The organism is Myroides odoratimimus (assembly GCF_038039805.1).
In the GTDB taxonomy this organism is placed as follows: Bacteria; Bacteroidota; Bacteroidia; order Flavobacteriales; family Flavobacteriaceae; genus Flavobacterium; species Flavobacterium odoratimimum_B.
Window position 1 is genome coordinate 57,672 of record NZ_JBBPHK010000002.1, and the last position, 230,686, is coordinate 288,357.

201 protein-coding genes and 1 tRNA gene (2 of these 202 only partly in view) are annotated in these 230,686 nt (G+C 33.3%); 122 read left to right on the forward strand and 80 right to left on the reverse strand.

Going from position 1 to position 230,686, the window contains the following annotated elements; translation table 11 throughout:
- The 5 genes from AABL85_RS02130 to AABL85_RS02150 all read left to right on the forward strand — a co-directional run.
- A protein-coding gene (locus AABL85_RS02130) for an NAD(P)H-dependent oxidoreductase (protein WP_341308986.1) crosses the window boundary here: on the forward strand, positions 1 to 150 show its end. It extends 429 nt beyond the left edge of the window; 150 of the gene's 579 nt are visible here — the last part of the coding sequence; its start codon lies off the left edge, out of view; it ends in the stop codon at positions 148 to 150.
- Positions 151 to 358: 208 nt separating this feature from the next.
- Positions 359 to 664 carry a thioredoxin family protein gene (locus tag AABL85_RS02135; RefSeq protein ID WP_341308987.1) on the forward strand — a complete coding sequence of 102 codons (306 nt, stop codon included), beginning with the start codon at positions 359 to 361 and terminating at the stop codon, positions 662 to 664.
- An 18-nt stretch (positions 665 to 682) separates the two neighbouring features.
- On the forward strand, positions 683 to 1,183 hold the full coding sequence (locus tag AABL85_RS02140) for a DUF2938 domain-containing protein (RefSeq protein WP_341308988.1): 501 nt from the start codon (positions 683 to 685) through the stop codon (positions 1,181 to 1,183).
- Positions 1,184 to 1,198: 15 nt separating this feature from the next.
- Positions 1,199 to 2,155: a helix-turn-helix transcriptional regulator gene (locus AABL85_RS02145; protein ID WP_341308989.1), complete on the forward strand. Its 957-nt coding sequence runs from the start codon at positions 1,199 to 1,201 to the stop codon at positions 2,153 to 2,155.
- A 110-nt stretch (positions 2,156 to 2,265) separates the two neighbouring features.
- The gene (locus tag AABL85_RS02150; RefSeq protein ID WP_341308990.1) at positions 2,266 to 3,102 is read left to right on the forward strand and encodes a methylated-DNA--[protein]-cysteine S-methyltransferase; all 837 of its coding nucleotides are present in this window, start codon (positions 2,266 to 2,268) and stop codon (positions 3,100 to 3,102) included.
- A 615-nt stretch (positions 3,103 to 3,717) separates the two neighbouring features.
- On the opposite strand, the gene AABL85_RS02155 is transcribed toward AABL85_RS02150, so the two are convergent.
- Entirely contained in the window at positions 3,718 to 4,083 is a 366-nt protein-coding gene (locus AABL85_RS02155; RefSeq protein ID WP_341308991.1) for a DoxX family protein, read from the reverse strand.
- A gap of 162 nt (positions 4,084 to 4,245) precedes the next feature.
- On the opposite strand from AABL85_RS02155, the gene AABL85_RS02160 reads away from it, so the two are divergent.
- Together AABL85_RS02160 and AABL85_RS02165 are read left to right on the forward strand one after the other, a co-directional pair.
- Positions 4,246 to 4,611: a helix-turn-helix domain-containing protein gene (locus AABL85_RS02160; RefSeq protein WP_341308992.1), complete on the forward strand. Its 366-nt coding sequence runs from the start codon at positions 4,246 to 4,248 to the stop codon at positions 4,609 to 4,611.
- Positions 4,612 to 4,722: 111 nt separating this feature from the next.
- Positions 4,723 to 5,235, forward strand: a complete 513-nt coding sequence (locus AABL85_RS02165) for a hypothetical protein (RefSeq protein WP_341308993.1) — start codon at positions 4,723 to 4,725, stop codon at positions 5,233 to 5,235.
- A gap of 66 nt (positions 5,236 to 5,301) precedes the next feature.
- Here the strand turns inward: AABL85_RS02165 and AABL85_RS02170 are convergent, their stop codons facing one another.
- Complete coding sequence (locus AABL85_RS02170) at positions 5,302 to 5,799, reverse strand: GNAT family N-acetyltransferase (protein ID WP_341308994.1); 498 nt, start codon at positions 5,797 to 5,799, stop codon at positions 5,302 to 5,304.
- Between the two features lie 275 nt (positions 5,800 to 6,074).
- On the opposite strand from AABL85_RS02170, the gene AABL85_RS02175 reads away from it, so the two are divergent.
- From AABL85_RS02175 to AABL85_RS02235, 13 genes are all read left to right on the forward strand, one after another.
- Positions 6,075 to 6,488, forward strand: a complete 414-nt coding sequence (locus AABL85_RS02175) for an HYC_CC_PP family protein (RefSeq protein WP_341308995.1) — start codon at positions 6,075 to 6,077, stop codon at positions 6,486 to 6,488.
- Between the two features lie 77 nt (positions 6,489 to 6,565).
- Entirely contained in the window at positions 6,566 to 7,957 is a 1,392-nt protein-coding gene (locus AABL85_RS02180) for a TolC family protein (protein WP_341308996.1), read from the forward strand.
- Between the two features lie 6 nt (positions 7,958 to 7,963).
- Complete coding sequence (locus tag AABL85_RS02185; RefSeq protein ID WP_341308997.1) at positions 7,964 to 11,122, forward strand: efflux RND transporter permease subunit; 3,159 nt, start codon at positions 7,964 to 7,966, stop codon at positions 11,120 to 11,122.
- Positions 11,123 to 11,127: 5 nt separating this feature from the next.
- A complete protein-coding gene (locus AABL85_RS02190; RefSeq protein WP_341308998.1) occupies positions 11,128 to 12,219 on the forward strand; it encodes an efflux RND transporter periplasmic adaptor subunit in 1,092 nt (363 codons plus the stop codon).
- Positions 12,220 to 12,233: 14 nt separating this feature from the next.
- Positions 12,234 to 12,704, forward strand: coding sequence for a hypothetical protein (locus AABL85_RS02195; protein ID WP_341308999.1), 471 nt, complete (start codon positions 12,234 to 12,236; stop codon positions 12,702 to 12,704).
- Between the two features lie 138 nt (positions 12,705 to 12,842).
- Complete coding sequence (locus AABL85_RS02200) at positions 12,843 to 13,418, forward strand: AraC family transcriptional regulator (RefSeq protein ID WP_341309000.1); 576 nt, start codon at positions 12,843 to 12,845, stop codon at positions 13,416 to 13,418.
- Positions 13,419 to 14,358: 940 nt separating this feature from the next.
- Positions 14,359 to 14,991 carry a LexA family transcriptional regulator gene (locus AABL85_RS02205; RefSeq protein ID WP_341309001.1) on the forward strand — a complete coding sequence of 211 codons (633 nt, stop codon included), beginning with the start codon at positions 14,359 to 14,361 and terminating at the stop codon, positions 14,989 to 14,991.
- Positions 14,992 to 15,329: 338 nt separating this feature from the next.
- The gene (locus AABL85_RS02210) at positions 15,330 to 16,802 is read left to right on the forward strand and encodes an aminoacyl-histidine dipeptidase (protein WP_341309002.1); all 1,473 of its coding nucleotides are present in this window, start codon (positions 15,330 to 15,332) and stop codon (positions 16,800 to 16,802) included.
- A gap of 151 nt (positions 16,803 to 16,953) precedes the next feature.
- Positions 16,954 to 18,150: an aspartyl protease family protein gene (locus AABL85_RS02215; protein WP_341309003.1), complete on the forward strand. Its 1,197-nt coding sequence runs from the start codon at positions 16,954 to 16,956 to the stop codon at positions 18,148 to 18,150.
- A gap of 133 nt (positions 18,151 to 18,283) precedes the next feature.
- Positions 18,284 to 18,892, forward strand: a complete 609-nt coding sequence (locus tag AABL85_RS02220; protein WP_341309004.1) for a YceI family protein — start codon at positions 18,284 to 18,286, stop codon at positions 18,890 to 18,892.
- 95 nt (positions 18,893 to 18,987) lie between these two features.
- Positions 18,988 to 20,061, forward strand: coding sequence for a peptide chain release factor 1 (gene prfA, locus AABL85_RS02225; protein WP_341309005.1), 1,074 nt, complete (start codon positions 18,988 to 18,990; stop codon positions 20,059 to 20,061).
- A gap of 74 nt (positions 20,062 to 20,135) precedes the next feature.
- Positions 20,136 to 20,957 carry an orotidine-5'-phosphate decarboxylase gene (gene pyrF, locus AABL85_RS02230; protein WP_341309006.1) on the forward strand — a complete coding sequence of 274 codons (822 nt, stop codon included), beginning with the start codon at positions 20,136 to 20,138 and terminating at the stop codon, positions 20,955 to 20,957.
- On the forward strand, positions 20,954 to 21,754 hold the full coding sequence (locus tag AABL85_RS02235; protein ID WP_341309007.1) for a helical backbone metal receptor: 801 nt from the start codon (positions 20,954 to 20,956) through the stop codon (positions 21,752 to 21,754). The genes pyrF and AABL85_RS02235 overlap by 4 nt, the downstream gene beginning before the upstream one ends.
- A gap of 241 nt (positions 21,755 to 21,995) precedes the next feature.
- Here AABL85_RS02235 and AABL85_RS02240 read toward each other — a convergent pair whose 3' ends face one another.
- Positions 21,996 to 22,778 (reverse strand): DUF4197 domain-containing protein, encoded by a 783-nt coding sequence (locus tag AABL85_RS02240; RefSeq protein ID WP_341309008.1) that lies wholly within the window; start codon positions 22,776 to 22,778, stop codon positions 21,996 to 21,998.
- A 6-nt stretch (positions 22,779 to 22,784) separates the two neighbouring features.
- A complete protein-coding gene (locus tag AABL85_RS02245; RefSeq protein ID WP_341309009.1) occupies positions 22,785 to 23,321 on the reverse strand; it encodes a hypothetical protein in 537 nt (178 codons plus the stop codon).
- Between the two features lie 118 nt (positions 23,322 to 23,439).
- Here AABL85_RS02245 and AABL85_RS02250 point away from each other — a divergent pair, with 118 nt between their 5' ends.
- From AABL85_RS02250 to sucC, 3 genes are all read left to right on the forward strand, one after another.
- Complete coding sequence (locus AABL85_RS02250) at positions 23,440 to 25,776, forward strand: ATP-dependent helicase (RefSeq protein WP_341309010.1); 2,337 nt, start codon at positions 23,440 to 23,442, stop codon at positions 25,774 to 25,776.
- Positions 25,777 to 25,806: 30 nt separating this feature from the next.
- Positions 25,807 to 26,427 (forward strand): L-threonylcarbamoyladenylate synthase, encoded by a 621-nt coding sequence (locus tag AABL85_RS02255; protein ID WP_006263406.1) that lies wholly within the window; start codon positions 25,807 to 25,809, stop codon positions 26,425 to 26,427.
- 143 nt (positions 26,428 to 26,570) lie between these two features.
- Complete coding sequence (gene sucC / locus AABL85_RS02260) at positions 26,571 to 27,764, forward strand: ADP-forming succinate--CoA ligase subunit beta (protein WP_006259161.1); 1,194 nt, start codon at positions 26,571 to 26,573, stop codon at positions 27,762 to 27,764.
- Positions 27,765 to 27,822: 58 nt separating this feature from the next.
- On the opposite strand, the gene AABL85_RS02265 is transcribed toward sucC, so the two are convergent.
- The 3 genes from AABL85_RS02265 to AABL85_RS02275 all read right to left on the reverse strand — a co-directional run bounded on the left by AABL85_RS02265 (position 27,823) and on the right by AABL85_RS02275 (position 31,596).
- Positions 27,823 to 28,254 carry a DUF1456 family protein gene (locus tag AABL85_RS02265; protein ID WP_341309011.1) on the reverse strand — a complete coding sequence of 144 codons (432 nt, stop codon included), beginning with the start codon at positions 28,252 to 28,254 and terminating at the stop codon, positions 27,823 to 27,825.
- A 32-nt stretch (positions 28,255 to 28,286) separates the two neighbouring features.
- The gene (uvrB, locus tag AABL85_RS02270) at positions 28,287 to 30,272 is read right to left on the reverse strand and encodes an excinuclease ABC subunit UvrB (RefSeq protein WP_341309012.1); all 1,986 of its coding nucleotides are present in this window, start codon (positions 30,270 to 30,272) and stop codon (positions 28,287 to 28,289) included.
- Positions 30,273 to 30,366: 94 nt separating this feature from the next.
- Entirely contained in the window at positions 30,367 to 31,596 is a 1,230-nt protein-coding gene (locus tag AABL85_RS02275) for an OmpA family protein (protein WP_341309013.1), read from the reverse strand.
- A gap of 163 nt (positions 31,597 to 31,759) precedes the next feature.
- Between AABL85_RS02275 and AABL85_RS02280 the strand changes: the two genes are divergently transcribed.
- Positions 31,760 to 32,185, forward strand: coding sequence for an NUDIX hydrolase (locus tag AABL85_RS02280; protein WP_341309014.1), 426 nt, complete (start codon positions 31,760 to 31,762; stop codon positions 32,183 to 32,185).
- A 20-nt stretch (positions 32,186 to 32,205) separates the two neighbouring features.
- Here the strand turns inward: AABL85_RS02280 and AABL85_RS02285 are convergent, their stop codons facing one another.
- The 7 genes from AABL85_RS02285 to AABL85_RS02315 form a co-directional block, all read right to left on the reverse strand.
- Entirely contained in the window at positions 32,206 to 32,487 is a 282-nt protein-coding gene (locus AABL85_RS02285) for a DUF3817 domain-containing protein (protein ID WP_041890817.1), read from the reverse strand.
- Between the two features lie 108 nt (positions 32,488 to 32,595).
- A complete protein-coding gene (locus AABL85_RS02290; RefSeq protein WP_341309015.1) occupies positions 32,596 to 32,970 on the reverse strand; it encodes a hypothetical protein in 375 nt (124 codons plus the stop codon).
- A gap of 257 nt (positions 32,971 to 33,227) precedes the next feature.
- Entirely contained in the window at positions 33,228 to 35,021 is a 1,794-nt protein-coding gene (locus tag AABL85_RS02295) for an acyl-CoA dehydrogenase family protein (RefSeq protein WP_341309016.1), read from the reverse strand.
- 30 nt (positions 35,022 to 35,051) lie between these two features.
- Positions 35,052 to 36,233 (reverse strand): acetyl-CoA C-acyltransferase, encoded by a 1,182-nt coding sequence (locus tag AABL85_RS02300; protein WP_155092529.1) that lies wholly within the window; start codon positions 36,231 to 36,233, stop codon positions 35,052 to 35,054.
- A 28-nt stretch (positions 36,234 to 36,261) separates the two neighbouring features.
- Complete coding sequence (locus AABL85_RS02305; RefSeq protein WP_341309017.1) at positions 36,262 to 38,667, reverse strand: 3-hydroxyacyl-CoA dehydrogenase/enoyl-CoA hydratase family protein; 2,406 nt, start codon at positions 38,665 to 38,667, stop codon at positions 36,262 to 36,264.
- Between the two features lie 55 nt (positions 38,668 to 38,722).
- Positions 38,723 to 39,160 carry a MarR family winged helix-turn-helix transcriptional regulator gene (locus AABL85_RS02310; protein ID WP_341309018.1) on the reverse strand — a complete coding sequence of 146 codons (438 nt, stop codon included), beginning with the start codon at positions 39,158 to 39,160 and terminating at the stop codon, positions 38,723 to 38,725.
- An 89-nt stretch (positions 39,161 to 39,249) separates the two neighbouring features.
- Positions 39,250 to 41,025, reverse strand: coding sequence for an AMP-dependent synthetase/ligase (locus tag AABL85_RS02315; protein WP_341309019.1), 1,776 nt, complete (start codon positions 41,023 to 41,025; stop codon positions 39,250 to 39,252).
- Between the two features lie 671 nt (positions 41,026 to 41,696).
- On the opposite strand from AABL85_RS02315, the gene AABL85_RS02320 reads away from it, so the two are divergent.
- Positions 41,697 to 43,622 carry an LTA synthase family protein gene (locus AABL85_RS02320; protein ID WP_341309020.1) on the forward strand — a complete coding sequence of 642 codons (1,926 nt, stop codon included), beginning with the start codon at positions 41,697 to 41,699 and terminating at the stop codon, positions 43,620 to 43,622.
- Between the two features lie 470 nt (positions 43,623 to 44,092).
- The gene (locus AABL85_RS02325) at positions 44,093 to 46,021 is read left to right on the forward strand and encodes an LTA synthase family protein (protein WP_341309021.1); all 1,929 of its coding nucleotides are present in this window, start codon (positions 44,093 to 44,095) and stop codon (positions 46,019 to 46,021) included.
- Between the two features lie 55 nt (positions 46,022 to 46,076).
- Here AABL85_RS02325 and AABL85_RS02330 read toward each other — a convergent pair whose 3' ends face one another.
- On the reverse strand, positions 46,077 to 46,295 hold the full coding sequence (locus tag AABL85_RS02330) for a DUF2007 domain-containing protein (protein ID WP_341309022.1): 219 nt from the start codon (positions 46,293 to 46,295) through the stop codon (positions 46,077 to 46,079).
- Positions 46,296 to 46,500: 205 nt separating this feature from the next.
- On the opposite strand from AABL85_RS02330, the gene AABL85_RS02335 reads away from it, so the two are divergent.
- Complete coding sequence (locus AABL85_RS02335; RefSeq protein ID WP_006259146.1) at positions 46,501 to 46,692, forward strand: hypothetical protein; 192 nt, start codon at positions 46,501 to 46,503, stop codon at positions 46,690 to 46,692.
- Positions 46,693 to 46,813: 121 nt separating this feature from the next.
- Entirely contained in the window at positions 46,814 to 47,683 is an 870-nt protein-coding gene (locus AABL85_RS02340; protein WP_341309023.1) for a hypothetical protein, read from the forward strand.
- Between the two features lie 265 nt (positions 47,684 to 47,948).
- Here AABL85_RS02340 and clpB read toward each other — a convergent pair whose 3' ends face one another.
- Positions 47,949 to 50,537: an ATP-dependent chaperone ClpB gene (gene clpB / locus AABL85_RS02345; RefSeq protein ID WP_341309024.1), complete on the reverse strand. Its 2,589-nt coding sequence runs from the start codon at positions 50,535 to 50,537 to the stop codon at positions 47,949 to 47,951.
- A 163-nt stretch (positions 50,538 to 50,700) separates the two neighbouring features.
- Between clpB and ytxJ the strand changes: the two genes are divergently transcribed.
- Both ytxJ and AABL85_RS02355 read left to right on the forward strand, forming a co-directional pair.
- The gene (gene ytxJ / locus AABL85_RS02350; protein WP_341309025.1) at positions 50,701 to 51,039 is read left to right on the forward strand and encodes a bacillithiol system redox-active protein YtxJ; all 339 of its coding nucleotides are present in this window, start codon (positions 50,701 to 50,703) and stop codon (positions 51,037 to 51,039) included.
- 1 nt (position 51,040) lies between these two features.
- Complete coding sequence (locus AABL85_RS02355) at positions 51,041 to 51,988, forward strand: DUF7638 domain-containing protein (protein WP_341309026.1); 948 nt, start codon at positions 51,041 to 51,043, stop codon at positions 51,986 to 51,988.
- A gap of 53 nt (positions 51,989 to 52,041) precedes the next feature.
- Here the strand turns inward: AABL85_RS02355 and AABL85_RS02360 are convergent, their stop codons facing one another.
- The gene (locus AABL85_RS02360) at positions 52,042 to 52,482 is read right to left on the reverse strand and encodes a hypothetical protein (protein ID WP_341309027.1); all 441 of its coding nucleotides are present in this window, start codon (positions 52,480 to 52,482) and stop codon (positions 52,042 to 52,044) included.
- 321 nt (positions 52,483 to 52,803) lie between these two features.
- Here AABL85_RS02360 and AABL85_RS02365 point away from each other — a divergent pair, with 321 nt between their 5' ends.
- Complete coding sequence (locus tag AABL85_RS02365) at positions 52,804 to 52,986, forward strand: hypothetical protein (protein ID WP_341309028.1); 183 nt, start codon at positions 52,804 to 52,806, stop codon at positions 52,984 to 52,986.
- A 100-nt stretch (positions 52,987 to 53,086) separates the two neighbouring features.
- Positions 53,087 to 53,977 carry a hypothetical protein gene (locus AABL85_RS02370; protein ID WP_341309029.1) on the forward strand — a complete coding sequence of 297 codons (891 nt, stop codon included), beginning with the start codon at positions 53,087 to 53,089 and terminating at the stop codon, positions 53,975 to 53,977.
- Between the two features lie 154 nt (positions 53,978 to 54,131).
- Here AABL85_RS02370 and AABL85_RS02375 read toward each other — a convergent pair whose 3' ends face one another.
- Positions 54,132 to 54,857, reverse strand: coding sequence for an SDR family oxidoreductase (locus AABL85_RS02375; RefSeq protein ID WP_341309030.1), 726 nt, complete (start codon positions 54,855 to 54,857; stop codon positions 54,132 to 54,134).
- A gap of 271 nt (positions 54,858 to 55,128) precedes the next feature.
- Here AABL85_RS02375 and AABL85_RS02380 point away from each other — a divergent pair, with 271 nt between their 5' ends.
- Both AABL85_RS02380 and AABL85_RS02385 read left to right on the forward strand, forming a co-directional pair.
- Positions 55,129 to 56,055 (forward strand): hypothetical protein, encoded by a 927-nt coding sequence (locus AABL85_RS02380; protein WP_341309031.1) that lies wholly within the window; start codon positions 55,129 to 55,131, stop codon positions 56,053 to 56,055.
- Between the two features lie 183 nt (positions 56,056 to 56,238).
- Complete coding sequence (locus tag AABL85_RS02385; RefSeq protein ID WP_341309032.1) at positions 56,239 to 57,024, forward strand: hypothetical protein; 786 nt, start codon at positions 56,239 to 56,241, stop codon at positions 57,022 to 57,024.
- Between the two features lie 86 nt (positions 57,025 to 57,110).
- On the opposite strand, the gene AABL85_RS02390 is transcribed toward AABL85_RS02385, so the two are convergent.
- A complete protein-coding gene (locus AABL85_RS02390) occupies positions 57,111 to 57,776 on the reverse strand; it encodes an SMI1/KNR4 family protein (RefSeq protein WP_341309033.1) in 666 nt (221 codons plus the stop codon).
- Positions 57,777 to 57,948: 172 nt separating this feature from the next.
- Here AABL85_RS02390 and AABL85_RS02395 point away from each other — a divergent pair, with 172 nt between their 5' ends.
- Positions 57,949 to 58,296 carry a four helix bundle protein gene (locus AABL85_RS02395; protein ID WP_341309034.1) on the forward strand — a complete coding sequence of 116 codons (348 nt, stop codon included), beginning with the start codon at positions 57,949 to 57,951 and terminating at the stop codon, positions 58,294 to 58,296.
- 92 nt (positions 58,297 to 58,388) lie between these two features.
- Here the strand turns inward: AABL85_RS02395 and fahA are convergent, their stop codons facing one another.
- Positions 58,389 to 59,672 (reverse strand): fumarylacetoacetase, encoded by a 1,284-nt coding sequence (gene fahA / locus AABL85_RS02400; RefSeq protein ID WP_341309035.1) that lies wholly within the window; start codon positions 59,670 to 59,672, stop codon positions 58,389 to 58,391.
- 170 nt (positions 59,673 to 59,842) lie between these two features.
- On the opposite strand from fahA, the gene glyA reads away from it, so the two are divergent.
- A complete protein-coding gene (glyA, locus tag AABL85_RS02405; protein WP_341309036.1) occupies positions 59,843 to 61,117 on the forward strand; it encodes a serine hydroxymethyltransferase in 1,275 nt (424 codons plus the stop codon).
- 75 nt (positions 61,118 to 61,192) lie between these two features.
- Here the strand turns inward: glyA and AABL85_RS02410 are convergent, their stop codons facing one another.
- Positions 61,193 to 61,561, reverse strand: a complete 369-nt coding sequence (locus tag AABL85_RS02410; RefSeq protein ID WP_341309037.1) for a MerR family transcriptional regulator — start codon at positions 61,559 to 61,561, stop codon at positions 61,193 to 61,195.
- Positions 61,562 to 61,682: 121 nt separating this feature from the next.
- Here AABL85_RS02410 and AABL85_RS02415 point away from each other — a divergent pair, with 121 nt between their 5' ends.
- From AABL85_RS02415 to AABL85_RS02425, 3 genes are all read left to right on the forward strand, one after another.
- A complete protein-coding gene (locus AABL85_RS02415; protein WP_341309038.1) occupies positions 61,683 to 62,564 on the forward strand; it encodes an alpha/beta hydrolase in 882 nt (293 codons plus the stop codon).
- 252 nt (positions 62,565 to 62,816) lie between these two features.
- On the forward strand, positions 62,817 to 63,728 hold the full coding sequence (locus AABL85_RS02420) for a hypothetical protein (protein ID WP_341309039.1): 912 nt from the start codon (positions 62,817 to 62,819) through the stop codon (positions 63,726 to 63,728).
- A 75-nt stretch (positions 63,729 to 63,803) separates the two neighbouring features.
- Complete coding sequence (locus tag AABL85_RS02425; RefSeq protein WP_341309040.1) at positions 63,804 to 64,646, forward strand: hypothetical protein; 843 nt, start codon at positions 63,804 to 63,806, stop codon at positions 64,644 to 64,646.
- Positions 64,647 to 64,679: 33 nt separating this feature from the next.
- Here the strand turns inward: AABL85_RS02425 and AABL85_RS02430 are convergent, their stop codons facing one another.
- On the reverse strand, positions 64,680 to 65,264 hold the full coding sequence (locus AABL85_RS02430; protein ID WP_425355289.1) for a GNAT family N-acetyltransferase: 585 nt from the start codon (positions 65,262 to 65,264) through the stop codon (positions 64,680 to 64,682).
- A gap of 59 nt (positions 65,265 to 65,323) precedes the next feature.
- Here AABL85_RS02430 and AABL85_RS02435 point away from each other — a divergent pair, with 59 nt between their 5' ends.
- The 3 genes from AABL85_RS02435 to AABL85_RS02445 all read left to right on the forward strand — a co-directional run bounded on the left by AABL85_RS02435 (position 65,324) and on the right by AABL85_RS02445 (position 68,387).
- A complete protein-coding gene (locus tag AABL85_RS02435; protein WP_341309042.1) occupies positions 65,324 to 66,391 on the forward strand; it encodes an SMI1/KNR4 family protein in 1,068 nt (355 codons plus the stop codon).
- Positions 66,391 to 66,891 (forward strand): DUF2199 domain-containing protein, encoded by a 501-nt coding sequence (locus AABL85_RS02440; RefSeq protein ID WP_341309043.1) that lies wholly within the window; start codon positions 66,391 to 66,393, stop codon positions 66,889 to 66,891. The genes AABL85_RS02435 and AABL85_RS02440 overlap by 1 nt, the downstream gene beginning before the upstream one ends.
- Positions 66,892 to 67,130: 239 nt before the next feature.
- On the forward strand, positions 67,131 to 68,387 hold the full coding sequence (locus AABL85_RS02445) for a hypothetical protein (RefSeq protein ID WP_341309044.1): 1,257 nt from the start codon (positions 67,131 to 67,133) through the stop codon (positions 68,385 to 68,387).
- A gap of 36 nt (positions 68,388 to 68,423) precedes the next feature.
- Here the strand turns inward: AABL85_RS02445 and AABL85_RS02450 are convergent, their stop codons facing one another.
- Positions 68,424 to 69,230: an AraC family transcriptional regulator gene (locus AABL85_RS02450; RefSeq protein ID WP_341309045.1), complete on the reverse strand. Its 807-nt coding sequence runs from the start codon at positions 69,228 to 69,230 to the stop codon at positions 68,424 to 68,426.
- Positions 69,214 to 70,266: an MBL fold metallo-hydrolase gene (locus AABL85_RS02455; RefSeq protein ID WP_341309046.1), complete on the reverse strand. Its 1,053-nt coding sequence runs from the start codon at positions 70,264 to 70,266 to the stop codon at positions 69,214 to 69,216. The genes AABL85_RS02450 and AABL85_RS02455 overlap by 17 nt, the downstream gene beginning before the upstream one ends.
- 330 nt (positions 70,267 to 70,596) lie before the next feature.
- On the opposite strand from AABL85_RS02455, the gene AABL85_RS02460 reads away from it, so the two are divergent.
- The 15 genes from AABL85_RS02460 to AABL85_RS02530 all read left to right on the forward strand — a co-directional run bounded on the left by AABL85_RS02460 (position 70,597) and on the right by AABL85_RS02530 (position 88,154).
- The gene (locus tag AABL85_RS02460) at positions 70,597 to 71,655 is read left to right on the forward strand and encodes a CNNM domain-containing protein (protein WP_341309047.1); all 1,059 of its coding nucleotides are present in this window, start codon (positions 70,597 to 70,599) and stop codon (positions 71,653 to 71,655) included.
- A 249-nt stretch (positions 71,656 to 71,904) separates the two neighbouring features.
- Complete coding sequence (locus tag AABL85_RS02465; RefSeq protein WP_341309048.1) at positions 71,905 to 72,051, forward strand: hypothetical protein; 147 nt, start codon at positions 71,905 to 71,907, stop codon at positions 72,049 to 72,051.
- 129 nt (positions 72,052 to 72,180) lie between these two features.
- Positions 72,181 to 74,628 carry a bifunctional aspartate kinase/homoserine dehydrogenase I gene (thrA, locus tag AABL85_RS02470; RefSeq protein WP_341309049.1) on the forward strand — a complete coding sequence of 816 codons (2,448 nt, stop codon included), beginning with the start codon at positions 72,181 to 72,183 and terminating at the stop codon, positions 74,626 to 74,628.
- Between the two features lies 1 nt (position 74,629).
- The gene (locus tag AABL85_RS02475) at positions 74,630 to 75,550 is read left to right on the forward strand and encodes a homoserine kinase (RefSeq protein WP_341309050.1); all 921 of its coding nucleotides are present in this window, start codon (positions 74,630 to 74,632) and stop codon (positions 75,548 to 75,550) included.
- Entirely contained in the window at positions 75,550 to 76,842 is a 1,293-nt protein-coding gene (thrC, locus tag AABL85_RS02480; RefSeq protein ID WP_341309051.1) for a threonine synthase, read from the forward strand. Before AABL85_RS02475 ends, thrC begins: the two co-directional genes overlap by 1 nt.
- An 85-nt stretch (positions 76,843 to 76,927) precedes the next feature.
- Positions 76,928 to 77,656 (forward strand): MBL fold metallo-hydrolase, encoded by a 729-nt coding sequence (locus tag AABL85_RS02485; protein ID WP_341309052.1) that lies wholly within the window; start codon positions 76,928 to 76,930, stop codon positions 77,654 to 77,656.
- Between the two features lie 63 nt (positions 77,657 to 77,719).
- Positions 77,720 to 78,229: a hypothetical protein gene (locus tag AABL85_RS02490; RefSeq protein ID WP_341309053.1), complete on the forward strand. Its 510-nt coding sequence runs from the start codon at positions 77,720 to 77,722 to the stop codon at positions 78,227 to 78,229.
- Between the two features lie 313 nt (positions 78,230 to 78,542).
- Positions 78,543 to 80,879, forward strand: a complete 2,337-nt coding sequence (locus AABL85_RS02495) for a TonB-dependent receptor domain-containing protein (protein ID WP_341309054.1) — start codon at positions 78,543 to 78,545, stop codon at positions 80,877 to 80,879.
- A 1-nt stretch (position 80,880) separates the two neighbouring features.
- On the forward strand, positions 80,881 to 82,170 hold the full coding sequence (locus tag AABL85_RS02500; protein WP_341309055.1) for a hypothetical protein: 1,290 nt from the start codon (positions 80,881 to 80,883) through the stop codon (positions 82,168 to 82,170).
- A 10-nt stretch (positions 82,171 to 82,180) separates the two neighbouring features.
- On the forward strand, positions 82,181 to 83,374 hold the full coding sequence (locus AABL85_RS02505; RefSeq protein WP_341309056.1) for an alpha/beta hydrolase: 1,194 nt from the start codon (positions 82,181 to 82,183) through the stop codon (positions 83,372 to 83,374).
- 7 nt (positions 83,375 to 83,381) lie between these two features.
- Complete coding sequence (locus tag AABL85_RS02510) at positions 83,382 to 84,410, forward strand: YncE family protein (protein WP_341309057.1); 1,029 nt, start codon at positions 83,382 to 83,384, stop codon at positions 84,408 to 84,410.
- A gap of 175 nt (positions 84,411 to 84,585) precedes the next feature.
- Positions 84,586 to 85,197 carry a rhomboid family intramembrane serine protease gene (locus tag AABL85_RS02515; RefSeq protein WP_341309058.1) on the forward strand — a complete coding sequence of 204 codons (612 nt, stop codon included), beginning with the start codon at positions 84,586 to 84,588 and terminating at the stop codon, positions 85,195 to 85,197.
- A gap of 132 nt (positions 85,198 to 85,329) precedes the next feature.
- Complete coding sequence (locus AABL85_RS02520) at positions 85,330 to 85,632, forward strand: hypothetical protein (RefSeq protein ID WP_341309059.1); 303 nt, start codon at positions 85,330 to 85,332, stop codon at positions 85,630 to 85,632.
- Positions 85,633 to 85,986: 354 nt separating this feature from the next.
- Positions 85,987 to 87,528, forward strand: coding sequence for a SulP family inorganic anion transporter (locus AABL85_RS02525; protein ID WP_341309060.1), 1,542 nt, complete (start codon positions 85,987 to 85,989; stop codon positions 87,526 to 87,528).
- Between the two features lie 2 nt (positions 87,529 to 87,530).
- Complete coding sequence (locus tag AABL85_RS02530; RefSeq protein WP_160339507.1) at positions 87,531 to 88,154, forward strand: carbonic anhydrase; 624 nt, start codon at positions 87,531 to 87,533, stop codon at positions 88,152 to 88,154.
- Between the two features lie 195 nt (positions 88,155 to 88,349).
- Here AABL85_RS02530 and AABL85_RS02535 read toward each other — a convergent pair whose 3' ends face one another.
- Positions 88,350 to 88,535: a hypothetical protein gene (locus tag AABL85_RS02535; RefSeq protein ID WP_341309061.1), complete on the reverse strand. Its 186-nt coding sequence runs from the start codon at positions 88,533 to 88,535 to the stop codon at positions 88,350 to 88,352.
- Between the two features lie 685 nt (positions 88,536 to 89,220).
- Between AABL85_RS02535 and AABL85_RS02540 the strand changes: the two genes are divergently transcribed.
- The 7 genes from AABL85_RS02540 (at position 89,221) to AABL85_RS02570 (ending at position 95,378) form a co-directional block, all read left to right on the forward strand.
- The gene (locus tag AABL85_RS02540; protein ID WP_341309062.1) at positions 89,221 to 90,324 is read left to right on the forward strand and encodes a DUF6266 family protein; all 1,104 of its coding nucleotides are present in this window, start codon (positions 89,221 to 89,223) and stop codon (positions 90,322 to 90,324) included.
- A gap of 290 nt (positions 90,325 to 90,614) precedes the next feature.
- Entirely contained in the window at positions 90,615 to 91,241 is a 627-nt protein-coding gene (locus tag AABL85_RS02545) for a GNAT family protein (protein ID WP_341309063.1), read from the forward strand.
- Between the two features lie 9 nt (positions 91,242 to 91,250).
- A complete protein-coding gene (locus tag AABL85_RS02550; RefSeq protein WP_341309064.1) occupies positions 91,251 to 92,096 on the forward strand; it encodes a GNAT family N-acetyltransferase in 846 nt (281 codons plus the stop codon).
- Between the two features lie 471 nt (positions 92,097 to 92,567).
- Complete coding sequence (locus AABL85_RS02555; RefSeq protein ID WP_341309065.1) at positions 92,568 to 93,074, forward strand: hypothetical protein; 507 nt, start codon at positions 92,568 to 92,570, stop codon at positions 93,072 to 93,074.
- A 644-nt stretch (positions 93,075 to 93,718) separates the two neighbouring features.
- Entirely contained in the window at positions 93,719 to 94,174 is a 456-nt protein-coding gene (locus AABL85_RS02560) for a hypothetical protein (RefSeq protein WP_341309066.1), read from the forward strand.
- A 90-nt stretch (positions 94,175 to 94,264) separates the two neighbouring features.
- Positions 94,265 to 94,591 carry a hypothetical protein gene (locus tag AABL85_RS02565; RefSeq protein WP_341309067.1) on the forward strand — a complete coding sequence of 109 codons (327 nt, stop codon included), beginning with the start codon at positions 94,265 to 94,267 and terminating at the stop codon, positions 94,589 to 94,591.
- A 115-nt stretch (positions 94,592 to 94,706) separates the two neighbouring features.
- Positions 94,707 to 95,378 (forward strand): hypothetical protein, encoded by a 672-nt coding sequence (locus tag AABL85_RS02570; protein ID WP_341309068.1) that lies wholly within the window; start codon positions 94,707 to 94,709, stop codon positions 95,376 to 95,378.
- A gap of 54 nt (positions 95,379 to 95,432) precedes the next feature.
- Here AABL85_RS02570 and AABL85_RS02575 read toward each other — a convergent pair whose 3' ends face one another.
- Both AABL85_RS02575 and AABL85_RS02580 read right to left on the reverse strand, forming a co-directional pair.
- Positions 95,433 to 96,020 carry a hypothetical protein gene (locus AABL85_RS02575; protein ID WP_341309069.1) on the reverse strand — a complete coding sequence of 196 codons (588 nt, stop codon included), beginning with the start codon at positions 96,018 to 96,020 and terminating at the stop codon, positions 95,433 to 95,435.
- 673 nt (positions 96,021 to 96,693) lie between these two features.
- The gene (locus AABL85_RS02580) at positions 96,694 to 97,704 is read right to left on the reverse strand and encodes a hypothetical protein (RefSeq protein ID WP_341309070.1); all 1,011 of its coding nucleotides are present in this window, start codon (positions 97,702 to 97,704) and stop codon (positions 96,694 to 96,696) included.
- A gap of 256 nt (positions 97,705 to 97,960) precedes the next feature.
- Here AABL85_RS02580 and AABL85_RS02585 point away from each other — a divergent pair, with 256 nt between their 5' ends.
- From AABL85_RS02585 to AABL85_RS02615, 7 genes are all read left to right on the forward strand, one after another.
- Positions 97,961 to 99,706, forward strand: coding sequence for an MFS transporter (locus AABL85_RS02585; protein ID WP_341309071.1), 1,746 nt, complete (start codon positions 97,961 to 97,963; stop codon positions 99,704 to 99,706).
- Positions 99,707 to 100,016: 310 nt separating this feature from the next.
- Positions 100,017 to 101,144: a cysteine desulfurase family protein gene (locus tag AABL85_RS02590; protein WP_341309072.1), complete on the forward strand. Its 1,128-nt coding sequence runs from the start codon at positions 100,017 to 100,019 to the stop codon at positions 101,142 to 101,144.
- 165 nt (positions 101,145 to 101,309) lie between these two features.
- The gene (locus AABL85_RS02595) at positions 101,310 to 102,482 is read left to right on the forward strand and encodes an AIR synthase related protein (protein WP_341309073.1); all 1,173 of its coding nucleotides are present in this window, start codon (positions 101,310 to 101,312) and stop codon (positions 102,480 to 102,482) included.
- 17 nt (positions 102,483 to 102,499) lie between these two features.
- Positions 102,500 to 102,907, forward strand: a complete 408-nt coding sequence (ruvX, locus tag AABL85_RS02600) for a Holliday junction resolvase RuvX (RefSeq protein ID WP_341309074.1) — start codon at positions 102,500 to 102,502, stop codon at positions 102,905 to 102,907.
- A gap of 87 nt (positions 102,908 to 102,994) precedes the next feature.
- On the forward strand, positions 102,995 to 104,491 hold the full coding sequence (locus AABL85_RS02605; RefSeq protein WP_341309249.1) for a malate:quinone oxidoreductase: 1,497 nt from the start codon (positions 102,995 to 102,997) through the stop codon (positions 104,489 to 104,491).
- 184 nt (positions 104,492 to 104,675) lie between these two features.
- Positions 104,676 to 106,694, forward strand: a complete 2,019-nt coding sequence (locus AABL85_RS02610) for a hypothetical protein (RefSeq protein WP_341309075.1) — start codon at positions 104,676 to 104,678, stop codon at positions 106,692 to 106,694.
- Positions 106,695 to 106,898: 204 nt separating this feature from the next.
- On the forward strand, positions 106,899 to 108,869 hold the full coding sequence (locus AABL85_RS02615) for a sensor histidine kinase (protein WP_341309076.1): 1,971 nt from the start codon (positions 106,899 to 106,901) through the stop codon (positions 108,867 to 108,869).
- 72 nt (positions 108,870 to 108,941) lie between these two features.
- Here the strand turns inward: AABL85_RS02615 and creD are convergent, their stop codons facing one another.
- The 3 genes from creD to AABL85_RS02630 are packed head-to-tail and all read right to left on the reverse strand — an operon-like array spanning position 108,942 to position 111,216.
- Complete coding sequence (gene creD / locus AABL85_RS02620; RefSeq protein WP_341309077.1) at positions 108,942 to 110,228, reverse strand: cell envelope integrity protein CreD; 1,287 nt, start codon at positions 110,226 to 110,228, stop codon at positions 108,942 to 108,944.
- A gap of 50 nt (positions 110,229 to 110,278) precedes the next feature.
- On the reverse strand, positions 110,279 to 110,578 hold the full coding sequence (locus tag AABL85_RS02625) for a transcriptional regulator (RefSeq protein ID WP_341309078.1): 300 nt from the start codon (positions 110,576 to 110,578) through the stop codon (positions 110,279 to 110,281).
- A 14-nt stretch (positions 110,579 to 110,592) separates the two neighbouring features.
- The gene (locus tag AABL85_RS02630) at positions 110,593 to 111,216 is read right to left on the reverse strand and encodes a hypothetical protein (RefSeq protein WP_341309079.1); all 624 of its coding nucleotides are present in this window, start codon (positions 111,214 to 111,216) and stop codon (positions 110,593 to 110,595) included.
- Positions 111,217 to 111,678: 462 nt separating this feature from the next.
- Between AABL85_RS02630 and AABL85_RS02635 the strand changes: the two genes are divergently transcribed.
- Entirely contained in the window at positions 111,679 to 112,446 is a 768-nt protein-coding gene (locus AABL85_RS02635) for an N-acetyltransferase (protein ID WP_341309080.1), read from the forward strand.
- Positions 112,447 to 112,584: 138 nt separating this feature from the next.
- Positions 112,585 to 116,019, forward strand: coding sequence for a methylmalonyl-CoA mutase family protein (locus AABL85_RS02640; RefSeq protein ID WP_341309081.1), 3,435 nt, complete (start codon positions 112,585 to 112,587; stop codon positions 116,017 to 116,019).
- A gap of 289 nt (positions 116,020 to 116,308) precedes the next feature.
- Here AABL85_RS02640 and pheT read toward each other — a convergent pair whose 3' ends face one another.
- The 3 genes from pheT to AABL85_RS02655 all read right to left on the reverse strand — a co-directional run bounded on the left by pheT (position 116,309) and on the right by AABL85_RS02655 (position 121,433).
- The gene (gene pheT / locus AABL85_RS02645; protein WP_341309082.1) at positions 116,309 to 118,744 is read right to left on the reverse strand and encodes a phenylalanine--tRNA ligase subunit beta; all 2,436 of its coding nucleotides are present in this window, start codon (positions 118,742 to 118,744) and stop codon (positions 116,309 to 116,311) included.
- 101 nt (positions 118,745 to 118,845) lie between these two features.
- On the reverse strand, positions 118,846 to 119,259 hold the full coding sequence (locus AABL85_RS02650) for a thiol-disulfide oxidoreductase DCC family protein (RefSeq protein ID WP_341309083.1): 414 nt from the start codon (positions 119,257 to 119,259) through the stop codon (positions 118,846 to 118,848).
- Positions 119,259 to 121,433 carry an endonuclease MutS2 gene (locus AABL85_RS02655; protein ID WP_341309084.1) on the reverse strand — a complete coding sequence of 725 codons (2,175 nt, stop codon included), beginning with the start codon at positions 121,431 to 121,433 and terminating at the stop codon, positions 119,259 to 119,261. Before AABL85_RS02655 ends, AABL85_RS02650 begins: the two co-directional genes overlap by 1 nt.
- A 200-nt stretch (positions 121,434 to 121,633) precedes the next feature.
- Here AABL85_RS02655 and AABL85_RS02660 point away from each other — a divergent pair, with 200 nt between their 5' ends.
- The 3 genes from AABL85_RS02660 to AABL85_RS02670 all read left to right on the forward strand — a co-directional run bounded on the left by AABL85_RS02660 (position 121,634) and on the right by AABL85_RS02670 (position 124,049).
- The gene (locus AABL85_RS02660; protein ID WP_341309085.1) at positions 121,634 to 122,185 is read left to right on the forward strand and encodes a Crp/Fnr family transcriptional regulator; all 552 of its coding nucleotides are present in this window, start codon (positions 121,634 to 121,636) and stop codon (positions 122,183 to 122,185) included.
- 71 nt (positions 122,186 to 122,256) lie between these two features.
- A complete protein-coding gene (locus AABL85_RS02665; RefSeq protein WP_341309086.1) occupies positions 122,257 to 122,655 on the forward strand; it encodes a DUF3995 domain-containing protein in 399 nt (132 codons plus the stop codon).
- A 128-nt stretch (positions 122,656 to 122,783) separates the two neighbouring features.
- Positions 122,784 to 124,049, forward strand: a complete 1,266-nt coding sequence (locus AABL85_RS02670) for an acetyl-CoA hydrolase/transferase family protein (RefSeq protein WP_341309087.1) — start codon at positions 122,784 to 122,786, stop codon at positions 124,047 to 124,049.
- 159 nt (positions 124,050 to 124,208) lie between these two features.
- On the opposite strand, the gene AABL85_RS02675 is transcribed toward AABL85_RS02670, so the two are convergent.
- Positions 124,209 to 125,657, reverse strand: coding sequence for a TonB-dependent receptor (locus AABL85_RS02675; RefSeq protein ID WP_341309088.1), 1,449 nt, complete (start codon positions 125,655 to 125,657; stop codon positions 124,209 to 124,211).
- A gap of 62 nt (positions 125,658 to 125,719) precedes the next feature.
- Between AABL85_RS02675 and AABL85_RS02680 the strand changes: the two genes are divergently transcribed.
- From AABL85_RS02680 to AABL85_RS02690, 3 genes are read left to right on the forward strand one after another with little or no spacing between them, the layout of a single operon-like run.
- Positions 125,720 to 126,505: an MBL fold metallo-hydrolase gene (locus AABL85_RS02680; protein ID WP_341309089.1), complete on the forward strand. Its 786-nt coding sequence runs from the start codon at positions 125,720 to 125,722 to the stop codon at positions 126,503 to 126,505.
- 14 nt (positions 126,506 to 126,519) lie between these two features.
- Positions 126,520 to 127,014, forward strand: coding sequence for a hydrolase (locus AABL85_RS02685; RefSeq protein WP_341309090.1), 495 nt, complete (start codon positions 126,520 to 126,522; stop codon positions 127,012 to 127,014).
- 27 nt (positions 127,015 to 127,041) lie between these two features.
- Positions 127,042 to 127,584, forward strand: coding sequence for a hypothetical protein (locus AABL85_RS02690; protein ID WP_341309091.1), 543 nt, complete (start codon positions 127,042 to 127,044; stop codon positions 127,582 to 127,584).
- 60 nt (positions 127,585 to 127,644) lie between these two features.
- On the opposite strand, the gene AABL85_RS02695 is transcribed toward AABL85_RS02690, so the two are convergent.
- The 14 genes from AABL85_RS02695 to AABL85_RS02760 form a co-directional block, all read right to left on the reverse strand.
- Positions 127,645 to 128,301 (reverse strand): alpha/beta hydrolase, encoded by a 657-nt coding sequence (locus AABL85_RS02695; protein WP_341309092.1) that lies wholly within the window; start codon positions 128,299 to 128,301, stop codon positions 127,645 to 127,647.
- A gap of 2 nt (positions 128,302 to 128,303) precedes the next feature.
- Entirely contained in the window at positions 128,304 to 128,648 is a 345-nt protein-coding gene (locus AABL85_RS02700) for a hypothetical protein (protein ID WP_006265177.1), read from the reverse strand.
- Positions 128,649 to 128,665: 17 nt separating this feature from the next.
- Positions 128,666 to 129,916: a dihydroorotase gene (locus tag AABL85_RS02705; RefSeq protein ID WP_341309093.1), complete on the reverse strand. Its 1,251-nt coding sequence runs from the start codon at positions 129,914 to 129,916 to the stop codon at positions 128,666 to 128,668.
- Positions 129,917 to 130,030: 114 nt separating this feature from the next.
- On the reverse strand, positions 130,031 to 130,786 hold the full coding sequence (locus tag AABL85_RS02710; RefSeq protein WP_341309094.1) for a carboxypeptidase-like regulatory domain-containing protein: 756 nt from the start codon (positions 130,784 to 130,786) through the stop codon (positions 130,031 to 130,033).
- 70 nt (positions 130,787 to 130,856) lie between these two features.
- Positions 130,857 to 132,740, reverse strand: a complete 1,884-nt coding sequence (locus tag AABL85_RS02715) for a DEAD/DEAH box helicase (RefSeq protein ID WP_341309095.1) — start codon at positions 132,738 to 132,740, stop codon at positions 130,857 to 130,859.
- Positions 132,741 to 133,242: 502 nt separating this feature from the next.
- Complete coding sequence (locus AABL85_RS02720; protein WP_341309096.1) at positions 133,243 to 133,821, reverse strand: non-canonical purine NTP diphosphatase; 579 nt, start codon at positions 133,819 to 133,821, stop codon at positions 133,243 to 133,245.
- A gap of 14 nt (positions 133,822 to 133,835) precedes the next feature.
- A complete protein-coding gene (gene recG, locus AABL85_RS02725) occupies positions 133,836 to 135,938 on the reverse strand; it encodes an ATP-dependent DNA helicase RecG (RefSeq protein WP_341309097.1) in 2,103 nt (700 codons plus the stop codon).
- 159 nt (positions 135,939 to 136,097) lie between these two features.
- On the reverse strand, positions 136,098 to 136,505 hold the full coding sequence (locus AABL85_RS02730) for a DUF4377 domain-containing protein (RefSeq protein WP_341309098.1): 408 nt from the start codon (positions 136,503 to 136,505) through the stop codon (positions 136,098 to 136,100).
- Between the two features lie 40 nt (positions 136,506 to 136,545).
- Positions 136,546 to 136,815 carry a hypothetical protein gene (locus AABL85_RS02735; protein ID WP_341309099.1) on the reverse strand — a complete coding sequence of 90 codons (270 nt, stop codon included), beginning with the start codon at positions 136,813 to 136,815 and terminating at the stop codon, positions 136,546 to 136,548.
- A gap of 239 nt (positions 136,816 to 137,054) precedes the next feature.
- Positions 137,055 to 137,129 (reverse strand) — tRNA-Val (locus tag AABL85_RS02740).
- A gap of 62 nt (positions 137,130 to 137,191) precedes the next feature.
- Complete coding sequence (locus tag AABL85_RS02745; protein WP_341309100.1) at positions 137,192 to 137,566, reverse strand: DUF4258 domain-containing protein; 375 nt, start codon at positions 137,564 to 137,566, stop codon at positions 137,192 to 137,194.
- Between the two features lie 63 nt (positions 137,567 to 137,629).
- Positions 137,630 to 138,826 (reverse strand): alanine dehydrogenase, encoded by a 1,197-nt coding sequence (locus tag AABL85_RS02750; RefSeq protein ID WP_341309101.1) that lies wholly within the window; start codon positions 138,824 to 138,826, stop codon positions 137,630 to 137,632.
- 13 nt (positions 138,827 to 138,839) lie between these two features.
- On the reverse strand, positions 138,840 to 139,259 hold the full coding sequence (gene tsaE / locus AABL85_RS02755) for a tRNA (adenosine(37)-N6)-threonylcarbamoyltransferase complex ATPase subunit type 1 TsaE (RefSeq protein WP_341309102.1): 420 nt from the start codon (positions 139,257 to 139,259) through the stop codon (positions 138,840 to 138,842).
- Positions 139,260 to 139,261: 2 nt separating this feature from the next.
- A complete protein-coding gene (locus tag AABL85_RS02760) occupies positions 139,262 to 140,818 on the reverse strand; it encodes a PglZ domain-containing protein (RefSeq protein ID WP_341309103.1) in 1,557 nt (518 codons plus the stop codon).
- A 145-nt stretch (positions 140,819 to 140,963) separates the two neighbouring features.
- Between AABL85_RS02760 and AABL85_RS02765 the strand changes: the two genes are divergently transcribed.
- The 4 genes from AABL85_RS02765 (at position 140,964) to AABL85_RS02780 (ending at position 144,936) form a co-directional block, all read left to right on the forward strand.
- On the forward strand, positions 140,964 to 141,956 hold the full coding sequence (locus AABL85_RS02765) for a glycosyltransferase family 2 protein (protein ID WP_341309104.1): 993 nt from the start codon (positions 140,964 to 140,966) through the stop codon (positions 141,954 to 141,956).
- Between the two features lie 9 nt (positions 141,957 to 141,965).
- On the forward strand, positions 141,966 to 142,553 hold the full coding sequence (gene coaE / locus AABL85_RS02770; protein ID WP_341309105.1) for a dephospho-CoA kinase: 588 nt from the start codon (positions 141,966 to 141,968) through the stop codon (positions 142,551 to 142,553).
- A 144-nt stretch (positions 142,554 to 142,697) separates the two neighbouring features.
- A complete protein-coding gene (locus AABL85_RS02775; protein ID WP_341309106.1) occupies positions 142,698 to 144,206 on the forward strand; it encodes a HAMP domain-containing sensor histidine kinase in 1,509 nt (502 codons plus the stop codon).
- Between the two features lie 7 nt (positions 144,207 to 144,213).
- Positions 144,214 to 144,936, forward strand: a complete 723-nt coding sequence (locus AABL85_RS02780; RefSeq protein WP_006259047.1) for a response regulator transcription factor — start codon at positions 144,214 to 144,216, stop codon at positions 144,934 to 144,936.
- A 52-nt stretch (positions 144,937 to 144,988) separates the two neighbouring features.
- On the opposite strand, the gene AABL85_RS02785 is transcribed toward AABL85_RS02780, so the two are convergent.
- The 12 genes from AABL85_RS02785 to AABL85_RS02840 form a co-directional block, all read right to left on the reverse strand.
- Positions 144,989 to 145,930, reverse strand: a complete 942-nt coding sequence (locus AABL85_RS02785) for a LysR family transcriptional regulator (protein ID WP_341309107.1) — start codon at positions 145,928 to 145,930, stop codon at positions 144,989 to 144,991.
- Positions 145,931 to 145,981: 51 nt separating this feature from the next.
- Complete coding sequence (locus AABL85_RS02790; protein ID WP_341309108.1) at positions 145,982 to 146,584, reverse strand: hypothetical protein; 603 nt, start codon at positions 146,582 to 146,584, stop codon at positions 145,982 to 145,984.
- Positions 146,585 to 146,596: 12 nt separating this feature from the next.
- On the reverse strand, positions 146,597 to 147,091 hold the full coding sequence (locus AABL85_RS02795; RefSeq protein WP_341309109.1) for a sigma-70 family RNA polymerase sigma factor: 495 nt from the start codon (positions 147,089 to 147,091) through the stop codon (positions 146,597 to 146,599).
- 101 nt (positions 147,092 to 147,192) lie between these two features.
- Positions 147,193 to 148,305, reverse strand: a complete 1,113-nt coding sequence (locus AABL85_RS02800; RefSeq protein ID WP_341309110.1) for a TlpA disulfide reductase family protein — start codon at positions 148,303 to 148,305, stop codon at positions 147,193 to 147,195.
- Positions 148,306 to 148,441: 136 nt separating this feature from the next.
- Entirely contained in the window at positions 148,442 to 149,572 is a 1,131-nt protein-coding gene (locus AABL85_RS02805) for a TlpA disulfide reductase family protein (RefSeq protein WP_341309111.1), read from the reverse strand.
- Positions 149,573 to 149,671: 99 nt separating this feature from the next.
- Positions 149,672 to 150,058: a DUF423 domain-containing protein gene (locus AABL85_RS02810; RefSeq protein WP_341309112.1), complete on the reverse strand. Its 387-nt coding sequence runs from the start codon at positions 150,056 to 150,058 to the stop codon at positions 149,672 to 149,674.
- An 8-nt stretch (positions 150,059 to 150,066) separates the two neighbouring features.
- Positions 150,067 to 151,011, reverse strand: coding sequence for a transglutaminase-like domain-containing protein (locus AABL85_RS02815; RefSeq protein ID WP_341309113.1), 945 nt, complete (start codon positions 151,009 to 151,011; stop codon positions 150,067 to 150,069).
- Positions 151,012 to 151,034: 23 nt separating this feature from the next.
- Positions 151,035 to 151,880 carry a substrate-binding domain-containing protein gene (locus AABL85_RS02820; RefSeq protein ID WP_341309114.1) on the reverse strand — a complete coding sequence of 282 codons (846 nt, stop codon included), beginning with the start codon at positions 151,878 to 151,880 and terminating at the stop codon, positions 151,035 to 151,037.
- A 118-nt stretch (positions 151,881 to 151,998) separates the two neighbouring features.
- The gene (locus tag AABL85_RS02825; protein WP_341309115.1) at positions 151,999 to 153,504 is read right to left on the reverse strand and encodes a succinate CoA transferase; all 1,506 of its coding nucleotides are present in this window, start codon (positions 153,502 to 153,504) and stop codon (positions 151,999 to 152,001) included.
- A 689-nt stretch (positions 153,505 to 154,193) separates the two neighbouring features.
- Positions 154,194 to 155,066 (reverse strand): nucleoside phosphorylase, encoded by an 873-nt coding sequence (locus tag AABL85_RS02830; RefSeq protein WP_341309116.1) that lies wholly within the window; start codon positions 155,064 to 155,066, stop codon positions 154,194 to 154,196.
- A 16-nt stretch (positions 155,067 to 155,082) separates the two neighbouring features.
- Complete coding sequence (locus tag AABL85_RS02835; protein WP_341309117.1) at positions 155,083 to 155,430, reverse strand: translation initiation factor; 348 nt, start codon at positions 155,428 to 155,430, stop codon at positions 155,083 to 155,085.
- Between the two features lie 229 nt (positions 155,431 to 155,659).
- Positions 155,660 to 156,607: an isopenicillin N synthase family dioxygenase gene (locus tag AABL85_RS02840; RefSeq protein ID WP_341309118.1), complete on the reverse strand. Its 948-nt coding sequence runs from the start codon at positions 156,605 to 156,607 to the stop codon at positions 155,660 to 155,662.
- 245 nt (positions 156,608 to 156,852) lie between these two features.
- On the opposite strand from AABL85_RS02840, the gene AABL85_RS02845 reads away from it, so the two are divergent.
- From AABL85_RS02845 to AABL85_RS02855, 3 genes are all read left to right on the forward strand, one after another.
- Entirely contained in the window at positions 156,853 to 157,089 is a 237-nt protein-coding gene (locus tag AABL85_RS02845; protein ID WP_341309119.1) for a hypothetical protein, read from the forward strand.
- A 41-nt stretch (positions 157,090 to 157,130) separates the two neighbouring features.
- Entirely contained in the window at positions 157,131 to 157,619 is a 489-nt protein-coding gene (gene ybaK, locus AABL85_RS02850; RefSeq protein WP_341309120.1) for a Cys-tRNA(Pro) deacylase, read from the forward strand.
- 269 nt (positions 157,620 to 157,888) lie between these two features.
- A complete protein-coding gene (locus tag AABL85_RS02855; protein ID WP_341309121.1) occupies positions 157,889 to 158,674 on the forward strand; it encodes a hypothetical protein in 786 nt (261 codons plus the stop codon).
- A gap of 46 nt (positions 158,675 to 158,720) precedes the next feature.
- Here the strand turns inward: AABL85_RS02855 and AABL85_RS02860 are convergent, their stop codons facing one another.
- Complete coding sequence (locus AABL85_RS02860; RefSeq protein WP_341309122.1) at positions 158,721 to 159,701, reverse strand: PhoH family protein; 981 nt, start codon at positions 159,699 to 159,701, stop codon at positions 158,721 to 158,723.
- A gap of 96 nt (positions 159,702 to 159,797) precedes the next feature.
- Here AABL85_RS02860 and AABL85_RS02865 point away from each other — a divergent pair, with 96 nt between their 5' ends.
- The 5 genes from AABL85_RS02865 (at position 159,798) to dnaN (ending at position 164,551) form a co-directional block, all read left to right on the forward strand.
- A complete protein-coding gene (locus AABL85_RS02865; RefSeq protein ID WP_341309123.1) occupies positions 159,798 to 160,634 on the forward strand; it encodes an SAM-dependent chlorinase/fluorinase in 837 nt (278 codons plus the stop codon).
- A 10-nt stretch (positions 160,635 to 160,644) separates the two neighbouring features.
- Entirely contained in the window at positions 160,645 to 160,941 is a 297-nt protein-coding gene (locus AABL85_RS02870) for an antibiotic biosynthesis monooxygenase family protein (RefSeq protein ID WP_341309124.1), read from the forward strand.
- 8 nt (positions 160,942 to 160,949) lie between these two features.
- Positions 160,950 to 161,666 carry a gliding motility-associated ABC transporter permease subunit GldF gene (gene gldF, locus AABL85_RS02875; RefSeq protein ID WP_341309125.1) on the forward strand — a complete coding sequence of 239 codons (717 nt, stop codon included), beginning with the start codon at positions 160,950 to 160,952 and terminating at the stop codon, positions 161,664 to 161,666.
- The gene (gene gldG, locus AABL85_RS02880) at positions 161,666 to 163,351 is read left to right on the forward strand and encodes a gliding motility-associated ABC transporter substrate-binding protein GldG (protein WP_341309126.1); all 1,686 of its coding nucleotides are present in this window, start codon (positions 161,666 to 161,668) and stop codon (positions 163,349 to 163,351) included. Before gldF ends, gldG begins: the two co-directional genes overlap by 1 nt.
- 81 nt (positions 163,352 to 163,432) lie before the next feature.
- On the forward strand, positions 163,433 to 164,551 hold the full coding sequence (gene dnaN, locus AABL85_RS02885; RefSeq protein WP_006259025.1) for a DNA polymerase III subunit beta: 1,119 nt from the start codon (positions 163,433 to 163,435) through the stop codon (positions 164,549 to 164,551).
- 137 nt (positions 164,552 to 164,688) lie between these two features.
- On the opposite strand, the gene AABL85_RS02890 is transcribed toward dnaN, so the two are convergent.
- Positions 164,689 to 164,910, reverse strand: a complete 222-nt coding sequence (locus AABL85_RS02890) for a hypothetical protein (protein WP_341309127.1) — start codon at positions 164,908 to 164,910, stop codon at positions 164,689 to 164,691.
- 160 nt (positions 164,911 to 165,070) lie between these two features.
- Positions 165,071 to 165,574 (reverse strand): hypothetical protein, encoded by a 504-nt coding sequence (locus AABL85_RS02895; protein ID WP_341309128.1) that lies wholly within the window; start codon positions 165,572 to 165,574, stop codon positions 165,071 to 165,073.
- A gap of 350 nt (positions 165,575 to 165,924) precedes the next feature.
- Here AABL85_RS02895 and AABL85_RS02900 point away from each other — a divergent pair, with 350 nt between their 5' ends.
- The 4 genes from AABL85_RS02900 to AABL85_RS02915 all read left to right on the forward strand — a co-directional run bounded on the left by AABL85_RS02900 (position 165,925) and on the right by AABL85_RS02915 (position 171,384).
- Positions 165,925 to 166,665, forward strand: a complete 741-nt coding sequence (locus tag AABL85_RS02900) for a sensor histidine kinase (protein WP_341309129.1) — start codon at positions 165,925 to 165,927, stop codon at positions 166,663 to 166,665.
- The gene (locus AABL85_RS02905; RefSeq protein WP_341309130.1) at positions 166,631 to 167,341 is read left to right on the forward strand and encodes a LytR/AlgR family response regulator transcription factor; all 711 of its coding nucleotides are present in this window, start codon (positions 166,631 to 166,633) and stop codon (positions 167,339 to 167,341) included. Before AABL85_RS02900 ends, AABL85_RS02905 begins: the two co-directional genes overlap by 35 nt.
- Positions 167,342 to 167,451: 110 nt before the next feature.
- A complete protein-coding gene (locus tag AABL85_RS02910; RefSeq protein WP_341309131.1) occupies positions 167,452 to 169,719 on the forward strand; it encodes a cation:proton antiporter in 2,268 nt (755 codons plus the stop codon).
- Between the two features lie 174 nt (positions 169,720 to 169,893).
- Positions 169,894 to 171,384: a hypothetical protein gene (locus AABL85_RS02915; RefSeq protein ID WP_341309132.1), complete on the forward strand. Its 1,491-nt coding sequence runs from the start codon at positions 169,894 to 169,896 to the stop codon at positions 171,382 to 171,384.
- Between the two features lie 23 nt (positions 171,385 to 171,407).
- Here AABL85_RS02915 and AABL85_RS02920 read toward each other — a convergent pair whose 3' ends face one another.
- Genes AABL85_RS02920 through AABL85_RS02930 form a run of 3 tightly spaced genes read right to left on the reverse strand, consistent with a single transcriptional unit; the run spans position 171,408 to position 174,134 of the window.
- Positions 171,408 to 171,821, reverse strand: coding sequence for an EamA family transporter (locus tag AABL85_RS02920; protein WP_341309133.1), 414 nt, complete (start codon positions 171,819 to 171,821; stop codon positions 171,408 to 171,410).
- A 9-nt stretch (positions 171,822 to 171,830) separates the two neighbouring features.
- On the reverse strand, positions 171,831 to 173,159 hold the full coding sequence (locus AABL85_RS02925) for a hypothetical protein (protein WP_341309134.1): 1,329 nt from the start codon (positions 173,157 to 173,159) through the stop codon (positions 171,831 to 171,833).
- A gap of 27 nt (positions 173,160 to 173,186) precedes the next feature.
- Positions 173,187 to 174,134 (reverse strand): metallophosphoesterase, encoded by a 948-nt coding sequence (locus tag AABL85_RS02930; protein WP_341309135.1) that lies wholly within the window; start codon positions 174,132 to 174,134, stop codon positions 173,187 to 173,189.
- A gap of 503 nt (positions 174,135 to 174,637) precedes the next feature.
- Here AABL85_RS02930 and acnA point away from each other — a divergent pair.
- Entirely contained in the window at positions 174,638 to 177,364 is a 2,727-nt protein-coding gene (acnA, locus tag AABL85_RS02935; RefSeq protein ID WP_341309136.1) for an aconitate hydratase AcnA, read from the forward strand.
- A gap of 209 nt (positions 177,365 to 177,573) precedes the next feature.
- Here acnA and AABL85_RS02940 read toward each other — a convergent pair whose 3' ends face one another.
- The 3 genes from AABL85_RS02940 to AABL85_RS02950 form a co-directional block, all read right to left on the reverse strand.
- Positions 177,574 to 178,407 carry an OmpA/MotB family protein gene (locus AABL85_RS02940; RefSeq protein ID WP_341309137.1) on the reverse strand — a complete coding sequence of 278 codons (834 nt, stop codon included), beginning with the start codon at positions 178,405 to 178,407 and terminating at the stop codon, positions 177,574 to 177,576.
- Positions 178,408 to 178,486: 79 nt separating this feature from the next.
- Entirely contained in the window at positions 178,487 to 179,485 is a 999-nt protein-coding gene (locus AABL85_RS02945; RefSeq protein WP_341309138.1) for a glycosyltransferase family 2 protein, read from the reverse strand.
- A 147-nt stretch (positions 179,486 to 179,632) separates the two neighbouring features.
- Positions 179,633 to 180,097 (reverse strand): type I restriction enzyme HsdR N-terminal domain-containing protein, encoded by a 465-nt coding sequence (locus tag AABL85_RS02950; protein WP_006259010.1) that lies wholly within the window; start codon positions 180,095 to 180,097, stop codon positions 179,633 to 179,635.
- 54 nt (positions 180,098 to 180,151) lie between these two features.
- Between AABL85_RS02950 and holA the strand changes: the two genes are divergently transcribed.
- From holA to AABL85_RS02965, 3 genes are all read left to right on the forward strand, one after another.
- Positions 180,152 to 181,156: a DNA polymerase III subunit delta gene (gene holA, locus AABL85_RS02955; RefSeq protein ID WP_341309139.1), complete on the forward strand. Its 1,005-nt coding sequence runs from the start codon at positions 180,152 to 180,154 to the stop codon at positions 181,154 to 181,156.
- 12 nt (positions 181,157 to 181,168) lie between these two features.
- Positions 181,169 to 181,357, forward strand: coding sequence for a CAL67264 family membrane protein (locus tag AABL85_RS02960; RefSeq protein WP_006259008.1), 189 nt, complete (start codon positions 181,169 to 181,171; stop codon positions 181,355 to 181,357).
- Positions 181,358 to 182,275: 918 nt separating this feature from the next.
- On the forward strand, positions 182,276 to 183,070 hold the full coding sequence (locus tag AABL85_RS02965; RefSeq protein ID WP_341309140.1) for a YoaK family protein: 795 nt from the start codon (positions 182,276 to 182,278) through the stop codon (positions 183,068 to 183,070).
- A gap of 187 nt (positions 183,071 to 183,257) precedes the next feature.
- Here the strand turns inward: AABL85_RS02965 and AABL85_RS02970 are convergent, their stop codons facing one another.
- On the reverse strand, positions 183,258 to 183,440 hold the full coding sequence (locus AABL85_RS02970; RefSeq protein WP_006261104.1) for a hypothetical protein: 183 nt from the start codon (positions 183,438 to 183,440) through the stop codon (positions 183,258 to 183,260).
- Positions 183,441 to 183,836: 396 nt separating this feature from the next.
- Here AABL85_RS02970 and ettA point away from each other — a divergent pair, with 396 nt between their 5' ends.
- Both ettA and AABL85_RS02980 read left to right on the forward strand, forming a co-directional pair.
- Complete coding sequence (ettA, locus tag AABL85_RS02975) at positions 183,837 to 185,525, forward strand: energy-dependent translational throttle protein EttA (protein WP_041891189.1); 1,689 nt, start codon at positions 183,837 to 183,839, stop codon at positions 185,523 to 185,525.
- A gap of 178 nt (positions 185,526 to 185,703) precedes the next feature.
- Positions 185,704 to 186,435 carry an MBL fold metallo-hydrolase gene (locus AABL85_RS02980; RefSeq protein ID WP_341309141.1) on the forward strand — a complete coding sequence of 244 codons (732 nt, stop codon included), beginning with the start codon at positions 185,704 to 185,706 and terminating at the stop codon, positions 186,433 to 186,435.
- A 124-nt stretch (positions 186,436 to 186,559) separates the two neighbouring features.
- On the opposite strand, the gene gltS is transcribed toward AABL85_RS02980, so the two are convergent.
- Entirely contained in the window at positions 186,560 to 187,768 is a 1,209-nt protein-coding gene (gene gltS / locus AABL85_RS02985) for a sodium/glutamate symporter (protein WP_341309142.1), read from the reverse strand.
- A gap of 244 nt (positions 187,769 to 188,012) precedes the next feature.
- On the opposite strand from gltS, the gene guaA reads away from it, so the two are divergent.
- From guaA to AABL85_RS03005, 4 genes are all read left to right on the forward strand, one after another.
- Positions 188,013 to 189,539 (forward strand): glutamine-hydrolyzing GMP synthase, encoded by a 1,527-nt coding sequence (guaA, locus tag AABL85_RS02990; RefSeq protein WP_341309143.1) that lies wholly within the window; start codon positions 188,013 to 188,015, stop codon positions 189,537 to 189,539.
- 70 nt (positions 189,540 to 189,609) lie between these two features.
- Entirely contained in the window at positions 189,610 to 191,667 is a 2,058-nt protein-coding gene (locus AABL85_RS02995; RefSeq protein ID WP_341309144.1) for a LysM peptidoglycan-binding domain-containing protein, read from the forward strand.
- Positions 191,667 to 191,897 (forward strand): DUF3820 family protein, encoded by a 231-nt coding sequence (locus AABL85_RS03000; protein ID WP_341309145.1) that lies wholly within the window; start codon positions 191,667 to 191,669, stop codon positions 191,895 to 191,897. Before AABL85_RS02995 ends, AABL85_RS03000 begins: the two co-directional genes overlap by 1 nt.
- Before the next feature lie 318 nt (positions 191,898 to 192,215).
- The gene (locus tag AABL85_RS03005) at positions 192,216 to 193,505 is read left to right on the forward strand and encodes an NAD(P)/FAD-dependent oxidoreductase (protein WP_341309146.1); all 1,290 of its coding nucleotides are present in this window, start codon (positions 192,216 to 192,218) and stop codon (positions 193,503 to 193,505) included.
- Positions 193,506 to 193,509: 4 nt separating this feature from the next.
- On the opposite strand, the gene AABL85_RS03010 is transcribed toward AABL85_RS03005, so the two are convergent.
- Complete coding sequence (locus AABL85_RS03010) at positions 193,510 to 194,580, reverse strand: DUF3810 domain-containing protein (protein ID WP_341309147.1); 1,071 nt, start codon at positions 194,578 to 194,580, stop codon at positions 193,510 to 193,512.
- Between the two features lie 75 nt (positions 194,581 to 194,655).
- Here AABL85_RS03010 and AABL85_RS03015 point away from each other — a divergent pair, with 75 nt between their 5' ends.
- The 4 genes from AABL85_RS03015 to AABL85_RS03030 all read left to right on the forward strand — a co-directional run bounded on the left by AABL85_RS03015 (position 194,656) and on the right by AABL85_RS03030 (position 197,451).
- Positions 194,656 to 194,919 carry a (2Fe-2S) ferredoxin domain-containing protein gene (locus AABL85_RS03015; protein ID WP_341309148.1) on the forward strand — a complete coding sequence of 88 codons (264 nt, stop codon included), beginning with the start codon at positions 194,656 to 194,658 and terminating at the stop codon, positions 194,917 to 194,919.
- A 166-nt stretch (positions 194,920 to 195,085) separates the two neighbouring features.
- Entirely contained in the window at positions 195,086 to 195,643 is a 558-nt protein-coding gene (locus AABL85_RS03020; RefSeq protein WP_341309149.1) for a hypothetical protein, read from the forward strand.
- A gap of 107 nt (positions 195,644 to 195,750) precedes the next feature.
- A complete protein-coding gene (locus AABL85_RS03025) occupies positions 195,751 to 196,662 on the forward strand; it encodes a hypothetical protein (RefSeq protein WP_341309150.1) in 912 nt (303 codons plus the stop codon).
- Positions 196,663 to 197,067: 405 nt separating this feature from the next.
- Positions 197,068 to 197,451, forward strand: a complete 384-nt coding sequence (locus tag AABL85_RS03030; RefSeq protein WP_341309151.1) for a (deoxy)nucleoside triphosphate pyrophosphohydrolase — start codon at positions 197,068 to 197,070, stop codon at positions 197,449 to 197,451.
- A gap of 267 nt (positions 197,452 to 197,718) precedes the next feature.
- Here the strand turns inward: AABL85_RS03030 and AABL85_RS03035 are convergent, their stop codons facing one another.
- On the reverse strand, positions 197,719 to 198,171 hold the full coding sequence (locus AABL85_RS03035) for a PaaI family thioesterase (protein WP_341309152.1): 453 nt from the start codon (positions 198,169 to 198,171) through the stop codon (positions 197,719 to 197,721).
- 673 nt (positions 198,172 to 198,844) lie between these two features.
- Between AABL85_RS03035 and AABL85_RS03040 the strand changes: the two genes are divergently transcribed.
- The 10 genes from AABL85_RS03040 to AABL85_RS03085 all read left to right on the forward strand — a co-directional run bounded on the left by AABL85_RS03040 (position 198,845) and on the right by AABL85_RS03085 (position 218,258).
- The gene (locus AABL85_RS03040; protein WP_006258986.1) at positions 198,845 to 199,822 is read left to right on the forward strand and encodes a deoxyhypusine synthase family protein; all 978 of its coding nucleotides are present in this window, start codon (positions 198,845 to 198,847) and stop codon (positions 199,820 to 199,822) included.
- Between the two features lie 504 nt (positions 199,823 to 200,326).
- A complete protein-coding gene (locus tag AABL85_RS03045) occupies positions 200,327 to 204,064 on the forward strand; it encodes an AraC family transcriptional regulator (RefSeq protein ID WP_341309153.1) in 3,738 nt (1,245 codons plus the stop codon).
- Between the two features lie 181 nt (positions 204,065 to 204,245).
- Positions 204,246 to 207,314, forward strand: coding sequence for a TonB-dependent receptor (locus AABL85_RS03050; RefSeq protein ID WP_341309154.1), 3,069 nt, complete (start codon positions 204,246 to 204,248; stop codon positions 207,312 to 207,314).
- 12 nt (positions 207,315 to 207,326) lie between these two features.
- A complete protein-coding gene (locus tag AABL85_RS03055) occupies positions 207,327 to 208,916 on the forward strand; it encodes a RagB/SusD family nutrient uptake outer membrane protein (RefSeq protein ID WP_341309155.1) in 1,590 nt (529 codons plus the stop codon).
- A gap of 62 nt (positions 208,917 to 208,978) precedes the next feature.
- The gene (locus AABL85_RS03060) at positions 208,979 to 210,772 is read left to right on the forward strand and encodes an alkaline phosphatase (protein ID WP_341309156.1); all 1,794 of its coding nucleotides are present in this window, start codon (positions 208,979 to 208,981) and stop codon (positions 210,770 to 210,772) included.
- 3 nt (positions 210,773 to 210,775) lie between these two features.
- Positions 210,776 to 212,284, forward strand: a complete 1,509-nt coding sequence (locus tag AABL85_RS03065) for a calcineurin-like phosphoesterase family protein (protein ID WP_341309157.1) — start codon at positions 210,776 to 210,778, stop codon at positions 212,282 to 212,284.
- Between the two features lie 329 nt (positions 212,285 to 212,613).
- On the forward strand, positions 212,614 to 214,101 hold the full coding sequence (locus AABL85_RS03070; protein WP_341309158.1) for a S41 family peptidase: 1,488 nt from the start codon (positions 212,614 to 212,616) through the stop codon (positions 214,099 to 214,101).
- Between the two features lie 114 nt (positions 214,102 to 214,215).
- Complete coding sequence (locus tag AABL85_RS03075) at positions 214,216 to 214,926, forward strand: sterol desaturase family protein (protein ID WP_341309159.1); 711 nt, start codon at positions 214,216 to 214,218, stop codon at positions 214,924 to 214,926.
- 262 nt (positions 214,927 to 215,188) lie between these two features.
- Positions 215,189 to 216,322 (forward strand): hypothetical protein, encoded by a 1,134-nt coding sequence (locus AABL85_RS03080; protein ID WP_341309160.1) that lies wholly within the window; start codon positions 215,189 to 215,191, stop codon positions 216,320 to 216,322.
- A 157-nt stretch (positions 216,323 to 216,479) separates the two neighbouring features.
- Positions 216,480 to 218,258 (forward strand): aminopeptidase P family protein, encoded by a 1,779-nt coding sequence (locus tag AABL85_RS03085; RefSeq protein ID WP_341309161.1) that lies wholly within the window; start codon positions 216,480 to 216,482, stop codon positions 218,256 to 218,258.
- Positions 218,259 to 218,309: 51 nt separating this feature from the next.
- Here the strand turns inward: AABL85_RS03085 and AABL85_RS03090 are convergent, their stop codons facing one another.
- Both AABL85_RS03090 and AABL85_RS03095 read right to left on the reverse strand, forming a co-directional pair.
- Positions 218,310 to 219,173 (reverse strand): hypothetical protein, encoded by an 864-nt coding sequence (locus AABL85_RS03090; RefSeq protein ID WP_341309162.1) that lies wholly within the window; start codon positions 219,171 to 219,173, stop codon positions 218,310 to 218,312.
- A gap of 671 nt (positions 219,174 to 219,844) precedes the next feature.
- Positions 219,845 to 220,339: a GNAT family protein gene (locus AABL85_RS03095; protein WP_341309163.1), complete on the reverse strand. Its 495-nt coding sequence runs from the start codon at positions 220,337 to 220,339 to the stop codon at positions 219,845 to 219,847.
- A 180-nt stretch (positions 220,340 to 220,519) separates the two neighbouring features.
- On the opposite strand from AABL85_RS03095, the gene aroC reads away from it, so the two are divergent.
- Positions 220,520 to 221,587 carry a chorismate synthase gene (gene aroC / locus AABL85_RS03100; protein WP_341309164.1) on the forward strand — a complete coding sequence of 356 codons (1,068 nt, stop codon included), beginning with the start codon at positions 220,520 to 220,522 and terminating at the stop codon, positions 221,585 to 221,587.
- Between the two features lie 3 nt (positions 221,588 to 221,590).
- On the opposite strand, the gene AABL85_RS03105 is transcribed toward aroC, so the two are convergent.
- Genes AABL85_RS03105 through hutI form a run of 4 tightly spaced genes read right to left on the reverse strand, consistent with a single transcriptional unit; the run spans position 221,591 to position 225,944 of the window.
- A complete protein-coding gene (locus AABL85_RS03105) occupies positions 221,591 to 222,940 on the reverse strand; it encodes a HAMP domain-containing sensor histidine kinase (RefSeq protein ID WP_341309165.1) in 1,350 nt (449 codons plus the stop codon).
- Position 222,941: 1 nt separating this feature from the next.
- The gene (locus AABL85_RS03110) at positions 222,942 to 223,616 is read right to left on the reverse strand and encodes a response regulator transcription factor (protein ID WP_341309166.1); all 675 of its coding nucleotides are present in this window, start codon (positions 223,614 to 223,616) and stop codon (positions 222,942 to 222,944) included.
- A 2-nt stretch (positions 223,617 to 223,618) separates the two neighbouring features.
- A complete protein-coding gene (locus AABL85_RS03115) occupies positions 223,619 to 224,662 on the reverse strand; it encodes a formimidoylglutamase (RefSeq protein ID WP_341309167.1) in 1,044 nt (347 codons plus the stop codon).
- 43 nt (positions 224,663 to 224,705) lie between these two features.
- Positions 224,706 to 225,944, reverse strand: a complete 1,239-nt coding sequence (gene hutI / locus AABL85_RS03120) for an imidazolonepropionase (protein WP_341309168.1) — start codon at positions 225,942 to 225,944, stop codon at positions 224,706 to 224,708.
- Between the two features lie 79 nt (positions 225,945 to 226,023).
- Here hutI and corA point away from each other — a divergent pair, with 79 nt between their 5' ends.
- The gene (gene corA / locus AABL85_RS03125) at positions 226,024 to 227,109 is read left to right on the forward strand and encodes a magnesium/cobalt transporter CorA (protein ID WP_341309169.1); all 1,086 of its coding nucleotides are present in this window, start codon (positions 226,024 to 226,026) and stop codon (positions 227,107 to 227,109) included.
- A 1,325-nt stretch (positions 227,110 to 228,434) separates the two neighbouring features.
- On the forward strand, positions 228,435 to 229,469 hold the full coding sequence (locus AABL85_RS03130) for an LLM class flavin-dependent oxidoreductase (RefSeq protein ID WP_341309170.1): 1,035 nt from the start codon (positions 228,435 to 228,437) through the stop codon (positions 229,467 to 229,469).
- Positions 229,470 to 229,533: 64 nt separating this feature from the next.
- On the opposite strand, the gene AABL85_RS03135 is transcribed toward AABL85_RS03130, so the two are convergent.
- On the reverse strand, positions 229,534 to 230,686 hold the 3' portion of the coding sequence (locus AABL85_RS03135; protein ID WP_341309171.1) for a PLP-dependent aminotransferase family protein. 260 nt of this gene lie beyond the right edge of the window; the window shows 1,153 of its 1,413 coding nt (coding positions 261-1,413); its start codon lies beyond the right edge, outside the window — the gene reads right to left on this strand; it ends in the stop codon at positions 229,534 to 229,536.

Consider the following 230,686-nt stretch of genomic DNA (forward strand, 5'->3'; position numbering starts at 1 on the left):
AGTGTCAATCAGCTAAAGAAATCAACACTACAGTTCTGTGGTGTATCTCCTGTAAAGGTGACTTACATAGGAATTGTCAGAAACTCTACAGAAGAACAGAGAATGAAGTGGGTGGCTAAAGTAAAAAGGCTAGGAAAACAATTGAAGTAAGAGAAGTTCTGACCTTTATAGACAATATAGTATAAGAACCTTAAAAAGGAAGAAAATATATAAATCTGTACTTTGTCCTATTAAATCTCCTATTAGGGTAAGAATAAAGAATAAGAACGCTATTAGTTTTGTAATCTCAAAATAATAGCGTTTTTTTATTCTATATAAATATCAACGTTATTATTCAATTTTAAAAAAGACAACAAAAATGGAAGAGTTTATAGACTTCGACAACTTAAAACGTCCTGTTTTAGTTCAATTTTATGCTGATTGGTGTGCTCCATGTAGAACACTATCAGGTATAATAGATCATATAGAGGAAGATATAGAAGCTAAAGTAGATTTGATAAGAGCAAATATAGATCAATGTAAAGATTTAAAAGAAGAGTTCTTTGTTCGCTCTGTACCCACGATGATTTTATTAAACAAGCAGGGAGATATCTATTGGCGTCATACAGGTGTTGTTGCTCCACAAGAGATTATGAAACACGTGTGGCAAGTAGATAAAGCATAATTTTAAAGAATTGAAATAATGAATAACGTTGTATTATTAATTGAGTATGCTTTATTATTAGGCGTAGGAGCTACTATATATATGGATCTTTATGCAGTAGCTATTAAGAAACTGTTTAATGTTTCATCATTAGACTATGCGATGGTGGGGAGATGGATAGGATCTTTTAAGAAAGGAGTCTTTAGCCACCCTAATATTATGCAGGCTACGCCAGTGAAGAACGAGAGAGCATTAGGGTGGATAGCACATTACTTCATTGGTATAAGTTTTGCCTTTGTATTATTGTTGATTTGTGGTGTAGAGTGGCTTTTAGCACCTACATTTTTACCTGCACTAGTGATAGGAGTGGCTACGACAGTGTTTCCATTCTTTATGATGCAACCAGCCTTTGGGTTTGGAATAGCAGCTTCCAAAACACCTAAACCTAATATAGTAAGGCTGCGCAGTCTTCAAGCGCACACTGTTTACGGAATAGGGTTATATGTAGCAGGATGGGTATTATCTCTAATTATTAGATAAAAAGTAAGGATATAAATGAGTCAAAATAATAAAGATATCAAGGAAATAGAATCAATAGAAGACTTTAAGAATCATTTTTTGGTATCTGAAGGAGTCAATTGTGGTGAGTGTAATAAACTGCGCTATAAAGAAGGAGCAGGCTATATGGAGGTCTTGTCTTTGGCTGATTTGAGACAGCACAATGATTTGTTTTTAGGCAGTCGCACACGTAAGCGATTTTACAGTATGGTGCTAGTCACTCAAGGGGCAGTTACTGAAGTCATAGGGCATAAAGAATACAGATTAGGTGAGCAGACTATGTACTTTGTATCGGATAACCAATTACACCAAATAAAAGAATGGACTAATGATCTAGAGGGGTTTATGTGTCTATTTGATTCTGATTATTTTTTACTTTGTATCAAACATCAAATCAAGTTGAATAGCTTTCCTTTTTTTCAATTGGACAAGGCTCCTTATGTTGAGCTTACAGAACGTGAGGTAGAGATGATGAGTCATCTGTTTTGGAAGTTAAATCAAGAACAGTGTCAAAAAGAAACTTTTAATGATGATCTATTAGTGCGTATGTTTTTGAATATTATCTTAATAGAGGCAGAACGCATATATAATCAACAGACAACATCAACTCCTTTTGTATTATCTAGAAAGGAGCAGTTAGTAGCAAAGTATCAACTATTGGTGACCCAGAATGCTATTGAATTAAAGCAAGTAAATCAATATGCAGAGTTATTACATGTACATCCTCATTACCTTAATGATATAGTGAAAGAAATTACCAATCAGCCCGCTAGTTATTTTATTCATAAGTATTTGATAGAAGAAGCAAAATCAAGACTGATACAGACGAATGATACAGTTGCTCAGATAGCTATAGATTTGAATTTTACAGAAGAATCTTATTTTGGTCGTTTCTTTAAAAAGAAAACCGATTTAACTCCTCTTCAATATAGAAAGCAACACAAACAGCATTAAGCGAGACGTAATCCTTATAGATAAAAGTAGAGCGATATAATAGCAAGAAATGGATTGTGAGAAGAAAGCAGAATCTATTTCTTTGTATACTTGTATTAAAGAAGTTAGTCATGGAAGTAAGTAAACAATATGAAAAGGCAAGACAAGCGATAGCCTATATCGTAGCTAATCATTACGCGCAACCTAATTTATCAGAGATAGCAACAGCAGTTGGCCTAAGCGAATATCATTTTCAAAGATTATTTACAGAATGGGTAGGAAGTAGTCCTAAACAGTTTTTGAGATATATAACCTTAAACTATGCAAAGTATGTTATCAAAGAGCGATTAGAACAGACCTTGTTTGATGTTGCAGATGAGGTAGGGTTGAGCAGCAGCAGTCGTTTACATGATATGTTTGTCTCTATAGAAGGTATGACTCCTAATGAGTATGCTAATAAAGGTGCGTTTTTAGAGATTGCATACAGTTATTGGGATACCTTATTTGGACAGGTGGTAGTTGCTTCTACATCTAAAGGCATTTGTCATATTGCTTTTACTTCTGAGCATAGTGATGGATTAGAACGTATTCATGCAGATTTTTCTAATGCTGTATTGGTAGAAGAAAGGAAGGTTATACACCAGACGGTGATTGATATATTAAACAGAGAAGGAGATCTGACACAAGTCAAATTACACCTTAAAGGAACTCCTTTTCAGCTTAAGGTATGGGAAGCTTTACTGCAAATTCCAGAAGGACAATTAACAACTTATGGTGGTCTAGCAGACAGATTAAATAATGCTGGAGCGAGTAGAGCGGTAGGTACCGCTATTGGACGGAATCCTGTAGCAGTATTAATACCTTGTCACCGCGTGATACAGCAGACAGGTTTATTAGGAGGATATATGTGGGGAGCAGAGAAGAAACAGTTAATCGTAGGTTGGGAATTAAGTAAAACACATGAATAAATTGCATTAACAGTAAAAGATATATAGAATAGAAGAGTATCCATAGAGGATGCTCTTTTTGTTTTGTGATAATTCCATATTAAAACTGATAGAGCGATTTGGTTTTTGAAAAATAAACTCTAAAAACTAGATTGTTTTTTGATATTGTCCCTTATTTTTCTTTAAAAAAATCAAAATGAACCTCTTTTTGGTATCTTTTTTTAGCTATTAGTCTTCTTTTTTAGCTATTGAGCTCTGTTAAGTGAATTTTTATATACATTTTTTTTAATTGATAAATAATGTAATGTATTGATATATAGCTGTTTGTTTGTGTTTTGATGATAAGTGCAGTTGCTCTAGATTGCTTGTAATCCCAGTAAATAAGGGGCTTCATAGTGAATCCTTGGACAATTATAGGAGTATAGTAGGACAATACTTGGGTATAGCGTGCTTTTGTCCAAGGATAGTCCTTTTATTGATCTAGTGTTCTTTTCTAATGAGGTTTGAAGTTTAAAATTAATATATGGGATAGAGGTAGAGAAGAAGAATAAGTATTTAGCCCCTAGGAGATATGTTTATGAATGCATTGAGGCGAAACTGTATAAGTTCGCCTCAATGCATTAGAGTCCGTTTTGATTAACGTTGATTTAGAGTTCGTGAGCTCCAATATGAAAGGAATAATAATATTCCTGTCAATAGTATAAAACCCAAAGAACTAATAGGGTCACTTTTTGCTAAATGTGCTATAGCAGCAGATATAATATTAATGGTAAATCCTGCATAAGCAAAACCTCTTATCGTAGAAGATAAGAATGGGAGCAAGATCACTATAGCTCCTAAAACTTTAGCTATGGCTAGTTCTATTCTAAAGTAATCAGGAAAGCCGAGGTAAATAAAAGCTTCTTTCATCTCTTCTGTTGCTATGTAGTTATAAGCACTAAATAACATAAATAATGAGAATAGACTTGTAGATACCCAAAATGTAATTTTAGAATTCTTCATTTGTAAGTGTTTTGTAACCTGTTTAAGTATAGGTTTTTATGAGGGTACAAACATAATTTACTTTAAGGTAGTTTTCTCCATTAGTTTCCTATAGGGAAGTGGTTTCCTTTTGCACACTATTGTAGAATAAAGTAATTTTAGGGTGAATTAAAAATAGAGCAGATGAAGAAAAAACCAGTATTGAATAATACAGAACAATGTCAAGTGAGAATAGTGGCTATAAAAGATACGATGAGCTTATTATCTGGTAAATGGAAGGTATACATTATCGGTACATTATTACATGGTGGCAAGATGAGGTTTATGGATCTAATGCGAGAAGTAGAGGGAATAGGTACAAAAATGTTGTCAAAAGAATTACAGGATCTAGAAGCAAATCATTTAATAAAAAGGACAGTGTTAAATACAAAGCCTGTTTCTGTAGAATATGAACTTACAGAGTATGGAAAAACACTAGAAAGAGTGATCGAGGAAATTATGATTTGGGGACAGAAGTACCGCCAAACGGTCTTTAATGATCATAAATAAGCTGAATATTTATTTTATACTCCTTGTATTTTGTATCTAAAAAGAGCGTAAATTTAATAAGTGATAGTACAGATAGATAAATCAATGTATCAATACTTATAAAGATAGAATATGACATCACAAGAGGGTAAATCGATTATAAGACAGGCTGTTATTAAAGGTAAAGCAGAATACTGTCATCTCATCTTAGAACCAAAACCTAAGATTGTGTTTACTATAGATGGAAAAATAAATTCTCATCAGACTACTATTTTAGGCAAGGAGAATGGCTTTTTTTCATGGATGCAGTTTGTAGTAATTATTATGTTTATACTTAGTTTACTGACTTATTATTACGTGGGCTTTTATTATGCGCTGATTCCAAGTATTATTACGCTTTATTTGTTGTATGTTATTTATAGTGGTCGAGATATGACTACTGTTAATGTCATAGATAAGCAGGATGTTATAGAAGTTAATTTGGTCAAGAGGTCTTATCCCTCTGCTATAGGTTTTGATATCCGTTTTAAAGATAGTAAGGGCAACAGAAAAGTGAGAAGGTTTTTATTAGCTAATCAAGGAACTGGTAAAGAGGAGTTTTATGAGAAGGCAAAGGAATTGTTTAGAAACAATGGATATATGTAATATAAAATAGGGAGATGTCATTTTGCATCTCCCTATTCAGTTTATAAGCTAAGTATTATATGATCATTATTTCCACCAATGGTAGTAGTTGTGCCCTCCATCGTGTACGAACCCGCATCTAGGATACAGTGTATTCCCTATGTCATTTGTTTTTTCTGTTTCTAGCATTAGTCCACATGCATTGGTTTCTTCACACCATTGTTTAGAACGGTCGATAATAGCTACAGATAAACCGATACCTCTGTAGTCAGGGTGTACGAATAAGTCACTTAATAACCACTGTTTTTCTAATTTGATGTAATGATACAGTTCGTATAGCTGTACGAACCCTACTGCTTGCCCATCTACATACGCTAAGAATATATGTGACTGGTCATTAGACAGACGGTCAAGTAAGAATTGTTTTCCTTTTTCATAATTTGATTCTTGTCTATAGAATACTCGATACATATCGAATAGCATTGACGCATCTTCTAGGTGTTCTAAAGTTGCTTTTACTAAAGTTGCAGTTGTGTTTTTTAGAGTTACTTGTTGTCTTGTTACCCCAGTGTTCGTTGTAGTCATAAATACTTATTGGTTTAAAATTTCGAGGCAAATGTCTCCTAAATATGGAAGGATATTATAGACCAGTTTTAAAATAGTTTAGTAGTCCTGTTGAGGGTATATTAAGAAGGTTCTATGGGACTATATGTAAAATGTTTCTTAAAAAGAGAAATCTTAGTATTCATCATAGTTTAAGAATGTTTTGGAAAAGTATAAAATCCAATAATTATACAACAACTAACCAAAATAATATAACAACTCCATGAGATGAGAGTATTACTTTTGGCATAGAGATTATGAAAAAACTATTCGTCATATTATTTGCATTTTTGTACACAGGCTTGGCTTCAGGCTTCAGTACATATAAGCACATCTGTCAAGGATTAGTGCAGCAGACGAGTATGTCTAATTCTCAGACTGATGATTATAACTGTGGTTTCTGTGCAAGAACAGGAAAGACAGTAAAAGAACCTAAAAAATACTGCTGCGAAGAAAAAGTAGAGGTAGTAAAGGTGAAATCTGAAGTTCAGAACAATGTTTTTAAAATCTTCAAAATAAACTTCTTTACAGATGCTATTCTCCACCGTTACTTTGGTGCTGTATATGAGTATGCGACTACTGTACAGGATAACTTCACTACATATACGTACTATTTATACAAGGTCAAAGAAGTACCATTGTATATCAAGAACTGTGTCTATAGAATTTGATTAAATACAATAATGAATTAATGTGTCCAACTATAGGATACACGTCTCATATTGTATAATTAATCACAACATTTCACATGAAAATTAATAGGATAGCGCTGTTTGTCCTATTGGGATCAGTATCTATGTCTTATAGCCAAGAGCTTAAGTTAGATGCTGCATTAAAACAGGCTATAGAACGATACGACCTTATTAAGGTCAAAGAAGCAAGACTTCGTGCTTCTGAAGAAAATACAACCAATCAAAAAGGGAACTATTTCCCAGATTTAACTTTCGGTGCCCAGCAGAGTTATGGAACCATTAATGCGCAGAACGGGCCTCTATACGCGTATGGAGGACTTGGTTCGGCAGCTACCTCAATGCCTTTAGCAGATCAGAATTGGAATGCGGCATTTGGTTCACTGTACTTTGCTAATGTCAATTGGAATATCTTTTCTTTTGGTAAAACAAAGGAGGGGGTAACTATGGCTCAAAAGCAACAAGAAGTAAATCTTAAAGACTTAGAACAAGAGATTTTCCAACAACAAATAAAGGTAGGAGCAACATACTTTAATCTTTTGGCATCTCAGCGTATTAAGTATGTGCAACAAAAGAATTTAGAACGCGCAAGAGTATTCCATGAAGTTACAGCTGCTAAAGCTAAGAGTGGATTATTGCCTCAGGTAGATGAGCGTTTAGCAATGGCTGAAGTAGCTCATGCAGAAGCGCTACATATCAAAGCGTATGACAAGGAAGTAGAGTTTAATAAACAGTTAGCAGTACTGTTAGATGAGCAAATGAAGTCGTACGTATTAGATGATGTATTTGTATTAGACAAACCGATAATTGTAGAAGAGACCTCTAAAACAAAAGAAGAACATCCAATATTGTTATGGCAAGAGAGCAAAGTAGCTCAAAGTGAATCAATGGAGCGCTTAGTGACAAAAGGGAGTTTGCCTACATTGAATGCCTTCGGAGTGTTGCAAGGTAGAGGTTCTGGTTTTGACTATAACTATGTACAGGATAATAGTGCTTATTCTTCTGCTTATGGCAAAGGGGTAGGTATCGATAGAGGAAACTACTTAGTAGGACTTCAATTGACTTGGAATATATCTAACTATTTTAGAACAACTTATAAGCGAAAACAACAAGAGCACATCACAAAGAGCTATTCTTATGAATTAGCGCAGATGAACAAGGAATTAGAAAATCAAATTGCGCTTACAAAAGACAAGTATGCTAATGCAGAGGCTGTGTGGACACAAAGTAAAATACAGTTAGCAGCAGCAGAGGTGGCCTTTAAACAACAAAAGGCATTGTATGACAATGGGTTGAGCAACTTAGTAGATTTTACACAAGCGCTTTATACGTTACAACGCGCGGAGATAGACTATGAGATCGCTCAAAACAATGTGTGGCAATCTCTATTGCTACAGGCTTCTGCTTTTGGTGATATTCAATATTTGTTAAACGCTATTCCCCTAAAATAAGATAGTATGAATTTAATTCGATTTGCCTTGCGCAAGCCAATATCTATTATGGTATTGGTAATAGGACTATTGTTCTTTGGAGTAAAATCATCTAAAGAGATTCCAGTAGATATTCTTCCAGAGATGAACTTACCAGTGGTTTATATTGCCCATTCGTTTAATGGGTATACTCCACAACAAATGGAAGGTTACTTCACGAAGATGTATGTAAATATGATGCTTTTTGCCAATGGTATTAAAAGTATCGACACTAAAAATACACAAGGGTTAACCCTGATGAAAATAGAGTTTTACGAAGGGACAGATATGGGAGAGGCTATTGCGTCTATCTCTGCACTGTCTAACCGTTCGGTAATCTTCTTGCCACCAGGAGCACCACCACCATTTATTATTCGTTTTGATGCTTCTTCTCAACCTGTTGGGCAGTTAGTATTTCGTTCAGAAACGAAGACAAATAATGAACTACAGGATATTGCGAACTTTGCTGCTCGTCCATTCTTGATTAAGATTCCTGGATTGACTACAGCTCCACCATTTGGAGGGTCACCACGTACGATAGAGATCAATATAGATCCTAATAAATTGCGTACGCATCATATGAGCCCAGAGCAAGTGGTAGAAGCAATTAGTAGACAGAACGTAACGATGCCTTCTGGTAACGTGTATGTAGGTGATAAGAACTATCTGACACCGACTAATAATACGTTAAAAACGGTAGAAGAGTTTGGAGATATTCCTTTGTTTAAGGGACAGGTAGATAATGTGTACTTACGCGATGTGGCTACTGTAAAAGATGGTGCTGATATTACAACAGGATACGCTTTAGTAGACGGTAAACGATCTGTATACATCAATATTGCTAAATCGGGTAAAGCTTCTACGTATGACGTGGTGGAGAAATTAAAGGAATCATTACCAATGATTCAGAATAACTTACCAGATGATGTAAAAATCTCTTACGAGTTTGACCAATCTGTGAATGTGATTAATGCGGTTAAGAGTTTAATCGTAGAAGGAGTTTTAGGAGCGCTATTGACAGGGTTAATGGTTATGCTGTTCTTAAAAGACCCACGCGGTGCATTAATCGTAATTATGACTATTCCGATTGCTATTATTTCAGCTGTATTATTCTTAAAGATGTTCGGACAGACGATTAATATCATGACTTTATCAGGATTAGCTTTAGCGATAGGTATTCTGGTGGATGAGAGTACGGTGACGATAGAGAATATACACCAGCACTTTGCCCTCGGTAAGAATAAGGTACAGGCAATATGGGATGCGTGTAAGGAGATAGCTTTCCCTAAGTTATTAATCTTGTTTAGCATTTTGGCTGTATTTGCACCAGCCTTTATGATGACAGGTATTCCTGGAGCACTATTTATGCCTCTAGCGATGGCCATTGGTTTTGCGATGACGGTTTCATTCTTACTTTCTCAGACATTCGTGCCTATTATGGCGAACTGGCTGATGAAGTACAATCCAGAAAAACACGCTATACCAGAAGAAGCAAAAGGCTTTGACAAGTTTAAGAATAGAGTAGTGGCAGGGATTGAGAAAGTGATGCCTATGAAGAAGATAATCGTTATAGGTTCTATTCTAGCGGCCATCTTAGCTGTAGCAGTGATGTACCAAAACATAGGAAAGGACGTATTGCCTACAGTCAATTCAAGTCAGGTACAAATGCGTATTACAGCTCCTGAAGGGACACGTATAGAGCATACAGAAATGAAGGTGAAGAAGGTATTAAGCGAATTAGAAGATTTATTTGGCAAAGAGAAGATAGCGATATCATCAGCCTTTGTGGGACAACACCCTTCATCGTTTGCAGTAAGTCCTATTTATCTATACAATGCGGGGCCTCATGAAGCATCAATGCAAATAGCATTTAATGATTTCAGTGGAAATACAGATGAGCTAAAAGATCAAATACGCGAGCGTATAAAAGAGAAATTGCCAGAGTTGAAGTTGACTTTTGAACCGATTGAATTAACAGAGAAAATCTTAAGTCAAGGAACTAATACTCCTATTGAGATACGCGTATCAGGAATGATGCGTAAGATGAATATGATGACAGCAAATAAGTTGTTGACTAAGCTGAATGAGTTAGAGTATATGCGCGATGTAAAAATGCCTATCTCTATGAACTATCCATCGTATGAGATTAATATCGATCGTGTGAGAGCAGCTCAGTTAGGATTAGATGCTATGGATATAGCGAAGTCTTTAGTAGCGACAACAGCTTCTTCTCGTTATACGAATCGAAATATGTGGGTAGGTGGTATGATGGGAATCGCTTATGATGTTCAGGTACAGATGCCACAGAATCAGTTAAACAGCAAAGAGGAATTAGAGAATATACCGCTGAGTAAAAATGCAGATAGACCTGTGCTTAGTGATGTAGCTACTATTACAGAAGGGAAAGCACTGGCAGAGAGTTATAATGAAGGAACTATGGGATATGTAACAGTAATTGCCAATGTACATAAAACAGATTTGAATAGAGCGAAAGAAGATGTACAAGCTGCTATCGCAGAATTAGGAGAATTGCCAAAAGGAGTAAACGTAGAGTTAAAAGGAATGGCTCCTGTATTAGATGATACAATGCAAAGTTTAGCCAATGGTTTATTGATTGCGATTGTTGTTATATTCTTAATGTTAACAGCCAACTTCCAATCGTTTAAAGTATCATTTGTCATCTTGACTACTGTACCATTCGTAATGTTAGGTTCACTGTTATTGTTGAAAGCAACCGGTTCTACCATCAACTTACAGTCTTATATGGGAATCATTATGTCTGTAGGTGTGTCTATTGCCAATGCAGTGTTATTGATTAATAATGCAGAGACTTTGCGCAAGACTGGCTGGACATCAACGGCTGCGGCCTTAGAAGCGGCAAGGTTGCGTATTAGACCGATTGCGATGACAACTATAGCGATGATAGCAGGTATGTTGCCAATGGCTATCGGACATGGAGAAGGAAGTGAGCAAGTAGCTCCATTAGGAAGAGCAGTTATAGGAGGGTTGATGGCTTCTACAGTATCTGTACTGATTATTCTACCTATGGTTTTTGCTTGGGTTATGAATAAAGTAACAAGAGACTCTCCATCGTTAGATCCAGAAGATGAAGAAAGCATTCACTATTTACCTATTGAAAACAAATAAGACAGATGAAAAGAATATATATAGCATTAGTTAGCCTTGTAGTATTAACGGCTTGTGCAGATAAGAAGACTACTGAAGTAGTTGAAAATAAAGAAGAAAAAGGGGGAATGAATATGGGAATGAATAAGATGGAGACTATTGGCATAGAACCAACCAATCCTATCGTTCCACTTCAATTGCCTGGTGAATTAAGAGCAGACCAACGTACTGAATTATTTGCTAAAGTAAATAGTTATGTAACTGATTTGCGTGTGGATATAGGTGACCACGTAAAGAAAGGCCAAGTATTAATGGTATTAGATGCGCCTGAGATTCAGGCGCAAGTATCCAGTGCGCAAGCTAAGTGGAAAGCACAGGAGGCCATATACATTTCTACCAAGGCTACGTATGATCGCACAATAAAAGCAAATGAGACAGAGGGAGCTATCGCACCTGATTATTTAGAGCAAGTGACGGCTAAGATGTTAGCAGATAAAGCACAACTAGCTTCTTCAAAGTCTTCGTATGAAGAAATGAAGAATATAGATCAATACCTAGTGATTAGAGCGCCATTTGATGGTGTGATTACAGATAGACAAGTAGACAAGGGAGCTTATGTAGGCCCTATGAGTAAAATGCCTTTACTAATCGTAGAGGACACTTCTATACTGCGTCTAAACCTATCTATCTCAGAGGCAAATACGCCTTATGTAAAAGAGAGAGATACAGTGAAGTTTAGAGTGCGTACGTTACCTCAAAAGGAATTTACAGGAGTAATAACACGTAAGGCGGGAAGTTTAGATTTAAAACTGCGTTCAGAGCAGATTCAAGCAGATATTAATAATAAAGAACAGCTGTTAAAACCTAATATGATAGCGGATGCTACTATAAGTTTAAAAAGTACAGAACCAACATTCTTTGTACCTAAATCAGCTTTAGTTGAGAGTAATCTTGGGTTGTATGTGATTGAAGTGAGAAATGGTACAGCGTATCATATTAAGGTAGCTAAAGGACGTGTTATGCCCATGATGGTTGAGGTTTTTGGAGAGCTAAGACCAGGTATGAAGATTTTAAAAATGGCAACAGAAGAAATAATGAATGAACAAAAATTAATGTAATAAAAATGATGATTATGAGAACATTTGCAATTAGAAGTTTAGCAGTAGTAGGAGTTAGTTTGCTTACTATCGCTTGTGGAGAAACAAAAAAAGAGCCAGTAGAGGTAGCTCCAACACATGAAAATCATGCTAATCATGATATGCATTCTATGCATAAAGAAAGTGAGCCAGTGGCTGCTAGAGGACAGTATAAAAGAGGAGATGCTGTACCTAGTGATCTAGTATGTATGGTAAATGATGCTTATATGGGGAATAAACAGTTAGAAGTAGAGTACGAAGGAAAAATGTATTACGGATGTTGTGAAATGTGTAAAACAAGAATTCCTCAAGATGCAACTGTGCGCGCAGCTATAGATCCATATTCTTTAAAATCAGTAGATAAAGCAGAAGCATATATCGTGATAGTAGGGAATAATGGTGAGGTAGCTTATTTTGAGAATGAAGGGAATTATCAAAAATTCGTTGCAGAACACAAGCAGAGTTAATAAAGAGAAATCAGGAGTACTGATCTAGTCAGTACTCCTTTTTAAAAACAAAGATTGTATTGCGTTATTATACTATATCGTGAAAGTTAAAAACGAGATATGATTAGTCTATTGTTTATTAGGATAAAAAAATGAGATATGGAGTATTCGGTAGTTTTACATATTAAGAATATGGTTTGTCACCGTTGTGTTTTAATGATAGAACAAGAATTAAAAAAAATTGGTGTATTAGAGACTAAAGTTGAATTGGGAAAGGTGTCGCTTTTGTATAATTTAAGTGAACAGACTTTTAAGGTGTTTAAAGAGAGGTTGAATATACTTGGTTTTGAATTAATAGTAGAAAAACAAGATATACTGATAGAGAGTATTAAACAATTAATTATAGACCTCGTACAGACGGATAGTCGATTATCTACCAATCTATCTTATTTGATATCGGATAATTTAGCAATAGACTATAGTTATGCAAGTAAGTTGTTTTCAGAGCGAGAATCAGTTACAATAGAGAAGTTTTATATCCATCAACGTATTGAACGAGTGAAGGAATATATTTCGTATGGTGAAATGACACTATTAGAAATAGCTAGTAAGATGTATTATAATGATTTGAGTCATTTGAGTAAACAGTTTAAAAGTGTGGTGGGAGTGTCTCCATCTCAATATAAAAAAGAACAGAAATTTAATAGGAATTATATTGATAAGATAATTACTTAGTTTGATGCGCTATGCAGGTGAGAGTGCATAGTATTTTTTTTATTTGTACTTGTAAAAGAGGACGTCGCGAGATGCTCCTCTTTTTTTGCGATGTTTTGTTGTGATTTAAGTGTCTTTATTTCCTATTTGACTGTTTAAGACTAAAATATTACCATGTGTTTGTTTTTCCATGCTGAAAAAAGAGTAAGATATTAGCAATATGTGATTTAATCACTAAATGTGATGGTGTCTTGTGAATGAAAAATGTAATATTATGATAATCACTATATGTGATGAAATCGGAAGTGTAAGTTGTTTATATGTGTTTTATGCTAGAAGTGTTTTTTGTTTTGATGTATTGAAAAATAGTTAAATATTGATATAAAAATAATTATAATTCTTTTATTTGTTTATTTTAGTGAATAATAATATGTGTGTTTGGTGTATTATTGAATATTATATGTTTGTGTAGAGTTGTTTAAATAAATAAAAAAACCATTCTACTTAAGTAGGAAATAGGATTTATATATGTAACATAACATTGATAATGTAATAACAATGTGCAGTTTTTCCTTTTATATCAATGAAGTAGTTTATTAATATAATTGATTTAATAAAATGGATAAATTATTTTATAGAAAATAGTAACAGCTAAATATTCATTTAATGAACACGTTATTTATTCTTTTTCTGTGATTTAATAGATAGGTTTAGATCACCAGATTTTCAATACTTAGAATAGTAAATATTTGAATATTTACATTTACGGAGAATTTCTTAATATTTTATTTGTTTTTGTAACACAGTGTTTTTTAGTATGTTATTTTTATTATTCATTGGTTTTTACTCTTTTTTTAAACATTTTTTCTCTGTTATTAAATATTGGCAAGATAATTGTTTATTGTCGATATATGCGAATAAAGTAGTAGTAAGTAAAGTGAAATAATAAATTGTGATAAGTATGAAAAGTAGTGAAAGCGTAATTAAAAAGTTGAAACAGTTGTTAGGTATAAAAACTGATTTAGAATTAGCAAATATTTTAGAAGTAAAGCCTAATACAGTATCATCATGGAAGTCGAGAGAGACTTTGCAATATGAAAAAATCATAAATTTGTGTAAAGAGCACAAAATTGATTTGAATGAGTTATTCTTTTCAAATACACATAAAGTTTTTAATACAGATTTACAAAAAAGAAAAGTCAAAATGATATCTGTAGACCATCATTTTGAGTATTTCTTAAACCCAGAAAGAACATGGGCTACTTCGCCTAGTTTTGTTTTTCCTACAGAAGAAGAAGTGGATACAGCATTTCAGATTTCAGCAGATAATATGTATCCTACCGTAAAGGTATCGTCTTATGTCCTAACTAAGAAAATAGATTTAGAAGAAATTAAACCATGGGGTATTTATGTGGTTGTTATAGAAGGAAAAGGTGTACTGTGTTATCGATTTAAAAGATATACTGAAAATGGCGAGCTAGCATTTATATGTGATAATGAAACATATGAAAACATAGTAGTGAAACCTCAGGATATTAGAGAAGTGTTTTGTGTACGAGGGGCATTTCTTGGAAATATTAAGAATCTTTCATAATTTTTATATTTGGTTATAAAAACGGGTTATTGCATTTGTGATAACCCGTTTTTTATTGTTTTTATAGCCGTATTATTTAGTATTTATTCTAGTGTAAATAAGCAATGGTTTAATATTGAGTATTTTAAGTAATGAATAAGATGTTATTTTTATGCTCTGAAGTGGGGAGAAGGAGGTGTATTTGGATAATTAGCAAAAGGGAAAGTAGGTGTTCGGATTATGTTGAGAATGGAGCGTATAAATTGGATTTAACCGAATTTTATTAGGGAATAACTGTTTATTTATTTAGAATGTCCTAAATTTGAGGGAATATTTTGAATAATTAAAGAGATTAAAATATGAGTCAAGAAGTTAGAGGGTTAGAACCTAAGAACTTATGGAACAAGTTCGCAGATCTAAATGCAGTACCTCGTCCATCTAAGAAGGAAGAGCGTGTGATTGAGTTCATGATGAACTTTGGAAAGTCTTTAGGTCTAGAAACGATAAAAGATGAGGTAGGTAATGTTATTATTAAAAAACCTGCTACTAAAGGATTGGAGAACAGAAAAGTGGTTGTAATGCAATCTCACTTAGATATGGTTCACCAAAAGAATAACGATACTGTATTTGACTTCGATACTCAGGGAATCGACATGTATGTGGAAGATGGATGGGTAAGAGCTAGAGGTACTACTTTAGGTGCAGATAATGGTCTAGGTGTAGCTGCTATCATGGCTATCTTAGAAAGTAACGAAATTCCACATCCAGCTATTGAAGCTTTATTTACTATAGATGAAGAAACAGGAATGACGGGTGCTAAAGGTCTTCAAGGAGGAATGTTAGAAGGAGAGATTCTTTTAAACTTAGATACAGAAGAGGACGATGAGATAGATATAGGATGTGCTGGTGGTGTAGATGTAACTGCATCTGCTGAGTACGATGAAGAGGATACACCTGAAGGATCTATAGGATACAGAATCACTGTAAAAGGATTAAAAGGAGGGCACTCTGGTATGGATATCCACAAGGGGTTAGGAAATGCAAATAAAATCATGAATAGATTGTTATTTGATGCTTTTGATAACTTTGGGTTACAGATATCTAAAATCAAAGGAGGAAGCTTAAGAAATGCTATTCCTAGAGAGAGTGTGGCTGAGGTAATTATAGCTAGTACTTTTGATGAGGCATTCGTATTTGATATGACGTCTATCGTAGATGAAATTAAAGCAGAATTACATACTGTAGATTCTGATTTTGAAGTAATATTCGAAAAGCTAGATACAGCTGATACACCTAAGAAAGTGATGCCTTCTATGGCTCAGTATTTTTTCGTAAGATCTATGTATACTGCTCATAATGGTGTATTCCGTATGAGTCCAGACTTTGACGATTTAGTAGAGGCTTCTAATAATATCGCTAAAGTAGATTTAGGAGAAGGTAAACTAGTAGTGAAATGTTTAACACGTTCTTCTGTTGAATCATCTAAGTTTGATGTAGCGAATAGCCTACGTTCAGCATTTGAATTAATGGGGTGTGAAGTAGAATTCTCTGGATCTTATCCAGGATGGACACCTAACTCTGAGTCTGAAATACTAGATGTATTAGTAGATATCTATGAAAAACAAGTAGGTGAAAAACCAAATGTAGTAGCATGTCATGCAGGACTAGAGTGCGGTATCTTAGGAACGAATTATCCTGATATGGATATGATTTCTTTTGGTCCAACTATTCGCGGAGCACACTCTCCTGTAGAGCGCGCTAATATTGTCTCTGTACAGAAGTTCTGGAAGTTCTTGTTGGAAATATTAACTCAGATTCCTGAGAAAAAATAAATAAGAAAAACTTATTTAAAATAGAAGAGGCTTTATTAAGAAGCCTCTTTTTTTGTGCCTTAAATTTATTATATAGGTTAATTTATATATTTGTTTACGTAAAAAATGTTAAGTTTTTAATTAGCTTTGTGTTTTAATATTATAATTAACAATGAAAGCGATATTTAAACAATTATTTATTCTAGTTATCATCTTATGTGGGATAAATCTTTTTGGGCAAGAAGTTAAACTACCCTTTATACTATCAAAAGATAAAACGTCTATATTTTTAAAATTGCCATTGGAGAATCAAAAGGATAGTTTGCTTTTTTTCTTTGATACAGGCGCAGGAATTACAATGATAGATTCAGATGTTGCTCATAAGAAAGGGTTTGTGATCAATAGTTCTATTAATGTAAGTGGAGCAGGAGGAAAGAAGCGTTATGATATGATGACTGGCTATAAATTAAAGTTGGATCAGAATACCGTTATGGATAGTATATCTATAGTATTAGATGACTTTTCTAGATTGACAGAACTATATGAGAAAAAATTTGATGGTATTATCGGATCGACAATTTTAGGAAAGTATTTAACTAAAATAGATTTTGGTACTCAAACTATAAGTTTGTATAAATTTGGAACTCCTCTAGATTATACAGGGTATCAAAAGCTGCCTATTGAATTCTATGGATCTAATCTTGCTAAGTTACCAATCACTCTTGAACTTACAAATGGAGAGAAGTTTCAAGGAGATGTTCTTTTTGATAGTGGAGCAGGAGTAACACTTATCGTGAATAGACCTTATAAGGAAGAGCATAAGCTATACGAAAAGCTAGATAAAAAGATTACGTATGCAGGTAATAATTTAAGCAATAAGACTTACTACGAAAAAGGGATTATTAAGAATATTCAGTTAGGAAATTATACTATAGAAAAAAGTGATATGGCTATTTCTCTTTCATCTGATACTTCGGGGGTGAGTGCAGATGTGGGAATAGTTGGAATTATGGGGAGTGAAATAATTCATAGATTTGATTTAATCCTTGATTATAAAGAAAAGGCGATTTATATTAAGCCTAATCATTTGTATACTAAAGATTTTGAACCATTAGTGAATCCATTATCCTTAAGGTATAATAATGACCGTACTGAAATTATTATTGCAAATGTAATAGAAGGTACAGATGCATATAAAAAAGGATTAAGAGAGGGATATAGAATTTTATCGATAAATGGAATAAGCTATAATGATTTCACAGACTATCAAGAAATACTTAAAAAAGAAAATAAAAAAGTTAGTATTAAGTATAGTGATGAAAAAGGCAAAGTAAAGACAGCTAATATCTCATTAACAAGAATACTTTAGATGCTATCGGACATAATTGTTTTTTAAGTCAGTAGATAGAGATAGAAGTTCTAATTAAAAAAATTAATGTTTAATTAAGAATAAAGTGTAATGAAATTAGTACTTTAGACGCTATCAAATAAAACTCATTATTATGAAAAAATCGCTTTTAGCATTAGCTTTAGTAGGAGCTTTCGCAATTTCTTGTGGAGAAAAAAAAGAAACAAATACAGTAGATCAAACAACTGAAACTACAGCGGATCAAGTAGAAGCACCAGTGGCTAAAGAATTAACGTATACACTAGAATGGACTGCTTTTAAAACACCTAACAAAGTAGGGGTTAAAGGAACGTTTACAGATATAAAATTAAACGAGGTTAAAGCTGAAGCAGCTACCTTAGAAGAAGCATTGAAAGGAGCTAACTTCGTAGTGGTTACCTCTACTGTAAGTACGAATGATGCAGGTAGAGATGAAAAACTAAAAGGAGAGTTTTTTGCCAAAATGGTAGGGAATATCAATGGATTCTTTGGAGAGTTTAAAGATGGAAAAGTTTTAGTTAATTTAACTATGAATGGAATTTCTAAAGAGAAAGAATTTGCTTACACAGTAGATGGAGATGCTCTTAAATTAAATGGTTCAATAGATATTATCGCTGATTTTACAGCTCAGTCTGCTTTCGATAGTTTACATGCAGCTTGTAAAGATTTACACGAAGGAAAAACTTGGTCTGACGTAGAGATTTCTGCTGAGATTAAAAAATAAATAGTTACTTTTGTAATGTAATTGAAGAGGGGTATAGTAAAATATTCCTCTTTTTTTGTACCTTTGCAAACCAAATAAATTATCTATTTTAGGATATGTTAGATAGACTACAAATTATTAAGCAACGTTTTGACGAAGTTTCTGACTTAATTATTCAGCCAGATGTGATAGCTGATCAAAAACGTTACGTACAATTAAATAAAGAGTACAAAGATTTAAAACAGTTAGTTGAAAAGCGAGCTGAGTATATAAATCTTAAAGGTAATATGGAAGAGGCTAATGAAATATTAGCTGATGGAAGTGATGCTGAAATGGTGGAGATGGCTAAAATGCAGTTAGATGAAGCAAAAGGTCGTTTACCTGAATTAGAAGAAGAAATAAAATTCTTATTAATACCTAAAGATCCAGAGGATGCTAAGAACGTAATGGTAGAGGTGCGTGCTGGTACAGGAGGAGATGAGGCAAGTATTTTCGCAGGAGATTTATTTAGAATGTACACTAAATACTGTGAGTCAAGAGGGTGGAGAACATCTGTAGTAGACGTTAATGAAGGTACTTCTGGTGGTTATAAAGAGGTTATTTTTGAAGTGACAGGAGAAGATGTATATGGGACATTGAAATTTGAGGCTGGAGTACACCGTGTACAACGTGTTCCTCAAACGGAAACTCAAGGACGTGTACATACATCAGCAGCTACTGTAATGGTATTACCAGAGGCAGAGGAGTTTGATGTGCATATCGATATGAATGATGTACGTATTGACTTATTCTGTTCGTCAGGACCTGGAGGGCAGTCTGTAAATACAACTAAGTCTGCTGTTCGTATGACTCACATTCCTACAGGACTTGTAGCTCAATGTCAGGATGAGAAATCTCAACATAAGAATAAAGATAAAGCTTTATCTGTATTGCGTTCTCGTCTTTATGAAATGGAGTTAGCAAAGAAACAAGAGGAGGATGCTAAAAAGCGTAACTCTCAGGTGAGTAGTGGAGATAGATCGGCTAAGATTAGAACGTATAACTACCCACAAGGACGTGTTACTGATCACCGTATAGGATTGACATTATATGATCTAGATGGAGTAATGAATGGTAACTTACAAAAAGTTATTGATGAATTACAATTGGTAAGTAATACTGAGAAATTAAAAGAGGGAGACGTTTTTTAATCGTCTTTTATAAATATGATAAACCACACTTGCTTCTGTATAGTGTGGTTTTTTTTAAACTATAACTACTAAACATGACTACACAACAATTAATTGAACAAATCAAGCAAAAGAAATCATTTTTATGCGTTGGCTTAGATGTTGATTTAGATAAGATTCCAAGTTTTTTATTAAAAGAAGAAGATCCTATCTTTAGCTTTAATAAAGCAATTATTGATGCTACTCATCAATATGCAGTAGCGTATAAACCAAATATTGCGTTCTATGAAGCTTATGGTATAAAAGGCTGGATATCTCTAAAGAAGACAATAGAATACTTAAATACTAATTATCCTGAAGTATACACAATAGCAGATGCAAAACGAGGGGATATTGGTAATACAGCTTCGATGTATGCTAAAGCTTTTTTTGAAGATATGTTATTTGACAGTGTAACTGTTGCTCCCTATATGGGAAAAGATTCTGTAGAGCCATTTCTTGCTTTTGAAAATAAGCATACTATTCTCTTAGCATTGACTTCTAATCAAGGAGCATTTGATTTTCAAACAAAAGAAGTAAATGGAAAACCTTTGTATCAAGAAGTGCTAGAAACTTCTCAAACGTATAAAAATGCTGAGAATTTAATGTATGTAGTAGGGGCTACCAAAGCAGAGTATTTTGAAGAGATTAGAAAAATAGTTCCGGAAAGCTTTTTATTAGTTCCGGGAGTAGGAGCTCAAGGGGGAAATCTACAAGATGTATGTAAATATGGCTTAAGTAAAAATGTAGGATTGTTAATCAATTCATCAAGAGGTATTATCTTTGCATCTAAGGAAGAAGATTTCGCAGCAAAAGCGGGATTGGAAGCTAAAGCCATTCAACAAGAAATGGAGGAGATATTAAATAAACTGGTATGATTGTATTAAAAGATCAAATAGGGCAAGAGCATCGCTTTGAACAAGCACCAAAGAGAATTATTTCATTAGTGCCTTCACAAACTGAAACGTTATGTGATTTAGGACTTGAAGATGAGATTAAAGGAATAACTAAATTCTGTGTACATCCTTATCATTTAGGTGTTGTCAAAATAAAAGTAGGTGGAACTAAAAAGGTACACGTAGAAAAGATTAAAGCGCTTAATCCTGATATTATTATTGCCAATAAAGAAGAAAATACGTTAGAGATTGTAGAAAGTCTAAAAGATATTTGTCCTGTTTGGGTTACTGATGTTATTACATTAGAAGATAATAAGCAAATGATAGAGGATTTCGGTATATTATTTAACAAACGTACGGAAGCAAAGAAATGGAACGATAAGATTGATTTTGCTATAAAGGATTTTATGTCTTTTGTAAGTACTAGAGAAGCACAAAAAGCAGCTTATTTTATCTGGAGAGAACCTTATATGGTGGCAGGTAATAATACGTTTATCAATACCCTTTTGACTTTGAATAAATTTACAAATGTGTATGCTAATCGTGAAGAGCGTTATCCTGAAGTAGAGATAAGAAAAATTAGAATACAAGGAGATCCAGAATTGGTATTCTTATCATCAGAGCCTTATCCATTTAAGGAAGAACATGCGTTTGAATTAGGAAGACACACACATCACGGGAAAACTGTGTTTGTAGATGGGGAAATGTTCTCTTGGCATGGAACACATTTGTTTAATGCATTTGAATACTTCAAGCAAATTCATAAACGAATCGAATAATATCTGGGTAACGTGATGAAAATTAGTCAAAAAGATTAAGATCAAAGGTACAGAAAGAAAAAGCCGAGTAATTTCTTACTCGGCTTTTTATTAACTAACCCTAACTATTATGAAATCAATCATTATTGATTATACAAATATCAAAATTTTTTTTAGAAAGATCAGTTAATTGAATGTTATAATAATGTTATATTTAGTTTTTTGTTTAAAAATATAAATATAATTTATTTTAATGGGCTAATTATCTTTTATTTTTAAAAAGTTTCTCGATAGAATTGCTTGATGTGTTTTTTTTAGTTGAGTTTGTTAGATTATCTTGAATTGCGAATACTTCTTTTAATAAGTTAGAATCTCTAGATCCTGTGATGTTCTCTCTAATATTATTCTCTTCAACTGCGATCATTTTAAATACTCCATCCATAGTTTGATTGGTAATATAGTCTGTTAGATCTGTTGTAACAGGCGATACTAGTGGAAGTGCGTTATAGGTAGTAGTCATTTTTTCCCAGATTACATCAGCACCTACTGATGATAGAGAGCTATTAATGACTGGACAGAATTTAGTATACAGACTTTTAGAAGTGCTTTTTTTTAAGTAATCAGTGGCAGCTGATTTGCCTCCAATCAGAATATCTTTAGCATCTGTAAACGTCATATTCTTTACTGCATCTACAAAAATAGGTGTAGCTTCTTTAACAGCACTTTCTGCTGCTCTATTTATTAATGTTAATCCTTGGTCTGCTAATTTGTCCATCCCCATTCTTCTCAAGGCTTTATCTACTTTTTGAAATTCTTCTGGCATTACAATTTTAACTAACTCATTTTTCAAGAAACCATCAGGTTGAGATAATTTACTGACTTGATCTGCAATCCCTTTATCAAGAGCTTCTTTTAAGCCTTTGGCAACTTTATCCTGTGTAAGAGAATTGATTAAATTATTTTTTTTGGTGTTTTGTGCATTGATGATAGGGGAATAGGCTAGTGTACTAATAGTTAATACAGCAGCAATCATTGTCTTTTTCATAGTGTTTTATTTATCTGTTATTGCGTTTACTTCTAGTTTTATTGCTTTTCTTACAATTTCTAGTTTTTCTTCAATTAGTATATTTTTTGAAATCAAGTCTTGTCTAAGTTGGTTAGCATCTAGGATGTTAGGATTATTACTTATTTGATGTATTAATTCTATAATGCTATTCTTCGATTGAACTATAATTTGCCAAAGTTCTTCACTAATATAGATTTGTTGAGCTACATTATAATCAAACTCTTGTTCTATATGGTTAATTAAATTGATTTGATATAATGTTTTATCTTCGGTAGTAGGTACTATTCTTAACACTAATTTTTTTAAATCAATTCGTTCAATTAGTATTATAAAACGTTCAGTGGCTTGTAGTTTTAATGCTTGAAGGTCGATTGTGTTTTGAGTTTTTAACTTATCTAATAAGAATAGATCTTTTTTTGTTTGTTTTTCTAAAATACGGTTAAAGAATAGATAGGCTAGGGCTGCTGAAATTAAAGCAGGTACGGTGTAGCTCAATAGTTGTAAGATAAATTCTGTACTCATTGCGATTTTTTAGCAAAAATAGGGAATATTATGTTTGTTGAGATAATTTTTATGATTGCAAAAAACTTGTTATAAAGGTATAGTAATTGTAATTTTGACGTTTTCGAGTAAATCAGATATGCAAAATTATATAGATCAGTTAAATGAGGCTCAAAGAGCGCCTGTGCTTCAGAAGGATGGACCAATGATAGTAATCGCTGGAGCAGGGTCAGGGAAAACGAGAGTGTTAACTTTACGTATTGCTTATTTAATGCATCAAGGAGTTGATGCTTTTAATATTCTAGCGTTGACGTTTACCAATAAGGCAGCTCGTGAAATGAAAGTAAGGATTGCTCAAATTGTTGGGAGTTCTGAGGCTAAGAATCTATGGATGGGAACGTTCCACTCTGTGTTTGCTAAGATACTTAGAGCAGAGGCAGATAAGTTAGGTTATCCTAGCAACTTTACTATTTATGATTCCCAAGATAGTCAACGTCTTATAGGTCAGATTATAAAAGAAATGCAATTAGATAAAGATATCTATAAGCCAAAAGAAATATTAAGCAGAATTTCTTCGTATAAAAATAGCTTAGTAACTGTAAAAGCTTACTATAACAATCCTGAACTACAAGAAGCTGATGCGATGAGTAAGAGACCTCGTATAGGAGAAATTTATAATAATTATGTAGAGCGTTGTTTTAAATCAGGGGCGATGGATTTCGATGATTTATTGTTAAAGACAAATGAGTTATTGACTCGTTTTCCTGATGTACTTTCTAAATATCAAAATAGATTCAAGTATATTCTAGTAGATGAGTATCAGGATACAAATCATTCACAATATCTTATTGTTCGTGCTTTATCAGATCGCTTTCAGAATATTTGTGTAGTGGGGGATGATGCTCAAAGTATCTATGCTTTTAGGGGAGCGAATATTAATAATATTTTAAACTTCCAGAAAGATTATGAAGGTGTACAAACTTATCGATTAGAACAGAATTATCGTTCGTCTCGAAATATTGTAGAAGCCGCTAACTCGGTTATTGACAATAATAAAGTAAAATTAGAAAAGGTAGTATGGACTGCTAATGATTTTGGTCCAAAGATAAAAGTACATAGATCTCTAACAGATGGAGAAGAAGGTCGTTTTGTAGCATCTACTATTTTTGAAGAGAAGATGCAAAATCAAAAGAATAATAGTGACTTTGCTATCCTGTATAGAACTAATGCGCAATCTCGTGCAATGGAAGATGCTTTGCGTAAAAAAGATATACCTTATCGTATTTATGGTGGTCTATCGTTCTACCAAAGAAAAGAGATTAAAGATGTCTTGAGTTACTTAAGATTGGTTATTAATCCCAAAGATGAGGAAGCGTTAGTGCGTGTGATTAATTATCCTGCGCGAGGTATAGGTAATACTACTTTAGATAAGTTAACAATTGCAGCTAATCACTATAAACGTTCTATATTTGAAGTGGTTGAACATATTGATAAAATAGATTTAAAAATTACTGCAGGTACGCGTAATAAATTGAGTGATTTTAGCAATATGATTAAAGCTTTTCAGGCTTTGGAGGAGACAATGGACGCTTATCAACTGACAGAACATATTGTTAAGAAAACAGGACTTGTCCAGGAGATGCGCAAGGATACAACTCCAGAAGGGATTACACGTATGGAGAATATCGAAGAGCTACTAAATGGTATTAAGGACTTTATCGAAGGACAACGTGAGGTGGATGGAGCTAGAGGTGCTTTAAGTGAGTTTATGGAAGATGTAGCTTTAGCTACAGATTTGGATAAAGATACAGGTGATGATGATAGGGTAGCGTTGATGACAATTCACTTGGCCAAAGGACTGGAATTTCCAACCGTATTCTGTGTAGGAATGGAAGAAGATTTGTTTCCAAGTGCGATGAGTATGAATACTAGAAGTGAGTTAGAGGAGGAAAGAAGATTGTTTTATGTGGCTTTAACGCGAGCAGAACATCAAGCTTATTTAACTTATGCTCAATCAAGATATAGATGGGGTAAATTAGTAGATAGTGATCCTTCTCGATTTATAGAGGAGATTAAGGATGAATACTTAGAGTATTTGACTCCTGTAGAAACAAATTATAGATATAAACCAACTATTAATGCTGATATATTTGGTGACGTAGATAAGAGTAAATTGAGATTGAAGAAGCCTATTGCGGGTACTCCACCAGCTTATGTAACAGATGGTGAAGAACCAAAAGAGAATAGGAATATAAGAAAGTTGAAGCCTGTTGATGCTTCAGTTACTAAGGTAACTACATTGACAAATGGCAATCAGCTTTTAGAAGTCGGTCAAACAGTGATGCATGAACGATTTGGAAAGGGAGTTATTATTAACCTTGAAGGTGTAGGAGCGGATAAGAAAGCAGAGATTAGATTTGATGTTGGAGGAATAAAAAAACTGTTGTTAAGATTTGCTAAGCTTCAAGTTTTATAGTAAATTGTATAGAGTATAAAAACTATAAGTATGTCACAGTTTATAAAGATTTATCCAGAGAATCCTAATGAAAAGGAAATAGATAAAGTGGTCAAGGTACTAAGAGAGGGGGGGCTAGTCATCTATCCTACAGATACTGTATATGGGTTAGGATGTGATATATCTAATTCTAAGGCACTAGAAAGAATTGCTAAGATTAAAGGAATAAAACTAGATAAGGCTAACTTTTCTTTTGTTTGCTATGATTTAAGTAATATTTCTAACTATGTAAAGCAGATAGATACTTCTACATTTAAAATACTGAAGAAAGCATTACCAGGTCCTTACACTTTTATTCTTCCAGGGAATAATGAATTGCCTAAAGAGTTTAAAAAGAAGAAAACAGTAGGGATTCGTGTACCAGATAATAATATCGCTCGAGAAATAGTGAGAAAGTTAGGTAATCCAATCGTTTCGACTTCAATATATGACGAAGATGAAATATTGGAGTATACTACTGACCCAGAATTGATATTTGAAAAATGGCAAAACATAGTTGATATTGTCATTGATGGAGGTTATGGAAATAATGAAGCATCAACAGTAATTGACTTGTCAGGAGAAGAACCTGAAATTATAAGAGCAGGTAAGGGAGATACTGATATCTTCTAAAAGAATCAAATAAGTATAAAAACGAATTAATAAACAAGGTTAATTTACAGTTACAAACTATATAAGCTTAATTAAATTAGGGTTTTTCAAACTGAATTGTTATTTTTGTAACTGTTTATATTAAAAGCTAAACGTATCACACTATGAATTTACATGAATTTCAAGGTAAAGAAATATTAGCTAGCTACGGTGTAAGAGTACAACGTGGATTAGTAGCTAACAACGCAGAAGAAGCAGTTGAAAAAGCAAAACAACTTACAGAAGAAACTGGTACAAGTTGGTATGTAATTAAAGCTCAGATCCATGCAGGAGGAAGAGGTAAAGGAGGAGGAGTTAAGTTGGCTAAAAACTTAGACGAAGTAAAAGAAATCGCTGGTAAAATTATCGGTATGGATTTAATTACTCCACAAACTCCACCAGAAGGAAAAAGAGTTAACCGTGTTTTAGTAGCAGAGGATGTTTACTATCCTGGAGAAAGTGAAACTAACGAGTTTTATATGTCTGTATTACTTGATAGAGCTAAAGGACGTAACATGATTATGTATTCTACTGAGGGAGGTATGGATATCGAAGAAGTTGCTGAGAAAACTCCACACTTAATCTTTAAAGAAGAAATTGATCCAGCAGTTGGATTACAAGGATTCCAAGCTAGAAGAATCGCTTTTAACTTAGGATTATCTGGAAATGCTTTCAAAGAAATGGTTAAGTTCGTAGATGCTTTATATAGAGCATACATTGGAAGTGATTCTTCAATGTTCGAAATTAACCCTGTATTAAAAACTTCTGATGATAAAATTTTAGCTGTTGACGCTAAAGTTACTTTAGATGATAATGCATTATACAGACAAAAAACTTATGCTGAGTACAGAGACGTTACTGAAGAAAGACCTATCGAAGTAGAAGCTAAAGAAGCAGGATTAAACTATGTAGATTTAGATGGTACTGTAGGGTGTATGGTTAACGGTGCTGGATTAGCAATGGCTACTATGGATTTAATTAAGTATGCTGGTTTCGAACCTGCTAACTTCTTAGACGTGGGAGGAACTGCTGATGCTAAACGTGTTGAAATTGCTTTCCGTATTATCTTAAAAGATCCTAACGTAAAAGCTATTTTAATCAATATCTTCGGAGGTATCGTTCGTTGTGACCGTGTTGCTCAAGGTGTTGTTGATGCATACAAAAATATGGGTGACGATATTAAAGTGCCAATCATCGTTCGTTTACAAGGAACTAATGCTGAATTAGCAAAAGAAATTATTGATCAATCAGGTATGCCTATTTTATCTGCTATTGCTTTCCAGGAAGCTGCAGATCAAGTAAAAGTAGCTTTATCATAATTTAGATAATAGAATATTAAAAAGGCTAGCTCATTTGAGCTAGCCTTTTTTTGTGTTTTTATTTTTTACCATTTTTGAATTTGATTCCTGCTAAGGGCGATTTAGGAGTAGCTTTTTTATTAGAAGTAGTTTTCTTTTTAAAATCTACTTTTTTACTTGCAGTTCCTTCTCTTTTTGAAGTTGGTTCGCTTTTCTTTTCTTTAGTCTGTTGCTTGAATGGCTTTACTTCAGATTTGTTAGAAGCGAGTACTTCTAGTGGGTTTTTAGGAGCTTCTTTTGTACCTCTTAGGTGAATTACTAAACCGTTTAGAAAGTTTCTTAGAATCTGGTCACCACATTCTACATATTTTGGATGCTCTGCGTTTCTAAAAAAGTTACCTATTTCACCTTTTGAAATTCTAAAATCTACTAATTCTAAAATCTCTACTATTTGATCGTCGCGTAATTGTAAAGCGACTCTCAGTTTCTTTAATATGTCGTTATTATTCATTCTGTCTGTTTTTGCAAAGGTAGTTAAATTATCTAGAGATTATCTTTTAAAGCTTTTATTTCATCTCTTAAACGAGCAGCATTTATAAAATCTAAGTCTTTAGCAGCTTTTTCCATTTCTTTTCTTTTTTCCCTTACTATTTTTTCTATATCAGCTTTGGATTTGTATTTAAGAGTTTCTTCTGCAGCTTGAAGAATGGTCTCCTTTTGGATGTCTTCATATGAGGCTTTGACTAATTCGCTAGATATTTTTTTATTAATTGCTGTAGGAGTAATATTGTGTTTCTTATTGAAATTCATCTGTTTTTCTCTTCTATAGTTTGTTTCATCTATAGTCTTCTGCATACTATCTGTAATTTTATCTGCGTACATAATAGCTTTACCATTTACGTTTCTAGCAGCTCTTCCTACGGTTTGTGTTAATGATCTATGACTTCTAAGAAAACCTTCCTTGTCAGCATCTAAAATGGCAACCAGAGATACCTCTGGTAAGTCTAGCCCTTCTCTTAGTAAGTTCACTCCAATTAATACATCGAATAGTCCTTTTCGCAAGTCTTGCATGATTTCTACACGTTCTAAGGTATCAACGTCAGAGTGAATATATCTACATCGGATTCCTACACGAGTGAAATATTTAGCTAATTCTTCAGCCATTCTTTTCGTTAATGTAGTAACTAATATTCTTTCGTCTTTTTCTACTCTAGAATGAATTTCTTCGATTAAATTATCTATTTGATTCTCTGTGGGTCTAATTTCAATTATAGGATCTAGTAGTCCGGTAGGGCGGATTAGTTGTTCTACATAAATTCCTTCGGATTTTTGTAACTCATAATCAGCTGGAGTTGCAGATACGTATACCACTTGATTTTGCATTGCTTCAAACTCTTCAAATTTGAGTGGTCTATTGTCTAATGCGGCAGGTAGTCTAAAGCCGTATTCTACTAGATTTTCTTTACGTGACCGGTCACCTCCATACATAGCATGTACTTGTGATACAGTTACGTGACTCTCGTCTATGACCATTAGGTAATCATCAGGAAAGTAATCTAGTAAGCAGAATGGGCGTGTTCCTTGTTCTCTACCATCTAAATATCTTGAATAGTTTTCAATACCAGAGCAATAGCCGAGTTCTCTGATCATTTCTAAATCAAAGTTTGTGCGTTCTTCTAATCGTTTGGCTTCTAGATGCTTCCCTATTTCTTTAAAATAGTCAATTTGTTTGACTAGGTCTTGTTGTATTTCCCATATAGCTTTTTGTAATACATCTGGTGATGTTACAAACATATTAGCTGGGTAAATATTAAGGTTGGTATATTTTTCTATTACAGTAGAAGTTGAAGGATTGAATACCTCTATATCTTCAATTTCATCTCCAAAGAAATGTATTCTAAAGGGATTGTCTGCATAACTAGGAAATATTTCTACTGTATCTCCTTTGATTCTAAATGTTCCTGGAGTAAACTCTGCTTCAGTTCTAGCGTATAAACTTTGAACTAATCGATGTAATAGCTTAGTTCTACTTATTTGTTGATCTAATTCAAGAGAAATTACATTCTTTTGAAACTCAATAGGATTTCCTATACCATATAAACAAGAAACAGATGCTACTACAATAATATCTCTTCTGCCTGAAAGCAGGGCAGAGGTAGTGCTTAATCGCATTTTTTCTAGTTCTTCATTAATAGAGAGGTCTTTTTCTATATAGGTACCTGTTACGGGTAAGAATGCTTCGGGTTGATAGTAGTCATAATATGAGACAAAGTATTCTACAGAGTTATTAGGGAAAAAACTTTTGAACTCAGTATATAATTGTGCTGCTAATGTCTTGTTGTGTGCAAGTATTAAAGTAGGTTTATTTACCTCATTAATAACATTAGCAACTGTAAATGTTTTTCCAGAACCTGTAACACCAACTAATGTTTGATATTTTTCCTCTGTATTGATTCCTTCAACAAGTTTTTTTATTGCTTCTGGTTGATCTCCAGTTGGTTTATATTCTGAATTTAATTTGAATTTCATAGTCGATTTAATAAGTATACAAAGTTACTTATTAAAAACAAAAAAAGCGCAAGAATAATCTTGCGCTTTAATATGATTAGATTGAATTCTAAAATTAGTTAATTTTGAAAACAACTTTTCTTGCAATTCTACGAGCTGCAGCTGAATCTTTAGAAACAGCGTCATCGATTCCGTTTCCTTTAGCAGAAACTTTAGAAGCGCTAACTCCAGATTTAACTAAGATATCTTTAACTGCGTTAGCACGTCTTTCAGATAACTTGTTGTTGTAAGATTTGTTTCCTACTGCATCAGCATAACCGATAACTTCAACAGAAGCATTTGGATTAGCTTTTAAGTAGTTTACGATGAAGTTGATTCCATCAACGTTTGTTGGTTGAGTTTTATCAAAGTCAAAGTAAGCAGCAACATATCCTTTGTTGATTAATTCTTTAATCATATTAGAATCGTTACCTGCAACAGCTTGTTCTGGTTGGTTACCATATTTCTCAGCGATGAAAGCCTCGATATTATCAGCGATACCGTTGTTGTTTTTATCGATATTTCTACCTCTAGAATCAACTAAAGCACCAGCTGGTGTATTAGGTTCTAAATCTAAGTAATCTGGCACACCGTCTCCATCAGAGTCAACTAACATGCTTTCTACTTTAGATACTCTTCCGTCTAATTCAGATAATAGAGCATTTTCTTGTTCTGCTTCAGTATACCAATCAGCGTGTTGAGCATTTTTACCTAAATAAATAGATAATCCAACAGATGCGTTAAACATAGTCCCTTGAGCAATAGAACGGTTAGTTGTTCCTACACCACTCCAGTTTGTGTTTTGCTCTAAGTTTTGGATAACTGTAAAGTCTGCGTTTAAAGCAACACGTGGGTGAACTTTGATTTGACCAGTTAATCCAGCCATTAAGTGTCCCATATTGTCTGTTCCAGAGAATGCATCTCCATTCATCCAAGAGTAACCTCCCCCTGCGTGAGCTTGTACGTTTAATACTTTAGTCCAAGTTTCGAAGTTTAAAAGTCTTCCAACGTTAACAACCCCTTCTAAGCTTGTTCTGTAGTGGTTAGTGTTTAAATCAGCATCGTTAGTCCAATTGTCTAATTTATCATAGCCAAAAGAAGCTTTAATACCAAACTTGTTGTTTAAGCTATAACGTACACCTCCATCTAAGTGTAAGTTTTTGAATGTTTCAGCAGATTGACCTGCTCTAGCTGGTTTAGCAAATCCTCCATTTAAGTCAATAGACCATTTGTTGTAAGGACTTTGAGCATGAACAGCACCAAAAGCTAATACAGAAGCCAATAACGGTAATGTTAATTTTTTCATAGTTGTCTTTTTAATTTCCATTAAACATGATTAAAATAATCAGTTTTTTACTAATCGCTTATGGAGCAAATATAAGGCAAAGATTTGTAATAGAAAGATAAAATGTTGTTTTTTTGTAAAAAAGGATAGTTTTAGTACTTTTGTTTCATAAAAATTGTATAATATGGGATATGTTTCAAAGATATTCGTTACTGTAGATGTGGTATTGTTTAAAAAATATTTAAATATTTCACAGATATTATTAATAAAGCGCAAAAATGAACCATTTCGTGATTATTGGGCTTTACCTGGTGGTTTTGTAGATGAAAATGAGGATTTAGAGATTGCTGCAATGCGTGAATTACGTGAAGAAACGTCAATTGACCTTAACGAACTAGTTCAAATTAAGGCTTATGGCAAACCATTTAGAGATCCTAGGTCTCATATGGTTACGGTAGCTTTCTTAGGTGAAGTAGGGGGGGAGGTTATAGGAGAAGCAGCTGATGATGCTAAAGAGCTAGCCTGGTTTGCGATAGATGAATTACCAGATTTGGCATTTGACCATCATGACATTGTAAAAGATGCTATAGAGATATATAAAAAAAAATAAGTCTGTACAGACTTATTTTTTTATGCTTTACTCTCAAGAAGTTTTTTCTCCATGATAAAAGTACCAAATGGCACAACTGAAGCTAGACAAATAAGACCATATTTTCGTAGACTCCATTTTTCATCACTTTTAAGTACTGTAGCCATTACTATATATAGTATAAACAATACTCCATGTGCCATTCCCACTTTACTTACCATTTCAGGTTTTTCGAAAAAGTATTTTAAAGGCATAGCGATGAATAAAAGCGCTAGTAAAGATAAACCTTCAAGTAACGCAACAATTTTAAATGTCTTTAGCATTTTATTTAAATTAGAAGTTTTAAGTATGCTAATATAGTTTTTAAATAGAAACAAAAAAAGCCTAACAGGAGTTCTGATAGGCTTTTATATTTAGATTAACATTTTTAATTAGAAAGCTAATAAACGATTGTTGTAATCTTTTAAGTCTTCTAAGTTATGTTTGTTATTAATGTCTTTGTATAAAGATAATAAGTACTGTAAACTTTCTAAGTCATTCTTAGCTTCTTTCTCAACTGCAGTAGTTCCTTCTTCTCCTTCTTCTTCGATAGGCTCATCAGACGGTATTGCAATTAAAAAAGCTTTGTTGTTTTGAATGTGCTCATAAGCTAAACGAATAGATTTAACTAACACTGGTTTTTCTTCAAGTAGAGCAAACTCTCTAAGTTTTTGTAAATCTGCTACAATGTTTTCTACAACAAGACCATCAGAGATTAAATCTGATTGAATCTTTTTAATCAATTTTAAAGCATTTGCGTTTTCCACAGTAAATATCTTTTAAGTATAAAAAAATTATGGTGCAAAAGTAAACTTTTTAGATGATTATAGAGAAACAAAAGATGAAATATTTTATTTAAATTTTTACAAAGTCTTGATTTATTGTTTTTTGATTCTATTTTGACTTGTTTTTATATGGATATAAAGGTTACATATTTGTATTATCAAACAAAAAACCGCCCTTTCTCCGAAGAAAAATGACGGTTTTTTTCAAACAAACTAAACCAAATTGTCTGTATCCTAAATTAGAATACGTATTCGTTTGCGTCTACTAATTTTGATGCAATAGTTTCTCTTAGAGCATTTACATTAGGTAGGTTCACATATTTTGTAAATCTGCGTAGCCCCATTAACATTACACGTTGTTCATCACCTTCAGCGAAAGAAGCAATTCCTTCTTTACCTTTTAATCCGATGATGTCTACAGCGTGGTATAAGTATAATTGAGCCATCGCGATTTGCTCTTTAATATTTTCTTCTCCTTTTAACTTCGCTAATTTCTCTGTTCTAAGGATAGCACTTTCTGCCATATAGATTTCAATTAGCATATCAGAAGCTGCCATTAATAAAGCTTGGTGTTTTTCCAAATCTGGACCAAACTTTTGAACAGCACTACCAGCTACCATTAAGAAAGCTTGTTTTAACTTGCTAATCATCTCTTTTTCTTCAGCGAATAATTCAGAATAATCTGGTACGTCAAAGCTTGGAATGCTCATTAATTCGTCAGCCACTTTCATAGCAGGACCTAATAAATCAACATGTCCTTTCATTGCTTTTTTAATCAACATCCCTACAGTAAGCATGCGGTTGATCTCGTTTGTTCCTTCGTAGATACGAGAAATACGAGCATCTCTCCATGCGCTTTCCATTGGTGTGTCTTCTGAGAATCCCATACCACCGAAGATTTGGATTCCTTCATCTGCACAAGCTTGTACGTCTTCTGATACAGCAACTTTTAGGATAGAACACTCGATAGCAAATTCCTCTACACCTTTTAGCTCAGCTTCTTGATGTGTGTTTCCTTCTGCAATACGTTGATTGATTCTCTCCTCAATAGCCGCCGCCGCTCTGTATGATGCTGCTTCACCTACATAAGCATTAGTCGCCATCTCAGCTAATTTCGTACGGATAGCTCCGAAAGATGAGATAGGAGTTTTAAACTGAATACGCTCATTAGCATATTTAACTGATTGCGTGATTAAACGACGTTGAGAATCTAAACAAGCAGCTGCTAATTTGATACGTCCTACGTTTAATGCATTCATCGCAATTTTAAATCCATTACCTCTTTCAGAAAGCATATTCTCTACTGGAACTTTCGTATCGCTAAAGAATACCTGACGAGTAGATGAAGCTCTAATACCTAATTTGTGCTCTTCCTCTCCTAATGTAATTCCGTTACTTGGATCGTTTTCTACGATAAACCCAGTAATGTTTTTATCATCTTCGATACGTGCGAATACGATGAATACATTACAGAATCCAGCGTTAGAGATCCACATTTTTTGTCCTGTGATAGAGTAGTGCTTACCATCCGCTGATAATACAGCTTTTGTCTTTCCTGAATTAGCATCTGATCCTGCATCTGGTTCTGTTAAACAGTATGCACCAAACCACTCTCCTGAAGCTAATTTAGGAACGTATTTTTTCTTTTGTTCTTCGTTTCCGTATAGTGTAATTGGCATTGTCCCAATTCCTGTGTGAGCACCGAATGCAGTTGAGAATGAACCCGTCGCTCCAGAAATATAATCACAAACCAACATTGTAGAGATGAATCCCATTTCTAATCCGCCATAAGCTTCTGGTACAGCAACTCCTAATAAACCAAGTTCACCAGCTTTACGCATAGTTTCCTCAGTGAATGCGTAGTCTTTTTTCTCGAAGCGCTCTTTGTTAGGCCATATTTCTTTGTCGATAAATTCTTTTACAGATTCACGCATCATTATTTGCTCTTCTGTAAAATCTTCAGGAGTGAAAATGTTTTCACATTTCGTTTCTTTTACTAAGAATTGACCTCCTCTTACGATATCTTTACTCATGTTTATTTTCTTTATTGGTTAATAGCTTTATTATAATAATTCATAGATTCCTGCAGCACCTTGTCCTGTACCTACACACATTGTTACCATTCCGTATTTAGAACCTCTGCGTTTCATTTCATCAAATAACTGAACGGATAGTTTAGCACCTGTACATCCTAATGGGTGACCTAATGCAATAGCTCCACCGTTTACGTTTACGATATCAGGATTGATACCTAACTCTCTAATTACAGCCAAAGATTGAGAAGCGAAAGCCTCGTTTAATTCGAAAAGATCGATATCTTTTAACTGTAATCCAGCTTGTTTTAATGCTTTTGGAATTGCTTTAACAGGTCCTATACCCATGATGCGCGGTTCTACACCAGCTGCAGCATAGTTTACCATGCGTGCGATAGGTTCTATGTTTAGCTCTTTTACCATTTCTTCTGACATCACCATCACGAAAGCAGCCCCATCACTCATTTGAGAAGAATTACCTGCTGTTACAGATCCATCTGCAGCGAATACAGGTCTTAGTTTTGCTAAGGCTTCGATAGAAGTACCAGCTCTTGGTCCTTCATCCTTAGTTACTGTATATGATTTACTATCTTTTTTTCCTTTTTCGTTAATGAATACTTCATTAATGGTAATAGGAACGATTTGATTGTCAAATTTTCCTTCTGCTTGTGCTTTTAAAGCTTTCATATGTGAGTTAAAGGCAAACTCGTCTTGATCTTCACGAGAAACTTTGAATTGATTAGCTACAGCCTCAGCTGTCAATCCCATTCCCCAGTAGTAATCTTCATTTCCTTCTTTTGCTACACCGTAGTCAGGTGTTGGTTTATATCCTCCCATTGGGATATAACTCATACTCTCTGCACCACCTGCGATGATACAGTCAGCCATACCTGCTTGTATTTTAGCTACAGCCATACCGATAGTTTCTATACCAGAAGCACAATATCTATTTACAGTTACTCCAGGTACGTCATCTACTTTTAATCCCATTAGAGAGATTAGACGAGCCATATTTAGTCCTTGCTCAGCCTCAGGCATTGCGTTTCCTACCATTACATCATCGATGCGAGTTTTGTCAAACTCTGGTAGTTTACTCATTAAATATTCAATAGTCTCAGCAGCCAGTTCATCCGGTCTTTTAAATCTGAATACACCCTTAGGTGCTTTACCTACTGCCGTTCTATATCCTTGTACTATATATGCGGTTTTCATATTCTTTGTCGTTTTAATTGGTTAAAGATTAGTTTCTTAATGGTTTACCATTTTTCAGCATGTATTGGATTCTTTCCAGCGTTTTGCGTTCACCACATAGTGATAAGAAAGCCTCTCTTTCAAGATCTAATAAATACTGTTCAGTCACTAATGTAGCTTCTGATAAATCTCCTCCTGCCATTACATAAGCCAGTTTGTTAGCGATCTTGCGATCGTGTTCAGAGATGTATTTACCAGCCATCATACTGTCAGTTCCTACTAAGAACATACCTAAAGCCTGACGACCAAGTACTTTAATATCTTTGCGTTTAGCCGGTTGTGTATATCCTGCTTGTGCTAATACTAAAGCTTCGCGCTTCGCTTGTGCCAATTGTAAATCTTTGTTTACAACCACTACATCTTTTCCTTTTTGCAATATATTTAAGTCAAAAGCCTCTTGTGCTGATGTAGCTACTTTAGCCATACCGATAGTTAAGAAGTGCTCTTGCAGTGTATTTAGCTCTACATCATTTTTGCGGTATAGATCAGACGCTCTTACGGTCATCTCTTTAGAACCACCTCCACCAGGGATAAGTCCTACACCGAATTCTACTAATCCGATATATGTCTCTGCGGCAGCTACAACTTTATCGGCGTGTAAGCTTAGCTCACATCCACCACCAAATGTCATTCCATGAGGAGCAGCAACTACAGGAATACCTGAGTAACGCATTTTCATCATTGTATCTTGGAATGTTTTAATAGCGATATTTAACTCATCCCAATCTTGCTCTGCAGCCATCATAAAAATCATCATTAAGTTCGCACCTACAGAGAAGTTGCTACCTTGGTTACCAACTACTAATCCTTGGAAGTCTTTTTCAGCGATTTCAACAGCTTTGTTTAATCCTGCTAAAACACCACCACCGATTGTATTCATCTTTGAGTGGAACTCTAAGTTTACGATACCATCACCTAAGTCGATTAATGAAGCTTCACTATTACCCCATACTTTATTAGATGTTCTAATATTGTCAAGGATAATGAAGGCATCTTGTCCAGGAATAGGTTCAAAAGTTTTTGTGTTTTGGTTGTAGAACAGTTTTTTACCATTCTCCACTTTATAGAAACTCTTCGCTCCAGAAGCTGCCAATTCTTTAACCCAATCAGCTACTGTGTAACCTTCTTTTTCGATTAAAGCGATTCCCTTTTCAAGGCCTACTAAATCCCAAGTTTGGAATGGACCATATTTCCACGCATATCCTGTACGCATAGCATCATCGATAGGGAATAGGGTGTCAGTGATTTCTGGAACACGTTGAGAAACGTATGCAAATAAAGAAGCAAAGTGTTTTCTGATTAATTCACCTGCTTTAGTTTGGTCTGCTAATAATAAAGCTAATTTAGCTTTCGTACCACCAGCTTGTTTTGCAGTTTCAAGAACAGCTATTTTAGCACGTTCTAATGGACGGTATTCTAATTTCTCTAAGTCTAAAGCATAGCGATTAGTTTTACCTTCTTTATCTACTTCTTTATAGTAGAATCCTTTTCTTGATTTGTCACCTAAGAATTTGTTTTCTAATAGGAAGTTAAGCGGTTTGCTATCTTTAACTTCTTGAATCATAGCATCTGCAGGGCAGTTTTGCTTTAATCCATTGGTTACGTTAACAGCAGTATCTAATCCTACTAAGTCTCCTAATTTAAAAGTACCTGTTTTAGGACGTCCTAAGATAGATCCTGTCAGTGTATCAGCTTCCTCGATAGTTAACCCTATTTCTTGAGCTAATTGCATTACCATAGCCATAGAGTAAACCCCTACGCGGTTACCGATAAATCCAGGTGTGTCTTTACACAATACTGGCGTTTTACCTAAGTAAAGACTACTGTATTTTTGGAAGAATTCGATTACCTCAGGAGCCGTTTGTGGTCCAGGGATAATCTCGAATAATTGTAAATATCTTGGAGGGTTGAAGAAGTGCGTTCCACAGAAGTGTTTTTGGAAATCTTCTGAACGGCCCTCTACCATTAGTTTCATTGGAATACCAGAAGTGTTAGAAGTAATTAACGAACCTGGTTTTCTGTATTTCTCGATTTGTTCGAATACTGATTTTTTAATATCTAGTCTCTCGATTACAACTTCGATTACCCAATCACAATCTTTGATCTTCACTAAGTCATCTTCTATATTCCCAGTCGAAATGCGAGAAGCAAATGCTTGAGAATAGATTGGAGCTGGTTTAGATTTCAAAGCATTAGCTAAATGAGTATTTGCTATTTTATTTCTTACAACCTTACTTTCTAAAGTAAGGCCTTTCTTTTCCTCTTCAGGAGTTAATTCTCTAGGTACAATGTCAAGAAGCAATACTTCTAATCCGATATTTGCAAAATGACAAGCAATAGCAGATCCCATTACTCCAGACCCGACTACGGCTACCTTTTTAATTATTCTTTTCATATTTATTGTTCTTTGGTTTTTAATACTATTATTTAACTCTCTTAAGGTACAAAAATTATTTGTCTTCAAATATACTTTTGTCGTTGATTAACTGATTGATAACTTCAGTTACTTCCATGAAGTGCTGAATTTTTTCTTCAGATATTTGGGTGCGGATTTTCTCATTAAAGCGTTTTACTTTCGCTTTAGACAATTCTCTTTTCTCTAAACCTAGAGGAGTTAATTTTATAATCACACCACGGCCATCATTAGGATTCTTTTCACGAGTGATTAGCTTGTGCTCTTCTAATTTTTTTAGAGTACGAGTAAGACTTGTTGCTTCCATACCCATATTCGGTCCTAGTAGAGTAGAAGGGGTCCCTTCTTTATCTATACTTAGTAGTGCAAAAGCAAGTGACATTGTCGCATCGTATTTAGCAGCTTCTTCATTGTACATTCTAGCTACAGCTTGCCATGTTGCTCTAAGTATATAATCGATTGTTGTGTTCTTCATACCATTTAGAATAATTCAAATATAAAAAAAAATAGTATGCACGCATACTATTTTTAAAATATTTCTTGATTAAGTTATTTTTTTTGTCATTAACTTCTGTAAATCTTATCGTATAAGTCTTTATGTTTCTCAAGAATAATACGTCTACGAAGTTTAAGAGTAGGGGTTAAGTGCTCACTGTCAATGCTCCACACATCAGGAGTAAGTTCGAATTTCTTTACTTGTTCCCATTTACCGAATTTTTTATTTACAGCTTCTACTTCTTCAGCAACGCGATCAATAACCTTCTGATTAGTTACTATTTCTTGATTTGTAGTACCTATATCGTATCTTTTGCGACGTGCCCATTCTTTAACGAAGTCAAAGTCTATCTGAATAAAAGCAGCAGGCATTTTTTCTCCTTCACCGATAACCATGATTTGCTCGATAAAGCGAGATTGTTTCATCATATTTTCAATCATCTGAGGAGCTACGTATTTACCTCCAGAAGTTTTGAACATTTCTTTTTTGCGGTCAGTGATGTGTAAGAAACCATCTTCATCTATTTTACCAATATCCTCTGTATGGAAATAACCATCTTTTATAACGCTATTTGTTTTTTCTTCATCTTTAAAGTATCCCATCATCACATTAGGGGCTTTACATAAGATTTCGCCGTCTTCTGCTATTTTTACCTCTACATTGCTTAAAGGGCGACCAACAGTTCCAAATCTTAATCCTCCATTACGAGCATCATTTACTGATATAACAGGAGATGTCTCTGTAAGCCCGTATCCTTCCATTACAGGTATGCCTGCAGCATTAAATACTTTAGATAGACGAGCTTGAAGAGGAGCACTACCAGAAACAATTATTTTCATCTGACCTCCTAATCCTTCTTGCCATTTGCTGAATACTAACTTTCGAGCTATTTTTAACTGGAAGTTATAGAAAGCACTTCTGTTGTATGGTTTGTATTTGAACCCTAGTTCAAGAGCCCAGAAGAAGATACGTTTTTTGATACCTGTTAGAGAAGAACCTTTTGCAAAGATCTTATCGTATACTTTCTCTAATAATCGAGGTACTACTGTCATGACATTAGGGCTAACTTCTTTTAAGTTATCTCCCATTTTATCAATAGACTCTGCATAGTATATAGAAGTACCAGAAAATTGGTATAAATAGATTAACATTCTTTCAAACACGTGACACAGAGGTAAGAAACTAAGTGCTTTATAATGATCTTCACGACCAAAAGGAACTCTGTCCCAACTACCTATTACATTAGATAGGATATTATTATGAGATAACATCACACCTTTAGGTCTACCTGTAGTACCTGATGTGTAGATTAGCGTAGCTAAGTGATCTGGAGTGATAGAGTCTTTAATGCGATCTACTTCTTCTTGATTAGAAGTGTCTCTTCCTAATTCAAGAATTTCATCAAAAGTTTTGCAACCTTCAATGTGGTCAAATGAGCAAATACCTTTAAGTAGAGGTAATTGATCTTTAACACTTATTAGTTTGTTGTAAATTTCTTGATCTGATACTACACAGTACTTCGCTTCTGCATGACTAAGAATATATTGATAGTCTTCTGCTGCAATAGTAGGGTAGATAGGCACGTTCTGAGCGCCGATTTGTAAAATACCAATATCTAAAAGATTCCATTTAGTTTGGTTATTAGTAGAGATGACAGCTATTTTATCATTTGCTTCTATGCCTAGACGTAATAAGGCACGCGAAACCATATTAGCTTTATCTATATATTCCTGTGAGGATGTTTTTTCCCATACTCCATTTACCTTAGTAACTAAGGATGCAGCCAGAGGAAAGTGTTCATTCTGCAAATAAGGAATATCAAAAAGTCTTGTAGGATTTACCATGTTATCATTAATTAGCTAACGCAAAGTACAAAAAAAATATAAGATTTCTTGTATTTAGTGTGTACTTGGCAATTTTTATCTGATTTATTTGCAATTCTTGTAGTTGATTTTCTTCTAAACTACATTATTCATTTTATAGAATGTTATAGGTGATGTTTATACTAAAAGTATAAATGACTGTAAATCACACCATATAAATATAAGAAAAAAATAATTAGTATCTTTGTGATATGTTAAAATAATCATTGAAAATTATTATAGGATATCAGTTAATTTAGGGATTATACAAATTTTATTTTAGTATTTATTTTCAATAAGATTATCTTTTTCCTTTCTGTTCTAGCTGTACAGTTATAGTAGGACGAGACAAGTCTCGCTTGATTTGAGTCCGTTATGAGTCCGTAGTAGCTCCGTTTTGACTCCGTTATTTATTATGATATAACGGACAGGTATCTTACTAATGAAGTAGTTATTAAGCGGTTATATGCATGAAGACTGAATGTTCTGTGGAAGAGCACTGCTTTTCTAGATAGATGAAATCTAATATTGTTGTTAGAAGTAGTAATATAATTATTCTTAAAAATTTCTTTAGTACGAGTATAAAATGCTTCTAAATGCTAATACAAGTCCGAATAGAAATGATTAAGTTTGTGTTTCTAAAAAAAAATAATATGATTTCTAACCGATATCGATTGAATGAAGTATTAGTAATGGCTTATAGATTATTCTTAGCTTTCTTCTTTTACTTCATTGCTCGTACACTATTTTACTTTTATAATAGTGATTTATTAAATGTAGACTCTTTTGGTCAATTTTTAGAATTAGCGTATCACGGTATCACCTTTGATAGGATGGCTATTTTCTATGTAAATATATTATTTATATTATTATCTATTCTACCTTTATTTATCAATACAAAAAAAGGGTATCAGAAGGTAGTGTTTTACGCTTATATCATTCCTAACTTGATAGCGTACTCTACTAATTTTATTGATTTTATTTACTATAGATTTATTTATGCACGTACTACTATAGCTGTTTTCGATAGTTTAGAACACGAATCAAATAAGGGACAGTTGTTTTTTAACTTCTTGGTTAATTATTGGCATGTTTTTCTAATTTGTATTGTACTATGTGTGTTATGGGTATACTTGTATACAAAGGTGAAGTTTACACGATTCTTAAAGGTAGAAAATAAGAGGTCATATTGGTTGTCTACTGTATTGATTATTATTGTGACCGGAGTTGGCTTTGTAGCCGGTGTAAGAGGAGATTTAAAGAAAGCTACTCGACCACTGAATATCATTGATGCGAATAGACATGTAGAAAAACCTGAACACGCAGATATCGTATTAAATACTCCATTCGCTATCTTGAGAACAATAGGTAAGACAAGTTTTAAGAAAGTAGAATATATGGATGAAGCTACGCTTAATAAAAATGTAAGTGGAGTGAAGCAGTATAATACTAATGAACCTAGTACCCCTAATATAATACTATTTATCACAGAAAGTTATGGGCGTGAGTATATAGGCGCTTTTAATAAAGATATGAATATTAAAAACTATAAGAGTTATACACCTTTTATAGATTCGCTTTCTCAGCATAGTTTAATCTTCCCTAATGCATTCGCAAATGGATATAAATCTATTCATGGTGTATCATCTGTCATCGCAGGAATTCCTTCGTTTAAAGACGCATTTACATCATCTCCGTATCCGAAGCAGAAGATAGAATCTCTAGTGTCTACGCTGAAATCTAAAGGATATGACACTTCTTTCTTCCACGGTGCACCCAATGGGTCTATGGGATTCTTAGGATTTGGAAATATCTTAGGATATGATCACTACTATGGAAAGACAGAGTATAATAATGATGATGACTTCGATGGTACTTGGGGGATTTGGGATGAACCATTTTTTCAATATATGCGTACTACATTGAATGAGAAGAAAGGTCCTTTCTTTGCTACTATATTTACAGTGTCTTCACATGAGCCATTCAATATTCCTCCTCAGTATGAAGGAAAGTTCCCTATAGGAGATGTTCCTATTCATAAGACAGTAGGGTATACGGATTATGCTTTTAAGAAATTCTTTGAAGAGAGTAGTAAAGAACCATGGTTTAAGAATACAATATTTATCATTACGGCAGATCATACTAATCAAATTGCTTATGATGAGTATAAAGAATTGGTTAACCGTACTGCGGTGCCTATACTTATCTATGCTCCTGATGAGAGATTAAAAGGGGTAGATAAGAGACTAGCTCAGCAGATAGATATTTATCCTACGGTACTAGATCTAATAGGGTATGATAAGCCTTTTAGAAGCTGGGGAAGAAGTTTAGTGAATGATACAATAACGACTCCATATACGATTAATTATGGAGGAAATGAGTACACTTACCAAGAGGGGGATTATATCGTAAGATTTAATGGGAAAGAGGTGACAGGGTTCTTTGATATTAATGATAAAGGATTAAAGAAAAATTTAATCGGTCAAAAGAACAAAGAAATGGAAAGACTCGAAATAAAGTGTAAAGCTTTTGTTCAAGACTATTTTGAACGTATAGTAGATAAACGATTAGATAAATAAATATTACAAATAGCACCTTAATCAAGGTGCTTTCTTTGTTTAGTGCATTACTGTTTTTGTAAGTTAATAGGTGTTTTTATTAGAAAGTTTATAGTAGTATAGTATTGTAAATTGATAATAAGTTGTTTTTTTGTGAGTTAGAACAAAGATATTTGTTGTTTGGTGTTATTTAAACGCGTTATATTCTTTATTTAAGAGAAACGCAGGTGTATAGGTTAAATCTCAAATTGAGATTATAGTATGCTTTGTATGAGTATTTTGATAAATAAGGAAGGTGGTATTCACTTTTTTATTGTTGATTTTAGAATAGTCTCTTAATTTAAGTAAAAAGTTGTGAATCTTGATGATTTTCTATTTTGTGAAAATTCTATTAAAAAAAAATGTGAGTCTTAAACTTGTTGTAGGTTAACTTTTTAGAGTGAAGTTTTGGTTAAATTTGGCCACCTTATAAATTAAAACCTTACAACCTTATGACCCCTAATAAGTTTAGAATATACGAGGTAAAAGTATTGTTATATAGACTATCACTAGCTTTTCTTTTTTACTTCGTCGCTCGTCTGCTATTTTATTTTTATAATGCAGATTTATTGAGTATTGATTCAGTTGGACAATTTTTATCACTATCCTTTTATGCCTTATCATTTGATAGTGCATCTATATTCTATGTGAGTATGTTGTTTATCTTATTATCAATAGCTCCAGCTTTTATAAATACTAAACCTAAATATCAGAAGGTTGTCTTCTATGCTTATTTTATACCGAATTTATTAGCTTATTCTACTAATTTTGTAGACCTTATATATTATAGATTTATACAGTCTAGGACTACTATAGCTGTGCTTGATAGTTTAGAACATGAGTCTAATAAAACAACTTTATTGTTTAATTTTTTATTGAGCTATTGGCATGTTTTATTCCTGTTTATTGTGTGTGCTGCTTTGTGGGTATATCTATATACTCGAGTAAAAATAAAACCAGTAGAAAAAGATGAGCCACTTAGTCGATATTTTGTATCCAGCGCTTTTATATTGATAATTTCAGTAGTAGGAGTAGTTTCAGGGATTAGAGGAGGAATAACAAAAAAAACTAGGCCAATAAATATTGTAGATGCTAATCGACATACTACTAAGCCAGAACATGGTGATGTAGTTCTTAATACTCCATTCACAATCTTAAGAACGATAGGAAAGAGTAGTTATAAGGAAGTGCGCTATATGGACAAAAAGACTTTACAGAAATATGTTAATGATGTAAAGCAATATAATGTAAATGAACCTAGCACGCCTAATATTGTATTATTTATAACAGAGAGTTTTGGACGTGAATATATTGGAGCATTTAATAAGGATACAGATATTCCTAACTATAAAAGTTACACTCCTTTTATAGACTCTTTGGCTCAGCACAGTCTGATATATCCCAATGCTTTTGCCAATGGGTACAAATCCATTCATGCTATTCCTTCTATTTTGGCGGGTATTCCTTCTTTTAAGGATGCTTTTACATCTTCTCCGTTTCCTAATCAGAAGATTGAATCTGTTGTGTCTATTCTGAATAGTAAAGGGTATGACACATCTTTCTTTCATGGAGCAGTAAATGGTTCAATGGGATTCTTGGGATTTGGAAATATATTAGGATATGATCATTATTATGGAATGACAGAATACGATAATGATGATGACTTCGATGGTACATGGGGAATATGGGATGAGCCTTTCTTTCAGTTTATGAGAAGAACATTAAATGAAAAGGAAGCTCCTTTCTTTGCGACGTTGTTTTCTGTCTCTTCACATGAACCTTTTGGATTACCAGAAAAGTATAAAGGGAAGTTCCCTAAAGGTAACTTACAAATTCACGGACCTGTGGGGTATACAGATTATGCTTTTAAACGTTTTTTTGAAGAGAGTAAGAATGAACCATGGTTTGAGAATACAATATTTATCATTACGGCGGATCACACAAATCAAATTTATTATGATAAGTATAAAGAACTAGTGAATAGAACAGCTATTCCTATTATGATTTATACTCCTGATGAAAGGTTAAAAGGAGTAGATAACCGTTTAGCACAACAAATGGATATTTATCCTACTATTTTAGATTTAATAGGGTATAATCAACCTTTCAGAAGTTGGGGAAGTAGTCTGATTAATGGTCCTATCAATGATCGCTTTACAGTGAGTTATGGGGCTAATGAATTAACCTATCAAACAGGGAATTATATTGTTAGATTTAATGGTTCAAAAGTGACAGGATTTTATGATATAAATGATAAGGGACTCACTAAAAACTTGATTAAAGAAAAGAATAAAGAAATGGAAGAAGCAGAAATGAAATGTAAGGCTTTTGTTCAAGATTATTTTGATCATATTATCAATAGAAAATTGTCTAAAATATAGAAGAGTTTTCTCTAAAATAGTAAAGGTTCACAGCTAAATCTGTGAACCTTTTTTATTACTCTGTAAAGTCGTTTTCTAATAATATTTTTTTTGCTTTATCTAAGTCTTTTTCATCGACCAAGATATGTACTGCTCTGTCAAGTGTACCTGCTCCAATTCCAATAGCTGATTGTATATCATCCCTGATGATATAAGAGACGTTGTTTTCATCCAAGAGATTTCTTACTGCGAGAACTATAATCTCACTACCAGCAAATAATTTTTTATGACTCATAATCTTCTGTGTTTGTTCTTTTCTAAATTATAACTTTTTTAATTAGGATAGTAAAAAGATTAGTTAAAATCAAAATGAATTAGCCTATAAGTTTTTTTATTACTCTAAAAAGGAGTATCTTAATAAAAGAATTATAAAACAAAAAACATCTTATAAATGATAAATTATAAGTGAAGGAGAAGAGGTTTCATTAAACAGTATGATTATGAAAATAGAGGAAACAAAGGCGTTTAGCCAGTTGAGCAGTATTGCGCAATCAATAGTCAATAAGAGTACTTCCAAAAAGCAGATATCAGATGCCGTCATGATAGTGAAGAATATAGGTTTCGAAAAATGGAGTAGTATAACAGATCTACCCATTATGTGGCATCAGATTGTAAAGGAACTGGCTGTATAAATAATAGAATAAACTCAATGATCTAAGATCTCATTCGTTATGGATGTAGATCTTTTTTTGTTATTTAGATGGGCTAGATTTGTTATATTATTGTATTTTTATTTCAAATTTAAAATTAATTATGAATATTGTCTATTTGGTTTTTGGTGATAGTATTAAACATTACCAACAAGTTTTTTTTTCTATCTATACAGCCTTAGTTCACAAAGGTGAAAGCGATAATATTATTGTATTGACAGAAGAACCTACTATGTTTAATCAATTAAAAGATAAAATAATAGTATTATCTTTAGATAATGATGTAGTGAAAGAGTGGAAAGGAAAGTATAACTATATGTTTAGGCTTAAAATTAAAGCATTGGAGTTTGTTGCTAATAAGTTTCCGAATGAGGATATGTTGTATTTAGATGGGGATACTTTTGTTTATAATTCATTAGCTGTATTAAAAGCTAAATTACATGAGGGAACTAATATTATGCACCTAGACGAAGGGCAATTAAATAAATTTACTACAAAGACAGGTAAAAGGCTTTGTAAAGAATTAAAAGGTAAGAAGTATGGGGGAGTTTCTATTACTGGGGAAACTCATATGTGGAATTCAGGTGTTTTAGGAATTTCGAAAGTTAATTTTTCAGCTATTACTCTTGCTTTAAATATAACAGATCAGATGTGTCAAGCTAGTGTTAAGGCGTTTACAAAAGAACAACTTGCTTTTTCTTTAGCGTTTAACTCTGTAGGTAATTTGGTTTCTTCAGATTATGTTATAGGACATTATTGGGGAAATAAAGAACAATGGGATGAGTTTATATCTGATTGGTTAAAAAGATCTTTTATGCATAATTATACAGTAGATCAGATGATCGCTAATGTTAGAAGTATTCCTCTAGATCAAATACCTTACTACCTTAAACACTCTAATACTTTAAAGCGTCTATCTAGAAAGTTACAAAGTATCTTTCAACCTAAAAATCCACAATTTATAAAGAAGTAAAATTTTTATAATCACTTGACTTTGTAATAAAAGTATTTGTTTAGTTAAATTTGTATTGATTTGTTATTGTTAATAAATTGATGTGTTTAAATGAGTAAGGAAGATTAAACAAGGAGAACAGATTTTGTTTTGGACACTAGATGCTGGTTATGAGGCAGGATTAATGCTTTAGGAATACTAGTTAAAAGTATACGCAATAAAAAACACCCTAAGTCATCTTGATTTAGGGTGTTTTCATTTTATAACTAACTAATTAATCCAAATGTTATTCTTGGTTTCTGAAGACCAACTCGTTGTTAAACGAATCTAACAAGATTATACTATCTGCTTTTACATTACCGGATAATATCTCTTTAGACAATCGATTTAACACCTCTTTTTGTACTACGCGTTTTACTGGGCGAGCACCGAACTCTGGTTCGTAACCTTTCGTTGCCAAAAATTCTTTAGCTTCTGCAGTTGCTTCCATGTGTACGTTTTGTTGTGCCAACATCTTGAATACACTTTGCAATTGAATATCTACAATCTGTAAGATATTGTTCTTGCTCAACGGAGTAAACATTACTACTTCGTCGATACGGTTTAAGAACTCCGGACGCACCTGTTGTTTTAACTCGTTTAGTACTTCCGTTTTCGCTTCTTCAGAGGCCTTCTCTATATTTGTCGCATGCTCAAACTTCTCTTGGATAATGTGGCTACCTATATTCGAAGTCATGATAATAATCGTATTTTTAAAGTCAGCCAAACGACCTTTGTTGTCTGTTAGACGTCCCTCATCTAATACTTGCAACAAGATGTTGAAGGTATCAGGGTGGGCTTTCTCAATCTCGTCTAACAACACCACAGAGTACGGTTTTCTACGTACAGCTTCAGTCAACTGACCACCTTCGTCATATCCTACATATCCAGGAGGCGCTCCAACTAATCTACTTACACTGTGTCTTTCGCCATACTCACTCATATCAATACGGGTCATCGCACTTTCATCGTCAAATAGATATTCAGCTAATGCTTTTGCCAACTCTGTTTTACCCACTCCTGTAGTACCCAAGAATAGGAATGAGCCTATTGGTTTTTTAGGATCTTGTAATCCAGCACGACTTCTACGTACTGCATCACTGATGGCCTCAATAGCTTCTTCTTGACCAACTACGCGTTTGTGTAACTCGTCCTCTAAGTGAAGTAATTTTTCTCTTTCACTTTGTAGCATTTTAGTCACAGGTACTCCTGTCCATTTGGCTACTACTTCTGCGATGTCATCACTAGTTACTTCTTCTTTAATCAGCGATTGGCCACTTTGGTTCTCGTCTAATTGTTTTTGAGCTTTTTCAAGTTCTTCTTGCGCATTTTTTATTTTACCATATCTAAGCTCAGCTACCTTACCATAGTCACCATCACGTTCAGCTTTTTCAGCCTCTAATTTATAGGTTTCTATCTCTTGTTTAATAGCCTGTACGCGATCTACAACCTCTTTTTCAGATTGCCATTTCGTATAAATATCGTTTCTTTCTTCTTTTAAATTTGCTACTTCTAATCCAAGAGATTTCAGTTTGTCTTCATCATTTTCGCGTTTGATTGCTTCAATTTCAATTTCTAATTGCATAATCTTGCGATCCAACACGTCTAATTCCTCTGGTTTAGAGTTGATCTCCATTCTCAGTTTAGCCGCAGCCTCATCCATTAAGTCTATCGCCTTGTCTGGTAAGAAACGGTTGGTGATATAACGCTCAGATAAATTAACTGCAGCGATAATCGCCTCATCTTTTATGCGTACTTTGTGGTGAGCTTCATACTTTTCTTTAATACCACGTAAGATAGAGATAGCACTCTCTGTGTCTGGCTCATCTACGATTACCTTTTGGAAACGACGTTCTAAAGCCTTGTCTTTCTCAAAGTATTTTTGGTATTCATCTAATGTCGTCGCTCCGATAGAACGCAGTTCTCCACGTGCTAAAGCTGGTTTTAAGATATTAGCAGCATCCATTGCACCTTCACCACCTCCAGCACCTACTAAGGTGTGAATCTCATCGATGAATAGAATGATGTTGCCCTCAGCAGAAGTTACTTCTTTTACCACTGATTTTAAACGCTCTTCAAACTCTCCTTTATATTTCGCACCAGCAATCAAAGCTCCCATATCTAATGAGAAGATTTGCTTGTCTTTTAAGTTCTCCGGTACGTCTTGTTGTACGATACGGTGTGCTAAACCTTCTGCAATGGCTGTTTTACCAACCCCTGGCTCACCTATAAGCATTGGGTTGTTCTTTGTACGACGGCTCAAAATTTGTAACACACGTCTGATTTCTTCATCACGCCCAATTACAGGGTCAAGTTTGCCTTCGTTAGCTAATTGCGTAAGGTTATTTGCATATTTATTTAGTGAATTATAAGTGTCTTCAGCAGAGGCAGAAGTTACTCTTGCTCCATTTCTAATTTCGTTAATAGCCGCTTCAAGTTGTTTTTCTGTTACTCCTTGATCTTTTAAGATTTGAGCCACTTTACTTTTTGACTTGAAGATAGCTAATATTAAATGCTCGATAGAAACATACTCATCCTTCATCTTTGTAGCAATGGCTTGTGCCTCTGTAATAGCTGTACCAGCTTCTCTTGATAGCCCCATTTGACCTCCGTCAACTTTTGGGAAGTTGGAGATAGTAGCATCCAATACAGATTTAAAAGTATCTACATTGATGTTTAGTTTCTTTAAGATAAAAGGAGTAACGTTTTCGTCAACTTCCATAATAGCTTTAAAGATGTGTTCGTTTTCTATTTGTTGTTGCCCTAAGCCCTGCACGATTACCTGTGCTTGTTGTAAGGCTTCTTGAGATTTTATTGTAAAATTATTTAAGTTCATATATTAATTCGTTTATTTGTTTGATTAATTCGTAATAGACAAAAGACGTTCCAATGTTTAAATTAAGACTTTTTGGCAATAATTGAATTATTCGTACTAGTAAAAGATGTCAAAAAGTCATAAATTTGCCTATATATACTTAATCGAACTAACATTTTGTCTTATGAAATGGATCAATATAACAGAGAGTAGTCAAATAAAAGAGCTTATCGAGAAATCAAATGATAAAGCAGTAATTATATTTAAGCACAGTCCACGTTGCCATATTAGTAAATTCGCCTTGAGAAATTTTGAAGCGAGCTTTGCTAATCCTACAGAGACGGACTGTTATTTAGTAGATGTAGTCAACGATAGATTACATTCGATGGAATTAAAAGAAATCTTAGCTGTACAGCATGAGTCACCACAACTTATTATAGTATCTAAGGGAAAAGCAGTATATAACACATCACATGAAAGCATAGATGGAGTGACTACTGAAAAACTGTTGTTGAGGCTATAAGATGAGTAGAACACCAGTTTATAGAACAGTTATACTAAATGGATTAAAGACACCTGGTATTATCCACAATGGAGGATATCACTTTACTCATTTTGATGTATATGAAGATGGGAGAGTTGCTAATTGGAATTTTGAGGATTTTGAACACTTTATAAAAGATGTTCATGAAGGCTGGGTGGTTACTTCTATTCCAGATAGTGAGGAGATATCGTGTTTTAATTTAGGAGCTTGGAAGATAGGGGATGGTTATTGGTATCATACACCAGATACTTATATAGCGTACATTAGGAGCTTAGTACTTGAGCTAAATCCCGATTGGATTAATATTCATACATTTCAAAAGCGAGTAGTCAATGGTGTTATAGTAGGAGAGTCTGGCGCTAGTACCCTGTATAAGATAGATACAATGAAACCAGATAAGTATTTTCCCAAGAAGGTGAAGGGAGAATTTTATACTGTATTCTATCTATTAGAAGATAAGTATTATCTAGTGCGTTTGCTCTTGTTTAAGGACGGAACTATTGCTATCCATGGATGTGGAGATGAGTTGTTATTAGATTTAGATGAATTAAGAGAACTTATTACAATAGGTCAAGTTTGTAGTACTTTAGCTATGTCTAGTCGTGTAGTTATCGAAAACTTAGGAGAGTTTACTGTGTTAGAAGAAGGGTATAGTAATGATATCAATGATCTGCTAGCTGAGATAGAAGATGATTATCGAAAACTCAATGGCCAAAAAACATCAAATGAATTTTGTTTAGAAGCTTTAGAAGTGTATAAAGCGAATCCTTCAGAAGGGTTAAAAGAAATATTAAAAGAGGCCTATGAACGAGTTCCTGAGCATTTGCGAATGTATTTAGGTGATATGGATACAAGAGATAGTGAGATTATCGAAATTATCTATGGATCTGAGTATCGGGAATATTGGGATGAGGAAGAAATAGAATAAAAACAGAAAAGAGGCTTAACGCCTCTTTTTTTCATAAATACAGGGGCTTCTAATTAGATAGAAAGCGTATTATAATTGTTTTCTTGTAATTGGAACATATATTTATGAGCATTAGGTGTACCGATAAAATACAAAGGCAAGTCTTTCAATGTTACACCGTAAACTTTTAATGCGAATTCACATACTACTAGTTTTATTCCTGCTTTATCTGCAGCGTCTAATTCAGCACGTAATTCATTATTATTTAACTCTTGAACCATTTGTCCCATAATCACGATTTGGAAATCTGCTTTAGGATTAGCTTTTCTGATTTCACTTCCCGTCATAATAGAAGAACGAAGGTTTTTTATAGATTGTACTAGAATAGCATATTTGTCTCCTTTAGTATCTTGTTCATAAGCTATAGAAGATACATTGTTTTTTACTGTATGATTGGCTACAGCTTGAGTACTAACGATAGAACACAAAGCAATTGCTAAAACTAATTTTCTCATTGTTTACTATATTATGGTTTATATTGATGCTAAAGTAGTCCATGTTATAGAGTAAGAAAGTAACATTTGTTACACAAGAAAGAGTTCTTATATTAATTAATCGTTAATAAAGTACTTCTATCTACTCTTAACGGTTGTCAAATTTTTGCCCAATAATAGAAGAATTCTTGTTTAAGAGAGTTTCTTCAGAAGGAATATCTATAGCGTTAGGCTAGTATTCCTAAGAGATATAATTATAAAAAAGATAACGATGCTTATGTAACATTGGTTACTGTAGTGTTTTGAATTAGTGAATAGCTTTGAAGTATTAAATAGGATGAGATGATAATTACATATTTTAAAAAGTGGACAGTGATGAGATGGATACGCTTAGGACTAGGGGGACTATTGTTATTTCAAGCGATAGATGCATCACTTTGGATATTAACTATTCCTGCAGTTTATTTGTTCTTACAAGCCTTCTTTAATTTTGGTTGTAAGAATGATAGCTGTACATGGAGGTGAGTTTTAATGCTTCTCAAATATGGCTGTTTATAGGGATAAGGTTTTAGATTAAACAATGCAAGATTATTTATACTTTAGCCGAATTAAAAACTCTCATAATATGAAATTAAAATTATTCTCTATAATAGCCTTTGGTACTTTAATAAGTTTTACTGTAGCATGTAAGGATAAAGAGGTTGAAAAATCATTAACAAATTTGCCAACAGAAGTAGTTAATATTACAGCCCAAGAGCAAAAAGAAGAGTCTATGGCAAGTGTAGATGAGGCTGCTGTAGAGGGAGAAGAGGATTATGATGATCCAACGATATATCCAATATCATTTAAGTTTAAACATGATTTAATCATGACAGGCAATTTTCACGAAGGAGAAATTGTAGGTAATGTTGGAGGTAAATTATGGGTAGGTCTTGTAAAAGAAACGGATGGCTCTTATGGGGTTTATAAATTAAATCCTTCTGTTGAGTTAATCCACGATGTGGTACTAGATGAAGTAGGAGAAATGACAGGAAATAAAATAAGTGCTAAGAGTGTAGGTGAGATTATATTTATGACTAATGAAGGACTTATTACTAAAGGAACTGATCTAGCTCATGTAGTTTTGCCAAAGATCATTTATCCTGGAGAGAGTAAGGACTTTTCTTTTAATAGTAAAGAATATACTCTTTTTTCAAAAGGAGAAAAAGGAGCACCTTACACTTATACTACTAATGAAGGAGAAGAAGTAAAGGCTTATGAAATAAAAAAATATAGTTTGTTTTTAAAGATTAAAGGACAAGAAGATGTTATCACATTATTGGATTTAAGTCATTTAGAAGAAGCTACGCCAACTATTGATTTTGCGGGAGATTTAAATAATGATGGTATTCTTGACTTTTTAATCAATACTACTTATAATTATAATATGAGTCGATACACTTTATATTTATCTGACGGTAAACAAGGACAGATAAAGGTGTTGCCAGTAGCGGCATTGGTAAGTTTAGGTTGTTAATCATTAACTAGGATAATAAGAAAAGCCTATGAATGAAGTTCATAGGCTTTCTTGTTTTATAAATGATACTATTCGCTTCTTATGGTAATGGGATAAATTTCATAAAGAATAAATTGTAGTTTGTGGTGTTTTCTTTTTATTATTTTTTAATCAGTTACATGTTCTTGTCTTTCATAGCAGGCATATTGATTTCTTTGACACAAGATGCTTTTGATGTTGATAGAATAAAGCGAATAGCCTCTAAGACATCTTGTAGAGGAATAAGTTCACCATTTGATTGTTCTATAATAGATTCTACAGGTTCTTTGTAGTCATATTCAGTTGCCAAATACCCAAGATTGAGAATCGATACTCCAATCAAATGTTCTCTCAGATTTTCTCTTAAGGAATGTATAATACCCCTCAATGCAAATTTTGTAACTGAGAATGCAACCTCTTTTCCATTGTGATTATCTAATCCCCAAGTAGATCCTATCAAGATAACCTTAGCATTATCTGCTAATTTTAAGTTATTAATAAAAGCTTGAATCATTAAAATACAAGAAGAGATGTTGGTATTAATTATATTGATAATTTCCTCTTGAGAGTTGTCTTGAAAGTTATAGCTGTCAGAAAAAGCATTATGTTCCCATATTCCTACATTATAGATCAAATAATCTATTTTTTGTTGGCCTATTATCTCTTTTAAATCATTCGTAGCTTTGCTAGGATGAGATAAATCTGCCGCTATCCAATGTCTGTTTTGAGTGCGTTCATCTAAGTAGTCAGGCCTTGTACGTGAGATACCGTATACCTTATCTTTCTCAGCAGGAATATATTGTGTGATTGCTTTACCTAGGCCTTTGCTAACACCAAAGATTAAAAACGTTTTAGTATTCATAAAGTAATGTGATTTTGTGGTGAATAAGTGAAGGTACATACTTTTCCTTGATCTTATTTTAATAGGTAGCAATTTACAAAAAGAGGAGGTGAAATAAATAAGAAAGAAAGATTTTTAAGTGTTTTACATTTAATAGTAAGATTGTGATGTAAATTTTTATATTAACTAATTGTTTTTCAGTGTATTATTCTTGATGTTAAAATGATCTTTTTTTAGTTGGAATAGCAGAAGAACTTCTACTTTTGCACCACCTTAAAAATACGAAATAACAATGAAAAGAAAATCACTAATAGGAGTGATGGTTTTAGCAATTGGACTAGGGATGAACAGTTGTAAAAACAAAAAAGTAGAAGAAGTATCTACTGAGGGTGAGCGGAATATTGGTTACGTGAACTTAAAATCTGAAGAAGTTGTCATCAATAACTTAGGAATAGATGATGATGGTTTCGAACACTATAGCATAGTGTCTGGAATCGAAAATATCAAAGATTATCCAACAGACTTTACGTTTAAGAATTCGGTTCTTGCTCCTGGAGTGCTTTATGAAGAAGAAGTTAAAACAATAACTTCTAAAGAGTGGTTAGGTTTGATTTCGGATTCTACAAATACGTATAAGTTAGTGGCTCTAAAACCCCGAGTCTCTAAATTAATTATAGAAAATACTGATGAAGTAGAAGAGATGACTACAGTAGAAATTACTCCTGATAGTAAACAAAATTGTTTAGTTTTTATAGAAAAGCAAATAGTGCTAAAAGAAACTTCTGTAGCAGTAGCTAATGTACCTTCTTATATTTTTCCAGGAGAGAAAATTAGTTTTGATTTTAAGGGGAAGACTTATACACTTTATGCTACGGGTACTAGAAAGTTAAATGGTGTAAGTGAAGAGGATTTTCTTAATTCTAATCAGAATGGTTATGAAATGCCAAGGTATTTTGTGAAGAACTATACACTTCGTATGGAGGTGAAAGAAGGGGATAAAATAAGTGAAATGCTTTTATTATCTCAAAAGTACTTTGAAGAAGGACAAGTTCCTAAAGTTATTTTTGGAGGGGATATTAATAATGATGATGTCTTAGATATACTTATAAATACCTCTACAGAGTATAATGTATCAAGACCCACTTTATACTTGTCTGATGTACGTGGTAATCATGTTTCTATATTACCCGTGGCAGCAGATGAACGAATAGGGAGTTAATTATTATTTGTTTTATATAATAGAATAAATGTGTTCTAAAAGGAGTCTTCTTAATTTAAAGGTTGAGAAATCTTTTGATTAAAAGTGTTAACTAAGAGGGGTATATGGCTTTTTTTAGGATTATTATGAGAATATAATTCTCATATTTAATATTTTTCGTTAAGTTTGAAGAAAAATATTAAGATGAGAAAACTACTGCTTTTAGTCATTGTATTACAGTCTTTTTTTGCTTTTGGTCAAAAAATATCTAATAATTTAGTAGGGAAGTATAAAAACAAGTCTTTTTGGAGCTTTGTATATACTTCTTTAGAGTTTGATGGTAAAGGTACTGCTATTGTAGACGGAAAGGAATACTATGATTATTTCGAAAAGGATAATACAGTATATGTGTTAGCTGGAGGAGGAGGCCTTATATTTGAAAAAGTAAATGGCAACGAATTAAAAGGAATAAGTAAGAAAGTGAGAAAGTCCACTTTTATAGCACATGATGATGAGTTTAAATACGGACCAAAGACTCCTGGATCAGAAAAAAGGTTAGAATTGTTAGATAAGTTTTATAATTGGAACTATGTTGAGACAGACGCTTTATTTGAAAGAAAAGGAGAGGGAAACTTTATGGCTTCTATGAAAACTGTAAAACAAGGTAATCAGAAATTATGTGATGCTGGTCTAGATACAGCTTGTATACAGGTGTTTATTTATGGTTTAGGCGAAAAAGCAATAGGAGTAGTTTCTGTATTGTCTGATGATAGTGTGAAGAAAGTGGAGCATCCTAAAGCAGATCCTGAGTTAGAGAAGTTAGGGTATAAAATTATCGATATGGGAAATAATGAGGGATATGGTTTATTATATTCTTATTACACGATAATTGATCAAGAAAAGAAAGGAATAGAACTAAATGAAAAAGGACTTAAAAAAGGATGTAGATTATGTGCTTCTAATAAAGAAATTTATGAAAAAGAGTTATAATTAATCTATTTTAGGGGTTATAAAAAAGACTGCTTACATTTTTAAAAATGTAAGCAGTCTTTTTTTAAGAGAATATATAGTATAAATTACTTAAATTCTGCCAAAGAACTATCTAACCATAGTTCATACCAATCTAAAAAGGATAAAGGAGAGTCGTTCTCTAACTCAATACTTGGATATAGACCTCCATCATTAATACGATCATCTGTCCACATAATTCCTTTTTGCTGTCCTGTTACAACTAAGAATAAAGTGATCCCACATCCATAGTCACATAGGTTTAATCTTCCGTAATCATGTTCTTCCCCAGCGATGATGGTTAATCGTTCTTCATATAATTCTTCTTCTAAATCATGATCTTTTTTTTCGTTTGCAATTGTGATTTTATTATCTATTGCCTCTAATTCTTCTATTGGATTCCACAGTGCAGTATGTGGAAAATCTTTTTGTAAAGAAGTAGAAGTGCTCTTACCAGTAATCATCATTTCTTCCTCATTAATACAAGCCTCTGATAAAGGTTGTAGACCATAGAAGGGTCCTACACCACCATTAGCAACTTGTGTAATAAAAGCGACATAATCTAGAGGAAGAGTTACTTTGTGTTCTTTTTCAAATTGTGCTACTTCTTTAGATGTGAGTACAGGGGTAAGTGTATATTCGTGTGTATCAGCTCCAAAAATTTCTAAGTCTTGATCAAAATCAGTAAGTTGACTTATTTTTTTTTGAATGCGTTTGATTTGTTCTGTGTACATAAAATAATATTGAAGGAACAAAAGTAAGTAAATAAAATCTAGGGAAGCATAGAAGCCTCTATTTTCTATAATAGAATAATATGTTGTTTACTATTATTTAATCTTTTAGTAATCTAAAAAGTAGTGCCTTAGTATAAGTATAGTATTACTTTCGATCTAAAATTAAAATGTAATGACAACACACAAGGATTTAGATGTATGGCAGGTAAGCAGAGCTTTTGTATCTACTATTTACAGAGTTACACAAGACTTTCCTAAAGAAGAGATGTACGGACTTAGTAGTCAGATTAGGCAGAGTGCTGTTTTGATTCCTTCTAATATTGCAGAAGGTAGTGTAAGGAGAAAGAATAAGGAATATAGTAAATTCTTATATATTGCATTAGGTAGTTTAGCAGAGTTAGAAACACAATTGATTATAGCGCATGATCTAAAATACATAGCAAATATAGCAGAATATGATTCTACTATAACGGAGATTAGAGATATGTTGACTACCTTAATTAAGTCTTTAAAGAAGTAGAATATACGTAATCTATTTAAACAAATAATTTATATAATACTTTACCAAAAAAAGCAAAGCGTGATATAATATTTATATCACGCTTTATTTAGTTAGAATTTAATTGTTGCAGGAAGTAGCATACTACTCACTTCTCCAAAACCAATTCTTATTTCGTCATTTTGGCAATATCCCTTCATCGTTACAGTATCGTAATCGTGTAAGAATGTTCTAGTGCTTCCATCAGGCATAGTGATAGGTTTAGCACCTGCCCATGTAAGTTCTAACATAGAACCATAGCTATCAGGAGTAGGTCCAGATATCGTACCTGACCCCATAAGATCTCCTGAGTTTACCTTACACCCGTTTACAGTGTGATGAGCTAACTGTTGGCTCATAGTCCAATACATGTATTTAAAGTTAGACTTAGATACTAATTTTTCTTCACTATTTTCAGGTTTGATATACACTTCTAGATTGATGTCAAAGGCTTTATCACCCGTTTGTTGTAAATAAGGAAGTGGTGTGGGCTCTTGTTTTGGACTCGCTACTCTAAAGGGTTCTAGAGCATCTAAAGTAATGATCCATGGAGAAATAGAAGAGGCAAAGTTTTTGGCTAAGAATGGTCCTAGTGGCACGTATTCCCATGTTTGAATATCTCTAGCACTCCAGTCATTTAATAACACCATTCCGAAAATGTGTTCTTCTGCGTCATCTACTGGAACACTGTCTCCCATTAAGTTAGCATCTGTCGTGATAAAAGCAGTTTCTAATTCGAAATCGACACGTTGAGATGCGCCGAATATAGGTGTAGATGCTCCTTTAGGTAAAGTCTGTCCTACAGGGCGTTTAACATTTACTCCTGATGGAACAATAGTAGAACTTCTACCATGATACCCTACTGGGATGTGTAACCAGTTTGGCAATAATGCATTATCAGGGTCTCTAAACATAATGCCAACGTTAGTAGCGTGTTCTTTACTAGAGTAGAAATCAGTATAATCACCAATATACACAGGTAGTTGCATTTCTACTTCCTCGATTTTGAAGACAACGACATCCCTGTGTTTTGTATTTGTTTTTAACTCGTTATTGTTCTCGTCAAATATCTCTGCAATTCTGTTTCTCACAGCTCTCCATGTTTTCTTTCCATTAGAGATAAAATCATTAAGTGTATCTTGTAAGAAAACATCATCAGTTAACTCAATTCCTTTAAAATAACCTAGCATTTGTAAAGCACTTAGGTCAATGGCGTAATTTCCTATACGAGTTCCTATCGTAATAATATCATCTTTAGTAATAAAAACGCCAAAAGGAATATTTTGGATTGGAAAATCAGAATCTTTAGCAACTGGTAACCATGTTTTCCTCATCGGATCATTCGCACTTATTATCATAATTATTTATAGTTGTTTATTCCTTTTCTTAATTGATATTTCTAAAAAGAATAGAATACCAATTAAAAAAAGGAACTTAGTTAATAGTATATTCAAATATATAATTAAGACTGAAAATAACAAACGTTTTTTGTACATTTGAAATCAAATTAACGAAACACACAAACTAAATGAGAAGAGATTCTGAAATTTTCGACCTGATTGTAGAAGAGCAGGACAGACAAATTCATGGTATTGAATTAATTGCTTCTGAGAACTTCGTAAGTGAAGAAACTATGGAGGCAGCAGGTTCTTGTTTGACTAACAAATATGCTGAAGGATATCCTAATAAGCGTTACTACGGAGGATGCGAAGTAGTAGACGTAGTAGAACAAATAGCTATTGATCGTGCTAAGACTTTATTTGGCGCAGAGTATGTAAACGTACAACCTCATTCTGGATCACAAGCTAATACAGCTGTATTCTTTGCATGTCTTAAACCTGGAGACAAAATCTTAGGTTTTGACTTATCTCATGGAGGACATTTAACACATGGTTCACCAGTTAACTTCTCAGGAAAGTTATACAATCCTGTGTTCTACGGTGTAGATCAAGAAACAGGATTATTAAATTATGATAAAATACAGGAGGTAGCTACTAAAGAACAACCTAAATTAATCATTGCTGGAGCATCTGCTTATTCTCGCGATATGGATTTCAAACGTTTCAGAGAGATTGCAGATAGCGTTGGGGCTATTTTAATGGCTGATATTTCACACCCTGCAGGTTTAATTGCAAAAGGATTAATGAATGATCCTGTTCCTCATTGTCATATTATCACTACGACTACTCATAAGACTTTAAGAGGACCACGTGGAGGTATGATTATGATGGGAAAAGACTTCCCTAACCCATTCGGATTAACTACTCCTAAAGGAGAAGTACGTATGATGTCTGCTTTATTAGACAGTGCTGTATTCCCAGGAAACCAAGGAGGTCCTTTAATGCATATTATCGCAGCTAAAGCTGTAGCATTCGGTGAAGCATTAACAGATGAATACTTCCAATACATGATGCAAGTTCAGAAAAATGCTAAAGCAATGGCTGCTGCATTTGTAAAGAGAGGATATAATATTATCTCTGGGGGAACTGATAACCACATGATGCTTATCGACCTTAGAAATAAAAATATCTCTGGTAAAGAAGCTGAACAAGCATTAGTGAAAGCTGAAATCACAGTGAATAAAAATATGGTGCCTTTTGATGACAAATCTCCATTTGTAACTTCAGGTATTCGTATTGGTACTCCTGCGATTACGACAAGAGGTTTGGTAGAAGCTGATATGGAAACTATCGTTGAACTTATTGACAAAGTATTGATGAATCATACTGACGAAGTTGTTTTAGAACAAGTAGCTGACGAAGTAAATGATATGATGGAAGAAAGACCAATGTTTGTTTGGTAATCCATTAAAATATAGATATCATCAGAAGGGACTCATAATTGAGTCCCTTCTTTTATTTTATCTCATGCAATGTAACTATCTAGACAGATCATTTTCAATATTGAACTTACACAGTGCGATTTGTTTTTTCATTGCTTTCAATTCTTTCATCTTCTCATCTATTTGTTGTAATTTTAGGTTGAGCACTTGTAGCTTTGCTTTTTTGGTAAGCTCTCTTACATACCAAGCATCTATTACTTCTTTAATTTCTGATAGAGTAAAGCCTACAGCTTTAGCCATCTGAATAAACTGAAGCTTTTGTACTATTTCTTCACCATAGTAAGCATAGTTATTTGTTGTAACCGTTTGCTTTACAGTACTGGTAAATAATCCTTTTTTTTCATAGAATCGAATCGTGGGAATGGGAATACCTGTTTCTTTAGAAAGTTGACTGATTAGCATCATAGTGTTAAAGTATATTTAAAAAGCAAAGTATGAACTATACTTCACGGTTGTATAGTGTAAAAATAGTATTTAGTTTTACATGTATCAAGTAAGTAACAGGTGTTTTTTAAATGAAAGTACAATGAAAATAGAATCGTTAAATCAAGAGCTACTAAGTTTATTACCAGGATTTAGTAGTCGTTATTTTGAAGTAAATGGGACAAGTATACACTGCGTAATAGGAGGACAAGGTGAGCCATTGGTATTAGTGCCTGGATATCCTGAAACTTGGTGGGCTTATCACAAAATAATGCCCGCTTTAGCTGAGAAATACTGTGTCATTGTTGTTGAGATGAGAGGTATGGGAATGTCAGCCAAACCTCAGTCAGGCTATGACAAAAAGAACATGGCTAAGGATATTTATGAGCTGGTTAAGCAATTGGGTTTTAATAGAATTTATATTGGAGGTCATGATATAGGAGCTCATGTTGCTTTCAGTTTTGCTTGTAATTATGCTGATATGACTCAAAAGTTGATTATGTTAGATACTCCACATCCTGATGAAGGAATGTATCATTTGCCTATGCTACCCATAGTAGGAGGTAATTATACTTATCCGTGGTGGTTAGCTTTTAATCAAGTAAAAGAATTGCCAGAGCAGCTATTAGAAGGGCGTATGGATCTTGTGATCAATTGGCTATTTGATCACTTAGTGATTCAGCAAGAGAGTATCACAGCCTTTGATAAGCAGGTTTATGCCACAGCTTATAATAGCAAAGAAGTCATTCGAGCTTCTAATGCTTGGTATCAAGCCTTTCCAAAAGATATAGAAGATAGTAAAAGCTATAATAAATTAGCTCTACCTGTATTGGGAATAGGTGGAAGCGGTTATGAAATATTGAAAATGTCTTTACCTCTTAGTACTACTGATCTAACATTAGTAAAACTCAAAGAATGTGGACACTTCTTATTATCAGAAAAGCCAGAAGAAGTGATCGATGAAATAATAAAATTCTTAGCATAGTGATTGTAGTTTTTGTTTGTTTTATGAATGAATTTGTAGTGAATAAACGGATTTTATGGATTTAATTCCAATAGAAGGATTAATGTGTTTATCTAGAAATTCAAGTGCATAGTTGAAGTAAGAGCATTGTTTTATTATTGATTATAGTGATATTATTAAAACTGAGTATAACTGTTTGTTAACAGGGTTGTTTTTTGTTTTAATTAATATTTTTTAACTTTAATTAACTATTTTTGTTTAAAAATAAAAGTTATGCTTAAATCTAATATATTGGTTGGTATGCTGTTTATATTTGTGATGTCCTCTTGCTCATCCGTAATAAAAAGTTCTAAAATAACAGCTTTACAACAGAATTACTGCGCTCCTAATATTGTTTATTTGGATAATACAACTGAAGAAGAGAGGCTTTTTAAAGATGAGTTAGTCGCTCAGAAATTGTCTGAACACGATTATACATTAGCATCCCATTTAGGGTTGGTACCAGTATTGGCTAAATACTTGCATAGTGAGGATACTTTAGAAAAAATGCAAGCAACACAACAGATGATCGCTATCACTCAACTTTTTCAAACAGAATTAGATGCTTTAGCAGCGGAACTTGATTGTAATGGGGAGCGGTATGATCAATTGGCAAGGGTATTAGATGCTAAAAACGGAACTACCAATACTCAACTTACAGTTGCATCTATCGCGATCGGCGCGGCAGTTACATTATCTACAGCTTTGATAACAAATGACAACACAAATAAAGGATTGAATATCGCAGGTGGTGTTGTAGGTACGGGATTAGGTTTCATGTTGTTGAATCCCAAAGGCAAGAAAGTGGAATTAGTGAATTATCGCAGTCTAATCGGAAACGTCTGGAAAGAGAGTAATGTTGACAATGCTTTTCCAGCCACTGTCTGGAGAGTACTGAATGACAAGTCGTTTAGCAATGAAGGAAAACTATCCTTAATACAAACACTTAAGAATAGATGGTTATTATTTGCTTTTGATGAAGAAGTCAGTAAAAAAGAAGAGGAACTTTATTTTGGTCATGGTGGATTTTTTAAATCTGATGACATTCATCTAATGTCTGATATGAATAATGAACTGCAAGCCAGTGTAAGAACCTTACAACAGGATTTGCATAGCTTGTTGTTTGCTATAAACTCTTGGAAATAGAAGATAGTATAAAATTAATTAAGCTGTTTTTTGTTAAAAAGTAAGTATCTTGTAGTCGATTTAATAAAAAAAGAGATGAAAAAAATACTATTATTTGTAGGTTGTATGGTAGCTACAATGCAACTACAGGCACAAGAATCTGTTGTCTTACAACTTGATGTGAAGGCAAATACAAATTATAAGATAACTTCTGAGGATAAAGACAGCACAATCACTAACCTCTTAGGTGATAAAGATATGGTGGAATTGTTGAAGAAAGAAGGAGCAGAGTTTCCTACTTATGAGACAACAGAGAACAATACTACTTATAATCTGCAATGGACAAAGGCAAAGAAGAATAAATTAGACTTTGTATTAGACTTAGACAATATTGTAACACGTGAATTTAAAGCTAATTCATTAGTTAGGACAGATGTAGAAAAAGATATTAAGGGATTCACATCAGGTACCTTAGATGTCAATAAAGGATTGAAACTAACAAAAGAACTCAATGAAAAATACGCAAGTTTAGAGGAAGATCTAACAACCTTATTAGATGACTTGTTTAACAGTAGTGGTTTTCCTGAAACTCCAATTAAAGTGAATGATACTTTCGATTCGGAAGCTCAAAAGAAAGTCAAACTTTCTGCTGAAAACGAAGTTTTATTAACTGTAAAAGAAAGTGTAAAGTTAACTAAAATAGAGAATAACAAAGCTTACCTATTAATTGAGTCTTTAATTACTTCAGAAAGCACCTCAGAGAAATTTGCAGAGATGAAAGGAAAAGAGAGCAAAGTGGTGGTGTACGATATGAAGGATAAATACTTTGAATCAATTAATGGAGAGGTGTCCATGACTGTCAATATTGCAACTGATGGTGATTTAACAATAAATATGACCAATAATAAAACGCAAAATGTAAAGATAAGTAAGATTTAAACAGTCTTATAGAGATAAAGAGCGTTACTAAACCTATGGGTTAGTAACGCTCTTTTCGTTTATAATAGCATAGAACACATGATCCAGATATTCATTGTCCTTTAGTGTATGTGCCTTTAATACTCCTTCTTTTTGCATTCCTATTTTTTGCATAATCTTTCCTGATGCCTCATTATGTGAGAAGTGAGAGGCAAATATTCGCTTTAAATGCAGTGTTTCAAAACCAAATTGAAGTAACGCTTTTGCAGCTTCTGTAATATATCCTTTATTCCAATATTGCTCGTCTAACCAATAGCCCATTTCAGCTTTGTTATTGACTGTATCTATTCCTAATCCGATACCTCCGATAATACAGGGGTTATCTCTAAAGCGGATAGCAAAGATGTATTTATCTCCTTCTTTTAGCCCTTCTAAAGCTAAGTTCACCCAAAAAGAAGCATTTGCTTCAGTATAAGGAAAAGGGATATTAGTTGTGTTTTGACTATACACAGGGTTTCTCATAATTTCTATAAGACTAGAGACATCGCCTAAGTGAGGTTGATTTAAAATCAAGCGATCTGTTTTTAGTGTAAGTGTTTTCATGGTTGATATTTTTATAAAAATAATAAATTCCTCCATGTATTCAGTGACTTTATTATTTGAAATTAATGGTATTTTAGCCCAAAATAAAAAGAAACATGCTACAGTTTGATTTTACATCAAGAGGGTTTGAGATAAATGGTAATCTATACAGTTTTCCTATAGCAAAAGAAGCTTTGTACGCACTATTTGGAGTGCCTGAGGTATTCACAGGCGAGTATAACGATGTTTATATTTGGCATACATTGGGATTAAGGGCTTTTTCAAAAGATAGAATAAGTATTAATACCATAGAAGTAAATTATAAAGTAAAAGATTATACATCGGCTGTGATATCAGTATTTATAGGTCAATTAAACCTGAATGGAGAATCAGATGCAATGAAGTATTATAACGAGCATAAGCCTGAGCGTATCAAACTTTGGGATACAGATGATACAGGTGCATTCAGGTTTAATGATGTAACGGTGTGGTATAATATCAGACAAGGAGAACTGTATTCACTATCTTTACAAGCCTATGAAGAGATACAGGAAGAAGAAGTAGCATTACTTCCTATAGATGAAAATTTCGAGTATTTAGAGGCGGTATGGTATGAATGGAAAAAAGCAATAGAGAATAGGGTTGGTGCAGATAATAAATACTATAACCCAACTCACGGTATTACTCAAGAGCAGTTAGACACTGTCGTAGAACAATTAGACGAAGTAGAGTTACCAGCTATTTTAGTCAACTTCTATAAAATAGGGAATGTCAAGTGGAATGCTGTTACTTCAGCTTTAAGTTTGCATGCCAACGGATGGGATTATGATCTACTGCCTTTTGAGAAGATAGCAGATGAATGGGAGGGTATCAATGAACTGTTTGATGATGAGGAGGTAGATGAAGATACAGTAGCTGATTATGATACTCGACTTAAGTGTACAGGATATGCTAATCCGAAGTGGATTCCCTTTGCAGAAGGAAAGAATGGAGATTATTTACTGATAGATACTGATCCAAGTGATACAGGGACGTATGGACAAATTGTAGAATTACAAAATGAGTCTTGGAGTAGAACAGTAATTGCCTTTTGCCTAGAGGAACTGATCTATAGAGAGATAGAATCTTTAGAAGGAGAAATAACAGAACATCAACAATTTATAATAGATAACGGAACATTCTAATGAAGTATATATGTGCAGATTGTGGGCAAGAACACGAGGATTGGCCTGCCTTGGTGTTTCAAGCACCGGACCCTTATTTAGCCTTATCTCCCGAAGAGAAAGAACAGGCTGAATTGACTAAAGAAATATGTTGTATAGATGATGAAAAAGGAACACATTGGTATTTGAGAGGTGTGTTGACACAATATGTGTACGATGCTTGTCAATACTTGGATTATGGTGTATGGGTAAGTTTAAGTGAAGAGAGTATGAAAGACTACTATGAACACTATGAAGACAAGGAGTATAAGACAACTTATTTCGGTTGGTTAGTGACTAACTTACCTAATTATCCACCCAATACGTCATTTGCTTTGCCAACGAATGTTGAGGTAGATAATAGCAAGGGAATACCTACTATATTGCCTCATCAAAAGGGAGATTCTATCTTTATAAAGGACTTTTATGATGGAATTTCGACAGAGGAAGCTTTGCGAAGAATAGAAGCCTTATTAAAATAGAGATCGGTTTTAAGTACGCCATAATTCAATATTCGTTTTGCTGTATGATGCGAGCAGATTGCTTGAGGTATCTTTGCACTATTCTTCGATAAAAAGGTGCCCTGGGCTAGGAAAGTCCTAAGAAACTGCAAGTAATGTGCGTCAAAGTGCAAGGAAAACAATGATTAGACTTTGTTCAAGGAGTATAAAGCACCTATCAATAAAACTAACTAGAATAAATAGGATAGAGATAGAAAAGAATGAGTAGTAAAGGACAACAATTAGCCATAGATTTTAAATTGACAGAGTGGAAAACTCCTGATGTTTATAATCAATTAAGAGGATTAATGAAGGACGAAGCAGAAATATATGCTTTCTGCTTAGAATTTCTGACGAATAATGAGAAGGATTCAACGCTTTTTCACAGTGCATTAAGTTATGTAAATGAGAAAGACTTTGGTCAATTAGTAAAAATAGCAATTGATAGTTTAAAAGAAAAAGAAAGTGCTGTAGCAGAGAGTGTGGTTGAGTATGCGAGTATTCAGTTACCTCATATACTGCATTCACATATAGACGATTTAATCTTGCTCAATCCCAATGGGGATAGCTATTACGCAGATTACTATTGGCGCAATTTGCCAGGAGAACTAATAGCTCCTTATTTAGAGCGTTTTCTAAGCACAAATACTGATTTAGAAACCAAGATACACTTGTTTAATGGATTGGTAGAGACAAGGAATATCGCTACTATAGAAAGCCTTATTCCACATGCGTTAGAATTAGAATTGAGCACTTATGTGAGCTCATCAGATTATATCGATGGTTATTTAGAAGGGGTGGGATTGTGTAGAGAACATGGAAAGGTAAAAAGGTACTGTTCAGATCAAACGTATCATATTCTGTTTGAACCGAAGTATTTAAACAAGCCAAGTGCAGTACATTTAAACCGTACAGATCATCCTACGTGGAATGGAACACCATTATCTACAACTTATAAAATGGGAGGATATCTTACTGAGGATGATAATAATCCCTTTATGCATATGATTACACTTAATCCTATACCAGTGGGATTACCAATTAGCTTACCTCAATTGGTTTTAGGCTGTCACTTACGGGAGCTAAATGAAAATGGTGTGGTGTTTTATCAGCACGATGAGCAGGGAATCCCTCATAAAATTGGAGATTTGATGAAGATCGAGTGGGTAGAGGAGAAAGCGATGGTACCAACAGAAGTACAGATAGCACCTGCTGATGCACGTTGGGTATTTCAATCTTGGGCAAGTGCGAATAGCCGAGAGAACTTATTTAGAATAGGCGGAGAGCCTTCTTGGGTGCAGAGCGGAGAAGTGCTAACATGTCCAATTAGTGGAGAGAAGATGAACTTCATTATGCAGTTAGATTCTGAGATTCCCGATGTAGAAGGCGGAGAGGTGTATTATGGCAGTGGAGGATTGTGTTATATTTTCTGGTGTGATAAGACCAGAGTAAGTGGATATACTATACAGCATACATAAGATAAAATAGTAGAGCTTATATGCACTGCTATTTTATTATTCAATTGACGATGTTTTTAGGGCAGTAGGAGGTATGCCAAACAATTTTTTAAAGGCAAAAGAAAAGTGTGACAGAGTTTCGAAACCAACTTCGAGGTAGACTTCATTCGCTTTCATTCGCTTCGTTTCCAATAGGAAGTATGCTTCTTCTAATCGTTTTTGTTGTAACCATCTACTCGGCGAGGTATGAAATGTTTTTTCAAAATCTCGTTTAAAGGTAGCAAGACTTCTCCCAGTTAGAAAAGCAAATTGAGTAAGAGGTACATTGAAGCGGAAGTTTTGATTCATAAATGCTTCTAAGTTAATCTTTCCAGGACTGTCAAATTGGAATAAGGCATCCTGATAAGTGGTATTATTAAGAAGAATCAAATGTATGATTTCTTCTTTTTTTAATGTACTCAATGCCTCTGAAATAGGGTATTCAAACCATGATTCTAAGGTGTAGAAATAATCTTGTAACAACTTCGTATTACTAAGTTTATACAGGGATTCTTTTGCAACTGTAGAGGAAGTGATCTTGTTCTTAGTAGCAAACTCTTTGAGTATATCATCCTCTAATATTATAGAAATAGCTTCAAAGGGTTGTGTAGCAGAAGCATATTTGACAAAACGGATAAGTGTGTTTTTCTTAAAGAGTACAATATCACCTTTCACATAGCGGTATTTGGTCACACCGTCGTATGCCTCTAATTCACCAGAAAGAAGAATACATATCCCTGTGACTTTCATAAACTGTTCTCCAGACTTGTTGTTTTTGGTATAGCAAGTTTTTTGGATACCGAATAAATTATCTTGCTGCTTCATGCTCATCTATTTTCCACCAGTAGGTTGGGTTTTTATTTATACTTTTTAAGTTTACGACTTCCCCTATTAAAGGAGTAGTTACAGCTTGATTTTGTTTAACAGCTTCTGCAGATACGCGATCTAAAGGTTCGTTCCAAGCGTGATTAGTTAATACGAATTTAGAGGAATGAACTGGAAATAAAACATTTGCTTGTAAATCTTTTGTAGCCTTTACTACTTCCTCAGGCATCATGTGAATGTATTTCCACCCAGAGTCATACTGTCCATTTTCTAAAATAGCTAAGTCAAAAGGGCCTAACTTTTCGCCAATTTCTTTGAAATGGGTATCATAGCCACTATCTCCGCCAAGGTACAGATTGTGCTGAGGTGTTCTCAAGGCAAAAGATGCCCAAAGAGTGTTGGCTGTCCCGATACTTCTACCTGAGAAATGGCGAGCAGGAGTTACCGTTACCGTAAATCCTTCCTCAAGAACCAATTCATCCCACCAGTCTGCCTCTATAATTTGAGCAGGGGTATATCCCCAGTATTCTAAATGTGCACCACCCCCTAAGCCCGTAATAACTTTTCCAACCTTGTTTTGCAGGGCTTTTATTGTCTTGTAATCTAAATGGTCATAGTGGTCATGAGAGATAAAGAGGTAGTCGATGTTAGGTAGTTGTTCTGCAGTGACAATATCTGTACCTTCGAATGATTGGGTACCTCCTGGTAAAGGAGATGCACTACCACTCAATACAGGGTCTACCAAGATGTTTTTGCCATCGATACGCATTAGGTAAGAAGAATGCCCTAACCAAATTAGAGTATTTTCCTGTTGATTTACTTGATCCCAATCGATTGGTATAGTAGGGATACGATGCTGAGGTTTGATATTCTTACTCTTTTTAAAGAAGAACTCATATAGGGCAATACCAATGTTTTTTGTGACTTGAGGTGTATCATGCGTATTGTTAAATGCGCCATTCTTGTATTGTGGAGAGTTTTTGATGATTTCTAATCTTGTGCCTGATGGGCGTTTTCCGAATTGAGGGTGTAACATAAATAAAGAGATTAATGCAGTAAGGCATAGCAGTGTAATTGATACTCTTTTTAGTATTCTAAGAAATTTGGAACTGATTTTAGTAGCCTTCATTTGTCATTGTTTATAAGGCAAAAATATAGTGTAATAGTGTATGGAACTTTCTTGAGAAGCTCAGAATTACTTTCGTGTAGAGTTCATTTTTTTAGTAAAAGAAGGTTGTAAAAAAAACTCAATATCATAATCGGTATTTGATATTGACGTTTCAGTGGTTGTTTTATCTGTTTTGATTCATTATTGTTGTTGATGTTGTTTAATAATATATATTTTTGTCTATATATTTAAAAATAGATGACATTATTATTAGTTTACTTGTTTCTAGCCTTGACGATATCATTTATCTGTTCGATAGCAGAGGCAACATTACTTTCTTTATCAACTTCCTTTCTAAAGTCAAAGGAAGAATCAGGTGACAAAAAAGCAACCAAAATGCTTGGTTTAAAAGTAGATGTAGATAGACCGCTATCTGCTATCTTATCTCTAAATACAGTAGCGCATACAGTAGGAGCTGCAGGAGTAGGGGCTCAGGCTACAGCTGTTTTCGGAGAAGCTTATTTCGGTGTAGTATCAGCTGTATTGACGTTGTTAATTCTCGTATTAACAGAGATTATCCCTAAAACATTAGGTGCTAATTATGCTAAGGATATCTATGGAGTAATGACTACTGTTATATCGTTTATGGTACTTATCAGTTATCCTTTAGTAGTGATGTCTTCTTTCTTAACTAAGCGATTGAGCAAAAAAGGGGGGGAATCATCTACCAGTAGAGAAGAGATCGCTACATTAGCTAGTATCGGTGAGCAAGAAGGAGTGTTAGGAGTGAAGGAGAACAAGATCATCCAGAACGTATTCAAGTTAAATGCTGTGCGCATAGACGAGATCCATACACCGCGTATTATGATGGTGAGTGCTGATGAGGAGATGACTTTAAGAGAGTTTCTGAAGAATAAGGAGTTTTTACATTTCTCACGTATTCCTGTATATAGTGATTTAAAGGATAATATTACTGGATATGTATTGAGAGAAGTAGCTTTTGAGTATTTAGCAGAAGATAGATTTGATATTCAATTAAAGGAGATAAAGAGAGATATTTTATTTGTGTCTGAAAAACTGAATGTGATTACGACTTGGAATAAGATGAAGGAGAAACATGAGCATATTGCTATTGTGGTGAATGAGTATGGTGAAGTAGATGGTTTAGTCACTATGGAAGATATTATCGAGACTCTACTTGGTTTTGAGATTATTGATGAGAAAGATAAGATTGTTGACTTAAGACAATATGCTGAAGAAAGATGGCAAAATAGGCAAAAAAAATATGCTTACTTGACAGATGATACAATAGAATAATAGGAAACTTACAGATAAAAGGAGGTATAAAAACACCTGTTTTTACAACAAAAAAGAGGAACTCTATTGCTTTTTAGCAATGGAGTTTCTTTGTTTAGGGCTGTTTTTGTAACTTTTTTAATAGTAGTGTATCCCTTTGTTTTATTGGGATTAACGTGTTATTGGAGAAACAAATTGTTAAAAATGTTTGAATTGTTTTAACAATTTATTTGTGAGTTTAAAAAAGTATTTGGTAACTTAGCCCTATCAATGAAAGCGAATTTTAGAACATATAACCCTGTTTTAAACACTACTAAAATTAGTAGTGAGGCTTCGCATATTTCTACAACTGCTACATCTACTGTAGTTACTATTTCGATGACATCTTCGTCATCATCATCTATTTCGACCCTGTAAAGGGGGCATTAATTACATATAACCATAGTCTGTGGTCGTTTATAGTATAACGACTGTATTATTTATTTTGTAAAGTCAAGTATATCAATTGATTGCTGATTTTAGAGAAACCAAATCAATGAAATTTTTATGAAAGTAATAAAGTTTGGCGGGTCATCTGTGGCTAATGCCGAGAATATCAAGAGATGTATAGATATCATCAACAATATAGAAGAACCTGTTATCGTAGTAGTATCTGCCTTAAGTGGAGTAACAGATTTACTACAGTTAGCGGCTGTTAATGCCGCAGCGCATAAGGAGGAATATGTAGAGCAGTTTAAGGATATTAGTCATCGTCATTTAGAAGTTGTTAGGGCATTAATTCCTGTGAATGAGCAAGCGGGAATTCTGAGTAGTGTCATTAGAGAACTAAATGAATTAGAAGTATTACTACATGGATGTTTCTTGCTAAGGGAGTTATCTCCTCGTATAAAGGATTTAATTATGTCTTATGGTGAGCGTCTTTCTTCTTATGTTATCGCTGAGGTAATGAAGGCTCAGGGGGAAGATTGTCGTCAAGGCTACAGTGGTGCTTTTATTAAAACAAATGACAAGTTTGGAAAGGCGACAGTGAATTTTGAGATGACAGACGCATTGATTGTAGAATATTTTGAGAAGCATAAATGTGCTGTGACTATTGTTCCAGGCTTTATAGCAGAGTCTGAGCAACAACAGGTAACTACATTAGGGCGTGGAGGTTCTGATTATACTGCCGCTATTATAGCAGCAGCTTTGAACCTTAAAGAGCTTGAAATATGGACTGATGTAAGTGGTATTTATACAGCTAACCCAAGAGTGGTTAAGCAGGCTAAAATTATTAAACACATCAATTTTCAAGAGGCGATGGAACTTTCGCACTTTGGAGCAAAAGTGTTATACCCATCTGCGTTAGCACCTATCCTTCCTAAGGGTATTTCGTTAGTCGTAAAAAATACTTTCGAACCTGAAGCAGAGGGTAGTTTAGTGAGTATAGAAGGGAGTAAAGATCCTAACCCGGTAAGAGGGATTACGAATATTGACAACTTAGCTTTATTGACACTTGAAGGACCTGGGATGGTCGGGGTAGCAGGTATTTCTAAACGCCTTTTTGAAGTATTGTCTTTGGAAGAAATCAACGTAATCTTTATTACACAGGCTTCTTCAGAGCATTCAATCTGTTTTGCGATAATTGCTCCTGATGCAGATAAAGCAGAACGCGTGATTAATACAGCTTTTGAGTTTGAGATTCAGAATAAGAAAGTAAAACCAGTTCGCGTAGAGTTAGGAATGTCTATTATCGCTGCTGTGGGAGATTATATCAAGGGACATCAAGGGGTCAGTGGTAGAATGTTTAGCGCATTAGGCCGTAATAATATCAATATATGCGCTATTGCTCAGGGAGCCTCAGAACGTAATATTTCAGCTGTAATCTTAGAGAAAGATGTCAAGAAAGCATTGAATGTTTTGCACGAGGCTTTCTTTGAAGAAGTAGTGGTTCAGCTGAATCTATTTGTGATGGGAATAGGTAATGTAGGAGGTAAATTCTTAGAACAAATCGTACAACAACATAACTATTTGCGCGATCACCTGAAGATAAATATTAGAGTAGTGGGAATTGCTAATTCAAAATTGATGTGCTTTAACGTAGAGGGCTTTGATTTGGCTGAGGTAAAAGATTTGTCTAACTGTGGAGAGTTAATGACACAAGCAGGCTTTTTGGCAAAAATAAAAGAACTGAATTTGCGCAATAGTATTTTCGTAGACAATACAGCAACTCCTGATGTAGCTATGACGTATGGGGCTTATCTGAAGAACAGTATCGCTGTGGTGACATGTAATAAGATAGCTTGTTCTTCTACAATGGATTATTACAAGGAGTTAAAAGGTCTATCTAAGAAATACAATGCTCCATTCTTGTATGAAACGAATGTAGGAGCAGGATTGCCGATTATAGATACAATTAAAAACCTAGTGGCATCTGGAGATCAAGTAAAAGAAATTCAAGCTGTATTGAGTGGTAGTTTAAACTTCATCTTTAATCAATACAATGGTTCTAAACCTTTTGCAGATGTTGTAGCTTTAGCTAAAACGGAGGGATATACAGAACCACATCCATTAATTGATTTAAGTGGAGTAGATGTGAAGAGAAAATTGATGATCTTGATGAGAGAGAGCAATTATTGGGTAGAAGAAGAGGATATCTCAGTAGCCAATTTCTTACCTGCGTCTTGTATGGGGGCAAAAGATGCTGATACTTTTATAGCTGCTTTAGCGAAAGAAGAGACTCACTTTAAAGCGATGTATGAAGGTGCAAAAGCAAAAGGGGCTTGTCTAAAAGTAGTAGCTACACTTAAAGATGGTAAGGCTGTGGTAGGACTGCAAGAGATAAAGTCTGATCACCCGTTCTATCACTTAGAGGGTAAAGATAATATCGTGATGTTCTATACAGACCGTTATAAAGAACAACCACTCTTAATAAAAGGAGCAGGTGCTGGAGCAGAAGTTACAGCATCAGGGATATTCGCTGATGTAATAAGAATAGGAAGTAAATTGTTATAAGATGAAAGAAATAAAGATATTTTGTCCTGCTACTATCGCTAATCTATCATGTGGATTCGATGTATTAGGAGTGTGTTTAGATAATGTAGGTGATGAAATGATTATCACTAAGACAGCAGAAAAAGGAGTACGTATAAAAGAGGTTATTGGAGCTGATTTACCACTTGAGGTAGAGAAGAATGTAGCAGGTGTTGCCGCTTTAGCTTTAATAGAAAAGCTACAACCTAACTTTGGTTTTGAGATTGTTATTCATAAGAATATTAAGGCAGGAAGTGGTATTGGAAGCAGTGCTGCAAGTAGTGCAGGTGTAGTTTATGGCATCAATGCATTATGCGGCTATCCATTATCTAATAAAGAATTGATTTATTATGCTATGCAAGGAGAAGCTTTAGCGAGTGGTGCACCTCATGCAGATAATGTAGCACCTGCTTTATTAGGTGGTTTTGCCTTTATACATAGTTATGAACCGCTTAATATAGTTCATATAGATTCTCCAAAAGAACTATATGCTACTGTTATTCATCCTCAGATAGAGTTGAAAACAAAGGATGCACGTTCAGTATTAAAACAGTCAGTGACATTAAAGCAAGCAATTACGCAATGTGGTAACCTTGGAGGATTGATTTGTGGACTTTATACTTCTGATTACGAGCTGATCGGTAATTCACTACACGATGAGTTTGTCGAGCCTAAACGTTCATTGTTGATACCTAATTATGCACAATTAAAACAAGCTGCTTGTGACAATGGAGCATTAGGAGGTGGTATTTCAGGAGCAGGCCCATCTGTATTCGCATTAAGCAAAGGAAAGGCAAACGCAGAGCATGTTGCAGAAGCGATGCGTCAAATAGTTAAAGATGCAGGATATGAATTTGATATTCACGTATCGCCTATTAATCCAATTGGTATAAAAGTATTGTAATGAAATATTATAGTTTAAATAATCCTCAACTGGTTACTTCTTTTAAAGAAGCGGCGATACAAGGTATTGCAGAGGACAAAGGATTGTATTTTCCTATTGAAATTCCCAGATTAGACAAAGCATTTTTTGACAATATACATCAACTAAGTAAAGACGAAATAGCATATCAAGTTATTTCTCCCTTTGTGGGCAATGAGATAGCCGAAGAGGAGTTAAGAGAAATTGTTAGAGAGACTTTGGCATTTGACTTTCCTGTAGAACCCTTAGATAAAGACGTATATACCTTAGAATTATTTCACGGACCTACATTGGCTTTTAAAGATGTAGGTGCAGGATTTATGTCAAGGTGTCTGAGAAGTTTCGTCAGAGGTAAAAAAGAGAAGGTAACGATCTTAGTAGCTACTTCTGGTGATACAGGAGGAGCTGTAGCGTACGGATTTTACGATGTAGAAGGTATTGAAGTAGTTATCTTATATCCAAAAGGTAAAGTTAGTAGCATCCAAGAGAAACAATTGACAACCTTAGGTAAAAATATTAAGGCAATAGAAGTAGAAGGTAGTTTTGACGATTGCCAAGCGATGGTGAAACGAGCATTTTTAGATAAAGAACTTCAAGAGTGTCATTTGACTTCTGCTAACTCTATCAATGTTGCTCGTTGGTTGCCACAGATGTTTTACTATTTCTTGATGTATAAAGAATTACAACACCTAAATAAGCCATTAGTGGTATCTGTGCCAAGTGGTAATTTTGGAAATATTTGTGCAGGGATATTGGCTCAAAAAATGGGACTGCCTATCAGTCATTTTATCGCAGCTACCAATGCGAATGATACAATACCGAGATTCTTTTCTTCTAAAGCTTATGCGCCAAAGCAAACAATAGAGACAATCTCTAATGCGATGGATGTAAGTGATCCAAGTAATTTTGTACGTATATTAGAATTGTTCGCTAAGAATGCAGAAGAATTAGGTAAAGACTTATCATCTTATTCATTTACTGATGAAGCTACATTAGGCATAATAGAAGAACAATACCTTAAGAATGGGTATTTATTAGATCCACATGGAGCTGTAGGATACTTGGGAATTAAGAAGTATACAGAAGAGACAAATAGTGATTTTACAGGAGTATTCTTAGGAACAGCACATCCTGTTAAGTTTCCGGAATGTATTGAGAAATTGCTACAAATTGAGATTCCTATTCCGGAAGGATTAAAAGATATTATGCAAGGAGAGAAGAGAAGTACAGTGATAAATGATTATGAAGAATTAAAGAGAGTACTTTTAAAATAGTAGAAAGGATTGTTCTGATTGTGAATAGAACAATCCTTTTTCTTTATTTCTATTTATCTTTGTACTTCTAAACGCACAATAAAAAATGATTAAAATAGTACCCCTAAAAGAAGGAGATTTTTATGAAGATGAGGTAAAGAACTTTTTGCCAATAGGAGATAAGGTATTAACCACAGAAATACAATTGGCTGTTCAGCCGTTCTTGATTAGAACAGATAACCATAATACGTTACTTGACGTAGGTTTAGGTTATCAGGAGAATGGTGAGTATGTCATCGATAAGCTGTTAGCAAAAGAAGGATTAACTCCTTTAGATATTGATAGGGTATTGATGTCTCACTTGCACAAAGACCATATTAATGGCTTAGTAACAGAGACAGATAGCGGATATACAGGACGTTTTCCCAATGCGGATATTTATATTCAACGCAGAGAGGTTGCTTTTGCTGAGCTTTCTATGGATGATATATCTTTTGACTATGACATCCTTGAAGAGGCTTTAGCTTTACCTAATATTATATGGATGAATGATGATCAGGGTAGTATAGATGAACAAATCTCTTATGAGGTAGTGGGAGGTCATACGCCGTATATGCAGGTATTCTGGATAAAAGAGGAAGAGCAAACCATATTTTATGGTGCGGATAATTTGCCTAAGTATAATTACTTAGAGTTTAATATGGCTTTTAAAAGTGATTACGATGGGAAATTGGCAATGAAATGGCGTACGGAGTGGAAGATACAAGCAGAGGCAGAACATTGGACTGTGTTGTTCTATCACGATATGGAACGAGCGGTGTATAGTTGTGAGTAAACTAAAAAAAGATACCTTAATTAGTTGTATATTAGATACTCTCAATCTTTAATATGAGTATCTATGAGTAAAAGAGATTTGTTTATAGCATTAGTGAAGTTATTAGGGTTTTACTTATTTCTTACCTATTTTTTGTCTTTATTAAGTAGTGTATACTATATCGTTACGATAGATGAAAATACCTTTGGTCATTCATTATCAGATATAGGTCAACATATCTTTTTGTTGGTAGTATTTACGCTGTTAATGTTATATGGAGATAAGATAGTTAGTCTTTTCTGTTTGAGTAAAGGTTATGAGACTGATAATATTGCCATAGGTAGTGTAACTGCTGTAGATATTGTTAGGGTAGGGATATTTATTATTGGAGGAATACTCATTGTGAGTAATTTGCCTTATATGATCTCGTGGATTATACAACGATTTACAGTAGCGATAAGAGATGAAAATATGCCTCTTTATGATGAGTATGGTGCGTTTAGTGCTTTTGGTAATTTAGTTTTGGGATTCTTACTTTTGACTAATTTTAGTAGAATTGCTAAGTGGTTTGTCAAGTGGAACAAAGAGGAATAAATTATAATAAAAACCTTCTGATCTAAAATAAGATTAGAAGGTTTTTTTATATACACCAAAGAGAGTATTTAAAACTTTAACTATTCTATTTCTTATTTAGTATATCAAATAATATCTTGAGTTATATAATTTCTAAATCTATAATTTTTATTTTTAATTATTCTTTATTGTGTGTTTTTTGTATTTAATTTAAGCTTATTTTATTTAATTATTTAGAACTATTCTTGTTAGTGAGATAAATAAGCCTACATTTGTCATTATTTAAAATAATTATAAATAACAAGTGAGCAGGCTTAGTAAAGTAACCTTATTGATGGCTCTTGCCAGTACCTCATTAGCTTTGGGGCAAATAAAGAAGAGTATCGTTATTACCAATAACAATAATCAGTTGGTAAAGAATGCTGTCGTAATAGTAAACGATCAACAACTGATAACAGATGTGGATGGTCAGGTTCAGTTTGACCTAAAGCCTGCATCGTCTTATGTTATTCAAGTATTTGCTGAACACTATCAAAGTGTGAATCAAACATTCGAAACTGTAGATTTGATTCGCAATTCATTTGTTTTAGAGGAAGACCATACTATCTTATCGGATATTATTGTTCAAACTAAAGATGAACAACAAAATAGTAATCGAGATATTATTAGAGCGGTTACTATTGATACTAAAAGTGAAATACTTCGTCCTACTTCTTTAAATGATTTGATGAACAAGACCACTGGAGTACGTATTAGACAAGGCGGAGGACTAGGTTCAGAGGCTAATATTAATCTGAATGGTTTTCAGGGCAATGCAATTCGTTTTTTTAAAGATGGTATTCCTTTAAATTATCTAGGACAAGGGTATAATATTTCTAATGTGCCATTAGATGTATTGGATAAAGTAGAGGTATATAAAGGAATTATCCCTGTACACTTAGCAAGTGATGCCTTAGGAGGTGCTGTGAATTTAGTCTCTTCTAGTATACAAAGTAATCAATTAAGAGCCTCTGTAGAATATGGTTCATTTAATACAATCCGCTCTGCTGTAAGAGGGCATTATAATCTAAATGACAATCTATATGCAGGAGGAGAGGTGTTTTATAATTACTCTGATAATGATTATAAAATTAATACTCCGGATCCTGAATTAGCTCAAACTCATTCTAGGGTAAAATTGTTTCACAATCGTTACAAGCATCTCTTTGCAAATGCTTATTTAGGAGCTCATAATCTTTCTTGGGCAGATAAAATTGAACTAGGTATAAGCTATTTTAATATTGATAAACAGCTTCAAAATAGCCCTACTTCAATGGCTGTACCTTATGGAGGGATTGAAGATAAACAACACAGCGTAATTCCAACATTAAGATATAAGAAAGCTGTATTCAATGATAAATTATCTATAGATCAATTTCTATCTTATAATGTAGTGAAGTCACAAGCTATTGATACTTTAAAAGGAAGATATAATTGGTTAGGGGAATACACGCCACGTGGGTATAGAGGAGAAGGAGATATGCCTATGGATGCTGATATAGATATGACATTCTTTACTTCAAGAACATTGATAGGTTATACGATTAATCCTTCACAACAAGTTTGGTTAAATAATACTTACAATTATACTAAAAGAGAGGGTAAAGATCCTTATGGAAGAGTAATTCAGGATTTAAACCAAACGGTGATAGAACTTCCTACTCGTTATAAAAAAAATGTGTTAGCTATTGGGTTGACTAGTCAGTGGTGGGGTAAGAAATTGGAGACAAATGCAATTGTGAAGTTGTATAATTATTCAAGCAGAGGGCTTAATACCGCTAGTAATGTAGACTTATCAGCTAGAGACATTCATGATGTATCAGATAATGCATTTGGTTGGGCTTTAGGAGCAAAGTATAGGTTAACAGAACAAACTAATCTTCGCTTTTCTGTAGAAGATGCAAGGAGATTACCAGGATATACAGAGTTATTTGGTGACTATATTTTTATAGCATCGAACTTTAATTTAAAGCCAGAACAAAGTATAAATATTAATTTAGGAATAGAGAAGGAGGTGGGTAACTTCCAGTATAGTTTTAATAGTTTTTTCAGACATACTAAGGATATAGTTGTTTTAGTTTCGGGTAACCCACCTCTATCTGTTTACGTTAACAAAGAGAAGGCTAATGGATATGGTTTTGAAGGAGACTTAAGTCTAAAGGTGGCTAACAACTATAAACTCTATGGAAACTTTACTTGGCAGAGTATCCGTTATGGTGAGTTTAAGCAAGCTGCTGATAAATGGCTGAAAGGTAATAGAGTACCAAATATTCCATTCTTTTTTGCCAATGTTGGAGCAGAAGCCAAGTTTGCTGATGTCTTCAAGAAGCAAGATCGATTAACAGCTTATGCTAATCTTAATTTCGTTCGTGAGTTTTACATTCAACCCATTGATAAATCAATGGAACCAAATGGTTTTTTAGGACTTTTTGGCAAGAGTAAAGGAGATGTGAAAAACATTGTTCCTGATCAGACTTCTCTTACTCTAGGTACTTTATACGAATTAAGTGATAGAGGAATGTCTATAGGAATTGAGGTACGCAATTTATTAAATCAAGATTTATACGATTATTTTAAAATACAAAAAGCAGGTAGAAGTATCTACTTGAAACTTAACTATAAACTTAATTAACATGAGAATTATAAAACCATTATTATCAGTGTCATTTGCTTTTGCATTGACATTAGCATCATGCTCTTCTTCAGATGACAATAGTCCTGTAACACCAATAGACCCAGAAGTGAAACAGAGTCAATATTTTCTGATGACTTTATCAGAAGGAAAAGGACCTATTAAAAACGGTTTTTTAAAAGCATATTCCTCTTTACCAAAAGGAGCAATAGACAATGCCACAGGTAATACAACAGCTACTGGAGGAATGGGAGGTTATCGTCAATATGGTAATAGAGTGTATAGAATGTTTGATGATAATAATACTCGTGTATTAGGACAGTTTATTTTTGATGATAAAGGTTTTTATACTACTAAAAGTATTTCTGTAGAACCCAAAATAGCAGGATCAGGTAATTTTACTTTGACTAATGACCATGCTACAGGATATTACTTTGAAGGGGCTCAACCTACACAAATACAGATTTTTGACCCAGTAGGAATGGCAAAAAAAGGAATGTTAGGAGATTATGCAGAACAGATTAATGCATTAGAAAAAAAGTTAAGTCTACAAGGAGTAAACTTTAAAGCGATAGGTCAACATTTCTTAGCAATTAATGGTAATAAACTATATGCTGATATCACTTTTGGAAAGAATCAAGGAGCACAAGGCGGTATGTTTGATGGGGTTTCTAAAGATGTGCATATTGCTGTTATTGATTTGACTAATGGAAAATGGATAGGAGATACTCAGGTAAAGAATACAGGTAATATTGCTTTCGTTGATGAGAACCCATTGTATTATTTTGATGAAAACAAAGATTTGTATTTCGTGTGTCAAGGTATTAAAACAGGTGGTTTAGGAGATCAATCTAAAATAGCACGTATTAAGAATGGATCAAATGAAGTAGACCAATCATGGGAATTAGATTTCAATACGATGTTCAACAGTGTAGCACCAGGCAAGTTCTCAACAATCTATGTAGAAAAAGGAAAAATAGTAACATTGGTAAACGATGTACCATTAGCAAATCCTCAAACAATTAATTTAACTCCTATCTGGAAGTATGTAGTTATTGATATTAAGAGTAAGGCAGTAACACCTATTCAGATAGAGGGAGTGTCATTAGTAGAAACGCCAGCCGCTTCATTAGGTGTGTCTAAAATAGATAATAAGAAATTTATTCGTGTGGTAAATGACACGAAATTGGGATACTATGAATTATCAGAGGATATGCTAAAAGCAACACCTTCTATTGAGATTCAAAAAGGAGGTAAACCTCAAGGATTGTTTAAAGTAAACAAGTTATAAAGAATAATGAATGAAAAAGTATGTGTTTATTGTTTTAATGGTAGTTATGAATTTGCAAGCACAGAACAGTTTTAAAGTTAGAGTAGAAGTCACGGTAGAAGACTTTGCTCACACAGAAGAATTTATTTATTTGACAGGTAATTTTAATCAATGGAACCCTAAAGATGAACGTTATCTAATGCGTAATATACCAGGGACATCTAATCAATATCTAGTAGAGGTTGAAGATATTCCATCAGGAGTTCTAGAATATAAATTTACACGTGGTACTTGGCAGACTTTAGAGTCATCTAAGAAAGGTAGATTAATTAATTTACACGATGTAGAAGTTAAAGAAGATATGGTATTAAAGAATACTATTTCTGCATGGAGAGATCAGTTCGAAGCATCTACAGCTCCAGATCATCTAGTGATACTGAAGAATTTCTATATACCTGAGTTAAATAGAGTAAGAGATATTAGAATTTACTTACCTAAAGACTATGATTATAGTCAAGAGTCTTATCCCGTATGGTATATGCACGATGGACAAGATTTGTTTGATGAGGCTACCTCAGAAGGTAGATTAGGTCCTGTGGAATGGGAAGTAGATGAGACTATAGCCAAGTATGGAGATCAATATATCATTGTTGGAATTGATCACGATTATGCTAAGAATTTAAGAGAAAAAGAATATTCCTTTTTTCCTACACAGAAGAATCCTGTTGTAGAAGGGCAAGCCTATATCTCTTTTATAGTTAAAACTTTAAAACCGTATATAGACTCGACTTATAGAACCCTATCCGATGTCCATCATACAGGTATTGCAGGAGGTTCTTTAGGAGGATTGATTTCTTTATATGCAGGGTTGACTTATCCGGATACATTTGGAAAGGTTGGGGTGTTTTCTCCTTCTATATGGCAAGATGATGACAACCTAGATACTTATGTAAATGTCTTATCTACTAGTCAAATAGATAAGATAAGAAAACAAACCTATTTTATCTATGGAGGAGGACGTGAGAATCGCAAGAAAGGAGATGGGAATGTGGTTAGAATGGACGAAGATATTCTTCGTTTTTTAGAAACAAATAACAAGGTATTAAACTTGAACTATGAGTTGAATATTAATCCTAAAGGAAAGCATGGTGCGTGGTATTGGCAACAAGCTTTTAATTGGATGATAGAAAGCTTATCTAAACTAGAAAGTACTAATTTTAAATAATAACAATATGAAATACATTAAATCATTAACGTTTTTGAGTGCTACAGTATTAGCAGCAATGGGAACAACTGCTACAGCACAATCAATAGATCAAAGTAAACAAGTAGGAAAAGGATTATATGAAGTTGCTTATAATAGTGTAGACAATGGAGTATATGTTGCGTCTGTAATTGATTTTAAAACTAAAGAAGGAGTTGTCTATAAACTAAATGGCAATGACTTATCTGTAGAAAAAGAATATAGTGTGAATGGAAACCCTGTGTTTGGTATTGCAGTAAATGAAAAGACTCAAAAGATTTATGGAACGAATACAACTACTAATGCTGTCACTGTAATTGACTTAAAAACAGGAGCTACTAAGGTAATTCCAGGAACGAATGAAAGCGGTCACAATAGAGAAATTGCTATTGATGAGAAAACGAATACTATTTATGCATCAGATACACAACAAGATGGAAAAGTGTGGATCATTGATGGAGATAAAGATGTATTAAAAGGATATATTGACAATACTGGTATTTTCACAGCAGGACTTACTTTTGATACTAAAACGAAGAAGCTATATGCGGCTAATATGGGTACAAATGAAGTAGCTATTATTGATCCACAGACTAAAAAAGTGGTTAAGAAGTTTGCTTCAGGTGGAGAAAGTCCAATTAATGTTTCTATTGATGAGTCTGGAAGAAGATTGTTTGTGACCAATTCTTCTACAGGGTTAACAGTGTTAAATGCTGATAGTGGAGAGTTGCTAAAAGTAGTAAAGTTTAAAGGGGGATCATTAGGAGTAAATTATTTGCCAAAACAAGATAAAATTGTTTTAGCAAATAGAGAAAGTGGTAAAACTGTTATTGTTGATGGTAAAACTTACGAGGTGGTTACAGAATTAGAGACGGGAAGTCACCCTAATACTGTAGCAGTAAACAAAAATACAGGAGTAGCTTATGTTACAAATAAAACAAAGAGAATGCCTAAAGTAGAAGGGCAAGAGGCTGCGGTAGATACGAATGGTGATACCGTGAGTAAAGTACAATTATAAAATCAAAGCTCATCTATTATAATTAGGAAGTGGCTACTCTGTAATGGAGTAGCCATTTTTTATAGTTATTTGTCAGCCCTATTTAATTTAAGTGGTTCGTAGTTATAAGAAATTTTTATGAAAGTCATTTAATAGTGATAATTATAATCGTACTTTTAATAGAAAATAGAGTACTGTGCGAAAAGAGGAACTAAAACTTAAAAAAGAAGACTTTTATCCATCATTAGGTTTAGTCGGGCTAATGTGGTTTTTATTTGGACTGCAATACATAGGCCTATTCCAGCATTGTTATGGTGTTATTCCATGGCGAATAGAAGGGATAAAGGGCATCTTCTTAAGTCCCTTATTTCACGGGAGCTTAGACCATATTATCAGCAATACACTTCCTCTATTTATTCTGAGTATTATCTTGTTTGTTTTTTACAAAAGGCAAGCTTATACAGTACTTATATTTGGATGGATATTATCAGGATTTATACTATGGATACTTCCAGACATTGGGTATTTTCAAACCAGTCTAAACAGTTGCCATATAGGAGCAAGTGGTTTAATCTATATGTTAGCTTCTTTTCTGTTTTTTAGCGGAATATTCTTGCGACAAGTAGTACTAATTCTTGTGTCTATTATTATCGCTATTCTCTATGGAAGTCTTGTTTATGGAGTACTTCCTAACCTTGTTGCAGAGGGGGTATCTTGGCAAGGACATTTAATTGGCGCCTTGGTAGGAGTATTCTTTGCGTATCAGTTAAATAGGAAAAAAAGAAAAAGAAAGAAAAAAATCACATAATACATATTAAGTGCATTCTTTTCTTTAAAATAGGATGTTTAGTGATTTATATTAGAATTAAAACTACTTTTTTATAGTAAAATTAACAAGTTGAGGTATTGTTTTTTTTTGAAAAAAACTATTTTTGTTCCTATGAAATATGTATCACTAATCGTATTGTTTTTCTTCGTAAACTTTATCGCTACGCCGACTATTGCGGTGTTGGCTGGTATTGAGTTGGAGATACCTTCTGTGACTATTTCTGAAGAGAATAAAAAACCAATTACCAATGCAGAAGAGGAGAATCATGGACATCCTTGGACATTATCTACTAACCAAAATCTAAATCTATTAGAGACAAACGAAAAGTTAGAGACTATCTTCGCACAATCTAAATTAGTGTACGAATCACAAGAATTCGACATCTTATTACCCCCTCCCGAACGCTTAGTTTAATAATCTACGTTGTAGATAAAATAGAAACATTTTATAGCTTACTTATATATTCGTATGTAAGAATAATGATGCAGTATATTCTATATTGTACAGACAGTGCTATGTTTAATTCTTTATTAATCTATTAGGTGTTTTCTATAAAAAGAACAGAAATACTCTATTGCAAATGTGTTAATTGTCCGCAATAAGAGCCATTTCAGTTTATTAATCTTATCCCATTTTAGTTCGTTTACACGTTGAGACTATTCAATGTACCCTTTGATTTTTTGTATACAATGAATCAATAGGATAACTATTGTCTGTACTGAGCTGTAGAAGTGAAGTAGTGGGGTGAAAACTAAGCATTAAAATAAAATGACAAATAATATGAGTTTTGCGGCACTTAAGAAAAGTGTTGCACCAGGCCTTGTGGTCTTTTTAGTCGCACTTCCACTCTGTTTAGGAATTGCGTTAGCTTCTGGAGCTCCACCTATTGCGGGGATTATATCTGGAGTTATAGGAGGTGTAGTAGTAGGATTGTTAAGTAACTCTAACGTTAGTGTGAGTGGTCCAGCAGCAGGATTAGCAGCTATTATTTTAGGAGCAATTACAGAGTTAGGTTCTTTCCAACTTTTATTGACGGCAGGAGTAATAGCAGGAGTAATCCAACTTGTTTTAGGATTTCTAAAGTCAGGGACTATCGCTAACTATTTTCCATCAAGTGTAATAGAGGGAATGTTAGCGGGTATTGGGTTAGTAATTCTGATTAAGCAATTGCCTTTAGTATTCGGAGTAAGCGCCTTAGGCGATATTACATCATTCGCATCTATTCAGCTTGGTACAGTTATCATCACAGCAATATCTTTAGCAATATTACTCTTGTGGAATAAAATGGCATGGACCAAAAAAGTTTCTTTTTTACCAGCAGCCTTAATAGTAGTAGTAGTAGGTATTTTGATTAACCAATTTTGGTTATCTACAGGGAGTTCATTAGCGATAGAATCATCGAGATTAGTATCTATCCCTTTATTTGATAGCCTATCAGATATCAGTTCTATTCTGGTCTTTCCAGATTGGGCAGGATTTACGAACCCTGCGGTGTGGATGATTGGCGGAACCATTGCCATTGTAGCTTCTATTGAGACCCTGTTGTGTATAGAGGCGACAGATCGCTTAGATCCATTAAAGCGTCATACAGATACGAATAGAGAATTAAAAGTACAAGGTATCGGAAATGTATTGAGTTCTCTATTAGGTGGTTTACCTATGACCTCAGTAGTCGTGCGCTCATCAGCTAATGTCAATGCTGGCGGACTGTATAAAGCATCGGCTGTCATTCATGGAATATTCCTATTAGTAGCCGTGGTCACTCTGCCATTAGTATTAAACATGATTCCACTGGCTTCTTTAGCAGCAGTGCTAATTTTAGTGGGGTATAACTTAGCTAAACCAGCTATCGTTATGCATTTTTGGCACAAAGGATATACACAATTTATCCCTTTTATAATTACGTTTATTATGGTAGTAGCAACTGATTTATTAGTCGGAGTGATGATCGGTATGGGAGTAAGCGTATTGTTCTTATTAATAGGAAATGTAAGAAAGGCCTTCTCTATGCAACGTCAGATAAAACAAGAACAAGTATTCTATACCTTGACTTTAGCAGAGGAAGTATCTTTTTTAAACAAAACAGCTATTAAAAACAGGCTTTATCAATTGCCAGATAATTGTCATTTGGCTATAGATGCAAAGCGTATGGGGTATATCCATGTAGATGTCTTAGAGCTTATAGAAAACTTTATAAACGAAAAGGCAAAAGAGAAAAACATACTCATTACAACAACAGGTTTTCACAAAGAAGTGAAAGTATCAGGCAATCAACAGAATATTATTTTATCACACAGAAAAACTATTTAATTATGAATTCATTTACAAAAGAAATATTAGCAAACACAACACCTGCACAAAGTTTAGAACTATTGTTAGAAGGAAATAACCGATTCGTAAACAACCTAAAGTTTAACCGTAACTTCTTACATCAATTACAAGAGACGAAAGACGGACAACATCCCCATGCTGTTATTTTGAGTTGTATGGATAGTAGAGCTCCATTAGAGCACGTATTAGACCAAGGTATTGGTGATATATTCAGCTTGAGAATAGCGGGTAACGTACTAACGGATGAAGTAATCGGAAGTATGGAATACGCGTGTAATGTAGTGGGAAGTAAGTTGATCATGGTGTTGGGACACAGTAGATGTGGTGCGGTAACAGGAGCGTGTAACCATACTACATTAGGAAAGTTAGACACAATTTTAGAACGTATACACCCAGTAGTAGATAAAGTAAAAGCTAAACACGCAGGAGAAGATTTATCCTCTGCCGAATTAGTAGAGTTGGTAACTATAGAAAATGTAAGATCCATAGTGGCTCAATTACAAGAAGTGAGTCCATCATTGACTAAGTTGATCGAAGAAGAGAAGATAGGAGTAGTAGGAGCTTATTATGATGTGGTAAGCGGTAAGGTAGAACTGATCTGCTAATAGATATAAGTAAGAAGGAGGCTGTCTAAGTAGACGGCCTCTTGTATTATATAAGGTATTTATGACTGTGCTGATGTAAGTGATACGAACACTGTTCTCCCTATAGAAGGATAGTATGCTAATAGGTGATCTAGCTTCTAGTCTATACTAGGCAGAATATTCATACTGAAGGTTATACTTCTTATAGATAGCCTGTCAGATATCATCAGTAGATAGGTAGCCAGACAGTGATTTTCCAACTCTACTTTTTAGGATACCTTGTTGTTCTAAGGTAAGGCCTAGGTCGTTAACTAATTTATCCCCTACATTTATAAGTCTATCTATGGGAGTATGTAATTGATCTGCTTGATTTTTGTTTTTTAGAACTGTGGAAGGATGCATTCTTTAGTAAAAATATTAATTCTAGCAGACTATATTTTACTCGATTGATTACAAGAAGACCTCTTTTAATCTAGGTTAAACTAAGTATTGAGTAGCTTATACACCTCTTGTACATAAAATGGTTATTAGAAATAAACCGATATTTTTTTTGAAACCTTCCTTTTATTATCAAAAAAATTACTTTTAGAGCCATTTAAATCTATTTTTTAATTTGGTTATCCCCTATAAAGCCTGTTTATTAATACTAAACTCTAATTTTAGAGTATTTTTTTTAATTACAATATTTGTGTAATTTGCTGTAAATTAGTTATTTAAAGTGTTTTTGCCAAATATTCATTTTATGTCAAAAGCCTTCTCACCCCAACAAAATAGGGTGTTAATGTTGTACCCTAGGACAATTCTAGGACAATAGTAGGACTATAACGGGGCTAATCAAATTTAACCCATGTATAGACCTTTTATACTTCGTTTATTCATCTTTTATATTTCGTTACTATTAAGTAGCAATGAATCCCAAATACTCCCTATCTGACGTTTTAGATTATTTGATACTCTTCATGTTAAGAATCAGAATTTCGCTCAAGTGCAGTAAACTAAGGGAAAAACTTTTTTTAAACTTCTTTGATTGGTTAAAAACTTGTATTTCTGTGTTTTATAACTTGCAGTAATCAAAAAACTAGAAATAATGGCAGAAGTTAAAGAAGGAATATTAGGAGCTGTAGTCGGCAAGGTAGGGACGGTAGTCGGCGTGATGTGGAGAGGAAGAAATATACTACGCGCTAAACCTCTAAAGTCAAGTAAAAAAGCAACTGATAAGCAGCTAAAACAGTGGGATAAGTTGAGTTTAGTATCTACTTTTTCTAGTAAGTTTAAGCATTTTGTCAATGCGCATTGCCCTGCGATATATAATGGGAAGAAGTGGATTAATGGAAAAGAACAAATGATCTCAAAGCTGATGAAACAGGGAATAGCAATGTATGAAGGAGAGCAATATGTACAGATAGACAAGGTCTTGCTATCTATAGGAAGTCTAGCGCCTGCTGTAATTAAAAAAATTAATCGCCTAAAAACAGGTAAGTATAAAGTGCAATGGGATAATAGTCTAGTAAACGCACTAACATTAGAAACAGATTTACTGACTATTATGGCGTATCACGATGATCTAAATCAATTTGTCAGTGTACCTGCTATTGGTAAGAGAGGGGATAGATATGCCCATTTTAGCCTTCCAGAAGGGTGGGATTTCGGAAGAATATATTTATGGAGTATGTGGAAAGCCGAAGACGAATCAGTACATAGTACGAGCTGTTTTCACGGGGTAATGGCATTCGAGGAAGAACTTGCGCCCTTGAGCACAGAACAAGATGTGAGCACGAATAGCGATGCTGGTTTGCTATCCACAGAAGAACCAAAAGAAGTAGTGTTACAAGTTGATAATTTATTAGAAAATCAAGAAGTAAAAAAGAATGTAGAGAAGGCAAATGTAGTAACACCAAGTGAGGTATATGAGAAATGTAATGCGCTAGAGTGCGCAGAAGCAACTACTACAAAGCTTATAGGGATAGGAGTAGAGCGTGTACAGAGAGTACAAGAGGAAGAAGATATAAAGAATAATAAACTCAAAAAATGGACACCTCCAGGCTTTACGCGCAAAGTAAAAAGAGAACTACTGAAAAGCGATAATACCCTTGATGTAAAGACTCCAGAGTCGCAGTCAGACGAACAGTCGGTTTATGAAAATAAATCTATACTAGAAGTCTTAAAGTCTGTAGAGGCACAAAGGGAGTGAGTAGGTTAATAGTGGTTAAGTACTAAGTCTTATACTTCGTTCTATCTTATTGTTTACAGCGTGGATCTAAAAACATGGATATGGGAGGCTTTGTTCTTATCGGTATTTATAAATGAGGTTTCTCTATCTATATTATCCATTGAATATGGATAAGTATAAAGAATGAGCATGGGCAGTTTTTAGAATAAGGGGGGCTCAGGTATATTGGACAGGATTTTGACTGCTTTATTCATTGTCGTTGGCTATTCAGAAAGGTTTTATGCTGTGTTAATCACAAGATTTGTGCATTCATGATCTTTTTTGATGCTGAGTTAATGTCGGATGCTATTAATCTCTTATATTTAGAGGAAACAAAAGAATATATGAGAGAATATAAGTTTGATTATATTGAAACTTCTCGTTTTAAATTGCGAATACTAGAAGCTGAGGCTTATCAAAACTTTTTAAGATTAGCTACTGCAGAAGAGCTTTTGCATTATATAGGCATTCCTAAAGAGGAAGTAGAACAAGAAAAAACAAAAGCAATTTATGGCTTTCGTACTTATAATAAATCATATTTGATGTTTTTAATCATTGATAAAATAACTGAGAATATATTAGGATATTGTGGATATCACACTTGGTATTTAGAACACGATAGAGCTGAGATAGGTTATGGCTTGTATAGTGATAGCTCAAAAGGAAAAGGGGTGATGAGTGAAGTCTTAAATGCAGTCTTGCATTATGGATTTGAAATTATGCAGTTAAGACGTGTAGAAGCTTTTATTAGCCCGGATAATATTGCTTCTTTAAATACAGTGAAGAAATTTGGATTTACTAGAGAAGGACAATTGAGGAGTCACTATGTAAAAGGAGGACAAATAGAAGACTCTGTTGTTTTTGGTTTGTTACAAGAGGAATATAATAAATTAAAGTAACAAGAAGATATGAAGATTAGAAGTCTTAGAGAAGCAAGTGTGTGCGAGCTCACAGAAGTATTTAATGATTCATTTTCAGATTATATACTTCCCTTTCACCTAACAGAAGACAGCTTGGCATTTAAACTTACTAGTGATTTGGTTGATTTAGATTATTCTATCGGAGTATTTGATAAGGATAAGTTAGTTGCTTTTATGCTAACAGGAGTGAAGAGAGTAGATGAGCAACCCTATTTCTATAACGCAGGTACGGGAGTGAGAATAGCGTATAGGGGGCAACGCTTAGTCGCTCAGATGTACAGTTATGCTATTCCTATTTGGAAAGAAACAGGGAATACTGTAAATCTATCCCTTGAGGTCATTAAAGGAAATGATAAAGCTATTCGTGCTTATAAAGCTCAAGGATATAATATAAGTAGAGATTTATTGTGCTTTAAAGGACAACCACGTGAAGTGCATTATAAGACAGCTAATATTGTAGTAGAAGATGTAGAGCAAGTATGCTGGAACACAGTTCTCCCTTTTTGGGATATCCAACCAAGTTGGCAAAATTCGATCGTTGTATTAGAAAAAATTAAAGAGGATATTCGATATAAAGTAGCTAAAGTGAGAGGTAACATTGTAGGATATGTAGTCTATCACAAAAGTAATGGTAAAATATTTCAATTAGCAGTAGATAAGGCTTACCGAAATAAAGGCATCGCAAAAATTCTCGTGAATGATGTGGTTAATATTTTAGAAACTCCAATTCTGATTACCAATGTAGATGATAAAGGAGTGGATGTAATTTCTTTCTTAAAAAGGATAGGCTTAGAACATTATATAACGCAACATGAGATGGTGATGAAGTTATGACTTAGTATTTGAAATTGCATACAATAGATATAATTAATTTTTTTAAGATACAGGATGATTAGCTACTGCTTGTTCTATGGTTCTGTGCTGAGCACGGAGTTATAGGAGATATGCAAAACTTTGTTATTCGATTATAAAAGACTTTAGCATGTACTAGAGTCTTTTTTTATGTCTTAGCAGTCTTTTGTTTATGTTTTGGTAAGTTGTACTTATTTCTACATTGTTTCTTTTATTATACGAATAGTAGATTGACTTTATTTATATTCTAATAATTCGGTATTAAAGTAAGTTTATTTAGTGAAAAAATTACAATGTGTGATTTTTTAACAAATGCATAAAATTTAAATTGTTAAATGTTAGTTATAAAACCCTGTTATTCACGTATTGTGAATTTATTTTGAGTTTTTATTTTGGATAATTCACATATGTCGATATATATTTGTCAAAAATATAAATGTATTGATAGTCGAAATGAAAAAACAAATTCTATTTAGTCTCCTAATTGTAGGAATATCTGCTATAAGTTTTACTGCTTGTTCTTCTAGTGATGATATACAAATCACTGAAGAAGCACAAAATAATTCTAAAATGTTTGGTAAATGGGAACTTGTAGAAAAAGCAGAATTGGATGTAGATGGTAGAATAGTAAAGGAGACTTTGGCAAGTAATTTAAATGTACCTGCTCAGACAGTAGATTATTATAAAGGAGGCATTACTATTCAAACAGATTATTCAAATCAAAAAGATAGTCAAGGTAATTATTACAATGAAAGGTCTCCTAGACAATGGATGTTAAGCGGAAACAAACTGTACTTAGGTATCAGTAAATCATTAGAGCAAAATGCTGAACAGATTTATGATATTCGAGTATTAAGTCAGGATCGATTAATTATTGAACGCAAGATAGATACAAAAGATGGTAATCGTTATGCTTCTAATGTGAGTAGTATTAAAATTATCTATAAAAAAGTAAACTAATCTTTTATTACTCTTAAGCATTAGCACCTTACCGTAATTATTATAATGTGGGTAGTAAAAAGATTCTGTAAATAATAAGTAATATAACTTTAAAAAACAGTTGTCAAAACGAGAGTGGAGATAGCTGTTTTTTTTTTGTTTTCCTGATAATATGAGAAGAATTGAAAAAAAAGATCCTTTTTAGGGTATAAGCTAAGTGATTGTAAATGTAAATTATATACCTTAAAAGTATATCTGTGTTTTAATTATTATTATAAATTAGTGTTTTTTGTCTAAACTAAATATGTTATTTTAGTTTAATTTAAGAATTAAATAAACACTATTTTTTTTAAAATTAAAATTGCTAATTAACGCTTTTATTTTTTCTTTATTTGTGAAATCGTTTAGATTTTTGCGTAAATCTATGTTATTTTTTTAGTCTCCAATATAGGGTGTTTTATCTGAGATTGCTTTTGTTAGCTTAATGCTTTATAATCTTCTTAATAAATAGTTACAATACAGTGTTAATATCTGTACTCTATTTACTGGTAGGACATTTGTCTTATTTCTTAGATGTTTTGTACTTATAAATTTGCCCAGAAATTACAAAACAAACAATTATGTTACAAAAGTTACTTTTATTAATTATTTCAATCGCATTGTGTTTGAACTTTATTTCTTGTTCTAATGATGATGTACAGATTACCCATCATGCAAAAAATAAAGCATTATTAATAGGTAAATGGGAGTTAGAGAGTAAAATATATTACGATCAATGGGGAAATGTTATTCCTGGAGAAATAGATAATACTTGTTATCCTCCACAATTTTTAGAATTTCATAGACATGAAATTATGATTCAAACTGATTTTTACCAAGACAAAGAAACTATAGATAATACACTTGAAGAACGTTCTCCTTACCAATGGTTTATGGTAGATGATAAATTGTATTTAGGTATAGGAAGAGATGTGTGTTCTGATGATTATCAAGAGTATGATATTCTTGTATTGACAGAAGAAAAATTAATATTGGAAAGAAGTATAAATGAATATGATAAAGAACCTTTCTTTTCAAGAGCGAAGGTTGTGAGAATTTCTTATAATAGAAAATGCTTCTAATAAGAGGGATAATATTTTTTTACATTTGGTTATTTAGTAATATTTGTATTTTAAATAGTAAATTTAAAGTTTGATAAAATATAATATTAGATGGATCATATATACACTGTCTGTCAAGGTAAGTATCAAATTTGTACTAGTTTGGTAGAAATGCGGATGTCTCATTGGGTAAATACCTTTATGATTAGAGAAGCAGATACTTATAAGCCTGTGTTAGATCCAACGTCAATTGATTTGGATTTAGAGAGTCATAGAGAAGAGGGGAATCAGTTATTCTTGAATTTTCGTATCTATCCTAATGGCAGTAAGTCATATAGGTTGATAGTTGATTTTGAGAGTGATAAGATTATTTATGAAGGGCATTTATATGACTATAATTCTATAGATAGTATAATAAGTAAATTAAGGAATAAATAGTATTCAAAACAGAAAGCTATTTGTTGTAATTAGCAGCTGTTTTTATGTACTAGACAAGTGTATTTAAGTAAGAAAACAGTATCTTTCAAGCGATAAATAGAGAGTTAAATAATATATGGGACTACAGATAGGAGGAATAGTAATAGATAAGAATTATCAATCTGATTTGATAGGGTTAGAAGCAATATTAAACAGAGAGTTAATATGTGAGGGAGAGGTCACTTTTAAGAAAGCTACTACGAACGATAAAGATTCAGATATATTAGATATTATCTTCTTAGAGGAGGCTACTTTAATTATAACATCTATGGATATGGCTTCATTATCATATAAGGCTAGTCAGCAGAAGGTAATGTCTTTCGTTATAGACGAAGAAGCAATGTTGTTTAGCCTTTATTACACAGAGAATGGCTTCTTGATAAGAAAAGTGATCGAAGCAGAAGGTTATGTAGTAGAAAGTGGAGGAGAGCAATTAGAGTATGAAGAAGTAGAGGATAGTAAGGTAGAACTAATATACCATCTAATAGAGGATATAATAGGTGAATATTTATGGGATATAGATTCTCAGGAGAGTTGTATGCGGTTTGGGTTAAAAACAAATAAGGTAGAAGGAGAAACATTTATTACTAGTTCTATACCCTCTTTTGAATTTGAAGACCTAGAAAAAGAATATTCATGTAATGAAAGTAGAGTAGTGAATATGAATGAAGAAATTACTAAGGTAAAAAGACAAAAGAAGTCGTCAATCATAAAACAAGTTATAAAGGGGCTAGGGCTAAAGAATTAAGCTACTGTCTCTTAAATATAAAAGGGAATCTATAAAATAGATTCCCTTTTATATTTATTCTTTTTTCTCAACAGGTTTATTTTTGTTGATTTCATCTTGAAGTTGACGACGTATTCTTTGTTCACGTTCAAGAGAGGATTTTCTTAGTTCTTCAAGTTCCTCTTCTGTTTCAGTTAATTTTCTATTTACTTCTCTAATTTCAGAAAAGCTTCTTTTAAATCGATAATATATTATTCCTAAGACAATAATTAGTATACCTATAATGGCCCATACAATCGTTAAAAAAGTTGATTTCTCTGAAGATATTCCTAATACTTCTATATTTTTAGTAGTAGCCAATGAAGTCGAAAGAGAATCTCTAGTTATTTGTAACTGAGAAGCTAAGCTTTCAACAGATTCTTTATGCTCTAAAGAAGCGTCTTTATTATTAGCAATAGTTAAATGTAATTTAGTAAGAGAGTCATTTACATTCTTTTGTAATTGATGCAATTTCTCTACTTCAACAATTTTGGATTTTTGCCAATTTGTTGATTCATTTAGTAAAGTATTGAATTGATTATCTATTGTATTTGTTCTTTCTTGTGCAAAGCTCGCCAAACTAATTGCAATTAAAGCAACAGTAAATGTGAATTTATTTCTCATCTATATTTTTTATTCTCGTATCTCTAGAGTGACACTTGTTAATATAATTTATTTAGCCCGTTTGTGTAAAATCTTCATTATAGAAAATATCAAAATTTAAAAGTGAATAATACAATACTCTTTTATTTCTTCAATACTTTTAAAAAGTGTTGAAGAATAAAGAACTATTATTTTATTTAAGACCTTTTAGGTTTTGTTTACATGTGCAATATATAAAATGTTTAGTATTATCTAAAATTGTTTTAAAATTCTAATAAAATTAAATATAAATACATTTATAGTTAGATATCAGTAAGCTTATTCGTCTAAAAGTTGTGTTATTTTGAATAAAATTGATTATATTCAAAATATTTGAATTTTATTGTAATAGTATTTTTTGAATTTTAGAAGATATAAAAGTTAAAAAGTGCCATATAAAAGGGGAGTCATAAAAACATATATTCTCGTAAGGTCTTTTTTGACAAGCTGTATTTTCTCTGTTTTTGTAGTTATTGAGGTTTCAGGTTCCTGTGTTTTTTTGTTAATTTTATATAGATGTTTAGTACCATTTTTTGTAAGATTAGCAATCTTTTCTTTTTGTAAAATTTATAAAAAACATTACATATTATTAGTAATAATAAAAAAAGCCACTGCTTCAACAGTGGCTTTTATATCTAATTATTGCTTTAAAAAATTACTTTTTCTCAGTTGTAATTGTTCCAAAGGCAAGTGTAGGTTTTACAAATGTTCTATCTGAGTTACTCGATTTTACGAATGTTAGATTTTTTAGTGAGATTTCATGTAGTAATTTCGGTTCAGATCCGTCTACAGGCTCAGTCCATCTAGATTTGATTACTATCTGTCCTTTAGTAGCTACCCAATACTCTTCTAATTTATTAGGATTGTTAGTATTTGATCCAGGTATATCCCCTTCGTACTCACATACCTGATTTAGATTAATACCAGTACGACTATATTGTTTTAGGCTCAGTGATCTTTTTTCGCCTAGTTCTATAATACTCTCTGTCGTAGCTTCTGTTGGAAGATCATCTTCAGTGATATTTAAGATAAGAGCTTCTTTATCTTTTAGACTGTATAATGAGTTATTGCAATTAAAATTGTTTAAACCATTACCGTTGTTATTATCAAACTTGAAAGCTAAAGTTCTATTTGCATAAGTTGTAGAACCAAAAGTCATATTATCATATTTAATACTAGTTTCACCTTGATTAAAATGTATATTTAATAAAGAAAATGTATATTGATAAATTAAGTTGACACTGTTATTATCAGAACTAGTATTATTATTTATCTGTACGGTTCTATCTATTATGACTGTTCCACCTGGTGATGCTGCGATACTCTGAATAACAGAAGGCGTAGCAGGAGGGGGAAGATTACAGATAGATGTACCTTCTACTTTATCAGTATACTTTCTATAATCTAAGCTAGTATCTGTTCCATTAATTTCAACTTTAGCTCTGTTGATAGTCTCATCTCTCATGATGTTATCAGCATCAATAACAAGTATTAATGCTTCATCATTCTGAAGTTTGTAGAAGATCTTATCAGCTCCTGGCGTAGTACATCTTTGTACAGCTGTGACTTTGCCAAAATCAATGTCTTTATAAACTAGATTACCATCATCACAAGAGGTAAGTAAAAACATAAAAGATATACCTGTAAGGGTAAAAAACTTTTTCATCAGTCGTGAATATATTATTATATACAGCAAAAATAGTTTTTTTATTGCTATAAAATAGTTTGTACATCTATATTATAATTTTTTATGTTTTAATTATTGTTTCTGAGTGTTGTTATTGGCATTTTGTGTAGTGTATTTTTGCTTATACAGGATAAAAAACGTGTATATAAAAAAAATGATTGTCTTTTTTATGTAGAGATAGTATTTGTCTATATTTGGAATTGTTAATTTAATTGTAATAAATTCTTGATGTCACATGAATAATTCGGTAGTAAAAACTAATTATCCTGCACTATATACCTTAGTAACAGTTTTCTTTTTTTGGGGATTTTTTGGAGCGGGTAATAGTATTTTTATCCCATTTTGTAAGGCTTATTTTCACTTAGATCAGTTTCAATCACAATTGATTGATTTTGCTTTTTATACTGCATACTATTCAGGGGCTTTGATTTTATTTATCTTAAGTACAGTTAAGGGTAAGGATCTTGTGACAAGTTATGGTTATAAAAAATCTATAGTATTTGGTTTATTATTTTCAGCATTAGGGGCAGGATTAATGATTTGGGCAGTGAATGTAAATATTTACACCGCCTTGTTGATAGGATTATTTGTAGTGGCTCTCGGTTTTTCGTTACAACAGATAGCGGCTAACCCTTTAGTTATATCTGTCGGAGATCCTAAGACAGGAACGAGTAGAGTAAGTTTAGGAGGAGCGGTTAATTCATTAGGAGGAACCATAGGGCCATTATTAATGGCATTTGCTTTATTTGGAAGTACAGTAGCACTTACAGATGATCAGATACAACATTTGAGCTTGTCGAGTATGACCATGCTTTATGCTGGAGTAGGTGCTCTATTTGTAATTGCGGCAATGTTATTTAGGTTTTCAAAAAAGATACCTGATGGTGTGCGTATTGAACCTATGGAACCGGCAAAGAAAGCGATCGGGACTTTAGTTATAATGACACTATTATTAATGTTGATATATATTCCTGTTTTTAATACATATAGTCAGTCAGCTAATGAACCTATAGAGCTATTGGCTAAAGAAAAAGCGAGTTTAGAGAGTAATAAGGTGGATGTGTCTCAGGAAATTGAAAAAGAGAAAGCAATAGCATTCATAGATTCTCAAATCGTTGAAATAAAAGAAAATTTAGACAATAAACGCATTATGTTGCTTTCGGCTGCTTTAGTGGTAATAGGCGGAAGTATTGGTTTTGCATATAGAAATAGTAAAAAGAATAAACAAGGATGGGGAGCAATGCAATATCCACAGTTGCTCTTAGGGATGTTTGGTATTTTTGCTTACGTGGGTGTTGAAGTAAGTATTGGAAGTAACTTAGGGGAGTTGTTGAAGTTAAAAGAGTTTGGAAATCTACAGTCTTCTCAGATAACTCCTTATATATCTATGTATTGGGGGAGTTTAATGATTGGGAGATGGGCAGGTGCTGTGAGCGTATTTAATCTATCTAAAGGGAAACAATTATTGGCGATGATCGTTGTCCCATTCTTAGCATATTTTGCTGTTTTAGGAGCTAATTACTTAGCAGGGAATGATGTGACACCTTTGTATTATTATTCAATCTGTGTTGTTTTACAAATTGTATTAACGTATTGGGCAAAGAATAAGTCTGCGAGAACATTAATGCTATTTAGTCTTTTTGGGCTATTCGCAATGTTAGTTGGTTTGTTTAGCACGGGTATGATTGCTATATATGCCTTTTTAGCAGGTGGTTTAGCATGTAGTGTATTATGGCCAGCTATTTTTAATATTGCTATTATCGGTTTAGGTAAATATACTGCTCAAGGATCGTCTCTATTAATCATGATGATATTAGGAGGAGGAATTATTCCTCCAATACAAGGAAAAGTAGCTGATATGATAGGTATTCACCAATCTTATATCGTTAGTTTATTGTGTTTTGTCTATCTACTATTTTTTGGGATAATCGTTAAAAAGGTATTGGCTAAACAGAATATACAAATCGACCAGATCGACTAGAACAACAGAAAATACTTCATATTCTCCATCAAATGGGGAATTATCTGAATGAAAGGCGATGATGTAAATAAAATAGGTATTATTTGTTTTAGAAGCTGTAATTATTCGAATTTAGATAGAATTACAACAATAGGGATAAAGGTTTAAAAGGTAGATTTCATTAAATTTGCCAAACAATTGAAAAGTTGTAATTTGATTTGTACTAATAATGCGAGTTTTATTACATTTGCGTTCACGTGACACTAAAAGACATAACAAAACGACTCTTTTTTTAAAAGAGAATAACAATAATTTACCAACAAACAATAAAATGAAACACGTTTATCTTGATAATGCTGCGACTACATCAGTACGTCCAGAAGTGATCGAAGAAATGGTTAATGTTCTTAGAAATGATTATGGAAATCCTTCTTCGACTTATGCTATCGGTAGACACGCTAAGGCATTAGTAGAAAATGCCCGAAAAGTAATAGCTAAGCAATTTAATGTAACCTCTTCAGAGATTATCTTTACTTCTTGTGGAACTGAAGGTAATAACTGGATATTGCGTTCTGCAGTGCGTGATTTAGGAATTAAGAGAATTATCACTACAAAATTAGAGCACCACGCTGTATTAAATACAGTAAAACAATTAAAAGAAGAGTTCGGAGTAGAGTTAGTCTTTTTAGATATACTACCTACGAGTGAAATTAATTATAGTCAATTAGAGAAACTATTAAAAGATGAGTCTATTCCCACTTTAGTAACTTTAATGCACGTGAATAATGAAGTAGGAACAGAATTAGATTTAAAACGTGTAGCGGCATTATGCGAAGCACACAAAGCCTTATTTCACTGTGATACAGTTCAGTCTATCGGTAAGGCTAAATTAGACTTATCAGAAACGCCAATAGATTTTATTGTGGCTAGTGCGCATAAATTTCATGGTCCTAAGGGAATTGGATTTGCTTTTATTCGCAAGAAGAATGTTTTGAAGCCAGTTATGTTTGGTGGAGAACAGGAGAAAGGACTAAGAGCTGGTACTGAAGGAGTGCATCAAGTTGTAGGTATGGCAAAAGCTTTAGAAATGGCTTATGAGTTGTTAGATGAAGAAAGAGCACATATCACTAGTATTAAAGAATATTGTAAAGAAAGATTAGTAGAGGTATTCCCAGAAGTGTGTTTTAATGGAAACAATGTAGGGTTTTACAATATTTTAAATGTATTATTGCCTTTATCTGAAGAGAAAGCAGCAATGATGTTGTTCCAGTTGGATATGAAAGGAATAGCAGTATCTAGAGGAAGTGCATGTCAATCAGGAAGCCAAAAACCATCGCATGTATTATCACAGTTCTTATGTGAAGAAGATTTAAAGAAACCAAGTTTAAGACTCTCTTTTGGACATGAGAATACAAAAGAAGATATTGATGTTTTAATCGAAGTATTAAAAACAATCTAATTAGACTGTAGTTTAAATAGAATTTAAATCCACTCTTTAAGGGTGGATTTTTTGTTTTTAAAATTCAAGAGTGTAATCTTAACTAAAAAAAGAGAAAAGTTCACTAAAAATAAGATTGCTTTACATGAACATTAGCGCTAAATTTGCAGAAACAACACAACATTTATGAGTTCAAATAATAGATACGCATTACGCGGGGTTTCTGCAGAGAAAGAAGATGTTCACAATGCAATTAAGAACATTGATAAAGGATTATTTCCAAAAGCATTTTGTAAGATTATACCTGATCATTTAACTGGAGATGAGGATTATTGTTTAATAATGCATGCTGATGGTGCAGGGACAAAGTCTTCTTTAGCATATATGTATTGGAAAGAAACAGGAGATATCTCTGTTTGGAAAGGAATTGCTCAGGATGCCTTAATCATGAATATAGATGATTTATTATGCGTAGGAGCAACAGATAATATTTTGCTTTCTAGTACTATAGGACGTAATAAGAATCTAGTTCCTGGAGAAGTTATTTCTGCTATTATTAATGGAACAGAAGAATTAATTAATGAGCTAAAGTCTTTTGGAGTTACGATTCACTCAACAGGTGGAGAGACTGCAGATGTAGGAGACTTAGTTCGTACAATTATTGTTGATTCTACTGTGACTGCTCGTATGAAGAGAAGTGATGTTATTGACAATGCTAATATCCAAGTAGGTGACGTTATTGTAGGCTTAGAATCATTTGGTCAAGCTACGTATGAGAAAGAATATAATGGAGGTATGGGAAGTAATGGATTAACATCAGCAAGACATGATGTTTTTGATCATTCGTTGGCTAACAAATACCCAGAAAGTTATGATTCTTCAGTACCAGAAGAATTAGTATATTCAGGTAAAGTACTTTTGACTGATGCAGTAGAAGGTTCTCCTATTGATGCTGGTAAGTTAGTATTATCGCCTACTCGTACTTATGCACCTATTATTAAATCAATATTGAATAAATATAAATCAGATGATATTCATGGAATGATTCACTGTAGTGGAGGAGCTCAAACAAAGATTCTTCACTTTGTGGATAACTTACATATCATTAAAGATAATATGTTCCCTGTTCCGCCGCTATTTAAGCTTATTCAAGAGCAATCTAATACAGATTGGAGAGAGATGTATCAAGTGTTTAACTCAGGTCATCGTATGGAATTATACGTAAGACCAGAAGTGGCAGCTGATATAATTGCTATCTCAGAATCTTTTAATGTAAAAGCACAGATAGTTGGTAGAGTAGAAGCTTCAGAAGAGAAAAAATTGACAATCACATCTGAATACGGAACGTTTAGATACTAAAAAACATATAACATAAAATGGCAAGATTGCTTTCTATTGATTTCGGTAAAAAACGTACAGGTATAGCTGTAAGTGATGAACTTCAAATTATAGCTTCTGGATTAACTACAGTTGATACAGAGCAATTATTGTCTTTTTTGAAAGACTATTTTTCTAAAGAAAAAGTCGAGAAGGTGATCATTGGAGAACCAAAACGTCTAAATAATGAACCATCTGAAGTAGTACCTCTATTGAATAGTTTTATAGAAAAGTTTACCCAGTCTTTTCCTGATATGCCTGTTGAAAGAATAGATGAGAGATTTACTTCTAAAATGGCTTTTCAAACAATGATAGATAGTGGTCTTAAAAAGAAACAAAGGCAGAATAAGGCGTTGATAGATGAGATAGCAGCGACTATCATTCTCCAAGACTATATGAGAAGATAAATGTTTTTTAATTTTATGATTATTTAAGATTAGTTGTAGATAATTTCTCTTAAATAAAGATTAGTTTTGCATATAAATAAATCCGATATAATGTCAAGTATACAAAAATCAGAGGCTGATGTTGTTTTGGTAGGGGCAGGTATTATGAGTGCTACTCTTGGGGTCCTACTGAAAGAGCTGAAACCAAACTTAAAAATTGAGGTTATTGAGCGTCTCGACAGTGCGGCTGCCGAAAGTTCTGATGCAATGAATAATGCCGGAACTGGACACTCTGCGTTTTGTGAATTAAATTATACGCCTGAAAAAGCAGACGGTACAATAGATGCTTCTAAGGCAATCAATATTGTAGAGCAATTCGAAGTTTCTCGTCAATTTTGGTCTTATTTGGTAAATAAGGGAATCCTTAAAAATCCAAGTAATTTTATCCATACTGTACCTCATATGAGTTTTGTGTGGGGAGAAGATAACGTGAATTTTTTAAGAAAACGTTATAATGAACTTCAAAAATATCCATTGTTCCAAGGAATGGAATTCTCTGATAATAAAGAGAAGATAAAAGAATGGGCTCCTTTAATTATTGAAAACAGAAAAGAAAATGAAGTATGTGCTGCAACACATATGAATTTTGGAACAGATGTTAACTTTGGGGATCTTACTCGTCAGTTGTTTGACCATTTGATGAATGAAGATGGTGTTAATATGACTTTTAACTGTGAGGTTAAAGATATTACAAAAACTGGTTCTGATTGGACTGTATCCGCAACAGATAATAAGGGACAAAAAAAGGTAATTAAATCTAAGTTCGTATTTGTCGGAGCAGGAGGAGGAGCAATCTTGCTATTACAAAAAGCAGATATTGCCGAAAGTAAAGGTTATGGTGGTTTCCCTGTAGGTGGAGAATGGTTAGTATGTCGTAATCCTGAGGTTGTAAAAAAACACATGGCTAAGGTATATGGAAAGGCATCTGTAGGAGCACCTCCGATGTCAGTACCTCACTTAGATACTAGGTTTATTGATGGTAAACATTCATTGCTTTTTGGACCATATGCTGGTTTTTCAACTAAGTTTTTGAAAAAAGGATCATATTGGGATCTAATTAAATCATTAGAGCTTAATAACATTGGCCCAATGCTAGGAGCTGGTCTACGCAATATGGATCTGACAAAATATTTAATAGAACAAGTATTACAGTCTTCAAAATCTCGTTATGAAGCATTAAGAGAATACTACCCTGATGCTAAAGAGGAAGATTGGAAATTAGAAAAGGCAGGACAACGTGTACAGGTTATCAAAAAAGATAAGGATGGCAAGGGGATTTTGCAGTTTGGTACTGAAGTTGTAAGTGCCGCTGACGGATCAATCGCTGCTTTATTAGGAGCATCTCCTGGAGCATCAACTGCTACACCTATTATGCTAAAGTTATTGTCTCAATGTTTTAAAGAAGAATTTAAGTCTGCTGAATGGCAAGCTAAATTTAAAGAAATGATTCCTACTTTTGGATTAAAATTAAATGAACATCCAGAACTAGTAGAAAGCACTAGGGATAATACAAGTAAGACTTTAAAAATATTTCCACATAATTAATAAAAAAGCACTCTTTAATAGAGTGCTTTTTTATTAATTATGTAGTGTGTTCTTTGTTTTTTAAAAAGAATATATTAGTTATAAAGGTAGTGAATGTATATAACTATTATATTTACATACCTTATTCTTTTAGTTATATAATAATAATTAGCTGAATAAATAATTAATATATAGGCACTTAAAAATGACTTCTAAATTTCTTTACCTAATTATTCCTCTCTGGGTATTAGTACTTGTCATGTATAGTTGTGATAATTCAAAACAGAATGATACTCTAAATCATTCTATAAAGGAATTTGTAAAAAACTATAATGCAGATGCGGTAAATGACTTAATGCTAAAACAAGCAGATTCTGTAGGTATGCATGTATTGTCATTGCCTAATTCTCTTGAAAATAGAGAATTAATAAAAGAGTACATTAGTAAGACTAAGGCTAGTAAAAAGTATTGTGATCAGTTATATAACTATGCAATAGATGATCGTGATAGTGTAGCCGTGGCAAATGCTTATTTGCTAACCGGTCAGCATTATTTTAATAATCTCGTATTAGATAGTGCTTACTATTATTTTAATCAAGCTCAAAAGCTATATCTTATAAAAAATGATTCTTTAAATATAAGTTATACCTATTATCTGAAGGCTCTGGTACTAAATAAAAATGGTGTCTATGCTGAGGCAGAACAACAAATTCTAAAATCTCTTCGCTATAATATTAAAGACATGCCTATGCGAAGACGCTATCAGCAATATTTTACGATTGCACATGCTTTTAATGGATTAGGTTTGTATGAGGATGCTTTGCATTACTATAATAATGCATTTAAATTACTTTTAGATAAAACAATGCTGTTAGAAGAATCTGAAGTATATATTAATCTTAGTAAAACTTTTTTAATTGGTAGTGTAGCAGATGTTTACATAAAGCAAGAAAAGTATAGTAAGGCTAAAGAATTATTATTAGAGGGCATAGATAAGTATATAGATTTTAATGATATAACGAGTGAAAGATATTATGCGTATTTAGCGATTAGTTTGGCTTCTGTTAAATTAAATACTAATGATTACAACGGAGTAGATACTTTGTTGAATAGCATAATAAAAATAGGCGAAAAGAATAAGAACAGAATTATTATTCATAAAGCTGAATTAGTTTTGGCTGAATATTATCTGTTAGCAGGACAAGAAAAACTAGGTTTCTCTTTAGTTGAAAAAACACTAAAAGAAGTTCGTAGTGTAGGAGATTTTGAAAATCAATTGAAGGCGCTAGAACTATTAATTTCTTATGATTTAGATAGGTCCGATCAGTTTTTTATTGAATATGTTGAAATAAATAAGCGGATTAAAGGGGAAGGAGATTTAACTCAGAACAATTTTATAAAGATAAAACAAGAAGCGGACTCTTTGAATGAATTGAATAAAGCATTATTAGAACGTAATAGATTGTTAGCTATAGTTACTATTAGTTTATTTGTGATTGTAGCTATTAGTTTATTAACTTATTTATATCATTTAAAGATAAAGAAAATAGGATTGATTAAGATGTTTCAAAAAGATACTGAACAATATTATAACTCTATTATAAATGTTCAGAACTATTTGGCTGTAGCGAAAGATAGAGAGCGTAAAATAATTGCAAAAGAATTAAATGATGGTGTTGTTAATAGGTTATTTGCAACTCGATTTACATTAATGCAATTAAAGAAAGATGAAATTAATAATCATAAAGATGTTTTAGTAAATGAAGTTATCGAAGTAGAAAGTTATATTAGAAATGTATCTCATAGTCTTGTTAATGAGGAGGGAGGGAAAGTTAAAGAGTTTCAACAGCTATTAAACGAACTTATCTTAGTACAAAAACGACAATCACATGTTGACTTCAGTATACAAATAGATTCAAAACTAGATTTAGAAGCCCTAGATCATAGAAAAAGAATAAACATTTATCGTTCCATCCAGGAAGTTTTGTTAAATGTAGTTTTGTATTCTAATGCAAGTAATTGTTTAGTAGAATTTAGGTATAAGAACCCTATAAGTTTTGAAATAGCGATTACATATAATGGAATTGGTTTGGATACTAAAGCAATGAATAATAGATCAGGACTATCTAGTGTAAAAGAACGAATAGAGATTATAGAGGGAAAACTATTTATCATTAATAATAAACAGAATGGTACAAAAGTACTATTTGTAATTTATTTCTAGAAAGTTAGCTAACTTGAGGTAAGTGCTGTTCTTATATTGAGTATTTTGTTTAATATTTGATGATTAATAGATAATTAGATAGTTTTTGTTTTTAGTTAAGTAATTACTAATTGTTCTATATATTTGCTTTGTTTTTATTATATCTTGTTGTTTGTGTCTAAAATAAATGCCTTATACTGTGCTATTCTGTGTCTTTGTTTTTCAATGACTAATTGCACACAGACTCAAACGTATAATGACGAGTTAGTTTTAAAGGATATAAATACATTCATTAAAAGTTATAATAGATTTAATCCTACTGATAAAGATAAAGCAGCTGCAGACTCTTTAGGTAGTGTTATACTGAGCTTAAAGAATACTGAGCAAAGTAGAGATGTTCTAAGAAAATATATATTACTAACGAATGCAGATAAAAAATATATAGAAGAACTATTTAAGCGATCTAGAAGAGAAGAGGATAAGAAAAATGAAGCACATGCCTTCTTTTTACGTGGTCAAAGGTATGCCCAAAGCTTTTTGATTGATAGTACTTATTATAATTATACTAAGGCTGAATTCTTATTTAAATCTATTCATGATTCTGTAAACTTACAAGAAGTTTATTCCCATAAAGCAATTGTGCTTTTGAATAATAAAATCTTTACGGAAGGACAATCACAGATTTTAAAAGCAATGAGTACTAATAAAGGGCATAAAGATGCTCGTATTAAGTATTCAGAATCTGTTATTATGGCTAATGCTTTAGTAGGTCTAGAGCAATTACCAGAAGCTTTAAAAGAATTAAATTTATCTTTAGAGCTTTTAGAGAACCCAGAAATCACTAAGTTTTTTTTACCGGATGCAATTAGGTTGAACAAAGTTACTATTTACTATAACATAGCAGAGGTTTACATTAAGCAAAGAGAGTATAAAAAAGCTCAAGATTTAATACATCATGTAATTGAAAATTATATTACTGGTGAAACTACTATTGAAGCTATGATGCTAGCACATCTGTTGTATAACTTAGCTCAAGCTGATATTAAAAGTAAGCATTATGATGATGTAGAAAAGAATCTTGTCAAAGCAATTGATATACAATTAAAGAATAAGAATCTTCAGGATTATAATTCGTATAAAATTCTTTTAGCAGAGTATTTCTATCTAATTAAAAAAGAAGAACAAGGAAATCAACTTGTAAACGAGGTATTAAAATATGCTCGTCAAAAGAATAATCTAGGATTAGAAAAAGAGACTCTTATCATTCTATTAAAATACAAAAAAGAGCAATATAATGCCAATTTTGTGAGATACGAGGAGTTGAATAAACTTATTCTAGATGAGAATAATGTGATCAAGAATACTTTTGCAAGGCTTAGTTTTGAGGCTGATTCACTAGAACGGGCAAATGCACAATTGCAGAATCAGAAAAGTATGATCACTATGGTTGCTAGTGCTTTACTAGTATTAGCTATAACTATCTTTTTTATTATTCTGTTCAGACAAAAAGCGAAGGAAGTATCTTTAGTGAAATTATTTCAAAAAGATACTGAAAAATATTATGATTCCATTATTAATGTAAACAGTGTATTAGCAGAAGCGCGTAATATAGAGCGAAAGGAAATCGCTAAAGAATTACATGACGGGGTTTTAAATAGGCTATTTGTCACTAGATTTTTATTAATGCAAGTGAATAAAGAGTCTGTAGAAGAGCATAGAGACTCTTTAATAAATGAAGTGAAACAAGTAGAAAAGTATATAAGAGGAGTATCACATGCTTTAGCTAATGAAGAGGATTTCAAGGTAAATGAGTTTTCTAAACTATTAGAAGACTTAGTTTTAATTCAAAATAGAAATAAATCAGTTCTATTTAGTTTAAGTTTAGATGAAGGAATCAATTTTAAAGATTTAAACAATAATTATGAGGTACATATTTATAGGGTAGTACAAGAATGTTTGCAAAATGTTCATAAACATGCTCAAGCAACTAGATGTGATGTGGTTTTTGAAAGTTATGGCGATAGAGGTTTTAAAGTATCGATTAATGATAATGGAGTTGGCTTTGATATTAATATTGTAAAAAAAGGGATAGGATTTAATAATATTAAGGGTAGAGTAGAGTCTATGGAGAGCAGAGTTAATATTTTAAGTGCAGAAGGCAGCGGAACAAGTATATCATTTATTATTGATTTATAAGGATCAGCAGAATGTTAGAATACGAATCTAATATAAAAGAATAAAGGGCGCTTAGAAGCGCCCTTTATTCTTTTATCCTTCTTCAGTAGAGAAGGTTATTCTTTTAGAAAAATACATTAGTATGGCGATGATGGTAAATAATCCTATACTACCGACTATTAGTGCCGCTTCTTTGAGTTGTAATAAGAAGAATAAAAAGGCGTATAAAGCAAATAATAATCCAAATATACTCGCTGCGATACGTTTGTTTTTACTCAGTCCATAGATAAATGAAGTAATCAAAATTACTGTTGCTGAAGCAGAAATAATATACGCTATACTAAAACCTGTATATTCTGCAAAGGATAAGAGCAAAACGAAGTTGATACATAAAGCTAGTCCTACTAATGTGTAATGTAATATGTTGATACTTAAGTTTTTTAAATTCTCCATAAAGAAGAATGTAGCGAAGGTCAAACCAATAAATAGTAAAGCATATTTAGTAGCACGGTTTACTTTGCTATAGAAATCATTCATTTGTAGGAACTTCATTCCAAAACTATAATCTGTCAACTGGGTGATTGTATTTAGATCTGAACTGACAGGTATAGATTGAAAAATTGTCCATTTTGATTGCTCGTTTATGCTTTGTTTTTCATCATTATCAGGTAGATAATTTCCAATGTATTTGATATCCTTATAATCAGAAGTGACATTGACATTAGTCTGTTTAGCAGTTGCTAGAAAGTTAATTTCTGTAGATCCCTTTAACTGAATAGGAAAAGTAATATTACTTAAATCTATATCTTCTTTATGAATATCATAACTTAAGAATGAAATCTTAGAATTGATTCTTAATGATCTATCCTGTTCAAAGTATTGTTGTGGATTTTTGTTGATAAGAATCTCTTGAGTGAAACCTTTGCTGTCTGAGACAGAGAAGACAATCTTCGCATTTGTAAATGCTTCCTTTCCTGCTAGATTTAACTTAGTAGCTAATTCATCTAGAGTAGGGAAGCTAGCTTTTACATTCAAGTCAGTATTATAAAGAGTTACTTCATATAGACTTCTTTTCTTAATTTGAGTTTTTATATCACCTGTAAAATCTTGCTTAATAGGAGTTTGTAAATAGCTGTTTAATTGTTTCATTACTTTTCCATCTTCAGTAAGATAGTTTGTATAGTATTCTACAAGGACAAAAGGACCATATATGGTTTGTTTTTGCCCCCACTTAGACGTTACTTCAGTTGTTACTTCACTCTGAAAACTCTCACGTTCAGAGATTAAACTACTGATAAAAGGTAGTGTGATAAGTAACATAAGAGATAATACACTGATTATAACTCCTTTGATCATTGGTTTGTAATTTTCTTTTTTCATAATTAATGATTTAAAAGCACTTTGTTTTTCAAAGTTTGTGGGTAAAAAAATTATTTGAGCTTTTTTATTAAACTTTCTAAATAGGCTAAGTGTTGTTTAAAGGCAAACTTGCCTTCTTCTGTTGCGGTATAAGTAGTATTAGTTTTTCTTCCGACAAATCCTTTTGTGACAGTTATATAATCACTTTCTTCTAGATTCTTTAAGTGAGAGGCAAGGTTTCCATCTGTTAGGTCTAGATATTCTTTTAGATCTTTAAACGATAAAGAATCATTGACCATTAATCCACTCATAATACCAACTCGGATACGATTGTCAAAGACTTTGTTTAATTTTTCTAAATCGAATTTCATATATGAGTTATAATTTATTTATCGTATTTATTCCATAAAATAATCCCGTAAAGCAAATGTACTAAACCGAACCCTATTGCCCATAGTAAAAGTGTATAGTCTAGAAAATAAAATGCCAGTAAACCTAAGATTATTTCTAGTGCTGCGATTGCTTTTACTTCTTTGACTGTGTCTTCTTGTACGCTAAATAATGCTAGACCATAGAATAATAGTGTAGTAGGTAAAGCAAATTGTAGCAAGTGATATTTGTGTAATATTAAACATAATATCCCTGCTATTATTAATGGAATACTAAAGCGAATTAATAGGCGTTTAGTAACTTGATTCAAGAATGATTTACCCTGTTTGCGCGTTTTGCGTATTGTGAAGTAAAATCCACCTACCACAGCAATGACAAAAGTGGTGATAGCTAGTACTAATAGCATTTCTGCAGTATAGGCTGTTTGATATGAATCTTCTAAAGTCAGGTTCTCATAACTGTATGTAGAGCTTGTCTGCCAATAGTATAAAACACTTGCTGCAATCAGGCCACATAGACCTACCCAAATACCACTCCAACCACTAAGACTTAAAAACTTAGTAGAGCGCTCCATTATCGACTTGATTTGATTTAAATCTTCAATAGCTTTATTAGTCATATAAAAAGTACTTTGAAATACAAAGTTAATAAAATAATGATACGCCTAACCAAAAAATAAATATTTATTTTAAAGGCTATAAATCTATACTAACAATCACCATTATAACCTTTAAAGATTAGGTATATCCAAATCGAAAAATGTTTGAACCTAAGTAAATTTGCTTATTTTGATAAGTATATTACGGTAAATAAATATTTCAAAAATAGCAATGGTCGCATAGTTATCGGATAATGGTCGCATAGTGGTCACATAGTTTTGGGTATTTTTTATGCGACTACTATGCGATCTTAGTACCCTCATCATCCTATGTATGGTTATAGTATTGATAATTTTAAAAATTAGTAATATATGTATTCTGTATTTATGTATTCGTTTGAGCAGTATTTTATGTCAGTTTAAGTTTAAAAAATAAATCATAAAAAATAAATTTGTTACTTGCTGTTAATTAAATAATGAATTATGACACAGAGTACTTCCTATACCTTCTCTACAGCTAATGATTTGACAGCAGAGCAGAGTATAAACTATAATGATCAAGTAGATCAGTTTAATGTTTGGCCAGCTTATGTATTAGCAGATAAAGTGAATTCGAAATATTGGGAATTGATTTATGATCTCTTTTCAAAATATCAATTCTATATGTTAGAAAATGGAGTGGTAGTAGGTAATGGAAATTGTATTCCTCTTCATCTTACTTCAGCAGAGTTAGCTGATTTACCAGAAGGAGGATGGGATTGGGCTCTAGAAAAGGCTGTAACAGATTATGAGAAAGGGTTAATTCCTAATACGCTTTGTGCACTGCAGATAGGACTTAATAAGCACTATCAAGGCAAAGGAATTAGTCATCAGCTAATTCAATATATGAAAAACATTGCTTTGTCTACAGAAATGACTGCTTTTATACTGCCGATTAGACCGAATTTAAAGACAAGCTTTCCTTTGATTTCAATGGAAGACTATATCCAGTGGAAGAATGAAGAAGGATTACCTTATGATGCATGGATACGTACACATGTAAAAGGGGGAGCTCATATCGTGAAGATTTGTCAGCGTTCTATGGTTGTTGAAGGAAGTATAGAGGAGTGGGAACAATGGGCTAATATGAAGTTTAGAAGCTCTGGTCAATACATCTTACCTGTATTGCTTAATCCTATTCGAATAGATTTAGAAAAGGATAAAGGTGAATATGTAGAACCTAATGTATGGATGCGATATGAATTAGATTAGCTCTATCTGATTGTAGAATGGGTGATAGGAGAGGATTATGTGTTGTTGATTTAAGCATAAGTAACTCAAATCTTTTGAGGGGAGTAGTGAAATTAGCGAATATTTATTATATTGGCATTCTACAAAAACTAAAAAATTATGCAACAAAATACACCCTATACGCCTACTAACAAGGTGCGTATAGTTACTGCGGCGGCTTTATTTGATGGCCATGATGCGGCGATTAATATTATGCGTCGTATTATCCAATCAACAGGATGTGAGGTTATTCACTTAGGACATGATAAGAGCGTTGAAGAGGTAGTAAATACAGCTATCCAAGAAGATGCTAATGCGATTGCGATGACTTCATATCAAGGTGGTCATAACGAATATTTTAAATATATGTATGATCTGTTACAAGAAAAAGGAGCAGGCCATATTCGAATCGTTGGAGGTGGAGGTGGAGTAATTTTGCCTAGTGAGATAAAAGAATTAATGGACTATGGTATTACTCGTTTATATTCTCCAGATGATGGACGAGCTATGGGATTACAAGGCATGATTAACGATATGGTAGAGAAGGCCGATTATCCTACAATGGACTTACAATTACCAGAAGGAAAGGATGTCTACCAATCTTTAGCAGATAAAGATGTTACTACGATTTCTCGCTTAATCTCTTTAGCGGAAAATAGGGAAGAAGACTTCTTAAAAATATTTAAATACGATCATGAGAAACATAAGAATACGCCAGTATTAGGTATTACTGGAACGGGTGGAGCAGGTAAATCGTCTATGGTAGATGAATTAGTTCGTCGTTTCCTGATTGACTTCCCTGAAAAGACAGTAGCTTTAGTTTCTGTCGATCCGTCTAAGCGTAAGACAGGAGGAGCTTTATTAGGAGACCGTATTCGTATGAACTCGATTAATAATCCTCGTGTATTTATGCGTTCTCTGGCTACTCGTCAGTCTAACTTAGCGTTATCTCGTTATGTTGAAGAAACACTTCAAGTACTTCAGGCAGCTAATTACGATTTAATTATCCTTGAGACTTCAGGAATTGGACAGTCAGATACAGAGATTTTAGACCATTCAGATGCCTCTTTATACATTATGACTCCAGAGTTTGGAGCAGCTACGCAGTTAGAAAAGATTGATATGCTTGACTTCGCTGATATCGTTGCAATCAATAAATTTGATAAGCGTGGAGCATTAGATGCAATTAGAGATGTAAAGAAACAATACCAACGTAACCATAACCTATGGGATGTAAACCCAGATGAAATGCCTGTATTTGGTACAATTGCTTCTCAGTTTAACGATCCAGGTACCAATGCTTTATATAAAGCAATTATGGATAAAGTGGTAGAGAAAACGGGAGCAGACTTAACGTCTAGTTTCGAAATCACTAAGGAGATGAGTGAGAAGGTATTTGTAATACCTCCTAACCGTACACGTTACTTATCTGAGATAGCGGAGAACAACCGTAAATATGATGAGACGGTATTAACTCAAAAAGAGGTAGCTCAGAAGCTATACGGTATTTTTAAAACAGTAGAAACAGTAGCTGGTAAATTGCCAGAAATAGATAAGTCAGGAATCGTAGAAGAAACAATAACTTCTAAAGATGCTGATACACAATTGTTCATTAACCTTCTATTAAAGGAATTTGACAAGGTGAAGATGAACTTAGACCCTTATAACTGGGAAGTGATTCTGACATGGGATCAGAAGGTGAACAAGTATAAAAACCCTGTGTACTCATTCAAAGTACGTGATAAGGAAATCAAGATTGCGACGCATTCAGAGAGTTTATCACATTTACAGATTCCTAAAATAGCGCTGCCTAAGTATGAGGCATGGGGAGATATCTTGCGTTGGTCATTACAAGAGAATGTACCAGGGGAGTTTCCTTTTACTTCAGGACTTTATCCGTTTAAACGCGAGGGAGAAGATCCTACACGTATGTTTGCGGGAGAAGGAGGACCAGAGCGTACTAATAGACGTTTTCACTATGTGTCATTAGGTATGCCTGCTAAGCGTCTATCTACTGCATTTGACTCAGTAACGCTTTATGGTAATGATCCAGGACACCGACCTGATATTTATGGAAAGATTGGAAATGCAGGAGTTTCTATTTGTTGTTTAGACGACGCGAAGAAGTTGTATTCAGGGTTTAACCTTGCACATGCTTTGACTTCTGTGTCTATGACGATTAATGGACCAGCGCCTATGTTATTGGGATTCTTTATGAATGCAGCAATTGATCAACAATGTGAAATCTATATCAAAGAGAATGGATTAGAGGCAGAAGTTGAAGCAAAGATTGAAGCTATTTATAAGAAAAAAGGTGTCGAGAGACCGCGATATAATGGAGAGTTACCAGAAGGGAATGATGGACTAGGACTAATGCTTTTAGGAGTAACAGGTGATCAGGTACTTCCAAAAGAAGTATATGCAGAGATTAAAAAGAATACCTTATCACAAGTGCGTGGTACGGTACAAGCTGATATCTTAAAAGAAGATCAAGCTCAAAATACGTGTATCTTCTCTACGGAGTTTGCTCTTCGCTTAATGGGAGATGTACAAGAGTACTTCATTGAAAAGAATGTGCGTAACTTCTACTCTGTGTCTATCTCAGGATATCACATTGCAGAGGCAGGGGCAAATCCTATAACGCAGTTGGCATTTACATTAGCTAACGGGTTTACGTATGTAGAATATTATCTAAGCAGAGGAATGGATATCAACGCTTTTGGGCCAAACTTATCGTTTTTCTTCTCGAATGGTATTGACCCAGAATATGCTGTGATTGGACGTGTAGCGCGTCGTATATGGGCAAAAGCACTGAAGAATAAGTATGGAGCTAATGAGCGTGCTCAGATGTTGAAATATCACATTCAGACATCAGGTCGTTCATTGCATGCACAAGAGATAGACTTTAATGATATCCGTACTACACTTCAAGCGTTATATGCTATCTATGACAACTGTAATTCACTTCACACTAACGCGTATGATGAGGCTATTACGACTCCTACGGAAGAATCTGTACGTAGAGCTATGGCAATACAGTTAATCATCAATAAAGAGCTAGGATTGGCTAAAAATGAGAATCCAATACAGGGATCATTTATTATTGAAGAATTAACGGATTTAGTAGAGGCTGCGGTATTAGCAGAATTTGATAGAATTACAGAAAGAGGAGGGGTGTTAGGAGCAATGGAGACAATGTACCAACGTTCTAAAATCCAAGAAGAGTCATTGTACTATGAAACATTAAAACACAATGGTACGTTCCCTATTATTGGAGTAAATACTTTCTTGAGCTCTAAAGGATCTCCAACGGTAGTTCCTGCTGAAGTTATCCGTGCAACAGAAGAGGAGAAACTATTCCAGATTAAGACAAAAGAGAATTTGAATAAGGCTAATGAGGCTTTAGTAAAAGAACAATTAGAGCGTATTCAAGAAGTCGCTATTCAAAATGGCAATATATTCGAAGCATTAATGGATGCTTCTAAAGTCTGTTCGTTAGGTCAGATTACTTCAGCGTTGTTTGAAGTAGGAGGACAGTACAGACGTAATATGTAAGATTAATTTCTCGCTTATTTATATAAAGCCTGTGGACTGAATGTTCACAGGCTTTTTTTCGGTCGATGGTTTTACCAGTAGAGACAATCCTTTATGTGTCTACCAGGTTAAGAAAACAGTTAAAAGATATATTATGTGTCACGGAAGATATTTCGATCTCTACCTTATGTGGATTGTGGAAAGATGATGTGGCTATATATTGCAAACTACGCAGAATCTAGTGTGCAAAAAAACGCCCTGCTAAAGATCTAGCAGGGCGTTTTTAAATATATACTATAAACGATTAGTATTATCTCAATTGAGCTTGTAAAACATTCTCTAATTGGTATTTTACTTTACCCATGATTTTGTCTACTTGACTATCCGTAAGTGTTTTTGTAACATCTTCCATGATAATAGAAATAGCGTATGACTTCTTACCCTCTTCGATTTTCTCTCCTTGGTAAACGTCAAATAAAGTTACATCTTTGATGACTGCTTTATCTACTTGTTTTACTAGGTTATAGATCTCTTCGAAAGTTACTGCTTCGTTAATTAATAAAGCATAATCACGTTTAACTGAAGGGAATTTATTGATTTCAGCTATTTTGATTTTAGCAGAAACTACTTTTAATACATTATCCCAGTTAAATTCAGCATAACAAACCTCTTGTTTGATATCAAAGTGTTTTGTTATTGATTTCTTCAGAATACCGAACTCTACGATTAATTCTTTTCCTATATAGTAAGCAATACCTTCTGAGAATAAATCTGATTCTACAGGTTGTGTACTGATCTTAGCTAAGCCTAAACGAGTGATAATCCCATTGATGTATCCCTTGAAGTCAAAGAAGTTAATTGGCTTTTGTTCAGAGTTCCAACTAGCTTTAGTGGTATTACCAGTAGCAAATACAGAAAAACGTTTGTACTCTTCAAAGTTGTTAAGCATCTTGTGGTATGTTTTACCAAACTCAAAGAATTTTAAATCACCACGTTTTCTATTTACGTTGTAAGAGATAGACTCTAATCCACCGAATAATAAAGACTGTCTCATTACTGATAAGTCATGACTTAGTGGGTTAAGAATATCTACTTGGTAATTAGATTTAATGTTCTCGCTTAACTCTGTGTAGTCAGGAGTTGTTAATGAGTTATTCATAATCTCATTAAATCCTTGTGCTACTAACTGCTGAGCTACAATATTTGTTACTTTATGATCTTCTGTTCTAGAACTATTAGCGATAGTTGCATTTAATTTAGAAGAGAAAGTAATGTTGTTGAATCCATATACTCTCAAGATTTCTTCTATAACGTCTATTTCTCTAGTTACATCAGCACGATAAGCAGGAACAGTAATACCTATACCTACATCAGACATACTGTGAACTTTAATATCTAGTGATACTAAGATTTTCTTGATTGTTTCTTTAGAGATTTCTTCTCCTAATAGTCTATTGATATTATTGAAGTTTAAGAACACAGAGTGCTCTTCTACTTTCTTAGGGTATAAGTCGATAATATCAGAAGTGATTTCTCCACCAGCTACTTGTTGAATTAATAAAGCGGCATGTTTAAGAGCATATTCAGTAATAGCAGGGTCAACACCTCTCTCAAAACGGAAAGATGAATCTGTATTAAGTCCATGTCTTTTAGCTGCTTTTCTTACTGTAACAGGATTAAAGTAAGCACTTTCTAAGAAAATATTTGATGTGCTTTCAGAAACAGCAGATCTGCTACCTCCAAATACACCTGCCATACACATTGGTCCATTCTCATCACAGATCATCAAATCATCTTCGTGAAGTGTTCTTTCTACTCCATCTAGAGTTACGAACTTAGTACCTGCTTCGACAGTTTTTACGATTACTTTTCCACCTTTTATTTTAGCGGCATCAAAAGCATGTAGAGGTTGTCCTAAATCGTGTAAAACGTAATTGGTAACGTCTACGATATTGTTTTTAGGGGCAATACCGATTGCTTTTAATCTATTCTGTAACCAGTCTGGAGAAGGTTTTACTTCTATACCAGAGATTGTTACACCACAGTAACGAGGTGTTTTTTTATAGTCTTCAACACTAACATCAATCTTAAGTGTTCTTCTTTCAACTTTAAATTTGCTAACAGAAGGAGTGATTAATTCTTTGTGTTGAGTTTCTTCTTTAGAATTTTGTAGTAAACCAGCTCTTAAATCACGTGCAACTCCCCAGTGGCTCATAGCATCAGAGCGATTAGGAGTAAGACCGATTTCAAAAACTTCGTCTGTTGTGATATTAAATAAAGTAGCAGCTGGTGTACCAGGCTCCCATTTATTGTCTAAAACTAAAATACCACTACCATCTGTACCTAAACCAAGTTCTACTTCAGAGCAAATCATACCAAAGCTTTCTTCTCCGCGAATCTTGCCTTTTTTGATTTGGAATGCATTTCCTTCTGCATCGAACAATTCTGTACCAATAGTAGCAACCGGTACTTTTTGCCCTGCAGTAACGTTAGGCGCACCACATACGATTTGTACTGGCTCACCTGTTCCTAAATCAACTTTTGTTACGTTTAATTTGTCTGCATTTGGATGTTTTGTACAAGATAACACGTGTCCAACAACAACTCCTCTTAGACCACCTTTAAGACTCTCATATGTAGTGATTCCTTCTACCTCAAGACCTAAGTCTGTTAAGATTTCTGAAGTTTCTTCTGGTGTTATGTCTAATTTAATGAATTGTTTTAACCAATTGTATGAAATATGCATTCGAGAATATTTTTTTATAAGTACGCAAATATACGCATTGCCAAAGTTTAAGTAAAATTATTTGTGATGAAAAAATCACAAATTAGCGTTAAGTGAAAAAATTATAGAAATTTCTGTTTAATATCCTCACTAGGTATCATGCAGCTTTCTTTTTTTCCATACCATTTGTATCTGTTTTTAGCTATATATTCATATAGAGCATCTGTGATACCTGTTGGTAAAAATGAAAAAATACTGATCAAGGAATATTTCCCTCCTAGAGCAGAAGCAATTTCAAAGGCTGCTTTTGATTTGATAAAATAGGCTACACCTGGTTCATATAGCACGATGCTATCTATCTTAGTACGATCAATACCGATATAGTTTAGAATTTCTTTTCCTTTTTCTGAGTCTAAGGCTACGAATCTAAACTGATCTTGATGATCTGCCTTAATAATCTTATTGACGGTGCTGTCGCATAAATTGCAAACACCGTCAAATAAGATGATTTTTTTATTGCGAGGTATATCTAACATTATTTTTTGCGTTCTACCATTTCTAGTTGATCAAGGCTTACTTTAGAAGTAAAGATACCATAATTAACTGTTGCTTTATTTTTTTCGATTACATCGATTGTTCCCACAGAACGACCATCTATCATACGAACACGATCTCCCACTTTTAGAGGGAAGTTGGTTTTCTTCTGTGCCTCTTGTAGTTGCTTTTTCGCCTTCTCTTCTTTCTTCTCTTTGCGAATCACTTCTACTTTTTGCTCCACTTCCTTAATTAGCTCTTTTTGTTGAGCCTCTTTCTCTTTCTTCTCTTTTATGGTAACCTTCTTGCGTTTAGAATTTTCAATCTCTACTACCTTTAGAACTTCTCCAAAAAGAGTTTTCTTACTCTTATTATTAAAGTATTTTTCAGACAAATCATCTAGGCGTTGACCTAGAGCTACTAAACGTTGATTAGAATCAAATAATTCTTGATAACGCTCTAGTTTCTCTTGAATTTTGGCATTGATGGTCTCCATTTTCTTACTTTCATCCCTTGCCTTAGTCTCTTCCTCTTTTAAGTTCTGAGAAGTACGCTCTAATTTATGTCTTTCCTTCTGTAGATTGGCAATAGTCTTGTCAAATCGTACTTTATCTCCCTCTACTTTTTTCTTAGCTCTATTAATTAAGCTAAACGGAATACCATTTTTCTGTGCAACTTCGAATGTAAAGGAGCTACCTGCTTGCCCGACGTTTAGTTTATACATCGGTTCTAACGATTTCTCATCAAAAAGCATATTGGCATTTGTCGCATTGGGTAATTCATCTGCTAGTATTTTTAGATTGGTATAGTGGGTCGTAATAATACCATAGGCTTCTCTGTCATAAAACTCCTCTAAAAACACTTCTGCTAATGCACCACCTAGTTCTGGATCAGAACCTGTACCAAACTCATCAATTAAGAATAGCGTATTATCGTTACATTTCTTTAAGAAATAGTTCATGTTCTTAAGTCTATAACTATAAGTACTTAGGTGATTCTCTATAGATTGATTATCTCCAATATCTGTCAATATTCTATCAAATAAGAATGTTTTACTTCTTTCGTGTACAGGTATAAGTAAGCCAGACTGTAACATCAGTTGTAATAATCCTACTGTTTTTAGTGTGATACTCTTACCACCTGCATTTGGTCCAGAGATAACAATTATTCTACTGTTTTGCTCTAGATTAATTGTTTGAGGATAGGTAGGCTTATTTTTAGCTCTATTATTTAGTAACAAAATAGGGTGATAAGCCTCTCTAAAGTACATTTCTCTTTCTTTGCTAATCTCAGGTAATAAACCGTTGATTTTATTGGCATACTTTGCTTTTCCAGCAGTAACGTCAATATAAGTTAAGAAGCTTTGATACTCTAAAAGTAAATCTCTAAAAGGGCGAATAGCATCTGTTAGGTTTTTTAGAATACGTACGATTTCTTCGCGTTCTTCATATTCTAAGTTGTTTAACTCTCTAGAGAACCTTAAGGTTGCTTCAGGCTCGATATAGACAATACTTCCTGTTTTTGATGTTCCTAATACACTACCTTTTACTTTACGTCTATGCATAGCGATTACTGCTAGTACACGTCTGTTTTCCACCACTGTTTCTCTGATATCATCTAGATAACCAGAACTGTTGTATTGTGACAGTGCTGCTCCAAAACTTTGGTTTATTTTACCACGTACTATATTGATATTCTTGCGGATATTCAATAAATCTAACGAAGCATTATCTTTGATTTCACCATATTTATCTAGGACATTATCTATCTCTTTAAGAATAGATTTTTCTAAAGGAGTTTGTTCAGCCTCATGGTATAAATTAGGGTAGTATTCCTCGAATTTTTTTAAATAAGAGATTAGGGTAATTGTGGTGTCCGTTAGGGTTTGTATCTTTTTAAAGCTACTTACTTCTAAAAAACTATTTTCAATACCTAAAAACTTTAATTCGTAGTCTATACTGTCAAAGTAGTGATTTGGTATAATATTATTATTGGTAAATGAAGAAACGTATTCAGAAGTCTGTTTCAATGCTCTCATCGTTCCTGCTTCTGTTTTAAGCGGGCATATCTCCATAGCAGCTTCCTTACCAGCCTCTGTTGTACAAAGGGCTGATACTGTTTCTAATACCGTATTAAATTCTAAATCTTGTAATGTTTTTTTGTTTATTGATGTCATTTTATTAAAATGAGAATAAGTACAAAAATAACATTATTTGAGTGAATTAAAGATTTTTAATTCATTACAGGCATAATTTTATACGAATGGTATAGTTTTAGTGACTAAACTAAATTATACTTTTATGAGATATTTTATAACAATTAGAATTTTAATTTGAAGTTTTACATTTGGTAGATCATTAATACAAGTAGAAGAAGATGCAAAGTAATCATTTTGTCGATAGATTATTAGAAGATTTAAAGAGTAGCGTAATTTACAGAACGCTAACTAAAGGGGAGGAAATTCTTCAATTAGGGGAGATATGTGATTATGTTGGAATTGTTCGCAAAGGAAGTTTGAGAATGTTTTATATAAATGCAGAAGGAGAGGATGTGTCTTTTGCTTTCTATTTAAGAGAACAAGTATTTACAAATTATGAAGGGGTGTTGACTAATACACCTTCCCAATTAACCATTGTAGCGATGGAAGAAACCGAAATAGAGTTAATCCGTAAGTCAGATCTCTTTGCGTATTATGAAACATCTATAGATGCCCAGTTATTAGGTAGAAGAATGGCAGAGTTAATTTTTTTGGAGGCAAAGAAAAGAATAGATTTTCTCTTGTTTTTAAATCCAGAACAACGCTATTTGCAGTTGATAGAGGATGCTCCTGAAGTATTTAAATGTTTTCCACAAAAGTATATAGCAAGTTATATAGGGGTGAAACCTCAGTCTCTATCGCGTATCCGAAAAAGATTAAGCGAAAAGTGATATTAACTTAAGTGAATGTTTTAAAGAAAAAGAAGAATGAACTTTGATGTCATAATATTTAATAGATGGCAATGAGTTTAGAAATAGTGATTAAGATCGTGAATGCTCTTGTGTTTTCATTTCTTGCAGGTATACATATTTATTGGACACTTGGCGGAAAATGGGGGTTAATAGGAGTGCTTCCTACAAGAGATGGAGAAAGAAAATTAAATCCTTCTCCTATAGGTACTCTGGTAGTGGCAAGTGGCTTAGCTGCATTTGCAGGGATTAGTCTAGGTGATGTATCAGCCTATAAGTGGGTTTATTTGGTCATGGGAATTCTATTTGGATTGAGAGCAATAGGAGACTTTAATTATGTAGGAGTGTTTAAAAAAGTGAAAAACAGTGTATTTGCTAGAAAAGATACGACGATATTCATTCCTCTTTGTTTTTATTTGTCACTTAGTAATATATTTTTATATATGTCCTAAAAATCAGTGAATACAAGTGTTAACTGATATAAATCAGTTGATTTCTGATTTAAAAATACGTATTTTGGAAATGTTTTCTAAGTAGAAGAAACACCTTAGATGTTTAATTATTTTCAAGCATTTTTAATATGAAATATGTATCAGCATCAGAAGCCGCTAAAGTAGTAAAATCAGGAGACCGAATTTATGTACATGCCGCTGCTGCAACTCCTAATATATTAACCAAAGCAATTAGTGATAGAGCGGAAGAATTGCGCAATGTAGAGTTCTGTCATATTCATACAGAAGGGGCAGCTCCTTATGCTGATCCTGCTTTATCAGAGAGCTTTCATGTGAATTCTTTCTTTATAGGTAAAAATGTTCGTCATACTATTGCAGCCGGTAATGGGTCTTATACTCCTGTTTTTCTTAGCGAAGTACCTAATCTGTTTCGCAAAGGAGCTTTAAAAGTAGATGTAGTCCTTATTCAGGTTTCACCACCAGACGAACATGGCTTTTGTTCATTAGGAACATCAGTAGAGGCTACTGTTGCTGCTATGGAGTGCGCAAAAGTAGTAATTGCTCAAGTGAATAAATACATGCCACGTACTTTCGGGGATAGTGTATTACATATATCTAAGATAGATATGGCAGTAGAGCATCATACTGCAATCTATGCACAGAAACAAGCCGTTATTACAGATACAGAAGCGCTAATAGGAGATCATGTAGCTGCTCTGATAGAAGATGAGAGTACACTGCAGATGGGAATAGGGTCTATTCCTAATGCGGTATTATCTAGGCTTACTAATCACAAGAATTTAGGATTGCACACAGAGATGTTTTCAGATGGAGTAATTGATTTAATAGAGAGTGGTGTAATTGACTGTTCTAAGAAAACAATTGCAAAAGGAAGGGCTTTAGCTACTTTCTTAATTGGATCAGAGCGTTTATATAAGTTTGTAGATAACAACCCGTTTATCGTAATGAAAGAGTCCAGTTATGTAAACGATACAGCTATTATTCGTCAGAACCCAAAAGTAGTAGCGATTAACTCCGCATTAGAAGTAGATGTGACAGGACAAATCTGCGCTGATTCACTAGGGGTACATATGTATTCAGGAGTAGGAGGACAGATGGACTTCGTGAGAGGAGCTTCTTTGAGTAAAGGAGGAAAGGCAATTATAGCTTTATCATCTACTAGTAATAAAGGACATAATCGTATAGTACCTTTCTTAAAACAAGGAGCAGGAGTGGTGACTACTCGTGCACATGCGCAGTATATCGTTACAGAGTATGGAGTAGCAGACTTGTATGGCAAGACGTTGAAACAACGTGTTAATGCAATGGTAGAGATTGCACACCCTGACTTTAGAGAAGAAATTCTCAAAACATACCACGACAGTATCAAATAGTTATTATAAATGATTAGAAGAGAAAATCAGCGTGATAACTGGTTTTCTGGCCTTGAGCATTATTGCTTTAAAAGGTATGTCCTATGGCTAACAATTATTTGATTTGTGAGAATAAATAGGAATGAAAAAGCCATTACAAGTGTAATGGCTTTTTTATATTTATTTTCTTTTGTATCCGAATAATTCTTTTTCTTGGATGATTTTAGAAATACCTTCTGGTAATTTTTCTTCCCATCCATTTTGATTTTGTTGTAGCAGCTTCAGAACATCTCTTGAGAAGATAGATAAATGATCTTTTTCATAATCTTCAATATCAATGATTTGGTTGTTCTTTTTGAAGAATTTATACAACTCTTTAATGTGTAAGTCTACTTTTAGATTGGTAGAGTCTATTATTTGTTCTTCGTTACCTATCATAGGATATAGGTAGATCTTCATTGTGTTTCTGAATAGCTTTCCTAGACCTTCTAGTATACCTCCTGTTAGGTGAGTGTAGTATTTCTCTTCAAAAATATTTAATAAGCTACTAACCCCCATTGCTAATGCGATCTTCTGATCAGTATATTTAGAGAAATACTCTGTCAGTTTATAATATTCTTGGAAATTAGAGATCATTACAGTTTGTCCAAGAGAGCATAATAAATCTGCTCTATCTAAGAAGTCTATTTCGTCTAATGAACCTTCTGCTAAAAGATTAGATAAGGTGATTTCAAATACAACTTTAGTGTTTTCTTTAGCTAAGTTGTTTTGTGACATGAATTTATCTAAAGACTTCTGATACATATCCATATTAACGATAGTAACAGGTCTAAAGCTACCTCTAAGTGCTAGTATGTTTTGTTTGTATAAAATATTAGCTGCTAGTTCACTACGTCCACTAGGACTGAACATTACAGCATCAGTCATTCCGTTTTTAACTAACTGTAAGCTCATTAATCGATTGTCTACTGCCTCAAAGATAGGACCAGAGAAGTTAATACTATCGATTTCGATTTGATCTTTATCTAAGTGGTCATAAAGACTGTGAATTAGTTTTTTAGCGTCATGGTGTTGGTAGAATGCACCATAAATTAGGTTCACACCTAAGATACCTAATGTCTCTTGTTGTAGTTTAGAATCTGTCTCTTTGAACTGTATGTGTAGTACTATCTTGTTATACGCTTGATTAGAAGCTGTCTGAAACATAATACCTACCCATCCGTGTCCTTTGTTTTTCTTAGCGTAGTCAATTGTTGCTACTGTATTGGCATAACTAAAGAAGGTCTTGTTAGGATTCTCTTCGCGGATTAATCTTTCTTCGATCTTTCTTGTCTCATAATCAAGCATCTTGATTAGACGACTTTCCGTAACATAACGTCCATCTTCTTCTACAGAGTAGATTGCATCACTAAATACTTTATCATAAGCAGACATCGCTTTGGCTACTGTTCTAGAAGAACCACCAGCTCTAAAGAAGTGACGGACTGTCTCTTGTCCTGCACCGATTTCCGCAAATGTTCCGTAAATATCGTTGTTAAGGTTGATTTTTAGTGCTTTATCAGAAATGGCAGGGTGATGTTCTATTACTCTATCCCCATTTAGTACTAAATCTTCAGCAAAGTTTTTCATGAATTAGCTATTTTAAACAAACCTAACAAATATCGTACAACAAAAAAAGATAAACCGTACTTTTGTGGAAAATTTATGTCATTTTGGAAGTATATTTTTTAGGTACGGGTACTTCACAGGGTATTCCGATAATAGGTATAGATCATCCAGTAGCTCACAGTATAGATCCGAGGGATAAAAGGTTGAGAACATCTGTATTGGTTAAATGGGATCAATACACTATTTTGATTGACTGCGGGCCTGACTTTAGACAACAAATGTTGACTGCTGGGTGTAGTAAATTAGATGCAATATTCTTTACTCACGAACATGCTGATCACATCGCAGGATTAGACGAAATAAGACCATTAACCTTCTTGCATGGCTCGTTGCCAATCTATGCTCAAGAAAGAGTAATAAAAGCTTTAGAGAGAAGATATGACTATATTTTTACTAAAGAAGATAGATATCCTGGAGCTCCTAGTGTAGAGGAGCATAGTATTACTTCAAAAGATATTATTAAGATAGGGGAGAAGACCATTATTCCTATTGATGTGATGCATGGGCCTTTGCCTATATTGGGATATAGATTAGGAGATTTAGTTTATATCACAGATGCAAAGTACATCACAGATGAAGAGGTCGAAAAGATAAAAGGATGTAAAGTTTTAATTGTAAATGCTTTGCGTATTAAGGATCATCCTACTCATTTTAGTTTAGAGGAGTCGCTTGCTTTTATTGATAAAATAAAACCAGAGAAGGCTTATTTAATTCACATAGCACAAGACTTAGGTTTTCATAAAGATGTAGAAAATATACTTCCAAAAGATGTATATTTGGCCTATGACAATTTAAAAATCACTATATAATTTATTATCACATTATGAAACATAAAGCTTTCTTTTACTTATTCCTTTTCTCACTTGTTATTCTTGTTTTATTATACGCTAATAATAAGAATATGTATAAGATGGAGGGGAAGAAGATAGAAATAGCTCATAAACGCATTGATATTGTTCGAGATTCACTAAAAGAAATCACTAAGGATTTTAATGAAGCAAATTACTTTTCTATCGAATACAATGAAGATGCACAGGAGTATTTTAATTACAAAACAATAGATCAATCCTTAATTTCTATAAAAGAAGAAGTGTTGGCTTTAAATCACCAAGACAATGGTAACCCATTAGTTCCTTACGGAGTTATTAATGGAGAGAAATGTGTGATTAATAAAGTAAAAGTTCTAAATCATAGATGGATAATTGCTGATTTTTATGCAGGTGCTGTTCATGGAGAAGTTTTAATTAAGTATTTTTACACAGAGGGTAAACCTACGGAGTTTAAGACCATAGATACTGTTATGTATGCTACGAAGTAGTGTCGTCTAATATAAAAATAGAGTAGTATGAAAAAGTCAATAAGTTTGTTTGTTATATTGTTGCTTACGATGACGTCCTGTGATTTCATCTTGAAAGATAATAAGGATGAAGATGAAAAAGGGATGGTGATAACAGATGGAAGTACTGAGATCGTGACGCTAGAAGAGGATGATGAAGTATTGGGATGTGCTTATTCAGCTGGATATCGTTGGAGTGAGTTAGAGAATAATTGTATTCGTATATTTGAAATAGGGTTTAGACTTAATCCAATAGGGTTAGAAGAGGATACAACAGAGGATAATGCCTTAGAAGATAATAGTGTTAGCTGTTTTGTTACTTATGCTAAGGATAAGAAGAAAGCAGAGATATTTTTGCCAAATCATAAAAAGGGGATTGTTCTAGATCTTACTAAAGATAAGAGTGCTTATATCAACGATGGTTGGGAATTATCTAATGAAGGGATGGTTTTAAAACACAAAGGAGAGACTGTCTTTACAGCGGCAAAGACTATAGAATTAAAAATCATTAACTCTGATCAACCGATAGAGGAAGATGTTCATGAAGAATAAAACATAATCAAGTTATGTATAAAAAAGTAAGGCTAGTGTATAAAACTAGCCTTACTTTTTTTAGTACTCTTCTAAAAGGAATTCTTTGAAATCTCTGAAGTTTAGTGGATGTACTCCATGCCCTACAGGATATTCTTTATAAGTGTGCTTGACAGCTAAACTTGTAAGAATCGTAGGTGTTCTTCTTGCCCAATCAATAGGTATAACCTGATCAACTGTTCCATGAGATGCAAATAATCTCAATTTGCTTAAGTTATTTTCTTTATAGTTTTTTGCAATGATATTCTCATTGAAGTAACCACTTAAGGCAACTACTTTATTTACTTTTTCAGGATAAGATAAAGCGATAGCATAGCTAAGTATAGCTCCTTGGCTAAACCCGACTAAGTTAACATTGTTAGCATCTATAGGGTATTTTACTACAAGTTCGTCAATAAAGCGAACAATTAAATCTCTAGATTCAATCGCTTGGTTGTCATCTGAGAATTTGTTAGCATCTGCATCAAAGGTAATAGCGTACCAAGCATATCCGTAAGGAGGTACTGTATAAGGTGCACGTGCAGATATAACATAGTAGTCATCTGGTAATTCAGGAGCAAAAGAGTATAAGTCTTCTTCATTGCTACCATATCCATGTAATAAAATAATTACAGGGTTTTTGTCCTTTATTACTTTAGGCTCTTGAATTAAGTATGAAATTGAAAGTGATGTATCCATAATTAAGCTGATAATTTGTCAAACCATTTTTGGAAATATACGCCAATTTTTGGTAATGGCTTAATTTCACTGTTTATTGCTCCTGCAAAACTATAAACCCAAAGTAGGAAGAAACAGAAGTAAAAAGGTCCTGAAATCATCCAAGAGTCAAAACGACCTGCTGTATAAGCAAGTGCATAAAAGAATAACCAAATTCCAAAAGATTGTTTGATATAAAAACCAGCAAATCTATTCTTAGGTTCTAGGTTCATAAAAATAGCAATAAGACAACCTATAATTGTTATATGTGACACGATGGCCATGGTCTTACCTGTTTTGATCTCCTTTTCGTTAAAAGTCTTCAGCATTATGTATATTGATTAATTTATTTTAGAGTCTTTTTGTCTCCGTTTACTACTCCGTATACTTCACCATTCATTGGATGGTTTAAGAAAGCAGAGTTTTTAGATTTTGACAAGATGTTTTCTTTTGTAAAACTGTATTCTTTTGTAGGGTTAAATAAAGTGATATTTACTTTATTACCTTCTTTGATAGATGGTGTTTCTATTCTAAAGATAGTTCTAGCGCTAGTCAATTTATCTACTATAACTTCTAAAGGGAGTACTGTATTAAGCGCAGCAAATGCTGACTCTAAACCAATAGTTCCATTAGAAGCACTGTTGAATTCTAGTTTTTTATGTTCAATGTCTAGCGGGTTGTGTTCTGAAGTGATACAGTCGATAGTTCCGTCTAGTACTCCATTGATCAATGCCTGTCTAGTAGCTTCATCTCTTAGAGGAGGATATACTTTAAAACGAGTATCGAAGTCTGCTAGTTTCTCATCTGTCATCGTTAATAAATGAACAGCAACACTGCAAGTAACGTTTAATCCTTTTTGTTTTGCTTCTTTGATTAACTCTACAGATTTTGCAGTTGATATTGTTGGGAAGTGTACTTTTCCTCCAGTATATTCTAATAAAAACAGATTGCGTGCTATCTGTAATTCTTCTGCTAGTGTAGGGATTCCTTTTAAGCCTAGTTTAGTGCTTTCTATGCCTTCATTAGCCACTCCTTTACCTTTGATACTATTGTCTTGAGAAAAGGCAATAATTAGCCCGTCAAAGTCTTGTACATATTGCAGAGCAATTTTTAGTACATTGGCATTTTGAATAGGCTTTTTATAATCACCAAAAGCAATAGCTCCTGCATTTTTCATGTCAAATAACTCAGCTAGGTCTGTTCCTTCTGATTTTACTGTAAGTGCTCCAATAGGAAAAACTTCTGTGGTGTGCCCAAAAGCTTTTTGTTTAATAAAACTTACTATACTTTGTGAATCAGTGATAGGATGGGTGTTAGGTTCGACTGCGATCTGTGTAAATCCACTTTTAGCAGCTACTTCTAAACCGTGAGCGATATTCTCTCTTTCTTCGAATCCAGGTTCTCCTAAACAAACAGAACTGTCAAACCAGCCTTGAGAAACGTGTAGGTTATCATACTTGATTTGTTCGAATTGGTCATTTTCTATTTGATTAGCGATTTTAGTAATAAGACCATTTTCGACTTGAATGTCAACTGTCTGGTTGTGAAATGGACTAGTAGGATCGATTACTTTTGCAGCTTTTAAAATGATATTCATTTTCTGTGAAGTAGTTTTTAATTAGTGATGTGTTGTTATTTGTACAAAAATAGGTTTTATTTCTATTTTATCATATTTACAATTCGTGAAAAAAGAGCAAAAAAAATACATCCCTTAATTGGATGCATTCTTCTTTTTTGAAGCAAGTAACTTAGAATTATCATAGCAATCATTTAATGCTTGATAAATCTGGAAGTCTGTTGCGGTATAGATAAATTTATCTGTGTAATTACAGTTTTGAAGAGACTTTACGATATCCTCTCTTGTAATTTCTAGTAAGCCACAAACAATCTCTCTGTCATATCTGGTCTGCATTAAAGCAATCATATTCTGATCTTCTTTAATAGCTTCTATTTTCTTAAGTTTTTTATCTTTTCCCTTAAACAGATTATATACAGCATCCACTGGGCTAAAGAAAGTTCCCATAGCTGTACCATAATAAGGAGTTTTATTTTGTCTATAGAAGTCAAACTGCATTTTTTCGTTTAATTCAATTAGTTTGGTATCCACTTCTAAGTACCCAGTTAAGTCAAATTTCTTAATAAGAATTTCGTCTAGTTCTATTGTGTTTTCTGTAAAGTAAATCTTTAGATTCTCGTTGTTTAACCAATCGTTGGTTACTTTAAGTTTGATAGGGATATAACCAGGGTAGGATAGGTGTATAGAATCATTAAGATTGGCTTCTACTGTGAAAGAACCATCTCTCTTACTGATTGTACCTTTGACTTGGCTAATATTGATGACATTCACATCATCCACTGGTAAAAATGATTTGTCATTTAGAATAGTTCCTTTAACACTAGTGCGATCTTGAGCCGCTACGGTTAAAATAGAAAGTATTATAAATAAAAAAACTGTAAAATTTCTCATACTTTTTAAGATTGCTTAAAAGTAAAAGATATTTTACAGTTTTGTATGCTATTTTAAAAAAATTAACAAATTAGTTTCTTCTAGTTCTTCTAGATGAATCTCCTTCGCTACTTCTTCTAGATCCGCGTTCATTACGAGGAGCTCTTTCTGATGATCTGTCTGATCTTCTTTCTCCACGTCCTTCAGATGATGATCTATCCGATCTTCTCTCTCCGCCTCTGAATCCTCCTTCAGATGATCTATTAGATGATCTTCTTTCACCACCTCTAAATCCTCCTTCAGATCTTCTTTCTCCACCTCTGAATCCTCCTTTACGGTTGTTGTGGTCACGACGTCCACCGTTTCTACCACCATCATTGTTAGAAATTTCCACATTTACACGGCGTCCTTGGTATTCAAGACCGTTTAATGTTTCCATTACTTTTTCAGCGTGTTCAGCTTCAGTGTTGAAGAATGAGAAACCATCTTTTACATCAACTTTGAATAAGTCATCACGACCTAACTCTAAAGTATCACGTAAGAAATCTTTTAACGTCATCCAGTCTAAGTTATCCTTAGCACCTAAGTTAACGAAGAAACGTACTGCTCCATCTGTAGGAACTTCTTTAGAATTGTTTCTTCCACCAGATACACTAGATAAGCTGTTAGAAGCTTTTTGGTAGTATTCTAAGAATCTATTAAATTCAACAGAAACTACTTTTTTAATGATTTCTTCTTTGTCGAAGTCTTTTAATAACTCTGTAATTGCAGGTAAATAAGCTTCAATCTCAGTGTTAACTTCTACTTCTTTAATTCTGTTCGCTAAGTGGAATAATTGAATTTCACAAATCTCAATTCCAGATGGAACTGGTTTCTCTTCAAATTTAGTTTTGATGATTCTCTCGATTTGTTGAATTTTTCTTAATTCACTTTTCGTTACGATAACCATAGAAGTACCTGATTTACCAGCACGTCCTGTACGTCCACTACGGTGAGTATACGTTTCGATTTCGTCAGGTAATTGGTAGTTTACTACGTGAGTAATGTCATCTACGTCGATACCACGAGCAGCAACGTCAGTAGCTACAAGCATTTGTATCTGTTTACCACGGAATGATTTCATTACTGCGTCACGTTGAGCTTGAGATAAGTCTCCGTGTAATGCAGCAGCGTTGTATCCATCCTCGATAAGTTTTTCAGCAATAGATTGCGTATCTCTCTTCGTTCTACAGAACACTACAGAGAAAATATCTGGATTGGCATCTGCTAAACGTTTAAGCGCTGGGTAGCGATCTCTAGCAGATACTAAATAAAATTCATGACTTACATTAGTATTACCTTGGTTTTTATGACCTACAGTAATTTCTTCTGGAGTTTTCATGAACTCTCTTGCGATGCGCGCAACCTCTTGCGGCATAGTAGCAGAGAATAACCATGTGTTTTTTTCTTTTGGAGTATCCGCTAAAATAGATGTGATATCCTCATAGAATCCCATGTTAAGCATCTCATCTGCTTCATCTAGGATACAGTAATTAATGTTTTTAATGTTAACCATACCACGGTTAATCATGTCTTGCATTCTACCAGGAGTAGCGACGATAATTTGTGCTCCACGTTTTACGTCTTTAGCCTGTTCTGTAATGCTAGCCCCTCCATAAACAGCTACTGAATGAAGTCCTTTTACGTACTTCGAGTACTGTTTGATTTCGTTTGCGATTTGCAAACATAACTCTCTAGTCGGCGATAAGATAAGACCTTGTGTATTCTTATTAGAAACGTCTATCTTCTGAATCAAAGGAAAACCAAAAGCTGCGGTTTTCCCAGTCCCCGTTTGGGCTAACGCAACAATGTCGGTATCTTTCTCTAATAGTAATGGAATCGCCTTTTGCTGGATCTCTGATGGATTTTCAAATCCCATATCCTTGATCGCAGATAAAAGAGATTCATTTAATCCTAATTGTTCGAAATTGTTCATATAAATATTAAAATAGCCGCAAATATACTACTATTCAAATTATAATTGTAGTTATTGCAGGTTTATTATTCGAAAATAATTTAAACGCTTGTTTTGAGCGTTTTTTTTAAAGATAATGTAATGATGTATCTTCCTTTTTATAGTTTTTATTTTGCTTAAAAGTATCTATATCATGTATCTTGAATCAAGATAGCTACTCTTTTACCTCTTTATGTATCTTACTTTTATTTAACAAATAGCGAGAGTAGACTTTTTCTAGTTTTATAGTATTTAATTCACTTTATTCTTAATAAGTCATTCAGACATAGCGAAAAGTATGCCGAAAAGTTTAAGATGTACAAAAAGTGAGGAGTGGTAGATAAGAAAAGTAAGTATTTCTGCTTTGAGAAATAAGAGAAATACCAAAGATTTTAATGTAGGATAGGAGAGTAACTAAAAATATGCTCTGAAATGATGTATAAACCATAAAGAGCATATTTAAATAAATCTTATTCTCCGACTACTATGATTTTTTTGATAAAAAGTCAACTAACTGACGAACTGCTTTTCCTCTGTGACTAATAGCATTCTTTGCATCCATATCAATTTCAGCAAAAGACTTCTCCATTCCATCTGCTACGAAAATAGGGTCATAACCGAATCCTTCTGTACCTTGTCTTTCTCTTAATAGCTGACCATCTATGATGCCTGTAAAGTAATATGTTTCTGTATGAAGATTTAGACAAATTACTGTTTTAAAGTTGGCCTTTCTGTTATCTTCTTTTTGAAGTACCTGAAGCAATTTGTCTATATTGTCATTATCATTCTTTTGTTCTCCTGCATAACGAGCTGAATATACACCAGGTGCACCGTTTAGAGCATCTACTTCTAATCCTGAATCATCAGCAAAACAGTCATATCCATAGTGTCTTTTGACAAAGTCTGCTTTTAGTTTTGCATTGCCTTCTATGGTATCAGCAGTTTCGGGAATATCGATATTGCATCCGATATCTTCTAAGCTTAAGATTTCAATTGTGTCAGGTAATTGATTTTTGATCTCTTTAATTTTGTTCTTGTTGTTTGATGCGAAAACTAATTTCATAAGTGTTGTGTGTTTTAGCTTATATAGTTCCAAATAGTGGTTTTACTATTTAGAATGTTTAATTTGTTTTTTATTCTTTGGTTTGTAGGATCCTCTAGAGTTGGATCTTCTTTTAATAGCTGTACAGCGTGATGTCTCGCATAGAGCATAATATCTTGATCCTTGACGATGTCAGCTATTTTTAATGGGAGTGTACCACTTTGTTGAGTTCCCATAATATCACCTGGACCGCGCAGTTTTAAATCTACCTCTGAAATTTCAAAACCATCATTAGTACGACACATTGTCTCCATTCTGATTTTAGAGTCATTACTCAGCTTGTCTCCAGTCATTAGGATACAATAGCTTTGTTCTGCTCCACGGCCTACACGTCCTCTTAACTGATGTAATTGTGATAATCCAAAGCGCTCTGCACTTTCGATAATCATAACGGATGCATTAGGTACATTAACTCCTACTTCGATCACAGTAGTAGCCACCATAATATTCGTTTCTCCTTTGATAAATCTATCCATCTCTCTATCTTTCTCAGCAGGAGTCATCTGCCCATGTACAATACTTACACTGTATTCTGGTAAGGGAAAGTCTCTAGAGATAGCTTCATATCCTTCCATTAGGTTTTTATAGTCTAAGGTCTCGCTTTCGTCTATTAAGGGATAGACGATATAGACTTGTCTTCCTTTGGCAATTTCTGTTTTTAGGAAATGCCATACAGCTAAGCGCTTGCCTTCGAAGTAGTGATTAGTTTGTATTGGTTTACGTCCTGGTGGAAGTTCGTCAATAACAGAGATGTCTAAATCTCCATATAGACTCATGGCTAATGTGCGAGGTATCGGTGTAGCAGTCATGACTAATACATGCGGAGGCAATTCGTTTTTATGCCATAGTTTAGAACGTTGTTCTACTCCGAATCGGTGTTGTTCATCAATAATGGCCAAACCTAGGTTTTTAAAGATAACTTTATCTTCAAATAAGGCGTGTGTACCGATAAGTATATGTAGTTCACCAGAAGCTAATTCTTCGTGTAATACACGTCTCTCAGCCGCTTTAGTAGAACCTGTAAGTAGTTTTATCTTTAGACCTAAAGGTTCTCCTAGTTCTTTGATCCCAACATAATGTTGAGTCGCTAAGATTTCTGTAGGGGCTACTATACACGCTTGGAATCCGTTGTCTAATGCTAGAAGACAACTCATAAAAGCAACTATTGTCTTCCCAGAACCTACATCACCTTGTAAGAGGCGATTCATTTGTGCTGGAGCACCTACGTCATTTCTAATCTCTTTTAAAACTCGTTTTTGAGCTCCAGTAAGAGGAAAGGGTAGGTGTTCGCTATAAAAAGTATTAAAGTAATCGCCAACTTTCTCAAAAGGGTATCCTTTAATCTTGTCTTTTCGCGCTATGTTTTTGATTAATAACTGTAGCTGAACATAGAATAATTCTTCAAACTTTAGTCTAAACTGAGCCTTATTCAACATATCCGTATTCTTAGGAAAGTGGATATTTATTAAGGCTTCTTGCATCGAAATTAAGTTTAGCTTTCTTTTAAACTCATCAGATAAGGTGTCCATAAAGAGAGGGTGTGTCTCTTTTATAAGCTGCATCATCATCTTGATGATAGACTTATTGGATATTCTTGCTCCAAATTTTTCAGTAGAAGGATAAACGGCTTGCATCGCATTAGCAATGTTTTTCTGATGCTCTTCTAATAGATCTAATTCTGGATGTGGCATAGAAAAAGTGTTGTTAAAGCTGTTAAGCTTTCCGAACGCCACATAGGGAGTGTTGAGTTTTAAGTTTTCTTGTATCCACTTGAATCCCTGAAACCAAACTAATTCTATTTGTCCTGTACCATCTGTAAAGGTAGCAACGAGGCGCTTGCCACGTTTTTGTTCTACAGTTTTAATATGGATAATCTTACCGACAACCTGAACTTCGCTATTGTTGTTATAAAGTTCATTGATTTTATAATACTGTGTTCTGTCGATATATCTGTTTGGGTATAAGTGTAGTAAATCTCTGTAGGTGAATATACCTAGTTCGCGTTTAAATAAGTCAGCACGTTGAGGGCCCACTCCTTTAAGGTATTCTATAGGTGTATCAAGTAGATTGTTAGACATATTATTCAAATAAATACACGGCTAAGATACGAATTAGAAGCCCTTCGGACAATTATGAATGAATATTTAAAGACAATTGCTATAGATTTTAGCGGTAGCCTAAATCATAATATGGGTTTAAAACAGTAAAGAAGCGAGCCTAAGCTCGCTTCCTAATTATTATTTTTTAGTTTTAGAAATTTCTTTTACTAAGATGTATTTGATAGAAGAAGCGTCAGCAGGTGGGTTTTCTACTTTTTCGCGTTTTACCTCGATTACATACTCATAACCTTCTTCATAGTTAAACCCTTCGATACTACTGTACATATTTAACCATTCGTCAGAACCTTCTTCCTTGTATTGCATACATTTCATAGGAGCTACACCTGTACAGTCTACTAGTTTAGAAGCGATAGTATAAGTTGTGTTTCCTAATTCTTCTTTAGGAGTAGCTTCTGTAGATTCAGTAGGAGTAGTAGTTTGTTCAGTTGTTTCGGTAGTTGCTGGAGTTGCATCTTTATCTCCATCTTTTTTGCATGATACAAGAGTTAATCCTGCAACTGCTACTAATAAAAAAATCTTTTTCATAATTAATGTGTTTTATTTACTTCAAATGTACGTGAAATTTTTAGTGGATGATTAATAAAATAGATTTTATTAGTGTCATGATGTGTTTAGTTTTAAATGTCAAAGAGCGTGGGGTGGTGGTGCGTTGTTTTATTATACTAAGCTTTTTGAATGTCGGATGATTATTGTTCTTGTTAGTTTGATCCTTGATTAGATTGTGAATTAGTGCAAAGGTAGGGCGGTGCAAAATGCTAATTTGTAAAAAGGGAAAAAAGTTCCACTTTTTTCCTAAAAACGCCCAAAATGACCATTTTTTTCCATTTTCTTCCATTTTGAATAATGTTAAACGGTTGGTTTTTAGTCGTTTGTGTTTTTTGAAATATGGTTTTGTTCGGAAGCTCTTCGGAAAAGTTCAGTGTTTCTTTGGAAAGAGAGGGCTTTTTCCGAAGAGCTTCCAAAGCCTTCTAAATGCTTTTCCGAACAAACTGTATTTTGAGCGTGTTCTAAAAATCAATAAAAAGAGGTAGAATATAAAAAAAGCCTCACTAAAAAGTGAAGCTTAAAAAGAAGTGGGCGATGAGGGATTCGAACCCCCGACCCTCTCGGTGTAAACGAGATGCTCTGAACCAACTGAGCTAATCGCCCTCAATAGGATTGCAAATATAAAGATGTTTTTAAATTATACAATAACTAATGCGTAATATTTTTTACATTTTTTCAATGTCATAAAGAATAATTTTATCAGTATAGTTTATGACTTTGATTAATATATTTTCATTTTGTTCATTTCTACCAACGATAACATAAAGTTTTCCTTTCTCAAAGTCGATATTACTCTCAGAAAAATTCACATCTCCATATTGCAGAGATTTACGGATGTCATCATTGGTTACCCAGCCTTCTTTAAACTTAGCTTCTACTGTCTTTGAATAGGTAACAGGTTTACTTCTCAAATCCTTTAAAACTCTACAATTAGGTAAATAACAAAATTCTGTTTTCTTCTCACCGAAGAAATAGAATAAGAACATTCCTCCTATAAGTAATCCAAATAAATAGTATGCTAAACGCTGTGTAAACTTCATTTCTTAAAAAATTTACACAAAAGTAGCAATTCAATACAGTAAAACTAAAAAATTATAAAATATTTAAAAGGTGAAAAGGTGAATGTCTTTATAATCAAGGTCAAACCATTCTGCTACATTTCGATTAGTAACTAATCCTTTATAGCTATAAATGCCCGATTTAATGACGCTTTCACAATTAACTGTACCGTCTAGATCACCACAGTCAGTATATTCTAGTAGGAGAGGGGTGATAATATTACTAAGTGCCATAGATGCAGTTCTACTATATCTAGAAGTAATATTAGGGACTCCGTAGTGTATTACACCACTTTTTATGAGTGTAGGATGATCATGAGTAGTTAATTCAGATGTTTCAAAACATCCCCCTGTATCAATAGATACATCTATAATTACAGCGCCATTTTTCATATTATCTACCATAGACTCGCTTACTACAATAGGTGCTCGGTTTTTACCACGTATTGCACCGATAGCAACATCACATCTCATAAGAGCTTTGTGTAATATTTTTTCTTGGATTGTAGAAGTAGAGATTCGTTGTGATAAATTATTCTGAAGTCTACGTAGTTTTTGTATTGAATTGTCAAATACTCTTACATTCGCTCCCATACCTATAGCTGTGCGTGCAGCATTTTCGGCTACTAATCCTGCTCCAAGTATAACTACCTCAGTAGGGACTACACCAGCGATATTTCCAAATAATAATCCTTTACCGTTATTAGTTGTGGTCATCAGTTCAGAAGCTATTAAGATAGAGGCGGTACCTGCAATTTCGCTTAAAGCACTAACAGCGGGGTAAGTTCCGTTTTCATCATGAATAAAGTCAAATCCAATAGCCGATATTTTCTTCTTAGAAAGAGTCTCGAAATACTGTCTAGTTAATGTTTTTAATTGAAGAGTAGACCAGACTACAGTATAAGGAGCCATTAGTTTTACTTCTTCTAAAGTAGGTGGGGCAACTTTAACAATGATAGGGCAACTAAATATCTTTTTTGTATCACTTGTAAGTTCAGCACCTGCTTTGCTATAATCTAAATCAGAATAATTAGCGGCTTCTCCTGCTCCTTTTTCAATAAGTACACGATGCCCATAGGTACTCAAGGTCTGTACAGCTTCAGGGGTAATACAGATTCTTTTCTCTACGAGGGTGTTTTCTGTAGGAACTCCAATAAAAAGTTCACTTCTTTTGCGCTCTACCATAAGACATTCCTCTTGAGGAATCAAGTCTTTCATTGAAAAAGGAGTTAAGGTTGCCATTCTGTTTCTGTTATTAATTATTATTCAAAATCAGTTTTCTATCACCATTTTCTAAAATAGAGATTTCTATTGTAGCATGTTCGTCAGGAATAATATGAGGTGTCTTCTCTGGCCATTCTATAAAGCACCAATGGTTAGAATCTAAATATTCGTCCATTCCCATATCATATGCTTCTTCCTCCGTGTTTAATCGATAAAGGTCAAAGTGGTATACCCTGTCTTTAGAAGTCGTAGAATGGTACTCATTTACGATAGAGAAAGTAGGACTACTCGTCATATCTTCTACACCTAATTGTTTGCTTATTTCTTTAATAAGTGTAGTTTTTCCTGCTCCCATTTGTGCATCAAATAATACGATGCGATATTTTAACTTACTTAATATTTCAGTAGCTACTTCTTGAATTTGATTTAAAGAAAAAACTATCTCAGTCATTGTTATACTTTTGGATTTAATACTATAAATGGTACAATCATTTCTTCTAAAGAAATACCTCCATGCTGGTAAGTGTTTCTAAAATAAGCTGCATAATAATTGAAATTATTCTGATATGCTAAGAAGAAATCATTCTTTGCAAAAATAAATGAACTACTTACATTTATGTTAGGTAATTGAACTTTTTTAGGATCTTTAACATGATAGACATCTTTCGCTTCAAAGGTCAAGCTCTTACCTGTTTTATATCTAAGGTTTAAACTGGTGTTTTTATCTCCAATAACTTTGGATGGGTTCTTACAGTTAATTGTACCATGATCAGTTGTGATTATTAGTTTATATCCAAGTGCTTGTGCTTGTTGAATTATTTCAAATAAAGGAGAATTCCTAAACCAACTAACAGTAAGTGAGCGATATGCTTTATCATTAGATGCTAGTTCTTTAATCACTTCCATTTCGGTTTTAGCATGAGACAACATATCTACAAAGTTATACACGATTGTTATTAATTTATTGTCCTTCAGAGCTTTGAAATTATCTGCTAGTTTTCTACCTTCTTTTAGGTTCGTGATTTTGTGATATTCATTCTTGATGTTTAGTCGAAGTCTTTGTAATTGATGTTGTAAGAATTCATTTTCAAATAAATTTTTACCTCCATCATCAGTATCATTTTTCCAATATTGAGGTAGTTGCTCAGACATTTCTAAAGGAGTCATTCCAGAGAATATGGCATTTCGAGCATATTGTGTTGCTGTTGGTAAGATAGAGAAGAAGCTGTTCTCACTCTCTACTTTGTAGTGATTAGTTACTATTGCTTCAAATGCTCTCCATTGGTCGTATCTTAAATTATCAATAACGATAAAGAGTAATTTGGAATCTTCTTTCTTTAATTCAGGAGCAACCCATTTCCTAAATATTTGATGAGAAAATACAGGGCTATCTTCAGGATCATTAATCCAACTTTCGTAATTTTTTTCAACAAATTTCCCAAATAAGCTATTCGCTTCAGTTTTTTGAGAATCTAGTATATTAAATAGGTTTTGATCTTCGATGTTTTCTAGCTTCTGTTCCCAATACAGCAGTTTTCTATAAATAGATATCCAATCTTCATAATCTCTAGCTTGCATTAGATCCATTGAGATATTTCTAAATTCTTTTTGGTAGCTAAGAGAAGATTTTTCAGAGATAAGACGAGAGTCATCTAGATTTTTCTTTAGCGAAAGTAGAATTTGATTAGGATTAACTGGTTTGATTAAGTAATCAGATATCTTAGCACCAATTGCTTCTTCCATGATATATTCTTCTTCACTTTTAGTGATCATGATAATCGGAGTATTGCTTTTGATGGTTTTAATTTCATTTAAAGTTTCAAGGCCAGAAAGTCCAGGCATATTTTCATCTAAGAACACAATGTCGTATTGGTTCTCTTTAAATAGATCTATAGCATCTTGTCCATTTGTACAAGTAGTTACAATATAGTCTTTTTTTTCTAAAAATAGGATATGAGGTTTTAATAAATCCACTTCATCATCCACCCATAGTATATGAATTTTGTTCATTGTAGTTGTTTTAGTACCTCTAAGAATATTATCAATTGTAATAAAAAGAGATTTTAGATTAAAATAGTATTGATAAATATAGGAATGAATTTCCGTATTACAATAGTTAACGATATTTTTGTGATTGTATTATAAAAAATTATAAATGTATTTTTCGTTCATTATTCCTGTTTACAATCGACCGGAGGAGGTAGATGAGTTATTGGAGAGCTTGACAAAGCAAACATATAAGAAGGCTTTTGAGGTGGTTATTGTAGAGGATGGATCTAAAGAAGATTCACGTGCAGTTGTTAGTAAGTATGAAGGTAGATTAGAAATCTCTTACTATTACAAGGCGAATTCAGGACCAGGAGCCTCGCGTAATTATGGAATGGAACGAGCAAAGGGAGAGTACTTTATTGTATTAGACTCAGATTGTATTATTCCGTCGAATTATTTAACTATAGTGGATCAGTATCTCAATGAGGAGTTTGTAGACTGTTTTGGAGGGCCAGATGCGGCATTAGATAGTTTTAGCGACGTTCAAAAAGCAATAAATTATTCAATGACATCCGTTCTAACTACAGGAGGAATTAGGGGAGCTAGTGAGCGTATAGGCAAATTTCAACCAAGAAGCTTTAATATGGGAATTTCGAAAAAAGCTTTTTTGGCTAGTGGAGGTTATGGGAAAGTACATCCAGGTGAAGATCCTGATTTAACGATAAGACTTTGGAATTTAGGTTTTGATACTCAGTTGTTCAGCAAAGCTTATGTGTATCACAAGAGAAGAATAGATTGGCAGAAGTTCTATATTCAAGTCAATAAGTTTGGCAAGGCACGTCCAATATTGAATCAACGCTATCCAGAAACTGCCAAAATCACATATTGGTTTCCTAGTTTATTTATGGCAGGCTTATTGTTGAGTATTATAATGACTTATTTTACATTTATTTTTATTTTATGTTATATCTTCTATTTTTTGATGGTTTTTTTAGGTTGTTTAATAAAAGAGAAGAATTTTAAGATAAGTTTATTATCACTTGTGGCAATTTTTATACAATTTTACGGCTACGGTATAGGCTTCGTTAAATCTAATTATATTTTATTTATAAAAAGACAGAAAGCGGAAGTCGGAATGCCAGAGATGTTTTTTAAATAATATATAAATATGGCACTTATAGTTGGATTAACAGGAGGAATTGGCAGCGGGAAAACTACTGTAGCTAATATGTTTGCAGAAGAAGGTATTCCTATCTATATAGCAGATGAGAGAGCTAAGCAGATTATGGATCGCACAGATGTAGTAGAAGCAGTACAATCTATCTTTAAAGAAAACGTTAAGATAGGAGAGGTATTGGATCGTAAAAAAATTAGAGAAATTGTTTTTAAGAATAAAGAACTATTGAATGAATTAAATCAAATTGTACATCCTGAGGTTAAGAAGGATTTTGAACGTTGGAAGGAAGAAAATGACGTTTTTCCATTTGTTATTAAGGAAAGTGCAGTTCTTTTTGAAAATAATTTGAATAAACAATGTGATTTAGTTATCTTAGTTACTGCACCTGAAGAAGTGCGCTTAGCCCGTGTAATGGCAAGGGATGGAGTATCTTTAGAGAACGTAAAAAGTATTATGAAGAATCAATTGAAAGATTCTGACAAAATACCCTTTAGTGATTATGTTATTACTAATATTAATAAAGATTTGGTAAAAAAAGAGGTGAAAATGATAATTAATGATATAATAATCAAAATTTAAACAATTACCTCCGTTAATTTTATGTTAATCGCCGTGTAGAGTATTTTTTTTAATGTTAATTTTGAAAAAATAATGAGTAAGGTCAAATTTCGACTTTTAGTAGGGATAATGAGTTTTTCTCTTATAGGAATAATCATTGTTCAAATGTATTGGATAGTTAGCTCTTATAAAAATAATGAAGAGCAGTTTAAATATCATGTACAACAAGTATTAGGAAATATAGCTAGTGGATTACAACAGAATGAAGCTACTGAGTTTTATAGAATGTATAATCAACTTAAAGATAGTATAGGAACGCCACCTAAACAAAGTGAGTTGAAACAATATTACATAGTAGAACGCAATCCTACTACTAATGAACAGATAGTATACTCGAATATTTTAGTTTTAGAAGACTATAATATAAAGAGTTCGTTCTTTGATAAGAAAGCAGATAGTTTAAAAGTCAAGAATTTCGTTTCAAAACGAAAAACGGAGATTTATAAAGGAGATGATTTAGATAGAAGTGATCTTAAACAAAATTATCCTGACGAGGTTATAGAACAATCAGGTAATCTAGACATTTTAGATAAAGCACAATTTGATATTTATTTTAAAGATATCGTTGCTCTAAGAAGTATAGATGAGCGAGTTTCTAAATCTAGACTGAGAGAGCTCTTAGAGAATGAGCTTAAACAGTATGGAGTTAATGCTAAATTTGAATTTGGTATTTATAACAAAGGGTTGTCAACTAAGATTAAGTCAGAAGATTTTATTTATGAAGAAGGGTCTACTTATGGAGTACCTATCTTCACAGATAATGAGAATAGAAGTAAGTACCAATTGTATATTACTTTCCCAGAAAAGAGTAAGTATTTATTCTCTTCATTGATAGGGATAACACTATTGTCGATTTTGTTTACGATGGTTATTATCGCAGCTTATTTGAATGCGATTAATCAATTGATTAAACAAAAGCAAATATCTGAGATTAAGACAGATTTCATTAATAATATGACTCATGAGTTTAAAACACCTATAGCGACAATTAATTTAGCTTTAGATGCAATTAAAAACCCGAAGGTTATAAATGATCCTGAAAAAGTTGATCGTTATTTGAAAATGATTCGAGACGAGAATAAAAGAATGCATGCACAAGTTGAAAATGTTCTTCAAATCTCAAAATTAGAACGACGTGAGTTCAATGTAGACAAAGAAGCAATGGATGTCCATGAGGTCATCGAAAATGCTGTAGATCACGTAGGATTAATTATTCAAGATAGAGGAGGGGATATAAACTTGAACTTAGATGCGCGTAGAAGTGATGTATTAGGAAATGATTTTCACTTTACTAGTGTAATAGTTAATATATTAGATAACGCTATTAAGTATTCTAAGGATGTGCCAATTATAGATGTGTATACTGAAAATGTAAAAGATTTTATCTTAATCAAAATTCAGGATCACGGTGTAGGAATGAGTAAACAAGCTCAAAAGAGGATCTTTGACAAATTTTACAGAGAACACACAGGTGACTTGCACAATGTAAAAGGCCATGGTTTAGGACTTGCATACGTTCAACAAATCGTAGAGGTACACAATTCTCAAGTCTATGTTGAGAGTGAAAAAGGAAAGGGAAGTACCTTTATAATAAAAATGCCATTAATAAATTAAATATAACATGGAAACAACAAACAACAAAAAGATTTTATTAGTAGAAGATGATCCGAATTTCGGTGCAATCTTAAAAGACTATTTAGCCATTAATGATTTCGAAGTTACTTTAGCTAAGAATGGAATGGAAGGATTCGAAAAATTCAAAAGAGATACTTTTGATTTATGTATCCTAGATGTTATGATGCCTTATAAAGATGGATTTACTCTAGCCAAGGAGATCCGCGATAAAAATAAAGAGGTGCCTATCATTTTCCTTACAGCTAAGTCAATGAAAGAAGATGTGTTAAAAGGTTATAAAGTAGGAGCTGATGACTACTTAAATAAGCCATTCGATTCTGAAGTATTGTTAATGAAAATTAAAGCGATTATTCATAGAAAATCGTCTGAAGTTAAAACAGATAATACGAAGTTCGAATTCCAAATTGGTAAATTCCATTTAAATTCTAAGTTGAGATTCTTAACTTTTGAAAATGATGAACCAATTAAATTATCTCCAAAAGAGAATGAATTGTTAAAGATGTTAGCGATTTATGAAAATGATTTGATGCCACGTGAAGTAGCATTAACTAAAATTTGGAGAGATGACAACTATTTTACTTCTCGTAGTATGGACGTATACATCGCTAAATTAAGAAAGTATCTTAAATTAGACGAAACAGTAGAAATCTTAAACATTCATGGAGAAGGATTTAGACTTGTAGTGAAAGAAAAAGAAGAAAATAATTAAGCCACAAAAAAGGGAAGCATTTGCTTCCCTTTTTTATTTTATATAAGTTAAATTATTGATTCTTTTTAGGACTAATAATTTTTACATCTTGAAATGCTATTGCTCCTCTTATAATGCTTAAGATAACTTCGTATAATGCATTAATAATCTGAAGTTTTAATTCGTTATCTGTGTAGATTAAACTGATTTCTCTAGCTGGTTTAGGATCGGCAAATTGAATTAAATTTCTTTTGTCATCTTGGTTTAGAGAAAGTGTGTGTAAGTAAGGGAGTAATGTATATCCTAATCCTTCTTTTGATAAGTTAATTAAGGTTTCAAAACTTCCACTTTGTAGTTTAAAGCTCTTGCTTTCTGCAGTAGCTTTACTGTTACAGATGTTGATGATACCATCTCTAAAGCAATGTCCATCTTGTAGCAAAAGTAGCTTTCTCAAATCTAAATCACCTTGATGTAGTTCTGCTCCCATTTCTTGTCTAAAATTTGCAGGAACGTATCCGACAAAAGGCTCATAAAATAAAACTCTTTCTTTTATATCAGATTCCTCCAGGGGTGTAGCTACTATAGCAGCATCTAAGTATCCATTGCGAAGCTTCTGAATAATCTCTTCAGTTGTATATTCTTCTATAATTAGATTAACTTTATTGTACTTGTTTAAAAATGTTTTTAGAAACATAGGAAGTAGTGTAGGAGCTATAGTAGGGATCATTCCTAGCTTAAACTCACCTCCAATAAATCCTTTTTCTAGGTCAATGAGATCTTTTATTCTGTCTGATTCATTGACAATCTTTTTTGCTTGTTGAATGATAACTTGTCCTATAGCTGTAGGCTGTATAGGCTTGGTAGTTCTATCAAATATTTGCACTTCAAGTTCTTCTTCTAGCTTTTGTATTTGCATACTTAATGTAGGCTGTGTTACAAAAGTTTTCTCTGCAGCTAGCGTGAAGTTTTTATGTTCTGCTACTGCTAATACATATATTAATTGTGTTATAGTCATTCTTGTAAACCGATATTTTGTCTAAGTTATGTAAAATAAAGGATAATGCTTTTATTCGTAATCTATTTTTTCTAACTCTTTGTAGTTTTTCATCAGTCGCTTGATAAGAAGACCGTAGACCAATCTGTAGTACAACCATAAAAGAGCAAGAAAGGTGCTACAGATTACCACTACCACTAAGATACTAATTAAAGCTGTGGCTAGCGTTATTTGATCATCTACTGTCAAAACATCTATAAGCATAACAATAAATGCAATGATAAAAATAGTTAGATTAGTGTAGATGTAATAATTAACTGTTTTTTTAGTCTTTAATATACGTTGCATCAATAGTTTAGTAGAGTCTGCTACATGTATTTTTCTATAGTTTAGATAGAACGTGATAATAAAAACGATAGAGATTGCAAATGAAATCCAATCTAGATTATTTATCATAAACACATATATAGGACCAACACCCTCCTTGTGGTCTTCAGTTACGAATAAATAGCTAAAACCATTTAATACAAGAAACTCAATTATACTTATAATAAATATCCACATGACGATAGAAGATGACTTTTTATGAATCATCTTATGGATATCGTGTGCTGAAACTTTAGGGAACTGCTGTGAGCTATTCCAATGTTTTTTTAATAAATCTAACTCCTTCATACTCTATTGCGTCTAGGGATTTAATATTTTTTTTAGTTTGCTTTTTATTCTATTCATTTTTACCCTAGCATTGACTTCGCTAATACCTAAAGTTTCTGCTATTTCTTCATAATTTTTGTCCTCTAAATACATGAATACTAAAGCTTTTTCTATATCGTTTAATTGTTGAAGAGCTTTGTACATCAGTTTTAACTGTTCTTCTTCTTGATAATTGTATTCAGAGTATTCGAATTTACAAAATGAGCTATCGTAAGGTATGGTGTTTACCTCTCTAGTTTTTTTACGATATAAAGAGATAGCAGTATTCAGAGCAACTCTATACGCCCACGTAGAGAATTTAGCATCTCCTCTAAACTTGGGGTAAGCATGCCATAGTTGAATAGAAATTTCTTGGAACAAATCTTTATGCGCAGCCTCATCAACTGTATATAGTCGACAGACTTTATGGATAAGATTTTGATTTTTATCCAACAGTGCAACGAATTCTTGTTCCAAATGTTTGTTCATGCCTATAAGTAGTCTAATAATGTAATTTGTTACAATACTTGTGATAAAAAAATGTTATTAGGATAGACCTAATCTTATAGATTCTAAAAAAAATGATATTACTATTCTAAGTATTTGTTTAGTAGGGTGTCAAAGTTTATCTCTAAATGATTAATATCTATAACTGTTCCATTCTTGTCTAAGATAAATACTGTTGGGATATTTTTTACCCCATATTGCATCTGTATTTCATATAGATTAGAAATGTGTAACCAATTCAAGTCTTCTTTTTGGATGCTTTCTACCCATTCTTCTTTATTGTCATCTAAGGCGATACTAAAAATATTAAGACCTTTAGTATGATATTTTTCATAAATAGACTTTATTATTGGAAGTGTTTCGTGACAAGCTGGGCACCACGGAGCCCAAAAGTGAACTAGTGTGATTTCACCTAAACTCTCAAAAAGAGAAATAGTTTTTCCGTTAGGATCTTCACCTGATATATCCAGTGCTTTATCTCCTACTTTTATTAATGTACTTACAGAAGAATTGTCTAAAAGGTTTTTAATTGCAACACCTATATTGGATTTTTTTATAGGATCAGCTAGTTGATTATAGTATGATTTAGCTTCGTTTGGATCTATATTTTTATTGTCTAATCGTTGAAATAAAATAACAGACGATGTGAATGAATTACTATGTTGTGTTAGTTGATCCGTTATAATGTCGTTAATGTTTTTTACATAGACTTTAAATTCATTTGATAGCCTTTCAAGAATCTCTCTGTCATTATCTTTTATGGCTTGTGTTAAGATATCTTGATTAGCATCTCTATAAGCATTAGCTTCTTTCTGTACTCTTTTTATATTATTGTGAAAAGCATTTAATTCATTATTGTTTTTTGTACCTATAGTAGAAGTGCTTAAGTCATCGTTATAATCATATTGAAAATTAATAATGCCATTTTCTAGAACAACTAATTCAGTCACGTTTTCAGATAATTCTAGTAGTGCATAAGTAGGATAAGTTGTGTTTCCTTCAAATTCGAAAGAGTTATTCCTTAATTGGACAGAATCTATAGCATTAAAATTATTAGTCTGAGGATCTAGAACTTTTAGATAAATCATTTCTCCTTCAGGAATATTTTTTGTTGTTCCCTTTATTAGAAAACCTTTATCTTTTATAGTGAAACTCATTAATAGAAAGGCTATAATTACTAAAGGTAGTGTTCTCATTGGACGTGTTTTTAATATAATTTGTAAAGATTAAATATAATAAAATATTACTGATTATAACGGTGATATTAGTGTATTAAAAAAGGGCTATAGAAACTTCTATAACCCTTTTATATTGTATATCTTAAGTAGATATTTATTTGTTTAAGATTTCTTGAACTTTAGCTCTAAGTTTTTTACCTCTTAAGTTTTTAGCGATTACAACACCATTTTCATCAAGAAGATAAGTCGCTGGAATAGCACGTACTTCATAAGTTTGAGCGATTGGTTCTTCCCAGAACTTTAAGTTAGAGATTTGATTCCAAGTTAATTTATCTTTAGCAATTGCTTCTACCCATTTTGCTTTATCTTTATCTAAAGAAACACCAATGATGTTTAACCCTTTAGGGTGATACTCTTCATATAGAGCTACTACATTAGGATTCTCTGTTCTACATGGTCCACACCATGATGCCCAGAAATCAATAATAGTTAATTTACCTAAACTTTCTTTTAAAGAAATTTCTTTCCCTTCTGGAGATGGAGCACTAAAGTCAGGAGCTTTATCTCCAATTTTTACTTTAGCATCAGGAATAGCGTCTAATGCTGTTTTAAAAGCTTTAGCTACAGTAGTATTCTTTAATGTTTCGTCGAATTTATTGAATTTTTCAACTAATTCTTCTTTGATATACTGTCCTGTACCAACTGTTTTTGATAAATAAACTAAAGTTGTGAATGAGTTAGCATTATTGTCAATATAATCTTCTACATACTCATCATACTTTTCTGCTAATGCCATATATCCATTGATAATCTCATCTTTTTTAGCTTGGTCTTTAGCTTCATTAGCTTGTTTGAAAGCTTCTTGGTTATCTCCTTGGTATTGGAATAAAGCTCTTTCTAATTCGTCAACTTTCTTAGTGAATTCTGTATATTCATCATTGTTTTTCGTACCAGTAACACTACTGTTTTCTGCTTTTTCATTGTCGTATTGTACAACGATTTTACCATTTTCTAGTACAAAAGGTAATTTACCTTGTTCTTTACCAAATGAGAAGAAGTTTTGATCTAGATTCTCAGTAGCTCCTGTGAAGGTAAATGTGTTGTCTTTAATTTCAGTAGAGTCAATAGCTACTGTAGTACCAGTTGCAATATCAATCTTTTCAAGATATACTTTAGTTCCATCTGTTAGTCCTTTAGTCTCACCATTGATTGTATAACCAGTAGCTTCTTTGTTACATGAAGCTAGTACTGCTACAGCTCCAAGTACAGTTAAAAATTTTTTCATCGATTTTGTTTTTTAGTATTAGAAATACAAGTTATAATTGCATTATATGAACAAATATACTTAAAAAACTAGATTAAGCTAAAAACAGCTTAAAAAAGTCTATAAAAGTTTTGTGAATTGAATTAACAACATTACCCAGCCAATTACTAAACATACACCTCCTAAGGGAGTTATAGGTCCAAGTATTTTTATTTTTTTCTTAAATGTAGCACTCAAGGTTAATCCATATATACTGAATGAGAACAAGAATACACCAATAATAATGATGTTAACTGCTCTAGTTATATGAATGTGGGCTGGCATTAATCCTAAGACTAGTAAAAGGACGGCATGATACATCTGATATTTTACACCTACTTCAAAACTTTCTAAACGTTCAGCTGTCATGTGTTTTTTTAGAGCATGCGCTCCAAAGGCTCCAAATATAATAGCTAAAGCTCCATAAATAGAGCCTGCTATCAGGGGTGTGGTATTAACTAGTTCCATATATTTATTTAATTAAAAGTGAGTTGTCCTAATATTTCTTCTGACATAAATGGGCCACCAGGATATCTGGCTGTATAATCCATATTTAACCATATTTGACCTCGTTCATCTATGTGATAATGTATTTCTTTTCCTTTGCTTTCTTCTTTAAAAAGAACTTCTTTAATTAGGTAGATCACCTGTTCTAAATCCCCTTTATTAGGGATTAATAGTTCAGGATACATATGTTCTTTAGTATGTATTAATCGAGGAGTAGCACCAATAGCTCTCAGTAATCCTGCCATTAATACAGAATAATCGTCACAATCTCCTGAGAAATGCTGTAATGACTCTGATGCTGTAGCAATATATTCTCTCCCTTTGGGGTCATTTACATAATTCCATTTCGTGCGCACTTCTTTGAAAATAGCCAATGACTGTATTATCTGTCTATACTGCTGAGTATTCGGTATATTAGAAAAATGTTTTCGAGTAGTAGCTAAAGCATAATTTCTAACTAGAGGTTTGTCATACTCTATAGCAGGTATGATTTTACTTTTATTGGGAAAAGGCAGTAGCTTAGAGATGATAAGGTCTTGTGGTTTAGGATCTTCTGCCATCGCATAAATCATAACTTTATAATCTTCAAAAACTGCATTATATCCATATCCTCCAAAGAAAGAATTTATAATCAATACTATTAAGTATATGATAATAAGTATATTTAAGACTAACTTCATCTTTTGAAGTAAGAACTGTAGTATACCTATAATAGATAGAAATAGTATGATGCGGTCTAGTTGGTATGGCCAGTTTGGATCATCTATATTTTGATGAATAATAATAAAAATAGGGATAGTAATTAGTATATTAAGTATAAGTACAATGATATTGTCCCAAGGTTTTGGGACTCTTAAGTACTTAAGCCAACTTTTTTCAGAAACTTTATCCGGTAATTCTGTATTATTACTCATCGCAGTCTAAGGTCAAAACTATATTATAAAACGTTTTCGCTGTATTTAATAGTATTAGTGATTATGTTTAAATCAACTAATTGTTCTTGTGTTTTATTAAAATGTTTTTCTGACAACTGTCTTTGAGACCATTTAGTCATACTTAGCCATTCTCTAATATCATCTATATTGATATTATATTTACTAGATAGTGTACGGTCAATAGAAGGGATCATTTTGAACTCTTCTGTAGTCGCATTAATACACTCTAGTAAATTGTCGATCAATCTTTTGTTTTTATTTAAGAATTCATTATTTGCAACTAATACAAAAGAAGGCCAAGGAGTAGGGCAGTCGCCTAATCTTCTGAATATCCCTTGGTCAACTATTGGTTTAGTCATAAAATGTTCCCACATAAAGTAATCTGCTTCTCCTTTAGTTAAAGCTTCTACTGCATTGTCTAATGTATTGACAATAACAAAATCAAGAGTAGTTGTGTCCCAATTCATCTTTTGAGCGTGAACAATAGCCATTAGATGTGAGCCAGAACCATATCTGCTGATAGCGATGCGTTTACCTTCTAAGTCTTCTACTTTTTGATAGGGAGAATTATGAGCTACATGTATTCCCCATTGTAGAGGAGAAGCTACATATTCTTGTATAATAGTTGTTGGGTTTCCCTCAGATATATCTTTGATAATTCCTTCTGTTAGAATAACTGCTAGATCTGTTTCTTTATTTCTTAGCATTTGACACATTTTACCTGTTCCTTCAGGTACATCTGTCCATTTTAGGTTAATACCAAGTTCTTCGAACTCACCATTCTCTATACATAATTGCCAAGGGAGATTGAAGTGCTCAGGCACTCCTATAATATTTACATTTGCCATTTTATATCGTACTACATTTTTATGCTAAGATAGTAAAATAGGGCATTTTTTAGATAATATTTTAAGAGTAAAACAAAAAAAACTCTACTGAATATAGAGTAGAGTTTTTTATTTATTATCAAGGTTTCATAGAACCTTTTTCTTGGAAGCGAATGTGGAATTTGAAAGCCTCTTCTAAGACATGTGGAGTGTGTCCTCCTCTTTCTTTAGCTCTTTCGTAGTAATCCCTTAATTCTGCTTTATAATCTGGGTGTACACAGTTCTCGATGATTACTTCTGCGCGTTCTCTAGGAGATAATCCTCTTAAATCGGCTAGACCTTGGTCTGTAACTAGAATGTCTACATCATGTTCAGTATGATCTACGTGTGATACCATTGGAAGTACATGAGAAATGTTGTTTTCTTTAGAGGCTGCTTGAGTAACGAAAATACTTAAATAAGCATTTCTAGCAAAGTCTCCAGAACCTCCGATACCATTCATCATTTTACTACCTCCGATATGAGTAGAGTTTACGTTTCCGTAGATGTCAAATTCGATAGCTGTATTAATAGCTATAATACCTAATCTACGTATAACCTCAGGAGCGTTACTGATATTTTGTGGACGTAATACTAGTTTATCTTTATATTGGCTGAAGTTATTTATAATCTTCTCATAACATTCTTCCGTCACAGTAATAGAAGATCCCGAAGCAAAAGTCATTTTACCTGAGTCTATTAAATCAAATGTACTGTCTTGTAGTACTTCAGAGTACATAGTTAAGTCGTGGAAAGGACCATCTATAAAACCAGTAAGAACGGCATTCGCTACTTTACCAATACCTGCTTGTAATGGTAGAAGAGAGTGAGTTAATTTACCTTTTCTAACTTCTTCTTCAAAGAATTTTAGTAAGTGACCAGAGATAGCAGATGTTTTTACATCTGGTTCTGGTAATTGAGCAGGAGTGTCTTCAATGCTAGAGTAAACGACTGCGATTACATCATCTGGGTTTAGGCGAATAAAGCTTTCTCCGATTCTATCTTTTACCGTGTGAATAGGAATGATTTCTCTACGTGGTTGTTTGATAGGTACACTATTATCATGTACACCTTCTATTTCTAAAGGAATAGCTGTGTTTACTTCAATGATTATCTTTCTAGCTACACTAGCGAAGTAAGCAGAGTTACCAATAGACGTGGTAGGAATGATAAATCCTTCTTCGTTAATATAAGTAGCCTCAATAATAGCAATGTCTACTTGAGGAATATGTTTCTCTTGAAGCTGTTCGATCGTTTCACTTAAGTGTTGATCGATATATTTTACTTGTCCGCTGTTTATAGACTTTCTTAATACTGAGTCTGCCTGGAAAGGCATTCTTCGGATTAAGGCATTGTTGGTTGCTAGATCAGCGTCAGTAGTTTGTCCTAATGAGGCACCAGTTATTAAGGTAATTGCAACATTTTCTTGTGCTGCACGTAATGCAAATGCAGGTAATACAGATTTACTATCTCCAGCTTTAGTGAAGCCACTAGCTCCTACTACAGCCTGATCGTGTATTAAAAGAGCAGCATCTTCTGCTGATACAATACGCTCTCTATACGGTGCGTATTTTATCCTCTCTAATTTCGAGTCTTCTTTCGTCATTTCAAATAAAAATTTTAAGCACCTTAAAATAAGTGCATTTATTTGAAAGAGTCAAATAAAATAAACGTATATATTAATTATATTGATTAATATAGTTTTTTTATTAAAAAAGTACGATAATGTTTAGTAATTTAAGATATAAAAATGATACTGCTAGGTGTAGAGGTTTTTGTTAATTTTTTGCTATTATTTTATAACTACTAAATTTGGTAATAAGACTTTTTGTAACTTAGTTTGTTGAATTAAACTCGATAGAGACCATTAAAGTAGCTTTTTAGTAGCAATACTTCTTTAGCTTTTGTGATTTATTGATTTTGTATTTTGAGTTAAACTAAGTCCTTTTAGGCGAGTTTTTTTGAAGTATATAGATTTGTTTTTCTAGAGGATGGAACAGGAAGAATAAATAGTAGATATAACGAAGAGAGGAATAGTTGTACAGTGATTGCTGGTCGAGACGCATTTTGTTTTGAATGAGTCCGTACTGAGTCCAATGTGTATCCGTAGTTAGTCCGTTATTTAGGATAGAATAACGGTGTCATAATACTGGTGCATTGTACTTAAAGCTAGATTAACTGCAATGTGATTGCTCTCAGTGTGCTACTTTAGTAATATAACAGGTAGTGAGTAGAGGCTACTGTATATAAAAAAAGCTACCTCATGGAGGTAGCTTTGTAGAAAAAGTAATCTTATTATATTGCGCTAAGTTTGTCTAATGTATATACAATTAGTTTGTCAACAGCCGCATAAGGATCTTCTGAGAATGTTCCATTCGCTCTATTTGCAATAATTGTATTAAGAGATACTGCATGGTGTCCTAATAAGTTACATAAACCATAGATTGCAGAAGTTTCCATCTCGAAGTTTGTAATACGGTATTCGCCGAATTTAAAGTTGTCGATTTTGTGGTTTAGTTCTGGATCTTGGATTTGTAGACGAAGTACACGTCCTTGTGGTCCATAGAATCCTCCTGCTGTACCTGTAATCCCTTTGAAGGTTAGGTCACTTTCTAACTTAGCTTCTAGTTCTGCACTGTTTTTGATAAAGTATGGGCGTCCTTTTTTAAGATCCCAATTTGTGTGTTTAATAAAAGCGTCTTCTAAAGCAACATCTGTAACTCCGTCTATAAGGTAAGAACGCATTAAGTTATCCAGTCCTAAACCGTACTGAGATAGAACAAAACTATTTACAGGAATATCTGCTTGTAAAGAACCAGATGTACCTATTCTTACAATATTTACAGAAGTAAGTTCTTTTTTAATTTCTCTTGTTTCTAAATCGATATTAAATAAAGCATCGATTTCATTAACAGCGATATCGATATTGTCAGGACCGATACCTGTAGAGATCACAGTTAGACGTTTTCCTTTATACGTACCCGTAGTTGTTTTAAATTCTCTTTTTTGTGTTGAGAATTCAATAGTATCAAAATGTTTAGTGATTCTATCAACACGGTTTTGGTCACCTACGAATATGATGTCTTTAGCAACATGTTCAGGTCTTAAATTAAGATGGTATACACTACCATCAGGGTTTAGAATTAATTCAGATGATTTAATCTTCATACTATTAAATTTTTAATTAGCCGCCTACACGTTTTACTTTGTAGCCTTCTTTTATTAAATAATCCATTATTTTATCGCGAAAGTTACCTTGTATGATAATCTCTCCGTCTTTTGTACTTCCACCAACACCACATAGGGTTTTTAGCTTTTTGGCTAGACTTTTTAAGTCTTCTTCACTACCTTCAAATCCTTTGATAAGAGTTGCTACTTTACCACCTCTATTTTTTTTGTCAATATGGGCTTCTAATCGTTGTTGATTAGGAGCTAATGTTTCGGTTGTTTCCTCTTGTTCAAATTCAAAGTCTTTGTTTGTAGAAAAGACAAAACCTCCTAATGCGTCTAAACTATTTATTTTTTTGCTCATTTATATATATTGTGCTATAGCTTTTTTAAAAATGATTATAACCTGTATCAATCCTAAAATAGGGTATACAAATAGTTCTCTGATACGGCTATATGTAAAGATACGAAATATGTTAAAATTTATTGGTATAAGTATTATAAAAAAGATCTTGAAAAAATACTTCACAATAAAATAAAAAAGAGGGAGCTATTACTCCCTCTTGATAAGAATATTGCTTAATTAGGATAAATTACTTTATTAAACCTAATTCAACTAGTCTTTGGTGTAAAAACTCTCCAGAAGTGATATCTTCATATAATTTAGGATTGTTCTCATCGATACAGTTCTCTAAACAGTTTAGTGGCATTGTACTCACTGGGTGCATAAAGAATGGAATAGAGTATCTAGAAGTTCCCCATAATTCACGAGGAGGGTTTACTACTTGGTGGATAGTTGATTTTAATCTGTTGTTAGAGTGACGAGATAACATGTCACCAACATTGATTACTAATTCATCATCAGCTGCGATAGCATCGATCCACTGTCCATCGTGGTTTTGTACTTGTAGTCCTTTACCTTGAGCTCCCATTAACAATGTGATTAAGTTAATGTCACCATGTGCAGCTGCTCTCACAGCATTTTTAGGTTCATCTTTGATAGGAGGGTAGTGAATAGGACGTAAGATACTGTTTCCGTTTTTAACGAATTTGTCAAAGTAGAACTCGTCTAAACCTAAGAATAAAGCAAGCGCACGTAATACGTATACACCTGTTTTTTCTAACATTTGGTAAGTTTCTTTTCCAACAGCGTTAAATTGAGGTAACTCTTTTACTTCTACGTTAGCAGGATAAGATGCTTCTAATACAGGGTCGTTATCAACGTATTGACCGAAGTGCCAGAATTCTTTTAGGTCACCTTCTGTTCTCCCTTTAGCATGTTCTTTACCGAAAGATACATATCCTCTTTGTCCCCCAATTCCAGGAACTTCATACGAGTCTTTGATCTCTAATGGAAGGTTAAAGAAATTACGAACTTCTTTATATAGATTCTCAACTAATTGATCATCTAAAAAGTGTCCTTTTAATGCTACGAATCCAATTTCTTCGTAGGCTTGGCCGATTTCATTTACAAACTTTTGTTTACGTACCGGGTCATCCGATAGGAAATCACGTAAGTCAACACTAGGAATGTTTTGCATTTTCTAAGTTGTTATATATGCTTACTTGAGTTATTTGACACAAATGTATATTATTTTTCCACAAAATAGTGTTGATAACTACAATTTATGTTTTTTTTGGGTGTGAATTATTCTTGATATGTGATGTGATGTATTGAAGATTTCGAATGGATAATGAGTTTTATCGATTGTGATTTTTTAATGAATATAAAAAATTAATGAATTTTTTTATAAATTGCCGTAATAACCATTAAAATAAAAAAACTATGAAATTACCTATTGAATTAAAATCAAATGAGTTTGTCGTATTAGTAGCTGTGGATATTGATCCTAAATATAAGGTGTCCAATGCAGATGAATTTTATAAAACATTGCCTAAAAGTTTTAAGCCAATTTTTAAGAAAGTGGTTGGGTCTAATATGAATATTTATTGCGTATGTGATAATCAGGATGATTTTATGTTCTGTCTAAGACAAACAGGTTATAAGACAACTTTATTGTAAAATAACAGTAATTTTGTCCTTGATAATATTATAATAAGAGAATGAGTAAAAAGGTAGCGAAGACTAATGCTTTACGTATATTAGATAGTAAGAAGACAAATTATGAGATGTATGAGTATGATATTTCTGACGAGCTAATAGATGGTAAATCTGTCTGTGAAAAGTTAGGAATATCCGAATTAGAGTCTTTAAAGACTTTAGTAGCTCATGGTAAAGGGAGTGCGATATATGTTTTTGTGGTTTCTATTAACAGTGAATTAGATTTAAAAAAAGCAGCGAATATCTGTGGAGAGAAGAAGATTGAAATGTTGGCTGTAAAGGATCTGTTAGGAATAACAGGATATATTAGAGGAGGGTGTTCTCCTATTGGGATGAAAAAATTGTATCCAACATTTATAGACGAGAAAGTTAAAAGTCTAGAGACTATTTATGTTAGTGGAGGAAGAAAAGGATTAAGTATAGGTATTAAGCCAAGTGATTTGGCAAAGGTTGTGAATGGACAGTTCGGCGATATTGTTAAAATCTGTTGATAATTAACGGGTTATCTAATTAATTGTTGTGAAATTCTAATAAAATAGCTAGTCCAATCTGTGTACTTTTATTAATGTTTTGTTATAATTATGACAATCGATGACAATTGAAATGAAGTTTAATTATTGTTGTTGTATCTTTGCAAGGACAAATAAGATGAAAGTTTAAAGAATGTAGTCATTCAGAGTTAAATTAATACTAAAAGAGAGTGAATAATTCTTTTTAGAAGGTAGTAGGATTTATCTTTGCATACTGTAAAATTGAAAATATGATATTGGCGTTAACTGTTTCGTTGTTTCCTTCTTGTGGGGTAGATCAATCTAAAGAAAAAAGCTTTAAAGAAGCTAGTAATAAACAGATTGATTTATTGAGTAAGAATGATTTAGATGGTACTTTTTTTAAAGCAGTAGCTCAAGATTTACCACAGGTAGTATCAATAGGGAAAAAAGGAATTGTTTATTCAAGTACAAAACCTAACCAGAAGATAATTTTTCCATTTGTAGAGCCACTAGTTGATGGTGAATCTAGAATATATAAGTCTTATACGAAGCACGAGGAAATAGAGATTGTGATTTATGAAGATGAGACTGCGAAGGACTTTGCTGATGGTAGATTTGATCACTCTGTAGCAGTACGTTTAATCAAGAAGCATGAGGGGGTGGATGATGAAGTGATAGATTTTGCTTGTTTTGGACATTACTTATATACTGAGAAGCTATCAGGTAACTGGATTTTTCAGTCTTATGAAGATAAGAGAGTGGAAGAATTAGGAATTAATCAGATCCCAATGATTTGTATTGATATTAATACGCGAAGTTTCTCAGGAAGCGGTGGTAATCATATGATTTATGGCGATGTTAGATGTGAAGGGGATTCTATCTTTTTTAAAGTAGTACTATCTCCTGAGTATGTGACAGAGATGTATCAAAAAGAGAAGGAACTTTTGGCTGTATTGGACAGTTGTGATCGCTTTGAACTTAAGGATGATTACTTGTACTTATACGAAGAAGGAAAGCAAAAGCTTATGTTCTTAAGGGATACATACAATATGTAGAATAACTGTATTGAAATAAATAATAAAAAAATGGAAGGTTAAATATTTAACCTTCCATTTTTTTTAGTTCATCTATAGACATTTTATCTGGTCTTTCTTCGATAGTTTTATAAGCATCTACGATTTTCTTTACTAATCTGTGGCGGACAATATCTTTGTCATCTAAATATAGCATTCCGATTCCGTCTACATCTCTTAGTATATACAGGGCTTCTTTTAGTCCTGAGGATACTTTGCGTGGTAGGTCTATCTGACCTGGATCTCCTGTGATGATAAATTTTGCGTTTTTACCCATACGAGTCAGAAACATTTTCATTTGCGAATGAGTTGTATTCTGAGCTTCATCTAATATCACAAAAGCATTGTCTAATGTACGTCCACGCATAAAAGCTAATGGTGCAATCTGAATAACACCTTTGAGGATATAGTCATCTAATGTCTGTGGAGGTAACATATCTCTAAGTGCATCATAGAGAGGTTGCATATAGGGATCAAGCTTTTCTTTCATATCACCAGGAAGGAAACCAAGGTTTTCTCCTGCTTCAACCGCTGGTCTAGTCAGTATAATTCTTTTTACTTCCTTGTTTTTTAAGGCACGTACAGCTAAAGCTACTCCCGTGTAGGTCTTACCTGTTCCTGCAGGCCCTATTGCAAAGACCATGTCGTTCTTTTCTACAAATTTAACCAGTTTTTGTTGGTTAGGTGTGATTGCTTTTATTAGTTTTCCAGATACACCATGTACAAGGATGTCATCTGTAGGAAGAGAAGGAGGAGCGCTGTCTTGGACTAATCTTTCGATAATGTTTTCATCAATGCGATTGTACCTAACAAAATATTTGACTAATCGGTCAAAGCTTTTCTCAAATTCATCTAAAATTTCTGGATCTCCATAAATCTTAAGGACTGATCCTCTCGTCACAATTTTAATCTTCGGATATAATTTTTTAAGTATATCTAAATGAGTGTCTTGTGGACCCCAAAAATCTTTAGGGCTAAAATCTGTTAATTCTATTATCCTTTCGTTCAATACCTGTAGAGTTAATTAAAAAAAATAATCTAATTTTGTATATTCAAATCTACTATAAAAAAATCATTTTTCTTAAAAATATATTGAAAAATAATAATGCAGAGAATAATTACACTAACGACAGATTTTGGATACCGAGACCACTATGTAGGAGCTTTGAAAGGGAAGATCTATTCGAATATCATTGGCTGTAATTTAGTTGATATCTCACACGAAATAAGTAAATACAATACCGAGGACGCAGGATTCGTTATCGGAGCAGCATATAACCAATTTCCCAAAGGTACTATTCATATTATCGCAGTTGATGCTTCTATTACAGATTATACAAAGGCAATTTGCGTAGAATTTGATGGACATTACTTCATTACTGCAGATAATGGAATCGTAAGTATTATATTAGGAGAGGAAGATTTCGATAAAGCAATACAGATTAATCATGATGGAATGATGAAGTCAAACGACATATTTGTGTATTGTGCATATCAATTAAACGAAGGCCGTCAATTAGAAGAAATAGGAGTGGTGATCGACTCTATATACAATCCTAATAGATTGGCAACGAATGTGGTTCTAAATAAAAATAAAATAACAGGTAAGGTTATCTATGAGGATTCTTATGGTAATCTAGTTACTAATATTCACAGAAGTGATTATGAGGTAGTGTCAGAAGGTAGGGAGTTTGCCATTCGTGTTAAGAATTATCGAATCAATCGTATAAATGATTATTTTGCAGACTTTAAACTTAATGATCGAGCGACATTAAAAGAAAGAGCTGGAGAGTTGGTAGCTATATTTAATGATATAGACTTATTGACTATCGCACTTTTTTATTCAAAGCCTGATACACCTGGGGGGACTCCACGAAAATTAATGAATCTTCAATTGAATGATACGATTGTCATTGAATTTGATTCTGAGACACAATATTAAAATTAAAAATATGTTTATAAGAATTGTAAAGCTGACCTTGCTTGAAAATAAGGTAAATGATTTTTTAGAGCATTTTGATACAATTAAGGATAAAGTTAGACATTATCCTGGTTGTCAATTCTTAGAGGTATATCGCGATAGAGTGCATTCTAATATCTTTTTTACATATAGTTATTGGGAAGATGAAAGTGATCTAGAATCTTATAAAAAGTCAGAAATTTTCGGTGAGATATGGCCTTATACAAAAACTTTGTTCAAAGATAAAGCAGAGGCTTGGAGTGTGGATAAAGTAGTTACTCTTAAATAGATATTTTTATGAAGGCAATCAGTCTTAGAGAAATTAGAGCTTTTTTTAGCTCATTGACAGGTTATCTAGTTATCATTTTATTTTTAGTGATTAATGGTGCCTTACTTTGGCTTTTGGATGGAGAGTATAATATATTGCAAAGTGGTTTTGCAGATTTATCTCCATTCTTTTATTTGGCACCTTGGGTATTGATATTTTTAATTCCAGCGGTGAGTATGCGAAGTTTCTCAGAAGAGATTAAGAACGGAACGATAGAGCTGTTATTGACCAAGCCTTTATCTGTTTGGCAGATAGTACTGGGAAAGTATCTTGGAATATTTACATTAATAGTGATGGCTATTATACCTACTATTGTATATGTATTTATATTAAAAGGCATTGTGTTAGAAGGGCAATCTATTGATTATAATAGTATTATAGGTTCATTTATAGGGCTGTTATTCTTGGTGAGTTGTTACGTTTCTATGGGAGTACTTGCTTCTTCATTGACAGAAAGTCAAATCGTTGCGTTTATAGTAGGAGTGGTGATGTGTTTATTCTTTTCATTGGGAATAGATATGTTAGCGGGCTTATTTGGCGAGTGGTTTGAGAGAATAGGAATTCTATATCACTTTAGAAGTATTTCAAAAGGAGTTCTAGATACAAGAGATTTGATTTATTTCGGATCTATGACTGTTTTGTGTTTAGGGATAACGGTCTTTAAAATTAAAACACTGCGCAAATAATGAAAAAGTTTCAAAAAAGAGATATAAAGCTACTGGTTCAATTGCTTGTTGTTTTAGTAGTAATAAATGTAATCAGCGCTTTAACCTATAAGCGTTTTGATTTTACTCAGGATAAGAGATATACGCTTTCTAAAAGCACAGAAAACATAGTCGATAATGTTCAGGAATTACTAATAGTAGATGTGTTTTTAAAGGGCAATTTTCCTTTAGAATTTAGAAGGTTACAGAATGAAACAAAACAATTACTTGAAGAAATCCAATCAAGAAATAACAATATTAAATTTAGGTTTATAGATCCAAATGAAGAAGGAGCTAATAAGGCCGAAACTATAGAACAATTATATGATTATGGTTTAAAGCCAGTGACGATTACTGTGACAGATAAAGGAGCACAGAGTCAGCAATTAGTTTTTCCATGGGCATTAGTGAGTCAAGGGGAAAAGGTTGCTAGAGTACAGTTGTTAAAGAATATGATGGGGGCGAATACAGAAGAAAAGGTGATTTCGTCTGTACAGCATTTAGAATATGCTCTAGCTGAGGCTATAAGTAAAGTAACAATAGAGAAGAGTAAGAAAATAGCTATTTTAAAGGGAAATGGAGAGTTAGATGATGCTTATATAGCAGACTTTCTGATGACTTTACGAGAGACTTATCACTTAGCGCCTTTTACGTTAGATAATGTTTCTAATGAGCCTCAAAAGACTTTAGATCAATTAAAAGAATTCGATTTGGCGATTATTGCTAAGCCAACAAAAGCTTTTACTGAAGAACAAGTAGGAGTGTTAGATCAGTTTGTTATGAATGGTGGTAAGACTATGTGGTTGTTAGATCAGGTTCAGGCAGATTTTGATAGTTTGCGTTCGAATGGAACTATGTTAGCTTATAATAAAGATCAGAGTTTAGGAGAATTACTTTTTAGATATGGTATACGTATCAACCCAGTATTAGTAAAAGATGAAATTAGTACTAAAATTAAATTAGCATCAGGTAGGCAAGGAAGTGAAACAGTATATACAGATTTCTTATGGAAGTTTGCACCATTTGTTTATCCAGATACAGATCATCCGATTGTAAAGAATATTGAAGGAGTGAAGTATGATTTTGCTTCTCCTATAGATACGCTAAAAAATGGAGTTAAGAAGACCATTTTAGCTAAATCATCAAAATATTCTAGTTTAGTAGGTGTTCCTGGTGAAATTAGTTTTAATGTTTTAAAGGAGGAGGTTACTCCTGAATTTTATGAAGGTAAGGGAAGTTATATCTTAGGTGTTTTATTAGAAGGAGAATTTCCCTCAGTTTTTAAGAATAGAGTATTACCTTTTGCGATAGACAAACCACTTTCAGAGAGTAAACAGACACAGATGATCGTGATTTCTGACGGAGATATTATCAGAAATCAGTTAGACGATAAAGGAATTCCATTAGAGCTTGGTTATGATAAATGGACAAATATGCTTTATGGAAATAAAGAGTTGTTAGTAAATTCTGTAAACTATCTTTTAGATGACACAGGGCTTATTAATTTGAGAACCAAAGAGGTTAAGATTCCGATGTTAGACAAACTTAGTGTAGAACGAGCATATACATCGATTCAAATGAAAGTATTAGTGATACCGATAGTTTTGGTCGTAGTTTTTGGAAGTTTATTTATTGTGATAAGAAAACGTAAATTCAATAAAAAGTAACGTAATAATCCTTTTATTATTGGTAATAATCGGATATATTTGTAACTGTAAAAGTATTTTTACATATAAAACAATTATAGTATGAAGTTTATAGTATCGAGTTCCTACTTGTTAAAGCAATTACAAGTTCTAGGTAGTGTAATAAACAGTAGTAATACCTTACATATCTTAGATAACTTCTTATTTGAGTTAGATAATAATGTATTAAAGGTATCTGCTTCAGATTTAGAAACTACAATGTCTGCTACTTTAGAAATTGAATCTACAAGTCAAGGAAGTATAGCTGTTCCTGCAAAGTTGTTGTTGGAAACACTAAAGACATTCCCTGAGCAGCCATTGACTTTTTCAGTTAAGGAAAACAATACCATTGAAATTAGTTCAGACGTAGGAAAATACGTGTTAGCGTATGCACAAGGAGATGAGTTCCCTAAGGCTGAATCATTAGAAGATCCTTCTAGAACAGAAGTACCAGCAGGAGTTTTAGCAACAGCTATTAGTAAAACTATATTCGCTGCAGGTAATGATGATTTACGTCCTGTAATGTCAGGAGTATTCTTTCAATTCTCTCCTTCAGGATTAATCTTTGTGGCTACGGATGCACATAAATTAGTAAAATATTCTCGTACTGATATCGTTTCTTCTAACGAAGCTAGCTTTATCATGCCTAAGAAGCCGCTTAATATTCTTAAGAGTATCTTAATGGCTTTAGGAGCGGATGTAGTTATAGAGTTTAATGAATCTAATGCACAATTCTCTTTTGAGAATTACACTTTAACTTGTCGTTTGATTGATGGAAAATATCCAAATTATGAGGCAGTTATTCCTAAAGAGAATCCTAATAAGCTTTTAATCAATAGAACACAGTTTTTGAGTTCTGTAAGACGTGTTTCTATTTATGCTAATAAAACAACACATCAAATAAGATTAAAAGTTGCTGGTACAGAATTAAATATATCTGCTGAAGATATTGATTATTCTAATAAAGCAGATGAGCGTCTTACTTGTGATTATCAAGGAGATGATATGCAAATCGGATTTAATTCTAGATTCTTATTAGAGATGTTGAATAACTTGCAGTCTGATGATATTTTATTAGAGATGTCACTACCTAATAGAGCTGGAATCTTAACACCTGTAGATGGTTTAGAAGATGGTGAAACAGTGACTATGTTGGTAATGCCTGTAATGCTTAATAGTTAAAAAATAAGCTCAATAATATATTAAGCCTCTCTTCAGTTAGAAGGGAGGTTTTTTTGTTTCTACTGATCGATGATATTAACTAAGTATATTTAGTTGAATTTAAATATGGCAAAGCTTTGAGTATCTTGGAAAAGTAATTAGGTTATACGTTTAGCGATATACTGTGTAATACCCCAAATAAAATAGGTGAATGTCAATAAGGTAATTATAGAGGAGAATACGGTGAGGCTAAGTGCTACACCAAAGATGTAATCTAGATCTGTATGAATATATTGAACCAAGTAGTCTATTGCTAAACTATTAAAGTAGATTGAGACAGATAAAGTAATTATCTGAATGATAAAAAGAGGCGATTTCATAATAATAAGTATTTATCTAGAAAACCGCTAAGATTATACCAAGATTCAGATCATGTTTGAATAGAGATACTCTAATGCTAGATACTTTGAAAAGTATACTAAATAATCTGAGTACAGTAAAAAGTATTTGTTGTTTTGTTGTTTGTGAGTTTGGCTTTGGCTAGATTAGTACTTCTGTAGTTGTATTTGAGTACAGATTAGCATCTAATGTATTGTTGTGTCCTAATGTAGGGATTCCTAATAGCTTTTTTAAGCTATTGAGATTTCTCATGATATCTAATCCATTTTTTTGACTTTTATCTTCTAGAGAAGAAACTTGTAGTGCTATAATGTCATGTATTTCATAGGTCTTATAATTTAAAAGTTCTTGTTCATTGATTTGGAATAAGATCTTTATTTTGTTTAAGTCTTGTAGATGATCTTCTGTAAGATGCCCTACTGAATTTAATATTTCTAGTTTAATATCTACAAATAAATTTATTAGTGCTTTCTTAATACTTAAAATATTCTCTATTTGGTTATTCTCTAGCATACCATAGAAACCAATCGGAGTGATTGTTTTTTGTGTTAGGTAGGAAAGTATATAATTAGTGGTGTTTTTACTTTCCTTTTTGGCATTGAGATTCGTTAAGTGATTTTGCAAATCAGATTTGAATACTATCATGTTATGGTGTTTTTATTTGATTTATTATATCAGCTAAGATAATTAATATTGTTAAAATAATGGTTTATTTTTATTTATTTAGTTTGTTTTTAGAATTCAATATTGAAATGTGATTAGTTTTGTTGATTATGGGTTATAATGTTTGATTTTTATATTATTTAAATAATAGCTTAGATTTATATGTTAATTATATATTGTAATTTTTAGTCAGTATACTGTTATAGTGTTTCTTCAGTATTAAATAAAAGTTTTTTTATCCGTATTAGGGTTAAAACGACTTAATGGAATCTATAGATTATGATATTATGAAGTCGATTTATTTTTTTAGATTTGTTTAAAAATCGGAATAGATGAAAGCTTTTCTAGTAATAGTAATTATTTTATTGATAGTAGCCATCGTTTGCTTAGTATACTTAATCATACAGAATAATAAGAAGCGATTAGAATTAGAAAAAGAAAAGTATCTTTTTGATTCTAAGATGCGATATTTACAGTTAGAAAATCTTGAGTCTAGGTTAGATCCGCATTTGTTTAAGAATATTCTGAACTCTATCCAATCTCATGCTTATCAGACTTATTATGCTCTCGATAAAATGGCAGGAGTGTTAGATTATATTTTATATGATAGTCAAAGAAAGATGGTTACTCTTAAAGAAGAGCACGAATTTGCCCTACGTCTTATCGATATCAATAAGATTAAGTTAAATCCTCTTTTTAGGCTTGATATAAGGTCCAATATAGGAGAGGGAGAGGTGTTTTATACGGAAGAATTAATAGCACCTCTTATATGTGTAGAATTGATAGAGAATGCATTTAAGCATGCGGACTTGGCTAGTACAGATGCCTTTATTTCTATTTTATTTAAATTGAAGAATGGACATTTTGATCTACTGGTTTCTAATAAAAAGTCTCGTATGAAAACCTTACACAAGGAAAAAGGAGGATATGGACTTACTGCTTTGAATAAGCGACTTGAATTAATATATGGGACTGCCTATAAGCTAGAAAAAAACGAAGATGATCATATTTACTCTACGCACTTAAAAATTAACCTACATGACTTCAAAACTAAAATGCATATTGCTCGATGATGAACTTTTAGGACTAAAGTATCTAAAAATGTTATGTGAGCAAATAGAGGAAATAGAAATCGTAAGGGCTTATAATGATCCAGCAGTCTTTTTAGAGGAAGTACCACATCAAGACTTCGATGTTGTTATCTTAGATATTAATATGCCTGGATTAGACGGGCTTAGTGTAGCACAGCTGCTACCCAATAAGGGAGTGATCTTTGTGACAGCTTATAAGGAATATGCATTAGAAGCTTTTGAGATAGAAGCGATAGACTATATCGCTAAACCAATTAAGAAAGAGAGACTTCACAAAGCTGTATTAAAGGCAATGCGCCAGTATAAACCGGTGGATGAAATTACTTTTATTACAATAAATTCTAACAAAGGAAAAGCACTGATTTATTTCTCAGATATACTTTATATCACTGTTAATGAGATGGACAGTAGAGATAAGGATGTATACTTAGAAAACAATCAAGTAGTTGTAGCTAAAAATATATCTCTAGATAAGTTCGTTTCTGTTTTGCCTAGTACAAAGTTTTGTCGTATCAATAAAGGAGAATTAATTGCTTTGCGTATTGTTCGTTTTTTTAGTCATGACGAGATAACTACTACATTAAAAGGAATGGATGGAAAGCCCCTAGAGTTAACACTTGGGATGACTTATAAAACTGATTTCTTAGAAAAGATATAAAATTCATTACAGAAAAATACACTTTCATTACAACTTGGTAGCCTTTGGATTCATTCTTGCTATATACAAATATTATTATGAAGATGTTTGTGATGTAAAAAGTAAGTAGTATGTCAAAGTTTAAAAATTCTCTTTTATATTTCTTTATTATTGGTGGCTGTTCAGCCTTAATGTATTGGGTGGTATCTAAAGGAGTTAAATTAGAATCCAATGTTGTTAAAGTAGTATCAGATAAAAGCATTTTTGAGAACTTCTTAGATACTATACAAGATAATCTAAACTTTCCGCTAGCCTTATTGTTAGCTCAGATAGTAACGATTGTCTTAGTAGCTAGGGTATTTGGGTGGATATGTAAAAAGATAGGACAACCTTCTGTAATTGGAGAAATTATAGCAGGTATTGCATTAGGGCCATCTTTTGTAGGAGCTTATTTTCCTGAGTTTTCGGAAGCTTTATTTCCTGAGCATTCATTAGGCAATTTAAGTTTTTTAAGTCAGATAGGATTAATTCTCTTCATGTTTGTCATTGGAATGGAATTAGATCTAAAAGTGTTAAAGAATAAAGCGCATGATGCTGTTCTGATTAGTCATGCTAGTATTATTATTCCCTTTGCTTTAGGGATGACCCTTGCTTATTATATATTTACATCTTTTGCACCAGAAGGGGTAGAGTTTTTATCTTTTGGATTATTCTTAGGAATTTCGATGAGTATTACTGCTTTTCCTGTATTGGCACGTATTGTTCAGGAGCGAGGTTTACAAAAGACACGTTTAGGAACTATCGTGATTACCTGTGCAGCAGCAGACGATATTACAGCTTGGTGTTTATTAGCGGCTGTAATTGCAATTGTACAAGCAGGAAGTTTTGCGAGCTCACTATATATTATGGCTTTAGCTATTATCTATGTAATTGTGATGCTAAAGTTAGTAAAACCTTTTTTGGCACGCATAGCTAAGTATCAACCAACGAGTAACATGTTTTCTAAGGGAACAGTTGCTATATTTTTATTGACTTTAATTATTTCTTCTTATTGTACTGAGGTAATCGGTATTCATGCCTTATTTGGAGCTTTTATGACAGGAGCTGTAATGCCTGATAATATGAAGATTAGAAATATTTTTATTGAAAAAGTAGAAGATGTTGCTGTAGTTTTATTCTTGCCTTTATTTTTTGTTTATACAGGATTACGTACCGAAATAGGTCTTTTAAACGAACTGTATTTATGGAAAGTAACAGGTGTGATTATTTTAGTGGCTACAGTAGGTAAATTTGTAGGTAGTGCTTTAACTGCCAAGATAGTAGGAATCTCCTGGAAAGATAGTTTAACGATAGGGGCACTGATGAATACTAGGGGCTTAATGGAATTGATTGTATTAAATATTGGATTTGATCTAGGTGTGTTGACAGGAGAAGTATTTGCCATGATGGTGATTATGGCTTTAGCAACTACTTTTATGACAGGTCCAGTATTAGATTTGATTGCAAAAATATTTGGTCCTTTGGGAGATGATGAAGTAAAAACAGTTACTCCTAATTTAGGAAAATATCAAGTATCTCTTTTCTTTGAAGATAAGATAAGTCTAGTGCCATTAATGAGATTAGCTAGTAGTTTTGTAGGAAAAAATAATGCAGATACAGGAATTACAGCGATGCACTTAGTAGATAGTATTGAAGTAAATGCTTTTACTTCTACGGAGTATGAGAATGAAATTTTTGAAGCAGTACAAGAAGAAGCCACAGCTTTAGATCAAGAAGTGCAAACCTATTATAAAGTGTCAAATGATATTGAGAGTGATGTAGTCAATGTAGTTAATGAACAAGTCAGTGACTTATTGTTAATCGAGGTAGGATATTCTATTTATAGAGGGTCTTTGTTAGGAAATATTCTAGGGTTTACCACTCGTATTATTAACCCAGATGTGCTATTAAATAAAGTGACAGGAAAAGAGAAATTCTTCGAAAACTCTTGGTTTAATGCTAGAACTCAGCAGATTCTTAATCGATCTAAAGTGCCAGTAGGAATATTTATTAATAAGGACTTTGATAAGGTTGAACAAATATTTTTACCTGTTTTTTCTAAACAAGATTTGAAGTTATTAAGTTATGCTCAGAAGTGGATTCGCAATAGTGAAGCTCAGATTACTGTGTTAGATGCAACAGGACAATTAGAGAGCTACCCGGAGTTTAAAGAACAGATTAGATTGATTGAGCAGTTTAAACCTAACCATATTCGTATTGTAAGTGTAAAAGAAGTAAATAATGAGTTTATCAAAGATTTTAACCTTATGTTGATTAGTTTAGAAAGCTGGAAAACATTAGTAGAAGAACGAAAGACATGGCTAAATAGCGCACCATCTATGTTGTTGATTCAACTTTAGTAATTGTTGAGTGTTTTTATATTAATTTGTGGTACTGCTCTCTGTCCAGGGAGCAGTTTTTTTGTAGTGAATACAGATATTAATGAATGGTATTACCTTACTGTTTAGTGTGAAATATGTGATTAACCTCAAAATTATTTAATATCTTCACATAGACATTGTAGGTTTTAAGGTATGATAGATATAGAAACAAGTATTCATGATGCTTACTCAGTAGAAGTAAAGGTGGGTTTTAAGACAAAGAAGATAGGCCAGACCGCTGAGTTTGATATTAACACCTGGTTTTTTATTCCTAATAGTCTAGATATAAATGCCTCTACTTATACAAAAAATCAATTTTATTCAGATGTTAAGTCTAAGGTTAGATTTATTACGCCTATATATCTTTTAAAAGAAATTGTTGATAATGGAGCAGTTCCATTAAACAATTTGCGTTCTGCTTTAAATGATGTGTTGCAAGCGAAAGAAAATTGTCCAGATCTAGTAATGGAGTATGAATTTCAATTGAAGATGTTCATGGCTATTTTTAGAAGTGCAGTAAGAAACCATTTAGCGGAGATCAGAAAGTGTTTTACTACTGATGATCTAGAAGTAAGATGTCTTGAGTTTGCTTCAGCAGTAGAGAATATCTCTATTCAGTTTAGAGGCTTAAGACCATTGTTAGTTGATGTAGAAGAAGGAAGTGAGACTAGAACCTATTATGATTTTGCAGACGAATACTTATCTTATGCTATAATGCATCAGGTTTTTGGCTTTTTAGAACTGCTAGAGGGAGAACAATATAATTTGTCTGAAAAAGTGCATCAGCATTTAATTGGATTGATAACTCGAGAGAAAGAATATATGAAGATACACGACTATCTTGATATTAAAAAAGGGGATAGAGAGAATAATCAAAAGGTAGTCTACAGACACACTATGCTAGATAAATATATAGAGTCCGATTTATCTCTAATTTCCAATAAGAGAAAAGATGAAGATGGAGTGATAGCACAACAGATTTACTATAGTTTAGCAGCGGGATTGTCTATGATTTTTGCAACTATTATTGCTTTCTCTTTTCAACAGAAATATGGTAATTTCACAATGCCTCTATTTGTAGCTTTAGTAATAAGTTATATGTTGAAAGATCGTATTAAAGAGCTTATGCGTTATTATTTTATAGGAAAATTAGGAGGAAAGTATTTTGACAATAAAACTAATATTAGTGTAAAGGATCAGAAGATAGGATGGATAAAAGAGTCTGTAGACTTTATAGCGGAAGAAAAAGTACCAGAAGAAGTGTTGAGTCTACGCGATCGTTCAGCGCTGTTAGAGATAGAGAATAAAATTCATAATGAGAAGATTATGCTGTATAGAAAGAAAGTACATCTAGATAATAAAAAGGCTATCAAGGAGAGTACGTATGCTTTTGACGGTATTAATGATATTATTCATTTTAATCTAACTCGACTTACCCAAAGAATGAATAATCCTTATGTGACAGTATATACTTTAGGTGAAAATGATTTAATAGGCGTACCAGAGAGAATATTAGCAGATAAGATTTATTACCTTAACTTTATAGTACAAATAAAGCATGAAAATATAGTAGAGTACAAGCGATTTAGAATTGTATGTAAGCGTACAGGTATTGAAATGATACAAGAGCTTTCTTTGACTTAATAGATAATTCAAAGAAAGCTCTTTTATAAGATTAGAACCAGTGTACCACCTACGATTAGGCATCCACCGATAACAGTTTTAAGATCCATTGGCTCTTTTAGAAATATGAAAGAAATAATCATCACAAAGACAATACTTAGTTTATCTATTGGAGCTACTTTCGACACAGGACCTGACTCTAAAGCTTTAAAATAAAATATCCACGATAATCCAGTTGCAATACCTGAAGCAATTAAGAAGATTAAATTAGATTTACTCAACTCTTTCATTCCCTTAAAATCGCTATTAGCAATGACTATTCCCCAGGCTAATACTAAGACTACACTAGTGCGTATAGCTGTTGCTAGATTGCCATTAATTCCTTTTACTCCTACTTTTGATAATATTGCAGTTAAAGCTGCAAATATAGCAGATAGTAAAGCGTAGTATTTCCACATAATTTTATTTTATAAATAACCATCTAGAGGGCACTGCATAGGCACCGGAATATCTCTTTTTATTTGGTCTTCAAATTTGTTCAAATCTACACTTTTTGAAGTAAATATGTTTATAATTTCCATATTACTTCCATTTAGTTGAATACTTAGTTTAGAATCTATACTGCCATCACTTTTTTCTAAAGTTTGTATATACATATACTTGACCTCTTCTAGAGGAAGTATGTGAGCATATTGGTCATCAGAGAAGCCTATTTCATCATTATTATCATCTACCCAAATAAAGGGCTTGTTTTGAGATATTTCCTGTATAAAGGTAGGTACTCTATAGATATGTGCTGTTTCTTTATAACTCTGTATATCCAGTGTTATATTACCTGATAGAGTAGTACAATTTACTATAGATAACTTCAGTATGTATTCTGGGTAAACGACAGTATTTAAATATTCTTTTAAATTGGTGATTAAAAAAAATACTTTATTATTAGCAGCATCTAACTCTACAGGGTAAGCATTAGAAAAATAAAACTCTAGATATTCAGTCCTAACTTTTGTGCTAAGTATCATTGTTTTATCTTCCTCTGAATCAATAGAAGCATTAGTTAAACTTTTGTTTTCTAATAAGGCATTTTTTAAAAAAGTGTACGGTTTACCAAGTACCTGTTCGTATTCACAGTAAGAAAAGTAATTACTCACAGGAATATTTTTTCGATGACAATCATAGAAGTTGAAATCGTTTAAAACTAAATTGCCTATTCTTACAGGAACCTTGAATGAGTATTTGACTAAATCATCTTCATTAGAGGGCTTAGTGATAATGACCTCGTCTAATGCAATTACATCTTCATACGGTGTTTCCCATGATATAAAAGTCTTCGCTTGATTCTGTAATTCATAACCTTGCAAGATCGTATCAGCATAGTTGCCTACTTCTAATACTTTACAGTTACTAGGGTTTTTTCTTGCCCATACAAACATATTTCTTTCACAACTAAAAGTTTCTTCAAATATAGTTAATAGGACTGGGTTAAAGCTTAGTTTTTCAGCAAGTTGCAGAAAAGTAGGAAGAAAATTTACTGATGATGTAGGGATATGACTATTGTACTTCCCTGCTATAAACAGCAAAGGTCTATTGTTTATACAAGTAAAGTATAAAACTTGTATGTCATCGATATTTTGGAAACAATTGTAATAAGATATTTTGTTTCTACTTATTAGTTGATTATCAAGTATAAAAACAGCATTGTCATAATCTTGTAAAGTCAAAAAATCTAATGGCGGATTGTTTATTTCTTTGTTGTTTTTTCTTTTTCGAAAAAGTTTTAAATACTTAATCATAGATTTGGAGAGAGAGAAAGTTTGACGTTATTTTACGAAGACGAGTTGCTTAGAATCTAACTTGTCTTCTCCACTATATCTGTAGCAGACAAGTATCCCGTCTCCTTTAGCAACGCTAAAATCAACACAACATACATTATCTTTGATGATACTAGGTCTAGTACCTGCCTTGTGTTTCATCCAATAGTGACCGAAAAATACAGGTTTCTCAATGATTTTATAAAAATTATCACTCTCAAACTCAAAAGGTGTATGAGGAAGTTCTTGTATAGGGTGTACACTTATAGAGTTATATGTCATTTCTTTTGGATCTTCCCACCATTTGGTTCTAAACTCAGTGCGTAGTATACGATCCTTATCTATAAAGGACATTCCTGTGGGCATTTTAGCTTCTTTACCTTTTAATGTTGTTTCTATGGCATTAAATAATTCTGTTCCTTCTGTGTTAGCCTCCTCTAATAAATCATTAGTAATACAATTATTAATAAGTCTATTTTTTAAGTAATTAATATGTTGATCTTCCCAACATGCATGAACAGCTCTAAAAGCATCGTTTTCATAAAATAAAGGAAGAGATTTAAACCATTCTATATACATTTTATACATATTAGGCACTTGCATAAATGCAGCCATAGTCACAGCATGTTGATTAAAATTTTTAGGCGTATGCTCTCTAAGGTATTCCCCATTAGCAGATAGAGTGTTATAGCAGATTGCGTTGTACTCGTGATTTCCCATTAAGGCAATAGCTTCTCCATTGTCTACCATTTTTTTTACGATGTCTAAAACTTCGATAATGTTAATTCCTCTATCTATATAGTCCCCTACGAACAGTACTTTTCGCTCAGGATGTTGGTAATAACCTTTTTTGTTAGAATAACCTAAAGCAGACAGTAATTGTTTTAGATCATTACTATGTCCATGAATATCTCCTATTATATCAAAGTCTACAAAATTCTTGTCAATTGTTTTCATTATACTAGTTGTTGGTGTTATTAAATGTACGATAATTTGTAATTAAATTATTAAAAAAAATAAAAATAAAATGATAGTATATGATATCTACAATAAAATTATTTTATAATAGTGATGATGTGTTTAATAATGTTTTAAAGAATATAAAATTGAGTATAGAATAATGTTTTAAGAGTTAAATTGAAATTACTTTAAAAATTGTATAAGCGAACTATATGAGTTTTCCAAAGGTCATTTTAAAAATATTAACGGTTATGGAGAGGTATAAATTACTATGTGAACAATAAAGTATTATTGGTTGTTTTGACACTAGTAGTTGTGTATTAAAAAAGTGTAGATTATCTAAAAATATAAGAGTCAAATTACCAATATACTAATTTTTAAAAATAACCTATTTTACTAGCTATAAATAGAGAATGTTATAATGTTTGCAGATTTTTAATAAACATTTAATAGCTAATCTTGTTTGTTTTCAGTAACTTAACCTTTATAAACTAACAATTATGACAAAGTATAAGATTGCATCATTAAAAGAGTTACAAGACAAAGGTAACAATATCGAAAGATTGCCATTTTCGATTAGAATTTTATTGGAGAATGTTTTGCGTAATCACGATGGTTACGTGGTAACTGACGAGCATTTAGACACTCTAGTTAACTGGGATCCAAAGGGTACTGATAAAGATATTCCCTTTAAACCAGCACGTGTTTTAATGCAAGACTTTACAGGAGTACCTGCTGTTGTAGATATTGCTTCTTTGAGAGATGAGTTCATTAGACAGGGAAAAGATGGAAATAAGATTAATCCTGCAATCCCTGTAGATTTAGTTATTGACCACTCTGTTCAGGTAGATTATTATGGAACAGATTACTCTTATAAGGGAAATGTAGAAAAAGAATATGAACGTAATTCTGAACGCTATGAGTTGTTAAAATGGGCTCAACAGGAGCTAAATAACTTCACAGTAGTTCCTCCAGGAATGGGTATTTGTCACCAGGTAAATTTAGAGTATTTAGCTAAAGGTGTTATCGAAAGAGACGGCTGGGCTTTCCCTGATACTTTAGTGGGTACAGACTCACATACTCCTATGGTGAATGGTATCGGAGTTATTGCATGGGGAGTGGGAGGTATTGAAGCAGAGGCGGCTATGCTAGGTCAGCCGATTTACTTTACATGCCCAGAAGTAATAGGATTGAAACTAACAGGTAAAATACCACAAGGAGCTACTGCTACAGATATGGTATTATCTATTACTAAGATATTGCGACAAGTAGGAGTAGTAGGTAAGTTCGTAGAGGTATTTGGAGATGGCTTAGATAATCTGTCTGTTACAGATAGAGCGACTATATCTAATATGTCACCAGAGTTCGGATGTACAGTTACTTATTTCCCTATTGATAATCGTACTTTAGATTATATGCGCGCTACAAATAGAAGCGAGGAACAGATAAAACTGGTAGAAGATTATTGTAAAAATAATATGTTGTGGAGAACAGGCAAAGAGAACATTGAGTATTCTACAGTAATCGAATTAGATTTAAATACATTAGAACCAACAGTATCTGGGCCTAAACGACCACAAGACAAAATATTAGTAAAAGATTTAGCAACTTCATTCTCTACTTTATTAGAACAAGAGTATAATCGTACTTACACGGAGACTAAAGAGCGTAGAGAGCACGCTTGGCTATCAGAAGGAGGCTCAGGTACAGAATTTGCTTATGAGGAGAATAAAGTAGCTAATCCTACGACAGAGGTTGTAAAAGATAGTCTGCGTACAGTTCGTATTAAACAGAAGAATAAAGAGTATGTAATAGGAGACGGAAGTATTGTTATCGCTGCTATTACGAGTTGTACGAATACTTCTAACCCAGAAGTAATGATTGGAGCAGGACTAGTAGCTCGTAAGGCGATTGAGAAAGGTCTGCGAACGAAGTCATGGGTTAAAACAAGTTTAGCGCCAGGGTCTAAGGTTGTGACTCAGTATTTACAGCGCTCTGGCTTATTAGAAGACCTAGAGGCACTTCGCTTCCATACAGTAGGGTACGGATGTACTTCTTGTATTGGTAACAGTGGACCTCTTCCATTACCTGTAGCAGAGGCAGTGACTAAAGGCGATTTAGTGGTAGCATCTGTATTGTCAGGGAATAGAAACTTCGAGGCTAGGGTACACCCACAAGTAAAAATGAACTTCTTAATGTCTCCGATGTTAGTTGTTGCTTATGCACTTGTAGGTAGAGTAGATATTGATTTAATTAATGATCCTTTAGACTATGATCCTAATGGACAACCAGTGTATCTAAAAGATATATGGCCTACGCATGAAGAGATTAGAGCAGTAATTAATGAATCTTTAAAACAAGAGGATTTTGAACAAGTATATAGTGTGATTTTTGAAGGGGAGCAAGACTGGAAAAACTTACAAGCGCCAACAGGTCAGAAGTTTGAGTGGGATCAACCATCTACTTATATCAGACAAGCACCGTTCTTCGAAAACTTACCAGCTCAACCTAAACCAATTGCAGACGTACACAATGCAAGAGTATTATTGTATTTAGGAGATTCAGTGACTACAGACCATATTTCGCCTGCAGGAGCTTTTAATGAGAGTTCTGCAGCAGGTAAATATTTATTGTCACAAGGAGTAGAACCAAAAGACTTTAACTCATATGGATCTAGACGTGGTAACCATGAAGTGATGATGAGAGGTACCTTTGCCAATGTGCGTATTAAGAATAAAGTAGCACAACGTGAAGGAGGATATAGTACTTATTTACCTACGAATGAATCTCTTTCTGTATTTGATACAGCTATGAAATATCAGGAAGATAAGACTCCTTTAATAATCTTGGCAGGTAAAGAATACGGAAGTGGATCTTCTCGTGACTGGGCAGCAAAAGGAACTTATTTATTAGGAGTAAAAGCTGTTATTGCAGAAAGCTTTGAGCGTATTCATAGAAGTAACTTAATTGGTATGGGAATAGCTCCGTTACAATTCTTAGAAGGCCAAACAGCTGAATCGTTAGGTCTAACTGGAAAAGAAACATTCACTATTACAGGAATCGAACAAGATTTAGTACCACATAAAATACTTGAAGTAAAAGCTGTAAAAGAGAATGGAGAAATTCTTTCTTTCCAAGTTAAAGCTCGTTTTGATTCTTTAATTGAAATAGAGTATTATAAAAATGATGGTATTCTACAATATGTATTGAGAGAATATCTTAAATAGGTTTTTGGTCTTTTGTTAAAGTGCGTAATCGTTATAGATGATTATATCAATACAAAGTGTATCATATCATCTTAGTACATTATGCCCACAGGGCAATGCTGTAAACTGATTACTGCAAACCGAAAACCAATTTTGAATTCGTTATTCACAATTAAAAAAGGGCTATCTTATTTAAGATAGCCCTTTTTCTTTATTTTTAATAACTAAAATTATTTAGTCATATTTTTCATTTCTTTCTCGATCATATCGTAGAATTGATCGATCTTAGGAAGTAAAACGATTCTAGTTCTTCTATTTCTAGCTTTGTTCTCAGGAGTATCGTTTTCTACTAATGGCACATACTCTCCACGTCCTGAAGCAACTAATTGAGCAGGATTTAATTGGAAGTCATTTTGTAAAACTTGAACGATAGATACCGCACGTTTAACACTTAGATCCCAGTTGTCTCTCATCATTGCATTTTTGATAGACACATTATCAGTATGTCCTTCTACCATTACTTCAAAGTCTGGTTTGCTCTTAGCAATAGCAGCTACTTTAGCTAATACACGTTTAGCCTCAGAACTTACTTCATAACCAGCTGTTTTGAATAATAATTTGTCAGCGATAGAGATGTATACTACACCTTTTTCTACGTTAACTTGGATATCTGGATCATCAAAACCAACTTCTTTCTTCACACTTCTTACTAAAGCTAAAGTAACAGAATCTTTCTTCGTGATTGCATCTTGAAGACGAGTGATCTTAAGATCTTTCTCTTTCATGCTCTCCAAAGTTTTCTCTAAGTTTTCAGCACCTTTAGAAGTTAACATAGTCATGTTACCCATATTGCTTAATAAGTCAGAGTTGTTCTTTTTCAAATGCTCAATCTCGTTAGAGAAAGCATTTCTCTCAGCTAAAGCAGAGTTTAGTTTTATAGTACATGTATTTAATAAATCTTGTACTTCTTTGTTTTTAGCTTCTAAGTCTGCAATTTTCTGTTTAGTTCCACAAGAACCTAATGTCAAGGCTAAAACAGATAATCCTAAAACTACTTTTTTCATAATTAAAAAATGATTGAATTGTTTTGTCAAATATAGCAAATAGATGGCAATATAGAAAGAAAAGTCTAAACTATTTTAATTAGAAAACTTTAATATAAGTCTTTCGTTTTTGAATATAATATAATTTAACAATTGATTTAGTTCGATAATAATCTTTTATAGGGCTTTTAGATACCTTTTTTTTGAAAGCAGAAATTCGCTTGTAAAATGCAAAGTGCGAACGAACAATTGCAAAGCAATGTTTGGGTTGTAACATAAGCATATATCTTACTCCCGCTATTCCGTCTAAGCACAATCTCAAAAAGATAGTAACGAACTTTCGATTTGTAGGTAGGTTTTTGTATAAGGTAAGTAGAGAATTTCTAAAGTTAAGGTAAGTTTTCTTTGGACTCTGGTACTTTAAAGTGGCTCCACCTACATGATATACAGTAGAATAGCCAGTGTACTTAACCTTGTAGCCTAGATGGTGTGCTCGCCAGCATAAATCTATTTCCTCTTGATGGGCAAAATAGTCTTGATCTAAACCTCCAAGCTTTTGGTAGGCCTCATTGCGGATAAAAAAGCAAGCGCCTGATGCCCAGAATATATCTATAATATCGTTGTATTGTCCTTTATCTTCTTCTATGGTATCGAAGATACGCCCTCTACAAAAAGGAAATCCATACGAATCTATAAAACCACCTGCAGCACCTGCATACTCAAAGTGGGTTTTGCGTTTATAGTCAAGAATCTTAGGCTGTACAATAGCTACTCGAGGTTGTTTATCGAATATTTGTTCTACTGAGTCTAACCAGTTTTCGGTTACTTCTATATCTGAATTTAGCAGAACTAAGTAAGGTTCTTGAATATCTTTTAATCCTTCATTATACCCTTGTGCAAAACCATAATTTTGTTTATTTTGAATAATATGAACAGAAGGAAATTCTTGTTCCAGAACAGCTATAGACTGATCAGTAGAAGCATTGTCAATAACATATATATTAGCTTTGTCCGAATACTTCAGAACAGAAGGAAGAAACTGTCTTAACAACTGCTCTCCATTCCAATTTAAAATAGCTACGGCAAACTTTTTATTCATTTGTTTTGTTTTTCTTTTGTGTGAAATCGTTTTTTTGTGATGTCGTGATGTTGTCTAGTATATGTTATCAATATATAGTGTACCACATCATCTAAGTACATTATGCCCTTAGGGCAATGCTGTAAACTGTCAACCGTTCACTGTCAACTAATTCTTCATTCCTAATTCCTCATTATAATTTGGCAATTCTCTTAAGAACACATATTTACTATTTTCGTAATCCATTTGACAGTAGTAATGATTTAGCCCATTGGTGACATACAGATAGGTTGATCTTAATTGAAAATTATAACGAGCAATCTGATCAAATGTTGTTTGGGTAATTTTTATCTCAGGTGCTTTACACTCTATGAGCATAAAGATTTCACCATTAGGTCTAAAAATCACCACATCATATCGTTTCGTCATTCCATTAATTCTCACTACTTTCTCTACACTGATGAGGGAAAGAGGATAACCTTTAGTATAGATCAAATCATGTACTACATGCTGTCTTACCCATTCCTCAGGAGTAAGCTGAATAAACTTTTTACGGATAACATCAAAAATAGATAGCTTATTTTCACTATTTTTGAAACGAAAATCAAACGGTGGGAAATTCAGTCTTTGCATAAAGCAAAGATATTTTTTTTCTACTGGTATTGAGCAATATTTAAAACTAATATTTTGGATCAAGTAAAGGACATAATAAAGAATATAAAGGCAGGGAATGCTGCTCCTATATATTTTTTGATGGGGGAAGAACCGTATTATATTGATAAAATCTCTGAGTATATTGAAGATAATCTATTGACAGAAGAAGAGAAGGGGTTTAATCAAATGGTATTATATGGGCGAGATGTTACTATTCAAGACATTGTTTCTAATGCAAAGCGATTCCCTCTAATGGCAGAAAAGCAAGTGGTCATCGTTAAAGAAGCTCAAGAGTTAGCACGTTCTATCGATCAATTAGAATCTTATGCTACACAAGTACAACCATCTACCGTATTAGTATTCTGCTATAAGTACAAAACATTAGACAAAAGAAAGAAGATTTATAAGGCGATAGAGAAGTCTGGTATCATATTTGAAAGTAAGAAGTTAAAAGAGTATCAGATAGAAGCTTGGCTTAAGAAACTACTTACTGCAAAAGGGTATAGTATAGATCCTAAAGCTTCTGCAATGCTAGTAGAGTTCTTAGGGACAGATTTGTCAAAAATAGCAAATGAGATAGATAAATTGGCTTTAATCGTACCAAAAGGAGTACAAATCACAGCAGAAGTAGTAGAAAAGAACATCGGAATAAGTAAAGATTTTAATAATTTTGAATTGATTAAAGCTATTGTAGACCGCAATCAGCTCAAAGCATATAAAATTGCAAATTACTTTGCACAGAACCCAAAGAATAATCCAATCGTATTGACAATGGGGCTTGTTTATTCTTATTTTTCTAAGCTTTTGTTATACCATGGGCTGAAAGATAAGTCACCGTCTAATGTGATGAAACAATTAAAAGTGAGTCAATACGCAATAAAAGACTACGAAACGGGGTTTAGAATCTATAAGATGAAGCAAGTCAGTAGTATCATTGCACATCTAAAAGATATAGACCTTAAAAGTAAGGGAGTAGGAGCTCAGGCGATGCCTCAAGGAGAACTACTTAAGGAGATGTTAATCAAAATATTTAATTAAAATAAATAAATAATGCCGAACAATTTAAACAAGAATAAGATTCTAGGATATGCTACGTTGATTATGATTATGATGGGTATCTTATTAATCTGTCTAGGAGCATTTAAATATTCCGAAATCGCAGGGTGGGGATTCACAGCTGTAGGAATCGGTTTCTTTGCAATAGCATGGGTTTTTAACGCTTTAAAAGGAAGAGTATAAGTTTAAAAAAGAAGAGGAGAGCAATGCTCTCCTCTTCTTTTTTAAACAATTACGAATTTCAAATTAATAATTACGAATCTTAGCCTTTCAGGCTTTAGGTACGTACATTACGTCTCATTATCGTTGATTTTTAATACGTGATATATATCCGTTTAGTATGTCTTCTTGAGTGTAACGAAAGATCCCATCCCCCTTAAGGAATTACGAATTTCAAATTAATAATTACGAATCTTAGTCCTTCAGGCGTTAGTTACGTATATCAGGCAATCGCTACGTTTGTGTTATCGCGGATTTGTAATCCGTGATATATAATCATCCAGTATATCTATCCAATTTCAACTAAGAAATTCCTCAACCTTATTTAAAAAAATGTCTTCATTTTTTTTAAAAAGCACCTATTTATCATCAAAAAATCTTATTTTTACCCTAAAAGGAGTCTATTTTTTCTTTATTTTCTTCTCATTTCAGTGAATTTAGGCTTGAAAAGCAAAAAATTGTATACTTTTTTTTAAGCTTGTTTTTGTTTAATCAACTGGTAATCAGTTGTTTGTTTAGAAACGAGTTGTTGTTGTACTCAACGTTATATAGCTCTTAACCCCTGTAAAATCAAGGATTCTTCTTGAATCCTTGGACAGTTGTAGGACAATACTAGGACTTTACTGGGGTAAATGAGGCTTTTGTCGAAGGATGCTCCTTTTATATTCTTGTTGTTCTTCTTATGTACAGAATGAAAATATCTTCATAGCTTAAGTTATGAGAATATCGCTAGTTTTAAAAATTGAATCCCTAATAGCTTTTTTGATATGTGTTTATTGATTTTCTAAGTTACTATATAAATTTCTAACCACACACCATATATTTGTAATTCTCTTTAAATTTGTTATATTATAGTTTTGAGTAGGAGTAATTTATAAATTTATGTTATCACACAGAGGTAGGGAGAGAAGTTTTATGCAAAATCTGCGTTTAGCAGTGTTGTTATCATTTGTAGGAGGCGTGGTGAATGTATGTGGTTTTTTGGCTTTAAAGCTCATGACAACCAATGTGACAGGGTATCTATCTAATTTTGCTCAGGAGGTACTTACCTTTAATAAACAAGCTATTCTGAAATCAGTGTTGTTATTGGTTTCGTTTTTCTTAGGCTCTTTTACATCTCACGTGATCTTACAGTTGCAGAAGTTGATTTGGCGTAAGGTTTATTTTACTGTGCCCTTGATACTAGAGGCTATATTATTAGGAGGAGTGGCTTATCTCGAAGGTGATGTTTTATCCCAATATCCGATGAAGGTTGCCTATGTGTTGTTATTTGCGATGGGATTACAGAATTCTCTAGTGACCTTTATCTCTAAGGCGGTTGTAAGGACTACTCATATTACAGGAATAGTAACCGATTTAGGTATTGAAACGGCGAGGTTATTGTTTAGTCTAATGAGAACGAACCTCCGCAATCTTTTGCTTTCACATATAGGACTTAAAGTGGCTATTGTCTTTTCGTTTGGGGTAGGCGGGATTACCGCAGCATTTTGCTTTGAGTACCTTCATTTACGCACTTTATACATTGGTGTAGTAGTGATTCTATTTACTACTGTTTATGATTATTTAGTAGTTAAAATGATGAGAGTATTAGAGGAAGGAAAACATATAGTGGACTGGAGCAAGAAAGTAGTGACGAAGGACTATAAGGTTTATCATATCTTAAGAAGGAAGAAGTAGGCTCTTTAGTTTTATTTTAAGTAGAGTAAATAATTCAAAGTAAGGATAAATCACATTGTGATTTATATATCTCTGAAGTGTAGGAGAAACCACCCTGTTTTTCAGACACCCCTTCAAAGTAGGGGAAATAAAAAAATCTTGTAATTAAATCTCTCACATTAGAGTTAATTACAAGATTCAGTTGACCTTAGATTCCAATATGCAATTCGTATTCATCGTCTGCTTTCTCTTCGAAATCATAAATAGAATTTGCTGGTGAAATTGCGTTGCATGTTGAGCAAACGTAAGCATCTATTGATGGGTCATAGTAGTGATTCTCGTGATTGTTTTCACAAGTTTCACTCTTTGCAAAAAGTAAATTTTCTGTCATATATGTGAGTTTTTTAAAGTTGTCTCTAAGATAGAGTTTAAAAGTGATAAAAACAACTATTTATAGGACTAATTGTGTGTTTTTATTGTTAATGTTTTGTAAATATTGTTGTCTTGTGCGTATTTTAGGTTTATTCAATGTGAAATAATGAATTTTTTAAATAATGGTCCTTTAATAGTAATATTATTCTATATAGTTCTTTAGAGAGATAAGGTCTTATGAGGTCAATGATAAATCAGATCGTGCAGATATTTTTTAAGCTATACTAGGTAATGAAGACAAAATCAAAAAAATATAGAACACATTTCCGAATCTCCTTAATTAATACTATTTTTGGCTAATATGCTATAGAATGCTTATAGCTTAGTAATCAATAAATTCAATATATTTTACTTTATGTCAGACGATAAAAAGGTAATTTTTTCGATGTCAAAAGTGAGTAAAACTTACTCATCGACAAATAAGACTGTATTAAAAGATATTTATTTAAGCTTTTTCTACGGGGCTAAAATTGGTATTTTAGGTCTAAATGGTTCAGGTAAATCTTCATTGTTAAAGATTATCGCTGGAGTTGATAAAAACTATCAAGGTGATGTGGTATTTGCACCAGGATACACTGTTGGGTATTTAGAACAAGAACCGCAATTAGATGAAACAAAGACTGTTATCGAAATCGTTAGAGAAGGAGCTGCTGAAACGGTAGCAATCTTAGATGAATTCAATCAGATAAATGATATGTTTGGTTTGCCAGAAGTGTATGAAGATGCAGATAAAATGCAGAAACTGATGGATAGACAAGCTGAGCTACAAGATAAAATAGATGCTGTAGGAGGATGGGAGCTAGATACAAAGCTAGCTATCGCTATGGATGCTTTGCGTACGCCAGAGCCTGATACTCCTATTAATATTCTTTCTGGTGGAGAGCGTCGTAGAGTTGCTTTATGTCGTTTGTTATTACAAAACCCAGATGTATTATTATTAGATGAGCCTACTAACCACTTAGATGCGGAGTCTGTACACTGGTTAGAGCAACACTTACAACAGTACTCAGGAACAGTAATCGCTGTAACGCACGATCGTTATTTCTTAGATAACGTAGCAGGATGGATTCTAGAGTTAGATAGAGGAGAAGGTATTCCATGGAAAGGAAACTATTCTTCTTGGTTAGATCAAAAGTCTACAAGATTAGCTCAAGAGGAGAAGGTAGCTTCTAAGCGTCGTAAGAACTTAGAGCGCGAGTTAGACTGGGTACGTCAAGGTGCTAAAGGTCGTCAAACAAAACAAAAAGCGAGGTTACAGAACTACGATAAGTTATTAAACGAAGATCAAAAAGTCCTAGAAGAGAAATTAGAGATTTATATCCCTAATGGTCCTCGTCTTGGAACGAATGTAATTGAAGCAAAAGGAGTAGCGAAGGCTTTCGGAGATAAATTGTTATATGATGATTTAAACTTCACTTTGCCGCAAGCTGGTATTGTAGGTATTATCGGGCCTAATGGTGCTGGTAAGTCTACTATCTTCCGTATGATTATGGGAGAACAACAACCTGATGCAGGTACATTTGCTATCGGAGATACGGTTAAGATCGCTTATGTGGATCAAGCGCACTCTAATATTGACCCAGAGAAATCTATTTGGGAGAACTTCTGTGATGGTCAAGAGTTGATCATGATGGGGGGGCGTCAAGTGAATTCTCGTGCTTATTTGAGTAGATTTAACTTCGGTGGTTCTGAACAAAATAAAAAGGTATCAACGCTTTCTGGAGGAGAACGTAACCGTCTTCACCTAGCAATGACATTAAGAGAAGAAGGTAACGTATTGCTACTAGATGAGCCTACGAATGACTTGGATGTAAATACACTACGTGCGCTAGAGGAAGGTCTTGAGAACTTTGCTGGATGTGCAGTGGTTATTTCCCATGACCGTTGGTTCTTAGACCGTATCTGTACGCATATCTTAGCTTTTGAAGGAGATTCTCAAGTGTATTTCTTTGAAGGATCATTCTCTGATTATGAAGAGAATCGTAAGAAACGTTTAGGGGATGTAGCTCCAACTCGTTTGAAATATAAAAAATTAGTTCGCTAATTAAAATAGTAAAGGCCTAATTAGTTTTCTAGTTAGGCTTTTTTTTGTGATGTCGTGCGCTCCGTTTTACTTCGCTTACTAGAGAGGCGCTGCTCTAGGGAACAGGGAAGAGACGAGACATCACGGTTTCACGATTTCACAAAAAGACGATTTCACGGTTTCAAAAAAAACAAAAACAATGAATATAGATATATTGCATATCAATGCTAAATCAGCAGAGGGGGAACCGGCTATTTTTAACCCTGTGGTAGTAGGGTTTGCAGATGGGACTTCTTATTTGATAGATTGTGGTTTTACTTATAATTTCTCTGAGTTTAAACAAGAGTTAATGCATTTAGGACTAATGATAGCTGACTTAAAGGGAATTATTATCTCTCATGATGATATTGATCATTTAGAAGGATTGCATAAATTTAAAGAGGAATATGTTTCTCTAGAGGTTATCAGTAGCGCTCTAGAGGCTGACTCTGTTTCTGGTCGAGTGGAGTCTGAGCGTCTTGTCCAGGTTAGGGAAAGCCTTTCTCATATCCCTGAAGAGATGAAAGGAAGGGTAAATGACTTTATTAAACAACTTGAAACTATTCAGCATTTTGAAGTTACTCAAACTTTAGAGGATGGACAGTTCTTTAAAGATACATTACAGGTTATAGCCACACCAGGTCATACGAAAGGACATATTTCATTCTTTGATACAGAGAGTAAGACATTAATTGCTGCAGACGCTATTGTGGTTGAAGAAGGAGAGTTTAATATCGCTAACCCTCAGTTTACTCTGGATATGGGGGCAGCTTTAGCTTCTGTTAGGAAGATGAAAGAACTAAAACCAGAGCGTATTATATGTTATCACGGAGGTGTGGTGGAAGAGGAGATTGAAGATAAATTAGAACGATTGATTCAACGATATAGTTAATGGATTATCTCGTCATGGATTACAAATGCGCGATAACTTTAGAGACGTATTATCAACAAAAAAGGCTACTTAACTTGAGTTAAGTAGCCTTTTTTGTTATGTTTTGTTTTCTACATTCTGATTACTATAAAAAAGTAACGAATACATTTAGAATTAGTGCATTCAAAATGTCTATAAAGAATGCTCCTACCATAGGGATAATTAGGAAGGCTTTTGGCGATGGACCGAAGCGGCTTGTTACAGCTTGAATATTTGCTACAGCTGTTGCTGTTGCTCCTAATCCGAATCCACAGTGTCCAGCGCTTAATACGATAGCATCATAATCTTTGCCCATAGCTCTATAGGTGATAAAGTAAGCAAATGCAAGCATTAAACATACCTGTACTACTAAAATAAGTAAGATAGGTAAAGCAAGTTCTGTGATAGTCCACATTTTTAAAGACATTAGTGCACAAGCTAAGAATATAGAAAGACCTGCATTACCTAGTATTTCAATAGATTCGTCATGCATTTTTACTTTAAAGAGATGTGGTAGTATATTCCTGATTACTACTCCGATGAATAAACACCATACGAAAGTAGGTAATTTGAATTTATACTGAGCATTCCAATCTGATAAGTATTGGCCTAATACTAAACAGATAGATAGAAGAGTGATGGTAAGCATAACGCTCTTGTAATTCACTTTCTTATCTGTTACTACAGAAGGAACAGATATCTCGTGTGTTTCTTCGTGTTCTTGAATTTTTTCAGGAGATAATTCTTGGTAGTTATTCTTGCGCAATAGCTTGTAGGCTAATGGACCACCAATCGTCCCTCCAAGGATTAAACCAAATGTAGCACATGCCATTCCGATGTCTTTAGCTCCTATAAGTGGATTGTTGCTAGTCATAAAAGTGTCTGCCCATCCACCAGCTGTACCATGTCCTCCAGTAAGTGTAATAGAGCCAGCTATAAGCCCGAATCTAGTATCAAGATCTAATAAATATGCTAAAGAAACTCCTAGTGAGTTTTGACATATAATGAATACAGCTGCTATAAGTAAGAAGATAATTAATCCTTTTCCTCCTCTTATAAGTGTTCTAAAATCAGCATTTAGACCTATAGAAGAAAAGAAGATAAACATCATTCCTTGTTGAATGCTTTCATCAATAGTGAATTCTTTGCCTGTAACAGAATAGGCAATCCAAGAAAACATAGCAACAATGAAACCACCTACAACAGGTTCGGGGATATTAAATTTTTGAAAAAAGTTTACTTTTTGAACTACGAAGTGTCCTAGTAATAACACAAAGCAGGCAAGCATTAATGTTTCATAAATTCCAAAATCCATATAAGTTTATTCTATTAAAGGTGAAAAAAATAATGATCTACAGGTAGACCTTCATGCGCAAATATAAATAAACTAGGATGGAGTAACCTAAAAAACTTCTTTTTATTCTTGTATAAAACATATTTTTAATTGCTAATGTGTTCAATATCTATTGATTATTAGCTTAGGTTTCGGACAGGAAGAACAAATAGAAAGAAAATCTAAAAACTTTTTTGAGATACGTAGATTATAACTATTTTTGCGCATGCAACACAATGTACTTATTTTAGATTTTGGATCGCAATACACACAGTTGATTGCGAGAAGGGTTCGCGAGTTAAATATATTCTGCGAAATCTTACCTTATAATGATATGCCTAAGGATTTGACAGAATATAAAGCTGTTATTTTATCAGGTAGTCCTTATTCAGTTCGCTCAGAAGAAGCGTTACACCCAGATTTGTCGAATATTAAAGGAAAAATGCCTCTATTAGCAGTGTGCTATGGTGCTCAGTATTTGGCTCATTTCTTCGGAGGAGAAGTAGCGCCATCTGATACACGTGAGTATGGTAGAGCGAATTTAGACTTTATAGCAGAGGATGATTTCTTTAAAGATATTCCTCAAAATAGTCAAGTATGGATGAGTCACAGTGATACTATTAAACAATTACCTACTAATGGGGTATTGTTAGCTAGTACTAAAGATGTGAAAAATGCTGCTTATAAAGTAGAAGGAGAACAAACTTACGCTATTCAGTTTCACCCAGAGGTTTATCATTCTACAGATGGAGCACAGCTGTTGAAAAACTTCTTAGTAGATATCGCTGGTGTTAGTCAAGACTTTACTCCAAATGCTTTTGTTGAAGAAACAATTACAGATTTAAGAAATAAGATCGGAACAGAGAAGGTTGTTTTAGCTTTATCTGGAGGAGTAGATTCTACAGTAGCTGCAGTATTATTACACAAAGCTATTGGAGAGAATTTACACTGTATCTTTGTAAATAATGGATTATTACGTAAAAACGAGTTCCAGAATGTATTAAACCAATATAATGGAATGGGATTAAACGTAAAAGGAGTAGATGCTACTGATCGCTTTATGGAAGCTTTAGCAGGTCTAGAAGACCCAGAGCAGAAACGTAAAGCTATTGGTAAGTCATTTATTGATGTATTTGATGATGAATCTAAATTAATTGAGGATGCAACTTTCTTAGGTCAAGGTACTATTTACCCTGATGTAATCGAGTCTATCTCTGTAAAAGGACCATCAGCTACTATTAAATCACACCATAACGTAGGAGGTTTGCCTGACTTTATGAAATTAAAAGTAGTAGAACCTTTGCGTATGCTATTTAAAGATGAAGTACGTAGAGTAGGAGCTTCTTTAGGTATTGATCCTGAGTTATTAGGTAGACATCCTTTCCCAGGACCAGGTCTTGCTATTAGAATCTTAGGTGATATTACGCAAGAAAAAGTAAGATTATTACAAGAAGTAGATGCTATCTTTATTGAAGGACTTAAAGAACACGGTCTATATAATTCTGTATGGCAAGCAGGAGCAATCCTTCTTCCTGTGAATAGTGTAGGTGTAATGGGTGACGAGCGTACTTATGAAAAAGTAGTTGCGCTAAGAGCTGTTGCTTCTACAGATGGTATGACTGCTGATTGGGTACACTTACCATATGAGTTCTTAATGGAAATTTCAAATAAAATAATTAACCGCGTAAAAGGTGTAAACAGAGTGGTTTACGATATTAGTTCTAAACCGCCTGCAACAATTGAGTGGGAATAATTTAAATAATTCAATAAGTCGCTGTAACTTTGTTATAGCGACTTGTTTTTTTTTATAAATTGTATTGCTAATGAAAAAGAAGATATTTATAGCCTTAACGGCATTTGTTTTTACATCGTCTGTTCTAGCTCAGTCGGGTTCGTTTATTCAATATAGAGTGAATAAAGGGGATACTGTAAGTAAGATCTCTAGAGATTATGATATACCTGTAAGTGAAATACTGAAGTATAATCCTGATGCAAAGAATGGAATCAATGAAAATAGTTTTTTATTAATTCCTACAAAAGACTTTGTGGAGAAAGAAAAGAATAAAGGTGCTAATCCTTTATTAAAAAATGGTGAGAAGACTAAGAATACTTCTACTTCTAAAGGAATACATATTGTGCAACCTAAGGAGACTCTGTATAGCATTAGCAAAAAGTACAATGTATCTATCAATGATCTACATACTTGGAATCCTTCTCTAAAAGAAACTGGTTTATTAGCAGATAGTGAGATTATTGTTTCTCCAAATACTAAGAAGCCTTCTTCTATGGATGTAACTAAGTACGAACAGGGAAAACCAAATAAGATACCAGCTACGTTACCATCGTCTACAGTTGATACAATTAAAGACATAAATAATATCTATTATAGAAATATAGATGTAGAACCTAAGGCAACGCTTTATAGTTTAGCGGTAATGTACAATACTTCTGTACAAAGATTGCTAGAGCTAAACCCTGAGTTAAAAGAGGGGTTAAAGAGTGGTCAAACCATAAAAGTACCTGCTTATGGTTTTCAGACAAAGGCAAAAGTAGTAGAGGTAACCCCTGAAACTCCAAAAGAGAATAAGTTTATTCGTTTAATTGTAGAGCCTCAACAGACTTTATATAGCATTAGTCGTAAGTATGATGTATCTATCAAGGAGATTATTAAGCTTAATCCAGATCTTCAACAAGGATTAAAAAGTGGAATGGAACTTATACTCCCTTATAAAGAAGGTTTAGATGTTGTCGTTGAAGAAAATATACCTAGTGAAAATAAAGAAGGATATTTATCACCTGATACAACAGGAGGCTATGTTGATTTGAGTAATTCTATTAGTCGATTAGAGCATAAGGAGTTGGCGCTATTATTACCTTTCAATATAGATAAATTAGGAGATAATGTAGATGCTAAGTTGAGTTCTGATGGCTTTTTAAATATGACTTTAGACTTCTATTCAGGAGCTAAAATGGCAGTAGAGTATGCAGAGAGTCTAAATTTACCTTTAACAGTAAATGTCTATGACTCTAGTGAAAGTAAGAATAGCAGTGGTGTGAAGAGTTTATTTAACTCTAAGGATTTTAGCAATACTGATATTATTATTGGGCCATTTTATCAGAGTAATGTAGATGCTGCTGTAAAGGCTTTGCCTAATGACAAGGTTATATTAGTATCTCCATTATCAAATGAGAAAGCGACTGCCTCTAATAGACTTGTGCAGACTATGCCTTATAGCAATGTACTTAAGAGCCAGTTATTAGAATACTTTAAGAAGTCAGGCGCCAAGATTACAGTGATTGTAGATGATAAGAAACAATCGACAAAACAGTTTATGAATCAGTACTTTCCAGATATAAAAATGATTAGTACTAGTCAAATAGGAGAGATAGATAAAACATTAGTGAAAGACAAGAAAAATGTCTTCGTACTAGATTCTAATAGTATAGCATCAGCACTATTATTTACTGATAAATTAAAGAATAGAACAAAGGATTATGATATTCAGATTGCTTCTTTTGACAAATCTGATGTATTTGATTACAGTGAGATTAGAATAGAAACTCTGGTCGATTTAAAATATACTTTTCCTTCAGTGACGAGAGATTCGCAAGAGTCTAGATCAGAATCTTTATTTGGTCAGGAGTATAAAAACAGATATAATGTGTATCCTAATCGTTTTGCTACAAGAGGGTTTGACGTAACATTAGATGTGATTTTTAGAATGTTCCAAAAAGAAGGATTTATGCAGACTACTAATAAGGCATCTCAAGAAATAGAGAACAGATTTAGTTATAGTCGAAATCCAGAAGGAACACTTAGAAATAGTGGAGTGTACTTACTACAGTACGATACCGACTTAAATGTAAAGGTGCTTAATTAATGATAGATAATGAAAAATACTTAGTAGAACTCGCTCATACTAAAATGCCTTATGGCAAATATGAGGGAAGATACTTGATAGATCTACCAGAGCATTATATCGTTTGGTATCATAATAAAGGGTTTCCAAAGGGTAAATTAGGAGAACAATTAGGTCTCATTTATGAATTAAAATTAAATGGATTAGAACCCTTAATACGAAATATTAGAAATAACTTTAAAAAATCATAAGATTATTAAATAGAGAAAAGGCAGGTTGTGAATAGCAGCTTGCCTTTTTTTTTGAGAGTATATTAGATAAAATCATAAAGTTCAAGTCTTTGTCAAAAACTCATGAAAATTATTAAAATAATGTAATTATTAGTTTTTTAGCATTAGAAGTAAAAGTTCTATAATTAGAGTAAGTCATATTGTCAAATCAATAAAAATAGAGCTTTAAATATTCTATTGTCTTAAATTAGAACATAGGTTAAGGGAAATTTAGGAAACTGAAATTTTTATCAATGCGAATTAATTATTGTAAATTTGCATAGTAAAAATCGAGTGATTATGATGAATATTCCTACTTCAAAGCGCCCACGTGTTGTTATTATTGGTGGTGGTTTTGGGGGTTTAGCACTTGCTAAAAAACTAAAGAACAAAAATTTTCAAGTTGTGCTTTTAGACAAGCATAATTATCATACGTTTCAACCGCTGTTGTATCAAGTAGCAACAGGAGGATTGGAGTCAGGATCTATTGCATATCCTATTCGTAAAGTTGTACAAGATTACGAAGAGATATACTTTAGATTGGCTAATGTACAGCGTATAGATACAGAAAATAAGAAGGTAGTTGCTGATATTGGTACGATTTTTTATGATTATGTGGTCATTGCGACAGGATCTAAAACAAACTTCTTTGGTAATGAGAATATTACTAAGAATAGTATGGCGATGAAAACGATTCCTGAATCATTAGATATTCGTAGTTTAGTGTTGGAGAACTTTGAAGAGGCTTTACAAACAACTGATGATCAAGAACAAAAGGCATTAATGAACTTTGTGATTGTTGGAGCAGGACCTACAGGGGTTGAACTTGCAGGTGCTTTAGCAGAAATGAAGAAGCATGTATTGCCTAAGGATTACCCAGACTTAGACTTTAATAAGATGGAAATCAACGTGATTCAAGGTGCTAATAAAGTACTTGATGCCATGAGTGAGAAATCATCTAGAAAAGCACAAGAATTCTTAGAAAACCTAGGTGTGAAAGTATACTTAGGCGAAATAGTAACAGATTATAAAGATAAAATAGTATATACAAAGTCAGGTAAAGAATTCACAGCAGAAACTGTGATTTGGACAGCAGGAGTAATGGGAGCTACTGTAGATGGTTTTGATGCGACTGTTATTCAAAGAGGAAATAGAATCAAAGTAAACGAATACAATCAAGTAGAAGGCTTTACAGATGTCTTTGCTATTGGTGATGTGGCTACTATGATGACTGATAAAACGCCTATGGGACATCCTATGATGGCTCAGCCTGCTATACAGCAAGGAGAATTATTAGCGAATAACTTGATTAGACTAAGAGACGGACAGCCTTTAAAATCATTCGTATATAATGATAAAGGGTCTATGGCAACTATCGGACGTAATAAAGCTGTAGTGGACTTACCTAAGTTCCAGTTTAGCGGTTTCTTTGCGTGGTTTGTATGGATGTTTGTGCACTTGATGTCTCTAATCGGATTTAGAAATAAATTAGTTGTATTCTGGAACTGGATGTATAACTATATGATGTTTGACAGACAAGCTCGTTTAATCATTCGACCATTTAAAAACAAAGTGGATGAAAGAAAATAAAATCTTATAAGATAGGATTTTTTAAATCATAATTTATCAGAAGGTCTACAAACTTATTATAAGATTGTAGGCCTTCTTTTTGATTATTAAGTTTTAAGAAACCATTGTAAAATACCTTAAAAAAAGAATCTGTGATATTCTTATACTCACTCCAGAATATAATATTCTCGTTTAGGTTATCTTTCACTCCAGGGTGTATTGTTTCGAATAAAGCTTTGACTTCTACTGATTCTTTGTCATTGATATTGGATACACAGTATCTAAGGGCATAGATAATAGCAGCGTATTGATAAGCTGTATCTTTTTGATTATATGCTGCCATAAAGCCTATAAAGTTTGCATCACTTTCTTTTGCAAATCCTAATTGATGAGACATTTCATGAGATGCTGTGACAATCAAGGTAAGGGTTGGTATTTTATTGTTTACCTGTGCTTCTAATGTAAAAGGATTGATATATCCAGAGAATCCCATATAAGTCAAAGGAAGGCTAAATAAAGACTCTTTGATTGCTAATGAGTGTGTGTTGTCTATTTGATGTAAGAAGGTTATTTGTTCAATACCTTTTTTAGCATCTACTAATATTGTATTGATATCTTGATCTAGCTTTACGGCTATCGTACTGTCATTTGTAATAGCTAGTTGTAATAGATTAGCTCTTTGTATTAATCTGGTCGTTAGATTTATTAATTTCTCCTGATCATAGCCTCGTTCTATTCCTAATTGGCTTTCTAGAGATGGTCTGTAGTTATTTAATCCCCAGCCGATATTAAATAGAATGTAAAAGATCACCACACATTTAAAAGTTAATGCAGTACAAGCCATTGTGATTTTCTTCCATCCTTTCTGTGTTTTAAAAACGAGGTAAAACTTATAGATGAGAAATAACCCTATAATCGTATACAATACATCTCCTACAGAAAAAGGGAATAGGCTCGTAATCGCATTAAAAACTTTACATAAATAGAAATAAAAACCATTCGTATAAAAGGCTTCAATAACATCAGGAAAACGTGTAACAATATTAAAAGTAAGCATAGAACAAACAAATAATATCAACCAATATCTTAATTTCATAAAAGTGTGCTAAATTTTATTTAGTTAATTTAGAATAGATAAAAATAAAATATATTTGTATCAAATACTAATACTATGGGTAAAGTTAAGAAAGGTGAGAGAACTATCTTCGTTTGTGACGGGAAAAAATGTTGTCGATATAATGAAGAGACTAAAAGTTGTTTTAAAGCTTTATTAGAAGAGAGTGGGCTTTCTAACGATTACTCTGTGTGTAAGATGAAATGCCAAGGGATGTGTAAGAGTGCTCCAGTGGTGTATATCTCCTCTCATGATAAGTATAAGAAGGAAGTAGGGGTAAAAAAAGCAAAGAAGATTTTTCAAGAATATATAATCGCTTAGATCTAGACACTATTGCTATTTATTTTATTACCGTAATATAAATCGTGTCAGATCCAAACAAGAACAAGGCTATTTAGTATACTAAGTAGCCTTGTTTTTTTATATGCTTGATAGTAAATTGAATTTAAAATGGCTATGTTTGAGGCCAACTAATTAATTTATACTTATGAAGAATATCCTATTTGCTTTAACGATTTGTTTGATGACCATCACAGCTTCTGCACAGAAAGCTATAACTAACCCCGAAAAGTTTTTATCGGCATTGAGTGAACACTGTGGTAAGGCGTATAGTGGTCAAATCGTGTCTCCTAATGTACCTGCTGATTTTAAAGATAAAGAGTTATTGATGAAGGTAATCTCTTGTAAAGAGGAGGAGGTGAAGATCTCATTCTTTGTAGGTGAAGATTTATCTCGTACTTGGGTATTTACACTAGAGAATGGACTAGTAAAGCTAAAGCACGATCATAGACACCAGGACGGAACACCAGATGATATCACCATGTATGGAGGTACTGCTACCAATACAGGATTTGCTGATATGCAATTTTTTCCATCAGATCAAGAGACAGTAGATATGATGAGTACAATAGCAGGGAATGTATGGTGGGTGACGATTAAGGATAATACATATACTTATAATCTAAAGAGAGTAGATAGTACAGGCTATTTCAGTGCTTCTTTTGACCTGTCTAACGAGCTAAAAACAGATAAAATGCCTTGGTAATACCACTGTGAATATCTTCTGTACTAATAGCTGATTTTCTTACTCGATTTTCTATCTTGCAGGCTCAATAAGGCTTTTAGGAAATCAAAGTAATAAGATAAGCATAGATGAAAATAAATAGAATAGCAAAAAGAGGATTATTTGAATATCAAAAAGACCGCAACGAAGAAGGGTTAATGTTATATGACTTTCTAGAAGAGCGAGTTATCCGCTTTACCAATTATAAAGAGTGGCGTATTAATGCCATTTCTCCAGATGGTAAATACATTGCTATAAATAAGATATCAGAGACAACGAGAGCGTTTAAAACTGATTTTGCTATTCTATGCGTGGATACACAAGAACAAGTGTTTTTTACGAATACTTATTTTGTATATGATGCAGCGTTCAGTTTAGACTCTGATAAAGTACTGATCGTTGCACATAATAAAAAGCCTTTTTGTTTAGATTTAGTGACCAAAGAGATTATAGCAGAGATGCCTAAAAATATCCGTACTTATCAAGGGAGTTTTAATAAAGAGAAGAACCAATTCATTGCACCTTCAGAGACTTTTAAGGATACACTTTATCTATTTGACTTTACCTCAGGCGAAACAGAGAAAATAAAAACTAGTCTAAAAGAAAAGATGGGTAAGGTAGAATACACTAATGATAATCAACATTTAATTGTGCTGACAGAAAGTAGTATTGTTTATTGCCTTGACTTATCATATAAGGTGATTTGGTCTGTTGATTTTAATACCTTATTAGCAGCGCCTGTACGTATTAATTCTTCAAGTATGTTATTCTCAGAAGATAATCAGTATATAATGTTAGAGGCATCCTCTACTGAGACCAATAATTGGGGAGCAGAGTTTGTCTTGAATGTAAAAACGGGAGTACTGGTAAATACCATAGAAGGATACCAATATAGAGGTAGAATAAAAGATGCACTCTTCGATAATGAGGTATTATTATATACGTATCGTACTTTAGATATGCTGACAGGAGAGGTTAAAGAATTACAATTAAAGAGATAAAAAAAAAGCCTCATTAGACATTCGTCTTTTGAGGCTTTTTTCTCATAGCAATTTAATTTATTTTCAATTGTGGGGCAATATATATTCAATTTAGGATAGATCTTTATTACCAACTTGTGTTTCGAACAAAGAAAATAAAGCTTTTTTTATCTTTAAAAGCAATGCAAATTTATATGTATGTCTCAATAAATACAAGAGTTGAGAACGGGTATTAACATAAAGTATACCTTTAGTATAAATATGAAAGTCATTAGGCTAAAGTTGTTAAGAATGGAATATAGACTTTTAGAATGTATAAGTATCTTGTATTTAGTTAGATAGTTGTTTGGAAAGGATGATTAAAGCATGTCATTGTGAAAATCGTGTATTGCGTTGTGTTTTTTATAAATGTTAAATTTTATCATTATGTTAAGGGTTACTTGTGCCATAATTGAGTCTAATCAGAAGGTTTTGATAGCTCAGCGAAATCAAAATATGTTATTGCCTTATAAATGGGAGTTCCCAGGTGGGAAGGTAGAAGAAGGAGAGCAAGACGAAATGTGTATTGTCAGAGAGGTAAAAGAAGAACTCAATCTAAATATTGTAGTACTATCTAGATTATCATCAGTGACTCATCACTATGATACATTTTCTCTAGAACTATTTCCTTTTGTTTGTCATACAGATTCAGAAGACTTCGAAGTGAAAGAGCACGCACAAGTCTTATGGGTAGATCCTCAAGACTTGTTAAACTACGATTGGGCAGAAGCTGATATTCCTATCGTGAAAGAATATTTGGCTAGACAGTAGCTATTTTTATCCCAGGTTATAAGAAACGAAGTAGGTATACAAAACAGGTCTGAATTAATTCTGAAAGCATATTACAGTATGATTCTAGAGCTAATGGAAGAAACGTGAAGTAGAATTGCTTTATAGTATTTGACTGTTGGAGCGGATTTATAACCTTTACTGTGTCTTACATGATAGTTAGTTATAAACAAGGGCAATCAGTACACTGATTAGCCTTGTTTAATATATTCACTCTGTTAGCGTGGATTTATAATCCGTGTCATAAGATTACTCTTTTAATTGTATAGCTAAGATTTCACCCGTAGCACAGATTACTCCATTAGCCTCTAGGGTTAGATCTACCCATACCTTTCTGCCCTCTATGCTTCTAAGTTTACCTCTTAGGATTAGTTCTTCTCCCATAGGAGTAGAGGCTTTAAAATCAACTTTAAGAGAAGCTGTTACACATCTGACAGGTATAGTGCCTTCTAGTGGGATATTATTGTGCTTACACAAAAATGCCGCTGCTGACCCTGTACCATGACAGTCTAGTAGAGAAGCGATTAACCCACCATATACACTCCCTGGTATAGCCGTGTATTTAGTATCAGGAGTAAAACGAGCGATTGTTTCTTCTCCGTCAAGATATGTTTTTAGTTGATGTCCATTAGGGTTGTTTTTTCCACAGCCATAGCAGTGTGCTAAGCTTTCAGGATATAGATCTTGGATTGCTTGTGTCATAATATTTTAGATTGTTGGTTGATTTACAAATAAACCTAAATTTATTGAGCTAGTCAAAATATAATTCAGATAAGTTTGTTGGTATTCTCGTAATAAAGTGTAATATCAATAGAGTTGTCTCATCGATATATTCTTTTCATTCTGTGCACCATGCTGAAATTGTGCAGGATACAACCCAAAGAGGTTTTTTTACACCCATAGCTCTAGAATAACGCAGTTATTAGGTTATCAAAGAGTGCATGTCAAAGAACGGAGTAGAATTCTATAACAGCAAAATTAGCAGTCTATTAAATGCAAAATCAGCAAAAGGGAAATATCTTCCATTATTTACCTTTTTTTTCCATTTATGTCCATTTATGTCCATTTTTGTAAATGTAAATAGTTGATAAATAGCTATTTATCTTGTATAAAGAAGGCTTTTGTTCGGAAGGTGTTCGGAACAGTTCAGTGTTTGTTCGGACGGAGAGCTATTTTTCCGAAGAACTTCCAAAGACTTCCCAATGCGCTTCCGAAGAAAGTGTCTAAAAAGTGAATTTTCTTATACACTAAATGTCAAGTATTTTTTTATCATATGATAAAAAAAACCTTTTTCTATATCCTAATCTTTGTATCCCAAAAATAGCGTGATAAGGCTATATCATTATTAAATAATAATTTAATCAATACAAGTAAAATGGAAAATAGAGGACCTATTTCTCAATTTATGGCGCATAATTATCGCCACTTTAACTCAGCAACTGTAGTAGATGCTGCTCAAGGGTATGAAAAGTTTTTAGATGAAGGAGGGAAGATGCTTATTTCTCTTGCAGGTGCGATGAGTACTGCTGAGCTAGGAATCTCATTAGCAGAGATGATTAGACAGGACAAAGTAGCTATTATCTCATGTACAGGGGCTAACTTAGAGGAGGATATTATGAACTTAGTAGCGCATTCTCACTATAAAAGAATTCCTAACTATAGAGACTTAACTCCTGAGGATGAGCTAGCGCTATTAGAAAATAAATATAACCGTGTTACGGATACGTGTATCCCTGAAGAAGAGGCATTTAGAAGAATACAAGGGCATATCGAGAAAATATGGAAAGACAGTGAGGCAGCAGGTGAGAGTTATTTTCCACATGAGTATATGTATAAGTTACTATTAAGCGGTGTATTAGAAGAGCATTATGAGATAGATCCTAAAAACTCATGGATGCTAGCTGCTGCAGAAAAAAACTTACCAATCGTAGTACCAGGATGGGAAGACTCTACGATGGGGAATATCTTCGCTTCTTATGTAATCAAAGGGGAGTTGAAGTCTAGAACGGTAAACAGTGGAATAGACTATATGGTGTGGTTAGCAGATTGGTATAAAAAGAATGCTGTAGATCAGGGAGTTGGTTTCTTCCAGATAGGAGGAGGTATTGCTGGAGATTTCGCTATGTGTGTAGCTCCTATGTGGGCACAGGATTTAGAGGATGATTCAGTATTGAGATGGAGATATTACTGTCAGATTACAGATTCCACTACTTCTTTTGGATCTTACTCAGGATGTATTCCAAACGAAAAGATTACTTGGGGTAAACTAGATGTAGATACACCTAGTTATGTAATCGAATCAGATGCTACTATTGTAGCCCCATTGATTTTTTCATGGGTATTGAAACAATAAATAAGAAAGAGCCTTCGGGCTTTTTTTTTGGTCTTAGAATAAAGGACTAAAAGTAACATGTATCTAATAAGAATGTATTAAATGAATGAGGTATTCAGAAGCTACACTATAAAAAGATTAACTGTATGCTATTTTAGAAATGCTAAAGTTTATCTAATCTTTAAATAGAATGGTGTTATCTATAATAGCCATTGAATCAGAGCCTTTACTGTAGGTAAAGGTAGTGTAAAAATAGATAGGAGAAAAGAGGGGGTAGGAGGTAAGACAGAAAAATAAAGGAGATGTATTTCAAACAATGAAAGAGTAGAAGATTAGTTGTTATAACTAGTTGTTTTTTTATACTTTGTTTCAAACTTATGAATGTGTGGAATCATCACTACCTCACTTATTTTTATGCGGATGCACATTCTCTAACATATAGGTAACTATAATTTAACTTGGGCTTACGGACTAAATATTTGAATACCTTTATTTTTACGTTTTTTATAAGCTATAATAGTGCCGATGCGTTGGTTTTTTATATTTTTTCTATTTTCTTGCCTTTCGTTAGGGCAAAGTGTCCACTTTAAAACAATCACTACAAAAGAAGGACTTTCTAATAATTCTATTAATTGTATAGCAAATCACCCTGATGGGGCAGTCTGGATAGGGACTTGGGATGGGCTAAACCTATTCGATGGTAAACAAGTAAAGACCTATAAAAACAATCCTAAGAATCCTAATTCTATTGGAGGTAATGATATTTATGCATTACTAAGAGATAAAGAAGATCGTCTATGGATCTTATCTGATGGAAAACAGATTAGTTTGTGGATAAAGGATGATGTATTTCAGAATTATAGTTTTTATAGTGAGCCTCGTGTATTGAGTTTAGATGAACAAGGCAATATTCTCGTACAGTTAGAATCAAAAAAGTGGTTCACTTTTAGAGGAAGTCAGTTTGTGTCTGTAGATACTCGCTATATGGGTGGTATTGAAGATCACTTAGTAGTGGATGCAAGAAAGAAATCACCTCAGTATCATGTACAAGCAAGTCTATTAGAAGATATACGAGAGCAGTTTCCCGAGTTTATTATCAATGCTATAGCAACAGAGACTAACGGAAATATATGGATTGGTACTAAAACTCAAGGTGTTTTTTTATTAAGAGTACTAGAGGGGGAATATAAGATTATCGAAAACCATAAAGTAGATCCACAGCATCCTTATAGTTTACTCAGTAATGAGGTGATAGTATTACATATAGATAAGTTTGACAATATATGGGTAGGGACTAAAGATGGTGGAGTCTCTATTCTACCGACGAATAAGGCAAGCCTTGAATATGTGTTTTCTCATTCAGAGAGACAACCTCATCTACCACATGAGACCATTCGCGCTATTGCAGTAGATAAGTTAGGAGGTAGATGGATAGGATATTACACCCAGGGTGTGTTTTATCAGAAGAAGCGAAATGAGCCTTTCGTTCCTATTGTAATCGATAAGTATAAAGAGCATGCAGATTGGCATAGAATACGCAGTTTGTACTCAGACTCTCATGGTAATATCTGGATAGGAACTTACGCTGGAGTAGTAAAGATAGAACAAGGCAAGCAAGAGTTCTTTCAAGAAGGGGTAACTAAGCATTTTGTAAGTAATAGAACGTATGCTTTTGCAGAAGATATCAATCATTATCTATGGATGGGGAGCTGGGGAGGTGTGAGCAAGTATAATGCATTGACTAATAAGTTTGAATCTTTTGTCAATCAAGATAAGTTAAAGCAGTACCATATTCGCCATATTTCTATTCAAGATAATTTACTGATTTTAGCTACAGAAGAACACGGTGTAGTATTCTACGATTGTCGATCTGGGGAGATTAATATCATTAATCAAGACAAAGGACTGTTGGGCAACAGTGTATTCTCTACTTATGCAGATGCTTTTACAGGTGATCTATGGGTGGCTACTTTAGGAGGAATATCTGTATTTGATACCGATTATGAGCTTAAAAAACAAATTAGAGAGGAAGACGGACTTCCTAGTCATTTGGTGTATAGTCTGACTCCTTCTCAGGATGATGTTTGGATTAGTACTACTAAAGGAATAGCTTCGATAGATAAACACACTTATAACGTCTTAAACTTTAGTAATTATATTGGTTGGCAAGGACTAGAATTTTCTGAGGGAGCATATAGTCAGAGTAAAAAAGGCTTACTGCTTTATGGAGGAAATAAAGGCTTAAATATTATAGACCCAGGACATCTGAGAAATACTCAAAAAACCCCAGAATTTAGAGTCTTACTCAATGAACGTATAGCAGAAGAGGGTAAGGTTAGTTTTTTTGAGCCAGATGAGAATAAATTGCGTCTTACACTCTATCCTATAGGTTTTAATCAATATCCGATTAATCAATTTGAATATAGAATAGTAGGTCTTTTTGATGACTGGAGGGTTCTACCTCAAAAAGAAATTAATTTAGACGATTTAGACCATAAACGCTATCAGATAGAAATACGTGATACGGTACAAAAAGACAAGCCTACTATATATACGATTACTTTTGAAATTGAAAAGCCTTTTTTCTTACAGCCTTATTTCGTTATATTATTTGTGATTGCTGTAGGGATGATAATCTTGTGGCGTGTACGTATAAAGCAAAGGAAGGTGAGAAAAAGAGAGATCGAACTTAAAAAACAAGTAAGGGATCGCACAAAGGAAGTGGAAGCACAAAAGAGACATCTCGCTAATAAAAATGAACAACTTAGTATTCTAAATCAAGAGATAGAACAACAGAAAGGAGAATTATTGAATCTACATAGCAAATTAAAGAATGATGACATAGAGATGGAGAATTTCAGAATATTTTTGTTGTCTAGAATTAAGAAGCCAATCGTCAATACATTAGAAATACTAGAAGAACTAAACGTTGAAGCAGCGCAAAAAGAGGAACTAATTAAAGTTTATAATATGGTTCGGGAGTGGAACTATATAGAGCAGGTTAAGGATTTTGACACTATAGAATTAGTAAGCGTAGAGATGACTGCTTTTATAGAGCACTTAAAAGAAGAGTGGGGAGCGATAAAAGATAAGTATGGTGTAGAAGTCGTCGTTTTTAATGAAGTAGATACTCAGTGGGTAGAAGTAGATTTATTGCGATTTAAACTGTGCTTGCGTTATTTGCTATACGAATGTTATAAGTACTTAGAAGATAATCAGCAAATAACGGTTCGCTTCTATATGAAGGACAATGTTTTACATATTGATTTAGAATCAGAGAGTCATACTTTATTTGTATTTTGGAATGACAACAGAAATTTTAGTCCTTACTACAGAGCTTTTGAGACTTTATTACAGAATCTAAATGGTACACTGATGATTAATAGTCAGTCAGTGTTCTCTCTTAGTATATCTATTCCTTTAGTTCCATTAGAAGAGAATAAAGGGATTGAGAAAGGGAATTGGAATGAATTCTTAGAAGAGCTACAAGTGCTACCAAAGGATAAAAACAATATCCTAGTGTATGCTAAAGAAGAGGATAAGGCCATTGTCAAACAGTTATTAGCTGGACAAAAAGATACTAATCTGGTCTATAATCACAGTGTGAGTAGAGTGGTAGGAAATATAGAGCATTATAAGTATGACGCTTTAGTACTTTATAATATTGAGATGTCTGATCGTACCTTATCTCTATTTGCACAGATTAAAAAACAGGCTCAGAAACAAAGATTACTTATCTTTTATATCGCAGAGACAGTTGATTATTTTGTACAAGAGCAATTGAGTCAATTGGGAGTTAGTGATTTTATTCACTTACCAGTTGCTAAAACTACCTTAGACAATATGGTTTTTAAGCGTATCCGCTATGATAAAGAGAACAAGGAGAGTAACGCACTTCTTTGGAAGACGAATCTAGCAGAGGATGTTATTGTGAATCTTTCGCCTAATGAACGCTTGTTTAGAAAGGGGATGGAAATGATGAATGCAAGATTTAGTGACTCTTCTTTCAGTATAGATCAATTGACAGTGGAATTAGGGATTTCTAAGATGAAGTGCTATCGTTTGTTTAAAGAGTTTGTAGAGCAATCTCCTTTAGAAATATTAATTGAAATGCGCTTACAAAAAGCAAAAATATTGATCGAGAAAGGGGATCTGACAATTTCGGAAGTCTGTTTTGAATGTGGATTTAATGATCCAAAATACTTTAGTAAAGCATTTAAAAAGCGATTTGAACATAGTCCTTCACATTTTAAAAATGAGTGATCAGATGTGTAGAATAGATTATCCTAGTGTTAACTAAAGGTTATTGTCCAAATAGTACACTACTCTGATATAGAATTAGTCTTTTACTGAAAGATAATTACACTTGACTGAAAGATAATTACCCCTGTATTATACAAAGCAGAAGTACTTTCGAAAGTGAAATATCAATGTAATCAATCTTATGAAAAGACATTTCTTAGTATGGCTGTTATGTATAGGAGGTAGTACTTTCTTACATGCACAAGTGATAGTAAAAGGAAAGGTAACAGGCAAAAGTGATGGTCTACCTGTATCTTTTGCTACAGTAATAGCTAATAAGGACAATTCTACTTGGGTAACTACGGATGCCGATGGGAATTTTACGCTAGAATTAGCTAAAGAAGCGGGCACTCTTTCTGTAGAGTATTTAGGATACAAAACAAAAACGATCAACTATCAAGGTGCTCAATTAGTAAGTATTCTTTTAGAACAAGACAGCAATATCTTAGATGAGGTAGTATTAATCGGATATGGAGCTTCAAAGAAAAAAGATATTACAACATCGATTGCGACTGTAGATAATATAGAACAACTAGCGTCTAGACCAGTGTCTAATCTTAGTGATTTCTTACAAGGGCAAGTTGCTGGAGTAACTGTCACACAACAAGGTGGAGACCCTTCTGAGAGTAGTAAGATGGTTATCCGTGGTTCGGGATCATTAGCTAATGAAGCTCCACTTACTGTAGTAGATGGGGTACCTTATTACGGACCGGCAATTAGTCCTAATGATATAGAATCTGTATCTATCTTAAAAGATGCGGCTGCGGCTGCAATCTACGGAGCTCAGGCTGCTTCAGGAGTAATTGTAATTACAACTAAAAAAGGAGTAAAGGGAGATCCTAGTGTTGCTTTAAATGTGTATACAGGTTTTTCAAAAGCAACAAATCTACCAACGCCATTAGATGCACAAGGGCAAGCTTCTGTATATAATATGGCAGCAGATAATGCAGGAGTTCCTAGACAGTCTGCGCATGATGCTCTACTTAATCCGTGGGGACAAGTAAATAGAACAAACTGGATGGATGAAATCTTTAGAACTGCAGCTATGCACAATGTAGATGCTAGTATCTCAGGAGCTTCTGACCATACGAATTATTTTGCTTCTCTTGGGTATAACAAAAAAGAAGGAACCTTAATAGGAACATTTTCTGAACGTTATAACTTTAGATTAAAGGCAGATACTAAGCTGACTGATAAAGTTACTATTGGAGAGAATGTATACTACTCTAATACGAATGCTATTGGTACTAATACTACAAGTTCTTATTCAGGAAGTGTCATCAGTGCTTTATATATGCCTTCTGCAGCACCTGTATACGATGCTGATGGTAAATTTGGAGGTGTTGTACCTCATGATTTAGCACAGTTTGCTGGAGCGTATGGAGATGTGTATAATCCAGTAGCCTTATTGTTAAGACCTACAACAACTAATCCAACTAATTTCTTGAATGCCAATGTGTATTTAAACTATGATATTGTAGATGGACTATCCTTCAAGACTTCTTATAGCTATGACTATACTAGTAATAAATACAAGAAATTTACACCAAAAGCTCCTGAATTAGGTAGAACGAATTTAAACAATTATCTATTAGAAAATAAATACGAAAAAACACATTGGATTTGGGATAATCAGTTGACTTATCACAAGACATTTGGTAAGCACGATTTAAACCTTACGGCAATTCACTCTGCACAAAAAACGAATTATGACTATATCTCTGTACAAGGAGAAGGTTTTGGAAGTGAAGAGCCTTTTAATCAATATATGGGTAATGCCTCTATCATCAGAAAACCAGTTACAGAGGTGTATGAAGATGCCCTAACCTCTTTGATAGGACGTGTGATGTATAATTTTGACGATCGTTACTTCGTATCGGGAAGTTTGCGTAAAGATACTACATCGCGTTTGGCTAAAAATAATCAATCAGAAGTATTCCCTTCTGCTTCTGTGGGATGGAGAATATCACAAGAAAACTTCTTTAAAGTCGATGCGATTAGTGAATTAAAATTAAGAGCATCTTGGGGGCAAATAGGAAATATAAATTCTGTTGGATATTATTCTTTTGATGTACCACTTAGTAATAGCGATATTATTATGGGAGAAGATGGAATGCTTACTGGTAAAGGGACTTATGTAAATCGTCAGTCTAACCCAAACCTTAAATGGGAAACTTCAGAATCATTTGACGTTGGTATAGATGCTGCTTTCTTTAATGGTCGCTTAAATTTAATAGCGGATTATTTTAGCAAGCGTACAAAAGGAATGATTATTCCAGGATTAGAAGATGCTCACCATGGTACAGCAGCCGCTGATGTAAATGGAGGTGAAGTATTAAATAAAGGTATTGAACTATCACTAAGTTATAATGATCACATAGGTGATTTAAACTATAAGATTTTTGGAAACGCAAGTTTCATAAAAAATGAATTAGAGAATCTAAACGGGTATAATCAAAGTGGAATAGATTATATAGCACACGGAGATAATGTGCGTGGAGTATTATCACCTTATAGATCTGTGGTGGGCAAATCACTTTATTCTACTTACTTAGTTCCTTATTTAGGAATCTTCCAGTCGCAGTCAGAGATTGATGCGCATCGTTCTAAAGAGGGGACATTAATACAGCCTAATGCTCGACCAGGAGACTTTAAATTCGAAGATAGTAATGGAGATGGTAAGATAGATAATAATGATAAGCAGTTTATGGATGCTTATGTACCTAAGATTACTTATAGCTTTGGTTTAAACTTAGAGTATAAGAATTTTGACCTGAGTATGTTCTTCCAAGGAGTAGGTGATGTGAAAGTATTCAATGGGTATAAGTTTACAGCTTATAATGCCTCTTTACAAGGTTATAATTTAGATAGTCGTGTGATGGGAGCATGGACTCCTGATAATCCGAATGCTAGTCTTCCTAGATTATCTACTAAAGATGATAATCAGAACTATGGAACGACTTCTAGTTGGTACTTAGAAGATGCTTCTTATTTACGATTAAAGAACTTAACCATTGGTTATACTATGCCAAAAAGTGTAATGAGCAGCTTATCCCCTAAGTCTAGTTTAAGAATATTCATGTCTGGTGATAATTTATTTACGATTACGGGATATGATGGTATAGATCCAGAAGTAGGAGGTGTAGGAATGGACGTAGCAAGATATCCTGTTTCAAGAACAATATCAGGAGGTTTCTTATTTACTTTTTAATCACTTATAATTATGAAAAAATATAGTTTATCTAAATATAGCTTAGTATTAGGTCTATCAACAATCTTATCATTGGGAGCTTGTAGTTCTGATTTTACAGAGTTAGATCCAAAAGGAAATACATCTTATGAAAACTTCTGGAAAACAGAACAAGACGCAACAGAAGCTGCTAATAGTTTGTATCAAATGATGATGGAAGATGAAATGTTTGGAAGAGGGTTCTTTTGGTATATTAATGCTTCTGACGACATGGTTACAGGACGCCTTAATGCAACAGCAGATAATATCAAAAACTTTAATCTAAATGGTGATGAGGGCTATATCAATGGTATTTATCAAAATGCTTATAAAGTAATCCGAAGAGCGAATGATATTATTACAAATGTCCCTAATATGAAAATCAGTGAATCACTTAAGACTAGAGTATTAGGTGAGGCATATTTTATGCGTGGGTTCTTTTATTTTTGGTTAGCACATACGTATGGGGATAATGGTAATAACGGTGGTGTACCTATTATCACAGAGGCTAATATGTCACAACCAGCAGGAAGTTATAAACGACCAAAAAGTGTTATTGAGAACTATGATCAGATAGTACAGGATTTGACTAAAGCAGCAGAGTTATTGCCTTTATTCACAGCATATTCTACAGATAATTATGGAAGAGCGCATAAGGATGCTGCATTAGCTTATATCACAAAAACATATCTGTACTGGGCACAATATGACTCTTCTAAGTTTAATGAAGTAATTAAGTATGCCGATGCAGTTACAAATTCAGGTTCAGGAAGAGCACTTGTCAATACAGGGAACCCTTCTAAAGATTACAGAGAATTACACAGCGCTTTAAACAACTGGAAGAGTGAGTATATCTGGTCTGTTAATTCTGGAATAGAAGGAGGAAGTATTCTACCAGGATGTATGTTAGAAAACAAAGGATGGGGAGCGTATAACGGATGGGGGTATTTCACGCCTACAGAAGGGTTGTACCAAGAGTTTGAGAAAGGAGACGTTAGAAGAGATGTGACTTTATTAGTATTCGGAGATGAATTTACTTATTTCGGCGAGACGAAGCGATACTCGTCAGAAAACTCGATGTCTGGACTCCAGTTTAATAAGTATATGTATGAGTATAGTACACAAGACGCGTTAGGGAAGTTTATCAATATGAATGGAGATAAACCGACAACGAATTATAACGTTCCTCTAATGCGCTATGCTGAGATCTTGCTGATGAAGGCAGAAGCTCAAATTATGCTAGGTCAGAGCGGTGACGAAGCACTAAATGAGGTTCGTAAGCGTGCAGGATTAGCACCAAAAACAGGAGCTACGATGGCGGATTTAAAACACGAGAGAAGAGTAGAGCTAGCGGGAGAGTTTGCCAATAGACATTTTGACTTAGTGAGATGGGGTGATGCAAAAGAGGCTTATGGGAAACCTCTTTATGGAAGAATTCATACAGACCGTTCTAATCCTGATTCTCCTTATAAGGTATCAGAGGTGTGGAAAGCTAGAAACTTTGACTCAAGTTATATGCACGTATGGCCTATACCGAATAGAGCTGTACAATCATCAGGAATACCACAAAACGTAGGATGGTAATTTAATTTCAAAACTAATTGAGGGCTACCTTCTTGGAGCTAGCCCTCTTTTTATGCACCAAAATGAAAAGACTTATTTTATCTATAGCCTTTATTTCTAGTGTTTTAATGGCTAATGCACAATCAAAAACATATACCATACATTCTCATAACGATTATCATCAATCTACTCCATTTTGGACTGCTTTTTCAAACGGAGCACAGTCTATAGAAGTTGATTTAGTTCTAGAAAAAGGAGGGCTGTACGTAGCTCATGAAGCGAAGACTATACAAGAGAATAGAACTATAGAGAGCTTATATCTAGCACCATTAGAACAAGCAGTGTCTTTAAAAATGGGAGACAGTAGAGGTTTGCGCTTTTTGATTGATTTAAAGTCAGATGCTAAGAAATCAATGGCGCTATTACTACCTGTGCTTTCAAAGTATGAAAAACTGATAGAAGAGCAAGGAATTACATTTGTTATTTCTGGTAATAAACCAGATATGAAGACCTTTAGTTCTTATCCTGATTATGTTAAGCTAGATCATCAGTCTTTAGCTCCTTTAAGTGATCATCATCTATGGGAACGCGTTGAGATGGTCAGTTTGAATTTTAAAGATTATTCTGTATGGAATGGTAAAGGGCGTATAGTAGAAGAAGAAAAACAGAAATTACAAGAAGTAATAGATCTTGTCCACAGTCAGGGTAAACCAATTAGATTCTGGGGAACACCGGATGGAAAGACGGCTTTTAAGGCGTTCTATGACATGGGAATAGATGTTATAAATACAGATAATCCATATCTGGCTAACACCTATTTAAAGAATTTGCACAAAGCAGTTTATCACAACCTGACCTCATCTGAGATTTATAGACCTACTTTCGAAAATGACGATAAGGATTTACCTATCAAGAATGTCATTCTGTTAATAGGGGATGGAAATGGATTGACACAAATCTCCAGTGCAGCCTTAGCTAATGGAGGAGATTTGAGTTTGTTACAACTTAAGAGTATTGGCTTTATCAAGACTCAAGCAGGAGATGATTTTACAACGGATTCAGCAGCAGCAGGAACCGCTTTAGCGACAGGACAAAAAACGTATAATCGCTCTATCGGTATGGGAATGGATAGAAAACCACTTACTAATATGACGGAGTACTTAATGCCGTTTGATTATAAAACAGGAGTGATTACTACAGATGAATTAACAGGAGCTACACCTTCTGCTTTTTATGCTCATCAGAAAGATAGAGATGATAATGATCTGATCGCTAAAGATATTCTTAAGAGTCATTTGTCTCTGTTCGTTGGAGGAGGTAGAAACTCATTTAAAAATATAAACTTAGAAGAAAAGTTTTCTATCGTAGAGAAAGTAGAAAGTATTAGTAGGTCTAAGGCAGAGCGCGTTGGGATGTTTTTAGAAGAGGGCAGTTTAAAAGGAATTATAGATGGACGAACTGATGTATTAGCACAGGCGACTAAACACGGTTTAAATTATTTGTCTAAAGAAAACAAACCGTTTTTTTTGATGGTAGAAGGAGCTAAGATAGATTCTTATGGACATTTTAATAATACTGGGGGAATCATTACGGAGGGTATCGATTTTGATAAAGCGATATCTGAAGCATTAAAATTTGCGGATGAAGACGGTCAAACTTTAGTGATTATTACTGCTGACCACGAGACAGGAGGATTTGCGATACCTCAGGGTGATGTAAAACAGGGAATGATAGAAGGAGATTTTATTTCTCATGATCACACAGGTACGATGGTTCCTATTTTTGCATATGGGCCTCAATCAGGAGAGTTTAGAGGGATATATGAGAATAATGAAGTATTTCACAAAATCATTACACTGTTAAACTTAAAGAAATAATCGGTGAGAAAGATATTGATTTGCCTATGTGCCATAGTGGGATATAGTAGCTATGCTCAAGTAAAAAAAGTAAGTGGTAAAGTATTCGAAGATTTGAATAGAAATGGCCTGTATGACAAAGGAGAGCCCTTATTAAAAGATGTGGTCATCAGCAATGGTCAAGACTTAGTACTTACCAATAAAAAGGGAGAATATGAGGTATCTACATTAGAAGATACACAAGTATTCGTGATTAAGCCAAAAGGGTTTCAATCTGCCTTGACAGTAGAGAATAAGGTTTGCTTTTATATGCCGTATCAGGATTTAAAGAATAAAACTAATCATGACTTTCCATTGTATCAAACAGATGAATCATCACCTTTAAAGGCTGTGCTCTTGGGCGATTTACAATCCGATGTGTTAGACGATATTCACCATGTAGAGAAGTTAGTAGTTAGCGAACTAGTAAATACGCCACCTGATTTAATCTTCCCACTAGGAGATTTGGTCTTTGATCGCTTAGAGATCTTTGATCCACTATCTAAGTCATTAGGTTTAATAGGAAGCCCGATTTACTATGTAGTAGGTAATCACGATTTAAACTTCGGTAAAGATAAAGCAGTTAAGGATAGAGATATTAGTTATAAAGAAGCTTTTGGACCTTCTTATTACGCTTTAGAGTATGGGGAGGAGTTAATCATTGTACTTAATAATATACTACCTGTTAATGATAAAGAGTATATCGGTAAAATAGATGAAGTTCAGAAGCAATTTTTAAAGAATGTATTGGCTCATTATCAAGATACTCATGATAAGGTGAAGGTGATGATGCATATTCCGATTGAATTCATGGAGGATAAAGAAGAGTTTATAGATCTGTTCTCTGCTTATAAGCAAGTGTTTGTAGGTGTGGGGCATACGCATACTCAGTATCACAAGTACTTTGATAGAATAGATAATCAAGCTATACATCAGTTAGTAGCGGGGGCTGTGTGTGGAGCATGGTGGCAAGGCCCTCATGATATAGAGGGAATCCCATTTGCGATGATGTATGACGGTACATGGAAGGGGTATTGGACACTACAGACGGCAGGTCAGTACTATCATTTATCTTATAAAGTATCGGGCAGAAGCGAGCAAAAACAAATACAGGTATGGGCTCCTGAGGTGAAGGAATGGGATAAAAGCTTAGAGCATCTAAACGATGGTTATGTATATGCTAATGTATTTGCAGGTGACCGAGATACGGATGTGCAAATAAGCTATGACAAGGGGGCTACTTGGCAAAAGATGGAATATTATGAGGGAGTAGATCCCCAGTACACTCGTCTCATAGAATTGCAAAAACAAGGAAGATTTAAAAATATGAATATCTCAAATGCAGTAGATGCAAAGAGAGCCAGTAAACATCTGTGGAGACTGTGCATTCCGTCAGGATTAGCAGAAGAACCACAAGTTATTAAAGTAAAAGCTATTGATCCTAGATACGGTCTTAATCATGTGGAGAATCGTGTCTTATGGACCCCAAAATAGTTTTGTTGTAAAAGACTGTTGAAACAGTTTTTTAGATTAGTAGTGTTTGTATTGAAAGGTGGCCTGGCGAGGTCACCTTTCTTTTTAGAATTATTTTGAATGAACTAATAAGTGATTTTAAAAAAGATTGTTTTTTTAACTTTTGTAAAATAATAAAAATGAGAATTAACTGTTATAATATACATACTGGTAAAAGTTGCGTAGGTATACGCTTAACTTTATCTTTGTAAGCTAAAGGAAATAAAGAGATTTAGATAAAATTGCTTTTGAAATAATATTTTTAAAATGCCATAAATTCTTTATTTTAGATAATTTAATTGAGAACAGGAATGATAAAAAAAGGTTTATTATTAATTGCCTTATTATTGAGTAGTTCTTTTGTATTAGGACAGAAGAAGTATTCTGAGTTGACGAAAGAAGATTATTTAAATGATTTTGATATACTTATTAATATTATAAAAAAGCAACACCCTAATCCATTTAGAAGTATAAGTGAAAAAGATTTTGACAAGAGAGTTGCAGAAATAAGAGAAAAATTAGAAGAGAATCCTTCGTATGCTAATTTCTTATTATCTAATCCGATTCCTCTAATTCACGATGCTCATTCTTCTTTGAGTACAGATAGTACTATTTTTGAAGATTTTACAAAGGAAACTTCTTTTTTTCCTATTAATACCATTGTCTATGATGGAAAGGTGTTTGTGAATCAGCACAATTCTAATATCCCTGTAGGGAGTGTTATTACAAAAGTAAATGATGTTAAGTCAGGAGATTACTTAAAGCGTATAAATGTAACAACAGATGGGAGTATAGAGGCAGATGACGCTAAAGATTTTTCTTTTTATGTGTCTCTGATGAGTCCTGAGAAGGAGTATAAGATTAATTATCTTGATAGTCTAAATGCTGTAGAGGATAAGGAAGCTACACTCAAGGCAGTTAACTATGCACGAAATTATTACAATGTACAGAAAGCAATATTACCAGTAGATATCATTAGTTATTCTTATGGAATTTATGGGCAAAAAGTTAATGATGACACATACTGTTTAACGATTAAAACTTTTGCTTTCTCAGAGGAGTTTGCCTACCAGAAGTTAAGTTCTTTTTTTGAGAAGATTAATGAAGAGGGAGTGAAGAATCTAATTATTGATATCAGAGGAAATGGAGGTGGATACCTAAGTAATATTCCTCTGTTTTATTCTTTTATATCACAAGAGAAAGTGTTTAAGAACAATTATCGATATGCAACTAAGGTCATCGATATCAATGTGCGTGAAAACTTGATAGATGCTAGTGGTAGACAATATTCGGATATGGATATTAAGAATATGAATAACTTTATGTTCCAGCGATATGATAAGAGTGAAGTAGAGGGTGATGAATACTATTATGGAAATAATAGACTAGATGAATCCTATGTAGAGAATTATCCTCGTGATCGATATTTCTTTGAAGGGAATACAATGTTGTTAATTGATAATAATACGGTCTCAGCAGCAGCTTATTTTGCTTCATTATTTAAAGAGAATAAAAGAGGAATTATCATAGGTCAAGAGACGCGTACATGTAGTAATTTCACTACAGCATCTTGGTTTATTAATTATAAATTACCCAATACGCAGACAGTGGTAGATTTGCCTCGATCAGAAGTGTTTTTTAATAATTCTATTAGTACTGAGAAAGGCTGTAGAGGAGTATTACCAGACTATACAGTTGATGAAAAAGCCTTTTACAGAAGTATATTAAACGAAGAAGATCCTGAGCTTACATTTGCTTTAGATTTGTTAAAGAGACAGGCACAAAACGAAGAACAGTAATTAAGAACACGCAAAGATAAATGTAGATATATAACAAAAAGATGACTAAAGCAGTCATCTTTTTTGTTATATGTTTTTTGTAAGTTTGATTATTAATAATTTAAACAAAGAATAATGTTAGATCTAGTGAGCAGAATGTCTATTGTACAACTAATCATTTTTAGTATACTGTTGAATGTACTGTTCTATGGTTTATCTATTGGAATGTACTTGATTTTAAACAAGTGTAAGAAGGGAAAGTATATTCAGGATGTAAAGCAAGAGATTACTAGAAGAGATTTAATGTTATCATTTGTTGTTTTACTATGTAATGCGGCTGTCTTTGTATTAGGAGTAGGATTGTATAAATATGGATATATTCATGTTATAGAAAATAACTCTATAGCTGTTATAGCTTTACAAACCTTAAGTCTAGTAATTGGTATGGATTTTCTGATGTATGTATTTCACAGATTAGCCCATATCCCTCTTTTTTACCCATTAGCACATTTAAGGCATCATGAGCACAGTAGTGTTAATGCTATAAGTTTATTTGTACTACACCCAGTAGAGGCTATTGGTTTTGGGCTACTGTTTATCTTGTTGTTGTGCATATATCCTTTTGACACTTTTTCGATAGGACTTTATTTACTTATTAATCTTATCTGGGGAACTATAGGCCACGTAGATAAAGATGTGTTTAAGAATACTTTCTTTGAACGTTGCACACGAGATATACTGTGTTTAACTTTATTTCACAATATTCATCATCAAGATCCTAACGTTAATTATGGTTTCTATACATTATTATGGGATAAACTTTTTAAAACATATAGAAAAGTATAGTGAATGCCTTACAACTATTTGAATATTAATAGGGTACTTAATTTATTGTCGCCATTATGATGATTGTATTTTCTTGTTTCTATTTGTAAGGTGTTGATATATAGTGGTGTCTGTATCCTTATAGTGGTTTGTAGCTATCTTTTTAATTGTTTTTGGAAACGTAATTTTATTTTTTTGTCATTTGAAATTTGTAAATTTGATATTGATGGTTTTAGATAAGAAGTTTAGAACTATGTATACTATGTTATTTAAAAAGAAAATTATGAAAAAGGGTATTGTAATATTGGCACTAAGTATAGGAGGAGTACTCTATGCACAAGATCATACTACAGTGACAGATTCTATACATAGAGATACTCTTAAGTTGAAGGATATTAGTTATCTAGTAGAGACTTCTACTGTTAATGATAGTTTGAAAGTTGTAGAGAGGACAGCGTCATATCCCAATACATTAGCTGTGTTAACAGACCGATTAAAGTTTGTCTCACTTTATGATCAGGAAGCTAAAGCGTATATAGATGTAGAGACTAAAGCTGATACTACTAAGGTAAGCTCTATATATAAAGAGGGGAAGATGTATAAAGGATTGTTATTAGAAGAGAATAAATCTAATGATATAGATCTTGTTTATTATGATGAGGCTATTCCTCGTTATCGCTATACTATAGATTTCGATTATCACTACTATACATTATTATCTAGTGAGTTTGATAAAAACGATTCTATCCGAGAACAGTTTTATGATTTACGCGAAGGGAGTCTATTGCCTTTAAAACAAGAGTATGTCGATGGGCAATGGACTACATCATGGGATAAGAACTTGAAAAAGGACGAAGTAGTCTTAAATGGAGTAGCTACTCCTGCTACTTTGTATTCTTCACTAGATGAAAAAAAAGAACGTATGCTATGGAAATTAGAAGACGAGCATCAGGTATTGCATTATGTTTTTTTACAAAGACAAGGAAATATGATAGTAATCTATGAGCAATCTTGTCCTAAGAATGAAGGTGAGGAAGTATATCTTAATGTGGCTTCAATGATTAATGTTGGTTTTGACAAAAAAAGGGTGACTGCTAGAACTAGTAATAAGGAGTCTATTTCGGATATTTACTTTGAAAACTTTGGTAAACCGAACTGGAAAAAACCTAATCAATATGTTTTTGATTATTATAGAAGATCAGATAAGAAGCTTGTACGAGCACGTGTGGTATTAGATAAAAGTGTTATGGCTAATAAAGTGTTTTCAGATTTTATAACAGCTTTATCTAATAATCCAGAACTGTTTAGAAGGGATGTTCGCTTAAAAGACTTTTCTTTTGAAGATGTATTAAGCAAGCAAATAATAAGATTAGATGCTTCTATTAAGCCGACTCATATTTTAGACGAACAAAAATAATATAAAAAAAGCCAACTAAATGTTGGCTTTTATTTTATTTAAGGAATTAGGAATTAAGCTACTATCTACATAAGTAAAAACTGTTCTAATTTAACAGATTTATCTTTTTGTAGTAGTTGTCATTTTGTACCTTTAGCTTGAAAAATTTATTATCATAATGACATATTTAGAAAAATTATCGAAGATACGCTCACTTATGAAGGAGAGAGGTATTGATGGATATATTATCCCATCTTCAGATCCACATATCAGTGAATATTTACCAGATTATTATAAGTGTATAGTTTGGACATCTGGCTTTAGTGGTTCAGCAGGAACGTTAGTGATCACGCAAGATTTTGCTGGATTATGGACTGACTCTCGTTATTTTGTACAAGGCCCTGCACAGTTAAAAGGCTCTGGATTTGAGTTAGTAAAATTGAAAGTTCAGCATGCACCAGAGTATGTTTCATGGTTAGGTGAGAAGTTACAAGCTGGTAATACAGTAGCTTTTGATGGTAATTTAGCTTCTCTAGCAGTAGCTAATGCGGTAAATACCATACTTGGTCCTCTAAATATAAAAGTAGATGGTCATGTAGATTTATTAGATATAATATGGAATGATAGACCAGCTTTGCCAACAGAGCCAGCATATACATTACCTATTTCTATTACAGGGCAATCAACGCCTGATAAAATAGCTGCTGTTCGCAAAGTTCTAAAGCAGAAGAGAGCGACTTGTCACTTAGTATCTTCTCTTGATGATTTAGCTTGGTTATTGAATATAAGAGGTACAGATGTAAAATGTAATCCAGTTACACTTGGTTTTGTGTTTATCAGTCAGGATAAATCTATTTTGTTTATTGATTCTAAAAAATTAGATAAAGGCACAGCAGAAGAATTACAAGGATATGGTATTCTTATCAAACCTTATGATGAGGTTAGAAATTACCTAAAATCATTAAGTGCTAGTGAGACTATTTTATTAGATCCTAAGCGTACTTGTTTTGCTACTTATGATTCAGTACCGTCTAACGTGACTATTTTAGAAGATATGAACCCTTCTACTATGCTAAAAGCAGTAAAGAACGAAGTGGAGTTAAATCACGAGAGACAGGCGATGATTAATGATGGTGTAGCATTGACTAAGTTCTTTAAGTGGATAGAAGAAAATGTAGCATTAGGCGAATTGTCAGAGATGAGTATTGCAGATCACTTAAGAGGATTACGCGCAGCTCAGCCAGGCTTTAAAGATATTAGTTTTGATACTATTGCTGGATATAAAGACCACGGAGCTTTACCACACTATAAGGCAGAAGAAGATAGCAATTATAAATTAGAACCTAAAGGGTTGTTATTAGTAGACTCAGGGGGACAATATGAGACAGGTACTACTGATATTACTCGTGTAATATCTTTAGGAGAGTTGACTCAAGAAGAAAAAGAAGATTATACTATCGTACTAAAGGGGACTATAGAAGGATCGATGGCTATATTCACTAAAGGTACTAGAGGATATCAAATCGATGCTATTACACGTCGTCCTATATGGGCTACTATGCGTAACTACGGACACGGTACAGGTCATGGAGTAGGATTCTTCTTGAATGTACACGAGGGACCTCATACATTTAATGGTGCTGCAGTAGATATCGCGATAGAGCCAGGAATGATTAGTTCTATAGAACCAGGATTGTACAGAGAAGGTAAACACGGTATTCGTATCGAGAACTTAGTAGTATCTAAAGATTTGGCTTCTAATCAATTTGGCGATTTTATGGATTTCGAAACAATTACAATCTGTTATATTGCTACAGACTTAGTAGAGAAATCACTATTGGATCAGGTACATATTGATTGGTTAAACAAGTATAACCAATGGGTATACGAATCTTTAGAATCAAGATTATCGGCTGAAGAGGCTGCTTGGTTAAAAGAAAAAACAAAAGCAATTTAAGTTACATATAAAAAAAGGTTGATTCAAATGAATCAACCTTTTTTACTTTTATTACGCTTGTAATATGTTTGAATAGCGAATAATAGGATTATATCCGTTATTTTCGAATTTTTTGTATTTCGTGATTAATGATTCTGTAGACATAAAACCACATACATCGGCAATCTCTTTAAATGAATTCTTCGTAAAGAATACAAGTTCTAAGCTCTGTAAATACTTTCTTTTATCATAAAAGGTAAGGTATCCCTCTCCAAAGAAATAGATAAAATCATTATTAAAATCTACACTAGAGATATTCTTTTGTTCTAATGCATTTTTAAGATCGTGTGGTGTGCATACTTTGCTTAAAGCTAATTCCTTGTAAAGCTTTACGTACTTAGCCTTGTCTTTCATATAGAAATCGACTTCTAATAAAGAATCTACACGTTCATTGCGAATGTTTAAGTAGAATAGATTTAGAATAAACTCACCAGTTTTAGAGTCTTTAAATAAAGTTCCTCCTAAGCCACACAGTCTATTCTCTCTATTTAAACAATTAAATCTGATGTAATGATAGGTATCATCACTTAATCCTTTATTTAAAAAAGGAAGTTCGCCTAGTATTACTCTCAAGATCTGTTGTTGAACCTTAGGTTCAAACTTCTCAAAGTTAATATCTCTTAATTGTTTAAAATTTTTGTCTAATACTAATGAAAAGGCTTCTGCGTATTGGACATTGTCTTTCTCTTGTTGTAAAGTCGCATAATCTAAGTGAACTAATGACTTATACAGTGTAGTAGTCATGGAGTCAAAGTAATTGTAGTGAAATCGTTGCCAAGCAAGAGAGTGCTTGTTTGCTTTAATGTTGAGGTTAGTAAATTTTTCTACGAATACCCCCAGAACATCTGAGAGTTCTTCAAATAATTCAAGTGTCATAATAAGTTGTTTGATTAGTTAGGTTTTGTTAAGGACAATATATATAATTTTTCTATAAAAACAAACAAGAATATTTTAATTTAAATATTTATTACTGTGTTAAAATTGAAAATAGCTAGATATTTATGGTATACTATTGCATTATAGTCAATGGTGGTGTATGGCATAATGTCTTTATAACCGTGATGTTTAGAAGGATTTAGTATTAAAATAGAAGACAATAAAGAGTAGAAATGAAAAATGTTTTTTTTACATTATATTTGTATCGAAAAAGCTCTATAAAGTGAAAAAACTTTTTAAAAACTGGGTTTTAGGCTCTTATTATAAAGTTTTTTTTAGGTCAATAACGTATGGTAAAAGTAAAAAAAGATAACTTTTGATCTTAGGACTACTGCTTTTAGTGGTATATTGATATAAAAATAAGAGTAGAGTTACCTCTTAGTACACTTTTGGTTAATCTTAAATATAGGAAGGTGTATGTACAGTTGTAGTACTACGAGATATGTCTCGTTTGATTTGAGTCTGTTGTAAGTCCGTTATGAGTCCGTATTGACTCCATTAAAACAGACATTATCACGGAGTCAGGACGGAAATAATATGCTAAAAAGATAGACGTATTAGCAACCTTACTGCTAAGAGATAGCAATGAGTATAGAAGATATACTAAGTGGTTACTTTTTAATGTAGTTCATTTGCTTGCTAAACCATTGTTCTCCGTTTGATAGATCAAAACTTCTCATAGGAACATCAGCAAAGGTAAAGCCTATTTTTTCATAACATTTAATAGCTCCAATATTCCAATCAAATACATTAAGGATAACAGAATCACTTTGGATATCATTTAGACAATAATCTACAAAGGCTTGCATCATCCTTTGTCCATATCCTTTTCCTCTATTATTTCGATCACCTACCACTATACGAGCTAGTTTAGTAGTGTTATTCTCCATTAAAACAATTTCACCTACTCCAATTGTAGTCTCATTATCGCTATCGATTGCTTTAAAGAATAAAGAGTTTTCTACTTTCATGAAAGCTAAGACTTGATCCTCTGTAAGAGGGTAAGTAAATGCAGTTCCTCCAAACTGTAGTAGTTCTTCTTTCGTAAAATTCCAATCTATAATTAATTGAATATCAGTTTTTGTGAATGGCTTTAGTACAATCATATTCTTGTTTTGATTTGCAAATATACTAATATATGATAAAATGGAGAGGAAGGGGTAGGAGGTAAAAGAAATAAAATCAGAGTTAGAACGTGAGAAATAGAAAGGCATTTGTCAAAAAATATCCAAAATAACAAGGTACAAAACTTAGAAAAGTGGTAAACTTGTATAAAATACATTAATATGGCAGGTAATACTTATGGCAATAGATTTAGGGTAACTACTTTCGGAGAATCTCATGGAGTAGCGATCGGTGGTATTATAGACGGTTGTCCAGCAGGAATAGCGTTAGATTTAGAACAAATCCAGTTGGAATTAGACAGACGTAAACCAGGTCAATCTAAGATAGTTACACAACGAAAAGAGGCTGATGAAGTGAAATTTCTTTCAGGAATATTTGAAGGGAAGACAACAGGTACTCCTATTGGTTTTGTAATTGAAAATACAAATTCAAAATCAAAGGATTATGATCATATCAAAGATATTTATCGTCCGAGTCATGCAGATTATGTATATGATGAAAAATATGGACATCGCGACCATAGAGGAGGTGGGCGTAGTTCTGCTCGTGAGACAGCAAGTAGAGTAGTAGCAGGTGCTATCGCTAAGCAAGTTTTATCAGAGTTAAAAATAACAGCGTATGTGTCTTCAGTTGGAGATATTGCTGTTGAGAAAAAATACAGTGAGTTAGACTTTAATGAGATAGAGAAAAATCCTGTTCGTTGTGCTGATCCTGTTAAAGCAGTAGAAATGGAGACTTTAATTAAGGAAGTCAAAAAAGATGGGGATTCTATAGGAGGAACTATTATCTGTGTAGTACAGAATGTGCCTGTAGGACTAGGAGAGCCTGTATTTGATCGTTTAGATGCTGATTTAGCGAAAGCTATGCTTGGGATCAATGCTGTTAAAGGGGTAGAGTTCGGCAGTGGATTTGAAGGAACTAAAATGAGAGGGAGCCAGCATAATGACTCTATCTTACCAGATGGCAGTACTACAACAAATAATGCAGGAGGAATCGTTGGGGGTATAAGTAATGGAATGGATATTTATTTTAAAGTTGCTTTTAAACCAACAGCTACTTTAATGAAAGATCAACAATCCATCAATACCGCACATGAGGTGGTGACAGTACAAGGGAAAGGAAGACATGACGCTTGTGTATTACCACGTGCAGTACCTATTGTGGAAGCGATGACTGCGATCACGCTTCTAGATTTTTATATTGAACAATTTGGTTTCAAAAGAAAATAAACTTTAAAAGATTAAAGTAATAACTGTTCCTTGTTCTAGCTGAGAAGTAATGTCAAATTGAATGTGATGTTGCTCAAAGATGATAGTAGCAAGGGACAGTCCTATACCACTACCTTTTATTTCACCTACATTTTTACCTCTATAGAATGTTTGTTTTATAAAAGCTAATTCTTCTTCAGATATACCCTTTCCTTGATCTTCTACACTTAGCTGTAGCCTATTGTTATGTAGAGATAATTCTACCGAGACAGGCTTGCTATTAGAGTATTTTATAGCATTTTCGACAATGTTGTATAGTGCTAGATGGATTAGAGTTTCATTGCCTTTATACTCTAGTTTGGTGAAGTCATCTACATTGATACTGATCTGTAATGTGGTCTGTAGCTCTGTTAGCTTATCCTGTAGTGCTTCATATATATTCCAGATTATCTCATCTATTCTAAATAGGCTCGCATCTTTCTCTGTGTTCTTTAAACCTGATAATAAGAGAAGGTTACTTAAGATATTCTCTATTTTGTACACATTTTTTAAAGCGTCCTTGACCACTTGATTATATTCTTCAGGAGAACGTTCTTTCTGAGCAAAGACCTCTAGGTTACCACTGATAGCTGTAAGGGGAGTCTTAAACTCATGAGAAACATAATTAATAAAGTTCTTCTGAATCAAGAATGTTTCAGATAGTCTGATTAATAGGTTGTTATAGGTAGAAATTAGCTCTTCTAATTCATCATTTGTTTTAGGCACTTCTATGCCATTTTCTAGATTAGAGTAGTTTACCTCATTTACCTGTTGTACAATATTCTTAAGAGGCTTATAGGCGATATTAGAGATGTATTTACTTAGAAAATAAATAGTTAATAATCCTCCTACCAATACAACGCATAAAATAAGAATAAGACTTCTCATCTGATTCATAAAGTCAGCTGTGGACTCTCTCGTATATACTACGAAATCCCCTTGGTTATCAGGGTAATAGATTCCGTAATAAAAAAAGTCATTTGCTTTAAATCGGTGTGATTTATCAGTTCTCGTCTTGTTTAAAACGGCACTTGTCAGTGCAGGATCATTTACTAGGGCTCCATAAGATAACTGATTGCTAAAATTATACACAGCTACATTTTTAGACTGAATGGTAACTTTAAATTCTTCCTTTACAACAGAATGTTCTGTATGAGATAGCTCGTCTTGTTCTAAATAATAAATTGCAGATAGTAGGGTGGTATTCTTAAGATTATTAAACACAGACTCTTGTGTCTTAGAGTAGTAAGCTAAGAATATAATAAGTGATGCAATAAAGAATACTATACCAAAAACTATAGTACTGTAGGTGGTAAGACGAGTGCGTAGATTCATATCATTCTTGTAGCATATAGCCAGTTCCTTTTATGGTGTGTATTATTTTTCCTTTAGATTCATCTATTTTACTTCTTAGATAAGAAATATAGACATCTACTACATTAGTATTAGGGTCAAACTGTATTCCCCATACCCGTTCTAAAATCTGCATTCTAGAGACTACACGATCTTTATTTTCTAATAAGAAAAGTAATAATTTGTACTCTCTAGGTGACAGATCTATTATTTTATCTCCTTGTGTGACTAGGTGTTTTTCAGGATCTAGTTTTAAATCAGCACATATATAAATATGGTCTTTTTTTTCGTAATTAAATTTAGTACGTCTCGTTAAGGCATTAATTCTTGAAAGTAATTCGCTAAAGTGAAAAGGCTTTGTAAGGTAATCATCTGCGCCACTATCTAATGCAGATATCTTATCTGTGGTTTCGCTTAAGGCGCTTAACATCAGTATAGGGGTATAGTTCTTTTTAAAGCGAATCATTTTGGTCAACTGAATACCGTCTATACCTGGAAGCATTATATCCATTAGGATAAGATCCCAATCAGCACTGAGAATAAGATCTCTAGCTTCTTCTCCAGAAGCAGCAAGTTGTACTTGCATACCATTTTCTTTTAAACCTTTGACGATAAAATCACTGATGCGAGAATCGTCTTCCACAAGTAATATATTCAAAACTAAATTTTTTCTGTGTTTGATTTGATAAAATCGGTTACTAAATAAGCGATTAACTTCCCTACAAGATGACTGTTTTGTTCAAAATCTAAAGAAGGAGCCCCTTCACAGATATGAAGATATCCAACATTCTTAGATTTAGCAAAGTAGTGAATGAATTGTCTCAATCTCTCAGCAGAGAACCCGGTAGGCGTAATAGCACTACTAGCGACTAGTGGCACTGCGTCTAAATCTATTTCTATACCATAAGTATTGTTTTCGATATGTCGTTGAGCAGTTAGTAATTCGGTATCAAAAGATTTCTCTTTGCGAATGCGTATTTGCTCATAAGTATTATACTTAACGCGGTCTGCATGAAGTTTAATATCACCAAAAACGGTTTTAGAGGTATAGCTCTCATGTAGACCAAAGATAAAATAGTTCTTTAAAAAGCCTTCTTCGAATGCATAAGAAAATCCGTTACCACTATGTCTACCCTCTAATGGTCTAAAATCTGTATGCGCATCAAAGTTGATTACATTAATAGCTTTGCCCTTTGCTAAAGCAAGCCCCTTAATATTTCCATAAGCATTATTATGTCCACCTCCTATAACAATAGGTATTTTGCCTGCTTTTACAATTTTGGCGATGGTATGTGATACCTCTTTATCTATGCGAGATACTAGTTCGAAGAGTCTTTTTCGATCTTCTCGATTATTAGGGTCTAGTTGTTCTGCTTCTTCTTGTTCTTCACTGAAATCTAAATGTCCGATCAAAGTAGTCCAGCTTCCTTTACAGAATCTGTTGTGTTGAATATTTAAAAGGCTGTTTAAGAAATTTTGCCAAGCAGAAGAAGTACCTGTGCGACCTAGATTAGCTTTTACACCTATATCTTCAGGAATACCAATAATAGCATATTTAGCGTCTGTAGCTGCTAATTCGTTATGCCAATTCTCTTCTGATTCTAAAGTGTGTACTCTTTCTCCAAATTTGATTTCTCCACTTCTGAATTTGGTTAAGGCAACCAGATCAGTTTTTTTAAATAACACTAGTTTTTGTTTGTTCATAGCTATGTTGTTGTGATGCAATTGATACTAAAGTCTACTTATATTATTGTATTTTTCCGTTTAGAATTACTTGATCGATATGATTAGAACCAAAAGCATACGGTAATTCGTAGAAAGAGTTTAGTGGTTTAGTGATAATTAGACTAGCTTTTTTCCCTTTTGTTATACTACCATATTCTTTTTCGACTCCCATCGCATAAGCTCCATTTATAGTGGCAGCATTAATTGCCTCTTCAGGAGTCATTTTCATCTTGATACAAGCTGTAGCTACGACAAAGTTCATATTTCCAGACGGTGTAGTACCAGGATTAGAATCTGATGCTAAAGCTAGTGGTAAGCCTGCTTCTAACATCTTTCTAGCAGGCGTATAAGGAATAGAGATAAAGAAAGAACATGTAGGTAGAGCCACAGGCATTGTTTTACTTCCTTTTAGAATTTCGATATCTTCGTCTGTTACTATTTCTAGATGATCTACTGATAGCGCACCATTTTTTACACAGGTTTCGATTCCTCCAATAGCTGTAAATTGGTTAACATGAACCTTAGCAATGAGCCCGTGTTCTTGTCCTGCTTTAATGATTCGCTCTGTCTCTTCGCATGAGAAATAACCAGTCTCTAAGAAAGCATCTACATACTCAGCTAAGTTTTCTTTAGCAATAGCCGGAATCATTTCATTGACTATAAGGTCGATATACCCTTGGTGGTTATCTTTATATTCAGTAGGGAAGGCGTGAGCTCCTAAGAAAGTAGCTTTAATCGCTATAGGGTAGTTTTCTTTTAGCTTTTTAATCACGCGTAGCATTTTAAGCTCAGCTTCTACTGTTAATCCGTATCCTGATTTTATTTCAACAGCTCCAGTACCTTGACTGATTACTTCTTCTAAACGTTTGCGAGACTGTTCATATAAATCTTCTTCAGAAGTTTCTTGTAGCTTTTTTGCAGAGTTTAAGATTCCACCACCTCTATTGAAGATTTCTTCATAACTAAGCCCATTGATGCGGTCTACAAATTCTAATTCTCTATTACCAGCATAGACTAAGTGTGTATGGCTATCTACCCATGTAGGCAAGATGGTTTTCCCAGTAGCATCTATCACTTGATCCATTTCACTCTCCTTAGGGCAAGTATCCATCGTACCATAATCCGCTATCAACTCATGTTCTATAATTAGATATGCATTGTCTAGCTTAGGTAAAATGGCCATATCAGCTCCAGATACTTTCTCTATAGATTCATTTCTAACTTGTAGTATTTCTTTTATATTTTTGATTAGTATTTTCATATCTGTTTAAGTTGTTTTTTTAGGCTTATACATACGATAAAAGTTAAAAAACTTTTATCTTTAAGCAAATTTACAAAATGTGAGACGAGTTAAATATAAGAAAACTAGAAAACTTCAACCAAATTCTTTAGAATATGCAGGTTCTTTCCCAGAAGTGCCCATTTCTATGCAGTTGTTTATCTACGATGAGAATACATTCGAAGAATACAATGATTTAAGCTTGAAGGAAATAGAAGAAATATTGTTAGCTGCCTCTCCGAATGCTATAAAGTGGTTTAACCTGCACGGATTACACGATATAGATTTATTAAAAGAGGTAGGGAACTTCTTTCATATAGAATCTTATATCATGGCAGAGATCTTAAACTTCTCTAGAAGAACGAGAGTAGAGGAGTTAGACAACACATTATTCTTTAGTGTAAAGGCTATTTTGCCTTCTTCTAATGAAGATGTTTTAGTCGGGATCGAACAGATTAGCTTTATCCTTCAAGAGAATGTACTATTGTCATTTCAAGAGAAAAGAGGAGCCTTCTTTAATTTGATTAGAGAACGAATTAGAACTAAGACGGGACAAATAAGAAGAAAAGATTCAGGATATCTATTATATGGATTATTAGATTCTTTAATGGAGAGTTATTTTGTAACCTTGGATTTGATAGAAGATAATGTAGAGCAGATACTTTTAGAGGCTAGAACTAAGTATCACAAGCAGATACTCGTAAGTATAGAAGAGTATACACAGCAACTACAAGAGGTAAAGAGAGCTATCATACCCCTAAGAGAAGTATTGTATAATTTAAAAACTCAACATGATAAAAAGAATGTAGAGTACCAAATTAGTAGAAGTAGTATCGTCTTCTTTGATCGATTACAGTATAAAAGCTATGAAATGCTTGATCAGATAGATTACAATCTGAACAAACTAGATAGTGCTACAAACTATTATTTTTCTTCTCAGAGTAATAGAATGAATGAGATTATGAAGGTGTTGACTATTGTCTCTGTGGTCTTTATTCCCCTGACGTTTATAGTAGGAGTTTATGGGATGAACTTTGAAAATATGCCAGAATTAAAAACAGAAAATGGTTATTTCTATACTCTATGGGCTATGTTAGGCTTAGTTATTCTAATGATAAGCTACTTTAAATGGAGAAAATGGTTCTAAAAAACTTTTAGTTATATTAGATCAACGTTAAAAGTCGGGGAGAAAAGTGTAAAACACTATCGTTGTTTTATGCTGGATAGCAAAGAAATATTGAAACTAATCTTACCAGAGTACTTGGTAGAGCTCTTAATAATGTAAGAGCTGAAGAATAAAAAGGGTGGTATGTTCCTTTTGTAGATTACAAATTTATAAAGATTTAAAAGAACTAATTCTACTTACTTCCACTTATTTCCATTTTCTTCCATTCTTTTCCGAATACTTCTCAATATTTCCAAAAAAGTCCACTTATTTCCATTTTTAAAATTATAAATAACTGATTATCAGAATAAATACTTTTTGAGCACAGTCGTTTCTTCGGAAGCCCTTCGGAAGAGTTCAGTATTTGTTCGGACTGAGGGGCAGTTTTCCGAAGAACGCCCAAAGACTGCCCAATAAATTCCCGAAGAAAGTGCATTTAGGTTTTTATTTTTCAGAGATATTTTTTTAGGTCTACTTTTTGAATAAAGTGCGATATTTCTAAAAATAAAATATGTAATTAATTGATAATTAATGTGATTATACTATTTTTGTAACTTTTAAAAAATTACGACTGATAATTTCCTGTGAGTAGTCCCTTCTCCCTTTTAGATTGACTATACCTTTTGTGTAGTCCCTAACTTATGTAATTAATAAGTTGTATTTATTGATTCTGTATAAACTAGGAATCCCTTACTTACTTCTAGGATAAGATACAAAAAAAGCTCTATCAACAACAATAGAGCTTTCATAATAGGAAACAACATTATAACTTAAATAGAACATAAGGTTCTATGATAGTTCTTTTTATTACTTAGTCTCTTTTTTAGATATTAAAATATTGAATAATAATAGTTTACTACTATGAGACATAAGATTTGTATTTAATGAAATAGAAGAATGTAATAATCTAGAATTAAAACTTCTATTTCTCTTTATTATTAATCTTGTAGGACAAAAGTATAAAAAAACGACAGTATAATTTCCTAATTTGACGCTAAAACTTACTAAAAGTGTCCTTTTTGCGAATAAAACTTTTTGATTGTTAATCTATATCTCTTACAGCTTCAAATTATATTAAAACAGATTAGGTTCTTTAATTAAATGTAGAAAAATGTAATACTTTTATGTTTGAACAACCTGTTTTTTTAACTTAAAATGCCTTTTTGGTCATTTTCTTTGAATAATATTAAGCTTTTATCTAGTAGGGAGTAATTATTGACAATATATGACTGTATATATCTTAATATAGATTAAGTATATTCTCTAAGAATAGGAGTAATTTTATAGTATCATAAAAAAAGAGAAAGATGGAAATAGGAATTAGTATGTTTGGGGATTTGAAATTCGACAAACAAAACAATAGTTATCAATCGAGTACACAACGTATCAATGAGATTATAGAGGAAGTTAAGCTAATGGATGAAGTAGGATTGGATGTGTTCGGTATAGGAGAACATCACCGCAAAGATTACGCAGTTTCTACACCAGACATTATACTAGCAGGAGCGGCTACTGTAACTAAGAATATAAAACTAACTAGTGCTGTAACAGTATTAAGCTCTAATGATCCTGTACGTGTGTATCAATCATTCTCTACTATAGATGCAATGTCTAATGGTAGAGCAGAGATTACGGTGGGACGTGGAAGTTTTATAGAGTCATTCCCTTTATTTGGATATGATCTTAATGATTATAATGAATTGTTTACAGAAAAGCTTAATTTGTTATTGAATATCAATGCTATAGAAGGACCACTGACATGGACAGGAAAACACAGAGCTTCTCTAAAAGAACAGCAGGTTTTTCCAAGAAGTGAACAGCCAATGGATGTCTGGATTGCAGCAGGAGGAACACCGGAGTCTGTGCTAAGAGCTGCTAAACTAGGACTACCTCTTGTATTTGCAATTATTGGAGGAATGCCAGAGCAGTATAAGCCGTTCTTCGATTATTATAAACAAGAGTACATTAGTGCTGGTCATGATATTAGTAAAATGCAGATAGCTACTCACTCACATGGATTAGTAGGAGTAGATGGAAACGCTTTGGCTAAAAATTATTTTCCTGTATATAAAGAGCAGATGGATAGAATAGGGGCATCACGTGGATGGCAACCCTACACTTATGAGCAGTATGAAGGAGGAAGAAGTAGAGAGGGGGCTTTATTCATAGGAGATGTAGATCAAGTAGTAGATAAGATTTTATATCATCAAGAGATGTTTGGCTTAACACGTTGGTTAATGCACAGTGATTTAGGAGCACCAGATCACTTAACACAGATGAAAAATATAGAGCTATTAGGTACTAAAATTGCCCCTGCAGTTAAAAAAGCTTTGCGTAAATAATATCAATGATTATAACCTAAAAAAAATCCTTTAGTAAAGACCTTACTAAAGGATTTTTTTTAGGTTATAAATGTCTTTTTAAGCAAAGGATAGCTTCTTCTATTTGTCGTTCTGACAAGGATCCAAAACTAAATCTAATCCCTTGTAATTTAATGCTATAGGAGAATCTTTCTGGCCCCATGAAAGCGATTTTATCTAAATCAAGTTTCTTTTTAAGTTTGTCCCAATCTATTTCTTTTTTAGGTTCTAACCAGATTGCTAATCCTCCATCAGCGATTGTATAATTTACTTGTTCTTTAAGATTTTTCTCTAGTAAATCGGCAGTTATATCTCTCTTGTTTTTATAGTAGTTATGAGCTTTTTTTAAATGCTTTCTTATTGTACCATCTTCCATTAATTGCAAGATAGCTTGTTCCATTATATTGTCACCCTGTACATCAATAATGCTTCTTAGTTCACCTATTTTTTGGATTAAATCACTGTTCGTAGCTATATAACCGATACGTAGAGAAGGAGCTACAACTTTACTCAATGTTCCTATATATACATAGTTTAGTACATTAGGTAAGCTACTAATAGGCATAATAGGCCTATGTCCATAATGAAATTCATAATCGTAATCATCTTCTATAATTGTAAAGTTATACAGGTTAGATAATTCTATTAGTTTATATCTTCTCTGTAAACTCAGTGTTGCTGTAGTTGGATATTGATGGTGAGGAGTAACGTAAATAGCTTTAATTCTTTTGTTTTCTTTTAAAAGACTTTCGACTTGACTGATATCAATTCCATGTTGGTCTACATCAGCGTATAATAATTTTGCTCCAGCGTGCTCAAATGTATGCCAAGCTTTTCTATATCCAGGATGTTCTACTATAACATAGTCATCTTTCTTTAGTAATACTTGGGCAATGAGATACATCGCCATCTGACTTCCTCTCGAAATACATATTTCTTCAGCAGTTACTTGCATACCACGCCAATGATTTAGCATTTTACTGATATGTTCTCTAAATTCAAATAGTCCTAATGGAGAGGAATACCCCATCATTTGCCACTTTCCTTTTCGTTTAAATATTTGACGGTAAGCTCTTGCTAACTCTTCAACAGGAGCAATTGAAGTATCTGGGTTTCCGTCATCAACATTGATGTTGTATTGAATAGCTCTATTACTTTCCTTCTTTATAGCTAGTTTTTTGTGAGGAGTTATATTTATA

Coding starts and splice junctions, on each gene's coding strand:
- AABL85_RS03070 (WP_341309158.1), top strand. CDS start 212,614: ATGATAAAAAAAGGTTTATTATTAATTGCCTTATTATTGAGTAGTTCT.
- fahA (WP_341309035.1), bottom strand. CDS start 59,672: ATGATAATAAGTGCGAATGATCCGATGAGGAAAACATGGTTACCAGTT.
- AABL85_RS02615 (WP_341309076.1), top strand. CDS start 106,899: ATGACTAATTGCACACAGACTCAAACGTATAATGACGAGTTAGTTTTA.
- AABL85_RS02835 (WP_341309117.1), bottom strand. CDS start 155,430: ATGAGCAAAAAAATAAATAGTTTAGACGCATTAGGAGGTTTTGTCTTT.
- AABL85_RS02285 (WP_041890817.1), bottom strand. CDS start 32,487: ATGCTAAAGACATTTAAAATTGTTGCGTTACTTGAAGGTTTATCTTTA.
- AABL85_RS02275 (WP_341309013.1), bottom strand. CDS start 31,596: ATGAAAAAATTAACATTACCGTTATTGGCTTCTGTATTAGCTTTTGGT.
- AABL85_RS02305 (WP_341309017.1), bottom strand. CDS start 38,667: ATGAAAAGAATAATTAAAAAGGTAGCCGTAGTCGGGTCTGGAGTAATG.
- creD (WP_341309077.1), bottom strand. CDS start 110,228: ATGAAAAAAGAAAATTACAAACCAATGATCAAAGGAGTTATAATCAGT.
- AABL85_RS02250 (WP_341309010.1), top strand. CDS start 23,440: ATGCAAAATTATATAGATCAGTTAAATGAGGCTCAAAGAGCGCCTGTG.
- AABL85_RS03035 (WP_341309152.1), bottom strand. CDS start 198,171: ATGACACAAGCAATCCAAGATCTATATCCTGAAAGCTTAGCACACTGC.
- thrC (WP_341309051.1), top strand. CDS start 75,550: ATGAAATATTATAGTTTAAATAATCCTCAACTGGTTACTTCTTTTAAA.
- AABL85_RS02790 (WP_341309108.1), bottom strand. CDS start 146,584: ATGAAGGAGTTAGATTTATTAAAAAAACATTGGAATAGCTCACAGCAG.
- AABL85_RS03080 (WP_341309160.1), top strand. CDS start 215,189: ATGAAAAAGGGTATTGTAATATTGGCACTAAGTATAGGAGGAGTACTC.
- AABL85_RS02335 (WP_006259146.1), top strand. CDS start 46,501: ATGAAAATAGAGGAAACAAAGGCGTTTAGCCAGTTGAGCAGTATTGCG.
- prfA (WP_341309005.1), top strand. CDS start 18,988: ATGTTAGATAGACTACAAATTATTAAGCAACGTTTTGACGAAGTTTCT.
- AABL85_RS02540 (WP_341309062.1), top strand. CDS start 89,221: ATGGCAGAAGTTAAAGAAGGAATATTAGGAGCTGTAGTCGGCAAGGTA.
- AABL85_RS02300 (WP_155092529.1), bottom strand. CDS start 36,233: ATGAAAACCGCATATATAGTACAAGGATATAGAACGGCAGTAGGTAAA.
- AABL85_RS02720 (WP_341309096.1), bottom strand. CDS start 133,821: ATGAAATTAGTTTTCGCATCAAACAACAAGAACAAAATTAAAGAGATC.
- AABL85_RS02325 (WP_341309021.1), top strand. CDS start 44,093: ATGACCCCTAATAAGTTTAGAATATACGAGGTAAAAGTATTGTTATAT.
- AABL85_RS02750 (WP_341309101.1), bottom strand. CDS start 138,826: ATGGCAACCTTAACTCCTTTTTCAATGAAAGACTTGATTCCTCAAGAG.
- AABL85_RS02175 (WP_341308995.1), top strand. CDS start 6,075: ATGAAAAAACTATTCGTCATATTATTTGCATTTTTGTACACAGGCTTG.
- AABL85_RS02895 (WP_341309128.1), bottom strand. CDS start 165,574: ATGATAGTATTCAAATCTGATTTGCAAAATCACTTAACGAATCTCAAT.
- AABL85_RS02355 (WP_341309026.1), top strand. CDS start 51,041: ATGAGTAGAACACCAGTTTATAGAACAGTTATACTAAATGGATTAAAG.
- AABL85_RS02760 (WP_341309103.1), bottom strand. CDS start 140,818: ATGAACAAAATTCATATACTATGGGTGGATGATGAAGTGGATTTATTA.
- AABL85_RS02890 (WP_341309127.1), bottom strand. CDS start 164,910: ATGAAATCGCCTCTTTTTATCATTCAGATAATTACTTTATCTGTCTCA.
- AABL85_RS02705 (WP_341309093.1), bottom strand. CDS start 129,916: ATGAATATCATTTTAAAAGCTGCAAAAGTAATCGATCCTACTAGTCCA.
- AABL85_RS02775 (WP_341309106.1), top strand. CDS start 142,698: ATGTATTGGATAGTTAGCTCTTATAAAAATAATGAAGAGCAGTTTAAA.
- AABL85_RS02195 (WP_341308999.1), top strand. CDS start 12,234: ATGAGAACATTTGCAATTAGAAGTTTAGCAGTAGTAGGAGTTAGTTTG.
- AABL85_RS02145 (WP_341308989.1), top strand. CDS start 1,199: ATGAGTCAAAATAATAAAGATATCAAGGAAATAGAATCAATAGAAGAC.
- AABL85_RS02765 (WP_341309104.1), top strand. CDS start 140,964: ATGTATTTTTCGTTCATTATTCCTGTTTACAATCGACCGGAGGAGGTA.
- AABL85_RS02280 (WP_341309014.1), top strand. CDS start 31,760: ATGGGATATGTTTCAAAGATATTCGTTACTGTAGATGTGGTATTGTTT.
- AABL85_RS03000 (WP_341309145.1), top strand. CDS start 191,667: ATGATAGATAATGAAAAATACTTAGTAGAACTCGCTCATACTAAAATG.
- AABL85_RS02865 (WP_341309123.1), top strand. CDS start 159,798: ATGCAGAGAATAATTACACTAACGACAGATTTTGGATACCGAGACCAC.
- guaA (WP_341309143.1), top strand. CDS start 188,013: ATGCAACACAATGTACTTATTTTAGATTTTGGATCGCAATACACACAG.
- AABL85_RS02905 (WP_341309130.1), top strand. CDS start 166,631: ATGACTTCAAAACTAAAATGCATATTGCTCGATGATGAACTTTTAGGA.
- acnA (WP_341309136.1), top strand. CDS start 174,638: ATGACAAAGTATAAGATTGCATCATTAAAAGAGTTACAAGACAAAGGT.
- AABL85_RS02800 (WP_341309110.1), bottom strand. CDS start 148,305: ATGAGAACACTACCTTTAGTAATTATAGCCTTTCTATTAATGAGTTTC.
- recG (WP_341309097.1), bottom strand. CDS start 135,938: ATGTCTAACAATCTACTTGATACACCTATAGAATACCTTAAAGGAGTG.
- AABL85_RS02240 (WP_341309008.1), bottom strand. CDS start 22,778: ATGAAAAAGACAATGATTGCTGCTGTATTAACTATTAGTACACTAGCC.
- gltS (WP_341309142.1), bottom strand. CDS start 187,768: ATGGATTTTGGAATTTATGAAACATTAATGCTTGCCTGCTTTGTGTTA.
- AABL85_RS02185 (WP_341308997.1), top strand. CDS start 7,964: ATGAATTTAATTCGATTTGCCTTGCGCAAGCCAATATCTATTATGGTA.
- AABL85_RS02370 (WP_341309029.1), top strand. CDS start 53,087: ATGAAATTAAAATTATTCTCTATAATAGCCTTTGGTACTTTAATAAGT.
- AABL85_RS02710 (WP_341309094.1), bottom strand. CDS start 130,786: ATGAGAAATTTTACAGTTTTTTTATTTATAATACTTTCTATTTTAACC.
- AABL85_RS02265 (WP_341309011.1), bottom strand. CDS start 28,254: ATGAATAATAACGACATATTAAAGAAACTGAGAGTCGCTTTACAATTA.
- pyrF (WP_341309006.1), top strand. CDS start 20,136: ATGACTACACAACAATTAATTGAACAAATCAAGCAAAAGAAATCATTT.
- AABL85_RS02780 (WP_006259047.1), top strand. CDS start 144,214: ATGGAAACAACAAACAACAAAAAGATTTTATTAGTAGAAGATGATCCG.
- AABL85_RS02940 (WP_341309137.1), bottom strand. CDS start 178,407: ATGAAAAAAGTAGTTTTAGGATTATCTGTTTTAGCCTTGACATTAGGT.
- AABL85_RS02505 (WP_341309056.1), top strand. CDS start 82,181: ATGAAAAAGTATGTGTTTATTGTTTTAATGGTAGTTATGAATTTGCAA.
- AABL85_RS02855 (WP_341309121.1), top strand. CDS start 157,889: ATGATATTGGCGTTAACTGTTTCGTTGTTTCCTTCTTGTGGGGTAGAT.
- AABL85_RS02190 (WP_341308998.1), top strand. CDS start 11,128: ATGAAAAGAATATATATAGCATTAGTTAGCCTTGTAGTATTAACGGCT.
- AABL85_RS02465 (WP_341309048.1), top strand. CDS start 71,905: ATGAAAGCGAATTTTAGAACATATAACCCTGTTTTAAACACTACTAAA.
- AABL85_RS02640 (WP_341309081.1), top strand. CDS start 112,585: ATGCAACAAAATACACCCTATACGCCTACTAACAAGGTGCGTATAGTT.
- AABL85_RS03025 (WP_341309150.1), top strand. CDS start 195,751: ATGAAAATAAATAGAATAGCAAAAAGAGGATTATTTGAATATCAAAAA.
- AABL85_RS02910 (WP_341309131.1), top strand. CDS start 167,452: ATGTCAAAGTTTAAAAATTCTCTTTTATATTTCTTTATTATTGGTGGC.
- AABL85_RS03075 (WP_341309159.1), top strand. CDS start 214,216: ATGTTAGATCTAGTGAGCAGAATGTCTATTGTACAACTAATCATTTTT.
- AABL85_RS02485 (WP_341309052.1), top strand. CDS start 76,928: ATGATTAAAATAGTACCCCTAAAAGAAGGAGATTTTTATGAAGATGAG.
- aroC (WP_341309164.1), top strand. CDS start 220,520: ATGGCAGGTAATACTTATGGCAATAGATTTAGGGTAACTACTTTCGGA.
- AABL85_RS02915 (WP_341309132.1), top strand. CDS start 169,894: ATGATAGATATAGAAACAAGTATTCATGATGCTTACTCAGTAGAAGTA.
- AABL85_RS02380 (WP_341309031.1), top strand. CDS start 55,129: ATGAAAAGAAAATCACTAATAGGAGTGATGGTTTTAGCAATTGGACTA.
- AABL85_RS02435 (WP_341309042.1), top strand. CDS start 65,324: ATGCTACAGTTTGATTTTACATCAAGAGGGTTTGAGATAAATGGTAAT.
- AABL85_RS02630 (WP_341309079.1), bottom strand. CDS start 111,216: ATGACTAATAAAGCTATTGAAGATTTAAATCAAATCAAGTCGATAATG.
- AABL85_RS02870 (WP_341309124.1), top strand. CDS start 160,645: ATGTTTATAAGAATTGTAAAGCTGACCTTGCTTGAAAATAAGGTAAAT.
- AABL85_RS02945 (WP_341309138.1), bottom strand. CDS start 179,485: ATGAATAAAAAGTTTGCCGTAGCTATTTTAAATTGGAATGGAGAGCAG.
- AABL85_RS02950 (WP_006259010.1), bottom strand. CDS start 180,097: ATGCAAAGACTGAATTTCCCACCGTTTGATTTTCGTTTCAAAAATAGT.
- AABL85_RS02210 (WP_341309002.1), top strand. CDS start 15,330: ATGAGTCAAGAAGTTAGAGGGTTAGAACCTAAGAACTTATGGAACAAG.
- AABL85_RS02440 (WP_341309043.1), top strand. CDS start 66,391: ATGAAGTATATATGTGCAGATTGTGGGCAAGAACACGAGGATTGGCCT.
- thrA (WP_341309049.1), top strand. CDS start 72,181: ATGAAAGTAATAAAGTTTGGCGGGTCATCTGTGGCTAATGCCGAGAAT.
- AABL85_RS02675 (WP_341309088.1), bottom strand. CDS start 125,657: ATGAAAAACTTTGCTGAAGATTTAGTACTAAATGGGGATAGAGTAATA.
- AABL85_RS02490 (WP_341309053.1), top strand. CDS start 77,720: ATGAGTAAAAGAGATTTGTTTATAGCATTAGTGAAGTTATTAGGGTTT.
- AABL85_RS02170 (WP_341308994.1), bottom strand. CDS start 5,799: ATGACTACAACGAACACTGGGGTAACAAGACAACAAGTAACTCTAAAA.
- AABL85_RS02595 (WP_341309073.1), top strand. CDS start 101,310: ATGAGTTCAAATAATAGATACGCATTACGCGGGGTTTCTGCAGAGAAA.
- AABL85_RS03060 (WP_341309156.1), top strand. CDS start 208,979: ATGAAAAGACTTATTTTATCTATAGCCTTTATTTCTAGTGTTTTAATG.
- AABL85_RS02180 (WP_341308996.1), top strand. CDS start 6,566: ATGAAAATTAATAGGATAGCGCTGTTTGTCCTATTGGGATCAGTATCT.
- AABL85_RS02580 (WP_341309070.1), bottom strand. CDS start 97,704: ATGAAAAAGTTTTTTACCCTTACAGGTATATCTTTTATGTTTTTACTT.
- AABL85_RS02365 (WP_341309028.1), top strand. CDS start 52,804: ATGATAATTACATATTTTAAAAAGTGGACAGTGATGAGATGGATACGC.
- AABL85_RS02960 (WP_006259008.1), top strand. CDS start 181,169: ATGCCGAACAATTTAAACAAGAATAAGATTCTAGGATATGCTACGTTG.
- AABL85_RS02695 (WP_341309092.1), bottom strand. CDS start 128,301: ATGGATACATCACTTTCAATTTCATACTTAATTCAAGAGCCTAAAGTA.
- AABL85_RS02690 (WP_341309091.1), top strand. CDS start 127,042: ATGAAAAAGTCAATAAGTTTGTTTGTTATATTGTTGCTTACGATGACG.
- gldG (WP_341309126.1), top strand. CDS start 161,666: ATGAAAAAGTTTCAAAAAAGAGATATAAAGCTACTGGTTCAATTGCTT.
- AABL85_RS02510 (WP_341309057.1), top strand. CDS start 83,382: ATGAAATACATTAAATCATTAACGTTTTTGAGTGCTACAGTATTAGCA.
- ytxJ (WP_341309025.1), top strand. CDS start 50,701: ATGAAATGGATCAATATAACAGAGAGTAGTCAAATAAAAGAGCTTATC.
- glyA (WP_341309036.1), top strand. CDS start 59,843: ATGAGAAGAGATTCTGAAATTTTCGACCTGATTGTAGAAGAGCAGGAC.
- AABL85_RS02785 (WP_341309107.1), bottom strand. CDS start 145,930: ATGACTATAACACAATTAATATATGTATTAGCAGTAGCAGAACATAAA.
- AABL85_RS03005 (WP_341309146.1), top strand. CDS start 192,216: ATGATGAATATTCCTACTTCAAAGCGCCCACGTGTTGTTATTATTGGT.
- AABL85_RS02815 (WP_341309113.1), bottom strand. CDS start 151,011: ATGAGTAATAATACAGAATTACCGGATAAAGTTTCTGAAAAAAGTTGG.
- AABL85_RS03015 (WP_341309148.1), top strand. CDS start 194,656: ATGGGTAAAGTTAAGAAAGGTGAGAGAACTATCTTCGTTTGTGACGGG.
- AABL85_RS02495 (WP_341309054.1), top strand. CDS start 78,543: ATGGCTCTTGCCAGTACCTCATTAGCTTTGGGGCAAATAAAGAAGAGT.
- AABL85_RS02920 (WP_341309133.1), bottom strand. CDS start 171,821: ATGTGGAAATACTACGCTTTACTATCTGCTATATTTGCAGCTTTAACT.
- gldF (WP_341309125.1), top strand. CDS start 160,950: ATGAAGGCAATCAGTCTTAGAGAAATTAGAGCTTTTTTTAGCTCATTG.
- AABL85_RS02330 (WP_341309022.1), bottom strand. CDS start 46,295: ATGAGTCATAAAAAATTATTTGCTGGTAGTGAGATTATAGTTCTCGCA.
- AABL85_RS02445 (WP_341309044.1), top strand. CDS start 67,131: ATGAGTAGTAAAGGACAACAATTAGCCATAGATTTTAAATTGACAGAG.
- sucC (WP_006259161.1), top strand. CDS start 26,571: ATGAATTTACATGAATTTCAAGGTAAAGAAATATTAGCTAGCTACGGT.
- AABL85_RS03045 (WP_341309153.1), top strand. CDS start 200,327: ATGCGTTGGTTTTTTATATTTTTTCTATTTTCTTGCCTTTCGTTAGGG.
- AABL85_RS02625 (WP_341309078.1), bottom strand. CDS start 110,578: ATGAAATTCGATTTAGAAAAATTAAACAAAGTCTTTGACAATCGTATC.
- AABL85_RS02375 (WP_341309030.1), bottom strand. CDS start 54,857: ATGAATACTAAAACGTTTTTAATCTTTGGTGTTAGCAAAGGCCTAGGT.
- AABL85_RS02575 (WP_341309069.1), bottom strand. CDS start 96,020: ATGAGAAATAAATTCACATTTACTGTTGCTTTAATTGCAATTAGTTTG.
- AABL85_RS03010 (WP_341309147.1), bottom strand. CDS start 194,580: ATGAAATTAAGATATTGGTTGATATTATTTGTTTGTTCTATGCTTACT.
- AABL85_RS02220 (WP_341309004.1), top strand. CDS start 18,284: ATGAAAAAATCGCTTTTAGCATTAGCTTTAGTAGGAGCTTTCGCAATT.
- clpB (WP_341309024.1), bottom strand. CDS start 50,537: ATGAACTTAAATAATTTTACAATAAAATCTCAAGAAGCCTTACAACAA.
- AABL85_RS02810 (WP_341309112.1), bottom strand. CDS start 150,058: ATGGAACTAGTTAATACCACACCCCTGATAGCAGGCTCTATTTATGGA.
- AABL85_RS02205 (WP_341309001.1), top strand. CDS start 14,359: ATGAAAAGTAGTGAAAGCGTAATTAAAAAGTTGAAACAGTTGTTAGGT.
- AABL85_RS02840 (WP_341309118.1), bottom strand. CDS start 156,607: ATGCAAAACATTCCTAGTGTTGACTTACGTGATTTCCTATCGGATGAC.
- AABL85_RS02715 (WP_341309095.1), bottom strand. CDS start 132,740: ATGAACAATTTCGAACAATTAGGATTAAATGAATCTCTTTTATCTGCG.
- AABL85_RS02535 (WP_341309061.1), bottom strand. CDS start 88,535: ATGCATCCTTCCACAGTTCTAAAAAACAAAAATCAAGCAGATCAATTA.
- AABL85_RS02295 (WP_341309016.1), bottom strand. CDS start 35,021: ATGAGTAAAGATATCGTAAGAGGAGGTCAATTCTTAGTAAAAGAAACG.
- AABL85_RS02635 (WP_341309080.1), top strand. CDS start 111,679: ATGACACAGAGTACTTCCTATACCTTCTCTACAGCTAATGATTTGACA.
- AABL85_RS02410 (WP_341309037.1), bottom strand. CDS start 61,561: ATGATGCTAATCAGTCAACTTTCTAAAGAAACAGGTATTCCCATTCCC.
- pheT (WP_341309082.1), bottom strand. CDS start 118,744: ATGCATATTTCATACAATTGGTTAAAACAATTCATTAAATTAGACATA.
- AABL85_RS02360 (WP_341309027.1), bottom strand. CDS start 52,482: ATGAGAAAATTAGTTTTAGCAATTGCTTTGTGTTCTATCGTTAGTACT.
- AABL85_RS02590 (WP_341309072.1), top strand. CDS start 100,017: ATGAAACACGTTTATCTTGATAATGCTGCGACTACATCAGTACGTCCA.
- AABL85_RS02160 (WP_341308992.1), top strand. CDS start 4,246: ATGAAGAAAAAACCAGTATTGAATAATACAGAACAATGTCAAGTGAGA.
- AABL85_RS02565 (WP_341309067.1), top strand. CDS start 94,265: ATGGATCATATATACACTGTCTGTCAAGGTAAGTATCAAATTTGTACT.
- AABL85_RS02665 (WP_341309086.1), top strand. CDS start 122,257: ATGAGTTTAGAAATAGTGATTAAGATCGTGAATGCTCTTGTGTTTTCA.
- AABL85_RS02430 (WP_425355289.1), bottom strand. CDS start 65,264: ATGGAGGAATTTATTATTTTTATAAAAATATCAACCATGAAAACACTT.
- AABL85_RS03055 (WP_341309155.1), top strand. CDS start 207,327: ATGAAAAAATATAGTTTATCTAAATATAGCTTAGTATTAGGTCTATCA.
- ettA (WP_041891189.1), top strand. CDS start 183,837: ATGTCAGACGATAAAAAGGTAATTTTTTCGATGTCAAAAGTGAGTAAA.
- AABL85_RS02390 (WP_341309033.1), bottom strand. CDS start 57,776: ATGTACACAGAACAAATCAAACGCATTCAAAAAAAAATAAGTCAACTT.
- AABL85_RS03105 (WP_341309165.1), bottom strand. CDS start 222,940: ATGAATCTACGCACTCGTCTTACCACCTACAGTACTATAGTTTTTGGT.
- AABL85_RS02585 (WP_341309071.1), top strand. CDS start 97,961: ATGAATAATTCGGTAGTAAAAACTAATTATCCTGCACTATATACCTTA.
- hutI (WP_341309168.1), bottom strand. CDS start 225,944: ATGAAAATACTAATCAAAAATATAAAAGAAATACTACAAGTTAGAAAT.
- AABL85_RS02930 (WP_341309135.1), bottom strand. CDS start 174,134: ATGAAAACAATTGACAAGAATTTTGTAGACTTTGATATAATAGGAGAT.
- AABL85_RS03020 (WP_341309149.1), top strand. CDS start 195,086: ATGAAGAATATCCTATTTGCTTTAACGATTTGTTTGATGACCATCACA.
- AABL85_RS02965 (WP_341309140.1), top strand. CDS start 182,276: ATGTTATCACACAGAGGTAGGGAGAGAAGTTTTATGCAAAATCTGCGT.
- AABL85_RS02845 (WP_341309119.1), top strand. CDS start 156,853: ATGAAATTACCTATTGAATTAAAATCAAATGAGTTTGTCGTATTAGTA.
- AABL85_RS02460 (WP_341309047.1), top strand. CDS start 70,597: ATGACATTATTATTAGTTTACTTGTTTCTAGCCTTGACGATATCATTT.
- AABL85_RS03095 (WP_341309163.1), bottom strand. CDS start 220,339: ATGATTGTACTAAAGCCATTCACAAAAACTGATATTCAATTAATTATA.
- AABL85_RS02500 (WP_341309055.1), top strand. CDS start 80,881: ATGAGAATTATAAAACCATTATTATCAGTGTCATTTGCTTTTGCATTG.
- AABL85_RS02235 (WP_341309007.1), top strand. CDS start 20,954: ATGATTGTATTAAAAGATCAAATAGGGCAAGAGCATCGCTTTGAACAA.
- tsaE (WP_341309102.1), bottom strand. CDS start 139,259: ATGACTGAGATAGTTTTTTCTTTAAATCAAATTCAAGAAGTAGCTACT.
- AABL85_RS02385 (WP_341309032.1), top strand. CDS start 56,239: ATGAGAAAACTACTGCTTTTAGTCATTGTATTACAGTCTTTTTTTGCT.
- AABL85_RS02135 (WP_341308987.1), top strand. CDS start 359: ATGGAAGAGTTTATAGACTTCGACAACTTAAAACGTCCTGTTTTAGTT.
- AABL85_RS02155 (WP_341308991.1), bottom strand. CDS start 4,083: ATGAAGAATTCTAAAATTACATTTTGGGTATCTACAAGTCTATTCTCA.
- AABL85_RS02310 (WP_341309018.1), bottom strand. CDS start 39,160: ATGAAGAACACAACAATCGATTATATACTTAGAGCAACATGGCAAGCT.
- AABL85_RS02200 (WP_341309000.1), top strand. CDS start 12,843: ATGGAGTATTCGGTAGTTTTACATATTAAGAATATGGTTTGTCACCGT.
- AABL85_RS02555 (WP_341309065.1), top strand. CDS start 92,568: ATGAAAAAACAAATTCTATTTAGTCTCCTAATTGTAGGAATATCTGCT.
- AABL85_RS02570 (WP_341309068.1), top strand. CDS start 94,707: ATGGGACTACAGATAGGAGGAATAGTAATAGATAAGAATTATCAATCT.
- AABL85_RS02255 (WP_006263406.1), top strand. CDS start 25,807: ATGTCACAGTTTATAAAGATTTATCCAGAGAATCCTAATGAAAAGGAA.
- AABL85_RS02425 (WP_341309040.1), top strand. CDS start 63,804: ATGAAAAAAATACTATTATTTGTAGGTTGTATGGTAGCTACAATGCAA.
- AABL85_RS03090 (WP_341309162.1), bottom strand. CDS start 219,173: ATGACACTTGAATTATTTGAAGAACTCTCAGATGTTCTGGGGGTATTC.
- AABL85_RS02820 (WP_341309114.1), bottom strand. CDS start 151,880: ATGGCAAATGTAAATATTATAGGAGTGCCTGAGCACTTCAATCTCCCT.
- AABL85_RS02525 (WP_341309060.1), top strand. CDS start 85,987: ATGACAAATAATATGAGTTTTGCGGCACTTAAGAAAAGTGTTGCACCA.
- AABL85_RS02925 (WP_341309134.1), bottom strand. CDS start 173,159: ATGATTAAGTATTTAAAACTTTTTCGAAAAAGAAAAAACAACAAAGAA.
- AABL85_RS02415 (WP_341309038.1), top strand. CDS start 61,683: ATGAAAATAGAATCGTTAAATCAAGAGCTACTAAGTTTATTACCAGGA.
- AABL85_RS02900 (WP_341309129.1), top strand. CDS start 165,925: ATGAAAGCTTTTCTAGTAATAGTAATTATTTTATTGATAGTAGCCATC.
- AABL85_RS02450 (WP_341309045.1), bottom strand. CDS start 69,230: ATGAAGCAGCAAGATAATTTATTCGGTATCCAAAAAACTTGCTATACC.
- AABL85_RS02455 (WP_341309046.1), bottom strand. CDS start 70,266: ATGTTACACCCTCAATTCGGAAAACGCCCATCAGGCACAAGATTAGAA.
- AABL85_RS02165 (WP_341308993.1), top strand. CDS start 4,723: ATGACATCACAAGAGGGTAAATCGATTATAAGACAGGCTGTTATTAAA.
- AABL85_RS02550 (WP_341309064.1), top strand. CDS start 91,251: ATGAAGATTAGAAGTCTTAGAGAAGCAAGTGTGTGCGAGCTCACAGAA.
- AABL85_RS03040 (WP_006258986.1), top strand. CDS start 198,845: ATGGAAAATAGAGGACCTATTTCTCAATTTATGGCGCATAATTATCGC.
- AABL85_RS02660 (WP_341309085.1), top strand. CDS start 121,634: ATGCAAAGTAATCATTTTGTCGATAGATTATTAGAAGATTTAAAGAGT.
- AABL85_RS02795 (WP_341309109.1), bottom strand. CDS start 147,091: ATGAACAAACATTTGGAACAAGAATTCGTTGCACTGTTGGATAAAAAT.
- AABL85_RS02315 (WP_341309019.1), bottom strand. CDS start 41,025: ATGGTAAATCCTACAAGACTTTTTGATATTCCTTATTTGCAGAATGAA.
- coaE (WP_341309105.1), top strand. CDS start 141,966: ATGGCACTTATAGTTGGATTAACAGGAGGAATTGGCAGCGGGAAAACT.
- AABL85_RS02650 (WP_341309083.1), bottom strand. CDS start 119,259: ATGTTAGATATACCTCGCAATAAAAAAATCATCTTATTTGACGGTGTT.
- dnaN (WP_006259025.1), top strand. CDS start 163,433: ATGAAGTTTATAGTATCGAGTTCCTACTTGTTAAAGCAATTACAAGTT.
- AABL85_RS02995 (WP_341309144.1), top strand. CDS start 189,610: ATGAAAAAGAAGATATTTATAGCCTTAACGGCATTTGTTTTTACATCG.
- AABL85_RS03130 (WP_341309170.1), top strand. CDS start 228,435: ATGGAAATAGGAATTAGTATGTTTGGGGATTTGAAATTCGACAAACAA.
- AABL85_RS02545 (WP_341309063.1), top strand. CDS start 90,615: ATGATCTTTTTTGATGCTGAGTTAATGTCGGATGCTATTAATCTCTTA.
- AABL85_RS02475 (WP_341309050.1), top strand. CDS start 74,630: ATGAAAGAAATAAAGATATTTTGTCCTGCTACTATCGCTAATCTATCA.
- AABL85_RS02520 (WP_341309059.1), top strand. CDS start 85,330: ATGAAATATGTATCACTAATCGTATTGTTTTTCTTCGTAAACTTTATC.
- AABL85_RS02970 (WP_006261104.1), bottom strand. CDS start 183,440: ATGACAGAAAATTTACTTTTTGCAAAGAGTGAAACTTGTGAAAACAAT.
- AABL85_RS02805 (WP_341309111.1), bottom strand. CDS start 149,572: ATGAAAAAATTTTTAACTGTACTTGGAGCTGTAGCAGTACTAGCTTCA.
- AABL85_RS02340 (WP_341309023.1), top strand. CDS start 46,814: ATGAATATTGTCTATTTGGTTTTTGGTGATAGTATTAAACATTACCAA.
- AABL85_RS02610 (WP_341309075.1), top strand. CDS start 104,676: ATGACTTCTAAATTTCTTTACCTAATTATTCCTCTCTGGGTATTAGTA.
- AABL85_RS03050 (WP_341309154.1), top strand. CDS start 204,246: ATGAAAAGACATTTCTTAGTATGGCTGTTATGTATAGGAGGTAGTACT.
- AABL85_RS02150 (WP_341308990.1), top strand. CDS start 2,266: ATGGAAGTAAGTAAACAATATGAAAAGGCAAGACAAGCGATAGCCTAT.
- ybaK (WP_341309120.1), top strand. CDS start 157,131: ATGAGTAAAAAGGTAGCGAAGACTAATGCTTTACGTATATTAGATAGT.
- ruvX (WP_341309074.1), top strand. CDS start 102,500: ATGGCAAGATTGCTTTCTATTGATTTCGGTAAAAAACGTACAGGTATA.
- AABL85_RS02700 (WP_006265177.1), bottom strand. CDS start 128,648: ATGCTGAAGACTTTTAACGAAAAGGAGATCAAAACAGGTAAGACCATG.
- AABL85_RS02980 (WP_341309141.1), top strand. CDS start 185,704: ATGAATATAGATATATTGCATATCAATGCTAAATCAGCAGAGGGGGAA.
- AABL85_RS02420 (WP_341309039.1), top strand. CDS start 62,817: ATGCTTAAATCTAATATATTGGTTGGTATGCTGTTTATATTTGTGATG.
- AABL85_RS02825 (WP_341309115.1), bottom strand. CDS start 153,504: ATGACGAAAGAAGACTCGAAATTAGAGAGGATAAAATACGCACCGTAT.
- AABL85_RS03030 (WP_341309151.1), top strand. CDS start 197,068: ATGTTAAGGGTTACTTGTGCCATAATTGAGTCTAATCAGAAGGTTTTG.
- AABL85_RS02140 (WP_341308988.1), top strand. CDS start 683: ATGAATAACGTTGTATTATTAATTGAGTATGCTTTATTATTAGGCGTA.
- AABL85_RS02735 (WP_341309099.1), bottom strand. CDS start 136,815: ATGGAAGAAAATGGAAAAAAATGGTCATTTTGGGCGTTTTTAGGAAAA.
- AABL85_RS02745 (WP_341309100.1), bottom strand. CDS start 137,566: ATGAAGTTTACACAGCGTTTAGCATACTATTTATTTGGATTACTTATA.
- AABL85_RS02830 (WP_341309116.1), bottom strand. CDS start 155,066: ATGAAGATTAAATCATCTGAATTAATTCTAAACCCTGATGGTAGTGTA.
- AABL85_RS02670 (WP_341309087.1), top strand. CDS start 122,784: ATGAAATATGTATCAGCATCAGAAGCCGCTAAAGTAGTAAAATCAGGA.
- uvrB (WP_341309012.1), bottom strand. CDS start 30,272: ATGAAATTCAAATTAAATTCAGAATATAAACCAACTGGAGATCAACCA.
- AABL85_RS02655 (WP_341309084.1), bottom strand. CDS start 121,433: ATGACATCAATAAACAAAAAAACATTACAAGATTTAGAATTTAATACG.
- AABL85_RS02685 (WP_341309090.1), top strand. CDS start 126,520: ATGAAACATAAAGCTTTCTTTTACTTATTCCTTTTCTCACTTGTTATT.
- AABL85_RS02395 (WP_341309034.1), top strand. CDS start 57,949: ATGACAACACACAAGGATTTAGATGTATGGCAGGTAAGCAGAGCTTTT.
- AABL85_RS02215 (WP_341309003.1), top strand. CDS start 16,954: ATGAAAGCGATATTTAAACAATTATTTATTCTAGTTATCATCTTATGT.
- AABL85_RS02245 (WP_341309009.1), bottom strand. CDS start 23,321: ATGAGTACAGAATTTATCTTACAACTATTGAGCTACACCGTACCTGCT.
- AABL85_RS02730 (WP_341309098.1), bottom strand. CDS start 136,505: ATGAAAAAGATTTTTTTATTAGTAGCAGTTGCAGGATTAACTCTTGTA.
- AABL85_RS02320 (WP_341309020.1), top strand. CDS start 41,697: ATGATTTCTAACCGATATCGATTGAATGAAGTATTAGTAATGGCTTAT.
- AABL85_RS03115 (WP_341309167.1), bottom strand. CDS start 224,662: ATGAACAAACAAAAACTAGTGTTATTTAAAAAAACTGATCTGGTTGCC.
- AABL85_RS03085 (WP_341309161.1), top strand. CDS start 216,480: ATGACATATTTAGAAAAATTATCGAAGATACGCTCACTTATGAAGGAG.
- AABL85_RS02530 (WP_160339507.1), top strand. CDS start 87,531: ATGAATTCATTTACAAAAGAAATATTAGCAAACACAACACCTGCACAA.